This is a genomic window from Fusibacter sp. JL298sf-3 (assembly GCF_053842995.1).
The window spans coordinates 3,223,715-3,454,400 of sequence record NZ_CM132608.1; the positions used below are offsets into that span (position 1 = coordinate 3,223,715).

Here is a 230,686-nt window from a genome sequence, read left to right on the forward strand (position 1 = left end):
CAATGTATCTTCATTTAACTGGGCGCTCTCAAACTGCCCGTGAAGCTGTGACACCAGATGCGTGAAGATGTTCTGGAGCACAGATGTATCGAGAGCTGACAGTCGTCTATAGAGCTGAGAAGGGCTTATAGAATCTAGTTTAAGATACCTCTGATAATTGTCATCAAACAGCAGATCCGTTGAGATGGCTCTGAGGCCATCATGTTCTTTCAGGTTTGCGGTGACAAAGAGTTTGATTAGGTTTTGAGTCGTTAACTTCTTGGCATAAGCATCACAGTTATTCGTTTTGATGATATTTTTAACTTTTTTTGAATTTAGGGGTTCAAGTACTTTACCAATGGTCTTAAATTTCATATAATATAGATGTTGTGTTCCTTGTATTAGATTTGTGCGAGACCATCTATGTGTGCTCCATGAATCTAGTATAAGGACTTTTTTATTGATTTTAAACCCCTTAATAGACATTATTGTTATTTATTGTTCTTTTGCTATTGATTAAGTTTTATGCAACGCTAGTGTAATCATAGATATAAAATGCAATAAATAGTAATAAGGTCAACTCTATCGGTCGTATCGGTAAAAATCTTTGACTCGCCAGTGGCGTACATGGATGTAGACGATAGGTTTTTTAAACGCGCTATCTGTGAGACGCTACGCCGGCGGCAAACTTTTCAATCGATTAGAAATGAAGAAAGGTGGTATACCAAATGATTAAGAAAGCCATTTTAACTTTAATGGTCTATTATGATAACGCTATTACTAGGCGTCGACTTACTATTAAAACAGAGTGGTTCTTTTACGCCGATGCCGCCAGAACGGACGCGCTATGATAAAGAAAAAAACTTTTAATAGGCTCATTTCATTTCTCATCGTTCTATATGTGTGTATAAGATTTTTCGTGAAAGAAGGCACGCTGGCAGGGGATGTCATCCGACTGGGAATTTACGTTGTTTTAGGCGGGTATGCCTTGTATTTGAGTTCAAGCAAGGAGAAGGACGGCCTACCGGCTAAAGTATTAGGCGGTTCTTTGATTGTAATAGCTGTCGCCGATTTCTTTTTATAGATAGGTTTTGGATGGACCATCGTATAAACGTCACCCCAGAGACGCGGTAGAGAGAATGATCGATGTGTAAAGGGGGGGCAACACTTTAAAGGAAAAGCGCTTTCTTCAAACAGCGAGCAGGTATGAACCGAGTGAAAACAGCCATGGGCGCTTTCACTTGCCGTTCAGTTTAAGGCAATTCTAGCTGTCTTTAAATTTCGTTGTACAAACGGGCCCACAGATGGCTTCAACAACAAAATCAAGGTTCTAAAGTGTGTCTCGTACAGTATAAAAAACTTTAGTCACTTTAGAAGCTGTGGTCTGCATATCTGTAATAATCAGTCTATTATACAACATGAAGACTAACGTATTAAGTGTGCTTGTATTTATATTTATCACAATGCAACAATAACCGACAAAGATGGGGGCGGGATTCTCAATGAATCCCGCCCCAACTATTGATTTAGAACTTAATATGAAGTTATTGAGTGGGACTTTGAGTTAACTGACCATCTTTATAGAGTAACCATATTGGAAGACGTTCTTCACCGGTTGACATATTTTCTTGGCTCAGCACCACATAAACGCTTACGCTTTTGTCATCTTTATCAGGGAAACTTTGCTGTACATATGAAATAGATGCTTCAGGATACGCTTCTTTTATATAAGTGTCGACGGCCCTGCTCAGTTTAGACTGCAAAGGCCAAGGAATTAGAATTAAAATTAAAGTAGCTGCAACTCCCAAAGTGATATAGTACTGCCACTTGCCTCTTTTCAGCATCTGAATGCATTCTACAAAAAACAAGATGCCAATGACTACGAGGTGCTCACTATTTTTGTAGTAAAGCATTTTAGGTGCAATAAGATAAAGCATCGCGAAAGTTATAAAAAGCCGAACAACAAATAGGAAAGGTTTGTTTTCAAGATTTTTAAAGACGCTTGGTAAAACAATCGAAAAGAGTATTACAATATGCCCTATGGAAACCACTACGCCGTCGAACGGCGTCAGTGTATTACGAAAACCATAATAGATTGCTATAAAGCAAAGGATTGTAATAATAGTATACCTTACTTTGATTTCTAAAGATGTTTTATCCATATCAATACCTCGTTTGTTTAAATTCATAACAAGTGCAAAATAAAGCTTTTATCACATGTAAGTGTCAAAATAATTTTCTACTGTCTGAGCAATATGCCGTGTTTCCGACAACTTACTATTGACACGCACTCTATCTCCTTGCGTGTCCATCTCATATCTGAGATTCCCATCAAACAGCTTCGTAGTCAGTTCATTGTCTGCGTAACTTGCATTTAATGGTATTGAACTTGTTGTTTGTAGTAAACAAAAATTATTGAAAGGTTGCCATAATTATACACTATCATACTTGTTGGTTGATTTCAACCCGTTTTGTAAAAGCATATGCACTATCGTGTAATAAATTGAATCTATTACAATAATTTTGCGTGAACTCAACCACATTAAGTTTATGCAACGCTAGTGTCCTGTAGCGTTCACAAATAAAAAAACTGCTCATTTACTCTGCCTCATTGCGGCGTTAAAATCTCTCGACACTATCCCTCTCAACGAGACAGTACAAGAGTGTCACGCTGGCAGGGGATGCCATCCGACTGCGAATTTATGTTGTTTTAGGCGGTTCTTCGAGTAATAGCTATCGCCGATTTCTTTTTATAGACGGGTTTTGGGTGGACCATCTTATAAGCGTCACCCCTGAGACGCGGTAGAGAGAATGGCCGATTGTAAGGGGTTAAACACTTCAGCTGCCTCATATGATAAAAAAATAAAGCTTTTTCTTTCTAAGGGGCTCTTTTTATTGTATAATAATAATGTCTAAAGTTTCTGAAAATAGAGACAACGACGCGACTTAGAAGAATTGACAGTGTGATTTGCAAAGGTAAAGCGCTTACTTCAAACAGCGAGCAGGTTTGAACCAAGTGAAAACAGTTTCACTTGCCGTTCAGTTGATGTACCTTTTAAAAAATTCACCTCTAGTATCAGCGCGAGCTGTGACAAATTTATAATTTGAAGGAGGCATTTTTTATGGCAAAAAGAGTTCCCGAACCGTTTAAGATTAAAATGGTGGAGAAAATCAACAGGATTTCAAAGGAAGAACGCATTGAAAGGCTGGAGGAAGCGGGCTACAATCCGTTTTCGCTAAGAGCTGAAGACATCTACATCGACTTGCTCACCGACAGTGGTACCGGCGCCATGAGCGACCGACAGTGGGCGGCCATTATGCTGGGAGATGAATCCTATGCAGGCAGCCGTTCGTTTTATGCCCTAGAAGACGTCGTCAAAAAAATTACAGGGTATCAGTACGTCATTCCGACGCATCAGGGCCGCGGCGCAGAACAAGTTGTGTTGCCGAACTTGATTAAAAAGGGCGATTACGTCCTCAACAATATGCACTTTGATACGACAATGGGGCACGTATTGCTTGCAAATGGCAAGCCGATTAACCTCATAGACGAAAAAGCCTACGACACCGTGTCGTACGATGATTTTAAAGGGGATTTTGACCTCGAGGCGCTGGAGCAGTTTATCGATGAGAAAGGCGTTGAAAACATCGCGGCTTTGATTATTACCGTCACGTGTAACTCCGCAGGTGGTCAGCCGATTTCAATGGCCAATATACGTGCGGCCAGCGAGATTGCAAAAGCCAAAGGACTGCCGGTTTGGATGGATGCGGCGCGCTATGCAGAAAACGCTTACTTTATCAAGACCAGAGAAAAGGGCTATGAAGACAAGAGCATCTTGGACATCGCTAGGGAGATGTTCAGCTACGCCGACGGTATGATGATGAGCGCCAAAAAAGACGGTATTGTCAACATGGGCGGCTTAATCGCCATAAAAGACGATGAAGCGTTCTACAACACCTGTCGCTCGACATTGGTGCCGATGGAAGGGTTCCCAACTTACGGTGGCCTCGCGGGTAGAGATATGCAGGCGTTGGCAGTGGGACTGGAAGAGGCGCTTGATTTTAGCTACCTCGATTACAGAATCGGACAAATCAAGTACCTCGGCGACCGCTTGATGGAAGCCGGTGTGCCGATACAGTACCCAACCGGTGGGCACGCGGTGTTTGTCGATTGCAAGAAACTGTGTCCGCAGATTCCGTACCATCAGTTTCCGGCTCAGGCAGTGTGCAACGAACTCTACATTCAAAGTGGCGTACGTGCTGTAGAAATCGGTTCGTTCCTCCTCGGTAGAGACGGTGAAACCGGTGAACCGCTGGAGTCGCCGCTGGAACTCATGCGCCTCACCATTCCGAGACGCGTGTACACCAACGACCATATGGATTACATCGCAGACGCGGTAATTGAAGTGGCCAAGTACGCAAGTGAGCTCAAAGGCTTTGACTTCACCTATGAGCCAAAGGTCCTGAGACATTTTACAGCGAAATTAAAGCCGGTTGATTAAGTTAAGGCATATAAAGAAAGTGGTTTGGCCCTCGGGTCAGGCCACTTTTTTAATGCCGTGACTCAAAGTGGCGGCTCACGACCAAACATTAGGCCTATAAACAGGGCGACAGTCGGCATTTTGAGCAGTAAAAATAAGGCCATAGTCTTACACCGAGTCGTGAAAGCCGCGTTTTCCTCGCCGATAAATTATGGTATACTAAAATAAATGAAAAAGAGGTGGTGGTCATTTGAAAAAGGTATTTAGTTCAGGGGGCGTCGTTTACCTCGGCAACAGCGTGCTCATGCTCAAAAAACTTAATGGTGACTGGGTGCTGCCAAAGGGTACAATAGAAGATGGCGAGACAAACGAGGAGACTGCCGTAAGAGAAGTGCGGGAAGAAACCATGATTAAAGCCAGAATCGTAACGCCAATTGGCGAAACGTCTTATCGATTTAAAAATTTTTGGTCCAACAACAACATTGTAGAGAAAAAGGTGTATTGGTACTTGATGGAGGCCATCACCACTGCTGCAAAACCTCAGCGCGAGGAGGGCTTTGTCGATGCAAAATTTATCCACAAGGACAGTGTTGTGGCACTGGCCAAGTACGATGACGAGCGGGACATTCTCATAAAGGCGCTTGAAATCATAGAATTTATGGAGGCATAAAAATGTCCTTTTCTTCAAAAGCGAAAAACGAAGTCGTTCACATACGAACGGAGGGGCCCTGTTGCAACCGCGCGCAGTTGTCCGGCATGGTTCGCGTCTGCGGATCGCTGGAACTCGGTGGTTTAAGAACAATTAACCTCAGGATGACAACGGAGAACCCGGCTGTTGCCCGCCTGTTTTTCATACTGTTAAAAAAGCTGTACAAGTACCAAGGGGCGTTGACGATGAAAGAAAATAAGAACCTCAACAAGCACCACACGTACGAGGTCTTTATAGCCGGTGCCAATGACATTTTAGACGACTTGCAGATTATCACACAGGTGGATGGCGCCATTCAGCTCAACGAAGGACTTCCCGAGTTGCTACTGAAAAAGCCTTGCTGCAAGCGCGCCTATCTCAGGGGGATCTACCTCGGTAGCGGCTCTATCAGCGCACCAAATAAGAGTTATCACCTCGAACTGATTACACACAACGATTGGTTTGCCGAACAGCTCGCCGGAGCAATGAACAGTTGGTTTGACCTCGGTGCCAAGTTTACACAGCGAAAACACAGTTACATCGTCTACATGAAAGAAAGCGAAAAAATCGTCGATTTTCTCAACATCATCGGCGCGCATCAAACCTTGCTCGAATACGAAAACGTGCGCATCATTAAGCAAATGCGCAACGATGTCAACCGCGTAGTCAACTGTGAAACGGCCAATCTCAACAAGACCATTAACGCCGCCTACGATCAGATACACGCCATTGAAACCATCGAGCGCAATGGCGGTTTAAAGACGTTGCCGGACAAGCTGTTGGAAGTGGCCAAACTGCGTCTCGACAACCCAGAAGCCAGTCTAACCGAACTCGGTGAGATGCTGGTGCCGCCAATAGGAAAATCCGGTGTCAATCACCGGCTTAAAAAAATAGTCTCAATTGCAGAAAAATATGAAAGCAGAGGGTAATCGACCATGAAGAAAAAAACAATTGCATGGCTCCTGTGTCTGACAACCGTTTTGGCACTCACAGGATGCGCAACTCTAGAAAATCTCGCAGGTAAAAACGATCCCGCACTCAAGCAGTGGTCGCTTATAGAAGAGAGCGCCAAGGGGAGCGCTGTCACTTTGTACGCACCGACGTTAACTGAGCAGGAGCGCGAGTGGTATGAAGAGGCGTTCAAACCGTATCTCAAGACGCAGTACGATGTGACATTAACTGTTGAAACCCTCGAGTTTCCACGTATTTATGAGCAGCTTAAACAAGAGAAAGTCAGTGAAACTCTGACGGGAACTATCGACCTCGTCGCGCTGCCGGAAGGCGGCTTTAAGAAGGGGGTTGATTCTGAACTCTGGTACGGGCCTTTTGTCAACGATATGCCGTTGGTGCTGGATACGGTAGACGCCGGAAGCCTTGCGTTTAATTACGTCGACGGCATACGCACCAACGCCTACGCTTTGCCGTACGCCTTTGACCAGTTGGTGATGATCTACGACCGAGACGTGTTTTACGATGCGCCGACGACTTGGCCGATGCTATTTGACCTCATTAAATCCTACAAGGGGACGTTCACTTATCCCGACCCTAGAAAGTCAAAAGTCGGCGAAGCTTTTGTATTGAGTTACCTGCTCTCCGATGTTCACCTTGAAGATTATATGACTGTGCCGCAGACCAAAGCCGATTTGAAAACGACCTTTGGGCCGGCACTGGAGACCCTTAGGGACATAGAGCCGCATCTTTACGACGCCGGTGAAACGTACCCCGTCAGCGCCACGGCACTGGACAAGCTGTTCTTTGAAGGCGATGTTCTGTTCTCAATGTCGCTCAACTACAACCACGCGACAGAAAAACTCTCGGATTACGAGTATCCGGAAGGTGCTTACAGCTTTATTTTTGACGATGGTACATTTGGCTATGGACGCTACATGGCCGTGGCACACAATGCGCCGAACAAGTCCGGCGCCATGGTGGTGCTAAATGCCCTACTGTCAGGTGAAATGCAAGCGAGTCGCTTTAATCCGAAAACCCTTGGCACATTACCGGTTGTGAGCCCTTTGGCTTCAGATACATCGGCCTTTGATGCGGTGAAGGGTGTCAAGACCAAATCGACGACGCCTAAAGTTGAAACACTCATTGGCCAACGGTTGTCAGAAATTCCGGCGGCAAATCGAAAAATAATGATAGACTTGTGGGAGGAAGTGGTGTTTAACAATGGCAACGCACAATAATCTACCGCCGTTTGTTCACTTACATCTGCATACAGAGTACAGCTTGTTAGATGGGTTTACGCGCATTGACAGGTTGTTTGATAAAGTCAAAGCATCCGGTATGGACGCAGTAGCAATTACAGACCACGGCGTTATGTTCGGCGCCGTGGATTTTTATAAGGCGGCAAAGCGCGCCGGCGTCAAACCGATTATCGGGTGCGAAGTGTATGTCGCCAAGCGCTCGCGGTTTGACAAGGACCCGCAGTTTGACAAACACGCAGGGCATCTCGTTCTACTGGTCAAAGACGAAGTCGGCTATAAGAATCTGGTTAAGCTGGTTTCCAGCGGCTACACAGAAGGTTTTTATTACAAGCCGAGAATTGACCACGCCTTGCTCGAAAAGCACAGTGAGGGGCTCATTGCCCTAAGCGCTTGTCTCGGTGGCGACGTACAGCGCGCCTTGCTGAACAACGACTTTGAAGGGGCGAAAACAGAAGCCCTTCGCTTGAAGAACCTCTTTGGAGAAGACTTTTATTTGGAGCTTCAGGACCACGGCATCCCAGAGCAAAAGCAGGTCAATCGACAGCTTATCATGTTATCGGAAGCGCTGAACATCCAGTTGGTAGCCACCAATGACGTTCACTACCTCAACAAAGAAGACGCGCCGATTCACGATATTTTACTGTGTATTCAAACAGGGAAGATTCTTTCGGATAGGGAGCGCATGAAGTTTCCAACAGAAGCCTTTTACTTAAAAACGCCGGAAGAGATGTTCAGCCTGTTTTCAAAGCGGCCGGACGCCCTGGAAAACACGGCGAAGATTGCGGCACAATGTACTTTTGACTTCGATTTTGAGACGACACACCTCCCCATCTATGAGGGAGAAGCCTCGCCTGGGGAGGCTCTAAAAGCACTTTGCTTAGAGGGGCTCCACCAAAAATATACCGTGACGCCTTCACATGTGGAACGGCTGATGTACGAGTTAAGTGTTATAGAAGAAATGGGGTACAACGATTACTTTTTAATCGTTTGGGATTTTATCCGATATGCAAAAGAAAAGGGCATCTTTGTCGGTCCCGGGCGCGGGAGTTGTGGAGGCAGTATCGTGGCGTATGTCCTCGATATTACTGAAGTCGACCCCATGCGGTACGACCTCATCTTCGAGCGCTTTCTCAACCCCGAGCGCATTACTTTACCGGATATCGACATCGACTTTGAAGACGACCGGCGCTCAGAGGTCATCGATTACGTCATCGACAAATACGGTCAGTCGAGAGTGGCACAGATTATTACCTTCGGTACAATGGCTGCCAGAGCGGCCATTCGAGATGTCGGCAGGGTGATGGATATCCCCTATAACGACGTCGACGCCATCGCCAAAGAAATCCCCATGGCGCTGGGGATGACCATAGAACGCGCCCTGAGGGAAAACCCCAAGTTGGTCAATCTCATTGAGACGTCTCCTGAGGCGCGGCAAGTTGTCGATGCGGCGCGTAAACTGGAAGGGGTGCCGCGGCATGCGTCTACACATGCGGCCGGGGTGCTCATCTCCAAGGTCCCCGTCGATGAAATCGTGCCGCTTTACCTTCAGGACAACGGCGTGTCCACACAGTACAATATGACGCTGCTTGAAGAACTCGGCCTCTTAAAAATGGACTTTTTAGGTCTGAGGACATTGACAGTTTTAAAAAATACATTAAAATTAATTAAAGAGACACATGGCGTTGTCATCGATTTACACGATATACCGCAAGAGGATGCCGGCGTTTATCAAATGCTCAGCAAAGGGGACACCTTGGGTCTCTTTCAGCTTGAATCCACAGGATTTAGACGGTTTTTAAAAGAACTTAAACCCAATGTGTTCGAGGACATCATAGCCGGTATCTCACTTTACAGACCGGGACCGATGGAATCGATTCCGAAGTACATTGAAAATAAGCGGCATCCGGAAAAAGTTATTTACCGTACGGAAAAGCTCAGGCCGATACTGGACGTCACTTACGGCTGTCTGGTCTATCAGGAGCAGGTGATGCGCATTGTACGCGAACTCGCCGGTTACAGCTATGGCCAGAGCGATATGGTGCGACGTGCCATGAGTAAGAAAAAAATGGACGTTATGCAGAAAGAGCGTCAATGGTTTATCCACGGGAAAACCGATGACGACGGTGGCGTCTTAGTGCCCGGTTGTGTGCGAAACGGTATCGAACCCGCTGTTGCAGATGCCATTTTCGACGAGATGATTGATTTCGCCAAATACGCGTTTAACAAATCCCATGCGGCAGGGTACGCCATAATCGCGTATCAAACGGCTTATTTAAAGCACCATTACCCCGTGGCCTACCTCGCGGCACTGATGACCAGCGTTATGGGGAACCATTCGAAGCTGGCGGTTTATATTCAAGACGCTAAGGAGCACGGTATCGACATGTTGCCTCCGAGCGTCAACGCCTCTAAAGCGTATTTTACCGTAGAGGGCAATGCCATTCGCTACGGTCTTTACGCCATAAAGAACGTGGGCAGAGGCATTGTGAAAGCGACGGAAAAAGCGCGTAACGACAAGCCATTTGAAAGTTTCTTCGATTATTGCGAACGCATTGAGACTTCAGAACTCAATAAAAAAGCGATAGAGAGTTTAATTAAAGCCGGTGCTTTTGACGGTCTCGGTCACTACAGATCGCAAATGCTCACCGTCTACGAACGGACTGTTGACGGGCTGCATACACGCAGTCGAAAAGGTGCACAGGGGCAGTTTTCAATTTTTACCATGGATTCTGTCGGCTTTACTGCACAACAGATGGGTAATGATATGCCCCGTATAGAAGAATTGCGTCCCGAAACGCTTTTGCAGTTTGAAAAAGAAATGTTGGGTATTTATTTGACAGGGCATCCTTTAGATGCGCACAAAGACGTTTTGGCTTCGTTTGTTACAGTCAATCTTTCTGAACTCAACGAAATGGCCGCCAATGAAGAGGGACCGCTCGTAAAAGACGGTCAACGGGTCACCGTCGGCGGCATGGTGGCTGTACTCACGGAAAAAATCACACGAGCAGGTCAGCAAATGGCATTTTTCACTTTGGAGGATTTGTATGATCAAGTGGAAGTCATTGTCTTTCCCAAGACGTTTACGGCGCACAGACGTTTAATTGAAAAAGAGGCCAAACTTTTAATTGCAGGGCATCTGCAAATTAAAGAAGACGAAGCCCCCAAAATTATAGCGGATCGCATAAGACCGTTGCCGGAAGTGGGCGCGGAAGAAAAGATACTTTATGTACGCGTACCGCACAAAGAGGCGGCGGCCGCTCAAAAGTTTATGGCGTTTATGAAAACCCTGACGACTTCTGAGAGCAAAGGGGCAAAAGTCGTTTTGTTTTTGGCTCAAACGCAAGAGAAACTAAAGATGAAGCAGAAAGTTGTACTCGATGCAAAGGCGATGGCCGACTTGCGTGAGATGCTCGGCAAAGAGAATGTGAAACTGACGACAAAGCGTAAAAAGGAGTGATATCTGTGAAAAAAATCGGTGTATTAACCAGTGGCGGCGATGCCCCTGGCATGAACGCAGCCATTCGCGCTGTGGTGAGAACCGCCATTTACAAAGGACTCGATGTGGCGGGCATTTACCAAGGTTACCGTGGGCTTATAAACGGTGACATTGAAACCTTGAGCATTGCTTCAGTCGGCGACATTATCCATAGAGGGGGCACCATGCTCAGAACGGCGCGTTGTCTTGACTTTAAGACAGAGGTCGGCTTCAATCGCGCTTTGGAAATGCTAAAGGTCTTTAAGATAGAGGGTCTCGTCGTCATCGGTGGCGACGGGTCGTTCAATGGCGCCAAGAAGCTTTACGACGCCGGTTTTCCCACCATCGGCATACCGGGCACCATCGACAACGACCTCGCGTATACCGACTACACATTGGGGTTTGACACTGCGCTCAACACGGTGGTCAACGCCATTGGCAATATTCGAGACACTTCATCTTCCCACGGCACAGTTAACGTCATAGAGGTTATGGGGAGAGACTGCGGGGACATCGCCCTCTACGCCGGCCTGGCAGGCGGTGCAGAAGCGGTGATTATCCCCGAAATCCCGTTTGATATAGACGGTTTGTGTCAAACGATTATGCGCGGCAAAAAAAGGGGCAAACTCCACAGTATTATTCTGCTGGCAGAAGGCGTGGGGAAACCGTACGAGTTGGCTGACAGCATCACCTCGAAGACGGGGTCAGACGTCAAAGTCAGTGTTATCGGCTACTTACAGCGCGGCGGTACGCCGACGCCAAGCGACCGCATATTGGGCTCGCGAATGGGCGCACATGCCGTCGACCTGTTGGCCAATGGGCAATACGGCAGGGCTGTGGGCATTAACGGCAGCGATATGATCGATATTTCGCTCGAAGAAGCACTGGCGATGAAAAAGGATTACGACCACGATATATATGAATTGGCAAGTATTTTGGCTATATAGACATCGCAGGATGTTTAGAATAAATAGGAGGATTATATGTTAAGAAAAACGAAGATAGTTTGTACCATCGGTCCGGCAAGTGAAAACAAAGATGTTTTCAAAGCCCTTGTTCACAAAGGCTTAAACGTTGCCAGACTCAATTTCTCCCACGGCAGTCACGAAGAGCATTTGGCGCGTATCAATATGATTAAAGAAGTTCGAGAAGAGCTGAAGATGCCCGTTGCGATTCTTTTGGACACAAAAGGACCTGAAATCCGTACGGGTAAGTTTGAAGAAGCGGTATACACACTAGTAGAAGGACAAGAGTTTCTTTTGACTACGGAACCGTGTCTCGGCAATCAAAACAAAAGCCACATCACTTATTCGGGATTGCCCGGCGATGTCAAAATCGGCGACAAAATCCTCATTGACGACGGTCTGATTGAGCTCGAAGTCCTCGAGACAACAGAGACGACTATTCGTACAAAAGTTTTAAACGGCGGCGATGTTAAAAACAACAAAGGGGTCAATGTACCGGGTGTCAGCATTAAATTGCCGGCAATTACGGAAAAAGACGTGAGCGATATCATCTTCGGCATTGAAAATGACATCGATTTCATCGCGGCTTCTTTCATTCGAAAAGCAGAAGACGTATTGGAAATCAGACGCGTCTTAGAAGAAAACCACGCGGACAGCATCCACATCATCTCCAAAATTGAAAACCAAGAGGGTATGGACAACCTCGAAACGATACTGGAAGTTTCTGACGGCCTCATGGTGGCCAGAGGCGACCTCGGCGTCGAGATTCCAACGGAACTCGTACCGATTGCCCAAAAGAAAATGATCGAACTGTGCAACAAAGAAGGCAAGCCGGTCATTACGGCGACACAGATGTTGGATTCAATGATCCGCAACCCTAGACCGACACGTGCCGAGGCGACAGATGTGGCAAATGCCATCTTCGACGGTACTGATGCGGTGATGCTGTCTGGTGAAACCGCTGCGGGCAAGTACCCAATTGAGGCGGTGGGCACCATGGCGCGCATTGCACACGCTGCAGAAAAGGCGTTGAATTACGATGAGCTCCTACAAAAACGCATTGAGCTTTCAGACGACTACGGGGTGACCAACTCTGTTTCAAGAGCGACGGCGAGTACAGCACTCGACCTTGAGGCCTCTGCTATTATCACAGCGACGTCTTCAGGGTTCACGGCAAAACGCGTTTCTATGCTCAGACCGAAAGCCCCTGTTGTCGCTTGTACCGTCAGCAACAGAGCGTGCCGAAAATTGGCATTGGTCTGGGGCGTTTTCCCGTTTGTCATCGGCGAAGCGACCTCTACCGACGCCATCTTTGAAGAGTCGGTTCAAAAGGCCAAAGAAAACGGCTTTATCACCGACGGCGATCTCGCTGTGATTACCGCGGGCGTTCCCGTAGGTGTATCCGGTGCGACGAATATTATGAAAGTCCACCTCGTCGGCGAAGTCCTGATTAAAGGAACGGGACTGGTGAAGAACTTGGTGACGGGAAAAGTGTGCATCGGTAGCTCGGCAGAAGAGCTCTCTGGCATCTTTGAAGACGACGACATCATTGTGGCAACCTCAACAGACAAAGATCTCGTGCCGTTTATTGAGCGCGCGGCGGGTCTAATTGTCGAAGAGGGCGGCTATACGTCTCATGGCGCCATTGTGGCACTGAACCTTAAAAAACCGTGTGTGGTGGGCGCAAACAACGCGACAACGCTGTTGAAGCAGGGGTCAGATGTGACGTTGGATTCCACAAAAGGCATTGTCTACGCCGGTAAATCAAGAGTCCTGTAAGTAAAATTAAAAAAGCCCCCCTTGTGCGCTTGGCGAATAAGCACGCGAGGGGGGTTCTTTGCCGGAGGCTAACAAGAGTCTCCAGTAAGGTTAGGCGCAGGTTGTTTGCTCGGCAATTTGGCGACGACGATGCCCACCAGGATAATCAACATGCCGAACACCTTTTGAATATCAAAAGATTCAAAAGCAAAATAGTCGAGCACCAGTCCCATGGTCATTTGACCGAGAAAGGGCAGTACTGCGACATAGAGGGCTTCGAGTTTAGGCGCGTAGTAGTTCATCAGTGAAACGACGAAGAGCCCGATAAAGCCGCCGGTTAAGTAAACCGGTGATATGGAAGATATTTTGCCCAAATCGCTCATAGGCGACAGGAGCAAGAAGGCGAGGACACCTGTGACGACCGCTGAGAAAAAGTGAAAGAGCGACGTGCGGTAGGTGCCGATGGCCTTTGTACTGACGCCGTTCATAATAGGCGTCACGTTGACGAAAAAGCCCGTGATAATAGCGAGTATATAAATCATGTGTCAACCTCCTATAAGACCATGACGATGAGGCCGACGCAGATAATGCCGATGCCGAACCATTGATTGCCGTTGATTTTAATGCGCTTGCGTCCCAATAGGCCAAAGCCGTCGATACACACCGAGGCGATCATTTGACCGAGGAGCCCAAGGGCGACCATAAGGGAGACGCCGACTTCAAAGACAATCCAGTTGTTCATCATTACTGTGAGGGAGCCGAGGGCACCGGGGATTAGATATTTCCATTTGAAGGTGAGCGGCGCTTCTTTTTTCCGCCGAATCCAACAGACAATGGCGAAGGCCGTGAGGCCGAAGCTGTGAAACAAAATATTGCTTAGAATTGGGGAGGTTTGCTGCCCCAAAGCGCTGTTAAAGTAAATCATGGTGCTGATGAGAACACCGGTAATATAGGCGAGAATGCTTGCCATGTAAGCTCCTTTCGAATTTGATCTTGTATACTGATTATAGAATGGATACCCATATAAAAATATGACATATGTCATGTTTGGAGGAAAAAATGAAAATAATCGACGATGTTAGTTGGCAAAAAGTGTACAGGGAAAAGTACGCACTGGATGCGATGTTGCCGCCGGCCATCCTAGAGGCAATCGAGTTGGTGCAATACGACCGAGAAGAGCATCTTTTTGAAGCCGGTGCACCACTGGAGTACTTTTACTTTTTCCTTGAAGGCAAGTTGAAACTTTATCAGATTCACGAGAACGGTCGCGCCCTTCTCATTCAGTTCTACGACTATTTTAATTCACTGGGGGAGGTGGAGCTGATGACCGATGTTGCCTGTACTTGCTCTGTGGTAACGGTTAAGCCCACTGTTCTCGCTAGGGTGCCCATGGCGCTTATGCGCACTTGTGCCACTGATTATGCCCCCTTTCTTCGGTATGTGGTGCGGTCGCTTTCGGACAAACTCATCACCAGTGAACGGCACCATTCGTACAACTTGCTCTACCCTGTAAAGAACCGTCTCGCCAGCTATCTAATGGCCTATGTGGATACCCGGTCTAAAATTGTACTGAGTCATTCGCTTCAAGACGTCTCGGAGTTTATCGGGACGACATACCGGCAAGTGCATAGAGCCTTTCAGGCACTGGAGGCCGAAGGGGTGCTCTCTAGAGAGGGCAAGTGCATCGACGTGCTGGACAAAGCGGCGCTGGCCGCCTTGGCGGGACATATTTACCACACGCTGTAGCGCATAAAAAAACTGCCGTTTGTCGGCAGTTTTTTGAATGCGGGCAATTTGAGTCTAAGCTTCGGGAACTGTATAGTTCAGTGCCGGAAGGTCGCCGCGTACTTCAGCAAGTGCTGGATCTTCTGGAAGGTCGCCGTCGACTTTTACGCGTATGCGGTCCACCCCTTCTACAGAGCGCATGGTGAGAATCAGTGCATCGACAAATGCCGTGTACCGCGATCCTCCAGTAGTGTAGTAGCGGTTAAAAGCGCTGTTGAAGTCGAGGTACAAGGTGCCGTCTTCAAGCAATGTCTGTGACTTCAGCGCGAGGTCCGGCGGGGCCACTGCAATGAAGCCCGTTGCGTCTGCCGGTGGTGTCAGGAGCGTTTTCCACAGGGCTTCAATCGCGGGTTCACCGGTAGCAGTCACTTCTGCGGCTTGTGGTAATAGGTACAAGCTGCTGTCGGGTCCGGTGGTCACTCGGTAGACTGCTGGGCTCGGTAACGTGGTGTATGGAACCGACCAATCGATGCCGTCGTAAGACGACGAGGTGCTGTTGTCCAGCAAGAACTGAACGCCAGTTAGGCTACCGTTGCTCAGAAAAGTGTAAGCCACGGCCTCCTGAGCCAATCGGATTTTACCGGTCATATCGACGAGGTCAGCTGAGTACCAGTCGATATAAGCCGTCTTGCCGCCGAGGCGGATGTTCGGTGAAGGCGGCAGAACGGTTTCGCCTTCGTAAGTGCCGAGAAAGGTCGGTGGGGCGTTGACCAGTGTGTTGTATACATAGCGCCAGTAGTTGCCGCCTGTGGCGACATCGCGCGTTATCGGCACGAGATGGCTGTACGTCGGGTCCGGGTAGTAAAAGCGCACGCGTTCTTTTCCGTCGGCAGGTGCCGGTGGGGCAATTGCGTAGCTGTAAGTTTCTTTAAAAGCGTCTAAATAACCCATGGGCGGGTTGGAAGCGTCGATGTCATAGGCGCTCTCAGAAGTGACCAATGTCGCCGTGTAGTAGCCCGTCTCCAAAATGTTTGTGAACGTGTCGAGGTCGACAGTCACCAATTGGCCGCCCTCTTCAGTGGCAGTGGTTGTCACTGTTTCCGGAAAATCGACCACTGTCTCTGCGCCGGCGGCATCGGTGAGGCGTATTTGTAAAGGTTCGAGATAGCCACTGTCTACAGTGCCCTTGTCACTTTTGACCGTAAAACTCAAAGACCCATAGGGGCTGTTGTTCCCCGTAAACGTGTAATGCGCAGGGAGCGCCGTTCCGTCATCGGTTGGTTCGTCTATAATAACTGGCGATAAATCCAGAGAAAAAATGTCCATACTAAGGGGTATAGCCGTTGCAAGTACAAAGATTATAAGCACAAAGAGAAAGTTGGCAACGAATTTTACCATTGGGTGCCTCCTTTAGAATAGTCGTAAGTTCTTTGAGAACTTCACTTTATTATAACACAAAGAAAAACGATAAAAAACAACCATTCCATAGGATTCCCTATGAAATGGCTGTAAGTTGTGTCTTGTTATTGTCCTCTGCGCAAAGAAATCTCTTTCAAAGTCAGTGTATCGTTTCGTTCTTCAAACTGTCGAATCGACCAGTCGTTTTGGAAGAGCGCCACAGGGTGTTCATCTTCGTCTTGAACAATCATCGTGTCCATGGTCATGGAAATCTTTTTGAGGTCGAAGGCGTCGGCGTTAATCCAGCGCACATGTCGGAACGGCAGGTTCTCTCGAATGACATCGACGCCGTATTCGTTTTTGAGGCGGTATTCGAGCACTTCGAATTGGAGGGCGCCGACGACGCCGATAATCAGTTCTTCCACGCCGATATTCGGTCTTCTAAAGACCTGAATGCTACCTTCTTCAGCGAGCTGGTTGATGCCTTTGAGAAATTGCTTGCGCTTCATGGCGTTCTTAGTAAAGACCTTGGCAAAATGTTCCGGTGCAAACACTGGAATGCCGTCGTAGACGACTTTTGAGCTGTCTTCACAGAGTGTGTCGCCAATTTTAAAGATGCCGGGGTCGTGGATGCCGATGATGTCGCCTGCGTAGGCTTTTTCCACAATGACGCGGTCTTGCGCCATAAACTGCTGTGGCTGTGCAAGTCTAACTTTCTTGCCTTCTTGTACGTGGTTGACCTGCATGCCCTTCTCAAATGTTCCCGAACAGATTCTCAGAAACGCAATGCGGTCGCGGTGCGTCGGGTTCATATTGGCTTGAATTTTAAAAATAAACCCTGTAAAGTTGTCCGTTGTCGGCTCAATAAGGCCGAGGTTGCTGTTTCTAGCAGTTGGCGGAGGCGTCAGCTCGATAAACTTCTTCAAGAAGGGCTCGACGCCGAAATTGGTCAAGGCACTGCCGAAGAAAACAGGCGTGAGCTCGCCGCTGAGAATCTTATCGATGTCGTAATCGTCGCCTGCGCAATCGAGGAGTTCGAGATCTTCCATCATTTTATCGTGTAGGCTTTCTCCAAGGAGGGTTCTGAACTTGTCATCGGAGAGCTCACCTTGAACGAGACCGGCTTTAGCCTGTCCGTGGTTGCCGCCGTCGAAAACCTCCATTTGCTTGGCCATTCGATTGTAGACCCCTTTGAAGTTCTTGCCGTTTCCCGCCGGCCAGTTCATCGGGTAAGAGCGGATGCCCAACGTATTTTCGATGTCTTCCATGAGTTCAAATGGGTCACGCCCCTGTCGATCGAGTTTGTTAATAAACGTGAAAATCGGAATGCCGCGCATTTTACAGACTTTGAACAGTTTTTCAGTTTGCGCCTCAACCCCTTTGGCGGAGTCGACGACCATGACCGCACTGTCGGCGGCCATAAGTGTTCGGTAAGTGTCTTCACTGAAGTCCTGGTGACCCGGGGTGTCGAGAATATTGATGCAGTGATCGTCGTAGTTGAATTGGAGCACACTCGACGTTACCGAGATCCCCCTTTGTTTCTCGATTTCCATCCAGTCGGATACCGCGTGTTTGGAAGATTTTCTGGATTTAACAGATCCCGCTTCGCGTATGGCGCCCCCGTAGAGCAGAAATTTCTCGGTGAGGGTGGTTTTACCGGCATCGGGATGCGAGATGATGGCAAAGGTTCTTCTTTTTTTAACCTCTTGGTTAAGCAATTTTGACATAAACATATCCTTCTATTTAAAATTTAATAGCGTCCTGTACAAGTGGTGTGACCAAAAAGACACACAACTCAAAAATTTTACCCTTAATTGAAGCGAAAGTCAACACGACAAGCGTATATTTGATGAAAATATGATAGAATTTAAAGAGCTTATAAAGTGAAAGGATGTACAATGAATCAAAATCAATCAGCATGGAATGAAGCGGCGTATGCCGCATGGATAACGCGATTTGGAACACCGGAAGCTTACGCGGAGAAACTGCGTGCAGATCCGGAGAAAATCGTAAAAGGGGTAATGGCGTATTTGCCCGAAGTCGCGGGAAAGCGGCTGCTCAATCTCATGGGCTCCAACGGGAACAAAGCCGTGTGCTTCGCATTGTTGGGAGCCGATGTAACGGTGGTGGATTTTTCAGAGGCGAACAGAAGGTACGCTTTGGCATTGGCCGCGGCAGCAGATGTCCGGCTAGAGTACCTCTGTGAGGACGTGCTGACTTTTCGCAGTGCAACACCTTACGATACAGTGGTTGCGGAAATGGGCATCCTGCATTATTTTACAGACTTGGTCCCCTTTTTTAAGGTGATGACAGAAGCCCTTGTGCCGGGGGGCATTGCCCTTGTGCGCGATTTTCACCCGGTGAGCACAAAGCTTATCGTATCGAGAGGCAGCACGGCAAAAGTGCGCAAGCACAAAGTGGCAGGCGACTATTTCAGCGAGGCACTGGTGGCACAGCCGGTTGCATTTGACAAATACCTCGACGAGGGGGCGCATGAAACAGTTTATTTGCGCAAGTGGACTCTCGGGGAAATCGTGACACAGGCTGTAGAGGCCGGCCTCGTTGTCAAGGGGCTTTACGAACATCCGAACCAGTCTTCGGAAACCTTTGACGCCGGCATACCAAAAACATTTACACTTTTACTATCAAAACCTTTATAATGCGCAGTTTGACGCTTCTTTTTCATCTTGGTATAATAAAATGGCATACGGTCACTTATTGTTATGATGAAAGGATGTGTTTATGAGAAAAACAGGAAAAACCCCATTGCTTCGCGCCAAGCAGTTTGAGAAAGCACTTGGTGTTGGAAAAATCTATTTAAAACTCGAAGGAACAAATCCCAAAGGTCATTTAATCGATCGGTTGGCGGAAATGGCCATTATTGAAACGAAGCATTTGGGCGCTGAGAAAGTAGTGGTGCTGGGAAAGCAACGCTTCACTAAAATCGTTACACACTATGCCGATTACCACGGTGTGACACCTGTCATTCCTGTTTTTAAAAGTGAAAAGTGGAAACGCGCGCACCTGTCGTTTCCCAATTATTTAGATTACTCAACGTACAGCTTAAAAGAAGCAGAAAGCTGTCTCTCTCCGCTCCTGACCTCGGACAAGGCGCATTTGATTCGCGCCGAATACAACACGGCATTTATACGGGAAGTGGTCAGTGAGGAACTGGCAGAGGAATGTCTTAGAAAAGTAGAACAACCGCTCGCCTCTTTCTTTGTTCAGGAGAATTTGGCGCTTTCAGAAAGCACCGTTTCCCGGGCGCTGTATAAAATGTGGATAGAGGGACGCTTTAAAGAAAGGCCTCAAGTCATTAACGGGATTAAAAGCAAACACAACATGTGCGCGATTTCGGACAACACCGTTATGGTAGAAGAAGCCTCTTTAAAAGCAGCTGTAAAACTTTTGAAGCAAACGGAGGGCATTCGCTTGAGCGAAAGTCAATCGTATGCGCTAGGCGCTTTTTACCAGTTGGCGAAAGCGGGGAAACTGAGTGGTGACGCACACCTCATCGTCTTAAACGACGGCAAGACAGAAGTGCAGATTGACGACATCGCCGATTTTGATGAAGTGTCTAAAAAAGCGCTCATCGATTACACGCGGCAGTGGCTGGCACAGTATGCCGATTCCACCGCAGAGACGGAAGACGCTATTGAACACGCCAACCGCGACGGCTTTATTCTCCTTGCCAAGCGGGATGACCGCTATGAAGGCGTTTGTATTGTCGTTAACACGGGATTCGAGAATTTCATACCGAGCTATCACTTGGCTTATATCGGAACCCATGCGTCGACCAAAGGCCGTGGCGTCGGAACGGCACTTATAGAAAAAGCCATTGAGGTCACTGACGGCAACTTGTCGCTTCACGTAGACCTCGACAATAAAGGCGCGAAAAAACTTTATGAGAAAATGGGTTTTAGACACACGTACAATCGCATGCTGTACAAAGGGTAAAGTTGTGGTAAACTGTTTTTAGAATAAAATACGAACAATGGAGGATGAACAGTGAAGACATTTTTTGAAAACAACAGACAAAAGTTAGACCAGTACCTCGAAGTGGGCGATTTGGCGCTTCTATTTAACGGCAGTGCCCCTAAGAGTACCGCAGACGCGCATTACGCTTTTTTAACCAACAAGAATTTTTACTATCTGTCCGGGTGCTGTGAAGAACACTTTATTTTAGCGGTACTTAAGACGGCTAACGGCTTAGAGTCGACGCTGTTCATCGAAAAACCGGATTACGACATCGAAAAGTGGATTGGCCGTAAGACGACCAAAGCGGCAGCGGAAGAAAAATCCGGCGTCAAAGCGATAGCTTATCTCGAGGAATTTGAAGGCTGGATTAACCGCTTGATTTACCAAGACAAAGTTCAGCGCCTGTACCTCGACCTTGAAAAGCTGAACCCGAAAGAGGCGGACAGTACGGCGGCGCGTTATTGCAAGCAGTTTATGGAGCGGTACCCATTTGTGGCGATTAAAACACTTCATCCGATACTGACGTCGTTGAGAACCATTAAAGAACCTTTTGAAATCGAGCAGATTAAAAAAGCGGTTCACATGACGAAGGAAGGTCTCGAGGCAATTCTCTGTCTGCTGAAGCCCGGCGTATACGAATACCAGTTGGAATCGACTTTTGCACACAGCATTCGAATGAACGGCGCCGATGGCAACTCTTTTCCAACCATTGCGGCATCAGGTACCGATGCGGTTATTCTACACTATGTAGAAAACAACAAACCGGTTTCATCTGGTGAACTCGTCTTATTGGATTTAGGGGCGCAGTACCAAGAGTACGCAGCTGATATATCGAGAACTTTCCCTGTAGACGGCATTTTTACCGAAAGGCAAAAAGCGGTGTACAACAGCGTATTAAAAGCTCAAGATGCCGTTATTGAAGCCATAAAGCCGGGAACGCTTTTAGAAGACCTCAACAAAATTTGTCAGGCATCTCTCACTGAAAGCCTCAAGGCGCTCGGCGTCATGACGGAAGACAAAGACCTCGGTCTTTATTACTACCACGGCGTGAGCCATCACCTCGGTCTCGATGTACACGACCTCGGTCCGAGAACCGGTGCAATTGAACCGGGAATGGTGCTGACTGTAGAGCCGGGGCTGTATATTGAAAAAGAAGGCATCGGTATTCGCATTGAAGAAGATGTGCTCGTTACCGCTACGGGGAATGAAGTGCTCTCAGAAGGGATTCCGAGAACGGTGGATGAAATAGAAGCGTTTATGCGCGAAAGATAGGTGAGCGTTAAATGGTAACAACACTGGGAATCGTCATTATTTTGGGATTGGCGTCGAGTGCCCTTTTTAAAAAAATGAGGCTCCCGGGCCTTATCGGTATGCTCGCCACGGGGATTCTTATTGGTCCTTATGTCCTCAATATAATGGACGACCACTTGTTGGTGGTGTCTTCTGACTTTAGGAAAATCGCACTGATTGTCATTTTACTCAGAGCGGGACTGGGCGTCAGCCGGTCCGCTCTGCACAAGGTCGGCCGTCCGGCACTGTTGATGAGTTTTTTACCTGGGGTCTTTGAAGGGCTTGCCATTGCAGGGGCTTGTGTTTGGCTACTGGATTGGCCTTTTGTCGTCGGCGGTGTCCTCGGATTTATTATCGCAGCCGTATCGCCGGCGGTGGTCGTTCCGAAGATGATTCAGTATGCTCAAGAAGGCCGAGGGGCTCATAAAGGGATTCCGACGCTTATATTGGCCAGTGCGTCTATAGACGATGTGTTTGCCATTACTTTGTTCTCGGCGTTTGTGGGTCTTTACAGCGGTTCGCATGTTAACATCGGCGTCGAAATTGCCAAAATTCCCGTGGCCATTCTTCTCGGCGTCGGCCTCGGGGTCTTTACGGGGTTTCTATTGCTTTGGTTGTTTCGACGCTATCCCATGCGCGACACGCATAAGGCTCTTTACTTGTTAGCTGTGGCGACATTGATTACAGGGCTTGAAGCGCTTTTGAAAAATCAAATTGAAATCGCCGGCCTCATTGGCGTTATGGCCATTGGTTTTATTATTTTGGAAAAAGACAGCGCGCTAGGAAAGCGCTTGTCCAATAAGTTCGGCAAGATTTGGATCTTTGCAGAACTCTTGCTCTTCGTCCTCGTCGGGGCGGAAGTGAACATTCACGTGGTGCTGGATTCCGGTCTCATCGGCCTCGCCATTATCGCCATCGGCCTGGTGGCGCGAAGCATCGGCGTATTTATTGCGACCACAGGTAGCGGCTTCACATTTAAGGAGCGGGTTTTCTGCGTGGTGGCGTATTTGCCGAAAGCGACAGTTCAAGCGGCCATTGGCGGGGTGCCCCTCGCACTTAACATGCCTCAGGGCGAACTGATATTGGCGATTGCGGTGCTTTCCATTGTGGTGACGGCGCCGATTGGGGCGGCACTTATCCACGTACTCGGCGAGCGTTGGCTTGAAATCGAGGTCTAGGGGGAAATATGGTTATTCTCGACAGTATGGTACAAAAAGCGCTTTACTGCGCAGCAGAATGGCATCGTGAACAGAGCCGTAAAGGGGTGGTGCGCCCGTACATCGGGCACCCTTTTTCGGTGGGGACACTGCTCGTTGAGACGGCGGCACAGCGTCGTATGTCCCTAGAGCCCGAGGTGGTTGCGGCCGCTTTTTTGCACGATGTGCTGGAAGACACCTGTGTCACGGCTGAGACGCTTGAAGCGGCGTTTTCACCAGCTGTTTTAAAGTTGGTTCAGGACGCCAGTGAAGATGATAAGACGTTGTCGTGGCGCGTCAGAAAGATGGCGACTGTGGAAAAACTGGAACAGTTGCCCGCTAGGTCGTTGTTGGTTCCCCTTGCAGATAAAATTCACAATTTAAGCGAGGTGTACGCCGTTTACTTAACTTCAGGCAGTTTGGAAGCCAGTTTTAAGGGCTTTAATGCCGATGCAACACAGCAGCAGTGGTATTACGGTACCCTTCAGGCGGTTTTCGAAGAGCGCGTGTCATCAGCTGATGAAAAGGGGCGTTATACGCCGCTTTTAAAGGCGCTTTTGGCACTCTACACGCATTACTACACGTCGATATTCTTAGAGGAGGGTGCACAATGACGGGACTGACACTGGGCAAATTTGCACCGCTTCACAAAGGCCATCAGTATTTAATCGAAAAGGCGCTGGCGGCCGTCGATCATTTGGTGGTTATCGTCTACGATGCCCAAGAAATTACGGACATTCCCCTCGGTATCAGAGCGGACTGGATACGTCATCTCTACCCGGAGGTCGAAGTTATAGAAGCGGACGATGTCCCGAAAGACAAAGGGTACACAGAAGCCATTCAGCAAAAGCATGAGCGCTATATTGCATCGCTGGTGGCCCACAGACGCATCGACAAGTTCTTTTCAAGTGAACCTTACGGCGCGCGAATGAGCAAGGCGCTGGGGGCGGAAAATGTCGTCGTCGACGCCGAGCGGGAGACCTACCGAATTTCGGGTACTGAAATTCGGCGCAATCCCGAACGGTACCGCGCTTACTTGGACGATCGCGTCTACGAAGCGCTTTTAAAGTGGCGTTAAAAAGTAACAAAAGAACACATAAAAAATCTCAGAGCATAGCGCCCTGAGATTTTTTTGTGTTTATTGAGTGAGCAGTATAATGCCGCCGGCGACGCAAATGACGCCAAAGATGTAGAAAAAGATGTCGGTGCCCTTTTCTCCGAGCACTTTGATAAACAGTTGTATCTTTTTCATCTGCCACATGGATTCGGGCTTTTTCAGCGTAAAACCAATGACGACAACGCCGTAAACCAACAGTAGAATACCGAGTAAAGCCAAACCGTTCATAAGAGACCTCCTTAGTTAAACCCTCTGTTAATACGTTTTCTCAACCCGACGAAAACCGCCGCTGTAATGAGCACCACCCAGAGAGCATTGGTGAGAATCAAAGGCCATGTAGCCTGTTTTAGAAAGATGGCGTGCAAACTGTCGTAGGCCCAATAGAAAGGCGACCAATACAACAGGGGGTGCCATTTGTCACTTAAAAACATCGCGCCGAAAACTGAGGCTAAAACGGGAACGAAGATCATCTTCATACTGGCGATGGCGGCGATGGGTTCGTTGTTCATAACGCCAATGAGGAATCCGATAATCATGCTGATTAATGAAATGCTCAGCAACGTTACGAGGAACATACCGAAGTGGATGTCTTTAAAACCTAATATCCATACGGCACCGAGTGCACCTATAATCGGCAGGAGAAGGCCTAAGAACCCCTTGCCTAAAATCAGTTCATAGCGCCTCACAGGGGCGACATTAAGTGCTTGAAGGGTCTGGTACATCTTTTCATCGACGAGATTGAGGACGATGAGCATGCCCCCGAAAACGGTGGTCATAATCAGCAGCAGTGTCCCGCCTTCCAGTTGGAGCGGTGAAATTTTAAAGCCGACGTCTGAGACTCTAACGTCTATAGGCGCGTCGACAGCACGGCTCTCAATGTTTTTAAGAAGGGTTTCAAGCAGTGTGTGAAGATCGCCGATTTCATTACCTTGACGGATGATCTTGTGTCTGTCCGGCCCTGTGACGAGACCGAGGATGTCGTCGGTTTTCATCACGCGCTGTTCAATGGCTTCTAAGTCGTCGTAGACTTCGACGGTGGCGTAAGTTGTCATCGTCTCCGTCAGGGCATCGTCTTCCAGCATGGCCAAGTGGAGCAGTGAGTCACCGGCACTTGGAATGAACAGTCTTAAAATGAACGCGATTAGAAGGGGGGCAATACTTAAGTAGACAATTAGCCAGTCCCTTGTACCGCTTTTAAAATCTCTTGCAACAATTGCCAAAATACGTTTCATCATCTCACCTCCTTAGACGGTTAGCGTCTTTTTAAATCGCCAATTGGCAAGGGCGAACAACGCGGCGGCTAGTGCGATAAACAGGCCCATTTGAGTGAGCATGTACGAGCGGTCGCCGTTTTGCAGCAGCAGTTCCCGAAAGGCGAACAACATCGGGTACGATGGAAACCATTTGATAACGGCAGGGGTAAATGCCGGCATCATATAGGCAATGGAAGGCAACATTAAGATCATAATACCGGCGTACATAGCGCCCATGGCTTTGGCCATGGTGTCGAAAAAGCTTGCCAACACGAGGCCGAGTGTGGAGCCAAAGAGATTAAAGGCAAAGACGAGCCCTATAAGGTATAAGTAATTGACTTCAAAGCCCACCAGTGCAACAGTGACAAAGAGCGAGGTGACAATGCCGACGACACTCATAATCATCACTTTGCTGGCAAGGTACTGCCAGATGGCCACAGGTGCCACTGCATAAGCTTTGATAACGCCTTCATCTTTGTCGAGGAAGATGTAAGAGGCGATAATAAACAGCCCCATTAATGCGACGTTGATGGTGAAATAGATGGGCAATATGGTGTTGCGGTCAGATAGGCGCTCGGCGTCGGGCGTCAGTGTTTGCGTTTCAACAGGTGTTGTTTGGATGCCGACGTCGGGAAAGTCATAGCCGTCTTTGAGAAGGGCTTTTAGACGGTCGCCTTCGTAACCTTGAAGAACGTATTCGAACACCGGCTGTGTCCCGTCGTTGTATACGGCGATGCCCATGCGCGAGCGGTCTTCGTCAACCAGTTTTTTTAGGGCTTCTAGGGAATCGGCGTAGACGACATCGGCGCCTTCGGCCTCAAAAGCTTGGGCCATTTCCTTGTAAGGGGAATCGGCATAGACCGCTAGGGCCTGTGTTTGGTCGAAGTTTTCGGGAACGACGAAGAGCATGACGAGAACGAACACAGCGGCCAAACCGATTTCAATGTAAAAGTACAAGCCGTTAAATGAGAGCTTGGCGTCTTTTAGAAACGTCACCCAGAGTTTTTTCATTTACTTCAACCCCCTCCCCGTTACTTTGATAAAGATTTCCTCTAAAGTAGCTTCTTTGGTGTGCATGGTCTCAATGCGACCGGTTTCAATAATGGCGGCGAGTCGACGCTTGTCTTCATCTACAATAAGGGACAAGTTCTCCGTTAGGCGCTCTTTGTTTTCCAAATGGGTGACAGAGACCATTTTTTCACCGTGCTTCAACTTGAGGTTGTACGGTGAGTCGATAACTTTGATTTCGCCGTCGATAATAAAGGCCACGCGATCGCAGAGCTCATCGGCGACATGCATGTTATGCGTCGTTAAAAACACGGTGGTGCCGCCTTCGTTTTTCTGTTTGACGATGTCTTTGATTTGACTGGCGATGGCAGGGTCGAGTCCCGTTGTGGGCTCGTCGAGAAACCAAAGTTCCGGTTGATTCAACATACTTCTGACAAACGTCAGGCGGTGTTTCATCCCCTTGGAAAATGTGGCGGCTTTTTTATGTGCGACGTGTTTGAGACCGACGAGTTCGAGTAACGCCATGGGATCGAGGGTGTTAACATCGAAGAGTTTGGCGTAAAACGCGAGGTTTTCGTAGGCGGTGAGCTTGCCGTAAACATTGGACTGCTCAAAAGAGACGCCGAGTTTGTTGAACATTTCGCGCTTCGGTTTTTTCATGTTGTACCCCGCCACGGTGACAGCGCCTTCTTGCAGGGGTAGGAGACCGGTTAAGATGCCTTGCGTGGTGGATTTTCCCGCGCCTGAAGGGCCGAGAAACCCAAAGACTTCGCCTTTTTTCACTTCAAAGTCGACGCCTTTTACGGCGTATTTGCCGTCTTTGTTGTACGAGTGGTTTAAGTTTTTCACTGTAATCATGGACAACCTCCTTTAGGGTGCGTCGCCTCTTGGCCTTTGAGCATGCCGTATGCAAAAAGGTCGAGCAACTCATCTAGGGCTTTAAATGTGTTTTCAAGCCATTGGGGGTGCAGGATATCGCCGTTGTAGTCGACGATTTGAGTGCTGAGGGAAAAGAGCATGTGCGCAGTGAGTTTCACGTTTAAATTGTCTCTAAACTCGCCGCGTTCGATGGCTTTAGTTAGCAAGAGCTCGTAATAGTGTGCCGCTTGCGCTTCGTTTTCGCCGATGATTTCAAGATAAATGGGGTGGGTTTTGTCTTTGAGCAGGAAACGACCGATGCGCATAAATTGCGGGTTGTCGTTGGCAAACTGTATGGCTGAGCGGTTCATGGCTCTGGCGACTTCGAAGAAAGGATGCGCCATGGGGTTTTCCATCACCGGTGTGATGTATTTGAGTTTTTCTGCGACGATGCCCTGTATCAAGTGTTTGTACAAATCTTTTTTATCTGAAAAATACTGATAAAAGCTCCCTTTTGGAATACCGGCGGCAGCGATAATGCGATTGATGCTGGCTTGGTCGTAAGGATTGTTTTCAAACTCGGAGATGGCGGCATCCATAATGAGCTGCTGCTTTTCTTCAGGCAAGTTGAAAAAAGTATCTTTTGGCAAGAGGACCTCCTTTCTAAAAAAAATGTGACTTGGTGGTCATATGACCTTATGGTCACATTGTACGCCTTTAAAGAGTTTGTGTCAAGTCCTATTGAGTATATATCCGAAAATGACGCAAATATACAAAAAAGACATCGCGAGGAGACGATGTCTTTGGTAGAGCGTGTTCGTTGTGGTTGTACTTAAGAAAAGAAATCAGTTGGAAAGTTTCATCGGTACGCGGCAAAGAGACTGCCACGCGCTGTCCAGTGGCCGAATAATTTGCACGCCGATTTTGGAGATAACCACCAGGGTCGATTGCTCGAACTTAAAGTCGGCGGGGATCATATCGATGCGTTCACCGACGACGTCGACTTGTTTCAATCCCGTATCCAGTTCTACAAAGCCCTTGATGCGGTACGCGCTCGGTGCAAGGGCTTCTAAAAACGCATTGAGTGCCGCCTCTTCAACAGGGGCGTCATAAGTGAGAACGAGGGTCTTCGGCTTATTTTCCTCAGTGTTGAGAGAGTCGATTGGCGCAGGGACTGCACCGTTGTTCAACGCATAGCCTATAAAGGAGAAGTCGATGTCGTAGTGATCGGACTCCAATACGCGACACTGCGGGTTGATGCCGATAATGGCATTTTTGATACCGGTGACGGTGTTTCGGTCGATTAAGTCGATTTTGCTGATGATGACGAGGTCGGCACACTTTATTTGTCGAACGATGGTTTCCAGCTCGTTGTATTGGTTGAGGAAGTGGACGCCGTCGACAATACAGATTGCGCCGGAATAGGCGTAAGGATGTGCCACCTTTGTCGAAACTAGGGATAAAAACTCACCAATATTAGAGGGATCGGCCAAACCCGACGACTCGACGAAGACATAGTCGAGGTCTTTGTCTGCCATTTGTATGAGGGCATCGATAAAGGAGAGCTTTAAGCACGAGCAAAAAATTGAACCTCGTGTGAGTTCGGTCATCTGGATGTCCTGGGTATCGAGTATCGGACCGTCGATGCTGATGCGGCCGAACTCGTTCATGATAATACCGATTTTTTTGTCCTTCTGTCGATCGAGCATTTTTTTGAGAAAACTCGTCTTTCCGGCGCCTAAAAAGCCGGACAATAAGTATAATTTTGTCTGTTTCATAGTTCACCTCTTCAATCTAATGGGACAGTGCATATACCTGTCCAAAGATAGTTTAACATATTTTAAAAGAAAAAGTGATGTAATCTTCGCGTTCGGGGTATCGGTTATAGGGAGACTATGGTAAACTTTTAATATATCGGGTCACGAAAAATAGAGGAGGTCACATATGACATTAAAATTAGAAGCATTTGAGCTCGAAGGTGTAGACGGGTTAATTGTAGGCGTCAAAGACGCTTTTGAGTTGGAAGGTAGAGATGCCGAAGTCGTTCGCTATCTAAACGCCGCCAAAGAACGCGGTACTTTTGAAGGTAAAATCGGCCAGACAGCGGGCTTTACGGTTGTAAAAGCGGGACGCATTATCGAAGTACAAGCTGTGGGCCTGGGAAATGGCGACACGTTTACAAGCACAAAATTTAGAAAAGCGTTGGCGACAGCATACAAAGCCTTAAAAGCGAAGCGCCTCGAGACCATCGGTGTCGATGTGGAAGCGGTATTGAGTCTTAGCGCCAACAACAAGCACATTTCTCGAGTACTTGCAGAGACACTGGTTCTATCGGATTACGCCTTTGACACTTATAAATCTGAAGCGAAACCGAGCAGCGTGCAAACGGTGAGGGTCAATCCTGAGAACCTTGTAGAGGCAGCTTTTGAAGAGGGGCAGATTTTAGGTGAGCAAACGGCGTTTGCCCGCTACCTCGTCAACGAACCGGCCAATGTCATCACACCGGCAAAACTCGCAGAAGAAGTAACGGCACTTGGCGAGCAGACGGGTTTTGAGGTTGAAATTAAAGGCAAAGACGCTATTTTAGAACTGAACATGCACGCGTTTTGGGCTGTGGCTAAGGCGTCTTCAGAGGAACCGAAGCTGATTGTAATGCGCTACAACGGTGCTGAGGGCTCCGACGAGCGTTTGGGCCTTGTCGGCAAGGGCTTGACGTACGATTCAGGTGGCCTTTCTATTAAGCCGACAGCGGGTATGGTGACGATGAAATGCGACATGGGCGGCGCAGCTGCTGTTATCGGCGCTATGGGCGCTATTGCCAAAGCCGGTCTCAAAGTTAATGTTACCGCTGTGGTGGCTGCCTGTGAAAACATGATTTCAGGTGTCAGCTATAAGCCGGGTGACATCATTCAATCGATGGGCGGCAAATCGATCTTCATCGGCAACACCGATGCAGAAGGCCGTCTGACACTTGTAGACGCTGTGACGTACATTCAAGAACATGAAAAAGTGACCTCGGTGGTGGATATTGCCACACTCACCGGTGCGGCAATTCACTGTTTAGGTGCTGCTGGCACACCGATGATTTCAAGTGACGATGGGTTTGCCGAGCGCATCGAGCGCGCGTTTGATAAATCAGATGAAAACGCGTGGCGCATGCCGATTTTCGACGAGTTTAAAGAACTTATCAAGCACGACTACGCGGATTTAACCAACACAGCAGGGGCGCCGGGAACGATTACAGCCGGTCTTTTCATCGGGGCGTTTGTAAAAGACATTCCGTGGGTACACATAGATATAGCAGGTACTGCGTTTACTGAAAAGCCTGCCGGCATGTATTCAAAAGGCGGAACAGGTGTCGGCGTTAGACCGCTGTACCACCTCGCGAAAAAAATGGGCAAGTAGTCCCGTGCCGGATTTGGCTCAGATGCGATGAAAGGAGAACGTTGAATGATGTTACAAAAAGATGTAGAAATTTTTAAAACAGCGATCTTAAACGAAGTGGAAGGGTACGAGTTTTACAAAATGGCGGCCTACAATACGGAAGACAAAGAAGTGAAAGACACGTTCCTAATGTTGGCAAATGAAGAACTCAAGCACATCGAGTGGTTGAGAGACGCCTTTAAGAAGCTCAGTGTGGACCCTATGGACAACAGTACATTGGCGACACTTGAAAACCCGCCTTCACCGGGAATCTTCAACTGGGACAATTTAAAGACGCAAAGTGCCAACTTGGCCATCTCAGTTTTTGGTATCAGCATTGAAATGGAACGCGCTTCTGTCGCCTTCTACGAAAAAGCCAAGGCGGATACGCCTTATGAACCGGCTAAGCAACTCTTTGAAGTTTTAGCAAAATGGGAACAGGTGCACCTCGAGCAGTTTTCAAAGGCCTACGATCAAATGATTGACGGCTGGTGGGCTGATCAGAACTACGCGCCGTTTTAGAACAAACGCACATCCCCCCTTTTCGTCCGACGGGCGATGGGGGGGTCTTTTTTTGAAAACATGTGCCGAGTCCAAAGCCTCAGGCGTCGCGTAGAAATCTTATTGGACTTTGATTGCAGAATTGATTAAAATAGAGAGAAGAAGACCTAAACGCAAGTAAACAGAGAAGAGAGTTTGTCTATGAAAGAATCCGATTTACACGCGCCGTGCCGAAATTGGCTGGAATCCAAGGGGTGTGAGGTGCGCTCAGAAGTCAATCACGTGGACATGGTGGGGATTTTTGACACGTCGTGTGTCGTGGCTTTAGAAATGAAAGTGACCCTAAACCTAGAAGTGATCAATCAAGCGGTTGAACGCCAAAAATACGCAGACTTCGTGTACATCGCCACAGTCCATAACGGCAAAACGGTGCGCAACAAGCGCGCAAAACGCACCATAGAGACGTTAAAGCGGCTACAGGTCGGGTGGGTAACTGTGGATTTTAAAAGCGACCCTCCGGAAGTGCGGACGATTTTAGAGGCCAAGCCCTTTGATTTTGAACGCTCCCGTCAACGTCAGCGCCATAAGAAAGCGGCACTTATTGAGGAATTCAACAACCGCTCTGTGGACGGCAATGTCGCAGGCAGTCATCAAAAGAAGCTGATGACGGCTTATAGGGAAGAGTCCCTTAAAATTGCCTATTGTCTGGACGATCGCGGTCCCTTATCGCCAAAGGCGCTCCGCGCGCTGGGATGCCATGAGAAAAAGACGGGGACCATTTTGTATAAAAATTACTACAGGTGGTTCCAGCGGGTGGAGAAAGGCATTTACGACCTATCAGAAGCCGGGCGACAGGCACTGATTCTTTACGAGGGGATGACCCCTTACTTGAAATCTGCGGTTCAAGAGGTGCCCGATGATTAAAACCGTTAAATTTGAACAATACCTCAAGAGTTATGGGGCTAAAATGCTGGTGATTGCTGTTATTGATGCGATACTGGCGGGCTTTAATCTGGCGCTGTTTCCCTTTGACTACACCATTAACATCGCCGTCGTCATTTTGCCCATCTATTACTATCTCGACAACAAATTAAATCCGATTGTAACTGCAACGGTGATTACCTCATTTGGTCTCTTTTTTAGAACCGTTACGGGCTTTTACTTCTATGGGAACTTTAAAGCCGCTTTTCTCAGTGATTTTCCTTTCTTATATTTTGATTTGACCTATGGCATTGTATTTTTTCTCATCTTTTACCGCGCCGATGAAAAAAGTATTTACCGGCTTTTTATTGCGGCATTTGCAGGGGATTTTATTGGAAACGGCGTCGAGTTCATCAGCCGTTTTGGGTACCAGGCCTATCTGGGGAGCAACATTATGGCAACGCTTCTCGCTGTGGCGCTCATCAGAGCGTTTTTATGCAGTGTGGCATCGAGCATGATTATGTACTACAAGTCATTTTTAAAACGCGAGGAGCACGATAAGCGCTATCGAAAGCAAATTCAGTTGATGGCGAATCTGAGTGGTGAAATCTATTTTCTTAAAAACAACATGGAAAATGTAGAACAGGTTATGGACGATGCCTTTCTCTTGTATAGGGAATACGACACATTGACAGATTCTGCGCGAAAGATGAAGGCCCTCGACATCGCCAAAAATGTGCACGAAATAAAAAAACATTATTTTAACGCCGTCACTGGCATCAGCAATGCGGTTAGTCTTCACGAAGAAGGGGATCTCATGCGCCTTTCGGATTTCATCAGATTTATTGAGCATTTTGGTGAGACGCTGGCCGATTCACATGGCAAAACAATAGAGTTCAACAGCACCATAGAGAGAGACTACGCCTTAAATGACCACAACTTACTCATGTCTGTAATGACCAATTTAATGACAAACGGCATAGAGGCCATTGACGAAAAAGGACGCATCGAACTCCGGTGTACAGTGGACGGCGCAGCGGGAATTTTCAAAGTGTCGGATAGTGGCAAGGGCATTGACCCCGACGAGGCGCCGTATATTTTCAACCCGGGCTACTCGACCAAGTACAACGAGGGAACGGGACAGGTTAACAGAGGTGTTGGTCTTGCGCTGGTCAGCGATTTGGTAACACAACATTTTCACGGTGAAATAACGTTTGAGACCGCGCCGTGCGAAGGCACGGTGTTTTGCGTACGCATACCCTTAAAGCAGTTGATGTAAAGGAGGCGCCATTGAAGTTTTATATACTGGACGACGACATCAGTGTCGTTAAAATGGTAGAGGAGATTGTTAAAGACAGTGCGTTGGGAGAAATTGTCGGCCGGCAGACAGACAGCCTTAAAGCCCTTGAAGAATGTGCGGTTTTAAAACCGGATGTGCTCTTGATGGATTTGCTTATGCCCGACCTGGACGGCATAACGTTTATGGAACGCATTAAAAAAGTGTTACCGTCGCTGAAATGTGTCATGATTTCTCAGGTGTCTTCGAAAAAAATGGTGGGGGAGGCCTATGACGGCGGCATTACGTTTTTCGTCAATAAGCCGATTAACCGGAAAGAAGTTCGACACGTGCTCAATAACATCGCCGAAGGGTATCGGCTGGAGACGACATTGGCGCAGATTAAAGCTGTGGTTGGACATGCGGGGCAGATGCCGGCTGTAGAGAGCAATCATGAGAAAAAATACCGAATCATTTTTTCTAGGCTCGGCATATTGGGCGAGTCGGGGTGTGACGAGATTTACAAGTGCTGTATGTACTTGCAGAGCAGCGCTGTTGAAGACAAGTCGCCGAAGCTCATGGAGATGACACAGGCGATTTTTGACAACCCTAAAGCCGCAGAACAGCGAATTCGCCGCGCCATCAGTAAGGGGCTTTCCAACATTGCCACACTCGGCGTGGAAGACTATCTTAACGACGTTTTCGTCAAGTACTCCAATACCCTGTACGATTTCGAGCAAGTGCGTATTGAAATGGAAAATATCAGAGGCAAAAGCCCGCATAAAGGCAAGATTAACATTAAAAAATTTCTCGACAACCTCATGGTAATTGTTGAGGAAACGCAATGAAAGTGTTAAGAATGTTAAATAATTTTTAATGTTTTCTGAATATTTGTAAATTATTTTGTACTTTCCCTCTATAATAGGTTTAACTTTATAAGCGTTATGAAGAAATGAACTCTATTGTAATGAAAGGGGAAGAGGTATGGAGAACAATAAGGCGGCCAAACGAAAAGTGTCACCTTGGGTAGCACTAATACCCGTTATTTTTCTTATTGCGACTTTGGGGTACACCATTATTGTATTAGATTTGAGTCCGCATATCCCTTTGTTCACGTCGGCCATGTTGGCGGCGGGCATCGGTATTTTTGTACTGAAGTACAAGTGGGCGGAAATTGAAGAGGGGATTGTCGATACGATTAAGATGTCTATGGGGGCTATTATCATCTTAATGATTATCGGGATGGTTATCGGTACGTGGATACTATCCGGTGTCGTGCCTTCAATGATTTATTACGGTTTAAAAATACTGTCGCCTAAGATTTTCCTAGTGGCAACCGTGTTGATGTGTTCTATTGTTTCCATTGCAACCGGTTCTTCTTGGACCACTGCGGGAACCATTGGTATCGCACTTATGGGCGTCGGCGAAGGCCTTGGAATACCAAAGGAAATCATCGGTGGTGCCATTATCTCAGGGGCGTATTTTGGGGACAAGATGTCGCCGCTTTCAGACACGACCAACCTCGCGCCGGCAATGGCGGGGGCCAAGTTGTTCGATCACATCAAGCACATGGTCTACACGACGGGGCCGTCTTATATTATCGCAATTATCTTTTTCCTTTTCATCGGTTTTAGATACTCCGGTGACGGCATGGACTTGACTTTGATCAACGAAATCAACACCGGCTTGGAGAGCTTGTTTGTTCTTAGCCCTTGGTTGTTGCTTGTTCCGCTTATTACAATCGGCATGGTCGTCCTTCGCGTTCCGGCGATTCCGGGACTGTTCTTCGGAGCTGTTTTAGGGGGAATTGCGGCGTATTTTGTACAGGGCGCAAGTCTCATCACCGTCGTCGATGCATTCTACAGTTCTTATGTTCCAGACACTGAGATTACCAGCGTTTTCGAACTCTTGAATCGCGGTGGTTTGGAAAGTATGTTCTACACCATTTCCCTCATTCTCTGTGCCATGACCTTTGGCGGCGTCATGGAGAAGACGGGCATGCTCGAAGCACTTGCAGGTGCGGTTTTAAGGATGGCGAAGAGCACGGGCTCATTAGTTGTAACGACTATTTTGACGTCTATCGGCATCAACGCCCTCGCAGGTGACCAATACCTCGCCATCGTGATCCCGGGGAGAATGTACAAGGACGCTTACGATGAAAAAGGTCTTGCACCTAAGAACCTTTCGAGAGTTCTTGAGGACTCCGGCACATTGTCGTCGCCACTCATTCCTTGGAACACTTGCGGCGCCTTTATGATTGATACGCTGGGCTTGATGCCTTGGACGTACATCCCATACTGTATCCTCAACCTCATCAACCCATTGATATCCATTTTCTATGCTTTTACGGGCATTACCATGGAAAAAGTAAAGCCGGAAGAAGTCGGCAAATAACGTCAAGAGACCATCGCCCTCGCTTTCTGCTTTTGGAAAGTGGGGGCTTTGTAACGCTTGTCAGAAAATTTTATAGAAAATACACGCAATTCGTGTTATGCTTTTTAAGAGGTGAAGAAATGGCCATTATAAAAGATGCTTATATCAAAATTCTTACAAACACCGCCCTCTTTAAGGGCATTGAAGAGTCGACGTTAAGAGGCATGATCGGCTGTTTTGTACCGCGCGTCAATCAGTACGGCAAACTGTCGACCATCGTCGTCGCCGGAGAACCTTTTACCGGCATCGGCCTCGTGCTCAAAGGCGAGATCATCGTTGCAAAAGAAAGTTTTGCAGGCAACCGAACCATTGTCACCGTTTTAAAAGCGGGGGATATGTTTGGCGAGATGGTGAGCTTCAACGAGGACAAGCGGTGGCCGGCGACGGTAACGGCTCAAAGCGATTGTGAAGTGATTTTTATTTCACCTGAAAAGGTGATACACCAGTGCCAACAGGTGTGTGCCGGACATCAGAAGATGATTGAGAATCTCCTTGGAATCATGTCTAAAAAAGCCCTAATGCTCAATAAAAAGCTGGAGTATCTCTCTATTCGAAGCCTGAGAGGCCGATTGAGTGCCTATTTGTTAGAGCAGTACCAAAAGACAGGTGAACTCATGTTTATACTGCCGATGAATCGCGATGAACTCGCCGACTTTTTTAACGTCTCGAGACCTTCTATTTCGAGAGAACTCGGTAAGATGCGCGAAGACGGATTAATCGATTTCCACCGATCGTCGTTTAAAATACTCAGTTTGGATAAGATAGAGGGTGCCGTTGAAAGCTAGTGTCCTGTAGCGTTCATAATTAAAAAAACGGCTCATCTACGCTGCATCATTGCGGTGTTAAAATTTCTCGACATTGTCCCGCATTGTCGTCGATAGGTTGTCTTTCACGGATACAGGCGATCTGACATTCTTAATTAAATCTCAACGAGACCGTACACGACAGTTGACATTTAAAACGAAAATTGATAAGATATTCACAAAGATACATTTCTTCGAGCATGCTTGGAGACGTGTACGACAATTTAAGTAACCCTCCTAACAAAGCAGAGGCTTCTAATTTGGAAGGAAGTGTGTTGAGAATAACGCGTGATCACACCTTCTTTTTTTGAGAAGGTGTTTTTTGTTGAAACCACAAATTATTGACAAATAGATGACAATCTTACACTGGAGGGTGTTATGGAAAAAAAAATCGCAGTAATCAGTGCCATACTCGAATCGCCACAAGAAGCACAAGGGCGCTTCAACGCCATTGTCTCTGAATTTAAGGGCATGGTCAAAGGGCGCACCGGAATTCCCTTTGAACAACAGGGGATGTCAGTGGTGACGATTATCGTCGTGGGCACAGTGGATGAAATCAATACCATAACAGGCAAGTTAGGTAGGCTAAAAGACGTTTCAGTAAAGACGTCCATATCTAAGAAATCTATTGAAGAGTAGGCATACGATGCGTTTATAAGGAGGCGCTATGGCTCAGTACAATGACGAGAACTACATGCAAGCTAATTTTATCGACCACGGATTTATCGAAAGTGTTTTGGCGAAAACAGAATCGGTAACCGATGCACAAATTGACGCGGTAATTGAAAAGGCAGCGGCTAAAAACGGGTTGTCCTATGAAGATATTGCCGTTTTACTCAAAGCACACGACCCGCGACATATTGAGAAAATATACCGAATTGCATCGCAGATTAAACGCGATATTTACGGCAATCGCGTGGTTATTTTCGCACCGCTTTACGTCAGCAATTATTGTGTTAACGACTGTACGTACTGTGGTTACAAACGCGATAACAAGTTTCCGAGACGCCGTTTGTCAGAAGCTGAAATCAGAGAAGAAGTGCGTATCTTGGAGCGCATGGGACACAAGCGCATCGCCCTAGAGGCGGGTGAAGACCCAGTTAATTGCGACATCGACTACATTATCGAAGCGCTGGAGACGATTTACGACGAAGTCTCAGAGGGCAGCAATATTCGACGAGCAAATGTTAACATTGCGTCGACAACTGTTGAAAACTACCGAAAACTCAAAGCGGCCAACATCGGGACGTATATCCTCTTTCAAGAGACTTATCACAAACCGACGTACGAAAAAGTACATCCAAAATCCATCAAGGGCAACTACGCCTATCATTTAACCGCTTTCGACCGCGCTATGCAGGCGGGGGTCGACGATGTCGGCGGCGGCGTCCTCTTCGGTCTGGCAGATTACCGATTTGAGGTACTGGCGTTAATGATGCATAACGCGCATCTCGAACGCGAGTACGGCGTGGGCTTCCATACGATTTCAGTGCCGCGACTTAAAAAGGCGGAAGGCATGGATTTGGCAGCGTACCCGCACATAATAGACGATGAAACGTTCAAGAAAATCGTCGCCATTTTGAGACTGGCAGTGCCTTTCACCGGGATTATTTTGTCGACGCGTGAAAGTCAAGCCACGCGAAAAGAGTTGATTCATCACGGCGTGTCTCAAATGAGTGCCGGTTCCTGTACAGGCGTCGGCGGTTACAAAGAAAGCGAAAAAATAAAAGAGGTAAAGCAGTTTGAAATCGCCGATGAGCGCTCACCGCTGCAAGTGATTAAAGACCTCGTGGAAGACGGTTTTATCCCGAGTTACTGTACGTCGTGCTATCGAATGGGCAGAACGGGCGATCGCTTCATGAAACTGGCGAAGAGCGGTCAAATCCAACACGTGTGTCAACCCAACGCTTTGATGACGCTGAAAGAGTTTGCGCTGGATTTTGGCGACGACGCCCTAAGAGAAAAAGTCGATGCTTTTATAGCGGAGGAAGTCGAGAAAATCGAGAGAGCGGATGTTAAACAAATTGTCGTTGACGGGCTTGAAGCTTTAGACGGCGGCGAGCGTGACATTTATTTGTAAAGGAGTGCCTATGCAGAACACACCACTAGCAAATCGAACCCACATCGGCATTTACGGCAATCGAAACGCCGGCAAATCGACGCTTTTTAACGCCCTGCTGGGGCAAGAGATGGCGGTGGTTTCAGCACACGCCGGGACGACGACAGACCCCGTTATCAAAGCGATGGAACTGATTCCATATGGGCCGGTGGCATTTATTGATACCGCCGGACTCGACGACGCAGGTGCATTGGGCGAAAAACGCATTGAGAAGACCCATCAGATGCTAAAGCGCACCGACTTCGCCATTTACCTCGTCGACGGCACGGCGCCGGATCTTGAAAGCTACAGGCAGACTCAAAGGCGCTTTAAACAGTTTAACATCCCTTACATGACGGTGGTACACACGAAGGGTGCGTCAGTAAGTTTGAAGGATTTTGAGGCTTTTGAACCGCAAGGGCTTTTAGACGCACACGTGCTCTCAGACGTTCACGCCTTTTTAGAGACGGTTAAAGAGCAGTTGAAAGCGGTGGAAGAAGAACCGACCCTCGTAGGGGACCTTCTGCCTTACGGCAGCACAGTGGTGCTCGTCGTGCCCATCGATTCTGAAGCGCCTAAAGGGCGTATTATCTTGCCTCAGGTACAGCTCATACGGGACTGTCTCGACCACGGGGTTCAGTGTCACGTCGTCAGAGATACCGAATTGGAGAGCGCTTTAAAGGCGCTGCCCAAAGTGGATTTGGTGATTACGGATTCGCAGGCGTTTAAGTCGGTTTCGCGCATGGTGCCCCCCTCTGTAAAGCTCACGAGCTTTTCCATCCTCTTTGCCCGCCAAAAGGGCTCTTTTGACACATTGCTAAAAGGGGTCGAAGGGATTCGGCAGTTAAAGGCGGGCGACAGCGTCCTCATTTCGGAGAGCTGCACCCACAACCACTCACATGAGGACATCGGGAGAGTGAAAATACCGGCACTTTTAAAAGCGCATGTGGGCGAGGCACTCCAAATCGATTTTTCAATGGGAGGCGATTTCCCCGCGGATTTATCGAAATACCGCTTAGTCATTCATTGCGGCGCGTGTATGGTCAATCGAAAAAATATGCAGGTGCGCATTGGAACCAGTGTGGAGAATGCTGTTCCAATGACCAATTACGGTTTGGCACTTGCGTATTTTACAGGTATACTCGACAGAAGCATAGAGATATTAGGAGAGACGCTTGAACAGTAGATTTTTCAGTATTAACGATTACTTTAAAAAAACCTATGGACGCAAATTTGTAAAGCTGGCACTGGATGCCGGCTTTACCTGTCCCAACAGAGACGGCACACTCAGTACAGGAGGGTGCATTTTTTGCTCTGAAGCGGGTTCGGGAGAGTTCGCTGGTCATGTAGGGCGCAAAGGGGTGTACACACCTTTGGCGCTACAGGCAGAAGCGCAGAAACAGCTCCTGAACGACAAATGGCAGGGGGTCGGTTACCTCGCCTATCTTCAAAATTACTCGAACTCCTATGCGGCGCCGGAAACGCTCGACGCCATCTACACTGAAGCGCTCGAACTCGAGGGCGTCGAAGGTTTGGTTATCGGTACGCGGCCGGATTGCATCGACAACCGGGTAATTGAGGTTTTTGAAAGGCAACGGAGAAAAGGCATCTTTTGGGTGGAGTTGGGGCTTCAAACGATGCACGACAGAACGGCAAAGTGGTTGAATCGGGGCTATGAGTTGCAGGTGTTTGAGGCGGTTTACCAAAAGCTTCAACAGGCGGAAGTTCCCGTGGTGTTGCACCTGATTGTCGGATTTCCCGGAGAGACGCTGGCAGACTTTTTGGAGACGGTGACCTATGTATCGGGCTTAAAGCCTTTCGGTGTGAAGTTTCACATGCTCAATGTGCTCAAGGGGACGCGTTTGGCAGCGTTGTATGAAAAAGCGCCATTTGAGCTGTTGGATGAAGCGGCGTATATCTCGTGGCTCACAGAGGCCATCGGCAGACTCGACCCCGGCATCACCGTCCATCGACTGACAGGCGACGGCGCCAAAGAAGCGCTCATCGAACCGAAGTGGATTGGGCACAAGCGGTCTGTACTCAACGGCATACAAAAGAGCCTTAAGGCACAGGGCGTGACTCAAGGCTCAAAAATATTAGAGAAAGCCTTTGTTGGCGAGGACAAACAAACTCATACCGCCGGCGATAACCGCCAAGACAAAGAGTAAAACGCTGTAAGTTTTTATGGCGTTTTTTTCTGTGTTAATGACGATGGTGTACCCCATGAGGGCCATGGCAAAGAGGCTGAGGAGGCTACTTCCAAACAGTTGTGCTTCCCCCCAGACCTTGGTGATTTGGTCGCCAAAAAACATGTTGATGCCATAGGCTTTGTCCGGTCTGGCCAGAAGGAAAATCGTGTAGCTTAAAAAGAGGACGAAGGTTCCGACGATGTTTAGGAGCCTGCACTGATTAAAGAGGGACTCTTGCTTTAAGTGCGCAATGAGTTCTTCTTGACTGAACGGGTGCTCTGTGTGCTCCGGGTTCAGGTGGATCATCTCCGTTTGCTTGTTGTACAGATATTGAAGCAGCCATTTGGATTGTTTTGCCGTGAGGTCTTGAAACTGAAGTCGGTTGTAGTATTTGCGCACTTCGCTGTCGTATGTGGTATCGAGTACCTTGCACTCGATTTCAAAGCGCTTGTCTCGGTCGTAGGAACTGTGGGTTGACGGATGAATATTGGCGTCGAAGTTAATGGCAACGACGTCATTTTTTTGAAGTTTAATCGACGTCAAAGCCAGCATCCCCGTGGAACTGATGTCTTTGGATTCGAGCTCGTACCAGTCGCCGTCGTGTTCGAAAGTGTAGGTGTTGTAAACGTGAATTCGAAACGCTTGTCGACGCTGTACTTTTTCTATTTTACCGTTGTGCGCCACTAAAATCAGGGGCATGTTGTTTTCCACCAGACGTTTTTGGACCGTGCATGGGATGCTGTAAATGCCTTGACCATCGCTATTTTCTTTGAAGAGGACGGCTACAGTATCGCCGACGTGAAACGCATAGGAGCGCCCGTTGTAAATCGGGACGATAATTTTAATCACACCATCTTCATAACCGGACTCCAACATGGTTTTAAGGTAGATGGATTCGCCTGGGGCATTGGGGTCGGGAACTTTCATCTCGACAGAATGCGCGGGTTTCAACACTTCGCTTAGATTCATAGAACAACTCCTTTTTTTGCGGCGTAAAGGTTTACAGAAAAATGTTTAAACGTATGAAACGAGGGTAAGAAATCAATATAATTAAACCTGATGGTTTTTTTATAAAATGATGATTCGGGACGTATAAATAGGTAGTGATCTATTGACGAGAAATATGTTTTACAAGTGCCATTTAAAATCACAATGAACTTTTCTTCACGAATAGGAGGAATGCTTATCGTAATTGAATTTTGGTCGACAACTGAATATGGAAAAAACGAACGTGCCGACATCATGTGAATGGGCTTCAACTGAAATAAAAAGTTGAGCCCATTCTTTCTGTCTACGGCTCGGATGGGGTGTCGTCGCCGACGAGTTGAGCAAATTGATAGAGCATTTTGGCGGTGAGTCCCCAGACGATGTCCTCAGGCGTCTTATAAAAGAGTACGGAATAACTTTGCTTTCTAAAATTATAGTTTTTGCCCTCGGGAATTTTGTCAAAGGGGAAGTCGGAGGACGCCACGAACTGGCTGTCCAAATAGTGGAACTCTGGCGGTGTTTCGAGAACGTCTTTAAGAGGTTTGGTAAAGACGTAGGCCACCTCGTCTTTGGACGGTTTTAATGTGTCAAAGGGCAAGTGGAGTACGCCGACAAAACAGTGAATCAACATATCGAAATGCGTTGCCAGAGAGTCGATTTGACCGATGACTTCAATCGCCTTCGGTTGTATGTTCAGTTCTTCGCAGGTTTCTCGTATGGCGCCTTGGAGATAGGTCTCCCCGGCTTCAACGCGTCCACCGGGAAAGCACACTTCGCCCGGTTGAGTCGTCAGCGCACTGGAGCGCTTTTCAAAGAGCACATGCCATTCGCCTTTGATTTCAATTAAAGGCAAGAGAACTGCCGCGTGTCTGCGTACGCCTGTATCGTTTGCTGTATAGTGTGCCAGTGTGTCTTTTACGTGTTTGATCATAGCGTCACCTCACTCTATTGACTATAACACAAAAATCATTTTTACAAAATCCCCATTAATTGATACAATAGACTCAGACTCACGAGGACTGAATAAGGAGGCAAAATGATTTATTTATTTATCGTATTTGCTAAAATTGTAGAAGTATCTCTCGCCACCATTCGAATGGTTTTGATTACCAAAGGCGAGCGAAAGATAGGCGCTTTTATTGCTTTTTTCGAGGTTACCCTATGGGTTCTGTTGGTCAGTTCAGTACTGGACAACATCATGGGCGATCCCCTGAGAATTTTTGCTTATGCACTGGGCTTTGCCGTCGGCAACTATATGGGCAGCTTAATTGAAGAGAAAATTGGCATCGGCCTGTCGGAAATGCAAATTATCGCCGCAGAGTCCAGCGGCAAAAAACTCGCGGGGCTTCTTCGCGATAAAGGGTACGCTGTGACGGTTATCTACGGTGAAGGCCGCCAATGTAAGCGCAATGTTCTATTGATGTATGTACCCCGAAAAAAGATTAAAACACTCTCAAATATCGTGAAAGACGCAGACAACAGCGCTGTCATTACAGTTTCTGATAAAAAATCGGTATACGGCGGTTTTGGCATGCTTAAAAAATAAGACAGATGTAAAGGTGAAAAAATGAGACAATTAAAAGATTGTGGCCCTGTTCAAGTCGGTAGCCAGCTCTTTGGTATCGGCAAGCCGATAATCATCGCAGGCCCCTGTGCTGTAGAAAGTCGGGAACAGATTTTAGAAATTGCCGTACAGGCAAAGGAAGCGGGGGCTCAGTTCCTAAGAGGCGGTATTTTTAAACCGCGTACCAGTCCCTATGTGTTTCAGGGGTTGGGGCTCGAAGGACTCGAGTACATGAAAGAGGCCCGTCGCCTGACGGGACTTCCCATTGTAACCGAACTTATGGATGCAGAGCACTTGGAACGCTTTGTCGAAGAGGTCGACATCATCCAAGTGGGCTCTCGCAATATGTACAACTATGCGTTGCTCAAAGCTATTGGAGAAACGCGCAAACCGGTACTTTTGAAGCGGGGGTTTAGCGCCACCATTAAGGAATGGGTATATGCGGCAGAACATATTGCCAAAGGCGGTAACACCGATATTATTCTATGTGAGCGAGGTGTGCGCAGCTTCGATACGTACACGCGCAACTTACTCGATTTAACGGCGGTGCCGATTATGAAAAAAGAGACGGGGCTCCCCGTCGTGGTGGACCCGAGCCATGGTACCGGCGTGAGGGAGTTGGTGCAGGTTATGAGCAAAGCCGCTGTGGCAGCAGGTGCAGACGGACTGCTTTTAGAGGCGCATACGACGCCGGATACGTCTGTTTCTGATGCGGCGCAAACCATTGATATGAAAACGCTCGAGGCGATTGTAAAAGAGTGCCGAGACTAGACGAAAAGCGCATGCCCCAGAGAAAAGGGGATGCGCTTTTGCTTTTAAAAGAAACCGCCGGTGGTTACCGACCTTCTGAGAAGAAGTTCAAGAAGTCGTTGTTTTTGTCGAGGTAGATGACCGTGTCTTCATCGACGACGTTTTCGTAGGCTTTCAATGTGCGCCAGAACGCGTAGAAGTCCGGGTCTTTGCTGAAGCCTTGACCATAGATTTCCAGTGCTTGGGCATCTGCCTCACCGCGAACCGTCTCCGTTGTCAAGATGGCGTCTGCTTTAATTTCAGCCACTTCTCTGTCGGTATCGGCTACGGTGTTTTCATAAAACTCAAGACCTTCAGATCGAATTTGCTGTGCGATGGCGTTACGCTCTTGAATCATTTTCTCATGTGTAGAGTTGATGTTGCCAGCCGGCAAAATGGTTCGGTAGACATCGATGTCCACGAGGGCGATACCGTGGGCGGCAAGGCGCTCGTTTTGCTCGGCTTTTACTTCTTCCAGTACCGTTTCAAGGGCCTCTTTGTCAGCGAGGAAATCGCGGCTATTGAGGCGATTGATGCGGTCGATGACCACGGCGTAAACCACTTCGTCAATTTTGGAGTTGGCGCCGGTAATGGTGCCGAGAGACGTCCTGAAGATGCCGGGGTGCGTAATGCGCCATTGGGCATACATGTTGATGTCGTAGCGAATTTTATCCTGTGTGTTGATGTTGGCTTTATTGGAGATGTACGTGAGCAGTTTGCTCGTGTACGTGTCGACACTGGTGATGAAAGGCACTTTGAACTTCAAGCCTTTTTGCGTATCGACGATGACGTCTTTGTATTTGGGATCGACGACGTTTTCCTGGATGGATTGCGCGTTGTCCGGGTCGACCACAATGCGTTTGATTTCACTGAATTGCTTCACGACGGCAACTTCATCTTCTCTGACAATATAGAACGAGTTGCTCAGTAGAAATAAGATGATGATGACAAATGCGCCGATGACAAACCAACGGCCTTTGATGTGAACTGCGTTTTTTTGGCGTTTGTGTGCTTCAAAATCTGCAGCGCGTTCTTGTGTGCGTTCCCCTTGATGAATGTTCATCCTATTCGCCCCCTTTCGGATCCAGTGGTAAGAATTTCAGCACATCGTCGCTGTTCATATCGATGATGAACTTCTTCGTCGTATTGGAAAGGATTTTTTCCATGGTTTCAATGTAGAGGCGTTTCGATGTGATGTCTTTGGACAAGACGTATTTTTCGTATACTTGGTTGAAGTTTTCCACATCCCCTTTGGCCTGTGCGATTTTTTCAGCTTTGTAGGCTTCAGCTGCCTGAATCATTTGGTAGGCTTCAGCTCGGGCTTTTGGCAGCATTTCGTTGGAATACTTCAGTGCCTTACTCCTGAGACCGTCTTTTTCGTTGCTTGCAATGGTAACATCTTCATATGCCGGGCGCACTTCTTCCGGTAAAAGCACGTCGGTGAGTTTGAGTTCGTTGATGGTGATACCGAGGTTGTAGCTGTTGATCTTTTGCATCAAATCGGGCAGCATTTCCTTGGCGATGCTGTCTTTGTTAATCAAGGCGTTGTCGAGGTCTTGATTTTGCATGTTGCTTCTAAGAGCGCTCTCAAAGGCGAGGCGAATGGTGCCTTCAATGTCGTCGACTTCGTAGATGTAAGCGGCGGGGTCGGAGATCTTATACTGGATAACAGCCCCTAAATCGACGAGATAAGATCCCTTGGTCAATACCACCGACTCGTCGTCGACGTTGCGGTAGGTTGCAGCAGCATCGGTAGTGGGTTCTTTGTCGGCGCGGTAGCCGTAAGCCAAAGAGATGACTTCGTTGGTGTTCACAACATGAACCCTGTCGATAACCGGAATTTTAAAGTTCAGTCCGGGATTGTTGATGACATCATTGAGTTTTCCAAGGCGTTCGACGACGGCAACTTCTGCATTGTCTAGCATGTAGAAGCTGTTCATGCCGAGGAAAATTGCGATGATGAGCACCGGAATGATAAGTAAAAACTTGCCTGATTTCATGTAGGCCTCCTCGTTAAATAGTATCGTTTAAAAAAATCCGTTGAAGACTTTGCCGGATTATTCAAAGTCTTTCTACACTTTTATGATAGCTTTATTTAAAAAAAATTACAAATTAACATTCCATTAAACCTCAGTTCAGTGTTACAATGAGAGGTATAACAAAAGAAAAAGAGGTATAAGGATGATTAAAAAGTTTAAATCGGGTATATTGTACATACTAATATTGCTTCAACGGACAAAAAAACACCACATGACGGCGTTTAGCGGCCAAATGGCGTATTTTTTTGCCCTTTCAATTTTCCCGATGATGATTTTCATATTTTCTGTGCTCTCGAAGCTGAACTTAAATTACGCGTACTTGTATCAATTTTTAATTGATGTGTTGCCCTCTAATATCAGCGAGCTCATTGTAGACTTTACCGAGCAGTCCATTCAGAGCGGCGGTACGGCATTGCTTTCAGTTTCGGGTATTTTTATGCTCTACTCGTCTTCCCGAGGCGTCGGGGCACTTCAACGGGCAATTAACGCGGCGCACGGTTTTGAGGAACGCCGAAATTTTGTTATGAGCAAACTCTACGGGATGTTTTATACGTTGATGTTCATTGCACTCATTGTGGTCTCTTTGCTCATTCCCGCTATAGGCACCAAGTTGATTCAGTTTTTAAACGGCATATTCAACAGCCGAATCGACCTCGAGTTCATCAACACACTTTCCGTCATCCGCAATGTGATGTTGCCTGTACTGTACGTGGTGGTCATCGGCTCCATCTACATTTATCTGCCCAATCCGTCACTGACCATTCGCCAGGCCTACAAAGGCGCTCTATTTTCAATTGTCGCGTCTTTTTTAGCCAACTACGTCTTTTCAACTGTCGTCGTCAAAGTGACCGATTACTCCATCCTGTACGGGTCGCTTTCAGCGATGATCGCCTTTATGGTTTGGCTCTATATCCTGAGCACCATTTTGATGCTCGGCGCTGAAATCAATGCGTATGAAATAGAGAAGTCGAGCGACACGACACGTTAGTGTACCGTTGAGACGATGGACTACCCTTTGATGTCAATAAACTGACCTTCAGTAAAGTGCGACTCCCGCACAGAACGTATTTTTTCGTGAATGAGCACGCATTGGTCCATGAGGCCGCTGTTCGGTGTGAAAATGAAGTCAAATTTTTCGTGTGATTCAACCATGGTTTCATAGAAAAACTTGGCATTGAGGTACAGGCAATCTTCAAAGAAGTGAATGCCAATGGCGTTGAGATCTTTTTCAAATGAGGCGATAATGCTTTCCAAGAGAAAGTAGAAATGCGTTCCCAGAGAAAAATCGCATTGGACACATTCTTGAATCAGGCGGTTGATGTCTTCTATAAGTGATGTGGCCCCTAAGAGAATTTCTCGCTTGTGCGCTTTAAAGTAGTGTTTGAGGGAGTCGCCTTCCTCGTTGAGGTCGGTGACCCGATTAAAAGAGTGTTTTAAGTTGTACGTATTTTCATAAAAAGTATCCATTAAGTGATGTTCATTTCCGGAACGGTGGTCCGGTGAGTTGTGAGCATCGCTTTTTTGATGGATGACGCCTACGTCTTCAGTAGGTTTTGGGAGCGTGCCAGCATGACTTTTCGACGTAATCTTGTAATTGGTTACCGGTGTGGGTTTCGTAATCTTAGTCATAAGACCACCTCCTTTACCTTATTATCGGCAAAAATCGATGTTCGGTTAAGTGGGGGAAAGTGCAGGCGGCGATTGTTTTCACACACAGTTTGTGCGATAATTAAGAAAAGCGATAGTAAGGAGCGTATGACATGATTGAATCCGTTTTTCGATCCATAGAAAAAGAACTTTTAAACAGAGCGTTTATCAAGCGCTTTTCTGTTGACAGAAAGCGCGTTTGGACGTATCTTTCAACATCTGTTTTTAGAAGTGCACTGGAACAGATGATTCAAGACAACCGCTATCACAGCAAAGACGTTTACGCTTTGCTCAAAGGCTTTATAGAGCGATACCCAGTGGAAGAAGCGCCGGAAGACTGGCTCGTGTACTTTTACCAGTACGCACTGAGCTTTTCGTTTCCAGATGCAGTTACCGTGTCGTTAAAGGCGGATTGCAATGTCGTCGCAGAGGTCTTTATGCGCGTCTACAGAGTAATCGCAGCTCTCCAAAAACAATCGGACGATGGGACGTGGCAGTCGAAGTACGCCATTGACCTGCTCACTGAGGAAGAAGCGGCGGCTCTTGAAGACCCTGCGGAGTACTTGACTTTTGAGCGGGCGTTTAGGGAAGATTACGTCTATGAGATGATGAAGCTCAATCAGGAAGTCGTCGGTTATACGACTCTAGACCATATATGCGGCGTTCACCACTTGGCGATGAAGGTCGCCAGACAGCTTAAACAGTCGGGGGTACCCCTAGACCTAGGACGTGTATCCGGTGCTGCGGCAGGACACGATGTGGGCAAGTTTGGGTGCAAACCCGATGAAATGCGCCGCGTCGCCTACTACCACTATTACTACACTGGAGAATGGTTCGAAAGGCGCGACATCGTCTATATCCGGAACGTTGCCATTAACCATTCGACATGGGATCTCGAACTGGACGCGTTGCCAATAGAATCTTTGATTCTCATATACGCGGATTTTAGAGTAAAAGCCGAGCGCATCGACGGCGTTTCCCATATGCGTTTTTATACATTAAAGCATTCTTTCGATGTCATACTTGAAAAGCTGGATAACGTCGATACTGCCAAAGAGTTGCGCTACAAGCGCGTCTATGAGAAGCTCAAGGACTTTGAAGCGCTCTTAAAAGACATCGGCGTGGTCACAGACCCCGACGATCCGGCGATGTGGACGGGGGAAAACAAACCGAAGCGGAAGTATTTTTCATTGATGCAGGGACCTAAAATCACTAAAAACGTCATCTATGCGTCCATTAAGCACAATGTGGAGATCCTCTATCGACTTCGCGATGAAACGGCGCTTAACAAGTTGCTCGAGCCGGTACGCAACAGTCGAAATATGACGAGTCTGCGCGGCTACATCGCCATCTTGGAAGAATACTACAATTATTTGACACAAAAACAGAAGCAAATTGTCATCAACTTTCTCTATGAAAAGTTGGTGTTGCCTGAAGAGGACATTCGAAAGCAGTGCTCCGAACTCATTGGGACGATTATCGCGTCCTACGATGAAGAGATACGAAAAGAGTTGCCGCCAAGTGCCAGTAAGACCACTGAGGGCATCGACACACTGGGGCTGCTCGACACATATATTCAGCGGTTTTTATTTCCTGAAAACAAGATTATCGATCGCCATAAAAAATACATCAGCTACAGCATGCGCGACATGCTCGATGCTTTTTTTGCCAATTTGAAAGGTGCGAGCCGTCGGTCGAAGGCCATCGAAATCGTCGTCGGTTATTTTGTAGCGTATAGAGATGACGAAAACAGCCGCTTCTATTTGATAAAATCGGCACGTATATTGCCGTTTAAAGAGTTCGACGACAAACAGCGGTACAGCATTTTGAACTTCGTTTCAGAACTGTTGACACACGAAGATAAAAAACTCAGGCTCAGAGCGTACAACCTCATCTACGCGATTCTGCCTTATGCCGATGAGGCGCTAATTGAGGCGACAGCAGTTAAGCGGGTGACGTCGCTGACGACGCCGTACACAGACGACCCGGCTGAAAACTACGCGCGCCTGCGCCTTTCAGAGCTCCTCCACTGTGACAGCGCCATTGTAGAGCGCTTTAAAGACAAGTGTATTGACGATTTGCAGTATACCTCTACCATTTTCCTCAGCAACTTGAAGTCGGCGACACTCGATGTGGCCAAGCGCTTTCAAATTGAACTGCTGATGCGCAACACGCTGATTTACGATTATGAAAACAGCTTCTATATGGCCATGCACCTATGCAACCTTTTAAAAGTCAGCGCCTTGGAATCTGTGAGAAACACTGCGGGCAGAATGCTGCTCAACATCGTACCACATCTGTCTTTCGAACAGAAGAACGACATTGCCGTGGAACTCATTCGCTCGCTGGAGATGGAGAGTTTCGAGTTTACTAAATACATTCCGCCGTACCTCGGAAAAGTCATGCTACAAATTAAGCCGAAAGAGCTCGACGAGATACTGGAGAACTTCGAGGAGAAGATGAGCACCAACAACCCGAAGCTCATTGCTCTAATCGAAAAGACCATCGGGCACATTATCACAGGGTACTCAGATTACCGTCACGCGTTTGTAGGAGACAAAGAGGTGCACAACCAGCGCATATTAAGAATGTTCGGCATCCTCTTTTCCGGCTTTGTTCACGAGTCCAATTACGTGAATCAGACGGCTTTTAGCGTCATTGCAAAAGATATTTTTTCAAATCCCGATATCGACCTCAAGAAGAAAGAATACCTTTATCGCATGACGATTAAGAAGATTATGTCGCTAATGGTGAACACCAACGAGTCCAACACCCTAATCTACTTTAACAACTCGGCGTCTCTCAAATACATCTACAGCTTTATCGCCGAATACCGCCATTTGTACGGTAAAATTCGATTGAATCCGAACCATCGTATCGCGATTTTTCCGGGGTCTTTCGACCCGTTTACATTGGGGCACAAGGAAATTGCACGGGATATTAAAAACAGCGGTTACGAAGTGCTCTTGTACGTCGATGAGTTTTCTTGGTCGAAAAAAACACAGCCAAACCTCATTCGTCGGAGCATTATTAAAAAATCTATTGCCGGCGAAATCGATATTTTTCAGTTTCCAAGAGATATTTCTATTAACATTGCCAACGAAAAAGACTTGAAGAAATTGCAGGACCTTTTCCCGGAATCAGAGGTTTACCTCGTGGTGGGAACCGATGTTGTGCTCAACGCTTCAGCTTACAAAGGGGAAACCCTCGGTTTTATTCGCAATATCCCGCATCTAATCTACGAACGCGGGCTGTCGGCGGCACATCATATCCAGCTGGAAGAAAAGGTTGCCAAATTACATCCGCAATCTAAAATTCTGACGCTTCCGAAGGCCTATGAGAACGTCAGTTCTACCTTGCTCAGGGACTATATAGACGAAGATCGCGACGTGTCTTCGCTAATCGACCCCATGGTTCAAAACTACATTTACGACAAGGGGCTCTATCAACGGGAACCGATGTTCAAAGGGTTAATGACCACAAAATCGCTGTCCGTAGAGTTGGTGGAAGAACCGGACGAGGCCTATTTAAGAAAAGTCGCCGCCTTTATAGGCGGCGATGAGGACGCCCATTATCAGACGCTCGTCGATCTCTACGAGCGCTTTAGGCTCAAATTTATTGTTGTGAGAAGTCTAGAGGCCAATCGCAAAGTATTTGCCGTGTCGTTATTTCACTGGCTGAGAGCCACAGATATCCACCGTACATTTGAAGACCCGACCATTGTAAATACCGTAAGAAACCACTCCGTAGGGCGTATTCTGTTGGTACACGGTCTGTTTAAATCTCCGGATTGCGACATTCGCAATGTGGAGCAGATTATGCTCACTGAAACGCTTGCGCGCGGTTTGGCACGGGATTACACGTACTGCGTTTATAAGGAGACTTTTAACGAGAAGGTGGGGGCTAAGACCAAAGACGTCTTAAAGCATCAAGGGTTTATTGATTTAACTTCTACCACAACGCACGAGAGCGTTTACGCGGTGAATATGTCGTCGCCGTGTACCCTGAACCTGGACATACATTCCATGGTGAAGGCGCCGTTTAAAAATCACCCCGATGTGGATGAAGCCATGCTTAGGTCTAGGGCGAGACTCCAAGAAGCGCTTACGGCACTTTATCCGGGGAACTTGGTTCTCAACTTCGATCGCAGCATGATTTACGAATCGTTGATTAAGAAAATCTGCGACGAAAACGGTGTGCCGACGGAACCCCAGACGCCTCGGGTGCTGGGCGATGCAATGGTTGCGCCTTTCGGTGCCATCTTCAAGCGCTGGATACTGCCCAACAATGTGACGAAGTCCATTCACGCAGAGAAATACTTTGCACCGGATTTGTCGACACATGCGGTTAAGGAATACCCGTTTTATCTCGATATTGAGAATCAGATTAAAATGCTCAAGTCCTTTGACAGACCTGTCATACTTGTCGACGATTTGCTCAACAAGGGCTATCGCGTCAAAGCGCTTGAACCCTACTTTAGAAAACACGATGTGCCCATTCAGAAGTTAGTGGTGGGCATTATGTCCGGCGGCGGGCAAGCCATCGCCGAATCCATGGATCTCGACGTCATGTCGGCATACTTTTTACCGAGAATTCGCGTTTGGTTCTACGAGAGCAAACTGTACCCCTTTATCGATGGGGACGCCATCTGGCGGGGGGCGATTCCAGAGAGCCATACGATTCCATCTGTCAATCTCATCTTGCCGTACGCTTCGGCAAGTTATATACAAGATGTCCAGAAAGAAAAGATTTACCAATTGTCTGAAGTGGCGTTGACCAATGCCATCGAAATTATGTCGGCGATTGAGAACGTCTATGAAGCGGAGAAGGATCGATTGCTGACCATTAAACGCCTCGGTGAAGTGTTTTACACGCCGCGGTTCCCGGACAAAGGGGAGCACATTTTCTATTCGGACAACGTCAGGCCGTCGGAGTACATCAAAGACGACCTTGAGCAACTGAAAAAATTGAAAAACTACTATGGAGGTTAGCCGTGAAAACGCATCAAATCGGAAAGTGGACCTGTATTCAAGATATCGACTACAAGACAGATTTTACAGAGGTGGACAAGCTCTTCGCCCATTGGTGTTTGATTTACGACGACGCAAGTAAGCGTTTGCCAGCGGTAGCGCCTTTTACACCGCACTTAAAAGCCGTGCTGACACAAGGGGTCAGTGGTCTCTATACAACGCCGGATACGGAGCAATGGGCATTTGATACTCAGCGTTTTGCACTGAATCTCGCCTATTTTGACGGCTCAATTGAAAAGGCGGTGGCGCGGCTTGAAGAACAAATGGCTTTTTACAATAAGCCCAAGCGGGTACATGTCTTAGGGCTCGGCGATGTCGGCGCCACCCTCGCCATCGGTCTAAAACTTCTCGGCGAATCGGCGATTGAAACGCTTGGCCTCTTTGACTTAAACCCCGCTTCAGTGAAGCGGTGGGCAATGGAACTGGGACAAATCAACGCCTCTCCCGGCATGAATGTGGTGGGCATCGAACAGTCGGCACTTTTTGATTGCGATGTTTTCGTATTCTGTGCTTCCAAATATGTACCTGCCGTGGGGGCTCAAGTCGGTGACGTGCGCATGGTACAATACGAAGAAAACGCCAAAATTGTCAATTTGTATGCGCAAATGGCGCGTAGCCAAGCGTTTAAAGGGCTCTTTATCGTCGTATCGGATCCAGTAGACCTCCTGTGTCTGAGCGCTTACCACGCCAGTCAATACGATAGCACCGGGCGCCGTGATGACCACGGGCTCTTACCGGAGCAAATCAGGGGCTACGGTCTCGGCGTTATGCACGGTAGAGCGCGCTATTACAGCGATGCCCTAGGGTACGATTACAAACACAAAGGACGCGTCTTCGGCCCACACGGCAAAGAGCTTATCGTCGTCGAGAACATAGAAAAAGAAGATAGCGGGCGTTCGGAAGAGCTGACGGAAAAAGTCGTCACTGCAAATCTCGAAATGCGTGGAATCGGGTACAAACCGTATGTGGCACCGGCACTTTCTTCTGGGGCTATATCCATTGTACAGACTTTGACAGGACAAGCACATTTTTCAGCGACTTATGTCGATGGCATCTATTGGGGCACACGGAACAAGTGGCAGGCCAACGGCACGCATTATGAACCCATTGAGTTGGCACCACAAACACTGGACAGAGTGCTCGGATCTTATCATCAGTTGGAGGCGACATGGGAGAAATTGAATTTGTAAACTTCGGCAAGGGGTGCACGTCGATTGCCAAAACTTGCGAAAGCGCCATTTCTCAATGGCGCCTTTCAACGCAGGCGAGAGGGGAAGCGACGCTGAACCGCATGCTGTTTTTAATCGAACTCGATAGCATCGGGGAGAATCACGCGGCCAACGATTTTCTGAGATCGGCTTTGGCGTACCGTGCGGAACGCGGTTGCTGTGCGTTTACAGACAGTCTGATTGCCCTCGTGGTGGTCTCTCCGAACACATTGTACACCAAGACCTTTACAAAGAAGTTTTTGTTCTTGGCCAACGCCCTCGGGGCCGAAATCATGGGGCATCCGTTGGTGGAACTCACAGAAGGGTATGCCAACCTTCGCATGTGGTCTCAAAATCTGAATCTGTCACTTGAAGAAACAGCGAAGCATTTGATTTATCAAACGGTAGAGCGTTTAGGGACCTATCGGCGTCTGCAGAAACCCCGCATCAATTTGCTCGTGCTTCACGCCGGTCACCAGGCGCGCTCGAATACGCTGATGTTGTGGGGACTGGTGGAAGAAAAGCTCACAGCTGCTTTAAAATCGTCTATTAAAATCAAGACACTACATGTGGAAGACGGTCAGATTCGCGATTGCTTTGGATGCAGTTATCAAACTTGTACGTATCACGCGCTTGGAAAAAGTTGTTTTTACGGCGGGTTTGTGGTTGAAGAGCTGTTTCCGGAAATAGAAAAGGCCGATTACATCGTTTGGATTTGTCCCAACTACAACGATGCGCTGTCGGCAAAACTCATGGCGGTAATCAACCGCTTGACAGCGCTATACCGCTCGGTGTCCTTTCGGGACAAGTACATTGCATCGGTGGTGGTATCCGCCAACTCCGGCAGCGACACGGTGGCGGCACAACTCGTTGGAGCGCTGTGTGTAAACAAAGGCTTTCGCGTTCCGCCGTACCATACGCTGATTGCTCAGGCCAATGCGCCGGGAGAGATCTTGAAGTTAAAAACAACTCGAGATGAAGCAGAAGCGTATTTTAAAATCTTGTATAAAAATTTGAACAATTCGCTTGAAAAGTCAGAAAATTGTGATATAATAAAACCATACCAAGAGTGACATGAAAAGAGGCAAGGCCTCAATAGCTATTGGTCGCAGCGTCCGCCGCATATAGCGTATTCAGCTCGTGTTAAGGATCACAAAGATTCGGGAAAGATTGAAGAGCTAGAGAATAGTATGGCGTAAGTCGACGCATCAACGGAGTTGTCAAGTAACCTTTCCAGTTGTAAAGGGGTGATTCCGCCAAAAACGTTAATTGAAAATCAGGATTAAAAAAGTTCCTCGTTAAGAATGACCTTAAAGGGGAACTTTTTTATGCGTTTAAGGGATGTAATTGAAAGTTTGTTCAGAAGGTGCCGACCAGTTGCCTTTGTCGTCTTTGAGCTTGAGGACAATTTTATAGGCACCCGGCGAATCGAGGTTGAGCACCAAATCTTTGTCGTTAAAAGTCTTTACGAGGTAACCGTCAAAATAGACTTCCCAAAGGTAGGTGTCTATAGACTTGCCGCCGGTAGAGGTGTTGGTAATGGGGATGGAACCGTCGGTGAGATTCTTCTCAATGGAAAATGAGGCGGCGACGGGTTCGTCATTTCGTAGAACGCGCCAACCGACAAAGACCACTGCTGAAATAATAACGAGGCTGATCAAGGCGATGAGGGCTGTTTCCTTCCACTTGATGCGGTAGTTTTTTTCCGGGGGGAGGTCATCTTCGCTAAAGAGGGCGTCCATTTCTTTTACGTACGCATCGATTTCCTCTTCATCGTCTAGCGCGTACCGCATGGTTTTGTCCGCTGTTGGAGGAACATCCACCACGTCTTCGCTTGCGGTGGTCGGCGGTTCCAACGCAGAGTTAGCCGGCTCCGGTTTCTCTTCGTCTTCGAGTACTTCTTCTTCAGCCTTTGAATCTATTGTTGTGGCTGCCGATTCAGTCGGTTGAGCAGGCTCGACAGTTGCTGAGGGTTCGGGCTTTGACAGATCTTCCGGTACTGTCTCTGTCTGTACCGTTTCTTCGAGAGCCACCTCTTCAAAGTTCGGTGTCTCCGGCGCGGGAACGTTCTCTTCAGCTATTGCCTCAGGAGGTTCCACTTCTTGAGGTGGCACCGTTAAGGCGATGTCGGTCTGCTCTTCAGGTTCTGACAATATAGGAATCTCATCTCGCACCGAGTGGGTTTTCTTTTCTGAGGGTGGTTCGGATTGAACGTCTTCAGTTATCGGTTCAAAAGTCTGAACCGGTACAACAGGCTTTGGCTTCGGTTTTGACGCCTTTGGCTTCTGTGGCACGTCTATCGGTGGCCCTGCGCTTCGGTCGTTGAGGACGATGTCGAATTCAAAGGGAATTTTATTGAAAACATCTTCTTTTTCATAGAGAAAAATGTCTTTAAATGTTTTTCTAAACATAGCAAGAGAAATCAACTCGTGCTTACCGATTTTCAAGGTGTCGATAAATTGACTTTGATACAACGGTGCGTCCGGAAAGAGCATCTCCAGCGTCTCGCCCATTTGTTTAAACATCTTGAGGTAGTCCACTGTCTCTTCTGAGCCGTAGTCTATCCATTCGCGGGCATACATAACCCCGTCTTTTATCAGCAGCTGTTCGTAATCGATAAGTTGTATTTTCAAAGCGTCTGGGAACTGGTCGTATTTAACAATGGATTTAATCCACTCATAACAAAGTTTTACACGGTTTTGATAATCGAGTGTGAAACGGCTCAAATAAGTACTGAGGGAGAGCCCTTTGAGATACTTTAATACAATGTGATAGCCGCTTTCCTCTTCAAAGGCATCCAGATAGTGATTGAGAAGTTCGGGTAAAAGCGATTTTACCGTGCGTTTTATGCGATTCGTGTTAAAATGCGTAATTACCAGCACATCGTTTCCGGTTTCTATTTCTTCGGCTTTTGAAAAACATTGGTCGTCGTCTTCATAAAGCAACGTCCAATTCCGATAGTGCTTTAGCATAGTCATCCTCCTTGGTTGGTCTAATCGGGGAGCGTTCCCCAACGATTTAATTATATCAGTAAAAAGTCAAATAGCATAGCCGTAACCGTTTTTTTACTCTATAATAGAGAAAAAGACAGGTAGAGGACATCATGAAAATATTACATTTGGCGGATATTCATATCAATAGAATATTTAAAACAAAGACGCCGGCTGTGCAAAAAGTGATGAAAGCAGCAGTACAAACTGCCTTTGTAAACGCGATTGATTTTGCACTTGAAACGTCGGTAGACTTCGTGTTGATCGTCGGCGATTTGCTCGATGACAAAGCGGTCTCATATGCTTACGAGACGGTTGTCACTGAAACACTCGGTCGGTACATCGACGCTGGTGGGACTGTTCTGTATGCAACGGGCAATCACGATGTCACCCACGCGTCCCCGTGGATTGAGGAACTTAAAGAAAGGGATCGGTTTGTTTGTTTTGACACATCGTCCCCTGAGGTAAGGGCCTTTAACATCCATGGAGAAAGGCGTCAGGTAAAGTTTGTAGGCTGTGGCCATACGCGCCGCGAAGAGCCTCGCAATTTGATTGAAGCGTTTCCCGAAAAATCGGATGATGCGTTATGGATAGGGCTCTGTCATGCCTTTGTGACCTCGGCGGGAACGGCACAAACAAGTGAACGGTATTTGCCCACCACAGTAGCGACCATTGAGCGCTGTGGGTACGATTATTTTGCACTTGGTCATATTCACAAGCGACAGTTTATAACGGAACGCATTGCGTACAGCGGGAGTGTTCAAGGTCTCCATATCAATGAGACCGGCAACCGAGGCGGGATTCTCCTAACCTATGAAAACGGCGTGTTGACACCGACGCCTATTGATTTTCAGGTGGTGGGTATGCAGCGGTTGTCCGTACCTGTTCCCGAAGAAGTCACGACACTTTTAGCACTTGAAAATCACCTTTTCAGCCAACTGGAAAGTGCGTCAGTGACGACGTACTGGCGCATAGAGCTCACGGGAGAAAGTACGCTGGCATCGGTGCTAAGGGGCGGCGACAACGTGTCGGCTGTTGAGGCACATTTAGTTGAGCGTCTAGGCTGTGTTTGCGTTGAACTGGATGTTTCCGGCATTCACCAGTCATCTGCTATGATGACGGATGCCACCGTTCTATCGGAAGCGTTAAAGCTTTTGGCGGCCCCTTTGGAAAATGAGGTGCTCAGAGAGGCGGTGCCCGGGGCGTCCAGAGAAAAGAAAGAAAGATGGCTCAACCGTGAGCGGGATCGGCTAAAGGGGACGTTGTTGAGAAGAATGCTGAGGCAAAAAAATGAAGATTAAAGCTATCAACTATAACGTATATGGGCATTTTCAAAACGCTTCATTCGACTTTTCAAGTGGCATCAATGTCGTGTACGGACCGAATGAAGCGGGTAAGACGACACTGTACGACAGTATGGTAACCCTTTTGTACGGCTTTCGTCCTGCGAATAGAAACAAGCACCGTTATGTCAACTGGACGGCGCAAAAAATACATTTTTTATCCACAATCGAATGCAATGGGGAACTTTTTACTGTGGAGAGACGTCTAACGAGTGCCCCCCAGTGGTTCTGCACGCACGTGGCGAAGCAGACTGTTGAAAAAGGCCGAAATGAAGCACTTCCCGAGACAGAAGGGGTAAGTGAACCTTTGTATAGAGGTGTTTTCCATTTGAATACCCAGTCACTCGATGCCTTGGAAAAGATGACGTGGCGTGAAATTGAAACCCACCTCGTATACGATTACGGCGCCGAATACTTAAATGCGCCAAGTGTTGTGGTCAGTGAGTTGACACAGGACTTGCACAAACTGTGGCGACCGGACAAGCGCGGTCAGCCGAGAATTTTTGAATTGGAAAAACAACTCTACGAATGCGAACGACACTACCAGAGTCAATTGAAGGCTTACAATGCCGCCTACTCAGCACGGCGAGAGGCGGAGCGTTTGACGGCGGCCTCAGAGGCACTTTCAAATGAGTTGACGCAGATGCGTCGAGAGAAAGCCGAGTACGAACGCTATCGGGAAGCGTATGCGCTTCAACTGAGGTGTCGGGAGCTCGAGAAGAAATGCCACAAACCCGAAGTGTACAACCCCGATTTGCTGGCCACCTATGAGCAACTGGCGTCGGCGATGGACCTGTTTGATAAAAGCGAAGCGCAACTCAGAGTGCAGCAATTGAAAGCGCGTCTTGAAAGTCTTTACCGCGGTGCGACGGGAAAAGCACTGACTGGCGAGCGGTTACAAGCTGTGTCAAAAGTGCCTGTAGAGCGTGTCGAAAAGCTCGCGGTACACCGAAAAAAGCTTCGGATAATTGTTGCTGTTTGCTTTGTCTTGAGTGCTTTTGGGATGTGGTTTAGTCGACCTTTGGGAGCCGCGGCGGTTGCCTTGACGGCGGTTATTAGTGCTTTGTTGTATTGGCATTACAAAACGGCTCTTAAAAATACGTTCTCAAGTTGTCCCGAATGTGCTTTAAAACCGCCGACAGTTTTTTTGGCGTGGTTTGAGACTTTTTCTGCTCAATACACGGAGTTGGAGGGGATACTGTCTAAAGCGCCGAATGAAGACGCCGCTCGACAAGTCGCTTACAAGGCGCACCGAGAGGCGATCACGTCGTTTGGCGACGGCGATTTTGAATTGGGGAAGACACGGCTGAAGGAGAATCAAGAGTGGATGTACGAGCTTGCGGTGCTCAAAAACCGACTGTTCAAAATGCCTAAAGCCGATGAAGCATGGATGGCGCTTCAGACACAGCGTCACTTTGATGAAACTATAGAGGCACTTTACGCGGAGAAAGAAGCTTTGCACCAAAAGCGCTTCGAACTGCTCGGCGCTCATCGGAATGCGCCTACAGCTGAGGCGCTAGAAGTGCTCGAAGGTGAGCTTGTGGCCATGCAAGTAGAGCTAGAAGCGCTCTACGCGGAAAAGGATCGGCTCTTATTTCTAAAGGCGCTGGTGTCAGAGGCCGACAAAGCGTACAGAGACAGACATCAGCCAGATTTGCTCAAAACAGCTAGTCGCTATTTATCTGCAATCACCGGAGCGCGTTACCAACAGATTGTCTCGCAGACGGTTTTGGGGGAAACGCGGCTCTTCGTAGGGACGGCAGAGGGGTTGCGCGCTATAGGCGAGAATTTTAGCCGCGGCACTGTTCAACAACTTTACTTTGCTTTTAGGCTGGCGTTAATCGAACAGCTGGACCCCCACGGAAGACTACCGCTCGTTTTAGACGAGACGTTTGTCAATTGGGACGGCACGCGTATAGCCAATACGGCCAAGTTGTTGGAAGGCGTCGGTAAGACGCGTCAAATTTTCATTTTGACATGCCAGCCGTTTGTTGCAGAGGCATTTCCAAATGCGATGCAGGTACACCTAGAGGAGGGACTATGAAAGAAGAAGTGCTCAAGGCGCTAGAGCTGGAAAAAAGCAAGCGTGAAATACTCAAGCAAGCGCAAAAGAGGAGCGAGGAGTGGTCAAAGGCCTGTGCAGAAGACCCGATAGTCGACGCACACAAGTACGCTTGGGAATATGAAATCGAACAGTACCGAAAAGAAAAAATACGTGCGCGCTTTTGGACGATAGGCGCCGTTTGTGGTATTGTGGCGTTAATTCTACAACTGGTGTTGAATTATCAGTCGATTGTCAATATTTTAATGTAATTCTAATGGAAATATTATTGCGTATTTTTTATAAAGGCGTACACTAGAAGAGACTGTACGAATAAGACTATACAAAGAAAGGAGGACTTTATGACAGCGGAAAAAGAAGCCATAATTGAAGTTAAGGACCTGAGAAAAGTATACAGAATCGGTTCGGAAAAAGTCGTGGCCCTGAACAAAGTCAGCCTTAATATTTATAAAGGCGAAATTTGCTGTATTCTAGGTACTTCAGGATCGGGAAAATCCACACTTCTCAATATGATGGCCGGCCTGGAAAAACCCTCAAAGGGCGCTATTAAAATAAAAAGAGAACCCATACATCTTATGAATGAAAAGAGACTGGCCAAGTTCAGACAAAAACACATCGGGTTTATTTTCCAATCTTACAACTTGCTGCCGGCGTTGACGGCACTTGAAAACGTCGCTATGCCACTGATTTTTAGAGGGGTTTCCAAGCCGGTGCGCGAAGCGCACGCACAGAAGCACCTCGAAATGGTCGGCTTGAAAAACCGTTACAAGCATAAGCCGACTCAGATGAGTGGTGGGCAGCAACAGCGTGTGGGCATTGCCCGAGCGTTTGTCGGATCGCCTGAAATCATCTTTGCAGATGAGCCCACGGGAAATCTCGATACAAAGACGTCTATAGAAGTCATGCACATTATGTGGAAAATGGCGCGTGAAAAAGAGCAGACAATTGTTATCGTTACCCATGATCCCGAAGTGGCGCTTTACGCGGACAAAGTCATTCACATTCGAGATGGCGATATCCAGAGCATCGAAGTCAAAGAAGAAGACGATGTGTACGAAAAATATATAAAACCATATGAAGAAGAGTTTTTATCAGAAGAAAATAAATTGTAAAAAGGGGAGAAGTATGAGAAAGCTATTATCTGTAGGGCTTATTTTATGTCTGCTACTCGCGGGAACAGCGAGCTTTGCCGTCACCATCAGGCCTGTGGTCGGCATCGTGGCTGACGAGACAATTCAAGAACTCAACGCCGGAGAAAAGGGCGTGTTTACGATTAAAGTACGCAACGCGGCAAACACTGTGGCACAACGTGTGAAAATCAGTATAGACGGCGAACACCCGTTTAGAAGCGATGTTGTTAACCTCAACAAGACCATGTCCTATCTCAATCCAAATAAGACGGTGGAGGTTGCGTTCGACGTGGTTGTCAGCCCGACGGCAGAATCGAAAGTCTACGAGTTCGACATCGTGTTCGAATATCAGAATTATGAAGATGAGACTTTTAGAGAAACGCAAAAGGTGTTTTTGAAAGTTAACAACGATCGCGTCGAGCCTATTATAGCCATAACGGGCTCTAAAATGGGCAACCTTGAACTCTCCGAAGGAGATGAGGGTTCTTTGATTGTCAACCTAGGCAACACGGGAACGGTTAAAGCGAAAGACATGCGCGTGAACATCAGCGGTTTTTCAAATGAAGGCGTCCTCCTCGACAACGATGCGGATACGAAAGTTATCGACACCATTGAGGCTAAGAAAAACGAACTGCTCTACTTTAACGTCAAAGCCGGTTCTGACGTGAAATCCGGTACATTTCCACTGACGATTAAACTGAATTATAAAGACGAGTTCGGCAAGAGTTATGAGCAAAGCGGCATTGTGTACACAACGCTTAAAGGCAAAGACAGTGCTGCAGATGGCACTGTTAAAATCGAAAACTTAAAATACCCGACGAAAGTAAAACCAAATAGCGATTTCAATATTACTTTTGATTTGGTCAACACCGGGAAAACCGGTGCCGTCAGTGCTGAAATCGATTTGGCATACGCCCCTGAGTTCATTACCAAAAGCGGCTCAAAAGCGTATGCGCGCAATCTCGAAGCCGGTGAAAAGCAAACGGTAACTTTTAAGATGATGGCGAAGTCCGACACGCCGATGGAAAGCTACCACAACTACATCAACGTCAAATACAGACCGGCTGACAAGCCTGAAGCGACGCAAAGTGAGCTTCAAGAGTACGCGGGCATTTTCGTCAATTCCTCAGAAACCGACGCAGAGGGCAGCCGACCGAAGTTGATTATCAACAACTACGAATACGGTGGCGAAGTGGTGTATGCCGGCGAAGATTACACGCTGGACTTGTACATTAAAAACACCAGCAGTCGAGAAAGTACCAAAAATATTAAAGTTACTATAACAAGTGAAGAGAACGTGTTTACACCGGTAGACTCGTCGAGCTCATTCTTTATTCAGAGCATTGGACCAGGTCAAATCAAACACCACTCGATTAAACTCAAGACGAAAATTGACGCCAGTGTTAAGATTTACCCTGTAACAGTTAAGATGGAGTATGAAGACAGTTCTGGAAAAGGCTACGATGAGAAAAATAACCCTTACGCCGAATCCGAGGCACTTAGTGTCGCCGTCGCTCAGCCGGTGCGCCTTGAAACGGCCGATATGGTCGTGCCGTTTGACGCGCAGGCCAACACGCCGTTCTATATTGAACAGGAGTTTTACAACATGGGTAAATCCACCATGTACAACATGATGGTTAAGTTTGATGCAGAAGGGCTTCAAACCAACGAGGGCAGCTATTTTGTCGGCAATTTTGACGCCGGTAGAAGCGAATATTATTCGGCACAAGTCACCGCAATGGAACCCGGTACTTATGAAGGCAAACTCGTTTACAGCTTTGAGGATGCACTGGGAACCATTAGCACGCTTGAAAAGCCGTTTACGGTAAGCGTCATAGAAATGCAAATGCCTACTGACGACGGTTCAATGGAAGAGTTTCCACCAATTGATGAAATGCCTGACGAAAAGGGCTTTCCGTGGAAATGGGTGATCATCGGCGGCAGTGCCCTACTCGCAGTCATCGTGGTCATCGTCCTTCGCGTGCGCAAGAAAAAACGCATTCAAAGAGAACTGGAGGCATTAGATGAGTAGTATCGATCTAGCTTTAATGGGCCTTAAGAATTTGCTCAGAAGAAAAGCTAGAACGGTACTCACCGTTCTCGGTGTCGTCATCGGCACCGCCGCTATTGTCGTCATGGTATCGCTGGGGCTCGGTATGAACCGCGCCTACGAAAAACAGCTCGAAGAATACGGCAGTTTGACAATGATCGACGTTTACGCCAATCGAAATTTCGAGTCTATGGCGAGCGACAGTAGCAGTAGCAGTAGCAGTAGCAGCTCAGATGAACTCGTACTCGACGATGACGCCATCAGCAACTTTGAGGCCATTCCCCACGTAGAATTTGCCATTGGTTTTAAACGCTTTGAATCGCGCATTTACTCGGGAAAGTATATGAACTACGCCAGTGTTAAAGGCGTCGATTTTGAAAAACTTAAAATGATGGATATCAAACTTAGCGAAGGCCGGTTGCCGTCATTGGATGGTAAGAACGAAGTGCTGTTCGGTTTTCAGGCGGCGCAAGAGTTCAACGATCCAAACGCAAGGCATTCTTATGGGCAAGGTCCGAAAATAGACATCTTCGAAGCAAAAATTGAAGTGCTTCCGACTTCTCAATGGTATGAAGGCCGCCGTCCGAGAGGCTCTGTAATAACGCCGACAGGCATTACCACAGAGACGGACTGGAACTACGCCTGGGACGTGTTTATGGATTACGATACCTTTGAAAAGCTCAAGAAGGATTTCGATCGAAAAAACAAAAATCAGAACAATCAGAACGATTCTAACGGCAACAAGAGCCGACGAAATTCCAGGAAGAAAGAGAACAAATACGACGAGATGAAAATCAGCGTCGACAATGTCAAAAATGTTGAAGAGGTGCAGGAAGCTGTTAAGGCAATGGGCTTTGAAGTCTACAGCTTGACAGAAGCACTCGATAATATGAAAAAGACGTCGAGCATGATACAGGCCATCTTAGGCGGTATCGGCGCCGTATCGCTCTTTATCGCCGCCATAGGGATTACCAACACCATGGTCATGTCTATTTACGAGCGGACGCGAGAAATCGGCGTGATGAAGGTTATCGGGGCACAGCTCAAGGACATCAAGCGACTCTTCTTGTTTGAAGCGGCGATGATCGGTCTCTTCGGGGGCCTTGTAGGTATTGGCATGAGTTACGGCGTCTCCTATATCATCAACACCGTTATTCAAAATATGAGTTCGGGCGGGGAGTACTACGGGCCGCCTATATCGTCTTATATCCCTTATTGGCTAGCGCTTTCGGCACTGGGTTTTTCCACCGTCATCGGTCTTTTGGCCGGCTATTATCCGGCGGTGCGTGCGACAAAACTCAGCGCTCTAGAAGCCATTAAAAACGAATAAATCCTTCGCCCTGCAAAAGTTTTTTTCTTGCAGGGTGTTATTTTTTTGAAAAAAGGCTTATACTAGAAAGTGAGCTAACGTAAGTGAGAAGAGGTGACTTATGATTGAGAGAATAGGGAGTTACATGTGGGTGGATGACTACAAACAGCCGTTGGATGAAACGTTTTTCTTCGCCAACGCGCCGGTTTACGAAGTCATCCGAGTGATTGACAAAACGCCGCTTTTCTTTGCAGCGCATATGGCGCGATTGAAAGCGTCGCTTGCAATAAAAGGGCTACAGTTCGAAGTGTCCGATGAAACTGTTTTGAAGCCGGTGCTTCAGTGGATTGCAGATCACAACTACGTCAACTTCAACCTACGCATTGAAATCGGTCTCAATGGGCGACACGAAGAGACCTGTATTATTATGGGGGTTCAGGGCATCTACCCCGATGCCGCGGTTTATCGCTCAGGGGTTCATGTGACTCTTGCAAATATCGTGCGCAGCAACCCGCATGCTAAAATTTTATTTAAAGAGTACCAAGAGCGCGTCGCCTTCATTCGAAAAGAGCGTCGAGCGTTTGAAGTGCTTTTACACGACGACGACGGCAAGCTTTCAGAGGGCAGTCGGTCCAATTTGTTTTTTATTTCAAATGATGAGATCCTATCGCCGAAGGGTGCAGATGTCCTCTTGGGCATTTCGCGTCAGATGTTGCTTAAGGTCTCAAGCGAGGCGGGGATACCGTTTAGAGAAGTGGATATTTACACAGCGTCTTTAGACCGATTTGATGCCGTTTTTCTTTCGGGGACGTCCATTCATCTTTTGCCTGTTGCGACAATTGATGAACGGGTCTACCCGTCGGCTGCACACCCGCTTATGTGCAAATTGATGACGGCTTTCGAATCGAGTGTTCGAGACGATCTTGAAAAAATGAGGAGGTACACACGATGACAACTGTACAGGAGCGCTTTTTAAAATACGTCGGTTTTGATACGACTTCAGACGGCAATTCCGACACCTGCCCGTCGACGGCAGGCCAGTTGGTACTGGCCAAAGCACTTCTCGAAGAAATGCGTGCCATCGGCATTAAAAATGCCGTACAAGATGAGAACGGCTATCTCTACGGTGAACTACCGAGCACCACAGAAAACAGCAACGCGCCGAGCCTCGCGTTTATCGCCCACATGGATACCTCACCGGATTTGTCCGGTGCCGGTGTGAAGCCTCGTGTGGTGAAAAATTACGACGGTGGGGACATTGTGTTGAACGCCGAGCAAAACATCGTTCTGTCTCCTGAGCAGTTTGAGCATTTGACGCACTATGCTGGACAGGACCTAATCGTCACAGATGGCACCACGCTCCTCGGCGCGGACAACAAAGCCGGGATTGCTGAGATTTTAACGATGGCGGCCTACTTAATCGAACACCCTGAAATACCGCATGGACCGATTAAAATCGCCTTTACGCCGGATGAAGAGATTGGCCGCGGCGCCAACCGCTTTAATTTAGAAACACTGGGGGCGGACTTCGGCTATACGGTTGACGGTGGTGAAATCGGCGAACTGGAGTATGAAAACTTCAATGCGGCGACGGCAGTGGTAACGGTTAAAGGTCAAAACATACATCCGGGTTCCGCCAAGGGTCAAATGAAAAACGCGCTGTTAATCGGCATGGCGTTTAACGCCTTGTTGCCGGCCTGTGAGATACCGGCTTGCACAGAGGGATACGAGGGGTTCAGTCACTTAAACGATTTCACGGGATGTGTGGAAACAGCCGAGATGGTTTATATAATCAGGGATCATGACCGGGCGCTTTTCGAACAGAAGAAAGCGCTGTTTCAATCGGCGGCAGCGTATTTGAATACGGTGCACGGTGCCGATACGGTTACGGTATCCATCACCGATTCTTACTACAATATGAAAGAAAAAGTGATGCCGCATTTTCACTTAGTTGAAACGGCAGAAGCGGCGATGCAAGCGCTGGGGATAGTGCCTAAAATTGTGCCGATTAGAGGGGGCACAGATGGTGCCAGACTGTCTTTTATGGGCTTGCCATGCCCGAACCTCTGTACAGGCGGACACAATTTCCACGGCAGATACGAGTACATTCCCGTACAGTCTATGGAAAAAACAGTGGCGCTACTAGTTGAAATTGCAAAACGTTACAGTACTTTTGAGTAATGGCAACGGTTAATTTTTAATAAAAAAGCCGATATGCGCTCTTAACAGCTAGAGGCGTATCGGCTTTTTTCGTAGGTATGATTTCGGGACTATTCGTAGCGCTCGTGCGCATCGTCTTCGTCGCATTCTTCAGGTAAGACGCGATCTCTGAACATTAAGAAGAGACCGATGACGATTAAACCGACGGCGACGACGATGCTGAATTTCAAGTCGATTAACTTGTCAAAGAAAATTGCACCTGCAATGACACTTAAGATGATGCCGTTTCGATAATTCTTCTTAGGTCTGTGGCCGTAATAGGCCATCTGGAAGAAGCCCAGTGCAGGTCCTAAGATAAACAGCGGTTGAAAGAGTTCGGAGAAATAATAGCTGGTGAACCCGTCTATGAGGAAATAGACGCTGTACGTAATCAACACCGCACCAACCATCAAACTCTTCGACGTCTTATAGCCCGCAAAATAGTCTCTTTCGGCTTTGACGCCGAAGTAGAGCAGTATGAGGGGCCATAAGTCCCAAACGCTGAAGTGAATGAAGTTGAAGTAGTTGAACAGCATAATCCCACCGACCAATAATAAAATAAGTCCAAGGTGATTGTTGTTTTTACTCATATAAACCTCCCAATACATATTGTAAATCTTTCTAACACTATTATCTAGTACGAAGTTTAATAAAGTGTTAGAAAATCATTAGAATTTATGGCAGATTGCGTTGACATTTGAAAAAGGATTGATTATAATAAATACAATTTCAAAAAAATCATGTCGATGAAGAAGAGGAGTAAATCCGAGTGCACATTTTAGAGAGGGTTTGAAGGCTGAGAGAACCTATGTGGCACCGATTGAAGGTAGCTTCTGAGATGATTTTCCGAAGGCATCTGCTGTGTAGGTCAATCCGGTGAAAACCGATACATTAATGAAGTGCTGCTTTTAAGCAGAATTAGGGTGGTAACGCGAGCCATTCGTCCCTTGTGTCAGGGGGACGAATGGCTTTTTTGTTTGACGACGAGCGATGTGCCGAAGGTGCTGCGGCACACGGTAGTTTAAGTAATTTTAGGCAGTATGCGCGTTCCGAGGGGGCATCGAAAATTGTAAGGAGGCTTTTATGCAGAGTAAGTACAATCCAAAGGATTTTGAAGATCGAATTTACAGCCAATGGCTTGAAAAAAAGAGTTTTAAAGCGTCAGTTAATCCGGACAAGACGCCGTTTACCATTGTCTTGCCGCCGCCCAATATCACAGGGCAGTTGCATATGGGGCATGCCTTGGATCACACCCTTCAGGATATTTTAATTCGGTACAAGCGCCTTATGGGCTACGAAGTGCTTTGGTTGCCGGGAACGGATCACGCCAGCATTGCCACAGAGGTGCGCGTCCTGAAATCCATTGAGGAGAATGAGGGCATTACAAAAGACGAACTGGGGAGAGAACGGTTTTTAGAGCGCGCATGGGAATGGCGCGACGAGTACGGCAGACGCATTGTGAACCAAATGCACAAGTTGGGGAACTCGTGCGATTGGGAAAGAGAGCGCTTTACAATGGACGCCGGTTGTAACGACGCCGTCACAGAGTTCTTTGTAAGGCTGTACGAGAAGGGGCTCATCTACAGAGGCAACCGTTTAATCAACTGGTGTCCGGACTGTAAGACCACTTTGAGCGACGCCGAAGTTGAGCACGAGGAGAAGCCGGGACACTTCTGGCACGTTCACTACCCTGTAAAAGACAGCGACGAAGTGCTCGAAATAGCGACAACCCGTCCGGAGACGATGATCGCCGATACAGCGGTTGCCGTTCATCCTGAAGACCCGCGCTACAAACACTTAATCGGCAAGATGTGTATTCTGCCGCTTTTCAATAGAGAGATTCCTATTGTCGGGGACGATTACGTCGATAGAGACTTTGGAACTGGCGCATTGAAAGTAACGCCGGCACATGATCCAAACGACTTTGAAATCGGTTTGCGCCATAATTTAGAACAACTCAACGCAATGAATCCAGATGCCACAATCAACGCACTCGGAGGTAAATACGAAGGCATGGACCGCTTCACTTGTCGAAAGGCAATCGTTAAAGATTTGGAAGCGGAGGGCTACCTCGTAAAAGTAAAAGACCACGCACACAACGTAGGGACTTGCTACCGCTGTCATACAGTGGTTGAGCCGAGATTGTCCGAGCAGTGGTTCGTATCGATGGAGGCGCTTGCAGAGCCGGCACTTAAAGCGGCAAATGGCGGTGATTTACGCATTATCCCTGAGCGCTTTACCAAAGTGTACAACAACTGGTTAGAAAACATCAGAGATTGGTGTATTTCCAGACAACTTTGGTGGGGACATCGCATTCCCGCTTATTATTGTACCTCTTGTTCGGAGATGGTTGTCGCAAAAGAAATGCCGGATGTGTGTGCAGCCTGTGGCGGAACGCACTTTAAGCAAGATGAAGACGTTTTAGATACTTGGTTCAGCAGCGCGCTGTGGCCATTTTCCACATTGGGGTGGCCTGAAAAGACGCCTGAACTGGATTACTTCTATCCGACAAACGTTTTGGTAACAGGCCATGACATTATTTTCTTCTGGGTCATTCGCATGGTGTTCTCAGCACTGGAAATGACCGAAGCACTTCCGTTTAACGACGTGTTCCTACACGGCCTCGTTCGAGACGACCAGGGGCGTAAAATGAGTAAGTCGCTGGGCAACGGCATCGACCCACTTGAAATCATCGATCAGTTCGGTGCAGATGCGTTGCGTTTCATGTTGTCCACAGGCAACAGCCCGGGCAACGACATCAAGTTCCAAATGGAGCGTTTGGAATCGTCGCGTAATTTTGCCAACAAGCTTTGGAACGCGTCTCGATTTGTTCTGATGGGACTTGAAGACGAAGCGCTGGGCGCACTGGATGCCTCTGATGAACTGACGTTGGCCGACCAGTGGATTCTATCTAAGCGCAACCAAATGATTGGGGAAATCACCGACTGTCTCGACAAATACGAACTGGGAATGGCGGCGTCTAAGATTTACGACTTTACTTGGAACATGTATTGCGACTGGTACATTGAACTTGCGAAAAAGCGCTTGTACGGCGACGACGAAGCGGCGAAAAAGACGGTTAAGAAAGTGCTGTTAACGGTTCTCAAAGACATTCTGAGACTGTTGCATCCTTTTATGCCGTTTATTACGGAAGAAATCTGGCAGTTTATCCCCGGAGACAACGGGATGCTCGTCACCAACCACTGGCCAAAGGCTGAACCGGCGTACACCAACGCACAGGCAGAAAGCGATATGGCGTTGATTATGGAAGCGATTAAAAACTTGAGAAATGTCCGCGCAGAAATGGATGTTGCGCCGTCTAAAAAGGCAAAATGTCTCGTCGTTGCTTCAGATGACGCCGTAGGCGAACTGCTTAGCACGCAGTCGGAGTATCTCATTGCATTGGCGTCTTGCTCAGAAGTGGTTTGGGTTCAAGACAAGGCCGCTGAAAGTGATTTAGAAGACGCTGTCGCCGCTGTGGTTCAAGGGGCGGAGTTGTTCTTGCCGCTGGCGGAACTCATCGATTTTGAGAAAGAGCTCGAACGTCTGGGCAAAGAACGCGCCAAGCTGGAAAAAGAAGTGGAGCGCGTTGTGAAAAAGTTGAACAATCAAGGCTTTATCAGCAAAGCGCCTGAAAAAGTTATTGAAGAAGAGCAGGCGAAGAGAGAAAAGTATGAAGAACTGCTCTCCACAATAGAAAAACGCATTGAAGCCCTATCAAAAAAACTTTAAGAGGTGACGGTATGACCTATGGGGAAGCATTGACATTTATTCACAGCACCAACAAATTCGGAAGCAAATTGGGGCTTGAGAACATCAAGGCGCTTTTAAAGGCCTTGGGGCATCCTGAAAAGGCACTCAAGTTTGTGCATGTGGCGGGAACCAACGGCAAGGGCAGCACCAGCGCCATGTTGCATGAGGTTTTAAAGCAGTCGGGCTACAAAGTAGGCCTTTACACGTCGCCCTATATTGAGTGTTTTGAAGAGCGCATGCGGGTCAATGGCATTTACATTGAACCGGAGGTGCTCGGCGCCCTCACCGGAGAGGTGAAGGGGGTTATCGACGAGATGGTTGCAAATGGGTTGCCGCATCCTACGGAGTTTGAAGTGGTCACCGCCATTGCCATGTTGTATTTTAAGCGTCAGGCGTGTGATGTGGTGGTGCTCGAAGTCGGCCTCGGCGGTCGACTGGACGCTACAAACGCCATTGAAACACCGTTGGTCTCAGTGATTACTCCAATTGCTTTGGACCATATGCAGTACCTCGGCACGACGCTTGAAGCCATTGCAGGGGAAAAGGCGGGGATTATAAAAGACGGCGGGATTACGGTGACGCAGCGACAAGTTCCCGAAGTTTTCGACGTGATTCAGCGCACTGCAGATGCCCATGGCAATACCCTCTATGTGGCAAAACCTGATATGGCCAAGTGGCTGTCGTCCGGTTTTGAAGGGACGCAGTTTGAGTACGACCGTCAGGTGTACACCTTAAAGTTCTCTGCACCGTATCAAGTGGAAAACGCGGTACTGGCGTTGACTGTTATAGACGTTTTGCGCCGTGAACACGGGTTTAACCTCCCGCAGTCGGCGGTAATCAGCGGTCTTGCAGAGACGCTGTGGCCGGGGCGCATGGAGTGCATCAGTGCGACGCCGAAGATGATTGTCGACGGCGCGCACAATCAACACGGCATCGAAGGGTTGGTACAGACGATAAAGGCTTGGGGAGGACAGTATGAAATTCTCGGGGTTATCGGTGTGCTGGCGGACAAGGAAGTAGAGGCGATGATGACCTGTGTCGCCCCGTACATCCAGAAAGTCATGACGACCCGACCGGATATTTACCGTGCATTGTCGGCGCATGAGCTGGCAGATAAGTTGAGCGACTTCGAGGTGCTGTACGCTTCTGACGACGTGGAGACCGTGGTTTCGAAAGCCTTTGAATGGGCTCTGGAGAAACCGGATAAGCGCGTCGTACTGGGCTTTGGATCTCTTTACATGCTCGGGGATATCAAGCGCAGTGTGAGAAAGCGGGCTGAAAAAAATGATTAAATAGTGCCGAAACGGCGCATAGTGAAAGCCGGTACGCCTTAAATAAAGGTGTACCGGCTTTTTCGTGGTGATTAAGAGTTTATTGAGCTGTTCTGAACTCACTGCGTATAGGCGCGTAGCGCTACGCTGGCATCCTTTCTGAATACCGCGGCGTCATACAGCTCAAAACGCGGCGTCCAACCGCCGATATACGTTTTTTGAGCGTCAGCGGTAAGGGTGTAGTCAATTCCGGGATAAGGTGCTTGAATCGGGAGCTGAAAAGGGGTTTGACTTCGGTAGACGGCGCTGATGTACACAGGAGATGCCGTCAATTGAACGGGCTGTTTCAACGCTACTTTCTGGTATCCGGCATGCAGCTCGACGGTTTCAAGCGGCGTTGCCGTTTGAAAAAAAGTAGCCGTAGGCAAGGTGTTTCCTAGATACAAGCTCACTGTGGTGCCCTTTTCTGCAGCGTAGAGCCCCAATGCCGTCAGCGTTTCAGCGGAGGTCTTTGGGTCGAGAACCATTGTGATTACACCGGTATCGGCTCCTGTGAGCCCGTCGTAGTGTGTGACGCCTTTGTCGTTGTAGTAATAACGTTTTTCTCGCGGCGGGTTCAACAGAGCGCTGTCGATGCCGTACACCTCGTTGCGCACGTGGACGTCTTCATAAGAGATGTAAAAGAGGCCCTTGTCTCCCCAGCCCGAGCCGAAGCTGTTCAGCGCCAAATAAGCGCCGTTGTTCTTTGGTTTCTTTTGGAAACGCTCTTTCGGAAAATAATCGTCCCATCCCACCAGCAGCAAGTTGTGGGTTACGGGGTTGTTGGTGCTGGGGTTGTAGTAGCTTTGACTGTCGGCGTCGTAATACGCTTCTGTTGTGGGATCGAAATAGATTGAGGTGACGGCGGCACCGTACTGCTCAATATGGGCGCGTATGGCGTCGTGAGTGGTCAAGCGCTTATAGCTGTCCACTGCTGCAATGGGAGCCGTGTTGTAAGTAGACGCCTCAACTGGTCCTGAGCCGTTGAGCCAATAGGCAATGGCAGTGTTGAAGTGCCCACCTGAGTAAGCGGTGGTGGGTACGGGGGCGTGCTCTAGCATGTGGTCTTCTGAAAGGTCCACAAAAGTTTTAGCCGTGTTGTAAAAGTACAGCTCCATCATCGTATTGGCAGAGTAAGCCCAACAGGTACTGGCAGCGCCTTGTCCTCTGACAAAACGGTCGATATCGGCGGCATCAAACGTACTAAAACGCGCCGGAAAATCCGATCTTTCAGGGGGGAGTAGCGCTTTTGGCAAGTAGAGGTGACCGTTGCCGTAGAAGAGCGTCGGCGATTGGTCTGTGCCGTTTGCCGTGTAAACAGATGGGAGCAGAAAGGGAAGGGGCTCAAAGCCCGGGAGTTCATAAAAGGCCTCCGGTGCGGTCTTACCGAAAGTGCGCTCAATGTGCAGGCCGTGACTTTCGTCCGTTGTGGTGACGAGACCATAGGTGTTTTTAACATCCGCCGTAAGCGGCGTGTATTGCGATGCGTTGTAAGTGTTTTCGGCAAAAGTCGCATGCGAAAAGAGTAGAAAGAGACTTATAGCTGTCAATAAACAATAACGTTTCACTAAAACCTCCAAAAAAAAGATACAGATTAAGACTCTGTATCATCGACTAATTTATTGAGTATATCACCGTAAAGATGTTGTGCGCGCTTATTCCAGTTCTCGCAAATTTGTTTGGCGTGTTTGTTGGAGACGACATTGACTTTGATGTCCATCAACGTATAGATGCCCTCTTTTACACTAAGATGGACCATGTAATCGTTCTCATCTTCTTTCGTGTAATCGGCCTCAATGTTGGTTTTGATGACGAAAGATTTCTTCTTTGCGTCGATGCTGTCGTTAATGGTTCTTCTCAAGTTTCTCGAAACGCGATCCGAGAAGAGTTCCAACGTGTTTTTACCGCTTACTGTAATAATGTAGTACTGATCGCCTTCGCTATGGCTGTACTCCAACATGGAGGATTCCACGAGATCGGTAAGGTACTGCTGAAGGTCGAAGTAGTTCATAATATCGTGTTCCAGTATAAAATCCGTCAGTTGTTGGTTGGTCAGCGGTACTGAAAATTGATTGATGATATAAAGTATTTTTATCTTTGCTTTAAGTTGTTGATCAGGATTGCTTTTCAATGACGCTGTCCCCCTTCAGCTGTTAAGATAGATTCAAAAATAAGTATAGCACAATTCCGAGGGTTTTGAAATGCAAGCCGGGAAAAATCTTTGAAAAGCCCATTCAAAAAAGGTATGATAGAGAGAACATCAGAAGGTAAGGAGGTTGTGTTTTGACATTGAATGTAGAGTGGATCGGCATTTTTTTCTTTTTTATCGTGTTGGTTTCAATTCAGTACAGTTTAAACAAGATCATCGTGTTGTTGAAAGAAATCAAGCATTTGCTGGAACATAAAAAGTAAAAGCGTACGCCGCTACAGGCATACGCTTACGAGGCCGTTAAGGCCTTTTTTTATAGGTTAAAACATCAGAAAAAGCTTGTACAGATAGTTGGCTGAAATGCCGGCAATCAAACCGCCGATGGTGTGGGAAAGGATTGCTTTAGAGGCGAGTTTTCTCACGCCTAAGGCGTCCATCATACCGACGTGTGTGCTGAGATAACCGCTCCAACACATGCCCATTGCAGTAAAAACGGCGATGTCGTTTGGACCGATGAGGCCCTTGTGCAAAAAGTCTTTTACGAGACCCAGTGCCGCACCGGCAGAGCCGAGTGCTGTAATAGGGAATGCAATGGCTTCAGCACTTGTGAAACCGAAGAGCGGCTTTAAAATGCCATTGAGGTGTTTGCCGATTTCAGGCAGCAGGCCGACGCCTTCTTTTTTGGCGCCGGTGTAAACGGCGATGCCGTTGACCGTTTCAGCAGGACCGAATGTTAAAATCATAACAACTGTACAGATAATGACGACTCCAGGGATGATGGCGAGGCCGAGTTCAACTCCGGATTTACCGCCTTCGAGAACAGCGTCGAGTACCCGCTCAAAGTTGTTGCCGACGCGGACTTCTCTGAGTTTGTTTAAGTTGTCGTTGGCAGGGGTGATCTCTTCAGTGACATCTTTATCGACGTCGTAATACTTTTTCGTAAAGTGGGTCATTATACGAACACTGAAGACGCTGCCGACAATAGCGGAGACCGTGCCGAGCACAACAGGCGCGAGAAATTCGACGCCATCTCCTAAACCGAGCATAAAAGTGTTCAGGATGAGGCCCATGCCAAATGCCGTTCCGAGGTTGCAAAGTGTCGGCAATTGATAAGGCTGAAAATACTTTTTAAAGCCTTTGTCATGTGCCAGTGAAATAATGGCGGGGTTGTCCGAGAGATAAGTGGTGACCATACCAATAGAGGCGGCACCGGGTAAGCCGTACAGGGGCTTCATAATCGGCGATATAATTTTGTTGATGAGGGCAACAACGCCGAACTCGGACAAAAGCGCTGCAAAAGCGCCGGCTAAAACAGCAATGGCCATAATAAAAAACACAACATCAATCAAAAGATAGTGCGCTGTGTTCATAATTGTGTTGAACATCTTGTCGACCCCCATCGTGCGTCCAAGATAGCCCATGAGAACCGCTGATACAACTAGAAACACAAAGGTTTCAAGGGTCACGGCCTTTTTCATTTTTGTGCTGTGCTCCATTTAAATTCTCCCCCTAAACATAATGTAGTTTCATTTTACTACCTTTACACCTGTCTTATCAATCAAAAAATTTCGCAACGGCTATTAATTTATTGTAATAGACGGACGATTGGTTCAAATGTGACAAATCGCTCAATTTAAAAAATAGCGCCTATTCTTGAAAAGTTCATGCGAATATTATAAAATAGGGTATAAAAATTGGAGGTCAGATGATGGGGATTGAAAACAAAAAAAGGGAAGTACTGTTGAGCAAAGAGGCGATTGATGAACGGATTGAAGCACTTGGCAAGACGCTTACAGAAGCTTATAAAGATAAAAACTTATTGGTTGTTTCACTTTTAAAGGGCAGTTTTATATTCACAGCGGACTTGGTGCGAAAAATTGATCTGCCTGTACGAATTGAGTTTATGACGACATCCAGCTATGGCGCCGGCGAAGAAACCACCGGAAAAGTTAAAGTGGTTCAAGACATCGCCGTTCCCCTAGAAGATTACGATGTTTTGATTGTGGACGATATTACGGATTCGGCGCTCACTATGACGGGGGTGGTCGACCTCTTATCAAAACGCGGACCAAAGAGCATTAAGTCATGCGTCCTGCTCGATAAACCATCGAGAAGAAAAGTAGCCTATGAACCGGATTACGTCGGATTTGAAATTCCAGATATGTTCATTGTCGGCTATGGACTCAATTACGGCGATTATTATCGAAATGTCGACCACGTTTTCGCCTTTGTAGACAAATAGGCGATAAAAAAACGCGTTGCTCGTGATGCAACGCGTTTTTAGTACCTTTAAAGCCAACCATTTAAAATAAGCGTCTCGGCGATTTGAACCGCATTGGTCGCCGCACCTTTTCTGACGTTATCGGCGACGACCCATAGGTTGAGGCCGTTTTCGACGCTTTCATCGCGCCTGAGTCTGCCGACGTAAACGGCGTCGGTGCCATGGGCTTCGGAGACGAGGGGGTAGTGTGCGGCTTCCGGGGCATCTTGTAGGACGATGCCAGGTGCCCGGTTCAATAGGCTTTTGACGTCTTGAAGTGTAAACGGGGTGTTCAGCTCGACGTTGATGCTTTCGCTGTGCCCGGCTGCAATCGGCACTCGAACGGCAGTGGCGGTAACTTTTAGCGCCGGTGATTCGAGAATTTTTTGAGTCTCGAGGATCATTTTCATCTCTTCTTTGGTGTAGCCATTTTCGGTAAAGACATCGATGTGCGGCAGGCAGTTGTTGTGAATCGGGTGGGGGTAAAAGGCATCTCGACCCGTTGTTCTGCCGGCTTCAAGTGCCTCAATACCTTTTATACCGGACCCGGAAACAGCTTGGTATGTACTGTAGACGACGCGTTTTATGCCGTATGCGTCGTGCAGTGGTTTTAAAGCGACGACGGCTTGAATCGTGGAGCAATTGGGGTTGGCGATAATGCCCTTATGCGCCCTCAGGGCATCGGGGTTGACTTCCGGCACGACGAGGGGGACTTCCGCAACCATACGAAACGTACTGGCGTTGTCTATGACGACGACGCCGTTTTCAGCGGCAATGGGGGCAAACTTGCCACTTGTGGCGCCACCGGCTGAAAAAAGGGCGATATCGATCGGTTTTTTTAAGCTGTTTTCCGTCAGCGCCTGCACCGTGTAAGGCTTGCCTCGAAAGACAATGGTTTCGCCTGCAGAACGCTTTGAGGCAAACAGCGAAAGTTCTGAAATGGGGAAATTGCGCTCTTCGAGTACTTTGAGCATGGTGCGTCCTACCAATCCTGTGGCGCCGACTACGGCAATATGATACGATTTCAATACAATCCCTCCTTGTAAGTTGTGTGGAGATTCTCAACTTGAATCCCGTCGACCAATAGATTAAAATAATTGTGAATAAGCGTAACACTGTCAACGAAAAACGTCAATAGGTTTTGAAAGGAGATGCGTATGGACACTCTGCTGTCTTATATGACCCACTGCCGAAATGCGCTGCACCAAATACCGGAACTCGGCAATGAAGAGTTTAAAACCAGCGCTTTAATACAAAAAAAACTGGCTGAAATGCAAGTCCCCTTTGAGGTCGTCAACGATACCGGTGTCATCGTTCATTTTAAGGGACAATCCCCTCGTCGAACTGTAGCGTTTAGAGCCGATATCGACGGCCTACCGATATCGGAAAACAGCGCTCATCCGCATGTTTCAAAACACGATGGACATATGCACGCCTGCGGACACGATGGGCATATGAGCATGTTGCTCGGACTGGCCTATTTTTTGAAAAATAACACAGCGGCTATTGTCGACGACATCGTTTTGATTTTTCAACCGGCTGAAGAAGGGCCGGGGGGCGCGCTGCAGTTAATAGAGGCGGGCGTATTTGAACGGTACAGCATTGATTTAATCTATGGTGTACACGTCATGCCCAGTGTGGCGCAGGGCAAAATCGGTATTTGCAAAGGGCCTGCAATGGCCATGGTCGGCGAGGTGGACATCGACATCCTCGGCACCAGTGCACACGGCGCCATGCCCCATCTCGGAAAAGACGCGCTCTTAATCGGGAGCGAATGCGTCATGGGCCTTCAGAGCATTGTATCGCGCAATGTAAACCCTATAGAACCGGCTGTTTTGACTGTTGGGAAGTTCGTTTCAGGGGAGCGGCGCAACATCATTGCGAGCTCTGCACGCCTTGAGGCGACCATACGCGCATTTGACGAGCCGACTTTTGAGCGCATTCTCTCTAGAATAGAAACGTACCTCAAGGGGGTTGCAGCGGCATATGAAATCGACATCCAGGTGGAAAAGCGCGTGCTGTACCCGCCGGTTGTAAACGATGCGGCGCTCTACGATTTGTTTTATAAACGCAACTATGAAAACTGTGAAATCATGCCGCCGCAAATGATCAGTGAAGACTTTTCCTACTACCAAAAGAAAGTGCCGGGGTTCTTCTACTTTATCGGCACGAAAAATCCGATGAAAGACTATGTGTACCCATTGCACAGCAATCGCTTTGACTTTGACAATGCGATCATGCTCGATGGTTTGAAAACTTACATCGGTACATTGACAGCCGACGGTAGTGTCGTCGTAAACGAGGAGGCCTAATGAAGACATCGACTTTTACCAGCCGTGAAGCCAATGTGCTCTACGTGGTCATCGCTTTTGTATTATTGACAGCAGGTGCCTACTTACAGACGCGCTGGCTAATTCCCGGGTTGCTCATCACACAGTATGGGGTGATTTTCTTACCGGTGTTGCTTTTGGCACTTGTTAAGCGCAAGAATTTGACTGAGGCGTTGCGACTCAAAAAGTTGCCTGCTAAGACTGTTGGGAAAATCGTCTGCTTGGCCATTGCTTTTATCCCCATTGTCGCCGTAGCCAACCTCATCGTCATCAGTTTAATCGACCATTTTTCAAATGCGCTTGATGTACCTATTCCCGTTGCAGACAGCGGTGGGCGATACGTGCTCTATATGTTTGTCATCTCTGTGACGGCGGGCATCTGTGAAGAGACCTTTTTTAGAGGTCTGGTGCTCGGCGGCTATGAGTCCGCACTGAACCGGAAATCTGCGGCCATTTGGAGCGCGCTGTTTTTTGGCTTATTCCATTTCAACCCTCAGAACTTAATCGGTCCCATTTTATTGGGACTGGTCTTCGCCTATTTGGTACAGGTGACGGGGTCGATTTGGGCAGGCGTGGTGGGCCATATGGCCAACAATGGCGTTGCGGTAACGGTTGGGTTCTTGGGAACGATGGCCAGTCGTTACAGTCCGCCCATCGGTCTTGAAAGCGACTTGGTAGCGCAACCGGAGGTTCTCGCGCCTATCGTTATCTTCTTTGCCATACTGGCGGTGGTGTCTGCAATTGCGGTGAAGCATTTGCTTGCCAGTATACGCAGCGATTTTCCGCGCTTTAAGGAAGGCGACGGCATTGTGGTGAAAGGGGCTCGATACCGCGTAACCGCTTTTGATAAAGAGACCGGTAAAGTAGAGCTGTACGCCACAGTTGACGACGATCAAAAAACGATGTTTACAACAGTAGACAAGTTAAAAGCGGTCGGCGTCAAAACGCATTACACACTTTGGCAGGGGCAACCTTTTAAGGCGCCGCTTAGCACTTGGGCAACTTTGGCGCCGATTTTGATTTTATACGGCATGATTATTTACCAAGCTTATATAAGAGGATAACTATGGAGAATTCATATACAGGTTTTGCGCGTGTCTACGACAAAATGCAATACGACGTCGATTACGCGCTTTGGATTGAAGCCGTCGACGATAGAGTTAAGCGCTATGTCCCGACGGGACGTGCAGTTTTAGAACTTGCCTGTGGCACGGGGACAGTTGCCATCGGTTTGTCGGAGAAGGGGTATGTCACTGAAGGCTGTGACGTATCCGACGACATGCTCGCAGTTGCTTTTGAAAAGGCGAAGCGGTTGAATCAACGGGTGCGGTTTACGCGGCAGGATATGCGAGAACTCCGCTTCAACAAACGGTTTGATGCAGTTGTGTGTCTGTGCGACGGGCTCAATTACATTACAGAAGACGGCGACCTAGGGACTGTTTTTCAGAATGTCGCGGAGCATTTGTCGCCAGGGGGCCTATTTGTGTTTGATCTGAGTACGGCGTACAAGCTCGAAAACGTCATCGGTGATGCCACTTTTGCAGAAACTTTTGAAGACAGCGCTTACATTTGGGAAAACCAATACGACAAGGCGCGTGGCGAATTGGCGTTTTGGTTGACGCTTTTTATAAAAAACGGTACGCTATACGAGCGTTTTGAAGAACATCACCTTCAGAGAGCGTATACGATAGAAGCGGTAAAGGCCGCATTGCCTCAGGCATTTGAGGTGTTGGAGATAGTGGACGGCGACACCTTTGAAGCGCTTGGTGAAACAGCGCAACGCATGTGTTTTGTCGTTAGAAAAAGAAAAGATAGATAGGAGAAACAACATGAAGGGCAATTTAATGACGGCGATTTCCCATAACAAAGAGGTGCGTATTTACGTGGCTGAGACAACGGAAATGGTAGAGGCGGCACGAGCGACACACGATTTGTCGCCGATGTCGACAGCCGCTCTTGGGCGCACGCTTACAGGCGCGGTAATTATGGGGATGATGAGTAAAATAGACAAAGAAAAACTGACATTGCAAATCAAGGGCACAAATGATATCGATTTGCTTATTGCGGTGGCCGATACACATGGACACGTGAAAGCCTACACGTCTTCCCCACATGCGCCGACACACCTTAATGCCGCGGGAAAATTTGATGTGGGTGGCGCTGTAGGTGCAGATGGCCGGATGATTGTCATACGCGACATCGGCATGAAAGAGCCGTTTATCGGTCAGTCAAAGTTGGTGTCCGGTGAGATTGCAGAAGATTTGGCCCACTACTTTATGCAGTCTGAGCAACAGGCGACAGCAGTGGGTTTGGGGGTGTTGCTGGGGAGCACCACCAAAGTCATGGCGGCAGGGGGCTTTATTGTGCAGCTTCTTCCCGGCGCTTCAGAGGAGACCATCGGGGTATTGGAAGGCAACTTGTCCGGTATGAAATCAGTGACAGCTCTGTTTGAAGACGGCCTTACGACAAAGCAAATCGCCCATCAGGTTTTAGCGGGACTGGGATTAGAGGAACTGGAAGACTATGAAATCGCCTATACATGTGATTGCAGCTGGGACAAAATGCGCACGTCTCTAAAAGCCGTAGGGCGTTCGACGCTGACCACAATTAGAGACGAAGACGGACAGGCTGAAACGGTGTGCCACTTTTGTAAGAGCGCTTATACCTATGACGCAGAGGCACTTACAGAGATGATTGAGGAAATTGAAAAAGAGATGGCATAAAAGGCTGTCAATCACTTTTGAAAATGTCCCAAAATAAATGAAACATGAGCACCAGTAAAAAGCTGGTGCTTTGTTAATTAGCGGAGAAAAAGTTTTCTTGAGTGAGAAAATTGCATAATTTATAACCGTTGATTTAACAAGTTTTTAAAGAAACAAAAAGGAAACTTCACCCCAAACGTCGAATTATATAAGTGGCAGCAAACACAATCCAAACGAAGGAGGAAGTTTCCACTTATGTATATTCGACAAACATGTCTATTTTCCTTTGAAGAAATTATGAACTTTCAGCAAGAAACGAAATTGGAATTAATTCTTGCTCAGATCAACATCTCACCTTTGGTTGCGGCATTATCTAAACAGAGTCATTTGAGAGGTCCAAAAGGTTACAGAGTCGCACCGATGATTTACGCATTAATTGCTAAGCAAATTCTGAGAATTTCGACCACCAGCGAGTTGGTGAGACAGTTGAAAGAGAACCCAGTGTTACGTTATAACTGTGGTTTTGAGGTGTTATCCAAAGTACCATCAGAAGCCACTTTCAGCAGATTCGCAGATAAGCTGTCAGAATCAGATGCGTTGCTGAAACTATTCGGTGATTTAGTTGTTCATGCTAAAGAATTAGGAATTGTTGATGGTAGTCATATTTCAATAGACTCTACTAAGGTAGATGCTTTCGAAGCCTCAAAACCAAAGAAAGATATTGTAGATGACGGCACCAACCCAAACTGGGGAATGAAGCGCGATACTCACGGTAATAACATTCGTTGGTTTGGATGGAAACTTCATATCCTGAGCGATTCATACAGTGAATTACCACTTTCAGTTATGGTAACACCAGCGAATGTTCATGATGGAACAATTGCAGTTCCACTGATTGAAGAGTTTCTAAAGCAGTATAGAGATCTGTTTAGACCATTGTTCTATGCGATGGACTCTGGATATGATTATAATTCTGTCTATGATGCAGTAATAAATCACTTTGAAGCTACTCCAATCATAGCCTACAACCCAAGAGGCAGTCACGCCGCCCCAGAAGGGTTAGATGATGAGTTTCATCCAGTCTGTTCTGGTGGTTACAAACTCGTTTATTGGGGGATTGACGGCGATTACATGAAATTTAGATGTCCACAAGTACTGGGGAAATGTAACTGTCCACATGGGAGTGCATGGTGTTCATCAAGCAATTATGGTTATACGCTCAAGATAAATCGTAAAGAAAATCCAAGACAAATCGGATATCCGTTAAGATCATCTGATCAATGGAAGACTCTATACAACAAGCGAACTTCTGTTGAACGTTGCAACGGTCGACTAAAGACGATTTTAAATTTGAATTCAATCCGGTCTAAAGGTATCAAGAAAGCAACTGTTCATGCGTTGTTAAATTGCATTGCGTTGGTTGCAGGAACCATCGCTTCAAAAGTTAAAGTAAACAGAAATGAGGAACTCTTAGTAGCATAATGAACAACAAAAGATTGAAATTTGAAAGCATGGCAGGGGCTGTTACTTAGGATTAAGCCTTTTTCTCAAATTATCGAGTTAATTATGCAAGAGTCTCGAGTGTTAATGATGTCCTCAAAAGTATAATTGTGTTGAGCATAGTGTGTTTTGATAAATTTCTTGATGGCGCTCTTCCGCCATGGATGTATCATGGAAGGGATATTGCGTTTTTTAGGCAGAGCCTCGAATTCGTCCTGAAAATCAAAGTTCTTAGATTTCCTTAGATGAGAAGGGATAAGTTCGAGTTCATAAACGTTCTCGTTTACAGAGGCCATCAAACAGCCGTTAAAAGCCTTAATAATGACAGCCGGAGTGCCTTTGTGGTAATAAATAGGGAGGCCTCTGTCGTCCATGAGTTTAAAATATTGATTTTCAAATTTAATGCAATGGCCTGTATCAATTTTGCGCTCAGCAATTACCGCAAGCGTTAGATTGATTTTTTCATCAGACGGTTGCGTTTCAAACACAGATTTGTTATTATCAAAAGGCAGAGCAAACTTGTCATTGAATTTCTTTATGTAGGAGTTCAGAAATTCGTTGGCATGCTCTACGCTTGATACGCCTGCGTTTCTTAAGTCGATCGGCAGTCGTGATTGTAGTGTTTGGAATAAGCGTTCTACGCGTCCTTTGGCCTGTGGAACGCTTGTTACTTTTATATCTACCCCTAGTTGATGGCAAGCGTAAGAAAACTGAGTGAAGGTGTCCTTTTCAAGTGAGGGGGCCTTTTTTTGTTTGTATTCAAAAACAGTTCTTCTGTCCGTGTAAAACATGTGTGGAATACCATAGGTTGTTAAAATTTGATGAAAGACATTGTAATAGCCTTTAAGTGTTTCTTGGTGGTCGAAGTAAGCCCCCACGATTCGCCCTGTGGCATCGTCTATAGCAGCGTGTAAGTGGGTTTTGACGCCGCCAAACCAGATGTGGACTGAAGCGTCCATTTGAAGCATTTCTCCAAAGTAGGCGGATCTAGGTCTTCTAGGGTGGCTTTCATCGAGTTCAACGATCTTGTGCTGAATAATTGCCATGTCCCTTTTAGAAGTAGCCTTTTTCTTTTGGGCTTCTAATTTTTTACGAAGGGCTTTCTTTGTTGACCTGTGAGCCTTGGGAGATAAAACATCTTGTTCCATAAGGATATTTTTTACAGTAGTTGGAGAAAGAAAAAGGTGTTCTTGCTCTGCTAGGATTTCAGTAAAATGAGCGAAATTCGCATCGGGATACTTGGTCCTGTAAAGTCCTAAAATCAACGTTTTAGTTTCGCTAGACAGGGCGTGAACGGGTTTCTTTCCACGGTTTCCATGGACAAAGAAGTCTTTCCCTTCTGACCGATAGCCCTGGATTAATCGATTAACCGTTCTAATACTACAGCCTAGCTTAAGTGAAGCTGTTTTTTTATTGCCATTCGTATCGACGAGCTTTTTAATGATTTCATATTTTAGATTTTCATTCATACGTAATTCTACCTTTGTCATTTAATTTACCTCGATGCTTTCATTCATTGAGGTATTATTATAGCATTATATCTTTTGGGACAAAATCACGTTTGATTACTTAAGACATTATCACATGTGAATCATAAATTGAAAAAGAGATGGCATAAAAGGCTTGACAACCATAGACTCAAGTGATAGAATGGTTGAGTATTGTAACGATAAAGCAGAAGTCCGCTTCTCACCATATAACTGAGGTTCATATGGTTTGCGTTAACAAACACTATGAAATGTAGGTGTTTAACGGCGGATGGTTTTATCCGCCGTTTATTTTTATGTCATCCGAATGGGATGACTGTAGATTACAGGGGGTGTATCTTATCAAAGCAGCTGATATTAATGAAAGCATTCGCGACCAGCAAGTAAGAGTTATTGGAGACGACGGTGAACAACTTGGCATCATGACGTCTAAGGAAGCTTATCATTTAGCACTTGAAAAGAAGCTAGATTTAGTAAAGATCGCGCCAAATGCAAAGCCGCCGGTATGCAAGATTATGGATTACGGTAAATACCGTTATGAACAGCAAAAGCGTGATAAAGAAGCGCGTAAAAAGCAAAAGAGCGCCGCTTTAAAAGAAGTGAGACTGGGTCTGAATATCGAGAAGAACGATTTGCAAACAAAGGCTAAAAATGCGTCTAAATTCTTACTTAATGGTGATAAAGTGAAAGTTTCATTAAGATTCAAAGGTCGTGAGATGGGTTATACCCAATTGGGTTATGAAGTCATCAAGAAGTTTGCGGCTGAAATTGAAGAAGCCGGTGAAATTGAATCACCTGCTAAGTTAGAAGGCAGAAGTTTAGTTGCAGTATTTGCACCTAAAAAATAACGACAGAAACACTGGAAGGAGGAACAAGTATGCCTAAAATGAAAACACATAGAGGCGCTGCTAAAAGAGTTAAAAAAACTGGTGGTGGCAAATTAAAGAGAAGCAAAGCTTTTACAAGCCATATTTTAACGAAGAAATCTTCTAAGAGAAAAAGAGGGTTAAGACAAGCGACACTCGTAAGCGCATCTGACATGAAGCGCGTTAGAACATTATTGCCTTATTTATAGGCTAAAAATTTTGAAGGAGGTTTTAAAAAATGGCTAGAGTTAAAGGCGCAGTAAACGCTAAGAAAAAACATAAAAAAGTGTTGAAAATGGCTAAAGGCTTTTGGGGACAAAAAAGCTTAGTTTATAGAGCAGCAAAGCCTGCCGTAATGAGATCGATGAGATCGGCTTACGTCGGTAGAAAATTAAGAAAAAGAGACTTCAGAAAGTTATGGATCGCTAGAATCAATGCTGCTTCAAGAGCAAACGGTTTAAGCTATTCTAAATTCATGAACGGTCTTAAGAAAGCAAACATCGACATCAACAGAAAAATGCTTTCTGAAATGGCAATCCACAACCCAGCAGATTTTGCGAACTTAGTGGCACTTGCAAAGCAACACGCGTAAACGTATTCTAGCCCTCGCTGTACAGCGGGGGTTTTGATTTTGTCAACAAGCGTTGAGCTCAAAGACATCTTGTGTTGATACCTCACACCGCCGCCGGGCGGTTTTTTTGTGCTCAAAAGGTGTTTTCTAAAAATAAAGAATTTATCCTGAATTATTCATGAACCCATGATATCACCAAAAATCGAGCGGATTTAAGTTTTTGCGCTTCATAATGCTTATCATAGAAGACGTCTTCCTGTTTATCACCTAAAAATGGGCAGACTTATCCTGTGGACAATACTTTTCTCGATTTTCAGATTTCAAAGTTCATCAGTTACGTTTATTCCAACTGTGGAAGTCGACGGATGTTCTCAAGAATTTCATAGAACTCATTCTTGTATGGACAACTGCTACACAGTTTGAAATGAATATATCTTGCTGCTTTAACAACCTTTGATGCGATTTTGAGCAGCTTCAATCGAATAGTATCTATCAACATTTTCTTCATGTTTTCAGGTAATACCAATCGTTTAAAGTAATTAAATAGGTTGTATGCTAGGACATGGAGCAGTAGATGATTTGCATTAACGACTTTGTCCTTACTTGGTGTTGATGCAAAGTTGAAGCCACTTTTACCTTCTTTGATAAAGTTTTCCATGGTGCCTCGATTTCGATAGAACTTAATGAGTTCTTCAGGACTGAGATCCATGTTGGTCACAATAAAGGCATACTGATTGGTTAGCTGATTGTACGGTTTCTCGACCTTGACGATAACCCGTCTAGGATAGTCCCATTTACCGGCTTGGTACAAGAACTCATCATAACGGACCACATAATCAATCATGTTATCCTTTGTAGCTTCGGTTATTTCATCATCCAAATGTTTTGCGTGAGCATACAGTATTTTGTTTGCTTTCAAGCGTATGGCATAGGATACACCATTGCTTTCACACTGTTTGTACAAGTCTGGTGTTGCAAAACCACTGTCTCCACGGAGGAACAGATGGACATCAGGATACTTTGTAAAGTATTCATCAAGTAAGGGCTGCATGAACTCGCAGACGCCTGTAGAACTATAGGCGGTACCATCTCTAAGCTCTGCTTTGAGAAGATCTCCAGTGAGTCCGTCATAGCAGAGTAAGGGGTGATATCCATGAGCTTGATAGTGGTAATTAAAGCCTTCGCCTTCCTGCTTGCCGTACGTGTTAAGTAGGGTTGAATCAAGATCAAGCAGAACTTGTTCTGGCATTTTAGTCCTGTAGGCCGATGACCTCATATGACGGATGATATCTTCAAACTGTTTGACTGTATCCCCATCCATACGGTTCCAGAACCTCGACAGTGTGGGTTGTGAGGCAAGAGCCTGTTTACCCAGAATACTTTTAAAGACAGGTTCATTGGTCAGTTCGTCTGCATCATTGTCATTAAAGTATCCAGCAAGGATTTGATAAATTAGCTGGGATAGATTTTGATGGTCTTTGTGTTTACGGAAGCTATCATTTTTGTCCGTTACAAACTGGCTGATGTGTTTATTGAAGCCAAACTTATGGGCGAATTCTTTTATGAGAAGCAGCCCCGAATCGGAGGATAAATCGCCTCCATTGAAATTTATTTTGATTTTACTATTGCTTTCGAGCTGAAGTGAACTTACACTAGACATGAAGAGTTTCTCCTTTGTTTTGGTGTTTGTGTGGTAACTACATTTTAACAAAGTTGGAGCTCTTCTTCTATTTATTTAGGTTTCACTTGATAAGTGAAAAGCAAAAGTAATCTAAAATACAGTAACTATGCGGTTTTGGGGAGTATTTCGTGAACCGTCATGAATAATTCAGCCTGAATTATTCATGAACCCATGATATCACCAAAAATCGAGCGGATTTAAGTTTTTGCGCTTCATAATGCTTATCATAGAAGACGTCTTCCTGTTTATCACCTAAAAATGGGCAGACTTATCCTGTGGACAATACTTTTCTCGATTTTCAGATTTCAAAGTTCATCAGTTACGTTTATTCCAACTGTGGAAGTCGACGGATGTTCTCAAGAATTTCATAGAACTCATTCTTGTATGGACAACTGCTACACAGTTTGAAATGAATATATCTTGCTGCTTTAACAACCTTTGATGCGATTTTGAGCAGCTTCAATCGAATGGTATCTATCAACATTTTCTTCATGCTTTTAGGTAATACCAATCGTTTAAAGTAATTAAATAGGTTGTATGCTAGGACATGGAGCAGTAGATGATTCGCATTAACGACTTTGTCCTTACTTGGCGTTGATGCAAAGTTGAAGCCACTTTTACCTTCTTTGATGAAGTTTTCCATGGTGCCTCGATGTCGATAGAACTTAATTAGTTCTTCAGGACTGAGATCCATGTTGGTCACAATAAAGGCATACTGATTGGTTAGCTGATTGTACGGTTTCTCGACCTTGACGATAACCCGTCTAGGATAGTCCCATTTACCGGCTTGGTACAAGAACTCATCATAACGGACCACATAATCAATCATGTTATCCTTTGTAGCTTCGGTTATTTCATCATCCAAATGTTTTGCGTGAGCATACAGTATTTTGTTTGCTTTCAAACGTATGGCATAGGATACACCATTGCTTTCACACTGTTTGTACAAGTCTGGTGTTGCAAAACCACTGTCTCCACGGAGGAACAGATGGACATCAGGGTACTTCGTAAAGTATTCATCTAATAAAGGTTGCATGAATTCGCAGACGCCTGTAGAACTATAGGCGGTACCATCTCGAAGCTCTGCTTTGAGAAGATCTCCAGTGAGTCCGTCATAGCAGAGTAAGGGGTGATATCCATGAGCTTGATAGTGGTAATTAAAGCCTTCGCCTTCCTGCTTGCCGTACGTGTTAAGTAGGGTTGAATCAAGATCAAGCAGAACTTGTTCTGGCATTTTAGTCCTGTAGGCCGATGATCTCATATGACGGATGATATCTTCAAACTGTTTGACTGTATCTCCATCCATACGGTTCCAGAACCTCGACAGTGTGGGTTGTGAGGCAAGAGCCTGTTTACCCAGAATACTTTTAAAGACAGGTTCATTGGTCAGTTCGTCTGCATCATTGTCATTAAAGTATCCAGCAAGGATTTGATAAATTAGCTGGGATAGATTTTGATGGTCTTTGTGTTTACGGAAGCTATCATTTTTGTCCGTTACAAACTGGCTGATGTGTTTATTGAAGCCAAACTTATGGGCGAATTCTTTTATGAGAAGCAGCCCCGAATCGGAGGATAAATCGCCTCCATTGAAATTTATTTTGATTTTACTATTGCTTTCGAGCTGAAGTGAACTTACACTAGACATGAAGAGTTTCTCCTTTGTTAGTTTGTGAGTGTGGTAACTTCATTTTAACAAAGTTGGAGCTCTTCTTCTATTTATTTAGGTTTCACTTGATAAGTGAAAAGCAAAAGTAGTCTAAAACACAGTAACTATGCGGTTTTGGGGAGTGTTTCGTGAACCGTCATGAATAATTCAGGATTCAGGTTTATTAAAAACTTTACAAAATAATAAACAAAAATGCCCTCGTGTATCTAGTATTATGTACACAAATATCTTATAATAAGATGAATGATTTAATACAGTGACGTAAGGAGAGATTAGGATGGCGTTTTTAGACAGAATTGTCGAAGTAGCAAAAAAAGATATTCAAACAATTGTTTTGCCGGAATCATCTGACCCGAGAACAATTGAGGCAACACACAAAATTTTAGAACAAGGTATTGCCGATATTATTCTCGTCGGTGACAAAGAAGAGATCATGTCTCGTTCGGGAGAGTGGTCTATTGAAAAAGCACAGTTTATCGACCCCAATAAATTTGAGGCCATAGAGTCGTTTGCAGCTGAACTTGCAGAAATTAGAAAGAAAAAGGGCATGACAGAAGCGGAAGCCAAGGCGCTGTTGCTTGAAAATGAACTGTTTTTTGGCGTTATGCTTGTGAAAATGGGGTATGCTGGCGGCATGGTGGCCGGTGCGGCGCATTCCACAGCCAACGTCCTTAGACCTGCGCTTCAAATTTTAAAGACGGCGCCGGGTACTAAGCTCGTATCGGCGGTCTTTTTAATGGAAGTCCCTGACTGTACGTACGGTGAAGACGGTATTTTCATCTTTGGCGATTGTGCGCTCAATCCCAACCCAACCTCTGAAGAACTGGCACACATTGCCATCAGCTCGGCAAAGACTTTTGAATCCCTTGTTCAAAAACCTGCAAAAGTGGGGATGTTGTCTTTCTCTACGAAAGGTTCTGCAAACCACGCAGATGTAGACAAAGTGAAAGAAGCCGGTGTCATTGCGAAAGAGTTGGCACCTGAACTCGAACTCGAAGCAGAACTTCAGCTGGACGCGGCGATTGTTCCGTCAGTAGGCGCTAAAAAAGCACCGGATTCTCCAGTTGCGGGAAAAGCCAATGTCATTATTTTCCCAGATTTAGATGCGGGAAATATCGGTTACAAATTGGTGCAAAGACTGGCAAAGGCCAACGCTTACGGGCCTGTTTGCCAAGGTCTTGCCATGCCTGTAAACGATTTATCGCGCGGTTGCTTTGCCGACGATATCGTGGGAACAGTAGCGCTTACGGCGCTTCAAGCTCAAATGCAAAACAAATAGTCGTTAGAAAGCCAGTTTGTCTGATTGCCATCGGCGAACTGGCTCTTTTTTTAACCTTTGTACACAGGCAAAGTGCCTCAGCTTAACAACTGTTTTACAAAAATCAACTTTCAGAATACATGAACTTTGTCGAGATGTTTGCTTTTTCAATACGGATTTGATAAAATAGTGTTCATCAAAAAAGATACAGGAGGGGACAATGGGGAAGCGATTATTAAATGGTACTAATTTGAATCCCACCCAAGTGTTGGTTATTAGTTTTTTAGGTGTTATTGCCATAGGAACGCTGCTCTTAATGCTTCCGATAAGCAGTGCATCTGGAGAAGCCACAGGCTTCTTAAACGCCCTATTTACATCGACGTCAGCGGTGTGTGTGACCGGCTTGGTCGTCGTGGACACAGGCACGTATTGGTCGATGTTCGGTAAGACCATTATCATGCTGTTGATACAAATAGGTGGTTTGGGATTTATGACCATGACCACGACGGTCGCCATATTGCTCGGTAAAAAAATCGGGCTTAAAAACAGGATACTCATGCAGGAAGCACTCAATCAATTTTCCCTTTCCGGTATCATTCGATTGACCAAATACGTCTTCTTATTTACCGTCGCCATTGAGTCAATGGGCGCGGTTTTATTATCGTTTAGATTTATTCCGATGTTCGGACCTTTAAAAGGCATTTACTATTCGATTTTTCACTCTATATCGGCATTTTGTAATGCCGGCTTCGATATCATGGGCGGTGGGGCAAGTTTAACGGCCTTCGGAGACGACCATTTTGTCACACTGGTGGCCATAGCCCTCTTTGTCATCGGAGGGATGGGGTTTGCTGTTTTGCTGGACTTTTTAAATGTCAAGCGCACGCGCAAGTTTTCCCTCCATACGCGTTTTGTGTTGATGATGACAGGGGTATTGCTCGTCGGCGGCTGGTTGTTGATGTTTATACTGGAATACAACAATCAATTGACCATAGGGGCGTTTTCACTCGATCACAAGTTGACGTCTTCCCTATTTTTAGCAGCGACCCCGAGAACCGCTGGCTTTAACACCGTAGACACGGCGGCGCTGACAATGCCGGCTAAGTTTTTGACCATTATTCTCATGTTTATCGGCGGGTCGCCGGGCTCTACTGCCGGCGGTATAAAGACCACGACATTCGGGATGATGTTTTTGACGATCATCGCCGTCATTAAAGGTGAAGAAGACATTCATTTTATGAAGCGTAGAATTTCTAAACAAGTGATTAACAAAGGCCTCGCCGTTATCTTTATCTCTATTTTTGTCGTGACGACGATGATTTTCCTCATGTCGATTGTGGAACCGGCCTTTTCTTTGGAACAAATTATCTTTGAAGTTTTCAGCGCCTTCGGTACTGTTGGGCTTTCATTGGGCATTACGCCGTCGCTTTCGGCGCTGGGCAAGTTCTTAATTATTTCGTTGATGTTCTTTGGTCGTGTCGGGCCGCTGACCATCGTCCTTGCCATCAGTTCGAGAGGCACTCGAAAGCCGCTTATTCGTTACCCGGAAGGCAGAATTATAGTGGGGTAGAGCGTTTTGATCAAATTTAAGGAGAAAAAGATGGATAAACAATTTGTGGTTATAGGTGCAGGGCGCTTTGGACAAAGCGTCGCAGTCAAGCTTTCTGAAATGGGTAAGGAAGTCATGGTTGTCGATTCCCGTGAAGAAGTCATCCAACAGATTGCCGATAAAGTAACTTATGCGGTACAAGCAGATGCAACAGATGAAAACGCTATTAAAGCATTGGGGGTACGCAACTTTGATGTCGCCATTGTGACCATTGGCTCCAACATCCAGTCGTCTATACTGATTACGCTGATGGTAAAAGAACTCGGGATTAAGCAGATTGTCGCCAAAGCACAAAATCCTCAGCACGCCAAGGTGCTTTATAAAATCGGTGCCAACCGCGTCGTCTTTCCCGAAAAGGAAATGGGGATTAAAATTGCGAAGAGTCTCGTCACCAGCAATGTGCTGGATTTAATCGACCTCGCCAACGACTACAGCATCTTAGAAATTAAAATGAACTCGGACTGGGTGGGGAAAACCTTAGTAGAGATCAATATGAGAAGGCGGTACTCCATATCCGTTATCGCTATTAAGCGAGAGGATTCTTTGAACATCAACGTGTCCGGCGACTACGTCCTTTTAAAAGACGATATTCTCGTCGTTATCGGACACAACAAGGATCTCGAGAAGATAGAAAAGGAATAGGGTGGACGCGTGATACAGCATATAACGTCACCTCAGAACAAAACCTTTAAAAGTGCCAAGCTGTTGCTTCAAAAAAAATACCGAGAGAAAGAGCGCAAGTTTTTATTGGAAGGTCTACGGTACATTGTCACAGCTCTTGAAAAAGGCCATATTTGCCACGGTGTCTTTGCCGATGACGAAGCGGCGGTGTCTGAACTGGATACCGAAGCGCTAAATGTCTACGTCCTCGGACGCGATATGTTCAAGACGCTGTCGGGAACAGAGCACTCACAAGGGGTCATTGGCCTGTTTGCCATGACTGAAGACACCGGCATAGAAGGCGTTGAGGGCGACGTCTTGTTTTTAGACCGAGTGAGTGATCCGGGCAATCTCGGTACGATGATTCGCACAGCAGATGCCGCAGGCATTGTCGACTTGGTACTTGCAAAGGGCTCTGTGGACTGCTACAACGATAAGGTGCTTAGAAGTGCCGCAGGGTCAATCTTAAATGTGCGCTGTCACTATGTGGAGGACGCTTGTGGCGCCGTGGATGCATTAAAGGCAAAAGGGTATCGTCTGGTGGTTACGGCGCTGAGAGAAGCGGTGTCTTACGATGCCCCAGAAGTCTTCGGGGCTCTTAATTGTCTGGTAATCGGGAACGAGGCATCTGGCGTCTCCGAGGCGCTCATCAATCGCGCGGACGTGGTGGCGAAAATACCGATCTTCGGTGAAGCGGAATCGTTAAATGCCGCAGTTGCCGCGGGGATTATGATGTATAAAATGAAAGCGTCTAAGATAAATGATTGTGCAGATGCTTAAAATGTGGTATTATAGTTCCAAATTGATACACAGTCTGTGAAGGAGAGAGTAAGTTTTCAAACGGTTTTAGAGAGGGAAAGGTCGGTGTGATTTCCTACGGTTTGGTTACTGAAGTTCACTCTGGAGATACGTCTTTGAAGCGAGTAGGAGGCGTCGTTGGCAACGTTACAGCTGTTGAGTGAACAGTTCTTATGAACGGTTAATTTGGGTGGTACCGCGGATAAACTTTCGTCCCTTGATTTCAAGGGAGGGGAGTTTTTTTAGTTGGACGACAAACAAAGTCCCGGCGCAAGTGTTAAGTGTGCATAGGTGTACCACCGGTGTAAAAAAAGTTGTTAAATTCTCGGCGGCTATTCCATTATTCGTGCGAGAAACATTATAGAAATGAGGAGGAAACAGTATGAAAGCAGCCTTAGAATCCATGCTCCAGTCTGCTTTAGGGGAGATTGCGCAAGCAGAGAGCTTAAAAGGACTGGACGATATTCGCGTCAAATACTTGGGCAAAAAGGGCGAGGTAACGGCCATCTTAAAGAATATGAAGGATTTGTCAAAAGAAGAGCGCCCGGTTATGGGGAAAGTCGCCAATGACGTTCGTGAAAAAATCGAATCCAAGTTGCACAGCTGTCAGGAAACACTGAAAGCACAGGAACTCAACAAGCGCTTAGAAGCAGAGGCCATCGACGTTACGTTGCCGGCTACCGGACAGGGCACAGGGCACAGACACCCACTAAACGTCGTGTTAGACGAGATTAAAACCATTTTTCTGGGAATGGGCTTTAAAATTGCACAAGGCCCTGAAGTCGAAACGGTTGCCAACAATTTCGATCTTCTCAATGCACCGAAGGACCACCCGTCCAGAAGTCTATCGGACACGTTCTACATTACAGAAGATTTAATTTTGAGAACACAGACGTCTCCAATACAGGCGCGTACAATGATGGCTGAAAAGCCGCCAATTAAAATTATCGCCCCAGGTCGCTGTTTTAGAAACGATGAAATTGACGCAACACACTCGCCGATGTTTCATCAAATTGAAGGTCTAGTCGTCGATAAAGACATTACCATGGCTGATCTTAAAGGAACCCTCGACCTCGTGGCAAAGCGTCTTTTCGGCAGTCAAACGAAGACAAAATTCAGACCGCATTATTTCCCATTTACGGAGCCAAGTGGCGAAGTCGATGTGTCTTGTTTCAAATGTGGTGGCGAAGGTTGTCGCTTCTGCAGTGGCAGCGGCTGGATTGAAATCTTAGGTTGCGGCATGGTACACCCTAATGTATTAAGTGCCTGTGGCATCGACCCTGAAGTTTATTCGGGCTTTGCGTTTGGCATGGGGCTCGATCGAATTACGATGCTCAAATACGAAATCGACGACATTCGCGTGTTGTTTGAAAACGACGTGCGCTTGTTAAAGCAATTTTAGAGTAGGAGGCAGCGATGAAATTACCTGTACAATGGTTGAAAGACTATGTCAACATAGAAGAAATTGCACATGATACCTTGGTGGAACGTTTGATTATGACCGGTTCCAACAGCGAAGGCAGCTACGCGTTAGCCGACAAGGTGAAGAAGATTGTGGTGGGGCATATTAAGTCCATTACGCAACATCCCGACGCAGACAAACTCAAAATTTGTCAAACCGATATCGGAGACGATGTGATTCAAATTGTTACAGCGGCAACCAACATGCGAGAAGGCGACTACGTCCCGGTAGCGCTTCACGGTGCAATTTTAGCTGATGGCAGCAAAATTAAAAAAGGGAAACTCAGGGGAGAAGTTTCAAACGGCATGTTCTGTTCACTGGAAGAACTCGGCGTTGAAAAAAATCTGGTTCCCAAAAAATACGAAGACGGTTTGTTGATTTTTGAAAAGGCGCTGCCACTTGGAGAAGATGTTGCGGCACTTTTGAAACTGTCGGAACCTGTTATTGAGTTTGAAATCACTCCCAATCGTCCGGACTGCTTAAGTGTTGTCGGTTTGGCGAGAGAAACCGCTGCGACGTTTGACCGCAAGATGACATTGCCCGCACTGGACGAAGCGGCTACAAAGGGTGAGACCGACGCCGTTCGCGTTCAAATTGAAGACGGTGCCGCATGTCCGCGCTATATGGCAAAGCGCGTCGACGGCATTGTGGTCGCGCCATCACCGATGTGGCTCCAAGTGCGCTTGATGCAAGCGGGGATGCGTCCGGTGAACAACATTGTAGACATCACCAACTACGTGATGCTCGAGTTCGGTCAACCGGTACACGCTTTTGATTACGATAAACTTAAAAGCACGCAAATCGGCGTGCGTTTCGCCAAGTCCGGAGAGGTGTTTACAACATTAGACGGTAAAGAACGCACCCTTGAAAACGATATGCTCGTCGTTACAAGTGACGATGCCCCTGTGGCCATTGCAGGCGTTATGGGCGGCGCGGATACTGAGGTGTCTGAAACGACGACTTCTATTTTGCTCGAAGTGGCGAACTTCAACAAAAGCACTGTTCGAAAGACATCAAAAGACCTCGGTCTGCGCACAGAGGCGTCGTCGCGTTTTGAAAAGGGCGTCGATGTGGCAACTGTTGAAATTGCAATGCAAAGGCTGTGTACGCTGCTGACGGAAATCGCAGGTGCCAAACCGGTAGAGGGCGTATGCGACTGCTACCCGCTGACGCGCGACGTTCAGAAAATCACTTTTGACCCCGCCTTTATCAACCGAACCATCGGTATGGACTTGTCTCGTGACGAAATTGTCAAGTGCTTGGCGCGTTTGGAAATTGCAGTAGAAGGGGACGTCGCCATCGTGCCGTCTTACCGACTCGATCTTGAAAAACCAATCGACCTCGTGGAAGAGGTGGCACGTGTGTACGGTTACGACAACATCGATATGACGTTGCCTAAAATGAACGTTTGGGGGGCTTACACCAATGGACAGCGTATAGAGATTAAAGCGGTGAACGCCTTGACTGCCAGTGGTGCAGATGAAATTCTCACGTACTCATTTGTCTCTGAAAAAGAACTGGATAAAATCAATGTGTCCGGTGAAAGTCTTTTAAGACAGCAAGTACGCTTAATCAATCCGCTTGGTGAGGAGTTCAGCACCATGCGTACGACTTTGGTGCCGAGTTTGCTCGAAGTACTCTCGAGAAATTACAACAGAAAAATCAAAGGGGCGCGCCTCTTTGAAATCGGGAACATTTTTATTCCGAAAGAAATGCCTGTCCAAAGTGAACCGATTGAGAAGAAAGTTCTCGTCATCGGCACTTACGGAGAGGCGGAAAGCTTTTACACTTTAAAAGGGCTTGTGGAAAACTTGTTGTTAGCCCTCGGCATTGAAGGGTATCATTTCGAAAAAGAAACGAAACACGCAACTTACCATACGGGACGATGTGCCAACCTCATTTGGAACGGTCACGTCCTCGGAACCCTTGGCGAAGTACACCCGTTGGTTATGGAAAACTACAACTTGGGTACGCGCACCTATGTGGCGGATATCGACTTCAATATTCTGATGCAAATTACCAATGAGAGTCCGAGGTTCAAGTCAATTCCAAAGTACCCGGCCATTGAGCGCGATATGGCAGTTGTCGTTAAGGAAGCTATTACGTCTCATGAAATCGAGAAAATTGTGGCAGGCGAATGCGGCGACATCTTTGAAGCCATTGAATGGTTCGATTTGTATAGAGGCCCTCAGATTCCAGAAGGCTGCAAATCCCTTGCGTATGCGCTGAAGTTTAGAGCAGCGGACAGAACGTTGACAGATGACGAAGTGAACCCGCTGTTCGATAAGGCTTTAAAAGCACTGGAAGAAAAACTAGGTGCAACACTGAGATAACTTTTAGCAGTTTGTGTTTAAAAATGGTGCTGTAGCGCGTCTAAAGATTTAGATGAGCCACAGCACCATTTTAGTCAGTGAGACAGACGGTGCTTTATAGAAGTCATCGGTGTGTACCGGTATCGTGCGGCAAAGTGCCGCGAGAAAGAAGTGTGTGTATGACGACATTAAATGATAAGACCAACCCCTTGAAACTGGCGTGGCCGATTTTTATCGAGACGCTTCTGTTTATGGTCATGGGGAACGTCGATACCCTGATGCTCAGCCGGTATTCAGACAACGCCGTAGCTGCGGTGGGCAACGCCAACCAAATTCTCAATACACTGTTGATTTTTTTCTCAATCACCTCGTCAGCTACGGGGATTATGGTGGCGCAGTATTTAGGCGCTCACAATAGGAAGGCGCTGAAACAGGTCTATTTACTGGCTTTTGCTACGAACTTAATACTGGCGGGCGTCATCAGTCTTTTGGTATTAAATGCGCGTATGGGGCTGCTTTCAGCAGCTAGGGTTCCTGTGGAACTCTATGGTGATACATTGGCCTATCTCAATGTCACCATGCGATTTTTGTTTGTACCGGCGTTGTTTGTCGTGGCGTCTGTGATTTTAAAAAGCAACGGTCAGACAAAGCTGACGATGATTTTGGCCATTGGGATGAACCTCATCAATGTCGCAGGTAACTACGCAGCGTTGTTCGGCCCCTTTGGGTTACCGATTTTGGGCGTTCAGGGTGTCGCTATTGCCACTGTTGTCAGCAGGGGCGTTGCCTTGGTCTTATTGCTTGCGGTGCTAACGCGCTATTATGGCGTATCGTTTAACCTCAAACACCTCGTTCCGTTCCCTAAAACAGTTTTCAAAAAGTTTCTCCACATAGGGCTGCCATCAGCCGGAGAACCGATGTCTTGGCAACTTTCACAAATGGTGATTTTTGTCTTTATCAACACCATGGGCAAGACGGTGATTACCACCAAAATATACGTTCAAATTATCGTCTGGTTTTCATACCTCGGATGTATGGCGATTGCCCAAGGCAATCAAATTGTGGTCGGCTATCTCGTCGGCGCCGGAAAAGAGGAGAGCGCAGAAGCGCTGACAAAAAAATCCCTCAAACAGTCTATGGCGATTACGGTATTTTTCTCTTTGCTCATCGCTTTAATGGGACCGCGATTGCTGAAATTGTTTACAGACAACCCCAAAATTATTGCACTTGGTGCCACTTTGCTCTACATCGACGTGTTTGTAGAGATAGGACGTGTTTTGAACCTCGTCTTGATATTTGCTGTAAAAGCCGCCGGCGATGTGCTCTACCCAGTGAAAATCGGTATCGTCTCCATGTGGCTGGTGAGCACGTTACTGGCTTATCTCTTAGGCATTGGACTCGGTTGGGGACTGATCGGCGTCTGGGTGGCCATGGGGGCAGATGAACTCCTAAGAGGCGCGTTGATGTGGCGCCGTTTTAGAAGCGGTCAATGGAAGGGGAAAAAGGTTGTATCGGATTAAAAAAAGGTTGCAGACCTTTTGAAAACTGATATAATGTATAATTGATTGCACTCGAGATCGGACAAAGTCATGAAAGGCGGTATGAAAGTGATACAAGTAACGAACCTCGGCTTAAGATTCAGCGATCGTAAGCTATTCGATGAGGTTAATTTAAAATTTACTAAAGGTAATTGTTATGGCGTCATCGGTGCCAATGGTGCCGGAAAATCGACATTTTTAAAAATTCTCTCCGGTGATATAGAGCCGACAGAAGGCGATGTTTCCATGTCACCAAACGAGCGTTTAGCCGTGTTAAAGCAGGACCACTTCCAGTTTGACGACTTCACCGTTATGGACACGGTAATTATGGGACATAAGCGCCTCTACGATATTATGAAAGAAAAAGACACCATTTACGCCAAAGAGGATTTCACAGAAGAGGACGGTATGCGCGCTGCGGAACTCGAAGGTGAGTTTGCGGATTTAGACGGTTGGGAAGCAGAGACCAACGCCGAGAAATTGTTAAACGGTCTCCGCGTTCCTCAAGCCCTGTTTCACAAGCAGATGTCAGATGTACCGGCGTCAGATAAAGTTAAAATTCTCCTCGCACAAGCGCTTTTTGGAGCACCGGACATCCTCTTGCTGGATGAGCCGACAAACCACCTCGACTTTAGAGCGATTGCGTGGCTCGAGGAGTTCCTCATCACTTATGAAAACACCGTTATCGTCGTATCCCATGACAGACACTTCCTCAATAAAGTCTGTACGCACATGGTGGACATCGACTACGGTAAAATTAAGATGTTTGTCGGTAACTACGACTTCTGGTATGAGTCGAGCCAACTGATGTCTCGATTGATGAAAGAGCAGAACAAAAAGAAAGAAGATAAAATTAAAGAGCTTCAAGACTTTATCGCCCGATTCAGTTCCAACGCATCTAAGGCTAAGCAGGCGACATCGCGTAAGAAGATGCTTGAGAAAATTAAAATTGAAGATATTGAGCCCTCTTCGCGCCGTTACCCGTTTGTGGGCTTTACGCCGGAAAGAGAAGCGGGTAAGGACATCCTTTCTGTAGAGGGACTGACGAAGACGGTAGACGGCGTCAAAGTACTCGACAACGTATCGTTTACCCTTAATAAAGGCGATAAAGTGGTGGTTTTAAGTCGAAATGACGCGGCGAAAACCATGCTCTTCAAAATCCTCATGGGTGAAGAAGAGGCAGATGCCGGGACGTTTAAGTGGGGCGTTACCACTTCTCAAGCCTATTTGCCGAAAGACAACACGGCGTATTTTGAAGGCCTCGAGTACAACCTCATCGATTGGTTGAGACAGTATTCAGAAGAGAAGATGGAATCGTTTATCCGCGGCTTCCTCGGAAAGATGCTCTTCTCTGGAGATGAGCCGCTTAAGCGTTGTGATGTCTTGTCCGGTGGTGAAAAAGTCAGATGCATGTTCTCAAAATTAATGCTTTCAAAAGCCAATGTTTTGTTGCTCGACGAGCCGACCAACCACCTCGACCTCGAATCTATTCAGGCGGTAAACAACGGTTTGACAGCTTTTTCAGGCTCAATGCTCTTTACGTCACACGACCACAAATTTATTGAAACGATTTCCAATCGCGTCATTGAAATCACGCCGAATGGGGTATTCGATAAAGAAATTGACTTCGACGACTTCTTAGAGTCGGATGAGATTCAAGAACAGATAGAAAAAATGTACCAAGGGTAGAGGCTGAATCGGAGCAATTGCTTTTTTATAAGCGATTGCTCCAAAACAACCACATGGGCTCCACTTGGTCAATTGCCTTTAAAAATATTGAATAAAATGATGGCGAAGGGTTGAAAAATAATGGCAAAAAGTGTATGATTAAGGCGTACGTTAGGTTGCACTTTAAGAAAATATGAGATAATGTCTGTAAACTCTGAATGCATCTTATATTCGGTTTTGCACGTTTTGTGAATATTTCTTCAAAGTGTCGCTATTCTTTAAGCAACTATTCTATTTTTGGAGGAACAAAATGATCAACGGAACAGTTAAATGGTTTAATTCAGAAAAAGGTTTTGGCTTCATCACTGGAGAAGATGGCAACGATGTGTTTGTTCACTTCTCACAAATCAACAAAGAAGGCTTCAAGTCTTTAGAAGAAGGCGAGCAAGTGACATTTACAATTGCTGAAGGTCCTAAAGGTCCTCAAGCTGAAAATGTAACAGCTATCGGCTAATTCGTATTTGAACCTCGACTTGTTCGAGGTTTTTTTTATACCAATATCAAGTAAGCCGTGCAGGTGTCGTCGGTAGCAAAAGCCAATAATTATTGCACATAAATATTTTTTATAAGAATCAGTTGGTTTTTAAAGAAAAGGTATCTTGGCACAAGGTGTCTTTTCCTTAAAAACGGACTGAACCAAATGGAGAAGGAGAAAACATGATTAAAACAGGCGTTACTCAAAAACTATACGTCAACCGATTTTCGGAATACGGCGTTTATTTAAGCGACACACAAAATGGCGACAACGAGGTGTTGTTGCCGAACAAGTACGTTAAGCCCGAGTTAGATGTCGACGATTTGGTGGAAGTGTTTGTTCACAGAGATTCAGAAGAGCGCCTGGTTGCAACGACGAAAGTGTCGCTTATAGAGCTGGGCGGCATTGCGCCTTTAAAAGTTATCGGCGAGATAAAAGGAGGCTTTTTTCTGGATATGGGGCTGGACAAAGACCTGTTTCTGCCTTTCTCTGAGACGAAAGTCGATGTTAAAAAAGGCCGTAAAGTTTTGGTGAAGTTGTTGGTAGACGATACCGACAAGCTGTACGCGTCTATGAAAATTTACAACCACTTGGAAGACGGCACACACTTTAAGGTCGGAGACCAAGTCGAAGGGACTGTCATTGAAGTGAAGCCGCCTTTTGGTGCTTTTGTAGCTGTAGACAACCGATACCACGGTTTAATTCCCATGCATGAAATGTACAATGAAATCAAAGAAGGCGCGCATTTTTCAGGGCGTGTGACACGTGTAAAAGAGGATGGCAAAGTAAACATCAGCGTGCGCGATAAAGCGGCGGTACAAATTGATGCCGACGTCGCGGCGGTACTCGATGCTCTAGAGACCTCTGACGGCGTGCTGTACTTAAACGATCATTCTGACCCCGACATTATTAAAAAACGATTGAATCTGAGCAAAAGAGCCTTTAAACGCGCTGTTGGGCGGTTGCTGAAAGAGGAAAAAATTGTGTTGACTGACGAGGGGATTGAACTTAAAGCGTAGAAAGTTCGTCAAAACAGTATGCAATTGTTTGATTTTTTAGTATAATTAAAGCACCTCCGCGACAAGTGCGAAGGGAATTGAGTATTCGAGGAGTGGGCACTATGAATCAAAAAAACAAAGTCACTGTGAGAATTTTAGATAAAGACTATACAATGGTGAGCGATGACTCCAAGGAGTACATGAAGCGTGTCGCCAGATTTGTCGACGATATAATGACGGAGACTTATGAGAGCAATCAAAAACTCGGCACTTCTATGATCGGCGTTTTGGCGGCGCTTAAAATCGCCGATGAACTCCACAAAGTCAAAGAGGAAAAAGAAGAGTTGGAAAAGCGGCTCAATTCGCCGACTTACGAGCTTAAAAACACCCGCGACGAACTCAATGCTCTGGCGAATGAATTTGAGAGGCGCCATCAAGCTTACGAAAAGATGGTCAGCGACATATCGGGCCTTATCGACAAAGCCAGCTTGTATGAAACCGATGTTAAACAGCTTAGACAACGCATTGAACAGTTGGACCACGATTTAAAACAAAAAGAAGAAAAACTGTAAATGCGGTTGTAATGCATAGCAGAACCAACGCCTTGATATGTTCAAGGCTTTTTTTACGATAAGAGGCATTTATGAAAGCAATAGAAGTGTTGGCGCCGGCAGGCGATTTTGAGGCGTTAAAAGCTGCGGTTAACGCAGGTGCAGACGCCGTGTACCTCGGTGGCGAACTGTTTGGTGCGCGCCGATCCGCGACCAACTTTAAAAACTCGGCGATGCGTGAAGTCACCGCCTATTGTCACGAACGCAACGTGGCGGTTTACGTCACTGTGAACACCTTGATTAAAGATGCGGAGTGGCAGGCGTTGACAGCGTATATTCAGACGCTGTACACAGCGGATGTCGACGCCGTAATCGTACAGGATATCGGCGTCTTTCACTTTTTAAGAACGCATTATCCCGACTTTGAAGTTCACCTCAGCACGCAGATGACGCTACACAACAGCTACGATGTTCAGTGGGCTTCGGAAATGGGCGCGTCACGTGTGGTACTGGCTAGAGAACTGTCTTTTGCAGCGATTGAGGGCATACGCCGAGAAAGTGCACTGCCACTGGAAGTCTTTGTGCACGGCGCTCTTTGTATCGCTTATTCGGGAAACTGTCTGTTGAGCAGCCACATCGGTGGACGCAGCGGCAATCGAGGGGCCTGTGCGCAGCCTTGCCGCAAAAAATACCAGCTGGTGGGCACAGAAGACGGCACCGTTTACACAACACCGGAAGGTGTTTACTTAATGAGTCCAAGAGATATAAAGGGTCTTAGTCGGATTGAAGCGCTTAAATCACTGGCGCCGATTTCCCTTAAAATAGAAGGTCGAATGAAGGGACCTGATTATGTGTACACGGTGGTTAAAGCGTATCGTGAGGCGGTGGACACAGGCGTCCTTAGAGAAGACGATTTGGTAAAAGTTTTTAACCGTAATTATTCAGAGGGGTATTTCGGAGAGAAGGCTTACAGCCAATTGATGACACTCAGTCATCCCAGTGCCTATGGGTACGAAGTGGGGTGCGCTGTCGCCTGTGGGAAAGGGCGGCTCACACTCAAACTCGAGGCACCGCTTTCGAAAGGCGACGAGATTCAGTACCGATTGAGAGAGAAAACCGTGGGCACGCGGTGCGATGAAATTTACAGCAATGGTCGACGGGTGGATGAAGCACCTGTGGGGCAAGTGGTTGAAGTTCCGTTTAAGCACGTTGTTCCCAAAGGGGCGCGTTTTTATAAAACCTATGACAAATCGCATATTAAACAGGCGACAAACGACAGCCAACGCGAGGTGCAGCGCTTTGCCGTTCAGATGGTCTTTCATGCCGCACGAGATGCCGTTGCTACCTTGACAGTGACCGACGGCGCGTGGGAAGTTACTGCAACTGGAACGGTTAAAGGGGAAACCGCCCAGCGCGTGTCGCTCAGTCGTGAAAAGGTTGAAAAACAATTGTCTAAGCTCGGGGGGACGCCTTTTGTATTAGAGCGTTTAGACGTGGACATCGCAGACGGCTTGATGTTGCCGGTGTCCGAGTTAAACACACTGCGCCGTCAGGCCTGTGACGCACTGTTGAAAAAGCGGGCTCTCTGGCATGGTCACCGAACAGCACCTGTAAGTGTTTGTGATCTTGTAGAGGGCTCTAGCACGCAGCAGTCGCCAGTGGTACTGTTGACTTTTGAGCGTTACAAACGTTTAAATGCGCACCGCCGTTCTTTTGAAAACAGCTTGTTCCGGCCAATTTGGGTGCTGGAAAGTCTCTCTGACTACGAGGCGCACTTAGAAAGCTGTGCGTCGGAATCCGTTGTACTAGGGCTGCCTAAAATCTTAGAAGCCGACGACTTTAAACGCCTTGATGACATGATGCAAAAGACAACTTTTGATGTCGTGGTTGCACATATTGGTCAGTTACAGTGGTTAAGACAATACCCCGACGTCAAGTGGTACGCCTCTGAAGCCGTACAGTGTTATAACAAAACGGCCCTGGCTTTTTTAAAAGCGGAGGGCGCAGAAGGCGTCATCGCCGCACCGGAGTGGGCGATAAGCACTTCTCGCGGAACTGCCGGGCAGTGGGTCTATGGCCATCTGCCCCTTATGCAGTCTGAATACTGCCCTATAGGAAAAGTCATAAAGAACGCCCATCGGTGCGGTCTTTGTGAAACGGCTTCATTTGCTTTAATCGACGAGAAGGGGACACAGTATCCCCTCGTCTGCGATTCAAGTCGATGCCGAGTTAAAGTCTGTACGGACAAACCGGTATACGCCTTAGATTTAATGGAGAGCCTCTACGCAAAGGGGTGTACCCTCTTTAAGTTCGATTTTATGTTAACCTCTGAAGCGGCGTCGACCGATAGAGTTCGCCAGTTGGCAGAGGCTGAAACTTGGCGACAATTTACAGCAGCCGTCGAACCCTTTGACAAAACTATACACACGAGAAGCCGGCTAATAAGCGGCGTAGAATAAAGGTGGTGTCATACAATGAATGAAAAAACACTCAGAGTTTTAGAATACCCAAAGATTATACAAATGCTTGAAGATAAGGCGACGTCTACAGTTGGCAAAGCACTGTGTAAAGCGCTGATGCCGTCTACCGATGTCGAGGCCATCGACGCCATGCAGGCGGAAACCGACGAAGCGACGACGTTGATTATCAAGCAGGGGCGACCGCCAATAGGGCCGATCTACGATTTGGAAGACGCGGTGAAACTGGCTAAAATCGGCGGGGTTCTCAATCCGAAGCAATTGATAGAGATTGGAGATGCCCTGCGTACGGCGCGCATTCTCAAACGCTTTTTACAAGCAGGTGAGCATTATGAAGCCGCCTATCCAGCACTGTACGCCCTAGGGGGGCAGTTGACGCAACTGAAAACATTGGAGAGTGAAATCGAGCGCTGCATTGTTTCTGAAACAGAAATCGCCGACGACGCCTCTCCTGAATTGCGTAAAATTCGACAACAAATAGAAAAGAAAAATTTAGCGGTTCGACAAAAACTCGAATCGATGATTACCAATCCCGACTATCAAAAATACCTTCAAGACACGCTCGTCACCATTCGTCAGGATCGGTTTGTCCTTCCGGTAAAGAGCGAACATAAAAACCACGTTAAGGGTCTGGTGCACGACCAATCGGCCAAGGGCAGTACGTTTTACATCGAGCCAATTGCAGTTGTGGAGCTCAACAACGCGCTTCGAGAACTGAAAATCAGCGAACGGCAAGAAATTGAGCGCATTTTAAGGATGCTTACTGAGCGCGTGGCGGCATACACCTCTGAAATTGAAGTCAATCTTAAAGTGTTGACTCAAATTGACTTTGTCTTTGCAAAGGGCAAACTCGCTGTGGAAATGAATGCCGTGCGACCGGAGCTTTCGAAAGACAGGCAACTCCGCATTAAAAATGGCCGTCACCCACTGTTGCCGAAGGAGACCGTCGTTCCGACAAATATTTGGCTCGGGGAGCAGTTTACCACATTGTTGATTACCGGACCGAATACCGGCGGGAAGACGGTCACGCTGAAAACGGTAGGGCTTTTGACTTTAATGACCCAGGCCGGACTTCACGTACCGGCGGGCTATGGCACTAAAATGGCCGTTTTTGACCAAGTGTTTGCCGACATTGGCGATGAACAGAGTATTGAACAGAGTTTGAGTACCTTCTCGTCGCATATGACCAACATCGTCAACATTTTAAATGACGTATCTGATAATGCGTTGGTGCTGTTTGACGAACTCGGTGCCGGCACTGACCCTACTGAGGGGGCGGCACTGGCAATGGCGATTTTAGATGAACTCAGACAGTTTGGTATTCGAACACTGGCGACAACGCATTATGCGGAGCTCAAGACATATGCCATCTCAGAAGATGGCGTTGAAAACGCTTGTATGGAGTTCGATGTGGCCTCGCTTAGCCCGACGTATCGCTTGCTCATCGGCATTCCGGGAAAGTCCAATGCGTTTGAAATTTCGCGGAAGCTCGGCCTGTCGTCACACCTCATTGAAAAATCCAAAGCGTATATTCACACCGATGATATCGCTTTTGAAGATGTGGTAGAGCGCATTGAAAACAGCCGTAAAATTGCCGAAGCTGAACGCGATGAGGCCATTCGACTCAAGTTAGAAGCCGAGCGTCTTAAAAAGGCGTTGGCGGATAAAGAGAGCAAGTGGCTGGAAAAACGCGACAGCTTGTTGAAAAAATCTAAAGAAGAGGCGCGTGAAATTTTAAGAGAAGCAAAAGAGACCTCTGAAAATATCTTAAGAGAACTGCGTTCAATTGACCGAAATTCGCTCAAACAGAAAAACAAAGAGATTGAAGCGATGCGTCGACGGCTCCAAGAACAGTTGGAGGAAACTACCGACGGCGTCATCAGCAACGACGTGGAAAGTGAACTGCCACCTGAGAACTTAAATGTGGGCGATGTGGTGCGCGTTTTGAGTTTGGGACAAGACGGTACAGTGGCAGAGCCGCCAAACGACAAGGGCGAAGTGCTCGTTCAAGTCGGTCTTATGAAAATGTCCGTCTCTATAAAAAAACTCCTCTTGGTGAACAAGCAAAAGCGCGACCAGCAAGTTTACAAGAAGCACGCAGAAAAGCGACAGACTTCAGCTTATATTCAAACTGAAATCGACGTACGCGGTGAGAACATCGAAGATGCAATGGTTATCATCGACAAGTATTTGGACGATGCGGCGCTATCTAGTTTAGAAAAGGTGAGAATTATCCACGGAAAGGGCACCGGTGCTTTGAGAAAAGGCTTGCATGAGCATTTTAAGCGCCATCCTCATGTGAAGGCTTTTGAGTTTGCCGCCTATAACGAAGGGGGCAATGGCGCCACAGTTATTACGCTGAAATAGAATTGTGTAAAAAAACGGAACTGCCAGCAGTTCCGTTTTTGCGTTAAGGGTTGAATTTTTCCTGTGCGTTGAGAAGGATGCGCTCAGCCTTTTCAAGGTCACCTTTTTCGTTGTAATAATAGGCGGCGCTAATATGATTTTGAACGTCACTTTTAACCAAATACGTGCCGTAAGCAGCTTGCCCCACGATTAAGAGCAGAGCGATTACCGGGTAAAACCACTTTTTTGCAGTAAACCACTTTTCATAGGAGAGCCCCAGTGAAACAGCGAGGACGTAGCCGCCAATAAGTCCACCCACATGTCCTGCCATATCGATGTTTGGCCTGATAATGCCTATGACGAGGTTAAAGGCGATGAGGAGTACAAAATCCATGCCGTAAAGGCGTTTGTATACCGCGGGATTGAGTTTGAGTAAATAGAGATTGGCACCCATAAGTCCGAAGATAGCCCCCGATGCCCCGACGGCGTTATTGCTTGTAAAGACATAACTCGCTAGCGAACCGATTAAGCCGCCGATGAGATAAATGACTATAAACTTGGACTTGCCGTAAAACCGTTCGATATCTCGTCCAATGACATAGAGCATCAACATGTTGAACACGAGGTGCATAATATCGGCGTGGAGGAACATCGACGTCACCAACCGCCAAATTTCACCGAAGGCAATGAGAATATTCACCTTCGACCCCAAGAGGAAGAGACCGTTTTGGCCGGTTAAATCAATTATCTGAACCCCTAGAAACATAATGACATTGGCCGCAATGAGCCATTCCGTCAGCCCAAATGCTTTAAGCCGCGCTTTAAGTGAATCTACTGACATACAAAACTCCTTTATACTAATCTATAGTGTATTATACCTTTTTTCCTCTAACATGTGCCATGAAACGTCAATGTTCATAAAAACTTTACGTTTCTCAGGGGCTTGATTTTGAATGCGGGATATGGTAAGCTATATACCAAATTGATAATGATTCTATGAAGGGGAGAGTAGCAATTGTGCTCTGTTTTAGCGAGTCGACGGTGGTGGAAGGTCGATACAACGCAGTGGTGAAGAGAACCCCGGAGAATTTTGTCGGCTGTGCTGACAAGACGGATGTCCCCGTTAAAGGCTTTGAGTGAGAAAGGTATCTTTCTAAAAAGAGTGGTAACGCGGAACATTTCGTCTCTTATTGAGTTTGACAATAAGGGGCGTTTTTTTTATGCGGCGGTTGTCACAGAGAGGCATTCGCAGAACATGGGGGCCGCTTGTGGCGGCGGTAAATAAAGGGAGGCTAAAATGGATTATAAAGCATTGATTGCAGGTGCAGTGGCACCACATGTAGGCGCTTTGACCTACGATGAAATTTACGAGTTGGTGGAGTACCCTAAAAACAAGGAGATGGGGGATTTCGCATTTCCTTGTTTTAAACTGGCAAAGACATTTAGAAAAGCGCCGCAACAAATTGCAGGGGACCTTGCGGAAGCCATTGGCGAAAACGAGGCATTTTTAAGCGTTGTGCCTATTGCGGGCTTCTTAAACTTTAAAATCAATCCGGCACACTTTGCGCAGTCGGTTATCGGCGAAGTACTCGAAAAAGGTGAACACTACGGTCAATCGGATCTCGGTGCGGGAAAAAAGACGATTGTCGAGTATTCTTCTGTGAACATTGCAAAGCCGTTTCACATGGGCCATATTAGAAGTACGATGATTGGCGAGTCACTACACCGTATTTACAAGTTCCTCGGGTACGATACAGTGGCCATCAATCACCTCGGCGATTATGGTACACAGTTTGGCAAGTTGATCGTAGCGTATAAACTTTGGGGAGACGACGCTGCCTTAGAGGCGGATCCCATTCCGGAACTCCTTCGAATTTACGTTAAAATTCACGAAGAAGCGGAGACCAATCCGGCGCTTGAAGACGAAGCGCGCGGCTGGTTTACAAAACTTGAACATGGCGATGAAGAAGCGATGCGCCTTTGGACGCTGTTTAGAGACATGTCGCTTAAGGCTTTTGACAAAGTCTACGACTTGCTTGGCGTGACGTTTGATTCTTATGCAGGTGAAAGTTTTTACTCAGATAAAATGCCGGCAATTGTCAGTGAGTTGCGTGAAAAGGGCATCGTTCAAAAGTCTGAAGGCGCTGAAATCGTCGATTTAGAAGCCTATGGCATGCCACCGGCGCTCATTACGAAGAAAGACGGTTCAAGCCTCTATATGACACGTGACCTCGCCGCCGCTAAGTATCGAAAAGAAACTTACGATTTCCACAAAAACATCTATGTTGTAGGCAGTGCCCAGAAGCTCCACTTTATGCAGTGGATTAAAATTATCGAACTCATGGGATACGATTGGGCAAAAGACTGTGTACACGTCGACTTTGGTATGGTGGCATTGGAAGACGGGTCGCTTTCGACGCGAAAGGGAAAAGTCGTCTTTATTGAAGACGTTTTGAAAAAAGCTATAGAGCAGACTCAGAAGATCATCGAAGAAAAGAATCCAAATCTCAGCGACAAAGAAATCGTAGCCAAGCAGGTGGGCGTCGGTGCAGTCGTGTTCCAAGAACTGTACACATCGCGCAACAAAGATTACACGTTCTCACTGGACAAAACCCTTTCTTTTGAAGGCGAAACGGGCCCGTATGTTCAGTACACGCATGCTCGGGCGTGTAGCGTCCTTAGAAAAGCGGCCTTTGAACTCAAAGAAACCTATAACTTTGAAGTGCTCAACGATTCGGCAAGTGTGGATGTCATACGCCTGCTTTCCAAGTTCCAAGAGGCGGTTGTACTGGCGCATAAGAACTACGAACCGCATACGGTTGCGCGTTATGTGGTTGAACTCTCTCAAGCGTTTAACCGCTTCTACCATGACAACTCGATTCTCGTGGACGATGCAGAAACCCGTGAAGCGCGATTGGCACTGGTTTACGCTGTTAAGACTGTGTTAAAAACGGCACTGGAACTGGTTTGCTTAGAAGCGCCTGAACGCATGTAACAGACGTTTGGTCGCGTCAATAAACCAAGCTGAATAAAAAATCACCTTCAACGCGGTAAGAGCCGGCTGGAGGTGATTGTTTTTTAATGGAAAGATGACGCGCTGTGTGCATGTGACGTGGTGCATCAAGTCATTTGCTCGATTAGATGGCTGATTCTGGACAAGGTGTTTTTAAGACGCGCTGGACTGAGGTCTTCCTTAAGTATAAAATCCGTAAACTTTAAGTTTTTAAGGCGTTTGGAGATGTCGTCCACATCACTTGACGTCAGGATGACGACGGGCGTTTTTTGGAATTTAGACTCTTCGAGGTCTTGGAGAAGTGTTTCTACACTCATATCGGCAAGTTCCATCCCAGTGAGGATGACGTCGATATCGTATTTGGAAAGCAATTTGAACAAATCGCCTCCAGCGTTGCTTTCAACGTAGTCGACACCTTGTCTTACAGACATGTCGTGGACAATGCGTCTGAAAAAATCGCTGTATTCAAAGTGTAGAACTCTCATAGTACCTCACCTCATTTCTTTAAAATTTAATCGTACTGTTGAGCACGTCGGGATCTTTTTTCGTGTATACGCGTTTGGAATGGGCCATGATGTCTTTGATGTTCTCAAGGACACAGTCGACCGATTGGTCTAAGGCTCTTAAATCTTCTTCTTCGATGTTGTAGTAGAGGTACAGGTCTTCAAAGAGGCGTACCAATTTAGAAAGGTGTTCGTCAATTTCGATGAACTGGCCATAGTTCTTGGAGTTCATCGCATTGCCGAATTGTTCGATGTCGACTTTGATGACGTCTACGATGTCTTCTTCGCACTTAAAATCACCAATTGCCAACGTATAGGGTTTAATGCGTTCCAAGAAAAAACTACCGTCTTCATTGAGATGATAGGCGTAGCTGATTTTGTTGTCGCGCAAATTGAATTTGACTAAAAACATGATGCCTTGAATGTCGATGACTTTGGCACCCATAGATTTAAATTCTTCTTTACAGATCTCATGTCGAATTAATCTCGAGGACATTATTGCCATATGAATCCCTCCTATTTTCTTTAGATAAGTATAACATAATAATTTTTGGGCGTCATAAAAGATATAAAAAAAATGAAAAAGGGACTTGTATTTTCGCCGAACACCTCGTACCATGTTATAATGATTAATGAACTTACAGAATGGAGTGCCTATGAAAATTTTACTGATGTCGATGAATTCTAAATACATTCATTCGAATCTCGCCATACAATACTTGTATCGGTACGCAGAACAAAACCGCGCCCTATACAGCCCGCATATAGAACTCGATAAAAAAGAGTATACCATTAACATGTCGATTGACGACATTCTCATTGACCTTCAAGGTGGTGGTTACGATTATATATTTGTCTCAACATATATTTGGAACATAGAACCCTTACAGTATTTATTCTCAAATTTAAGGCAAATCAATCACAATATTAAAATCTTTTTTGGCGGGCCTGAGGTGACATACAATCCCGTTGAACAGTTGGAAGCTCACGCGTTTTTAGATGGGGTTATCGTCGGAGAAGGCGAGGAGACGTTTTTACAGTGTTTGGTTCAATTGGCAGGTGGGGTGCAGACACTTAAAGAGGTTCCGGGGATTGTTTGTCGAGAAGGAGACGCCATTGTCTCTGCGCCGAAGCGCCCGCCTATGGTCAATCTCGACGCCATCCCGTTCCCCTATGAAGACCTTTCCGCTTACGACCACCGAATTCTCTATTATGAGACGACGCGTGGGTGTCCGTACAGCTGCAGCTACTGTCTGTCGTCAGCCCTTCGAGGGGTACGTTATTTCAGTCATGAGAAAGTTTTTAAGGATTTAGACGTCTTTCTAAACGCACGTGTGCCTCAGGTGAAGTTCGTCGACAGAACCTTTAACGTGAGCAAAACGCACGCTATTCCAATACTTGAATATTTAATAGAAAACGACAACGGCGTGACGAATTTCCACTTTGAGATTACTGCCGATAGACTCGACGACGCGTATTTTGACGTTATACAAAAAGCGCGAAAAGGGTTGTTTCAGTTTGAAATTGGGGTACAAACCACTTGTGGCGATGCGCTAGAGGCTATTAACCGACCAGTGCAGTTCGATCGACTCAAAGCCAATACGCGCCGCTTAATTGAACAGAAAAATGCGCATACCCATGTGGATTTAATAGCAGGCTTGCCCTATGAAGGCTTTGAACGATTTTTACAGTCTTTCGACGATGTTTTCGCCATTGGCGCCGATCATGTTCAGCTGGGATTTCTCAAGCTTCTCAAAGGGACGCCACTCGATGCCACACGCGAGGTGCACGGGTATAAAGTTAGAGTTCAGAGTCCGTACGAAGTCTTGTGTAATCGCTATATCAGTTTTGAAGAAATGAGTGCACTGAAACGTATAGAAACGCTTTTGGAAGCGTATCACAACTCGGAAAAATTCACCCATACACTGTGCTACATAATGGCGCAGACCCAGTGGTCTCCAAGTCAATTTTACGTCGAGCTCTCAAAGTTTTGGAACGCACGCAGATGGTTTGACGCACCGGTAGCCGCTTTTGGTCTGTATGAACGCCTGTACGACTTTGGCCATGCGATAAATCTACCGGTTGATGTTTGCAGTGATTTGCTGAAAGTGGATTACTACAGCTCAAAGTTCAAGGGGATGAAACCGCTCTTTTATTACGAAGACGATCCCAAGTTCAACGCCAAACGCTTGAAGTTTTTGAGCGATCCAGTTCACGTGGACCGCTATTTGCCGCAGTATCGGGAGGCGAGACCAAAAGAAATCCTCAAAGCTGTCGAGTTTATCTCGGTGCGTTATGATATAATAAAATTGATTGAAAGCCATTACACAGTTGCAGAGGCGAAAAGCGCCGTTTTAATAATAGATCCGTCAAGTGACGCCCCATTGACACAACTGGAACGAGAAGTATGGGAGGATAACCATGGATAAAGTGCTCATTCACGCTAACAGCAATTCGAATTCACAGCGCGTTCGGCGCCTGATTATAAAGTCGTTGACTTCAAAGGGAAAAAAGGTCGTCAAGCAGAACCCCGATATTATCTTTGTCATCGGCGGTGACGGCACAATGCTCAGCGCAGTTAGAAGGTACAAGGATTTAGGGGTTCCCTTTATGGGCATCGACACGGGCACTTTGGGATTTTTGACAACCATTATGCCCAATAACCTCGACAAAATTTTCGATGTGTTGGATCGTAAAGATTATCGGGTGATGAGTTACCCGCTTTTGATGGTAAGCACCAAGACCCTCAGCGGGGACATCTTTACGGATTACGCGTTTAACGAAATCATCATTAAACACGTAGACCCTAAGTTGATGGAAGCAAAAGTCTATTTTAACGGCAGGGCGTTTAACTACTTTACAGGGGACGGGTTCATCATCTCGACGCCAATGGGGGCGACGGGCTATGCTATTTGGGCAGGTGGCGCCGTGATGCACTCGGACTTACCGGTGTATCAGATTACCCCGATTACGCCGAATGACAACAGCGTCAACCGGCCGATGAGTTCGACGATGATTTTGCCAAGCGATACCAAGATAGATATTAAAATCGTCAAGGCTTCAAAGCGAAAAGTCATTGTCGCCTGTGATGGACATAAACTTTCCAACGACTATATAGAAGACATTCATATTAAAATATCTGAAGAAACCGAGATTAAAGTCATTCGTTCAGACGACTTCGATTACTTTGATCTCTTTAAGCGCAAGATTATAGATAAAAACATTAGACGCGTACTGGATTAGGAGGTACAATGGCAACTTATAGAGACTTTGAGAACAAACTCCTTGAAAAATACAAAGATGAAGTCCTTTTCATCGAGCTGAAACCCGGCAAATCGTGGCGGATTGGGAATTATGCTTGGCCGAATGACGTGCCGATTCCGGTCTATACCTTGGCTTTGGCGGACACGATTAAAAAAGATGACATCGAGCGCATTCCGCCAATTGCTTTGTTAAAGGGCCTCGTGTTTGCAGTGGGGGCCATGGGAGAATCCATACAGCACTTTGAAACGTACCAAGCTTGTTTAGAGGCTTTTGATGAAGCTTTTCACCAATCGATTCTGCAAGACGGCGTACGATTGGCACAAGAGGGGGACCTCGTACAGGCCATTCTCTATTTTAGAGTGGCAACTTTAACGCGTCCTGAGCGCATCGATGGGTGGGTCAATAGAGGACGTGCCTATTATGACCTCGCCGAAGCCAAAGAAAACAAGACGTTTTACTTGTCCGCTGAACACAACCTAAAGAAAGCCATCGCAGTCGATGGAGATCACGGGATGGCGTACTACTTGCTGGGCTATTGTTATTACAGTTTAGAGCGGTACAGGGAAGCTTCAACGGTCTGGAAACAAGCGTTTACAAAAGGGTTGACTCAAGAGGTGAAAGAGGAACTCGTGGAAGCGCTTGCTAAGATGGAGGTGCATCTCGTCTACGAAGAGGGGGTTGAGCACATTCTTTCAGAACGAGTTGACGAGGGCTTGGCGCTGCTGAAGTCTATTGAAGACGAACATGACGATTGGTGGGCGCTGTTGTTTTACATTGGCCTAGGTCTTAGGTTTCAAGAACTTTATGAAGATGCCATCGGCTACTTTCTCAAAGTGCTGTTGCTCAATACCGGTGATGTTCAGACGATGAATGAACTGGGGTTGTGTTTTCTGTCAATAGGCGATGTAGACAGCGCCGAGCGCTACTACAAAGAGGCGCTGAAAATTTCACCTGAAAATGCGGAGATTCTCTGCAATTTAGGCATTGTCTTTTTAAATAGAGACGATGTGGAGGCGGCTCTATCGTATTTTAACAGGGCACAGGCCTTGAAACCCGAAGACGACGTTATACAAAGCTGGATTCAACATGTACAAATGACCCGTCTCAATTAAAGTATTGTTTATTAAATGTGAGAGTTGTCGCGAGAGCAGACAGCTCTTTTTTTGGCAATGAAATCGATGGCGAATCGCTGCTGGTTTTGGGAAACAATACGGCGGTAAACACCTTGAGCGCTGTGAAGATTTGATGCGAAAACTGTTGTGAGATAGTTAAAAATAGTGTACAATGAGGTGGATGTTATAAAAAAAGTTGAAGGCATACAAAAAAATAATAAAAGGTGTGATGCTATGATTAAAAGTGTAAAAGATTTACTCAATCAAGCGAAACAAGGTCAAAAAATGACCCTTGTCGTCGCAGCAGCACAAGACGAGGACGTGTTATACGCCGTATGTAAAGCTGCAGAAGAAGGGGTGATTGTACCGATTCTCGTGGGCGATCAACCTGAAATCGAGCGGATTGCCCGCGAGCAAGCGCTCGACATTTCAAACTATACTGTGATTCACGAGCCGGATTTGACGGCATCGGCGAGATGTGCAGTTCAGCTCGTGTCAGAGGGCCGTGGCGACTTTTTAATGAAAGGCCTTATCGATACAGCTATTTTACTTAAAGCTGTTCTCGATAAAGAAATAGGTCTTCGTACAGAGCGTCTGCTCAGCCATGTGATGATTTACGAAGTTCCGCATTACCACAAGTTGCTCTTCTTAACAGATGGCGGCATGAACATTGCACCGACATATGAGCAAAAAATAGGCATTGCGGAGAACGCTGTCGATGCGTGTAAAGCAATGGGCGGCGATGTTGTTAAAGTGGCGGCTTTAGCGGCAAAAGAGAAAGTCAACGAGAAGATGCCTGCCACCGTTGATGCGAGAAAGCTCCAAGAACTGTGCGAAACAGGACACTTTGGAGAAGGGGTGGTCATCGAAGGGCCATTGGCACTCGACTTGGCGGTTTCTGAGGAAGCGGCAAAAGTGAAGCGTTTTGAAAGTCGCGTCGCCGGTGATGCCGACGTCCTCTTGGTACCGACTATTGAAGTGGGCAACGGCATCGGTAAGAGTTTGACGTATTTAGCGGGTGCTGAATCCGCAGGGGTCATTATGGGGGCAAAAGTACCGGTAGTGCTCGTTTCTAGAGCAGACAGCTATACGGCAAAACTCAATTCTATTGCCCTAGGCAGTGTTATTGCCGAGTATCAAAAATAGCGAGAGTTCTCAATCTAATTTTTATAAATGAGATAAGGAGTGTTTATATGAAACATCTAATTACAGGAAATGAAGCGGTAGCGCGCGGCGTCTTTGAAGCCGGTGTTACGTATGCAAGTGCCTATCCGGGTACACCTAGTACTGAAATCCTTGAAAACGTTACGCATTACAAAGACGTTTTAACCGCTGAGTGGGCGCCAAATGAAAAAGTCGCTCTCGAAACGGCCATAGGGGCTTCCCTTGCAGGTGCTCGTACACTCGCTGCGATGAAGCACGTTGGGGTCAATGTGGCGGCAGACCCTTTATTGACAATTGGTTATACTGGTGTAACCGGCGGACTGGTACTCGTTTCTGCTGACGATCCAGGCTGTCACAGTTCACAAAATGAGCAAGACAACCGCTACTACGCTAAATTTGCGAAAATTGCCTGTGTTGAACCAAGTGATTCGCAAGAATCGAAAGATTTTGTCAAGGCGGCGTTTGAAATATCTGAGCAATTTGATGTACCGGTACTCTTTAGAATGACAACGCGCGTGTGTCACTCAAAAGGGCTCGTCACTTTTGACGAGCGTCAAGAAGTGCCTGTGGTACCTTATCAAAAGAACGCAGATAAGTTTATCGCATCACCGGCGCATGCAAAAGTGTTGCATCCAATTGTGGAAGATAAGTTTTTTAAATTAGAAGCTTTTTCAAATGAGACCCCTTTAAATAGAATCGAATGGGGCGATAAAAAAGTGGGCATCATTACCTCTGGTGTTGCCTACACTTACGCAAAAGAAGTTTTCGGCGACAACGCGTCTTATTTAAAACTCGGTTTCAGTTACCCGCTTCCAATGGATAAAATCAGAGCCTTTGCAAAAGAAGTTGAGACGCTTTATATTATTGAAGAACTCGAGCCTTTTATCGAAGACCAATTAAAAGTAGCGGGAATTCCGTGTATTGGAAAAGAGAAAATCCCTAGAATCGGCGAACTCAACCCAGACATCGTCGCTAAGGCGCTTTTAGGTGAAGAGAGATCAACTGTTGAAGCCAACCCGGAGAAGATTGTAGGCAGACCGCCGACACTTTGTGCCGGTTGTCCACACAGAGGGTTCTTCTACACGCTCAGCAAAAAGAAAAATGTCGTTATCACAGGCGATATCGGCTGTTACACATTGGGTTCTGCTGAACCACTTAATGCAACAGACTCAGTTATCTGTATGGGCGCTTCAATTTCCATGGGACACGGCGCTAAAAAAGCCTTTGAACGCAACAACATCGACAAGAAAGTCGTTTCGGTTATCGGCGATTCGACCTTCTTCCATACAGGCATCAACTCTTTGGTGCATGTGGCTTATAACAAAGGGAATACAGTAAATGTCATTCTCGACAATAGAATTACGGGGATGACGGGACATCAAGAAAACCCTGGTTCCGGTTATACATTAGATGGTGAAGCCGCAAATATCATCGACATTCCTGAACTCGTTAAAGCCATTGGTATCGACCACGTGGTATCGGTTAACCCACTTGACCTCAAAGCGATGAACCAAGCGATTGACGATGCTTTTGCCTACGATGGCCCATCGGTAATCATCACGCGTTACCCATGTGTTCTGAAGAAGTTTTCTCCGGAAGACATTAAAGAGTTTAATCTTACGAAGAAAATGTGTCATGTTATTGAAGACAAGTGTAGAGGCTGCCGCATCTGTACGAAAACAGGTTGTCCAGCGATCAGCTTCGATACTGAAAACAAAAAGGCTTCAATCGATCCGACGATGTGCGTAGGCTGTGAAGTTTGTCTTCAAGCTTGTCCGTTCTCAGCAATTGAAAGGGTAGGTGAATAATCATGACGCAAAACAAAGATATTCTATTATGCGGTGTTGGTGGACAGGGGATTATCCTCGCATCAAAAATTTTGGCAACGGGTTTAATTAAAGCCGGTTATGACGTTAAGATGAGTGAAGTACACGGTATGGCACAAAGAGGCGGTAGCGTTACGACGCAAGTGCGTTTTGGCGAAAAAGTGTACTCGCCGATTATCGGTAAGGGACAGGCGGACATCCTCGTGTCTTTTGAAACCATGGAAACGGCGAAATGGATTGAGTTTGTCAAACCAGAAGGTAAAGTGGTTATCAACGATTATCAAATACCGTCTGCACCGATTTTAGCCGGAGCAGCTGAGTACCCTAAAGGCGTTATTGAAGACATTTCTTCAAAAGTGGAGACGACCATCTTCAAAGCGGCTGACTTGGCAAGAGAGCTGGGCAACATTAAGACGATGAATGTGATTGTCGTGGGTGCCTTGATTAAAGCCATGGGGCTCGACGCTATTACCGACTGGAAAGCGGTTATCTCTGAAACTGTAAAAGAGAAATTTATCGACATCAACGTCAAAGCACTAGAAGTTGGTATGAACCAAGTCAAATAAATTATTGTGATTTCTATGGAACCTGCCGGGATAAATTCTTGGCAGGTTCTGCTTTTTTTCTGCGATTTTGCAGAGTGCGATTCGGCGTTTGTGCTATAATAAGGTCAAAAACAGTGAGGAGGTCTCTTGTGGAGAAGCAGTATATTTTAGCTTTTGACCAAGGAACGACAAGTTCTAGGGCGATTTTGTTCAATAAGCGGGGCGAAATGGTGAAGAAGGCGCAAAAAGAGTTCACTCAGTATTACCCGAAACCGGGATGGGTAGAACACGACGCTATGGAGATATGGGGGACCCAAATGGGGGTAGCGCGTGAGGTACTGGAGTCCGCTGGGGTTTCACCGTATGAAATCGCCGCCATAGGCATTACCAATCAGCGTGAGACGACAGTGGTTTGGGATAAAAGGACGGGGCGGCCTATAGCCAACGCCATTGTATGGCAATGTCGACGTACGGCAGCTATTTGTGACGACTTGAAAGAGGACGACGCTTTTACGACCTATGTCGGGGAACAGACAGGGCTTATTGTAGACGCTTATTTTTCGGCGACGAAACTCAAATGGTTGTTGGAACATGTTGACGGTGCGAGGGCATTAGCTGAAGCGGGGGACTTGGCTTTCGGCACAATTGATACATGGTTGATTTGGAATCTAACCCGTGGCGCCGTCCATGCAACTGACTATACAAATGCGTCGAGGACGATGCTGTTTAACATCAAGACACTTGACTGGGACGATACGATTTTAGAAAAACTCAATATCCCGAAGAGTGTCTTGCCGAAAGTTGTCGCTTCTTCTGAAATCGTCGGTGTAACCGATCCACAGACTTTTGGTGGGGCACAGATTAAAATTTCCGGGATAGCAGGGGACCAGCAAGCGGCGTTGTTCGGTCAAGCTTGTTTTAGCAAAGGCATGGTTAAAAACACTTACGGTACCGGTTGTTTTATGTTGATGAACACCGGTGAGAACAGAGTTCAGTCTAAAAATGGCCTTCTGACGACAATCGCTTGGGGGATTGGTGGAAAAGTTACTTATGCATTAGAGGGTTCTATTTTTATGGGCGGGGCATCGGTTCAATGGTTACGGGATGAGATGCATCTTATAGACAGTGCACAGGACAGTGCCTATTTTGCCGGCAAAGTTCCCGACACCGAAGGGGCTTATGTGGTACCGGCTTTTACGGGGTTAGGTGCTCCCTACTGGGATATGTACGCACGCGGCGCCATTGTGGGGCTGACGCGCGGCGTAAGGCGCGAACACATCATTCGGGCGACACTAGAATCTATCGCCTACCAAACGAGAGATGTGCTGGAAGCCATGCAAGAAGATGCTGCGTTGGAACTCGAGCTTTTGAAAGTCGACGGCGGTGCAACGGCCAATGACTTTTTAATGCAATTTCAAGCGGATATTTTAGGTGTTCCCGTAGAGCGCCCTCAAACGATAGAGACGACGGCACTAGGAGCTGCTTATCTGGCTGGATTGGCAGTCGGCTTTTGGAAAGATGCGACGGAAATTGAGGCGAATTGGGCGATGGCGCAACGTTTTGAGTCCGCTTATTCAGAAGAGACGCGCCGAGAAAAGTATAGAGGCTGGAAAAAAGCCGTTGAAAAAGCAAAGGATTGGGAAGATCATGAGTAAGTAATATATGCGCCTCGTCGCAGGCTTATTAGGCCGATATGACGAGGCGCTTTTAGTGTGATGCGCAATACACGGCAGGCAGAACTATCTGAATTGTTTTTCTTTTAGAAAAGGCGTTGACGCACGTGTCGAATGATGGTATTATAGCTAAGCACTGCTTCGTGAGACGCAACACATTGTAATATTGAAGTAATGCAAATGTAAAAAAGTTGTTGACAGGTTGAAAAAAACATGTTAATATAACTAAGTCGCTAGTTGCTGAACAAGTCGGCGCGACAGACTAGAATCTTGAAAATTAAACAGTGTAAATGCAAGAAAAACCAAACGTCAAAACCTACTCGAAGCAATTCGAGAAGAGTGATGAAAAACGGAAAAACAAATGCAAGTTAGCTCGTTTTGAGGTAACAGGCGTCAAACATTATAATTAAGAGTTTGATCCTGGCTCAGGATGAACGCTGGCGGCGTGCCTAACACATGCAAGTCGAGCGAGAAGAAATGGAATGCGGTTTCGGCCAAATGAAGTTTTGGAAAGCGGCGGACGGGTGAGTAACGCGTGGGCAACCTGCCCCATACAGAGGGATAGCCACTGGAAACGGTGATTAATACCTCATACTTCGCACGGGACACATGTTCTGGGCGACAAAGATTAATCGGTATGGGATGGGCCCGCGTCTGATTAGCTAGTTGGTAAGGTAACGGCTTACCAAGGCGACGATCAGTAGCCGACCTGAGAGGGTGATCGGCCACACTGGAACTGAGACACGGTCCAGACTCCTACGGGAGGCAGCAGTGGGGAATATTGCACAATGGGCGCAAGCCTGATGCAGCAACGCCGTGTGAGTGAAGAAGGTTTTCGGATCGTAAAACTCTGTCCTAAGGGAAGAAAAAAATGACGGTACCTTAGGAGGAAGCCCCGGCTAACTACGTGCCAGCAGCCGCGGTAATACGTAGGGGGCAAGCGTTATCCGGAATCACTGGGCGTAAAGGGTGCGTAGGCGGCTTAGCAAGCCAGGGGTGAAAGGCATTGGCTCAACCAATGTAAGCCTTTGGAACTGTTAAGCTTGAGTGCAGGAGAGGTAAGTGGAATTCCTAGTGTAGAGGTGAAATTCGTAGATATTAGGAGGAACACCAGTGGCGAAGGCGACTTACTGGACTGTAACTGACGCTGATGCACGAAAGCGTGGGTAGCGAACAGGATTAGATACCCTGGTAGTCCACGCCGTAAACGATGAATACTAGGTGTCGGGTGTCAAAGCTCGGTGCCGCAGCAAACGCAATAAGTATTCCGCCTGGGGAGTACGCACGCAAGTGTGAAACTCAAAGGAATTGACGGGGACCCGCACAAGTAGCGGAGCATGTGGTTTAATTCGAAGCAACGCGAAGAACCTTACCAGGTCTTGACATCCCTCTGAAGTAGCCTTAGCCGGCTATGTCTTTCGGGACAGAGGAGACAGGTGGTGCATGGTTGTCGTCAGCTCGTGTCGTGAGATGTTGGGTTAAGTCCCGCAACGAGCGCAACCCTTATGTTTAGTTGTTAACAGGTTAAGCTGAACCCTCTAGACAGACTGCCGTGGAGAACACGGAGGAAGGTGGGGATGACGTCAAATCATCATGCCCCTTATGATCTGGGCTACACACGTGCTACAATGGTCGGTACAACGGGCAGCGAAGGGGTGACCTGGAGCGAATCCTAAAAAGCCGATCCCAGTTCGGATTGTAGGCTGCAACTCGCCTACATGAAGTTGGAGTTACTAGTAATCGCGGATCAGAATGTCGCGGTGAATGCGTTCCCGGGTCTTGTACACACCGCCCGTCACACCACGGAAGTTGGGGGCGCCCGAAGCCAGTGGCCTAACCGTAAGGAAGGAGCTGTCGAAGGTGAAATCAATGACTGGGGTGAAGTCGTAACAAGGTAGCCGTATCGGAAGGTGCGGCTGGATCACCTCCTTTCTAAGGAGTAAATAGACATTTACACTGTTTAATTTTGAGGGTTCTAGGAACTTTCAAAGTAAGCCATCAATAGATGGTGGTAAGTTAAAATTAAAAATTACCCATGGGGGCATAGCTGAGAGGCGGCCGACAGGCAGTCTCAAACGCGAAAGTCACAAAACCTTGTGACGAAAGCGTGAGCGAATCGAACGATGGGGATTGAAACGTCATTTTAAATGACACTTAAAATTAAAAATTACCCATGGGGGCATAGCTCAGCTGGGAGAGCACCTGCCTTGCACGCAGGGGGTCAAGAGTTCGAATCTCTTTGTCTCCACCATTCAGTAAAGCACACGCTTTACTGTTCATTGTGAAAAGATGTAATCTTGGACGAGTATTCGTCACTTTCTTTCAGAAAGTGCCTCACACGAATTCAAGACTATCGTCTTAGGATGCTGACGCATCCAATATTTCAAAAGTGAATAAGCTCTATCGTGTATGAATTCGTCATTTTTCTTTGAAAAATGCCTCATACAAGATGCTAAGCTAACGCTTAGCCAGATGCTAGCGCATCTCTAGCTTGTTTCACAATTAAATAAGATGTAAGCTTGGACGAGTATTCGTCACTTTCTTTCAGAAAGTGCCTCACACGAATTCAAGACTGACGTCTTAGGATGCTGGCGCATCCCTCGAAATTTGCATTTCAAATTTCGTGAATTAGTATCTTGAAAACTGTATATATAAAGAACCGACTATTAAGTTAGTAAAAAAGCAAGCATTGAAAAAACAATGTAAGCCAAAGTAAAAACTCAAACTCAAAAGTAAGGTCAAGTTACTAAGAGCATAGGGTGGATGCCTTGGCACCAGGAGCCGAAGAAGGACGTGGTAAGCTGCGAAAAGCTACGGGGAGCTGCAAGCGAGCGCCGATCCGTAGATGTCCGAATGGGGGAACCCACCTAGAGTAATGTCTAGGTATCCATGACTGAATTCATAGGTCATAGGAAGGGAACTCGGGGAACTGAAACATCTAAGTACCCGAAGGAAGAGAAAACAAAAGTGATTTCCTAAGTAGCGGCGAGCGAACGGGAAACAGCCCAAACCCAAGTCTTCGGACGAGGGGGTGTGGACAGTATATCAAGTAGAAGGTACCCTAGCCAAAGGACTTGGGAAAGTCCGCCGAAGCGTGTGAGAGCCACTTAGGCGAAAGGGGAAGATCGAACGTACTGATCCGGAGTACCACGGAGCACGTGAAACTTTGTGGGAAGCAGGCAGGACCATCTGCCAAGGCTAAATACTACCTGGTGACCGATAGCGCACAGTACCGTGAGGGAAAGGTGAAAAGAACCCCGGGAGGGGAGTGAAAAAGAACCTGAAACCCTATGTTTACAAGCAGTGGAAGTTCGTTAAAGAACGACCATGTACTTTTTGTAGAACGGGCCAACGAGTTACGTTATGCAGCAAGGTTAAGCGCTTCAGGTGCGGAGCCGCAGCGAAAGCGAGTCTGAATAGGGCGAATGAGTTGTATGGCGTAGACCCGAAACCGGGTGACCTATCCATGTGCAGGGTGAAGCGAGGGTAAAACCTCTTGGAGGCCCGAACCCATATCTGTTGAAAAAGGTTGGGATGACATGTGGATAGCGGAGAAATTCCAATCGAACCCGGAGATAGCTGGTTCTCCTCGAAATAGCTTTAGGGCTAGCCTTGAGTTAAGAGATACGGGGGTAGAGCACTGAATGTCCTAGGGGCTTTCACCGGCTACCGAAGACTATCAAACTCCGAATACCGATATCTTTTACTCAGGAGTCAGACTATGTGTGATAAGATTCATAGTCGAAAGGGAAAGAGCCCAGACCATCAGCTAAGGTCCCAAAATGCAAGTTAAGTGGAAAAGGATGTGGGATTGCACAGACAACTAGGATGTTGGCTTAGAAGCAGCCACTCATTTAAAGAGTGCGTAACAGCTCACTAGTCGAGTGATCCTGCGCCGAAGATTACCGGGGCTAAAACTTGCTACCGAAGCTATGGAATTGTTTAGACAATTGGTAGAGGAGCATTGTGTGAGAGGTGAAGTAAGATCGCAAGGACTTATGGATATCACACAAGAGAGAATGTTGGCATGAGTAACGAGAGACGGGTGAGAATCCCGTCCGCCGAAAACCTAAGGTTTCCTGAGGAAGGTTCGTCCGCTCAGGGTAAGTCAGGACCTAAGCCGAGGACGAAAGTCGTAGGCGATGGACAACAGGTGAAGATTCCTGTACCACCGAGACCCGTTTGAGAGAAGGAATGACACAGGAGGTTATGCTGAGCATGCGAATGGAAGAGCATGTCCAAGCAGCGAGTCTGTAGCGTAGGCAAATCCGCGCTACTGAGGATGAGCTGTGATGGGGAGTGAACTTAAGTAACGAAGCAGCAGATATCACACTGTCAAGAAAAGTTTCTATCGAGGGAGCAGGTGCCTGTACCGTAAACCGACACAGGTAGGAGAGTAGAGAATACTAAGGCGCGCGAGAAAACCATTGTTAAGGAACTCGGCAAAATGACCCCGTAACTTCGGGAGAAGGGGTGCCGGATCAGGTTAAGAGCTAGATCCGGCCGCAGAGGATAGGCCCAAGCGACTGTTTACCAAAAACACAGGTCTCTGCTAAATCGAAAGATGATGTATAGGGGCTGACGCCTGCCCGGTGCTGGAAGGTTAAGGGGAAGTGTTAGTTTAGGCGAAGCACAGAACTGAAGCCCCAGTAAACGGCGGCCGTAACTATAACGGTCCTAAGGTAGCGAAATTCCTTGTCGGGTAAGTTCCGACCCGCACGAAAGGCGTAACGATTTGGGCGCTGTCTCAACAATGGACTCGGTGAAATTGTAGTACCGGTAAAGATGCCGGTTACCCGCAGCTAGACGGAAAGACCCCGTGGAGCTTTACTGCAGCTTGGCACTGGATAATGGTATATGATGTACAGGATAGGTGGGAGACTAAGAATATAGGACGCCAGTCTTATAGGAGTCGCTGTTGGGATACCACTCTTTGTATACCGTTATTCTAACTATGGACAGTGATCCTGTTCTAGGACAATGTCAGGTGGGCAGTTTGACTGGGGCGGTCGCCTCCTAAAGAGTAACGGAGGCGCCTAAAGGTTCCCTCAGCGCGGTTGGAAATCGCGCGAAGAGTGTAAAGGCAAAAGGGAGCTTGACTGCGAGAGAGACATCTCGAGCAGGGACGAAAGTCGAGCTTAGTGATCCGGTGGCACCGCATGGAAGGGCCATCGCTCAACGGATAAAAGCTACCCCGGGGATAACAGGCTTATCTCCCCCAAGAGTCCACATCGACGGGGAGGTTTGGCACCTCGATGTCGGCTCGTCTCATCCTGGGGCTGAAGTAGGTCCCAAGGGTTGGGCTGTTCGCCCATTAAAGAGGCACGCGAGCTGGGTTCAGAACGTCGTGAGACAGTTCGGTCCCTATCTGCTGTGGGCGTAGGAAATTTGAGAGGAGCTGTCCTTAGTACGAGAGGACCGGGATGGACAAACCTCTGGTGTATCAGTTGTTCTGCCAAGAGCACTGCTGAGTAGCTAAGTTTGGAAGGGATAAGCGCTGAAGGCATCTAAGCGCGAAGCCCCCCTCAAGATGAGATTTCCCATCTTTTAATAGAGTAAGACCCCATGAAGATAATATGGTAATAGGCCTGAGGTGTAAGTGCAGCAATGCATTCAGCTGACAGGTACTAATAGGTCGAGGACTTGACCACGCTTTAGAGTTAAAGAGGATTTATCGGTTCTTATATATACAGTTTTCAGGGTACTAACCCTAAAAAAAGCAACAAAAAAGTGTTGACAGCACTAAAGTGATTATGATATAATATAATTCGCTGGTGAGAGAAACACGAGCACAACAATTCGGTGACGAAGGCGGAGGGGCAACACCTGTTCCCATACCGAACACAGAAGTAAAGTCCTCCAGCGTCGATGGTACTTGGCGGGCAGCTGCCTGGGAGAGTAGAACGTTGCTGATTTGTATTCCAAGGTAGCTCAACGGTGGAGCACTCGGCTGTTAACCGATAGGCTGTGGGTTCGAATCCCACCCTTGGAGCCATGGCCCCTTGGTCAAGCGGTTAAGACACCGCCCTTTCACGGCGGTAACAGGGGTTCGATTCCCCTAGGGGTCACCAATTATTTTGTGAGCATCAGCTCACATCCGGGAGTATAGCTCAGCTGGGAGAGCATCTGCCTTACAAGCAGGAGGTCATAGGTTCGATCCCTATTACTCCCACCAAAATTATGCGGAAGTGGCTCAGTGGTAGAGCATCGCCTTGCCAAGGCGAGGGTCGCGAGTTCGAATCTCGTCTTCCGCTCCAATGCGCGGGTGTAGCTCAATGGTAGAGCTCCGGCCTTCCAAGCCGGCCATGAGAGTTCGATTCTCTTCACCCGCTCCAGCGCACAATGGTCCATTAGCTCAGTCGGTAGAGCACCTGACTTTTAATCAGGGTGTCCCGCGTTCGAGTCGCGGATGGATCACCAAGCACGGCGGCGTGGCCAAGTGGTAAGGCACAGGTCTGCAAAACCTCTATTCACCAGTTCGAATCTGGTCGCCGCCTCCAATACGTGCACCCTTAGCTCAATCGGATAGAGTGTCTGACTACGAATCAGAAGGTTAGGGGTTCGACTCCCTTAGGGTGCACCATTTTTTATTTTTCAGCGGGAGTATAGCTCAGCTGGGAGAGCATCTGCCTTACAAGCAGGAGGTCATAGGTTCGATCCCTATTACTCCCACCAACAAAATAGCGGGTATGGCGGAATTGGCAGACGCGCTAGACTTAGGATCTAGTGACTGGTTCGTGGGGGTTCAAGTCCCTCTACCCGCACCAAAATTACGCGGAAGTGGCTCAGTGGTAGAGCATCGCCTTGCCAAGGCGAGGGTCGCGAGTTCGAATCTCGTCTTCCGCTCCAGTAAACACACATGAAAATGTGTGTTTTTTTTATTTACACCTAGACGCCCTTTAAAGAGATAAGCTATAATGAAGAAAACGGTGGGGAAGGAGGACATCATGAATTACGATTTTGCATTTGTAATTGACGACATCTTCACCAAGCGCAATTTTGGTTCTGTAAAGGCAATATTGCCATGTGGCAATCACGATTTAAAGCGGAACATGGTCTATAAGGTACATACGTCAGGCGGTCAGTATGTGATTAAGTTTTTCTATAAGCCAGGCAAGTGTATGCGAGAACTCAATGCACTTTCATACTATCAGCCTCCGGAGTTAAGTATTTTGGCCAATGGCGTGACAGCCGATCATACCGAATGGATTATATACAACCATATAGAAGGGGAACTCCTCGACCGAAAGCTTAAACAGCTGAAGGACGACGAGATGAAGTGTATTTTTAATGGGATTGGCTATGAGATGGGACGCCTGCATCAAGCGCACGCGTTCGATTACTTCGGAGATTGGGACTCGGCCAAGAAAAGTCCGATTAAAGCGTATGTTCCCTTTATGAAAATGGAGGTTGAACGCATCGTTACCAATATAAATGCGCAGACATTACCTGGAATCGAGATACTGAGAGACAGTATACGCGTCTTAAAATCGGAAATGAAGCATATAGAGCCTATTGGCCATGGCCGTTTGTGTCATCGTGATTTGGACGGGCGGAACATATTAATTGACCAAAGAAATGGTGTATATGTTTTTAAAACATTTTTAGATTTTGAAAAATGTGTCGTCGATAATTGTTATAATGATGTTATAGGTCTTTTTAGAAAATATTTTTTAGATTATCCTTATTTGTTAAAACCTTTTTTTAATGGGTATAAAGAGACCGGTATGTTAACATCAGATTTTTATAAGTCCTTTCGGTTTTTGCTTTACAAAAATGGCTTGCACATTTGCAGCTGGACGTATTCGTACTCGAAAAGCTATTACCATGAAGGCCTTGATTTTCTTAAGAAGTTGCTTGAAAAAGATCGAACAGGCAGCGTATACGGTGAGTTAGATGAAATCTATTAAGGAGGGTTATTGCCATGATGTATGAAGGCGCGCTAAAGTGTACAAACGATGCGGTTGATTCGTTTGAGGCATTGAGAAATCAGAAATTTATTCTTTACGCGTATCCAAAGGACAACACGTCGGGGTGTACGTTTGAAGCGTTGGCATTTGCAGAGCACTATGATGCTTTTAAGGCGTTGGGTTATGAAGTCATCGGTGTCAGCAAAGATACTTTAGGCACCCATAAGAATTTTATTAAAAAGCACAATCTCCCATTTTCTTTAATCAGCGATGTGGAACGCGAGCTCTTAGCGCACTTTGACTTGGTAGTCGAAAAGAAAATGTATGGTAAACCGGTGAAAGGGACTCAACGCTCTACATTTGTGTTTCACGAGGGCCTCGAACTCGTAAAAGCCTTTAGAGAAGTGGACCCCAAGACACATGTTCCCGAAGTGCTGGCTTTTGTTCAAAATTTGGGGTAGTGTGTCGCCCTCTTTTAGACCTATTGACAAGAGCGTGTGAAATGTCTATAATAAAAAAGAATTGAATACGATTAAGGTGCTTAGCAAAGCTAAGAGGGAAATAGGTTAAAGTCCTATGCAGCCCCCGCTACTGTAAATAGTGATGAAATTCTAGAACCACTGAGCGCAAGCTTGGGAAGGGTGAAGAGTAAGATGAGCTATGAGCCAGGAAACCTGCCTTAATTGAAATCAGCAACTTCGGTGGGAAGTCTTGTGAACATGCTTATGAGCAATCATATTCAGGCACATGTCTTTTGGCATGTGCTTTTTTAGTTCACTTTATTAGGAAGTCATAGAGCGGTGATGCTGCTCAAAAGGCTCAAGTGAGTTGCGTGGTGAGAGAAAGAGTGGTATAGGGGAAATATGTCTAAAAAAATTATGTTTCAAGGTACGGGGTCATCTGTCGGTAAGAGCATCTTAGTGACAGCCGTTTGCAGAATACTAAACAATCGAGGACAGAAGGTTGCACCGTTTAAATCTCAAAATATGGCGCTTAACTCTTTTGTGACAAAAGAGGGGCTCGAAATGGGACGCGCTCAAGTCGTCCAAGCGGAAGCCGCCCGCATTGAACCCGATGTCCGAATGAACCCAATTTTGTTAAAGCCCACTAGCGATGTGGGCAGCCAAGTTATTTTACACGGTAGAGTGAAGGACAATATGCGTGCAAGTGCTTATTTTTCTATAAAAAATGAGTTGGCGCCTGAAGTTGTCAAGGCGTTTAAGTCTTTGGAAGAATCGTATGAAACCATTGTTATTGAAGGTGCCGGCTCGCCTGCGGAAATTAATCTCCGCTCGAGAGACATTGTCAATATGGGACTTGCCGAAATGGTAGACACCGATGTCATCCTCGTCGGCGACGTCGATAGAGGGGGCGTGTTCGCCGCCCTTTACGGGACGTATGCCTTGCTAAGTGACTCTGAGCAAAAACGTGTTAAGGGCTTTGTTATCAACAAGTTCAGAGGCGATGTCTCTCTGCTTATGCCGGGGGTTGAAATGCTTGAAGAGAAAATCGGCATCCCGTGTCTAGGGGTCATTCCCTATATACAAAATATCAACATCGACGATGAAGACAGCGTCGCGTCGAGACTCACCGATAGACAGTACGAAGGGGTTAAAATCGGCGTCGTCAGATTGCCTTACATGTCTAACTTTTCGGATTTTAACTGTTTCGATTTCCACCAAGACGTATCGCTAAACTACGTGACGGCAACAGACGATTTGCTCGACTACGATTTACTCGTTATTCCCGGGAGCAAGAACACACTTGTGGATATGAAGCATTTGGTTGACTCCGGTATGGCGCAGGCCATTTACAGAGCGCATCGCAAGAAGATACCGATTATCGGCATTTGTGGTGGCTATCAAATACTTGGGAAAAAGCTACACGACCCCTTTGCTGTGGAATCTGGCTTAAAGACGATTAACGGCCTTGGTTTGCTCGATGTCGAGACGACGATGTACGAGGAGAAGAGAACGGTACAGTCTACGACAACACTCACTAATGATTTCCTCGGGATGGGGCTTGTAGAGGCCTCTGTGAAGGGCTATGAAATTCATATGGGCAAAACAAAGGCGCTCTCTGAAGAAGCGGTTCCGTTTCTTTTAAATGCAGAAGGCGAAGTCGATGGGCATGTCGATGCAGAAGGCATGGTTGTGGGCACTTATCTCCACGGTATCTTTGACAACGATGCCTTTAGGAACGCTTTAATTAAGAAATTACGAGGCAGCGGTGCAGCCGACGAGTCACTGAGCTTTGAAGAAATGAAAGTTCAAGCTTATGACAGACTCGTCGAGATTGTACAACCTCATTTAGATATGCAGAAGCTGGATAGCATTCTGAACGAATCGAGACAGACGCCATGATACAAATTTTGTTTGGCATCGGTTTGGATTCATTAATAGGTGATCCTCCTAATTGGCCGCATCCAGTTAGGTTTATCGGTTGGGCTATAAAGCAACTTGAAAAAGTTGTCCGCAGAGGTTTTAAAAATCTTTACGTGGGCGGTTTTTTCCTTTTGGTGCTGACGTGGGGCGTGACACTTGCGCCCCTTGTCGCACTAAAAGCTATAGCCCCTCCCTTTTTTTATTTTATCGTACAGCTGTATTTGGCATACAGTCTGCTGGCAACCAAGTGTTTAGCAGACGAAGGCATGAAAGTGCAACGCGTGTTACAATCAGGTGATTTGGCTGCTTCTAGAAAAGCCCTTTCATGGCTTGTAGGGCGGGATACCACATCGCTGACAGAAAGTGAAGTCACTGCAGGTGCTGTTGAAACGGTAGCGGAAAATACAATTGACGGCACATTGGCGCCGCTTTTTTATATGGTGGTTGGGGCCGTTTTCGGGGACCCGATACTCCCGCTCATCCTCTACAAAGCAACCAATACGTTAGATTCTATGGTGGGGTATATTCAACCACCTTATAAAGAAATTGGGTACTGCTCCGCAAAGATGGACGACCTGCTCAACTATGTGCCGGCGCGGCTGGGGGCTGTTTTGATGCTCTTTTCAGGTGCCCTATGTGGCCTTGACTTTAGAAATGGCTTAAAGGTACTCGTGAGAGACAGGCGCAATCACAAGAGTCCTAATTGCGGGTATCCCGAGGCGGCAATTGCCGGACTTTTAAACATAAGGCTCGGGGGGACACACACGTATTTTGGGCAGGTTCTCGTCAAGCCGACTTTAGGCGACGACAACAGGCCTATTGAACCAATGGATATTACACGAGCTGTTCGCGTGCTTAGAATCAGTCAATGGGTTATTGCGGCAGGCTTGCTGGTGGCAATGGGGTTAGGAGGCTTCTATGAATTTTCACGGTGGTATTGAGACACGAGACGGACTGGTGGACTTTAGTGTCAACATTCCGCCTCTTCAATTGCCCAAAAGCTATGAAGAGATGTTGATGGGCTGTGTACAGACGCTTCATCTCTATCCGGATATCGACGGAGGACGCGCCAAACAAAAACTTGCAGAGGTTATGGGACTGACGCCTGAACACTACATTATCGGCAACGGTGCAACGGAGTTGATTTATTTGTTGGGCAGAACCTTTTCAGATAAAAGAGTCTTAATTGTCGAGCCGACATTTACAGAATACCGACGGGCTTTTGAGCCGTTTCAAACTGAAATTGTCCGTTTTGAAACCCACGTGTCAGATGGGTTTGAAATCGACGATGAGGCACTTGTCGACGCAATCAATCGATTTCAAATAGATCTGGTGGTGCTGTGCAACCCCAATAATCCGACGGGGATTTTTACTGACGCCGAGAGATTTGAAGGCATTTTACAGCGTGTGGACAACCCCGAATTGATTTGGGTTGTCGACGAAAGTTTTTTGGACTTCGTTACCTTGGAGAAGGCCACACGGTATCAAAGCGCACTCTTGAAACTTGCTGAAGCGCACAATGTGTTCTCGTTGAGGTCGTTGACCAAAACGTACAGTGTTCCGGGGTTGCGTATTGCCTACGGCGTAGGGAATGCTGCACTTGTGGAAAAGTTGAACCGCTATAAGGAGCCGTGGAGCATCAACACATTTGCTTTAAAGAGTCTTACGTATTTTTTAGAAGACGCCACACACCTCAAACGGGTTGCCATGTGGCTTGAGTCAGAAAAAGCCTTTTTAACGGCAGGGCTCTTGGCGCTACCTGAGATTAAGGTATACGAAGGGGCGGCCAATTTCGTACTCATCCACTACGCAGGTGATGCAGAGGGTTTTTACGAAGGCCTTCACAAGGCAGGCGTCCACGTTAGAACGTGCTTTGACTTCCAGGGCTTGGGGCGCGGGTATTTTAGAATTGCAGTCAGGCTGCGAGAGGACAACGTGAAACTGCTCTCGGCAATGGCGAAGACGCTAGAAAGGTTGAGGTAATGGGGACAGTACATTTTGTTTTAGGTGGTGCCCGTAGCGGTAAGAGCACTTATGCGGAAGACCTCTGTAAACAGCAGGGGGGAACCGTGGCATACATTGCTACAGCGGTGCCTTTTGACGCGGGCATGAAGGCGCGGATACAAAAACACCGCGAGCAAAGGCCTGCTACTTGGGCGACCATTGAACGCCACCGAGATTTTCAACAGATTAAAGGTCAAGAGGTGTATCGCGAAGCCGATGTGGTCATACTGGACTGCATTACGGTGATGGTTACAAACCTCATGTTGGCCGATGGCGTGGACTTCGATCAGCTGTCAGAGAAGGCAATTGATGCTGTAGAAGCATCGATTCAGAGAGAGGTCGATGCGCTGTTGGCGTTGACAGAAGACGACAAGACCTTTGTCTTTGTCTCAAACGAGGTCGGCCTTGGTTTGGTCCCCCCTTATAAAATGGGGAGTGTTTTTAGGGACATTGCCGGCAGGGTAAATCAGAAAATTGCAAAACACGCCGATAACGTCTATTTTGTCGTATCCGGCATTCCAATGAAGATTAAGTAAGGACTTTAAATGGCCGAAAACCTGTGGACGGCGGTCGCCTTTTAGACAATAGAGGCCGTCTGCAGCTAGGCCCTTGAAGTCCTTTTTTTGAAAGGACAGTGGTGATGAAGACGATTATGATAACGGGCATGTCTAGCGATGCCGGAAAAACGACTTTTACAATGGGTCTGCTCAAGCTGTTAAAAAATAAGGGCATTGCCTTGAGGTCCTTCAAAGTGGGCCCCGATTACATCGATCCGATGTTTCACAAGCGTATTACAGCTGAGGGCGCCTACAACTTGCCGGCGTGGATGGTCGATGGCGATGCACTTCGATACCTGTTTCACAAGCGTGCGAACCCTTCTGGCGTGAATATCGTCGAGGGGGTTATGGGGTACTTTGACGGCAGGGGAACAGAGAGTATAGAAGGCAGCACGGCAGAGGTGGCGGAAATCTTAGAGGCGCCGGTGCTTTTAATTGCCGATGGGAGCAAAACGGCGTTGACAGTTGCTGCACAAATAAAAGGGCTATGTGATTTTGTCAGCCCTTCCCGCATCAAAGGGGTCGTGTTTAATAAAGTCAACAGTGCCCATCACTACGAGCTCTTGGCAAAAGGTGTCGAAACCCACGTCGGCATTCGGTGTTACGGGTATTTGCCACTGGTTAAAGACGCGGGATTGAAGAGTCGGCACTTGGGATTGGTTCAAGCAGAGGAAATTGAAGACGTCGACGCCAAAATACAGAAAATTGCCGATCAAATTGAGGCGACGGTGGCGTGGGAGGCCCTTATAGAGACGTTTGAAATGCCGGTGTCAGTACCGGAGTCTTTTGATGGGATCGAGCGGGCCTTAGAAAAATTAAAAGCCCGTGTAAGCGCCATGGGTGGTTTGACACTTGGCGTGGCGAGAGACAAGGCGTTTTCTTTTTATTACGATGAAAATTTACAGACGTTAGAAGACATCGGTGTGACGCTCAAGACGTTTTCGCCTTTGATGTCTAGGGGGTTACCGGCGGGTATTGACGCCGTTTACTTAGGGGGCGGGTACCCTGAAGTATTTGCAAAAGGTCTGGAAGACAATGCGGCGTTCAGAGCACAGTTTAAGGAGGCGGTGGCAGATGGGTTGCCGGTGTATGCAGAGTGTGGGGGACTGATGTATCTCTGTGAGGGCATTCGTCAACTCGACGGCAATCGTTACGACATGCTCGGCGCCTTTGACGGGGAAGCGCAAATGACCGAAAGGCTTCAGCACTTCGGACTGGTGTCAGTTGCCCTGCAGCATAATAATCGAACGGCAACTTACCGCGCTCATGAGTTTCACCGATCAAAAATTGTGGGGAACACCTGTGACCTTCTGAGCACCGTGACGCGGAAGGGGAAAACTTGGGGGTGCGGCTACCACCGATTTGCAGCTATCGGTACTTACGCGCATTGTCACTTCTACAGCAATTTAGACTTTTTGGACTTTTTAATTTCTTTTTGGTCTCAAAGAAAATAGTACTTTATACTTGAGTTTTTGTCACAAATATGAGAGTATATAATGTAGTGTTTTGTGTATGGCATCGCATGTGTTCAGCCATTGCAAAATCGCTTTAAAAGTCGTGTATAATGGGGTGAATAATTATGAAGATGTCAAACCTTTACATGCCTACACTGAGAGAAGTGCCAAATGATGCAGATATTGAAAGCGCTCAGTTTTTACTCCGTGCAGGTATGATTAGAAAATTGGTATCGGGCGTGTACTCTTATCTGCCGCTCGGTTTTAGAATTATGAAGAAAGTCGAACAAATTGTTCGAGAAGAAATGGATGCTTACGGTGCTCAGGAAGTGTTGATGTCGGCCATTCAGCCGAGAGAAATCTGGGAACAGAGCAATCGATGGGAAAATTTCGGACCGGAAATGTTCCGACTTAAAGATAGAAATGACAGAGAGTTTTGTTTGGGGCCGACGCACGAAGAGTTCTTTACCTTCCTCGTCACAAATGAACTCAAATCTTACAAGCAACTGCCGTTGAACTTGTATCAAATTCAGACGAAGTACAGAGATGAGCGCAGACCGCGCTTCGGTCTCATTCGCTCCAGAGAGTTTATCATGAAAGACGCTTACACATTTGATGTGGACCAAGAAGCGAGTGAAAAATCCTACGAGAACATGTGGCGTGCTTACGTTAGCGCATTTAATCGAATCGGCTTTAAATACAAGGTCGTTCAAGGAGATTCAGGCAATATGGGCGGCAATGTATCCCATGAGTTTATAGCGATTACACCTAATGGTGAAAGTACCATCGCCTATTGTGACGCCTGTGATTACGCCGCTACAGATGAAGTGGCTGCGGCTATTTTTGAAATGCCTGCCGTCAGCTCGGACTCTGTTGAAAGAGAGAAAATTCATACGCCGGGCGTGACGACAATTGAAGCTTTGGAAGAGAGCCTCGGTGCTTCAAGCGACAGCTTTATTAAAGCGGTGTTGCTGAAAACTGAAGATAACCGTCGCTATTTTGCCGTCTTTGTACCGGGGCATCGCGTCCTCAACATGACCAAGCTTTCAAAGCAAGTCGGCGAAGCCGAAGACAGTTTGATGTTTGTCAGCGATGATGAAATCCTTGAAATGGGCTCATACCCAGGATTTTCGGGACCATTCGGATTAAAAGAGCACGTCGAAGTTATTCTCGACAAACGCGTTCTCGACATTCGCGACGGGATTTGTGGTGCCAATGAAAAAGACTACCACTTAAAACACGTTGCTTTAACAGGGGAGCAGTTTACTGTGGCAGAGGATATCGTATCAGTGGGTGAAGGCGACAAGTGTCCGTGCTGTGGCGCACCGCTTGCTATTGACTGCGGGACTGAAGTCGGGAACATTTTCCAGCTTGGAGACAAGTACTCAAAAGCTTTAAATGCGACATTTTTAGATAAAGACGGCAAGGCCAAACCTTTTGTAATGGGGTCTTATGGCATTGGCATTTCCAGATGCGTCGCCGCTGTTGCCGAACAGAATTTTGATGAAAAAGGCATTGCTTGGCCGCTGTCCATTGCACCTTATCACGTGCTGATTACAGTTGTTAACGCCAAGAACGCGCTCCAGATGGAACGTGGACTTGAACTCTACGAGACGCTTAAAGCACAGGGCGTCGAAGTGATTATCGACGATAGAAATGAGCGTGCCGGCGTCAAGTTTACCGATGCGGACCTCATCGGCATCCCCGTGCGCGTAACCGTGGGCAAAGGCATTCAAGAAGGCGTTGTGGAGTTTTCCCTGCGCAAGGACATGGAAAAGTCAGAGGTACCTTATGAGTCAGTCCTTGAACGCATTCAGTCAGCGCTTGTGTAGTATAGCCGTATAGAAAAAGAGGCATAGACAAAGTGCAAAATCTACCTGTTATTCACCTAATCTATTTGGTATAATAACAGGTGGAAGGTATTTGTCTTGAGGAACAATCGTTATCACACGAGCCTCCGGCTCGTGTGTAACATAAAGAGATTAATAAGAAATGAGGGAAAGTATGGCTAAGAACAAGAAAGTTGTAATAGTCGGTGGGGGATACGCCGGGGTCAAAGCCGGTAAAACGCTTCACAAGCTATTCAAAAAAGACGATTCTGTTGAGATTACCCTAATCGATCGCAACCCTTATCATACGCTTATGACTGAGCTGCATGAGGTTGCAGGACACAGAACAGAACCGGATGCTATCCGCATCGATCTCAGAAAGATTTTTGCAGGTAGAAAAGTTAAAGTTGTAACAGACTCTGTCGAAGGCGTTGATTTTGATAAGAAGGTTGTAAAGACGACGAGAGAAACCTTTGATTTCGATTATGTCATCCTAGCTTGCGGCTCGGATTCCAACGACTTCGGTATTCCTGGGGTATCGGAGCACGCTTATACGCTCTGGTCGTATGAAGACGCCATCACCATTAGAGAGCACGTTGAAGAGATGTACGCGCGAGCTGCTATTGAGGAAGATGAAGCGACGAGAAGACAACTGTTGACATTTGCTGTTGTCGGCGGCGGCTTCACAGGCGTTGAGATGATTGGCGAACTCGGCGAAGCAAAGAAGCACTTGTCTGAGAAATACGGTGTCGATCCAAAAGAAGTGACACTTTACAATATTGAGGCGACGTCTAGAATTCTCAACACGCTTAAAGACGATAAACAAGTTGCCAAAGTGGAAAAACGTTATAGAAAACTCGGTATTCAGCTTTTGAAAGACGCGGCACTTGTTGAAGCGACTGAAGACGGGTTTAAATTAAAAGACGGTACGTTCATTCCGACGAAAACGTTGATTTGGGGTGCGGGTATCAAAGTTAACAACTTCGTCGGCGGCCTAGGTGTTGAAGCCGGCAGAGGCGGACGAGCTAAAGTCAATGAGTTCATGCAGTCGCCGACACACGATTACGTGTTTTATGCAGGCGACAACGTGCACTACGAAGACGAGGACGGTCCGGTACCTCAAATCGTCGAGGCGGCAGAGCAGACGGCACATACTGCAGCGCTCAATGTCGGTGCGATGATTAAAGGGGAGGAGAAGACCAAACACAAGCAGAATTACCATGGCTTTATGGTGTCTATCGGGTCGAGATACGCTGTATCCGACAACAACGGCATTAAGTTTAACGGTTTCTTTGCCGTATTGGTTAAGCACCTTGTAAACTTCCTTTACCTCTTTACTGTAAGTGGTGTGGCGCAGTTGATGGAATACTGGAGACATGAGTTCTTCCATGTGAAGAACAGACGCTCGTTCCTCGGCGGTCACTTTGCCAAGTCGTCTCCAAACTTTTGGCTGGTACCACTGCGCGTGTTCCTAGGCGTTATGTGGGTTATTGAAGGCTACAAGAAAATCGGTGAAGGCTGGTTGACTGAGGCGAAAATGTACGCGTCTACAGATGCGGTATCGCAGGCATCTGAATGGGCTGGAGAGGCGACGGAGACCGCTGTTAAACCTTTAATTGAAAATGTACCGGGCATCGTTCAGTGGGGCATCGACAACATTGTTGCGCCACACGCAGTGCTGTTCCAAACTTTTATGGTTATCGGTGAAATCGTCTTTGGCTGTATGTTGATTTTAGGTCTCTTTACTTTTGTAGCATCTGTTGCAACTTCTGCTATGACGGTGGGGATTACACTAACCGGTATGTCCGACGCGAGTATTCTCTGGTACTTCTTTGCAGGAATCGCTTTAATCGCGGGTTCAGGCAGCACGTTCGGTTTAGACTACTATGTATTGCCGCCACTTAAGAAATGGTGGAAAAACACGAAATTCGCTAGGAAATCGTATCTGTATTTCCGTTAAACGATATGAACAAGTTAAAAATCGTATCTGCGTTGCGGATACGATTTTTAAAATACATTGGGCACAGTGCCTTTTGGATGAACTGAAAGAGAAGGTCATATGAAAAAGAAAGAGATGCTTGTCATCGCGGTGTTGCTCGTCGTCTCGTTTGTCGCCTTGCTGGGCATAAAATGGGTACAGTCGAGAGACACATCCGATAAAGAAGTTTTAATCAAACAAAACGGGGTCATTTTAAAGCGCATTCCGTTGAATGAGGGAACCGACACGACTTTTAAATATGAAAAGGGCGACGAATACAACGTTATTGTCGTCAAAGACGGCAAGGCCTCTATTGAAGAAGCCAGCTGTCGCGATCAAATATGCGTCAACCATCCGCCTATTGAGAATAACGGAGAGATTATCGTTTGTTTGCCCCACCAACTGGTGGTGGAGATTCATTCGGAAACAGAATCTGTTGAAATAGATAGTGTTGTGGAGTAGCTTATGAGAGAATCGACTATTCGAACTAGACAATTGGTCTTTATCGCCGTTTTGGTGGCACAGGGGATGATCCTGTCGTATATCGAACGCATGATACCGGTGCCCTTTATCGTTCCAGGCGCCAAGCTTGGACTGGCGAACATCGTGACGCTAACGGCTGTGTACACGTTGACCTTTAAACAGGCAGGTGCAGTCGTGTTGCTTCGTATTTTGTTGACGGCATCGACTTTTGGCTCTCTATCGAGCTTCCTTTACAGTTTTTCAGGCGGCGTCCTGAGTTTTCTCGTCATGTATGTGGTCGCTAAGATTTTCAGAAACGATATCAGCATGATGTCGGTGAGCATCATCGGTGCCGTGACACATAACTTAGGACAGCTTTTAGTCGCTGCATTTGTCATACGGTCACTTCTCGTATTGAGTTACCTGCCACTGCTTTTGATAGTTGCTGTACCCACTGGGGTTTTTGTCGGTCTGGTCGCCAAATTCCTCGTCGGCCATCTTGAAAAAGTTCAAATAAAGAATTGAACGCGTGGAGTTAAATATGCAAATGATACAACAAATTGAAGGGCTGGATTCAGCTTTTAAAGAAGACCTTGCTCGTGAGCTCGACATCGTGTCCGGTGCCCTTAAAAAGCGGGCGATGCCCAAATACAAAGGCATCAAGCATATTGTGATGGACGTTATTGAAAACAACGGCAAAATGATGCGACCGCTTTTGACCATCGTGGCGGCTAAGTTCGGCGACTACGACTCGAAGAAAGTGGTTAATGTCGCCACGGGGATAGAAATGCTCCACATGGCGACGCTCGTCCACGACGACATTATCGACGATGCCGATCAAAGACGCGGACAACCGTCGGTGCAGAGCAAATACGGCAAAGATCTCGCGGTTTACGCCGGCGATTTCTTGCTGGCAAAGGCGCTTAGAACGGCCTCAAGTGGCACTTATGAGCAGAAGCTTATCGATAGGATGTCCGATGCCATTGAAAAAATCTGCGAGAGCGAGTTGATGCAGTATCAGAACCGATACAAAGTGATGACACTTAAAAACTATTTGCGGGTAATTGCCGGAAAGACAGCGGCACTCTTTGCTGTAAGTATGTACGCAGGTGCTGTTGAAGGCGGTGTCGAGGACAAACTCGCCCGTACGCTAGGACGTATTGGGTATGAAATCGGCATGGCGTTTCAGATGATAGACGATACGCTTGATTTTTCAACGGATACCGCTTTGGTTGGAAAGACGACGGGCAACGACTTGACTAAAGGGTACTACACGCTACCGGTTATCATGGCGCTTGAAAAGGTTCGGAATAGGGAAAATTTATCGCGAGAAGACATTGAAGCGCTTATTGTAGAAAATCAAGGGCTTGAAAAAAGCAAGGTGCTGGCGAACAAGTACACGCAAAAGGCCTTTAAGCGAATTGATAAGTTGCCCCCGTGTCCGAGTAAAGACGCTGTGGAAGGCATTGCGAAGCTGTTGCTCAATCGCGCTTATTAAAAATGTCGTGTCAAACGATGAAAAGATACAAAAAAAAGAACCGAGTTCAAAGACTTCGGTTCTTTTTGTTTGACAACAAGATTTGAGCCGAAAAGGCTTACCGCGACTGTTCAACGCGGAAAGCTGTCAGCGAAAAGCGGTTCGTGATGCCGAAGGCATTACTAATGTTGTTTGACAACAAGATTTGAGCCGAAAGGCTTACCGCGCTTATTGTTCATTGCTAAGGCACTAGGGCATTGGAAAGTTTACGGCTTCCGCAATGTAGGCGGCGATGCGCTCTAAATGTTCTCGATCGCTGTCATCAAAGCGCTCTAATAGCGGGCTGTCTATGTCGAGGACGCCAATGAGTTTCCCGTCTTTGTGAAGCGGAATAACGATTTCGCTGTTTGAGTAGAGGTCACAGGCAATGTGTCCGGGGTATTGGTGGACGTCTTTGACGACGAGGGTCTTTTCAGACTGTGCGGCATCGCCGCAAACCCCTTTGCCAAAGGCAATGCGCGTCACTGCAGGTTTGCCCCAGAAAGGGCCTAAGAGCAATTCGTCTTCTTTATCGGTGCACAGATAAACCCCCACCCAGTTGAGGTCTTTAACGAGGAATCCTATTGCAGCGGCGGCGTTTGCAGCGCTTGCAACCCAATTGGGTTCCCCTTCGACGAGTTCGCGAATGGTCTTCAACACATGCGGGTAAAGAACCGCGGCTTCTTGACTTTTAGCAGGTACAATACAGGCCATAATGTTCTCCTTTTTTTATTTTGTAGTATACAGGATTGTTTGGTGGAACACAAGATGTGGCAAAAAAATATTTCGAAAATCGAAGAAAATTAGTTCGTTTTCCGAAATATATGGTATAATGAGTGGGGTGGTAATGATATGAAAACAATTGTAAAAGACTATAAAAACTTTTTTAAAGATATGCACCGCAATGTGGCTCTATACTTGGGGATTCTTTTTTTTGCGACGTTGTTGTCGGCGGCGTACAATGTGTTGTTTGGCATCTATATGAAGAACCTCGGGTACACCGAGGCCTTTGTCGGCCAGATTCTTTCACTGAAGACTTTCGGGATTGCACTTGGAGCGGTTCCCGTATCGATTTTTGCACAGAAATACGACAAAAAGCGCACCTTGATTGTAGGCATCGCTATTATGATTGTCAGCAGTTTCGTAATACTTAATGTAAGGCTGACGGCGTTAATGCAACTGTTTGCCGTTGTCCACGGCATCGGTCATGCAACCGTTATGATTTTACAGGCGCCGATTATTTACGACTACACGGCAGACGAGCATCGCGTCACGGCCTTTAGCATGGCGTTTGTGTTTCAGAACATCGCCTTTGTTGTGGGCAGTTTTGTCCTCGGACACCTTTCACAAGCGCTTTCGGCACTTAGTGGTCCGGCGCTCGGTAATTATTACGTATTGAGCGGTGCGACAATACTGGCCTTTGTGGGGATTCTCATTGCGCTTTTAATTGAGAGCAAGCCCGTGGAGGCGCCCTCTAACAGTGGGATTGTCGACAGCTTTCTCGATGTTTTTAAAGGGTACAAGACTATTTTAAAGGGGCGCTCGCTCAAGTATCTGGCACAGGTGGCACTTGTGGGGCTCGGCGCCGGCATGATTGTACCGTTTTTCAGTCTGTACCTCAAGTACTCTTTAACGGTTTCAGACGGCACGGTGGGTACGATAATGGCCATCAGCCAAGTGGGGACGGTTATCGGCGGTTTAATTGTTCCGCCACTTGCAAAGCGCATCGGCAGGGTTCAAACCGTCATTCTATGCCAATTGTTGTCGATTCCGTTTTTAATTTCGATTTCTCTGCCGCAGGGCATCGTCATCATTACCATTTCCTTCTTCTTTAGGTCGTCGCTGATGAATATGGCGAGTCCGATTATAAGAAGCTTGGCGATGGAGATTGTCGACGACGAGACGCGGACGTATATGAGCGGTATGATCTCTTTGACGAACAATCTGTTCAGGTCGCTGGGAATCTTTATCGGCGGTATCGTCATGTACCGATTCAGCTACAACACGCCCTACTACTGGACGATTCTCTGCTACTTGCTCGGCACATGGATTATCTATCAAGTGTTTTACAAACAGCGGGAGACCGCATAAATTAAAAGCACACCCGCGAGGGTGTGTTTTTAATTAAAAAAAAGAGCCGCAAGGGCTCTAAGTGAACAGATTATTCGACTTCTTGGATCTTAAGTGTCAATTTACCGTTCGGTGTTTCGGCAACGACTTCGTCGCCGACGCGATGACCGATTAGCGCTTCGCCTATAGGCGATTCATTGGAAATTTTATTTTCCAACGGATCGGATTCCACTTTAGTGACGATGTGTACCCAGTCGCTGTCATCCATGTCGACATACAAAATTTTAACTTTTGAGTTTATACCAACAACTTCTTTGTCAGAAGATTCTTCAACCAACTCATACGTTTCTAAAATTTCCTTTAGTTTTAAAATCTCTGTTTCGTTGTGCGATTGCGCCTCGCGCGCGGCGTGGTATTCTGCATTTTCGGATAAGTCACCAAACTCTCTGGCGCGCTTGATTTCTTCTGAGATTTGGTGGCGCTTTTGGATGAGGTCGTCGTATTCCTTTTGTAATTTTACTAGTGCTGACTCTGTAAGTAAAGTTCTTTTCATACTGTCAACTCCTCTGCAATTATTCTCCCAAAGGGGTCGTTATATAAAAGTATATAACAAATACTATACTATCAGAATTGGCGCGCTTTGTAAATTAAAATATTAAATCCTTAGTAATAATTGATACAAAAGTCTGAAAACGCTGTTATAATGGTAGAGGAAAAAAGCTGAATTTAATTTTAGAGGTGGGAAATGGAAAATCTTTTGCAGCAATTGGTTGAGGAACATCGCAAGGATACAAATAGGGGGAAAGTGGCGGACTACATTCCGGAGCTCGGAAAAGTCGACCCCAATCTTCTAGGGGTTTCGCTTTATGACGTCAAAGGGCGTTTGTTTGAAGCCGGTGCGTGTCAGCACCCATTTACCCTTCAAAGTATTTCGAAGCCCATTGTCTTGATGTTGGCGCTACTGGACAACGGCGAGGCAAAAGTGTTTGAGAAAGTGGGCAAAGAGCCGACGGGCGATCCGTTTAACTCTATTGTAAGGCTGGAGACGTTTAATGAGAGAAAGCCTTTGAATCCCATGATTAACGCCGGTGCAATCTCTGTTTCGGGGCTGATCAAGGGCGCCGACGCCGAAGAGAAAGTGACGCGAATTTTAAACTTTATACGCAACATCACACACAATGACCAAATCGATATTAACGCGTCTGTCTACGATTCGGAGCTGAAGACAGGGCATCGCAATCGCTCAATGGCTTACTTTCTGAAAGATGTGGGCAACATTGAAGGCGATGTCGACGAGACGTTGGATGTGTATTTTAAACAGTGTGCCATTATGATTACCACGCGGGACCTCGCCTATATCGGTGCGGTGCTGGCGAGAAACGGCAAAGATCTGATTACCAACAAACAAGTTTTTCCCGTGCGTTACTGCAACATTGTCAAGTCCTACATGGCCACCTGCGGGATGTACGACGGTTCCGGTGAATTCGCCATCGATATCGGGATACCGGCAAAAAGCGGCGTTGGCGGCGGCATTATGTGTACGGTTTTGGGGCGTATGGGCATTAGCGTGTTTTCGCCGGCACTTGATAAGAAGGGGAACAGCTACGCGGGTACAAAACTGTTAAAAGCCCTTTCTGACGAACTGTCGCTCAGTATTTATTAGTTCTGAAAGGAGACGCGATGTGAAGCGGTATTGGGGGATTGCCATCATCGGTATTATAGGGGTGCTGTTGTCGGGGTGTATGAGACGTGGTGACTTTGAGCCGGTGGGTGCGGTGGCATCGGCTGAGCTGACGGCCTATACGCTCAAAACACCTGTCGCCTATGCAGGTGACAGTGGCTATTATCACGAGGTTCAGGCCGTGGAGGTACTAGATGAGCCGCTTTACCGTTACCGCCTTTCAGGTGAAGTGCTCAGTGGTGCCGGAGAACGCTCGGCTCAGGACAACCGATTTGTGTTGGACGGCTGGGTGGATTCAGAAAAATGGGTAATGACTTTTGATTCTAAGAAGCTCAATGACTCTGAGTTCAAAACGTTGATTTTGCTCAAAATGCCTATAGAGCCCGGTGCAAAATGGACATTTGAAACCACCGACTACGCTGGTGAAACTGTAGAGGTCGAAGCCGAAGTTGCCACAATTAATAAAAATGCCGGTACTGTGACCGTACATTACTTGTCGGAGACTTCTGATGAAACCCGCGTTTTTGCAAAGGACAAGGGAACCGTTCAGTTTTCAAAGACACTGCGCCACAGGGGGACATCGGCGATAACGGGCTACACCCGTGTCAGCGCGCCTGAAACGGTCAGTGCTTACGATGCGCTCGAGTCGAAAACAGTCGATGCCGGTGCCTTGGAAGTGGTTTACGCTTTTAATCGCGAACTGGCTAAAGGCCGTGAAGGCGACTTTTCCGATCTGGTGATTTCCGGGAGCCCGGCAGAAGAAAAAGCGGCAGTTGTGGACGATACTGTGGAGGCCTCTTTTGAAGGGCTCAAAGTTTACGAGGTGGTAGACGAAAAAAAACGCCTTGTGCTCAAGGCGTTTGAGAAATACAAGCTGTCCAATGCGCAGTGGGCGTACAGCCGTTCATCTTACGAACTGCGCTATTCGGAAGGGGCTTTCAAGGTGTACGATTTTAAACCGATTTGGTCGGAAGAGTAACCAGCGGGACGTTGCCGAGGTATTGTACTTGGTTGCGTCCTTTTTCTTTAGAGGCATAGAGCCCCTTGTCCGCCACGCTGAAGAGCTCGTTTTGAGACCGGCCGTCGTACGGTGCTGTGGCGATGCCGGCTGAAAGGGTGATTCCGGTTCTTTCAATTTTTTTGCAGATGTCCGCCATAAGTTCCCGCGCTTTAGGGGTGTTGGTGTTGGGCATGATAATGACGAACTCATCTCCGCCGTAACGCCCTAAAGTAAAGGCTTTGTTTAAGTCGTTCAAAATAGTGGAGACGAGTTGTTTTAAAGTTTCATCCCCTTTAATATGGCCTTGGGTGTCGTTAATGGCCTTAAAATGGTCGATATCAAAGAGCGCAATGGAGCATATTTTTACTTGAGGGTCGGCGAGGTGCGCGTTTAAAACTTTGGTTAATCCCTCACGGTTCTCAGCCTTTGTCAACGCGTCTTTGAGCGTTTTCTTGTGGATTTCGCCCATGTGGTCGGTAAGCTTAATCGTTTGACGCTTGGACTCCAATTGAACGGCGCGTTCAAAGCGCTCTTCAAGCTGTTCCACGCGTGCGGTGAGCTTGTCGTAAGCGCGCTTCTCCCTACGGTAGTGGACGATGACGTCTACGGTGAGATGAAGGGCGATGAGACCGATGCCGAGGTCGATGCCGGCGGTGTTCTTGCTGATGAGCATTAAAAGTGCGCCTAAAGCGAGAAGTGCGGCGTTTTCAAGTTCAAAGGCATCCCGATTCTCAGCCCGATAAAGTGCGCCGATGTACAGGGCGACGGCGGCTATCAGACCGTATCCGATGAGTTGAGGGCTCGGAAACCAGCGGTTGTCTATGGCGAAAATCGTCATTGCTGAAGCGGCCAGAGCAACTGTATGAGAAGTGGCAGTGGCGCGCAGAGGTTTCAGTGTGAAAACACTGCGTACGATTAGCCAGGTAATTAAAAAGAGTTTTAGAAGTGAAATCCGCGATAGAGTGGGCTCCGGATGAATAATAAAATAATACATAAATACCGGAATTAAAAACTGTGGGTAGCTGTTTTCTCTTTGAAAAAGCCTTAGGGCACCTATGAGATACTTGGCCAAAAACAAGCTGAGCGTCATGTAGATGAGAAAGTAGAGCATTTTCAAATCCTCCTGTTGGATAATCTATACCCATCTTATAAGAAAAAAAGCGATGTTGCAATGTTATATTTTGACTTAACGCAGCAGTTGCGCTATAATGGAGGATATGAATTTAAAACGTTTTAACAGCAATAACACATGAAAAAGTCCTCGATAACAAGGGGGTTATTCACTATAAAATAAGGAGGTTAAGAACGTGGAACAGATTGTGATTAGAGACTTGATGAAGCAAGCAGAAAAGTATGCAGACTGCGACGTAATCGTATCCGGTTGGATTCGAACGAGCAGAGCGTCGAAGAATTTTGGGTTTATTGAACTCAACGATGGGACGTTCTTTAAAAATATACAGGTGGTTTACGATGAAAAATTGTCCAATTTCGACGAGGTGACCAAGCTGTCTATTGCCAGTGCACTTATTGTCAAGGGAAAAGTCGTTCTGACGCCAGATGCCAAACAGCCGTTTGAGATTTTAGCGAGCGCTATTGAAGTAGAGGGACACTCGACGCCGGAATACCCTCTTCAGAAGAAACGACACAGCATGGAGTATTTGAGAACCATAGCGCATTTAAGACCGAGAAGCAACACATTCTCAGCTGTGTTTAGAGTGCGCAGTGTGGCCTCGTATGCCGTACACAAGTTTTTTAACGACAAAGGGTTTGTCTACGTTCACACGCCGATAATCACAGGTAGTGACGCAGAGGGCGCAGGCGATATGTTCCGCGTGACGACAATGGACCTCGACAACTTGCCGAGAACAGAAGCCGGTCAAATCGATACGGCGGAAGACTTCTTCGGAAAGGAGACGAACCTAACAGTCAGCGGGCAGTTGGAAGGGGAAACCTTTGCGATGGCTTTTAGAGACATCTATACATTCGGTCCGACGTTTAGAGCGGAAAACTCCAACACCAAGCGCCATGCAGCGGAGTTCTGGATGATTGAACCCGAAATTGCATTTGCGGACTTAAACGACGACATGGCCCTTGCAGAAGAAATGGTGAAGTACATTATTCACTACGTTATGGAACAGTGTCCTGAAGAAATGAAGTTCTTTAACGAACGCATCGACAAGGGGCTGATGGATCGATTGATGCATGTGGCGACATCGGAGTTTGCTCGCGTGACGTACACTGAAGCCGTCGAGCTTCTGGAAAAGTCAGGCGAAAAGTTCGAATACCCTGTTCATTGGGGAGCGGACTTGCAAACGGAACACGAACGTTACCTCACTGAGGTGATCTTCAAGCGTCCGGTTTTTGTCACCGATTATCCGAAGGAAATTAAGTCGTTTTACATGCGTCTTAACGACGACGGTAAAACGGTTGCGGCAATGGATTTACTGGTGCCTGTTATCGGCGAGCTCGTCGGTGGTTCTCAAAGAGAGGAACGCTATGACGTGTTGGTCGATCGCATTAAAGCACTGGGCCTCGAAGAGGAAGACTACTGGTGGTACCTTGAGCTCAGAAAGTTCGGCGGTACGCGCCATGCCGGTTTTGGTCTCGGTTTTGAACGCATGATTATGTACCTAACGGGAATGGGCAACATCCGAGACGTCATTCCGTTTCCTAGAACTGCTAAAAATGCAGAATTTTAACAATTTAAACCGCATCTTTGTATGCGGTTTTTGTCGTATGTGGCTCTTGTAGAAATGCGGTAAAAAGATGGTTGTTCAATACAATATAGGGTATCAACTCAGATAGTCTATACGAGATTCCAAAGGGGGTTGCTATGAACGTATTAATTGTCGACGACAGTAAAATGAATATCAAGGTAGCAGAAGACACGTTGAGAGAATCACAGATTGTAGAGTCGATTAAAACTTGCCTAAGTGCAGAGGAAGCACTGGAGATACTGAGTAAGCATGCCATAGATTTGATTTTGCTCGACATCGTTATGCCGAACATGAGCGGTGTGGATTTGTTGCGCGTACTAAATCAAAAGAACCGATTGGACAGTGTCAAGGTTATTATGCTCACCACCATAGACGATTTCATGGTCTTGAAAGAGTGTTTTGACCTCGGTGCAACGGATTACATCAACAAGCCGTTTAATAAAATAGAGTTTACAGCGCGGGTCAAATCCGTGTTGTCTGAAATTGAAAGCGAAAAAAAACTGGTGCGCGCTCTGGAACTTATGGAGAGACAAAACACAGAGTTGATTCGCGTCAATAAAATGCTCAGCGAAGCCCAGGCGTTTATGGTTGAAAAAGAGAAGATGACGGCGATTGGCGAGCTGGTTTCTGGCTTTACCAAGGACATTAAAATCCCTCTGGAAAACGTCGAGCAGGAGTTGAATCGTTCGATAAAAAAACTAGAGACCATTGACGCCGCACCGAGTCCAAGTGCTCTTTTTAATATCAAGACCAATATCGGCGAAGGGCTTTTGGAGTCCAAAGCCAGTATCGGGAGCATTCAGAAACTTATTAACAACTTGAGACATATGACGAAAGATCATAGTTTGGAACAATTGGCGCCGGCGCGCATGAGCGACTTGTTAGAGGAAACGCTGATGATGCTCGGTCACGAACTCAAGGCGGTGAGCAAAATCGAAAAGAAATACGGCGACCCGTCGATGCTTGTCTGCAACAAAGGCCTTGTGAAGAAGGCGCTGTTGCACGTGCTTCAGAATGCACTTTACGCGATGAAAGATGTCCCAGAGAGCAAGTTGATGCTCAAGACGATGGAAAACGACGACGTGATTATGTGTATGATTGGCGACAACGGTATCGGCATTGACAAAGAGGTGCAGGCGCAGATTTTTGATCCGTTTTACACGACGAAACCTAAGACAGCGCATATGGGTATCGGTCTCAGCATCGTTCACGAAGTCGTGTGCGGCACTCATGGTGGCCAAGTGGACGTTGAGAGCGACCTGAACTCGGGAACCGTTATCACTCTGATTTTCAATAAAGCAAAGTAGGAGGCACTTTTTGAACACATTACAATGGAGCATTGTCGTCGGCGCAGTTGTCCTCAATCTCGTGGGATTTGCGCTTATGGCCGTAGACAAGTGGAAGGCCAAGCACAACAAGTGGCGGATTTCCGAAGCGATGTTGATTTTGCCGGCGCTGTTCGGGGGTGCTGTAGGCAGCGCTACGGGGATGATCGTCTTTCACCATAAAATTTCAAAGCCTAAGTTTAGAACAGTGATTCCCCTCTGCCTCTGGGCTTATTTGGGTCTCGTTCTCTACATGGTGATCCGCTGGCTCTAAAGACAGCGCTGTTGCAGCTTGGATGTGCAACAGCGTTTTTTTATGGGCGACAAGTGCTGCGCACAGAGGCTTCACGCCAGTGGCCCATGGGCGTCGATGCGGTGAAAGTGTATCGACGGTTGTCGACGCGAGGTTGTGAACGGGTTTTAAAAAAAGTTAAAGTTTTTTTATAAATAATTGGTTTACTAACGCTTTCAATCATGTACAATAGAAATGGATATCAATACTTTGATAGAATCACATTTGGAGGGAGCTTATTCAATGAAGAAAATATTAATCACAGGTGCAGGTGGCCAAATCGGAACGGAATTAACTGAGCGCCTAAGAAGAGAATACGGTGTCGACAACGTTGTCGCAACTAACGTCGTTTCAAATGTAAACGAAGTGGTGGAGAAAAACGGCATCTTTGAAGAACTGGACGTAACAGACGGGCAAAAACTTCACGACTTGATTAAAAAGTACAACATCGACACCGTCATGAACCTCGCGGCAATTTTATCAGCTGTAGGTGAAAACAAGCCGCAATTGCTGTGGGACGTCAACATGAACGGTCTTTACAACTGTCTCGAGGTAGCGCGTGAAACCGGAGCGATGATTTTCACACCGAGTTCAATTGCAGCCTTCGGACCGAACACGCCGAAGGACTTGACCCCTCAAGATACCATCCAGAGACCGTCCACAATCTACGGTGTCTCCAAAGTCGCCGGTGAACTTCTGTGCGACTACTACTATAAGCGTTTTGGCGTCGATACACGTGGGGTGCGTTTCCCTGGACTTATTTCTTATGCGGCGCTTCCAGGCGGCGGCACGACGGATTATGCCGTACACATCTACTATGAGGCACTTAAGAATAAGAAGTTCACATGCAACCTTGCACACGACACGTACATGGACATGATGTATATGCCGGATGCACTTGATTCTATCGTACAGCTGAGCGAAGCGGATCCGAGCAAACTCATCCACAGAAACGCCTTTAACATCACAGCGATGAGTTTCTGTCCGGAAGACATGAAAACAGCAATCCAAAAACACATCCCTGAGTTCGAACTCGACTACAATGTAGACGAAGTGAAGCAAAACATCGCCAATTCTTGGCCGAACTCTCTCGACGATTCTGCTGCGAGAGCAGAGTGGGGCTGGAATCCTAAATACGATCTTGATAAAATGACGCAAGATATGATGGATAAGCTTCGTGTAAAATTGGGTTTGTAAAATGACCCAATCGTCAGAAAATAGACGGTAGTGTGATAAACTGATTAAAAATGCGTAACGACTGTTTACGCATTTTTTATAAAAAAAAATATGTGGAGGGTTTTATGCATCAGATCATTCAATGTGTACCAAATTTCAGTGAAGGCCGTGATTTAGACAAAGTTGAAAAAATCCTTTCAGCTTTTAGAGGCAAAACAGGTGTTAAACTACTCGATTACAGCAGTGACCAAGACCACAATCGAACAGTCGTAACCGTTGTCGGCGAAAAAGACGCATTGCACGATGCCGTCGTAGAAGCCGTTGGTTGTGCAACCGAACTCATTGACATGACAAAACACGAAGGTCAACACCCACGTATGGGTGCGACGGATGTTATCCCGTTTATTCCAATTAAGAATGCTACCATGGAGGACTGTATTGACCTGTCTAAAAAAGTAGCGCAAAGCATATTTGAAAAGTTTAACGTACCGATCTTTTTGTACGAAAAGTCCGCTTCAGCGGCACACCGTGAAAACCTTGCGAAAGTCCGTAAAGGTCAGTTTGAAGGGATGGCGGAAAAAGTTAAAGAAGACATGTGGCGTCCGGATTTCGGAACAGAGGTTCATCCGACGGCAGGTATTACAGCTGTAGGCGCTAGAATGCCGCTCGTGGCGTTTAACGTCAACCTCAACACAAACGACATGGGGATTGCAGATAAAATCGCTAAAAACGTACGCCACATCAGCGGCGGTTTGAGGTTCTGTAAGGCGATTGGCATTGAGCTCGAAGACAGAGGCATCGTTCAGATTTCAATGAACATGACGGACTTTACAAAGACCCCGCTCTACAGAGTGTTTGAACTCATTCGCATTGAAGCCAAGCGCTACGGCGTCTCTATTGTCGGTAGCGAAGTCATCGGCCTCGTACCGATGGATGCCATGTTGGCAACTGCAGAATACTACTTGGGCATAGAAGCGTTTTCTTATGACCAAGTGTTAGAGAAGAGAATAATGGAGTAAGTTATGAAAAAAGGGTGTATCGTCATATATGACGCAAGTGAAGTGGTTACATGTGCAGGCTTTAAAGGCAAAGCCGGTGCAGAGATGAAGGACTTAAAAGTCGTTGAAAATGCCACTGTTGTCGTCGAAGACGGCGTCATTACTAAAATCACACAAGAACCGTTGGACATAGACGCGTATGCGGCAAAGGGCTTTACTGTTGTCTCGGGTAAGGGCAAATGTCTTTTGCCCGGATTCGTCGATTCCCACACGCATTTTGTGTTCGGCGGTTACAGAGCCGACGAGTACAACTGGCGTCTCGAAGGTCGCAGCTACATGGACATTATGGCCAAAGGCGGCGGCATCGTCAATTCGGTAAGAGGCACGCAAAATGCCACGAAAGAAGAACTGATTCAAATCGGCATCAAACGCTTGAACTCGATGACGGCATTTGGCGTCACTACTGTAGAAGGTAAGAGCGGCTACGGGCTCGACCTCGATACGGAAATTAAGCAATTGGAAGTTATGAAGGAACTCAACAAAGTACATTCTTTAGATATTGTCACCACTTTCCTGGGGCCTCACGCACGGCCAAAAGCTTATAAAGAAAATCCAGATGCGTTTATCGATTACATGATCGATGAGGTATTGCCTGTTGTGGACAAAGAGGGACTCGCGGAGTTTGCAGATATTTTCTGCGAAGACAAAGTGTTCTCTGTGGAGCAATCCAGACGTTTTCTCACAGCGGCCAAAAAGCGCGGCTTCAAGCTCAAGATACACGCCGATGAAATCGTTCGATTGGGCGGCGCAGAACTGGCAGCTGAACTCGGGGCCTTCTCAGCAGACCACTTGCTTCAGGCCTCTGATGAAGGCATTCGCGCCATGAAAGAAGCCGGCGTCGTGGCGACACTGTTGCCGTGTACGGCGTTTTCACTCAATGAGCCGTATGCGAGAGGGCGCTACATGATTGACAACGGTTTGATGGTGGCACTCTCCACGGACTTCAATCCGGGCAGCTGTTTTACAGAGTCGATTCCACTGCTGATTGCATTGGCGACTAAGAAGATGAACTTGTCAATTGAAGAGGCCATTACGGCGTTGACCATTAACGGAGCGGCGGCACTGGACCGCGCCGATCAAATCGGTAGCATCGACATCGGCAAAAAGGGCGACCTCGTTTTACACGAATTCCCAAGCTACAAGTACATCCCTTACCATATTGGGGTGAGCACTGTTGAGAAGGTAATAAAAAACGGTGTCGTCATCTTAGACAAAGCAAACGACCAACCTTATTAGAAGGAGGCATAGCATGTTAAAAGAACTCGGTTTACAAGATTTTTTAGCAAAACTGCAGTCAAATGACCCCGTGCCCGGTGGCGGTAGCGTAGCGGCACTGTCCTCAGCACTGGCATCTTCTCTTGCAGCGATGGTGGCCAACTTGACAGTGGGCAAAAAGAACTACGAAGCGGTGTCTGACAAGATGGCAAAAATTGCCGATGAGATGAGCGCAAACAACCAACAGTTTGTCGATTTCATCGATAAGGACGCCACGTCGTTTGACAGCGTTATGCAGGCGTTTAAACTGCCGAAAGAAACCGACGAAGAGAAGGCGCATCGCACTGGAAAGATTCAAGAGGGCATGAAATACGCGGCTTCTGTACCGCTTGAAGTGGCGGAAAAGACCTGTGAACTCTTCGATGCCATTGAAATTCTCGTAAAAGAGGGCAATCAAAATGCGCAGACCGACGGACTCGTCGCCGCTATGATGGCGCGCACAGCGGTGCTTTCAGCACTTTACAACGTGAAAATCAACCTCGGGTCCATTAAAGACGAGGCGTTTGTAAGTGCCATGCGTGAAAAAGTGCAGCACCTCGAGGAAACGGCTGTGAAGCGTGAAAACGCTATATTAAAAGCATCGAGTTTATAAGGAGCCTGCGTTTAAGCAAGGGCTATAGAACAAAAGGGGGTTGCCACAACAGCGGTAAGCCCCTTTTTTAAAATTAAAACCAAAAGGTGCTGATCCTCTTATTTGACAGGGCTGCGAGAGCGGTTTTGACCAATCGTTTGTCTGACTTTTGAATCCGGTGAAACCTCTATTTGAAAATCAAAGGGGCATGGCGTATAATAGAGGTATTATATAGTGAAAAGTAGGAGTGAGCTTATGTTTAAGATAATTGCAGACAGCAGTGCGGAAGCAGATGCGTCTTTTTTAGAAAAATACCCGGTGGACATTGTCCCTTTTAGACTCAATCTCGAAGGGGTAGAGTATGTCGACGATACGACTTTGGACGTCGACGCCTTTGTAAGCGCCATGAAGGCGTCTGCCGAACTGCCGAAGTCCGCCTGTCCCTCCCCAAATGATTTTTTAGATCATATTGAAGGCGGTGAAGAAGAAGTGTACATCGTTACCATTTCATCGAAGTTGAGTGGGACCTACAACAGCGCGGTAATGGCGAAGAACATCTACGATGCAGAACACCCTAATAAGAAGAAGATTCATGTAATCGATTCGTTAGGTGCCGCTGCCGGAGAGACACTGGTCGTTAAAGAACTGCATAAGTTGAAGGCAGAAGGCTGTACATTTGAACAAACGGTGGAGAAAATCACTGCATTTACTAAAAATATGCAGGTGTATTTTATATCGGAATCCCTGAACAATTTGATTAAGAACGGCCGGATATCGAAGTGGAAGGGGTTGCTCGCCATGACTTTGAGCATTCACCCCATTATGGGTTCAGATGGCGAGGGCGAGATTAAACTCTTTGAAAAAGTTCGCAACGCCAACAAAGCGTATCAGCGTCTCATTGAGATGATAAAAGACAAACTTGTCAGCGAAGGTAAGAAAAACCTCGTTATCACGCACGTGGGCAACGAAAAACGCGCTGCGCAAATCAAAGAGGCCATCGCTGCGATTCCGGCGCTTGAGGACATCGTCGTACTCAAGTGCGCGGGACTGTCGTCACTCTATGCAGACGACAAGGGCATCATCGTGGCGTTTTAGCACCGGATATAACAAAATGACATGTTAATGAAAACACTATAAAGAACCGTTAATACACTCGGTAAGGTATGTTACAGTTTATCCGTATACAACATACAGTGCCGAGTCTTTTTTTATCCCACCTTCAAAAAAACACATATTTTTTAAATAAAATTCACAAAAGTCGCCGACAGAGATGTTGTTATTGAGCGCTTTAAATGTTATGATTAACGTGGTTGAAAAATATATTATGAGGTGATTACAATGCATAAAAGACTTTTTATTCCCGGTCCTGTTGACGTAAAAGAAGATGTGCTTCAAAAGATGGCAACACCGCAAATCGGTCACAGAACAAAAGAAGCTTCTGTGCTTCAAAGAAGCATTTCTGACAAGATGAGAAAACTCATGTACACTGAAAATGAAATTCTATTATCGACTTCATCAGGAAGTGGTTTAATGGAGGGTGCTATCCGCTCTTGTACACGTAAAAAAGCAGCGGTTTTCTCTGTAGGCGCTTTTGGCGACAGATGGTTCAAAATGGCCAAAGCAAACGGCGTTCCTGCAGATGTATTCAAATCTGAACTCGGTCAGCCGACAACACCTGAAATGGTTGAAAAAGCACTGGCAACAGGCGAATATGATTTAATCACTGTTACACACAACGAAACGTCAACAGGTATTATGAACCCTGTAGACGAAATTGCTGAAGTTGTTAAAAAATACCCAGATGTCGTCTTTTGCTTAGACACAGTAAGCTCGCTTGGCGGCACTAAAATCGAAGTCGACAGACTCGGTGTAGACATCTGTATTGCATCTACTCAAAAGTGTTTGGGCTTACCTGCTGGATTGGCTGTTTGCTCTATTTCGCAAAAAGCTTTAGACGCTGCTAAAGAAGTTCCGAATAGAGGGCTTTACTTCGACTTGCTCGAACTCTATCAGTGCATTCAAAAGAAAGATTACCAATACCCATCGACACCATCTCTTTCACATATGTTCGCATTGGATTACCAATTGGATAAAATCATGGAAGAAGGTCAAGAAAACAGATTCAACAGACATCTTGAAATGGCCAAAGTGGTACGCGAGTGGGCAAACAAATACTTCGATATGTTAGCGGAAGAAAAGTATGCGTCAAACACGTTGACAACTGTTAAAAACACGAGAGAAATCAGCGTTGGCGATTTAAACAAAGCATTAGCTGAAAAAGGCTATATGATTTCAAACGGCTATGGCGATCTCAAAAATAAGACGTTTAGAATAGCACACATGGCTGACACGCAAATGGAAGATTTACAACAATTATTGAGAACAATTGAAGAAATCTTAGACCTTAAATAATCTGGAGGAAGAGATGAAGTTAAGAATCTTAGCAAATGACGGCATGGATCAAGGGGCGGTAGACGCACTCCGCGCAATGGGCCACGAAGTCGATACGACACATTACGACGGCGATGCCCTCGTCGAGCAAATGAAGGCGTCTCAAGTAATCGTCATCCGTTCGGCGACAAAACTGAGAAAAGAACTGATCGACCAAGTTAAAGGCAGTGAAATGAAGCTGTTCATTCGCGCAGGTGTGGGCATCGACAACATCGACCACGTTTATGCTGAAGAACAGGGCATCACCGTGCGCAACACGCCGAACTCAAGCAGCGCCGCTGTTGCAGAACTCGCTATTGGCCACATGTTTGCCCTTTCAAGACACATCCACATCTCGAATGTTTCTATGAGAAACGGCGAGTGGAACAAGAAAAAGTACGTTGGCGTAGAGCTTTACGGCAAAACTTTGGGCTTGTTCGGCATGGGCCGAATTGCCTTTGAAGTGGCGAAGCGTGCAAAAGCACTGGGCATGAACGTCATCTACACCGATATTAGAGGCAAACTAGAAGACAGAGACGCGTTCGAGTACGTTGAAGTCAACGAGTTGTTAAAGAGAAGCGACTACATTTCCCTTCACATTCCGTTTGACAAAGAGCATGGCGCGACAATCCTCAACGAGCAATTTGAACTGATGAAAGACGGCGTTTACATCATCAACGCAGCTAGAGGCGGCGTGGTGTGTGAAGAGGCACTTTTAAAAGCGTTAAACAGCGGAAAAGTTGCCGGTGCCGGTATCGACGTTTACGAAGTTGAACCGACGACAAACACAGAACTTGTAAACCATCCAAAAGTGTGTGCAACACCGCACATCGGCGCGTCTACTAAAGAAGCGCAAGAGAGAATCGGCGGTGAAACCGTCAACGTTATTAAAGAGTTCTTCGGATTATAATATAAAGTTAATGGAGGTATAAGAGTGGCAGTAGTTAGACCGTTTAAAGGTATTTTACCTAAGGCAGAGCTCGTAGAAAAAGTTGCGTGCCTACCTTACGATGTTATGAATAGAGCAGAAGCAAAGCAAATGGCAGAAGGCAACCCGTACTCGTATCTACATGTCGTGAGATCTGAAATCGATCTTCCCGACTCTGTAGGCGATTATGAGCCACAAGTATACGAGACGTCTAGAAAGACACTTGACAGATTTATCTCGGAAGAAATTATGTCACAAGATGGTCAATCGAATTACTACATCTACCGTCAGTTGATGAACGGTAGAGTACAAACGGGTATCGTCGCTTGTACGTCAATCGACGATTACATGAACGATGTTATCAAGAAGCACGAGTTCACGAGACCGACTAAAGAAGTGGACAGAATTAACAACTTCGATTACTGTGATGCCAACACAGAGCCTGTTTTCTTAACGTACAGAAAGAACGAAACCATTAACACAATCGTTCTCGACTGGATTAAATTCCACATGCCACTTTATAACTTCACAACAGATGACGACATTACGCACATCTTCTGGAGATTAGATGACCAAGCATTGGTTCAGCAAATTGAAGAAATCTTCGGCGGCATCGACTACCTTTACATTGCAGACGGTCATCACCGTTCGGCTTCTTCAGTAAAAGTGGGCTTAAAGCGTAGAGAAGAAAATCCAAATTACGACGGCACAGAAGAATTCAACTTCTTTATGGCAGTTATTTTCCCAGATGAAGACCTGTTCATTATGGATTACAACCGCGTCGTAAAAGATTTAAACGGTCACACGCAAGAAGCGTTTATGGAGAAAATTTCAGCGTGCTTCGACGTAGAAAAAGCCGAAGGCGAAGGCCCTTACAAGCCGATGCAAAGAGCGACTTTCGGCATGTTCTTAGATGGCGTATGGTACAAGTTATCTGCTAAAGACGGCATCTATGACCCAAAAGATCCAATTGATCGCCTTGACGTATCGATTCTTCAAAAGAACTTGCTCGATCCGATTTTAGGTATTGAAAACCCGAGAACAGACACCCGAATCGATTTCGTCGGCGGTATCAGAGGGTTAAATGAGCTTGAAAGACGTGTTAACGAAGGCTTTGCAGTAGCATTTTCAATGTACCCAACGACGATGGACGATCTCATCGACATCGCCGATGCAGGAGAAGTTATGCCGCCTAAGTCAACTTGGTTTGAGCCAAAACTTAGAAGTGGTCTTTTCGTACACAGATTAAACGACAAGTAAGATTTATATAAAAAAATCGCAGGGAACGCGTTCCCTGCGGTTTTTTTGTTGTGTAAAGCGATGTGCTATAAATCCATTAAGTTGTTTCGGTAAGAGAGGTACTGGTCGGTGAGCGTTTTCATATGAGCACTGAGATCGACTTGAAGTTCAGAGGCGCGCTTGTAGTTTTCGTCTGCAAGTGCTTCTTGTATTTCCGTAAAGAGCGAGGGCTTATCTACGGCGTCCTTCATCAACTTTTGCTTGAGGGTCTTAATGCGTTCCCAGTTCACGATGTCCAAGTCCGAGAAGTCCTCGTCGCCGTGTAATTTTTTAAAGCGGCGTATGGTTCTGCGGCAGCTCGGTATAATGCGTTCGCTTAGTTCGATGCACCATTCTTCTAGCATATAGGCTTTGTAAGACGCGATAACGGCATCGGTGAACACATTGCCTTCTAAGAGCGCCTGTGTTTTCTCATCACATTGATTAAAGACTTCGAGGTTGTCGTAGACAGTTTTTGGCGGCGTTCCAAAGAGCCTATTCCGTTCTTCTTCGCTGTAGTCCTCAAACACATCTTTTTCACTTCTATAAACGCGGTTGGCCTCCAGATAGAAATGTGGAGCGCCGTAGTGCTTAGAAAAGCCTTCTGCAAGAGCGTCTAGTGTCTGACCACTCGTCAACGTGTGTTTGATGCCGTCGAGCATCGCCTGATAGCACGCGGCGAGAAGCAGGTACGAGTTAGAGTTGGGGTTTGGAGAGCGGAGTTCAAAGCGCGTCGCCTTATCGTTGTCCATATCTCGAATGAGGCCGATGAGAACCGTTCTGTTTCGAGAGGGTCGATCCGGTGCCTGTCCTAGAGATGAGACGATGCACACCGGCGCTTCAAATCCCGGTTTCAGACGGTTTAAGCTGTCGTTGGTACTTGAAACAAAAGGGTTGATGACTTCGTAGTGTTTGAGAATGCCCATAAGTGCGCCGTAGCCAAAAGCCGTCATAAAGTGTTTTTGCATGTCAGTAGGGCTCATGAGGTTGACGTAGCGCCCGCTCCTCGTAAGTGCAGCGATGCCGATGTGATGGTGCTCGCCACTGCCGGCGACACCTTCAATAGGCTTGGCGTCAAAAGTAACGTTGAGACCACAAGATTCAAAGACATCGCGAATCATGTCTTTCGCCAAGATTTCTTTGTCGGCGGTGTTCAGCGCCGTGTCGTACTGCCAGTCGATTTCAAGCTGTTCCATAATGTGTGTGTATTGATTGGTACCGGCGAGCTTCGACTGAGCACCGCCCACTTCTTTGTGACCCATTTCAGGATGAAAACCGTAGCGGTCGAGTAAGAGCAGCGATTTCTCCATCGCCGTGCGCACCTGGCCGTAAGTGCGTTTCCAGTATTGTTCTTTTAAATTTTGTGAGGTGCTGAGCTTTTCGATATCACTGTGATGATTGGGGGTTTTGACCCAAAACTCGAGCTCGGTGGCGCTGGTCAAGATAATTTTTTCGACGGGTTCATTTAAGTCGAAAGTCGATAGATGCGCGTTTACAAGTGTTTTTGTGGCGGCTTCGAAAGCGCCAATCGCCTTCTTGAGAACGCTTCGGGAACAGACGGCGTTGCCGCTGTGCATCAGAAAAGCGGGGATGATTAACGTCCCGACAGGGCGCCCTTCTTCGTCTAGATGCTGCCAATTGTAGTCCACCACCCAAAGGGCTTCTAAGTCGGGGATTAAATCTACTTTGGCGTTGTTGATGGTGGCGATAAGGGGGAGGTGAACAGAAGACCCATCGGTTTGGATACCGTTTCTTAAAAACGCATCTAAATCGTTGAGAACCAGTGACACCGGAATGCGTTCGTCGGTGTGGTTGTTGCCGAAGTCGACGGCCATAAGGGAGATAAAACGGACTTCCGGGTGTTTGACAAGACATTTTTTTAACTTATCGGGTTCGCGATCGCTGAGTTCGATCGTATAAAGTAAAGACGACATAATGACCTCCATATTGAATATTTATGAATGATTATATCATAAAATATGATAATGTAAAGAATAAAAAAAAGAACAAAACCTCTGTAAACATTGTTAAAACTTTGTTTGTAGAGGAAGTTGTTCTTTTATAAAAACATAGAATAGTCGAAAAATGTTCGTGTTTAGGTGCGCAAACTCAAAACTCGGCGGTGCGATGCGTTCCTAAATCTCATTTTCAGTGGCCAGTCGGTAGCCCTCTAGCACAATCATGACGAGCATGACGAGTATAGGCCCTAAAATCAAACCGAGGACACCGATAATGCGGTAGCAGGTGTACATCGATATAATGGTTACTAGGGGATTGGCTCCAATCTTTGTGCTGATAATCTTCGGCTCTAGAATCTGGCGCGTCAGTGTGGTGGCGAGGTAGACAACCAGTAAAGCAACGGCCAGTTTGAACTCAGACGCCATAAGTAAAAAGATGACCCACGGAATGAAGACGATGGCGGGACCGACAAGTGGTATAAAGTCCACAAAGGCGACCATAAGCGCAATAAGTGGTGCATAAGGAATTCCGAGAACCAATAGACCGATAAGCGAAATGAAAAAAGTTATAGTGACCAGTATCAATATGGCTTTGACATAGCTTTTAATAGCGCCGAAGGCGTGGACTTTGATTTTGTGAAAAACCGGCGATTCAATGCGGTTGACCGTTTTTTCCACCCAAGCGACAATGGCTTCTCGATCTTTGGTGATAAAGTAGAGCGACAAAAAGAGAAAGAAGACGAACAAGCTGGCACTTGGTACCGCTTTGAGAATGCTGATGGCCTTGTTGAGCACATAGTTGGAAAACTCGGAAATCGCGTTGAAAATGACGTCGTAAAATTGGACGATTAAATCGGCGGCGTATATGGGGCCGTCATTCCACGGCAAATTGATTTCAATGGCGTTGGTATTTTGTGCAAACTCAGTTACGGCTGTGGAAGCTGCGGTGAGTTGACCCGAAAGATGGGATGTCGCCAGAAACCCTCTGTAAATACCGTAAGAGATGCCGCCAAACAAAACCGCTATAAAGACGATGACCACAGCGCCGACGATTATCGGATAGGGGATTGGCAGTTTCCGGCGTATGAAGCGGCAGAGTCGATTGAGGGGCTTAGCGATTAAGTAGGCGATGAGAAAAGGCAATAAAAAGAAAAAGGATTTAATGCCAATCCATAGCCCCAGTAGGCACAGGGTGGTAAATACAAAGAGAAAAATGATTTTGTTGACAAATGGATTCATAAGGACCTCCTCCATTTCTGTATAATAAAACAATAGGTCGATATCCCTGTAGGAATTGTTTGAAATAAAGGCTTTATGTTATAATGCTATTATACCCTAAAAAAACACAATTTGTTGGTGATTTTATGAATTATGAATTGAAAGACTTAAAGGAAGCGGTAGAGCGCTTCAGCAAGGCAATTGAACAGCACTCTAAAGAAGAAGTTGAAATGTACGCTAAGCGCATCGGCAATATCGCCGGTCAACTGAAAGCTGAGTTTTTCGCTGAGCACGTGGACGGCAACACCATTGAAATTAAGCCTTCGTCTTCAGACCATCACTTTAAACGCATCAACACCATTGCGTTTTTATACAAGCCGATGCCTTTTGAGAACGTCTACGAGACCGATGAGATTGAATACTATGTGAAAGAGCGCACAGAAGAACTGATGGAGTCCGGTGCTATAGACCCGCACAATGCCTTTTGGCAGGATCACAACATCGTCTACGGCAATGTCTACGGCTCATTGCCTGTGGAGTTGATGGACAACAGGGCATCTGAGCGCCTCAAACGTTGCGGGTGGCGTGAAACTGAAGTGGAAGTTTTGGAGATGAAAGGGGCGCCTGATGACTTTCAAGCGCGTCAAATTGCCAAGAACCATTACAGACACTACATCCTAATCAGGGAGTCGGCAACGGGAAGTTTGATGCTGCTACGGTATAATTTTTAAACGATAAGGAGTCATATGTTTGTAAATAGAGAAACGAGACGTCTGGATTACTGTGTCGAGAGCGCGGCGGCGGGGCTTAAAGTCATCGATGTCGTCATACGCTATATGGCAGTTTCCAGCCGTCTTTTCAGAACGTGTAAGAACAACAAAGCGGTGTTGCTCAACGGCCACTGGGGGTCTGTTAACCGACTGGTACGCGAGGGCGACATTATTTCGATTTTATTGGAACACGACGACAATACCTTTGAACCGGAAGCCATAGCGTTCGGTGTGCTGTATGAAGACGGCGATCTCCTCGTCGTGGACAAACCGCCTTTTTTAGTGGTTCACCCTACCAAAGGACACCCTTTTGGAACACTTGCAAACGGCGTCTCACACTACCAACGCGCGCGTGGTGACGACTATAAAATTCGCTTTATTAACCGACTGGACCGAGACACCTCCGGTGTCTTGCTCATTGCCAAAAACGGCTACGCACAGCAAATCGTCTCCAATCAAATGAAGGCTGACCTCGTGGAAAAATACTATGAGGCGATTGTTTGCGGTGTGCTGACACAGGATGAAGGCACCATCGATTTGCCCATCGACCGCGCACACGAAGACGCTATCAAACGCGCGGTGATTCCAGAGGGGCTGCCGTCGGTGACACACTACCAAGTCATTGAGCGATACGACGCACACACCCATTTGCGCATTAAGCTTGAAACGGGACGGACGCATCAAATTCGCGTACATCTGTCGCACATAGGGCATCCTATTTTAGGCGACGCGCTGTACGGTGACGCCTCGGACCTCATCGACCGTCAAGCCCTTCATTGTCAGTCGATGCGCATTAAACCGCCTAGAGAACAGGCGTGGTTAAAATGCTCGGCACCGACGCCAAAAGACTTTGAAAAGGTCTTAACGCAATTAAAATTGCGTCAAGGCATTGAAAATTGAAGTCAGTTATAGTATACTAAGCATAAACCAAGTGCCTGAAGTGTTGGTTGCTTTTGTAAATTTTACCACTGATGATATTTCGGGAGAACGTGTTCCGCTATGGATGGCAAGCTTCCTCAGAGAAGACGTCAGAAGTAGGGGATAGTCCACCCACCTGGAGAAGGTGTGGTGTGAAATTTATGGGCGACGGCATTTTGGGTGCTTTCGTTTTTAAAATGGACAGATTAAAAGCCCTATGGCGGTGACAGCTCAAGCTGTAATTGGCCGAGGGCTTTTTATTATACAGTTCTATGTAGCAGCCGTTAAGCTTGCTTTTGATCAGAAGCGTCCTCTTTTTCTTTAGAGAGACTAATGAGACGTGGTTCTTCGGCGTCTTGCGAGTCGATGGTACAGTTCCCTGTGAAATGGGCACCTTCTTTCGTATTAAAGCTCCTGGCGATGACGTCGCCGTCGAGAGAGGCGTTTTCATGAAGATTGACGCGGCCTTGTACGCTGACGTTGCCTTTACAGACGCCGTAGATCTCCGTACTGAGACAAGCGACATTGCCGGTGACCTTTGCCTGCTCGCTGATGATGATGTTGCCTTTGGAACTGATATCACCCAGTATAACCCCGTCAATACGTATGCTGCCGTCGCTTTCTAAGTCGCCTTTGACAGTAGAGTTCGGACCGATGATAATATCGAAATTCATTTCAATGTCCTTCTTTTGAAACATCGTGTAAGCCTCCTTAAATTTATTTGTTGAGAATGGTGAGCGGATTAAGTGGTGTGCCGTGGTAACGAATTTCAAAATGAAGATGGGTGCCGGTTGTCCTGCCACTTCTGCCTGTGGCGGCAATGAGATCGCCTTTTGTCACAGCGTCTCCGGCTTTCACACTAAAAGCTTTGCAGTGGGCATAGACGGTTTCGTAGCCGTTCCCGTGGTCGATGATGATGACGTTTCCGAAGTTGCCGTTGTAGTTGGAATAGGTGACGACACCTGTGCCGGCGGCGTAGATCGGCGTTCCCGACTGATTGCTGAGGTCGATGCCGTTGTGCATACTCGTACGCCCGGTAATCGGGTCGCTGCGATAGCCGAAGCCTGAAGTCAGTCTACCGGAAGTCGGATAGAAGTCAGGGCGTCTTTCCAGATAGCCGATGCGTTCCTCGAGGTCTTCTACAAGGGTGCTGTAGGTCTCAGAGTCGTCTCCCAGCGCTTTTTCAATTTCGTCAAGTGCAGTGAGGCTTTCGATTTCACCAAAGAGCACGGCGCTCTCAGCATCGGTTTCAAGAGTGGTGTTTTCGTCATTGTAAGCCGCTCTTGCAGACGATCGGCTCACCGGTGCCTTCAGCTCTGAATCGGTTTGCTCGTTGAAAATATCCACGAGTTGGGCGATGTAGGTGCGCGCCTCGTCCATTTCTTCGAGACGGGTTTCTAAAAACACACCCGATTCATCTAATGTCGCTTTAAGCTGTTCAATTTCTGATGCCCGACTGGCGTTTATGTTGACTAGGGTGTTGATTTTATCGTTGGTCAGCGTTAGATTTTCTTCCAGCTCGGTATTTTCTGATGAGAGCACCCGCGTCTGTTCAGACTTGTAAATGGTAGCACTTAGCAGACCGATGTTAAAGACGGCGAGTACCGCCAAAGTGACAATAGCGATGCCGAAGTTTAAGCGCATTTGCTTAATCGATTTGTCGGCAGTGGGAATAATCATAAGCGTCACCTTATGATTTTTAAAAAAAGATTTTAAGCGATTCATAACCCCTCCATAAATATATGTAAAATGTTATGTGAATATTGAGAAATGTGAGTTTTCTGTAATGAAAACTTAATATATTGTACCACTTTTTTTTGAAAATATCAACGAAACACAAAAATTAGTTTACCTAATTATCTTTCTTATTGTAAAATAGAAGAAAGCGCACTGTACAAAGTTAGTGTCGGTGGTCTATAGTTAGACTAGGGGATTCCTACCCAGAATGCCGGCAGTTAATTGTTTAAGTTATTAGAAATGATAAATTTGGAGGTTATTATGCAAGAACGTACTGTTAGAATAGAAGAAAATTTACGCCGTGTCTGCTATAAGATTAAAAAGAAAGGGCGTGAGATTTTAAACGATGTCGACATTACGCCACCGCAGTTTGAAGCGCTTCAACACTTGATTTTTCAAGAGCGCTTAACCATCGGCGAGTTGAGCAGTCGTATGTTTCTCGCATGCAGTACAGTGACGGATTTACTCGACCGCATGGAGCGCAACGACCTCGTCAAACGCGTAAAAGACGAATCGGATAGACGAATTGTTCGCGTGGAAGTATTGCCAAAGGGCCATGAACTTCTCGCGCGCGTTATGGACAACAGACGCAAGTATATTGAAGACATCCTAGAAGAACTGGATCCAAAAGTTATTGAAAACATCGATAAGAGTTTTGAAATATTCAACGCCAAAGTCGAACTGTAACACATCGTCTCACAAGATGCTAGGAGGGTAAGCGGTTGAAAACGATAAACGATCGGTACGAAGTGGTCAAGTTGCTGTCGAGAGGCAACAATGAAATTGAATATCTTGTCGTAGACCTCGATAAAAACAAGCAGCAGAAACGCATGCGTATTTTTGATGCGGAGATGTCCAATTCCCAATTTGTAAAAAACATGGAAGAAGAGTTCATCGTACTTAAGAATATGTCCCATGAAAACATATTAACCGTTTATGAGTTTCAAACCATAAGAACCATCAACAGCAGTCCCGTTAGCCGTAAACAGTATTTCTATACCTATGAACACTGGGAGGAAGAAGAGCGCGTGTCTTATCTTGAACTGGGCAAGTCCGAAATCAACACGGTGTTGGTGGGCCTGTGCAAGGCGCTACGCTACCTCCATTTTAGAGGGATTATATACAAGTACTTGAACTTCGATCAAATGATTATTCTCCGCAAAGATAAACGCGTCTTGGTAAAGCTCAAAGACGTGGCTGGCAACGGCATCAACGACTACTACTACAACGCCGATTACGAGCGGTTCAATCATTTTCTCGCACCTGAAATCTTGTGGGGAGAAGAAATCGACGAGACGGTGGACATCTATTCGCTCGGCACGGTCTTTTTTTATATTTACTATCAGATAGACCATTACTACAGGAACATCAAAGAAGTGATTCACACCGATGCGTCCAACGATATTCATTTGTTTATTGCTAAAGCGACCAGTGCCATAAGAGAAGAGCGGTTCCAGAATATCGGCGCTTTTATTAAGAAGATGAGCGGCCTCATCTGGACAGAAGTCGACCACTACGATTACATCTATTACGATAAAATTCACCGGCACACCAAAATCGCCGGGCGCGATGCCATTGTTTCAGAGGTGCGCGACTACATTGAATCCAAGCATAAGAAGACCGGGGATTTTGATGCGGTGATTATCAAGGGGGACAGCGGTACGGGCAAGACCCGTTTGCTGAAAGAAATGGCGCAAATCTCTAAATTCAATCGCTTTGATTGTATTTTTATCCGAATTGATGCGGTGGCGGAGAACCCGTACCTCACAGCGCGAAAAATACTTGCACACATTCAAAAGAAAGACGATGTTTCCCCAGTGTTGATTCAGAAATACGGTCAGGAACTCATCAGTTTGTCGCCGGAGCTCGCCGACCACTGGAACATTAAACAGACGGAGGTCATCGACACTGAGAAGGACTACCTTAGAATTCTCAACCGCATCTACAACTTTTTTATCGAGTACACCGCGTCTAACTTTACCGTTATTATCGTCGATGAAGTCGGTCGCATTCACTCGAAAGAACGCGTTTTTTACGAAATGCTCATGTCGGGCAAAGAGGCGTCCAACTACTTTTTGCTGTTTTCGTGCAACCAGTGGCAACTGGAGCATCTCAACCTCGGCGGCAGAGTAAAGACTATTAAACTGCCGTCACTTACACTGGAAGAGACCGGGGCGCTGGTAAAAACGGCTTTAGGGTGCAAGGCGATTCCCTATCATCTCACCCATAAACTCATGCTTGAAAGTCAGGGGAAGGTGAGCAAAATAGAGACACTTCTCAGGCAACTCTGGCAGGATAAGGTGATTTTCTTCGATCGTGAAAAGATGGACTGGAACCTCGAGCGCATCGACGATCAATTTAGTTTTGACCACGTGGAAAAGCGCGATTTTCAATACGACGTCATGCTAAAGTCCTTAAAAGAACCCTATGTGGACCTCTTAAAAAAGCTGTCGGTGATTACCCATTCGTTTAATTTCGAGTTGGTGGTAAAGTACGGCGAAGTCGATGAAGAGACTGCTTATCACTTCCTAACAGAGATGGAAAGCGAGAAGCTTTTGAACAAGCGCATCAGTGATGTGGAGTACGTGTTCGTCTTTTTTTCAAATGAACTGCGCAAGTACTTTGTCAATTTGGTGGCGGCCGATGCGCGGGTCGGCCTTTATGAAAAGCTGACGGGCTACTACGAAAAGCTTTTTATCGAGCGCGGCATCATTACCGAGAGCATCGTCGACTATTGCATCAACTGCGGCCGACTGGAGAAGGCGGCGCAGTACTGTATCACGTATTCTAAACGCTATGCCCATCAGTTTAACTACCCCAAGTCCTCTGAGTTGATGGAAAAGGGGATTGAGCTTTACAAGCGCCTCAATCGGGAAGACCACGTACTGGAGTACGCTCTGTTGTTGATTCAGCAATTGATTAAATCGGGGCGCCTTGAAACCGCCGCTCGCGTTGTGGGCGATATGGCCTCTTATGAAAACTTTCAAAAGCCCGCCTATATCGACATCATTACGGAAAAAGCCTATGTCCTCTATTACAAAAGCGATTATACCGGCGCTATGAAGTTGCTTGAGAAAACGGCATTGGCGTCGGCGCAGATCGACTACAAAGCCGGTCAAACACAGGCGATATTTGTCATGTGCAAATGTCTTGCGGCAGTTGGCAATTACGAAGAGCACTTTTTTAAATACGCTGAAGGCTACGATATGGCCTGTGAACTTGAGAGCCCGTTTTACATCGGCCTCTTCCTCAATGAAAAAGGGATTCACTACTTGCATCAGGCGAAATACGCGCAGGCCCTAGAGGCGTTTTCTGAAAGCCTCGAAGCTTTTCAGTCCGTGCAAAAAGACGAGTTTACCGTTCGCGCATTTAACAATATCGGCGCCGTTCATTACGAGGGGTTCGGCGACTTTATTATGGCCCGCGAATACTTTAGGAAAGCGCATCACCTGTCCCAAAGCATTAGCGATTCGATGAACATGCCCACACAGCTGAGCAACCTCGGTGAAACATATCAGGCGGAAGAACGACACGAGATGGCGATACGCTATTACGAACAGGCCAATCAAGTGGCTGAACGCATTGGCGATCGCGCCATGATGCTTCAAGCACTGCTCAACTTGTGTGCCAGCTACATCGGAAATGAAAATTACTCGAAAGCGCATATTCTCATGGCGCGTCTGGAACACGAGCACGCGTCTGTGTTGAGCGGAAGAGGCAATGCCATCGACTACTACTTCCTGCACTTCGATTACTTCATGGCCATGAACGCCCATGTGTCCTTGATCAAGTGGCGTGCCGACGCGCCGGAGCTTCACACCGACGACTCGTACAAGTCTTACCGTTTAAAGGTCTTTGACTTTAGAATTGCTTATTTGCAGAGCAAAAAAGACAACACTTGTGACCATTTCGATTTGTCTGAGCTCTCGGCGTTTGTCAAACAGATTGAAAAGCCCTTGTTGGCCAAGCACATGCGCATGTTTTTGCTCGAAATGATGTACGACAAGCTCGCCGACAAAGACTATCTGTCGGTGGCGGGGGTGGCGCGTCTCGACGATTTGCTCATTCCGCTTTACAACACCAAAACGGTTCGCGTCAAACGGGAAATCGTAGACGCGTGTTTTTCAGAATACCCCGTGGAGCGCATGCTGATGGTCCTCAAAGATATGGAGGGCGCATCCAACGAGATGATGTGGCGCACGTATCACATTATCGCCGATCTCTTTTGTGTCAAAGGGGATTTGTACAACGCGTTAAAATACAATTTAATGGCACTGGATATCATTTTTCAGCTCTCCATGCGCGTCTCTCAAGTCTATAAAGATTCGTACATTTTGCACGACGACAACAAAATTCGCATTAAAGACCATATCAATAAAATTGTGGCATCAATTGTCGAGGCGGAATCGATGCCGCATTGTGACGGCATTGTGGAACACGTGCCGTCTCTTGAAATGTACTTCGACCTCTCGGGACTCGACGCGCTCTACCGTCACCCGCGCTTTGAACGCATGATTGTAGAAAAGCGCCCGATGATTTTTGAGAACCGTTTTGTGTCGGCCACTGATTTGATTCAAAATCTCAAAAAAGATGAGATCCGCAACCTCAAATTGATTTTGAGCTATTTGACACAGTTGACGTTTTCTGACCGGGGAACGGTTTACATTTTAGACGAAAACGATTTTGTCAGCGAGAGCGTCGTCATTGGTGACGGGGAGCCCTACCGCGACTTGCCGAGGCTGATTAACAACGTCGGAAACGATATGGACGGGTACTACATCTCCAGACTGAATCCGTTGACCAGTGTGAAGTTGTTAAACGAACAGCAAAAAGGATTGCTGTTCATACCGGTTTACGAGCAAGAGACCGTACCGTCGGGGACTCAGCGTCGAGAAGACCTGCTGATTCTCAAGAAGAAAATTGCGGGGTATGTGTTGCTCGAGTCGTTTAGCGTCGTCCACCGGCTCAACGACGACGTTTTGGAAAAGGCCAAGCGGTTTATGAACCTGTTTTACGTGTTTATAGACAACTACAACTTAAAGCGGGTTTCCGCTATTGATAAACTCACAGGGGTTTATTTGAGAAAGTATATTGAACAGCAGTTTGCGGTTCAACTCAGTGTGGCGCGACAAAACAACGACAGCTTGTCGGTAATGATGCTCGATATCGACAAGTTTAAAAATGTCAACGACACCTACGGCCACAGAAAGGGCGATGAGATACTGACGCATCTCGGCGACATCTTAAAAAATTCTGTAAGAAGTTCAGACTATGTGGCGCGTTACGGCGGCGAAGAGTTTATCGTCTTGTTGCCGGAGACGCATGCCAAAGAGGCCTACAAAGTGGCGGAAAAAATCCGTGTACGCGTTGAAGAACGCAAACTTTTGGGCGACGGTAAAAAGCTCACAGTGAGTATCGGCGTCTCCACTTATCCAAAAGACGGCAGCAACGAAGACGAGTTGATTGAAAAGGCCGACCAAGCGCTTTACTACTCTAAAAACAACGGTAGAAACCAATCGACGAGCTGGGACGAGCACCTCATAAAAGAAGGACACCGTTACGACAAGTTAACGGGCATCCTCACCGGCAATATTTCGGCGGACACGCGAAATGTTCAAGCGATGCTCGACGTCGTCAATCAGCTCAAAGGGCATGTGCCGAAAACGGAGCGCGTACTCAACATGTTTGTCTCCATTCTCGATATTACCGAAGGAGAGGCCATTCAGTATATCCGCACATCGGCGACCGGCGAGGTCATTGAAGCGCTTTCCAAGCGCAAGGGACGCGATAAACTCGAGCGGCGTCAAGTGCTCAGCGACCGCCTTGTGAAGAAGTTCAGCAAGGCGACGTCGAGTTCTTTCTTTATCGACTGGGGAGAGAAGCAGACGCGAGAGGGCTTGCCCGACTGGAAGTCCTACATTGTTATTCATCTAGATGTGGAAGAAGGGGCGGCTTTTATGGCCATTGCCGTACGCATCACCGATAAAGAATTCGATTTTAGCAATTACAATTTTGTAGAAACACTCAATCCTATTGTCAAGAGGATTTTACTGGAAAGTTAGAAAGGAACACTATGATACTCAACGATTTTCTTCCGATTTGTATGGAAGATTTAACGAAACTGGGGTGGGACGGCGTGGATTTCGTCCTCGTTACAGGCGATGCCTATGTGGACCACCCGAGCTTCGGCCCCGTAGTAATTGCGCGGACACTTTTAGACGCGGGTTACACCGTGGGGATTATTTCTCAACCGGATTGGAAGACGCCGGACAGCATCGACGTCTTCGGGGAGCCGAGATTGGGCTTCTTGGTTAGTGCCGGCAACATGGACTCTATGGTCAACCACTATTACGTCTCCAAAAAGAGGCGCACGACGGATGCGTACACCCCAGGTGGCGTCATGGGCAAACGACCGGACCGCGCAAGCCTCGTTTACACGAACCTCATCCGTCAGCGCTACAAGCACAAGCCGATTATTCTCGGAGGTATTGAAGCGTCGCTGAGGCGCTTCGCCCATTACGACTACTGGGAAGACGCGGTACGGCGTTCGATTTTAGAGGACAGTGGTGCGGACTTGTTGATTTACGGCATGGGTGAGACCCCTGTAAAGGAAATTGCAGACTACTTGAACAGCGGGATTGACGTAGCGTACATTCACCATGTACCGGGAACGTGTTATATGACGTCGTCACTTGAAACGCTGTACGATTACGTGCTTATCGACGGCTATGAAGCCGTGTCTTCCGACAAAGACGCTTACGCCAAGGCGTTCAACGTCCAGTACGAGGAACAGGATCCGATTCGCGGCAAGACGTTGGTTCAGCCGCACGGCAATCGCTACCTCGTGCAGAACCCGCCGGCGATGCCTCTTGAACGCGAAGCGCTCGACTGGGTGTTTGAGCTAGGGTATCAACGAGCTGTTCACCCGAAAGATGCCGCCGTGGGCGTGCCGGCTATTGCAGAGGTCAAACTCAGCATCATTTCTGAACGCGGGTGCTTCGGCAGCTGTTCGTTTTGTGCCCTGGCATTTCATCAAGGGCGGATTATCCACTCTCGGTCGCACGATTCTATTTTGAGAGAGGCGCAGCGCATTGTAGACGACGCAGACTTTAAAGGGTACATTCACGATATCGGCGGGCCTACGGCAAACTTCAGACAGCCTGCGTGTGCGCATCAGCTCAAACGCGGCAGCTGTAAGAAGAAGCAGTGCCTGTCACCGGCACCGTGTAGCGAACTCGACGTCGACCATACCGATTACCTCGAACTCCTGACCAAAGTGCGTCAAATCGACGGCATCAAGAAGGTCTTTATCAGGAGCGGCATCCGCTACGACTATTTGATGCACGATTCAGATGACGCCTTTTTCACAGCGCTTTGCGCTCATCACGTCAGCGGTCAGCTGAAAGTGGCGCCTGAGCACATCGATGAGACGGTACTCGACTACATGGGCAAACCCAGCGGCAAGCTCTACGGTGATTTTGTCAAAAAATTCGACAGCATAAATGAGAAACTCGGTAAGGAACAGTACATTATCCCGTATTTGATGAGTTCGCATCCGGGGAGCACCCTTAAATCGGCTATAAAGCTCGCCGAGTACCTCAGGGATATCGGGTATACGCCCGAGCAGGTACAGGACTTTTACCCAACCCCTGGAACGTTGAGCACTTGTATGTATTACACCGGTCTAGACCCGCGGACGATGAAACCGGTCTACGTGCCGAAAACCAAAAAGGAAAAGGCCATGCAACGGGCGTTGCTCCAGTTTAAAAACCCCAAGAACTACGATTTGGTTTACGAAGCCCTGACTGTGGCGGGTAGACGAGATCTGATCGGCTTTCACGAGAAGGCTTTGATACGCCCGAAGAAACAGGGGCTTTCAAAGACTAAAAATAGACGCCAATAAGATATGATGGGTTATAAAAATAATAAAAAAGGGGATTTGATTATGCAAAGTACATTGATGTTAGATGGAAAAAGTTTAACCATTGACCGCGTTATGGACGTTGTTCGCTTCGGTCACACAGTTCAAATTGCAGATGAGGCTATTGAAAAAGTAAAGGTGGCGCGTCAGTTTGTCGACGATTTGGTCGATGCCAAGAAAGTGGTTTACGGTATCACAACGGGATTCGGTAAATTCTCAGATGTGGTTATCTCAAAAGACGAGACCCAAGATCTTCAAACCAACTTGATTATCAGCCATTCGTGCGGTGTTGGAACGCCGTTTGACGAAGAAGTGTCTCGCGCCATTATGTTGCTGCGCATCAACAACCTCATTAAAGGGCACAGCGGCGTGCGTCTCGAGACGGTTGAAACGCTTGTAAATATGATTAACAAAGGGGTCCACCCGGTTATTCCTGAAAAGGGCTCTCTCGGCGCCAGCGGCGACCTCGCCCCACTTTCGCATATGGTGCTCGTCATGCTGGGACTTGGCGAAGCATTTTACCAAGGGGCGCGCATGGCGGGCAAAGACGCTATGGCAAAAGCGGGTATTCCCACTATTGCACTGACTTCAAAAGAGGGTCTTGCCTTAATTAACGGTACTCAGGTTATGACAGCTGTGGGAACGATTGCGGCTTACGAAGCCAAACAACTGGTGAAACTCGCCGACGTCAGCGCCGCACTTACTGTAGAGGCGTTAAACGGCATTACCGACGCTTATGACCCTAGATTGCATCAGGTGCGCCCGCATCCAGGTCAAATCCGCACAGCTCAGAACATGTTGACGCTTCTCAAAGACAGTGCGCGCACGACGAAGCAAGGGGAAGTTCGCGTACAAGATGCCTACACCCTCAGATGTGTGCCACAAATTCACGGCGCGAGCAAAGACGCGCTCAACTATGTCATCGAGCGCATTGAAATAGAAATTAACGCGGTTACTGACAACCCGATTCTCTTCCCGGAAGACGGCGTTGCGTTCTCCGGTGGCAACTTTCACGGTCAGCCGATGGCACTGCCGTTCGACTTCCTCGGCATCGCTATTTCAGAAATCGCCAATGTGTCTGAGCGCCGTATCGAGCGTTTGGTCAACCCACAACTCAGCGGTCTGCCGGCATTTTTAACGACAAAAGGCGGTCTTCACTCGGGCTTTATGATTGCGCAATACGCAGCGGCGGCGTTGGTCTCTGAAAACAAAGTGCTGGCGCATCCGGCGAGTGTAGACTCTATCCCGTCTTCTGCCAATCAAGAAGACCACGTGAGTATGGGCACCATTGCGGCGCGTAAAGCACGCGACATCTTGTTTAACGCTCAAAACGTTATCGCTATAGAGCTTTTAAGTGCGGCACAAGCCATCGACCTCACAGAGGAAAAAGCATTGGGGGCGGGGACGAAAGCCGCTTACGATGTCGTGCGTTCAAAAGTTGAAAAAATCGTGGACGATCGTGTGATGAATGTAGATTTTAACAAAATTTATGATATAATTAAATCTAATGACATTTTAAAAGCTGTTGAATCTAAAACAGGTGTTTTAGAGGTTTAAACAGGGGTATTTGTAATTAGAAAGGAACTGCCGTGTTAGGTAAAGAAAAACTCGACCGAATCAACGAACTGGCGAAGAAGAAAAAAACTGTCGGTTTGACAGATGAAGAGTTGAAGGAACAAGCCGAACTGCGCAAAGCGTATTTGGCTGCGTTTAGAAAGAACTTTAGGCAACAACTGGACAATATTGAAATTGTAGAGGATAAAACACAGCACTAGGAGGTGTCGTCATGGCGGAAAAGCAGTACATTGTTTTTAAGTTAAACGATGAAAAATACGCCACAAGTATCAACCACATCGCATCAATTACGGACTATTCGTCTATAACACCTTTGCCGAACGGGCCGGCTTACGTCGACGGACTGCTCAATTTGCGTGGGGACATCATCCCCATCGTCAATATGAAAAAACGCTTCCGACTCAATGAGGACGACGTTACAGACCGACGCATCATCATCTCTCACAACGGCGATGTACAAATCGGTTTTTTGGTGGACGATGCGTCTCAGTCGATGACGGTGGATGAAGCGGCGATATTGCCACCGCCAAAAGTTGCCATCCGAAAGGACAACAACTACATCTCTGAAGTGTGCATCTACCGCGACGAGCTCATTGTCGTCGTCGACTTGAACAAGGTGTTGTCACCGGAAGAAGTGGATGAATTGGTAGAAGATTTGCTATAGGCATATAGGACTCACTTACTAAAAAGCCCCCTATTCTTTATGGAAGGGGGCTTTTATGATATAATGAAGCATAAAATATGATTTCGGAGAAGATGCGTGAGAAATTTTATAGACACGAAGACACTCGACGCCATAGTCAAGAAAACTTCCAGTGCAATCGAGGACGGCAAGAAAGAAATATTTGAAATTTCCGAGCAGGCGCGGCAGGATTATATCTCTTACGAGCAAGAGTGGATTGATGTCAAAGCCAATCTCAGTTTGGTCATCAACGAAGTGGACAAACTCGATATTCGGCTCAAAATGGCTCGCAATATGATTAAGACCATCAACGATCATTTTGACGAGTTTACGGAGGAAGACATCAAAGACGCCTACAGCTTTTCCGAGCGCGCGCTTGTGGAGCTGTCGGTTAAGCGCAAAGAAGAGAAAGAGCTCAGCGACCGTCGAAACGAACTCGAACGGTTGATGAAAAATAGCCTCGCTGTTTTAAAGAAATCGGAGTTGCTCGAAATGAAGGTGAGCGTGGCGCTCGAGTACTTGAACAGCAGTGTGCACGAGCAGATTAAGGACATTAAACATAAAAAGGACCTCGGTCTCAGAATTATCGAAGCGCAGGAAAATGAAAAAAAGCGCATTTCGAGAGATATTCACGACGGCCCGGCGCAGTCGCTTGCCAACGTCGTCTTAAAGGCGGAGTACATTAAGAAAATCGTGGACAGTTCTCCGGAGAAAGCCAAACGCGAAGTCACTGAATTGCAGGAAGGGGTTCGGATGACGCTCAAGGACATCCGCAAGATTATCTACGATTTGATGCCGATGTCCTTAGACGATTTGGGTTTGATTTCCACCGTTAAAAAAATGGTGAATACCATTGAGGACACCGCCGGCATTGCGGTTCAGTTGTCTACGATGGAAAATGCCACTGTGAGTAATCCGCTGATTAACCTCATGGCTTTTAGGGTGATACAAGAGAGTCTGAACAACGTTCTCAAACACGCTCAGTGTAAGAAACTGAAAATCAAAATCAGTATTGAGGAAGAAAACATCATGATTCAAATCGAAGATGACGGCGTCGGGTTTGCCGTCAAGGACACTTTGGATCAGGCGGGGGGATACGGCCTTCACAACATGAAAGAACGCATCGAAATCGTCAGTGGGTTTATTGAAATTAATTCGGAAGAGGGTAAGGGCACACAATTAAAATTTATTATTCCAAATGAATAGTGGAGGCAATATGAAATCTATAAAAGTGATGATAGCAGACGATCATGCATTAATTCGGGAAGGCATCAAAAAGCTTTTGGAGCTCGAGGAGGGCATTGAGATAGTCGCAGTGGCGCAAGACGGCATAGACGCCCTTGAAAAAGTGGCGGTATACAAGCCCGATGTGATGCTACTGGACATCAACATGCCGAATATGAACGGAATTGAATGTTTGAGACAGGTAAAAGCCAAACACGCAAAGACAAAAGTCATTATGCTGACCATACATGAAGATTCGGAATATCTCATCAAAACCATTAACATCGGTGCCGAAGGGTATGTTTTAAAGGACGCCGATGTCTCTTCTCTCGTCAAGGCCATCCACAAAGTCGTCGAGGGCGACATCTATATTCATCCGACGCTTTCGAGCATTTTGGTGCGCGCCTATAAGCGCAAAGACAGCGAGCCGGAAGAGGAAATCATAGCGGGACTGACCAGAAGAGAATACGAAGTCATCTGCTTGATTTCTAAAGGGTACAACAACAAAGAAATCGGTCAAGAGCTGTTTATCAGCGAAAAGACTGTAAAAAATCACGTATCGAATATCTTTAAGAAAATAAAGGTGAACGACCGTACACAAGCGGCCTTATTTGCCATCAAAAACAATATTACAAAAATTTAATTCACTTGAATTGACGGAATTATTTCGCTACACTAATAAAGAGCCTTTGGCTACAAAGCAAAGCGTTGGGCGTGGCGTTTTGGCTCTGTTCACCGGAGAAACACGCCGAAATTTATGACTTAGGGGGACCACATGGAAAAAGAAAATCAATTCGAAACACTTTCAAAAGAAGTGACTTACGATTTTAAAAACGCATGGGAAGCATTGAATGAAGAAGAGACCAAAGCGTGTTTTGAGTTCAGTGAAGGCTACAAGGCGTTTCTCGACGCCGGTAAAACGGAGAGAGAAAGTGCACGTGAACTTCAAAAAATGGCTGAAGCCAAAGGGTACCAAAGCCTTGAGAAGTACATTGACGGTTCTGTAAAACTCGAAGCGGGTGCTAAAGTGTATGCGATGAACCGCGACAAGGCCATCGTATTTTTCAACATCGGCGACAAACCGTTAAAAGACGGTATGAACATCGTCGGCGCGCACATCGATGTCCCTAGAATCGACCTGAAGCCGTTTCCGCTTTATGAAGACAGCGACATGGCGTTCTTTAAAACGCACTACTACGGCGGTATTAAAAAATACCAGTGGGTGGCATTACCATTAGCGCTTCACGGCGTTGCCTTTGATAAAAACGGTAAGAAAATCGAGATCATCATCGGTGAAGACGAGACGGATCCGGTATTTGCTATTACAGATTTGTTGCCGCATCTCGGCAAAGACCAAGCCGCTAAAAAACTCGGTGAAGGCATCGAAGGCGAAGGCCTCAACGTGTTGGCAGGTCATATGCCATATGGCGACGACAAAACGAAAAACAAAGTCAAGCTCCACGTTCTTAAAATCTTAAACGAAAAGTACGGTCTCTGCGAAGAAGACTTCCTTTCGGCAGAATTTGAAATTGTACCGGCGGGTAAGGCAAAAGACCTCGGCTTCGACAGAAGTATGATTTCGGCTTATGGCCACGACGACAGAGTGTGCTCTTACACAGGCGCACGTGCTGTTCTCGACCTCGACAAAGTCAATACAACTGCTTGCGGTATGTTTATGGACAAAGAGGAAGTCGGTTCTCAAGGCAATACGGGATCGCATTCGCGCTTTTTTGAAAATGTCGTTGCAGAGTTAATCGCCCTTCAAGAGGCACAGTACAACGACATCTACTTGAGAAGATGTATCTCTAAGACGCAAGTGCTTTCGGCAGACGTCGGTGCAGCTTACGACCCGAACTACGCAGCGGCTTATGAAAAGCGCAACTCTTCTCACGTCGGCAAAGGGCTTCAACTTGTGAAATACACAGGTGCAAGAGGCAAAGGCGGCTGTAACGACGCCAATGCAGAGTTCCTCGGTGAAGTGAGAAATATTTTCAACCAAAACGATATCGTATGGCAAATCGGCGAACTCGGTAAAGTTGATCAAGGCGGCGGCGGTACCATCGCTTACATCTTGGCCAATGCAGATGCTGAAGTTGTCGACTGTGGCGTACCGGTGCTCAGCATGCACGCCCCTTACGAAATCGTCAGCAAGGTAGACGTTTACATGGCTTACAAAGGCTATAAGGCGTTCTTGAACCGTTAGCCCTGTGACCGGCCGAAAGTCGGCTAGACACAAATTGTTTAAACTTCATTCATGACTGGCGCTAGATATTGGGCCTTTGGTCATGTATAATAATAGAGAGCATATAAAAAGCATTATGATTTCATAATGCTTTTTATTTTTTTAGCAGACGGTGTTTGAGAAAGGCTTTTTTCCGCGGTGTCTCAAAGCTCAGCTGGGAAAAGACAGGGGTTCATTACGCGTCGCCTAGGTGGCTGACGACTTAATATACGACGGTACCCTCTACATAAGAGGCCGTTTTACAAGGAGGACTTTTATGAACAAAAAAATCTTTGTTGTGGATGACGATGAAAACATCAGAGAGCTCATCGGTTTGTACTTGAAAAAGGAAGGGTACGCTGTGGAGCTCTTTGAAAGTGGTGAAAAGGGGTTAGAAGCTTTTAAAACGGCGGCTCCAGACCTCATTATGCTCGACGTTATGATGCCGGGGATGGACGGCTACGACACACTTAAAGAAATTCGAAAAACGTCTCAACTGCCCGTGATTATGGTGACGGCAAAGGACGAGACTTTTGATAAGGTTTTGGGCCTTGAGCTCGGTGCCGACGACTATATCGCAAAGCCTTTTGAGCCAAAAGAAATGACCGCACGGGTCAAGGCGGTTATTAGGCGTTTCAACAACACGGCGCCTACAGAATCAGAGGGCAAAGAGAATGTGGTGACAGTGAAAAACCTCACCATCAATATGGACGACTACAACGTCACGTATTTTGGCGACGTGTTAGAGCTTCCACCAAAGGAAATCGAGTTGTTAAACTACCTCGTCAGTCACCCCAACAGAGTTTTTACAAGAGAGCAGTTGCTCGACCAAATCTGGGGCTACGACTTCTTTGGTGAAACCCGTACCGTCGACGTGCATATCAAGCGCCTTAGAGAAAAGTTTGATCGCGATGACAACGGCTGGGAAATTAAGACCGTCTGGGGTGTCGGCTATAAGTTTAAGTTAGAATAGGGGCTTTCATGAAAAAGATTTTTCATAAATTCGCCTTTATCTATATGGTGATTTTTATCATTTCATTTATTTTGATTATTATCGGCGTGCGCTCTGTGCTCGATTACTATTTTATCAGCAACGAGACGGAGCTTATCGTCAAACGGGTGAGCAATTACGAACGGACCATTAATTTGCGGTTCGAGAATCTGAGTTTAAATGCGCTTCAGGAACAAATTGTCTTGCTCGACGGCTACACCGGTGCCGACATCTGGTTGTTTTCCGACAACGGACAGGTGTACAGCACCGACGAGAGCACAGAGGTGTTTAACATCGACGACCAGCCGTTTCTGGTGGACGATTTGAAGCGGGTCTTTAATCAAGACATCGTCACTAGAGAGGTCCATCAGTCTGCCGATCGCATTAAAAGGTTGCGCGTGGGCTACCCGTTTAGACTGGGCGAAAAGTACTACGCCATGTTTATCAACGTCCCGATGCCAGAGCTTGAAGATACGATTTCAAGAGTATCGGTTATTGTGTTCATTTCCTTGTCCATCTCGGGCTTTCTGGCGGTAAGCCTTATTTTTCTCATCACCAAACAGATGGGGCACGAACTGGAAGTGATTAACGATGCTGCCAAATACATTGCACAGGGCAATTTTGATAAAAAGATTATCATCAACCGACGCGATGAGCTCGGCGACCTCGCGCAGAGTTTTAACGCCATGGCCGATGAGCTTCACGAACAGGAAAAAACCAAGAGGATGTTTATATCCAGTCTGTCGCACGACCTCAGGACACCGTTAACCAATATCAAGGGGTACACCCGAGGCATGCTCGACGGTACAATTGAACCGGATAAAAATGAACGCTATTTAAAAATCGTTTTAAGTGAGAGCGAGCGCCTCATTAAAATGATTAACGATCTCCTCGATCTTTCAAAAATGGAAGGCGGGTCACTGGTGCTCAATCGGACGGACTTTGAGCTCAATGAAATGATTCTCAATGTCCTCGACAGTTTTGAACAGACCATTGTGGAAAAGGAAGTGCGGTTGACCCTAGACCTCTCTCACGATAACGTCATGGCGCACGGCGATTACGCTTCTATTCACCGAGTGGTATTTAATTTGCTCGACAACGCGACGAAGTTTGTGGATGTCGGCGGCGACATCAGCATTCGCACGGAGTTGAAAGAAGACAAGTATTACGTGGGCATCAGCAACAGCGGCCGAACCCTGTCTGAAAAAGAGCTTCAGATTATTTGGGACCGCTTTACGAAGCTCGATGCGTCCAGGGGACTGGAGAAGAAATCTTCAGGTCTGGGACTTGCCATCGTCAAAGAGATTATCAAGGCGCACGGCGAGGAAATAGACGTGTACAGCAACGACGATATCGGTGTGGCGTTTATTTTCACTGTATCGACCCAGATTTTTAAAAACAGGCGAAAAGACGAAGAAGAACTTTAACAATCATATCATTGTCCGTTCATAATATGTTAAAAAAAAGGGACTATTATAAATGTATTAAGTCGTTGGCGCAATAGGCGTCGACGACCTTAGGATTTATCACAGGAGGTAATCAGCTTTGTTAAAGAACAATAACAGCTTAAGGCATAGAAGTGCACTTGATCAATTGTTTTACGACGTTATGGAAGAAAAAGAAAGCTGTCGCAGCAAACGTGACCACAACGTCATCAACACATTTGATGTCGATGTGCGCGAGAGTGAATCCCACTTTGTTGTTGAAGCAGAGCTCCCTGGATTTAGTATCGACAACATATCGATCATCTATGAAGATCACTACCTGAGCATTTCGGCGCACAAGCGAGAGGCGCGCGAAGAAGACCATCTCGGGTACATTCGCAGAGAACGGCGTTTCGGCATGTTTAGACGCAATTTTCTCGTGGAAAACGTCGATCGAGACAACATTAAGGCGACACTAAAAAATGGTATTTTGCGTGTAGAACTGCCGAAACTCACCATCAAAACAGTTTGAAGAAGGAGTGATTGAAGTGAATGAACACAAAAACAATTTGAATCCTCAAGACGATGACCAAACGTTGCCGCACGGTCCTATGGTGTTTAAAGACGGCTCCCATATTCCCGATTTGATTGTAGAAGAGGACGTCGATGAAACGCAGGCATCGACTACGATTCACATTGAGGAACCCAGTGAAGCCAAAGGGGCGCAATCGGTTCCCGTCGGTCGGAAGCTCTCTGTTCGAACCGTCTTTGTGAGTTTACTTGTGGTATTGGTACTCTCAGCTTCGACGTATACGGTGGGGTACTACAGAGGTCAAATCGGTATTGAGGATGAGGCACTTTTAAATCGTGTCGACAAACTCATTGGCGACGTCAAAGCGGAGAACATCAATCAGTCTGTGGTGGCGTATCTACAAGAAAATCCCGACGCGTTTGATGTGAGTCCGCTGGGGTTCTCGACAGTGTACGAAGGCATTAAGTCCTCCGTTGTGGGGATTACAAAAGAGACCACGTATCGCGATTGGTTCAATGTACAAAAAACGACCGGCGGCAGCGGCTCCGGCGTTATTATAAAAGACGAAGGCGACGTGCTCTATATCGTCACCAATCAGCATGTTGTCGACAAAGCCGATAAGCTCGTCGTCGAGGTAGCCGACGGTGTTGTCGTAGACGCGAAAATCATCGGCGTCGATACCCCATCTGATTTGGCGGTTGTCTCTATTTCAAAAGCTGACATTCCGAAGGATTTGGTGGATACGCTGAATCCGATTGCCGTGGGCGATTCAGATGCCGTCAAGGTGGGCGATCCCGCTGTTGCACTGGGCAACCCACTGGGCTTTAGCAACACGCTTACAGCCGGTTTTGTCAGTGCCACCGGCAGAAGTATTAAAAGCGATCAGAGCGGTACTTATATCCAGACAGATGCCGCCATTAATCCAGGTAATTCCGGCGGTGCTTTGGTGAACAGCAAAGGTGAACTCATCGGCATCAATACTGCAAAGATTGCCAATGAAAGGGTTGAAGGCGTTGGATTCGCCATTCCAAGCAACATCATGATGCCGATTGTGGAAGAAATTATTGAAAACGGCTCGGTGTCCAGACCGTTTATCGGCATCGTCGGAACCGATGTATCGACGCAGGATTCGGCACTTTACGACATCCCGATGGGGGTTATGATCGTCGAAGTTTACGAGGGGTCACCGGCACAGAAAGCGGGACTCCAGCGTTCGGATTTAATCGTCGGCATCGACGGCAAAAAAGTCTTTGGAATGAACGATGTTACAGATCATATTAAAGACATGAAGCCCGGCGATACCATTGAACTGGATGTTGTTCAAAAAGGTGAGACGCGGGTTCAAGTTAAAGTGGTTTTAGGCAATAGCAACTCATAAAAAAAATTTCCCCTGCTCGAGAGAGCGGGGGTTTTTTGTGGTATACTTAAAGGATAACGATGTGAATATGAGGAGGCGATTGTTTGAAACAAGCGTATTTTGAACTGGATATTATAGATTTAAATGAAGATGGCGATGGCGTCGGCAAACGAAATGGCTTTACGTGGTTTGTCAGAGGGGGATTGCCCGGCGACCGCGTGAAGTGCCATGCCTTAAAAGCCAATAAGCGCTTTGGAAGGGCAGTGGCGGTTCAGGTATTGAAGCCGTCGGCAAATCGTGTAGAGGCACCTTGTCGATATTTCGACAGTTGCGGAGGTTGCCAAATACAGAATTACGATTACGCCGCACAGTTGGCGTTTAAAGAAAATATGGTCAAGCAGACACTGACGCGTATCGGTGGTTTTGAGGCCGTTGACGTTAAATCGATTCTCGGTATGGAAACCCCTTACCGCTTTAGGAATAAAGGCGCTTACGCCGTTGGAGAAGTCGAAGGGCGCGTCGTCGTGGGACTTTACGAAAAACATTCTCATAAAATTGTAGACGTGGCTGACTGCCTGATTCAGGAAGCCCAACACGCCGATATTATCAAAGCGTTTAAAGCGTATATGATGGCTTTTGGCATTCCGGCGTACAAGCACCGTCAGAAACAAGGGCTTATTCGACATTTGGTCATCAGGCAATCGGAGGCCACCGGTGAAATCATGGTGACCGTGGTGACGCATAAGCACAAGCTGCCGATGACGCAAAAGTTGGTGGAAATGCTGAGAAGTGCCAATCCGAACATCGTGTCGATCGTCCAAAACATACAGCCGGAAGCGACCAGTGAAATTTTGGGCGATACCTGCAAAATGCTGTTCGGCACGCCGTACATTGTCGACGCCATGGGGGAACTCGCTTTTCAAATTTCCCCGTTGTCGTTTTATCAAGTGAATTCCAAACAGGCGCACCGTCTGTATCAAGCGGCACTCGATGCCGCGGCACTGGACGGAGACGATGTGGTTTTTGATTTGTTCAGTGGCACGGGAACTCTGAGCTTGTTCTTGGCTCAAAAGGCAAAAGCGGTTTACGGTGTGGAGATGTCGGCGCAAGCGGTAGACGATGCCAATGCCAACAAAAACGCCAATGATCTCGAAAATGTAACCTTTGTCCTCGGCCGTTCAGAAGTCATAGCACCGAAGCTCTACGCAGAGGGAACCGTTGCAGATGTAGTGGTCTTAGACCCGCCGAGAGCGGGATGTGAACAGCCTGTTTTAGAGGTGCTGCTAGACATGTTGCCGAGGCGTGTGGTCTACGTGTCCTGCAAAGTGTCTACAATGGCGCGGGACCTCAAGTTCCTGTGTGAAAGCGGCGCGTACACCCTTGAGTGGGCACAGCCTGTGGACATGTTCGGTCACGCCACCGGTGTGGAGACCGTGGCGCTGCTCACAAGGCATGAGGCAGATGCTTTTTAAACAGACGGCATCACAATAAGTGGTTTTTATGGAAGTCTCGGTAGGTGTGTACACAAGTGTACAGTACCGAAGGGGCTTTCGCTTGTTTAGGCGCCGTTTGCGCGTGTACAGATGATGGAAAAGGGTATATAAAAGGAGGGGCGACATGATGACATGGGTTGTAAAGCCGTTTGAAGGGCTAACGGGAAAAGAGTTGTACGACGTGCTGCAATTGAGGCAGGATGTCTTTGTCGTCGAACAGACGTGTCTTTACCGCGACATAGACGGCTTCGATCTGTCGGCTTATCATTTAATGGGGCTAAGAGACGGCGCTTTGGTAGCTTATGCTCGGATACTGCCGCCGGGGACGCCATACCCCGCTTGTGCCTTTGGCAGGGTAGCCGTTGACTCGTCTGAGAGAGGTCGGGGACTGGGGCGAGAACTGGTGGGTGAAGTCATGTCTTATATTGAAGAGACGTTGCATCTGTCTACAGTGGAAATAAGTGCTCAAGCACATCTGGAGACTTTCTATAACGCCTACGGCTTTGTCGCAATAGGCGCACCGTATTTGGAAGACGGTATTTTACACATCCACATGAAAAAGGGGTGACGACATGCAACAAATTATCGAAACGGAGCGGCTGTTGCTTCGGCCTTTTAATGAGAACGACGCCGAAGCGGTAACCGCTTACGCTCAAGATTACGAATTGTATAAAACCACATTGGGGTTGCCGCATCCCTATACGCGCGATTCAGCAGAAGCGTGGATTGAGACGCATCAGTCGGCGTATGAAGCCGGTACGCAAGTGCATTTCGCCGCTGTTTTAAAGTCTGACCGAACGTTAGTCGGCGCCTTCAGTTTGATTCATAAACGTCCGATGGGCCCTGCCGAAATCGGGTACTGGGTCGGACGCCCGCACTGGGGACAGGGGTACGCTAAAGAAGCAGCGCGCGCACTTATCGACTACGGGTTTAAAGTGCTCGAGTTCAGCCGCATCTACGGGCGCTATATGGTGGTTAATGAGGCATCGGCACGGGTTATGAAGCGCTGTGGTATGAGCCACGAAGGCGTCTTAAGAGAGACCGTGTACAAAGATGGCTACCATCACGACATCGGCTACATGGGGATGAATCGCTCGTGTTGGCTTCGTCAATCGGCTTCTGCCCACCCGAAGCTTAAAATACGAAAGGCCGTACTCGAAGACGCGTATGCGCTGCACTATATACAGCAGAAAGCGTTTGGCGACGATGTGGCACGGTATGGGGCGCGCGATGACAGCCCTGTAAACGACGGCGTCGTCAATGTTAAAAATCAGATCAATGCCTTTGACTATTACACGATTCTCGAGAACAACAGAATCATCGGCGGTGCCGTGATTCGATTAGACGATACCGGCAAACTTTTGACGCTGATGCGCCTGTACATAGAGCCGTCCTATCACAATTTGGGACTGGGCAAGCAAGCGGTACTTCAGCTGGAGACGTTTTATCAGCACTACTGTCTCTGGCGACTTGAAACCCCGCATAAAAATTACAGAAACCATTACTTTTACGAATCGCTGGGCTATAAAAAGGTCGGCGAAAAGGCTGTAGACAACACGATGGTGCTCTTTGAGTACGAGAAGATAACGTGTGAACAATAATGTGTTTGTGGGAGGGCGTATGGTAAAAAAGGTCTTAAAAGGTGTATTGATTGTAATCTTGCTGGTGGGCGTCGGAGTGGCCTTTGGTCTCTGGCGCTTAGGTCGGGCTTTCGATCAAGAGCGCATGCAGTATGAGAACGAGGTGAAGTCCGAAATGAAAACAACACTGAACTTTGACGGCTTTATGGTGGCAATTGACGCATTGGATTCAGAAGCGTACGACCGCGTGCACCAACTGGTACACGATAAAAAGCTCACGGATGTTCAAATGGCCCTCACAGGAGAGTTGTTGACGCTTTCTGAGCTCACAGAGTATTACCTTAAAAACATCTACAGAGAGGACGCCACCACCAACAGTTTTATTGCGCTAAATCCGGAGGTGCTTAAGGAGGCGCAGGCGCTGGAGGCCAAGCCGGTATCAGAACGCGGGGCGCTCTACGGCGCTGTCGTGGCGGTAAAAGACAATATCGCTGTAGCGGGTATGCCGACCACTGCAGGTGCTGCGGCGCTGAAGACACTTGAAACGGCCCGCGATGCGATGGTTGTAAAGCAGCTAAAAGCAGCAGATGCACTGATTATCGGCAAAGCCAATTTAAGCGAATGGGCGAACTTTATGAGTATGCCTTCCAGTAACGGTTTTTCGGTGATGGGTGGACAGACCAAAAACGCCGTCGGCCAATACGATGTCGGCGGTTCGAGTTCCGGATCCGCTGTGGCAGTGGCTATGGACTTCTGTAACTTGGCTTTGGCCACAGAGACGTCGGGGTCGATTGTATCGCCGGCTTCTCAAAACGGCGTGGTGGGGTTTAAACCCACTTACGACACCGTATCCAGCGATCTCGTCATTCCGATTTCCTACGCGATGGATACTGTTGGCGTCATGGGCCATTATGTAGAAGATGTCGAGGCGGTCTACAGGGTTATTGGCATGCAAAAGGCGACAGAAGGTTCTCAAGGGCTTTCAGGCGCTCGACTGGGGCTTTTAGAGGACGGCACTGAGGAAACGGCGGCGATAAAAGAGTGGTTGATTGGCAGAGGTGCCGTCGTGATCAGTCTTGAGCAAAACAATGCCGCAGACGCCATAGAGACGATGCCGGTGATGCTGTACGATTTTAAGCGCGATTTGGCGACTTTTTTGGCAAATCCCGATGTGACCAGTCCGGTTAAAGATTTGGCGGCAATTGCCGCATTCAATGCCGAGGATTCCGATGTGCGCATGCCGTATGGCGACAAGATCCATCAGATGGCTTTAGAGGAGACATTGGATGCAGATGCTTACAGAGCATATCTCAAAACCAATCGAGAGACGGCGCGAGAAATTATCGACGGCTACTTTGAAGCGGAGACACTGGATGCGGTGGTAAGTGTCAACAACAGTTTTTCAAATGTCTATGCGTCAGCTGGGTATCCCGCCATTTCGATTCCGGCAGGCAGAACCCCCGATGGAGAGCCCTACGGTGCCACCTTTGTCGGAAGGCCGATGGGGGATCAGGCGTTGCTCGAGCTTTTTATAGGTGAATAGGTCAAAAAAGGAGGACCCCCTTCTGTGTGTACACAGAAGGGGGCTTTTTGATGCACGCGATTTGAGTTCGAAAGACAATAGGCCTTTCGATGTGGGTTCAAATGGCGCTGTGCCGACAGCGATCGCGCTAGACCGCGTGCCGCTGCCGTCTGAGCTCACCCCGGGAAGGTGAGCCGCAGGTGCCCACTTTTCGAACGCAATGTCCGTTACGTCCGAAAAGTGAGCGCCTACGCGACAGGTATAAGGTAATGAATTTAAGCGTTATGAGAACCGCTTTTCGCCGTTAAGCGCTTTGAGAATGGAAACCATGCCGAGAAGCATGACGCAGGCAAATGGAAATGCAGCTGCTATCGATGCAGTTTGAAGCATTTTGAGGCCATTGGCGCTGGCGAGCATCAAGACCACTGCCAGACACGACTGAATTAGCCCCCAAATGGTTTTTTTGCTGTTCGAAGGATTGAGGTTCCCCTCTGAAGTCATCATCCCCAGAACAAATGTCGCCGAGTTGGCGGAGGTGATAAAGAAGGTGCAGAGCAGAGCCACGGCGACGGCGGACAGAACACTGCCCATCGGGTAATGGCTCATGACGACAAAGAGCGCTGTGGAAGGCGATTTCGCCGTTTCTGTGGCCACTTCTAAGCCGAGGTTGATACCGGTGGCGCCAAAGACGGCAAACCAGAGGAAGGATGCCAGTGTCGGAGCGAGCAATACGCCGCAGACGAATTCTCGAATAGTGCGCCCCTTTGAAATTCTAGCGATAAAGGTGCCGACGAATGGCGCCCAGGCAATCCACCACGCCCAGTAAAAGACTGTCCAGTTCCCAATCCATTGGCTCTCGCCGTACGGGTTGATTGAGAAGCTGTCGCTGATTAAGTTTTGGAAGTAGTCGCCGATGCCGTTAGTAAACGTGTTGAGGATGAGCAGCGTGGGGCCGACGATTAGTGTCGCAACCACTAGGCATATGGCGATGACGACGTTGAGGTTGGAGAGCCATTTGATACCTTTGTCAATGCCGGTAATGGCAGTGAGGATATAGATAACGGTGATAATGCCGACAATGGCGAGAATGACCGTATTGTTTTCAGGAAGGCCGTAGAGCATGTTGAGCCCACTGTTAATTTGGTAAGCGCCGAGTCCCAGTGAAGTGGCTACACCTGCCACTGTGGCAAATACGGCGAGGATGTCAATGGCTTTTCCAATGGGGCCTTTGACGCGTTCTTCCCCGAGAAGGGGGATAAAAATACTGCTGATAAGTCCGGGCTTGTCTTTTCTAAACTGCATGTACGCCAGTGACAGTGCCAACACGGAGTAGCCCGCCCACGGGTGAAGTCCCCAGTGGAAGTAAGACTTCCGAATGGCGAATTCGGCGGCTTCTTTGGTGCCGGGGGTAAGGCCCATTGGCGCGGCGTAGTGGCTAAGGGGTTCGGCCACGCCCCAAAAGACGAGGCCGATGCCCATTCCCGCTGAAAAGAGCATGGCGAACCAAGAAATCAGCGAGTATTCAGGTTTGTCGTCGTCTTTTCCAAGTCTAATTCGACCGAACTTGCTGAAGGCAATCCAGATGGAAAAGCCGACGAAGGTACTCATGGCGAGCAAATAGAACCAGCCGAAGTTACCCGATAAAAATTGGTAAGATGCGTTTGCTGCTGTTTCGAAGCTCGAGGGGCTGAATACCCCCCAAGCGACGATAACACCGAGAAAGATAAGTGATATGATGTAAACTTGATTCTTTTTCAAAACGGTCCTCCCTAGAATTAAAAGTGTAAGTGTCAGGTTATATCTGAACTTTGAAGACAGTTTGTTCTTCCACTTGTGTTTCTAGGGCGTTTAAGGCGACACCGACTCTGTGGTAGCGCAGTTTCCACTGTGCGTCTTTAGAGGTGCTCGGATCGCCCAGCGGGTAAGGGATGGAAATGGTAGGCACGATTTTATTGGCGCCTACTGTTGTGGCAACCGGTACGAGGTTGCACAGGATGACAACCGGGAAGCCGGCTCTTTCAAATTCTTTGACCATCGTTGCACCGCAACGTGTACAGGTGCCTCAGGTGGAGGTCATGATAACGCCGTCTACACCGGCTTCTTTAAAGTGTACGATGATTTCTTTGGCCATTCTGGCTGCTTCGGCTTCGGTGGTGCCGGTGCCCACGGTGCTGTAGAAGTAGTTGTGAAGTTTGCCGATGCGGCCTTCTTTTTCATAGGCGCGCATGGCGTCTATAGGCATAATCACGTTTGGATCGGCATCTGCTGCCGCCGGGTCAAAGCCCGCGTGAATGGTTTTAAACACGCCGCCTTCGAGACGCGCCATGTCGGCGATGTTGTATCGGCCCCAGCGCGTCGCAGAGGCAGACTGAATTCTGTCCGGATTGGCCACAGGGACGATACCGCCTGTGGTCACCATGGCAATGGTGGCTTCTTTTAGGTTGGCAATCGGTTCGGCAATTGGCACGCGGTCGATTTTAGGTATCGGCAGTTCCGTTTGATACGGCGTTCCCAAAAGTTTTTTAAGCAACATGTCGACGGCGCGCTCTGCGGCAGTTTTTCCGTCTTCCCGCCAAACTTGATGGCGAATACCGCGCGGGTAGAAGCCTTCGACTTCCGCCAATAAGTTGGTCTTACCTGCGAGTATTTTGTCGCCGAGTACCGCCATTTTCTGTGCGTCTTTGCGCATGGCGGCGGCACTTTTGCCCCCCGGGAAAATATAGAGGTCTTTTTTAAACATTTGAACGCCGGGATTTTCTTCGTGCATCGAGCTGATGGCTTCGACGCCAAACTTGGCTTTTACCGCTTTGCTGATGACGCCGCAGGCGTTGCCGTAACGGCCGGCTTGAAAAGCAGGGCCTGCGAAGAAAATGTCAAATGGGATGTCTTCTAAAAAACCGAGAATGGTTTTAACGGCTTCTTCTTCGTTGGATCCCATGAAGTTGTCGCCACAAATGATGGTGTGTGTAATCTCTGCGTTTTTAAGCGCGGCGTTTAGCGCAAGCGCCGGCCCCACGAGGCCTTCTCTGATTTCAGGTGCGTGGTCGGCTTTTTCTTCGCCGCCGATGCCCGCAAAGAATTGATTGATGTACAAAACTGCTTTTTTCATGATGCATCCCCCTTCATTAGAATTCTTTTACTTGTTTGGTCGACCATCCACAGACGCTGTCGCCACAGAACATGGAGTTGTTTTCCATAATGACGCTGCCGTCGGGACGAACAGATGGTCCCAGCAGTTCATCGCCTTCCCAGCCGCCTGAGAGACCGTGTTTCCCAAGGGCTTCGAGGTTGCCGACGACGGTGGCCATCGGCGGCAGTTCAATGAGTTGTGACACGTTGCCGCAACTGACGATGGCGTTTGCTTTTTCATCTAAGGTAACCAGCGGTTGAGAACGGCCGTCTCTACCGGTACATTCGTTGGTCATACCGACGGTCTTGACACCGGCGTCTTCCAGTGCGACGTAGCAGGCGATAAAGTCGGCATCGGGGTTGCCGTAGCCTTCTTCGGCGAGTACGGCACCGTCTGCGCCGAGGTTTTTGGCGATTTGCGCTACAAATTGTGCAGAGCGTCTTTTTTGTTCCAACGACACATTGAGGTTGGACATGATGACGCCGAGGAAGTTGAGGGTTTTGCCGTGTTCAGCGTAGAGCGCTTTAATGGTCGGACAGTTCTGGAAATCGTAGGTCGACCACTTGGACGAGCACGGCATAAAGGAGCCCGATATCATAGCGCCGTCGAGGACTTCGTTGGGATGCATAAATGTCGGTACCACGTGGTTCATGTCCCAGCCGTAGACGAGGTCGTTGTACCCCATCTCTTCCATTTGGGATTGAGGTTGCATAACGTAGACGACGGAAGGGAGGTCGGTGACGGCCTTCGGACGTTTGGTAATCGGTTCGAGTTCAAACACTTCGGTGGCATCAGGTGTTAAGTTTTTAACGGTCTTGCCTAAAAATTCAGCCAACCTGTGCGCACCCCAGCGCAATGCGCTGTTTTTCTTCTGTTGCTCAAATTTTTCAAAGTCTTCATCGGTGTTTGCGACGAGGCAGATGTTGATGTTTTTGGAGAAGATGGTGTATTTGGCACCTTCGCCACTCATGTCGATGAGTCCGTCGCCAAAGCTGCCGTAAGTTTGACCGACGGCCAAAACACTGCATCCTTTAAGGGCGTAGGTGACGCCGTTACCCGCTTGAGCCAAATCTCCTGTTACCCCAGGGAAGACGCAGTCGTCGGAATTTGCCCGTACGCGGGGCTCAATGGCCTCTTTTACGGGACAGATGCGGATGTCATCTCCCGGCTTCGCTATGACGAGGTCCAAGTCGGTGAAGTGTTCGTCCTCTCTTAGGTAGGCGATGGCCTCTGCTTTATCAATGGTGAGTACGCCGTTTTGATACTGGGTTGCATCGCCGAAGACGACGTCTTTTACATGAAAATTACCAATTTCCAAACGCATTATTTTACCTCCGTTCCACATATTATTATTTTTTATAATGCTGCCTATTACATTTAAAAACTTGATACCATTATAGCACAATTTTCTGGGAATTCAATCATGATTACAAAATAAACTTGATTATTTTTGTGATGAAATTATCAGAATGTATGTGAGGCTTTGTGTTATACTAATAAGGTGAGTGCAAAGAAGGGTGGAGAATTACATGAAGAGAGAGATTAAGAAAAACCGCATGAAACGCTATTTTATTGACGCATGTTACGATATTATGTCGACGGAAGGCATGGGCGAGGTGACGATTAGGCGCGTGGCAGATCTCGCCGGCTACAACAGCGCGACGCTGTACAATTATTTTATGAACCTCGACCATCTGATGCTCTACGCGTCGTGTAAGTATCTAAAGGGGTATTTGGTGAAACTCAAGGAGACGACGCTTCCGGAAGACAGTTACGAGCGCTACCTGCATATTTGGCGCCTGTTCTCTGAGGAGGCTTTCCTCAACCCGGCCCACTACCACTTGCTGTTTTTCAAGTTTTGTTACACCAACGCCAACGACGCTATTCGCGATTATTTTGAAATTTATTCGGAAGAGTTGACGGGACTTTCGGAGTCGCTGTTGCCCATGTTGGTGGAGGGGACGCTTTGGAAGCGCGACTACGAAAATCTCAAACAGTGTGCGGTGGACGGCTACATCCTCAAGGAGGATGTGCTGGTGATCAACGATATGCTGGTGCTGATTTTTCAGTCGATGATTGTTCAGGCGATGCAGGAGACCGATGTCGATGTGGACGCCTATGTGCGCCGGATTATGGATTACATCACCCGGATTTTAAAGGGCCATCGCATGGATGCCTCTTGACGAATGTGAAATCTGTGGTATACTATTAAGAAAATTTGGACTTCGTATAACCCCATTAATAGGGAATGGGGGTTTCTACCAAGCACCGTAAACGCTTGATTACGAGGAAGACACTTTGTGTGTTTTCTTCGTGGTCAGGCGTTTTTTATTTGGCGCCGGCACGTGGGACACATAAGCAAAAAGTGGGTAAATGTGTTTTGAAAGGAGCGGTAATACATGGATTTGAGAACGATGCCTAAAATTGAGCTGCATTGTCATTTGGATGGGAGTTTGAGGCCGGAAACGGTTCGCGAGTGGTTGATTGAGACGGACGGGGAGGCGCCGGATTTAGAGGCGGTTGCCGAGGCGCTTATTGCACCTGAAAGCTGTGATTCGCTGGATACGTATCTCGAGCGTTTCCATCTGCCGGTGCGGCTTATGCAGTCTAAGGCGCGGCTGACACAGGCGGCCTACGAGGTGATGGCAGATGCCGCCGCCGAAGGGGTGGTGTATCAGGAAATTCGGTTTGCACCGCAACTTCACACGAAGGCAGGGCTGTCCTACGCGGAAATCATCAAGGCGGTTGTGGACGGCGTTCGCAAGGCGGAGGGGCGATTCCCAATTGCGGGGAATGTGATCTTATCGTATATGCGTTTTTCGGACGAGGCGGGGTTTGTCGAGCTGATTGATGCCGGTGAGCCGTTTCTCAAAAAGGGCGTTGTGGCGGTGGATTTGTGTGCCGGTGAAAACGATCGCTTTGCCCTACGCTTTAAGAACGCGGTGCCCTATGCCAAGTCACTGGGATATGAGGTGACGATTCACGCCGGAGAAACGGGTTCTTTTGAAAATATTATCGACGCGGTGTTGCTCTTGGAAGCCAGTCGCATCGGTCACGGCGTGGCTATGTGGCAAAGCCCTGAGGCGCGAGAGTTGGTAAAGGCTCGCGGGGTGACGATTGAATGTTGTCCGACGAGCAATTTGCAGACACAGGCGGTGTCAACTATTGACGCGCATCCTGTGGAAGCGTTTCGTGAGGCGGGGATTGCGGTGACGCTGAATACTGACAACCGCACGGTTTCCAATACGACGATGACCGGTGAGTTCAAGAAGACCGGCGCCGCGTTCGGTTGGTCTGAGGCGGCGTATGAAGCGCTGTACATGGCGGCGGTGGACGCGTGTTTTGCAGATGAAGTGACCAAAACAACCTTAAGGGGACGGTTCTTTTGTGCCGGAAAACACTAATGTTTACCAAAAATAGAAATCGAGAAATGAGCAGCCCAGGCGGGCTGCTTTGTTCTTTTAGGGGGACGAGTGACCTATTTTGTTGGGATTGAGTTAAAGATGACAGATTGTCTGTAGCCGTGCAAGGCAAGCTCTTGACGCCAATGCGGAATAGGATCGAGAGCGTTTAACCTGGAAATGTGTTTTGAAGGTTCTAAGGCGGGTCTCCTGTTATTTTGAAAGAAAGTGGGTATAAATTTTTATGACTTAATACATAAAGGAGGGTGTTATGGAAGCGATTTCGAAAAGTAAGCTGGACAGTTTGAAGCGGTTTAATTTGTTTATGGGGGCACTGCATTTTATTCAAGGGTGTTTAATGCTGTATTTTGCGCTGGGGATTGAAAAAATCAGGGCATTTAAGCTTCCCATATGGTCGTATTTTTTGACGTTTGACACGTCACAAATGCGTTTGGTGACAGAGCCGAGACGTTTGTTTGACGTTCCTTTCGGCATGATGGTGGCGCTGTTTTTACTGATGAGTGCGGCGGCTCATTTTCTTATTGTGCTCCCCAAGACCAACGCTATCTATAGCCGCGATTTGAACCTCGGGATCAACCGATTTAGATGGTACGAGTATGCGCTGAGTTCTTCGTTAATGATTGTGCTCATCGCCCTGTTGTTTGGCGTTTACGATATTGGGGCGTTGATTTTGATGTTTCTTTTAAATGCGTCGATGAACTTGTTCGGTTTATTAATGGAACAGCTCAATCAAAAACGCGATAAGGTGATGTGGGCGCCTTTTGTCTTTGGGTGTGTTGCGGGAATCGGTCCGTGGCTGGTCATTGTCCTCTACGCTTTTGGCAACGCCAATCCCGCAGAGGTGCCGTGGTTTGTGTACGCTATTGTCGGGTCGTATTTTGTGTTTTTCAATCTCTTTCCCGTCAACATGTGGCTTCAGTATAAGCAGGTGGGAAAATGGCGCTCTTATGTGTACGGCGAGCGCATGTACATTGTGCTCAGTCTCGTCGCTAAGACGGTGCTCGCATGGCTGGCTTTTGCAGGGGTGATGCAGCCGATGTAAGGCTTGTTATTTTCACGCCAATTGGGTATAATGGGCTAGACTCTAATGAAAAGGTGTGTGTAAAATTTGAAACGACAAGTGAAGCCCGCTAAGGGTTCTAAGAAAGTATATAATAAAAGTGCCAAGAAATCGGAGCGTCCTACTGGTGGACGCTCTCGTACTGCGCCGCCCGATGTGTCGGTCGATGCGTCTGTCTGTCCGGTGTACGCCAAGTGTGGGGCCTGCCAGCTTTTGCATTTGCCTTATGAGGAGCAGCTTGCGGTAAAGCAGAAGCAAGTTGAGGCGCTGCTGGGGCGCTTTGGAAAGGTGCTTCCTATTATCGGTATGGCCAATCCGTTTCACTACCGCAATAAGGTCCACGCTACGTTTAAGGCTGTTAAGGGTGGCCGCGTTGTGGCGGGGATGTATGAAGAGGGGACGCATCGCGTGGTGCAGACGAAGGCGTGTGCGCTACAGGATAAGCGTGCCAATGCGATTGTCCAGACGCTGGTTCGCCTGATGACGTCGTTTAAGCTGAAGCCATATGATGAAGACCGCCGCCAAGGGGTGTTTCGCCACGTCCTAATTCGCACGGGACATGTAAGTGGAGAGGTTATGGTGGTTTTGGTGTTGGGAACGAAGATTTTTCCGTCGCGGAATCACTTTATGAAGGCGCTTCTCGAGGCGCATCCTGAAATTACGACGGTGGTGCAAAATGTCAATCTCAAGCGCACGAGTATGGTGCTCGGCGATTCTGAGACGGTGCTCTACGGCAAAGGGTATATTGAGGACACGCTGTGCGGCACGGTTTTCCGCCTGTCGCCAAAGTCATTTTATCAGGTCAATGCGGTTCAGACGGAGGTGCTCTACGGCAAGGCGATTGCCTATGCGGGACTGACGGGCAATGAGGTCGTGCTGGACGCCTATTGTGGCATCGGGACGATTGGTTTGATTGCCAGTGCACAGGCCCAAACGGTGGTGGGCGTTGAGCTCAACAAGGATGCTGTGCGCGATGCGATTCACAATGCGCGCCGAAATGGTGTGAAGAACGCACGCTTTTTTGAGGGCGATGCAGGAACGTTTATGCGCGCGGTGGCGAAGGAAGGCAACGTCCCCGACGTGGTGATGATGGATCCACCGCGTTCGGGAAGTGACGAGGCTTTTTTATCGAGCCTTGTGGCGGTGGCACCACCAGTGGTGGTGTATGTGTCGTGCAACCCCGAAACATTGGCCCGTGATTTGAAGTACTTGACGCAGCGGGGGTATCGGGTGGAGAAGATTCAGCCGGTGGATATGTTTCCGGGGACGGGGCATGTGGAGACGGTGGTAAAACTACAACGCCAGAACCCTTGATTTTACTGGAGTTCAAGCACTTTTATGAGTTCTTCAGTTTCAGTAAAAACAGTGAAAATTACCACCAAAAAGACCTAAAAAGCAGTATCAGAATTAAAGTCGTTATATGACATGGTACGTGGGAACACGTCTACCAGCAGTCGGTTTTGAGAGTTAAAATTGGAAATTTAGATAGTAAAAAACCCTAGATTCAAAATGAGTCTAGGGTTTTTTAGTGTCTAGATGTTGTTAATTATCAAGATCGATATTGTTATTTAATGCATATATTATTTTGGGATCTTTTATTTCATATACAGCAGAGCCTTCATGTTTGCGGCTTAATTTTTTTATTAATCCAATATTTTGCATACCAGTTATATAATTTCTAGTTGAGCCCCCAGTATTTGCCTCTTCCTTTAATTGACTGTGAGTGAAGGACGATGTAGATAATTTTTGTAGGTGCTTTATATAGGAATATACATCATTGCTATTTTGACGAGCGCCTTTCTTTTTGGGATAGTATTCGTAAAAATTAAATTCACGCACAAAGTTTTCAAGGGCATTGTTTATTGCTATTTTTGAAAATTTTGTTGCATTTGGATCGATTCTATACTGCGCTCTAAATATTTGATGCCAGATATGCCATAAATCTCTAGGATTTGAATTAGCCAGCATAAAAATTGAAGCTATAGTTTCTTCAGGAACACTATTATCAAGTAATTTATCAAACGATATAGTTTTGTCATTAGAATGCACAAGCAATCTTTTATTTAAAACGGATTTTAGATCATCAATAGTCCAGTCAATATTATAGACATAATATTTTTGTTTTCGAAATCTTGAACTCAATAAATCAAATGGAATAGTCCATATGGCAATTAGTAACTGAATCTTTTTGTTTACTAATAACTGATTTCCTAGAATTAAAGGCTCGATGAATGTTGCAACTAGTTCAGCATCATTTTCTAATCTTTCATCTTCGTCTAATTTATCAATATGTACGGCTACTTGTACAATGTTTAATTTTGAGATGAGTTCCAATAATTTATTAACCAATTTTAGAGAAGACTGTTCATCGATGAAGTTAAGGTCCAGATCGAATTCTATATCAGGGAAAATGTTTTTGATAGTTGACTCGTCGGCTTGGGGCAGTAGAGTTCCAAAATGTTTAGTTATTGCTTCATTGCTGAAGTTTGTGAAGGCAGTTGCTCCGTAATTAAATATTGCATTTATTGGTTTTGAAAATTTTTTGATTATCCTTTTTACTTTGCTTAATTGTATTGCTGAAATTTTATTTTTGATTTGGTCTTCAGTAACATTATCACCATATTTGTAAATTAGGAATGAAAGGAATAACTTATCATCTTTTGTTAAGGTCTTAATTAGTTTCTCATTGCCAATTAAAAAGACCGCAAGTGTATCCACAATTCTTTTTATTAAGAGATTGTGGTAGTCTATTTTATTTTGAGAAAGGGTTATATTTTCAAAATCACTTAAATTAATGAAGAGTTTATTCGGTGAAGTTTCTCCACTTAATTCCTTAAGAATAAGAGTTTTTCCAGAACCGCGATTTCCTACTATGATAGCAGAGTTGTTACTTTTAATAGTATTTTCTAATATTGAAAATTCATATGGTTTTACAAATAATGATTTAGTTTTTTCTCCTTCGTTTTCAGCAGTATAGGTCGCAAAGGGATATTCTATTAATCCAATATCTTCTACAAAATCTTGAAACTCCTTTTTCATGGCGTATCCTCCCTGTTTTTAGATTTTTTCTCCATTCTTATCAACAAAATACCCCTCATATTCACAATCCAATGCCTCTGCAATAGCATCCAATTCGTTCATCGAGAAGTTATCCCTTTTGAGCTTGTTCGCCATGTTCTGATTTGTAGTACCAAGACGATTGCTAAGCTCTATAATCGTTACGTTCTTTCTTTTTAGTAAGATTCGGATTTTTTCGCCCATTGTTAATTTCATTAATTATCACCTACCTGAGTTAAATAATACACCTAATAGTGAATTGGTGCAATAAAATAGGTGAAACATTGAAAAGATTAATTTTTAAGTGTATTATCACATTATAAAGTGAATATCAGAAAGGAGTAAAAATATCATGAGTAAAATAATTGCCGTCGCTTCACAAAAAGGTGGAGTGGCAAAAAGTACAACGTGCAGAAACGTAGCAACGATTTTAGCAAAGGAGGGATACAGAGTCTTAGCAATCGATACAGATAATCAAGCTTCAATGACTGACTGTTTCGGAATAGTTAAGCCTGAAGCTTTAGATACGACACTATATCATCTGATGATGGCCGTGATGAATGAAGATGATCTTCCGCCTAAAGAGAGCTACATTATCAAGAGTGACGGTGTTGATGTGATCCCCAGCAGTATTGAAATGTCTGCCATTGAGATGAACTTGGTCAGCACAATGAGCCGAGAATATGTTCTTAAAACAATTACTGAACAGCTAAGAGAAGATTACGATTACATCATTGTAGATTCAGCACCTTCTTTAGGACTGATGACGCTGAATGTATTGGCTGCCTGTGACAGTGTATTAATACCGGCAACACCGGAATATTTGTCAGTCAAAGGGCTTGAGTTATTGCTTCAAACGATTATGAAGATCAAGAGAAGAATTAATCCTAATATCGCATTTGAGGGAATTCTCTTAACGATGTTTGATGAACGAACCAATCTTTCAAAGAACATGATCGATATGGTTGATGAGGCATATGGCGAGCACATCAGAGTATTTGAGATTAGAATTCCTAAATCTGTAAAGGTTGGAGAGGCCAATCTTCAAAGTAAGTGCATTGTTGACTATATGCCAATGAATAAGGCTGCTGTTGCTTATCAAGAACTAACAAAGGAGTTGATTAACTATGGATAAAACGAAAATGAAAAAAGTGGAAACATTTGCATCCATATTTGGAGATGATTATAACAAGGAGCCGACAGAAAAAGCTGATGGGACGACCACATTAAAGCTTGCTGATTTGGTACCGTTCAGAAACCATCCCTTCAAACTTTATGAAGGGGAACGCTTTAATGATATGGTTGAGAGTATTAAAAATTATGGCGTTATAGTACCTATTGTCGTCAGAAAAGTTGATGATAAATATGAAATTCTATCTGGTCACAATAGAGTTAATGCAGCAAAAGAAGCAGGATTAACTGAAGTTCCTACAGTTATAAAAGAGGGACTCACTGAAGAAGAAGCAACATTGATTGTGACAGAAACAAATTTGATGCAGAGATCATTTATGGAGCTTGCGCATTCAGAAAGAGCAACTGTGATTGCTACAAGGCACAGTGTCATGAAAAGCCAGGGAGTTAGAACAGATTTATTGAGTGAGATTGAGAAATTGTCAAAAGCTCCGAATATTGAAGATGATTTAACTTCATGCCCAATGGGCACGAAGTTAGATACAAAAAAGGAAATTGGAGATAAATATGATTTGTCATCACGATCAGTAGCCCGTTATTTGCGTATTAACGAGTTGAGTTCGGCGTTAAAAAACTTAGTAGATGAAGGCAAAATAGCTATGCGAGCCGGTGTAGACCTTTCATACTTATCACAAGAAAACCAAGAAATGATTGAAGCTATTATTTCAGAAGATACTTTTAAGGTAGATATGAAGAAAGCAGCTCTTTTAAGAAGATATGAAAAAGAGGGCAACCTGAACTGGAATACAGCGAAGCAAATTATCAGCGGTGATGTTTTAAAAAGCACAGGTAAGGTAAAGCCTTTCAAGATTCAACCGACTATCATATCGAAATATTTCAAGCCCAATGATGACAAGAGGGCTATTGAAGAAACCATCGAAAAAGCTCTGGATTTATACTTTAGTCAGATGAAAGAGCAGTCACATGAACTAGAGGAGGGGGAGGAGATGATTGAGTAGATTAACGGAAATTAAACAGATTTATGATTACATCCTAAGTGAAATCATAAAGGATGAACAGGCATGGAAAGATTTTCTGACCTTTCATGCAAAGGTCTATAAACACAGTTTCAAAAATGCAGTGCTCATATATGCTCAGAGACCGGAAGCAACATTGGTCGCGGATATGGAAATCTGGAACCGCCGTATCGGCAGGTGGATTAATAGGGGGGCAAAGAGTATTGCTGTCTTTGATGATCAGAGTGATTATTTGAGACTTAAATACCTGTTTGATGTCGAAGACACCCATGGTCAACCCCATACCATGCCAAGGGTTTGGAGACTGGGTAATGACATTGAGACGGAGTTGTTGAATCATTTTCAGGCGAATACTTTTTCAGAATGGATTTCAAGACGCACTTATGAAACAGTTAATGAACATATTGCCGAAATTCAAATTAATCTTAAAAAAGAAGTTCCAAAGACCAAATTATCCGGTTTACCCATTGAAGGTGTGATAAAAGAATTTGTACAATCACTGGTAGACAGTGTGGAATATATGACAGCTATGCGATCGGGTATTGAAGTACCGAAATTAAGCAATTTGGATGCCTTCAGGACCATTACCGATTTTGATTCAAAAGCATTAACCTTACAATTAGGGCATCTGACAAGTACCATTTCAGAACAATTATTAAGAGAAGTTGAAAGAGAAATCAAATCAATCAAAAGTGAAAAAAGGAGCGTGAGTGACGATGAAAGCCGTAGAGTTGAATTATCAGGAAACAAAAGGAATTTACCATCCGCAGATTCAAGTATCACAGGAAGTGGATTGCGACAAGAAACCTTTAGGGAAATACGGTCAGATGGCGATGAATTATCTGAAAGAGGAGCACATCAATCAATACAATTATCTTTTGACGGAGGGGACGCTGCTTCAAAAGATGCATCAAGTGAACGAGGAAGCATGGGAACGGATGGAACAGTTGCAACAACAGATGTTAACGGTGGAACCGATACAAAATCCTACGAATACTTACCAGAGCTATCGTCACAGGGAGATGATTCGGATGAGAGCAGAAGAAGTCGTATTGAAGGAGATCATATTCAAGGAAAGATAGAATCAGAAGTTGAGCTACCAGAGCGTAGCTCTTTTTTTGTGCCGTTTTCGAATGAAGAAATCATCGAAACTGTATTACTAAGAGGGTCTAACTTTGCCGGTGGTAAACAGCGTATTGTCGATTTTTTCGCTGACAATCATAGTGCAAAAGAAAAAGCTGACTTTCTAAAAAATGAATATGGAACAGGTGGATCTTCAATTACTTTTTCGGAGAATCAAAGTGGTTTTGAAAATCATGACAGTAAGGGCATCAAAATTGATGTTTACAAAGTGGGTGAAGATATCCACTTGTCTTGGGCAAAAGTTGCTGCTGGTATAGAGCATTTGATAGACAACGGCAAATATTTTGAAGCACGTTATCAAAATGATGAGCCACCAGTGAGAAAGACATCGTATCAGCCAACCGTGTTTGACATGCCACAGAAGGATAATGACATAAGAAATGAAAATTATCAGAAGTTGATGAAGATAGCCCCAGGCATTTTAAATGGTCGTTATCGTTATATGAAACTCAAAGCCCCAGGCTTTATGGACCTTGTCATAGAAAGACTCTACGAAAATAGAATTTCCCTTTCTCATTATTATGAACAAAATGGGGACTTGATGAGTGATCCGGATATGGAGCTTATTGTTGATCATAATGAAAGAACATTAACATCAGCCACGTTTCAACAAGATAATCTAGCTATTTATCATGAAGTCTATCAAGGTGATGAATTAATAGATCCGGACATGGAAGATGAGCTCAATGACTTTCTAAAGGATTGGTTATCCAATATATCAAGGCAAGGTCATATTGTTTACAAAGCTTACTATTCAGAAGATGTGGTCGAAGAGAATGCAGAACCGCTGTTTGATGAACAGGGCAACGAAGTGTTGGATAAATTAGAAGAAGAATCAGACGATTTATTGGATCTGGAGTTGGATAATACCGATGATCAAATGATTCAAAAACAGACAAAAATCAACTATCGATTTTCGGCAGAAGATGAAATCGGTATTGGTGGGTTAAAAACAAAATTCAGAACCAATGTTGAAGCAATCAAGACTTTAAAAGTTATTGAAGAAGAAAACCGAATGGCAACAGACAAAGAGCAATCTGTCTTAGCTAGATACGTGGGTTGGGGTGGCATGCCGCAAGCTTTTGATATAAGTGCCGGTGGTTGGAGTAATGAATATGGTGAACTAAAAGAATTACTATCACAAGAAGAATATGATAGTGCCAAAGCATCCACACCGAATGCCCATTACACAGCACCGGTTGTTATTCAAGGCATCTATCATGCCCTTGATAGATTTGGCTTTGAACAAGGAAACGTTTTGGAACCTTCCATGGGTGTTGGTAATTTCTTTTCCCACCTTCCTGAATCCATGAAGAAGTCAAAACTCTTTGGTGTCGAACTGGATGACATATCCGGTCGAATATCCAAGCAGCTTTATCAGAAGGCAGATATTCAGATTAAAGGTTTTGAAGAAACACAATATGAAGATAACTTCTTTGATGTAGCCATCGGCAATGTTCCTTTTGGTAATTGAGACTCTTGCATAATTAACTCGATAATTTGAGAAAAAGGCTTAATCCTAAGTAACAGCCCCTGCCATGCTTTCAAATTTCAATCTTTTGTTGTTCATTATGCTACTAAGAGTTCCTCATTTCTGTTTACTTTAACTTTTGAAGCGATGGTTCCTGCAACCAACGCAATGCAATTTAACAACGCATGAACAGTTGCTTTCTTGATACCTTTAGACCGGATTGAATTCAAATTTAAAATCGTCTTTAGTCGACCGTTGCAACGTTCAACAGAAGTTCGCTTGTTGTATAGAGTCTTCCATTGATCAGATGATCTTAACGGATATCCGATTTGTCTTGGATTTTCTTTACGATTTATCTTGAGCGTATAACCATAATTGCTTGATGAACACCATGCACTCCCATGTGGACAGTTACATTTCCCCAGTACTTGTGGACATCTAAATTTCATGTAATCGCCGTCAATCCCCCAATAAACGAGTTTGTAACCACCAGAACAGACTGGATGAAACTCATCATCTAACCCTTCTGGGGCGGCGTGACTGCCTCTTGGGTTGTAGGCTATGATTGGAGTAGCTTCAAAGTGATTTATTACTGCATCATAGACAGAATTATAATCATATCCAGAGTCCATCGCATAGAACAATGGTCTAAACAGATCTCTATACTGCTTTAGAAACTCTTCAATCAGTGGAACTGCAATTGTTCCATCATGAACATTCGCTGGTGTTACCATAACTGAAAGTGGTAATTCACTGTATGAATCGCTCAGGATATGAAGTTTCCATCCAAACCAACGAATGTTATTACCGTGAGTATCGCGCTTCATTCCCCAGTTTGGGTTGGTGCCGTCATCTACAATATCTTTCTTTGGTTTTGAGGCTTCGAAAGCATCTACCTTAGTAGAGTCTATTGAAATATGACTACCATCAACAATTCCTAATTCTTTAGCATGAACAACTAAATCACCGAATAGTTTCAGCAACGCATCTGATTCTGACAGCTTATCTGCGAATCTGCTGAAAGTGGCTTCTGATGGTACTTTGGATAACACCTCAAAACCACAGTTATAACGTAACACTGGGTTCTCTTTCAACTGTCTCACCAACTCGCTGGTGGTCGAAATTCTCAGAATTTGCTTAGCAATTAATGCGTAAATCATCGGTGCGACTCTGTAACCTTTTGGACCTCTCAAATGACTCTGTTTAGATAATGCCGCAACCAAAGGTGAGATGTTGATCTGAGCAAGAATTAATTCCAATTTCGTTTCTTGCTGAAAGTTCATAATTTCTTCAAAGGAAAATAGACATGTTTGTCGAATATACATAAGTGGAAACTTCCTCCTTCGTTTGGATTGTGTTTGCTGCCACTTATATAATTCGACGTTTGGGGTGAAGTTTCCTTTTTGTTTCTTTAAAAACTTGTTAAATCAACGGTTATAAATTATGCAATTTTCTCAATTATAAAGTATATGACAGGCTCTATGATAAATACAATTTTATGATTCATGATTATTTCTTTGGAAAAACACTGGATAAAGTACGTCCAGGTGGAATTATTGCTTTTGTTACCAGTAAGGGAACTATGGATAAAAAGGATATGAGTGTCAGAAAATATATCAATGAACGTGCTGAACTCATTGGTGCCATCCGATTACCCAATACAGCGTTCAAAGATAATGCCAATACGGATGTAACAGCAGATATACTTTTCCTAAAGAAAAGGGAACGCAGATCGGTAGAATTACCAACTTGGTTGTCAGTTGAGACGAATGAAAATGGGGTCCCCGTCAATCAATATTTCATTGACAATCCCCATATGATGCTTGGAGAGATGGTGTTTGATGAACGAATGTTTGGTCGTGAGAGTCGCTATACTACTTGCGTAAATAACGATAGTAATTTTAATCTAGAAGAAGCCCTCATGAATGCAGTTAGCTATCTAAAAGGAGAAATCGGTTATTACGAACATAAGTCTGATGAAGCCAGCGAAGATTTACCGGCAGATTCAAAGTATAAGAATTATTCGTATGCGTTCATCGATGACAAGCTTTATTTTAGAGAGAATTCCATGATGAGAAGAATGGATTACACCGGTAAAACCTTGGAGCGCATTCAAGGTATGATGCACATTCGGGATATTACAAGAGAGATCATCGCACTGCAAATGGAAGGCTGTACCAAAGAGACATTAGAAGAAGCACAAGAGCGATTGAATAAGTTGTATGATGAATTTACTCATGACTACGGCTATCTCGTTTCAAGACCGAATGCCAATGCATTTCGTGATGACAATGACTATCCTCTTTTATGCTCACTTGAAGTCGAAGACGAAGAACATCAGATTACAAAAGCGGATATGTTCACGAAGCAGACAATCAAACCCTATGAATCCATAACCAATGTTGATTCAGCCTTTGAAGCGTTGACAGCATCGTTAAATGAAAAGGGAATGGTTGATCTATTATTTATGTCAGAGCTTTATGATGAAGAACCGGAAATCATTATCGAAGAGCTGAAACAAGACATTTATTTGAACCCTGAACGATTTAATGAAGATGATACATTAAGAGGTTGGGAAACAGCAGATGCTTATCTATCCGGTGATGTAAGGCAAAAGCTGAAATTCGCAAAGGTATTTGCAGAGCTAAATCCGGAACTCTTTTCAAAAAATGTCATTTCCTTAGAAATGGTACAACCAATTGAACTTGAAGCCAGTGATATTGATGTCAGGTTAGGCACAACATGGATTGAACCTTCAGATTATGAACAATTCATCTATGAGACCTTGAAGACACCGAGTTATTATCATAACACTGGTGGAAGAAATGAAATCAAGGTACATTACAACAATTACAACGCCAGTTTCGGTATTGAAAACAAAGGTGTGGACGGTTATTCTGTCTCAGCCAAAGAAACCTATGGGACATCAAGAATCAATGCTTACTACATTATTGAAGACAGCTTAAACCTTAGAAATTCAACGGTAAAAGATCGTGTTGAAGATGGTGACACAGTTAAATATGTTATCAATAAGAAAGAGACCATGCTGGCTAGAGAAAAGCAATCACAGATCAAACAAGCATTTAAAGAATGGCTATTTAAAGATCCTGAAAGACGGAAGAAGTATGTCAGTTATTATAACCAGAACTATAATAATATTCGCCTTAGGGAGTATGATGGCAGTCATTTGAAGTTCCCCGGTATGAATCCGGACATTAAATTGAGAGAACATCAGACCGCAGCTATCTCACGAATACTTTACGGCGGGAGTACACTTCTAGCCCATTCAGTGGGAGCAGGGAAGACCTTTGAAATGGTGGCCAGCTGTATGGAGCAAAAGCGTTTAGGACTTATAAACAAGGCAATCTTGGTTGTTCCTAATCATTTGACACAGCATATCGGCAGTGAATTCTTAAGACTGTATCCGTCAGCCAATATCCTTGTGACGACCAAGAAAGATTTTCAAAAATCGAATCGGAGACGTTTCGTCAGTCGTATTGCTACCGGTGCTTATGATGCTGTTATTATGGGCCATTCACAGTTTGAGAAAATTCCCGTATCAAAAGAGCGTCAGGAAGAAATGATTCATCGGCAAATCAATGATATATCAGCGGCCATTGCAGATGCCAAAAGAAGCAATGGTGAAAACTGGAGCATCAAACAGATGGAAAAGCTCAAGCTATCACTGACAGCGGAGATCAAACGTCTTCATGACAGTCCTAAAGATGATGTCATCAACTTTGAGGAACTTGGAGTAGACTGTATCTATGTTGACGAAGCCCATTATTTTAAAAACTGTGCTGTATTTTCCAAAATCAGAAATGTAGCAGGTATATCCAATACTCGAAGTAAGAAATCTATGGATATGTTGATGAAGACCCAGTATATACAAGAAATCAATCAAGGACGTGGCGTTATCTTTGCTACAGGGACGCCTATCAGTAATAGCATGTCGGAAATGTATGTTATGCAGCGTTATATTCAAAACAAAGAATTGGAAGCCAGAGGCATTCATCATTTTGATGCATGGGCAGCACAGTTTGGCGAGGTGGTATCCAGTCTGGAGCTGGCACCGGAAGGAACGGGTTATCGGTATAAAAGCCGATTTGCAAAGTTTACCAATTTACCGGAGCTAATGACGATTTTTAAGAATATGGCAGATGTAAAAACAGCAGACATGCTTAAGCTACCCATTCCCAAACTTAAAGGTGATGGACATAAACTGGTTTCATCAGATGCCAGTGAATTTACAAAAGAGATTATGGAGAGTTTTGTTGAGAGGGCAAGTGATATTAGAAACGGATTAGTTGATTCTCGAATCGACAATATGCTTAAGATAACGAACGAAGCGAGGTTATTAGGTCTTGATCCGAGACTCTTATATGCAGATGCACCCAATGAACCAGATAGTAAAGTCAATAAATGCATTGAAACAGTTTATGAAGAATACCAACTGAGTAATGATATCAAAGGAACGCAAATCATATTTTGTGATGTAGGGACGCCCAATTCAGATGGGCGTTTTTCTATTTACCCTTATATCAAGGATGCCCTGATTCAAAAAGGCATTCCTGATAATGAAGTTTGTTTTATTCACGATGCAAACAGTGAATCTCAAAGAGAAAGTCTTTTTGCAGATATGCGTAGTGGTAATAAGCGGATTATCTTAGGATCAACAGCCAAGATGGGAACTGGAACCAATATTCAGGATCGTTTAATTGCCTTACATCATCTCGACTGCCCATGGCGTCCAAGTGATTTGGAGCAACGAGAGGGAAGAATCCTAAGACAAGGCAATCAAAACGAGGAAGTCAACATCCATCGGTACGTTACAAAAGGGACTTTTGACGCGTACTTGTGGCAAATTGTCGAGAATAAGCAACGCTTCATCAGCCAGATCATGACAGGAAAATCTGTTGCAAGAAATGCAGAGGATATCGATGAAACCGTATTGTCTTTTGCAGAAGTTAAAGCATTGGCAACGGGTAATCCATTAATTAAAGAGAAGATGACGGTTGATAATGAAGTCAGTCGATTGAGCCTACTTAAATCGGAATATAACAGCAGACGCTATGCAATGGAGGATAATTTCACCTACAGGTATCCAAAGTTGATTCAGCAGTCAAAACAACGTCGTGAGGGTCTGATTAAAGATATTAGCAAACGTGACATGAACAAGCATGAGGCATTTCAGATTACCATTAACGGCAAGTATTTTGATGAAAGAGAAAAAGCCGGAACTTATTTACAGGTCCTGTTATCAAAGGCTGAGCCGGATAAGGAAATGCATGTTGGTACATTTAACGGGTTTGATCTTATGATTTTGAAGAATAACTTCTTTGGACAACACAAGATGTTGCTTCATGGACAGCAGAAGTATGAAGTTGAATTCGGGGATAGCCCACACGGTAATATGGTGAGACTTGAAAATCTCATGGAAGGCATGGAAAAACGCCTTGAAAAAACAGAAAGTCAGATTGATGAGTATGAACGGGACTTGGCTCAATCCAAAGAAGAATGGGAAAAGCCCTTTATGTATGAGGATGAGCTAAATCAAAAACTAACCAGGCAATTTGAACTGAATGCTGAACTGGATATGGATAAAGGAGATGAAGGCATAACAGTTAGTGAAGGTGATTTTATTGAAGACACGGTAATTGAAGATGACGAAGAAATGACAGTTTAGCAGGGATATAGTCCCTGCTATTTCTATGGAAGGAGACGAATTAGATGACGAGACAAATGGTACAGAATATCAAACAGGATAATGTAATTGAACTTATGTGTGAGGTGCTTGATTTTGCAGAGGAATCAGAGCAGAAAGTCATTGGGGCAGTAAATCAGATGGGGCTTCCAATGTTCTTTGCAAGTATTGATGCATTGGATATCGATGACATTGAGAAAGAGAGAATCAGAGCACTTAAAGAAGTCATTGATACAAAAGCAAAGGCGATTGAAAAAATGAAGGGAGGACAATAATATGGCAACGAAAGATACCTACTCAGACAGCTTCTTCAAAAGCTTAAATAAGTTGACAGGCATATCAATGTCTAAGCTTAAAAGCTATGCTAAAGACAATAATCCATTTAACATCTTGGAACATCCAGGCGTTGTTGAGCCAAATGAAAGGCAGCTGGAGAAAATCAATAAACTTAATGAATTCATTGCATCCTACAATGTGCTAAAACTGGACCAGGAAAATGAAAAAATTACTTTCAGATCGCCAAAAGATGCCGGCAAATATTTTGCATCACTTCTAGGTGGTGTGAAAGATAAGGAACGGTTTCTTGTCGCTTTTCTGGATAACAGCAACAGTATTATTGAAATGAGAACCGTGTCTCAAGGAACAACTAATATGGCAGTTGTCTATCCGAGAGATATCCTGAAAATGGCTCTTGCAAATGATTGCAGTAACATAATGCTTTCACACAATCATCCCGGAGGCAGTTTAAAAGCATCTCATGAGGACATTGCACTGACACAACGGATAGTTGATATTTTTAAGCCATTAGATATCAATGTGATCGATCATATTATTGTAGGCGGCTACGGATTCAGTTCTATGGCGGAAAATGGTGTTTTGCCGGATAACAAGATGGATGTTGCTAATTATGATCCTATAGCATTGAATGCTGCTGAAGAAGAAACAGAGACATATGATGTATCAACAGACGAAGAACTTGAAATGTAGGAGGGATTAGATGAATCAAGATAGAACCAGTTATATTCGTGAGCAGAGCAGTGATACCGTAAGTTGGATACTTGGTGTCAAAGATAAATCCAAAGAAATGGTCAAAGATTGCATTTTGGAACAGGGGGTTAAAAGCTTCTTACTACATCATGATCTACTTGAGCTTGAACCAGATGAACATGAAAAGATTGAAGTTTTGAAACGTGTCATTCAAACCTTTGATGGGGATATTGAAACCATGAATTTTGGTGACTTAGATGAGGGGTGCTAATGATGAAGCGATTTACAGAGGAAGAACTGGATCAGGCAAATAGCTGCAACTTGATTGCCTATGCAGATAAGATTGGCTTGAATCTGAAAAAAGTAGGTAATTCATATAAAGTAAAGGATTATGGTGGCCTTTATATTAATGTCTATGGGACTAAGTGGAACTGGTTTTCCCGAGATATCGGAGGCGGTCCGATCCAATTTGTTATGGAGATGGAAGGCAAGACTTGGGTAGATGCCGTTTACACTCTGTTGGGTACTGAAAAAAGTGACTTCATTCCAAGAGTCGAATCTGTTGAAGAAGAAAAGGGAACATTTGAATTACCGGATAAAAATGATACTTACAAACATATTATTGCTTATCTGATACAGTCCAGAGGTATTGATAAAGAAGTTGTCTATGACTTTATCAGCCAAGGTAAGCTATACGAAAACAAGCACCGTAGTTGTGTCTTTGTGGGTTATGACGGTGACAACCAACCTAAATATGCCAGTGTTCGTAGCACCAATACTCATGGGAAATCCTATCGGGGAGATGTGAAAAACTCCGATAAGGCATTTCCCTTTTCATTTGAAGGAAGTAGCACTACGGTTTGTGTCTTTGAATCACCGATAGATCTGATGAGTTACATGACGCTGCTTGATATTCATGGAATTCAATCCTTTGATCATCACATGATATCTTTAGGTGGCGTAGCAGATCGTGCGCTACACCAATATCTGCAATTGCATCCGGAGATCAATCGCATTATGCTCTGCCTCGATAACGACGAAGCAGGGCATTTTGCTTGTCAGCAGTTCAATGAAAAGTATCATGAAGATTATAAACTCCTAAGACATAGTCCTACCGGAAAGGATTTTAATGAAGACTTGCTTGCAATTCAAAACAGTCATCAAACAGAGCAGGTAAGAGAAGCAATAGCAACTTATAAACCAGAATGGGATATGGAAGAAGAAATGGAAATGTGAAAGGGGCTGTTCGATGTACTTTATAGATAAAAACCATGTAACCAATTATCAAAAGCTATTGTTTCAGGACCATACACATCCGAAGGATATTCGCAGGAAATCATTATTTTACATTATCAGTGGCAATGAAGATTTGTATTTAAGGCGTTACAGTATCTACGATTTTGAAATCCATGAGATTCTGCCGTTCAATTTAGTGGATGAGCTTATGAGTCTGGGTGGCGGCGGCAGAATGCTGCTCAGGCTTGCATATAATCTTTATAACGGATTTGACGACGGGAAATTAACACCTCGAGATGTATTTTATGTCATGAATAAGAGGGACTTCATAGTGGCTAAAGGTGGAATTGATATGCGATTTGATATGGTTATTGAAAATTAAAAAAATAGAGGAAATGTGGGAAATGGGGAGGTAGATACTTGAAATTGGATTGGTAAAATATGTGGTATAATGTTATTGATATGTCAGTGTTGAAGAGGAGATGAAGAAAATGCCAATTGATTATATGAAAATGCAAGATAAATTTTTTGAAAAAAAACTATGTGATGCAATCCAGTTTCTAAAAAATATAAATGAAAACCAAAAAATCATCTTGTACAGCAATGAATTTCTAAAAAAAGTTATTGAGCAAAATGAGATAAAAATCAATGAATATAATATGTCTCTAAATTATAAAATTCAAGATAGAATTGAAACAAAAAGTAATAAGCCAGTTGAAATTAAAGCATTTGATGATACTGTTGAATTATTAGGTATTGATGTAGGACTATCTTTTTTGGCAAGTAAATACATTAAGGATATTTTGCAATACTCAAGGAATATTTTCGATTCTCTTGCACAGATTGTAAATTTGACGTTATTTGCAAACGATGCATTTAAGATTGATAGGGTTGATTTTGGGTTTATATTAAAAAAACTTAAGGATTCTGGTGAAGAATTTCAAGAGACTTTATCAGCCTTTGAAGTGATTTCACTGAACAGTGATTATATTTTTCTTACAAAGGCGAATAATCGAGTAAAACATATAAAAGACTTGCCGACAAAAATGAGTTTTCAGATTTTGGGCGAGGATAATGAGATTAAGCATTTGATAGAGGGCTTTACCAAAGACAATAATGCATTTACAAGTGTTGATATTCAAGTGTGTATAGAAAAGATGATTAAACTGGTTGATGATTCTATAAAATTGGTGTTCGATTCTATATTAAAAGATATCGAAAATGCCCATAATTACTATAGGATTCATGAAATCAATTATAAAGCTCAGATCAGCAAGAAATATGATGAAAATATTACCTGGGATGATATTAGAGCAAATTCAGATTATGCCTTTCCATATGTTGATCTTACAAGTTTTGGAGATTCAAGCATACCAAGCACAGTAAGTATTTTGTTCTCTAGGAAAATCGAAAGCTATATTGAAGTTATAACATTCAAAGAGGATGAACTATTAGTAATGAAAGATAATCGGTTCGTTGGATATTTAAAATATCTTCCTAGTGTTAATGATGTATATAATGTTTATAAAAAGTATGAATTTGTGAATGATAATGGAAGAAAATATCATGAATTTCTTATAAATCAAGTTAAGATGAATTATATGCCGGCCTTTATGAATGCATCCTTTACCTTTTATGAAAAAGATGATTTGAAGTGACTTTTTTTCAATATCCACAAAGACCGAATAAGAAAGCTCTGCTTTCGTGAGGGCAAGCTTCCACTTTGTTTAACAAAGTGTGCTTGAATGTTGGGAAGTATCCCAAACCCTCGATAATTATAAGGAGATTTGTTATGTATGAGTATAAAAAAATAGTGCTTGATGAAACTGATAAATACTTGGAAGAAATTTTTGGCGAATTTCAAAATGAAAAAGTTCTTGGTGTATATCGACGAATTAATAAAAAAACTTGTCAAGATTACAATCAAAGGGTTAACTTATTCAATAAAGAATTGTTAAAACAGCATAGTTTAGGTAGAGATATAAGATTAAGAATAGATGGTAATATTGTTGACCAATATTGCGGAGATTCCGTGCATTATATTAATGAGGCTCAAAACTTTATTGACATTGAGTTTATGGGTGAAATGTGTATTGATTATGCAAATAAAACCATAATACCTATTGATCATTTTGGGAAATTGACCATAAGAAAATTTACTACTCATTATGGTTATAGATCAAGAAATAAACAACCGGGTTTACCAAAGTATAGAACCTGTAAAGTTCCTATTCCTATAATTGCAGCGAATCATTTGATTGGTGAGTTTACTAATAATGAGTTAAGTGGGAAATATATTTATGAGGTTGATAAAGTGTCATCATTCTGGCCATCTGATTCTAAGTATATTACATATTTAGAAAGGCTTTATTATCTTAACCATTTTAAAAATAAGGGAACTTATGGCAATAGAAAATACAAATTCACTAGCGTTGCATAAACTCAACTACAAATCTAGAGCAAATCCATATTACGCTTTATAAGGATAAAAATGTAACCCTGTCGATTCTACTAATGAAAAAAAGCTGACTCTAAGCAGACAGTCTCGTTGCACAGTGATGGGAGCCACATATGGATAGATTAATCTAAAAAGGATTGAGCCTCATAATCTTTCGTTTGAAACTTTCAAAAGTACTGTAAAGACTTGCTCTTATAGCAACCCTGATCTTGTTTAGTGGTGCGTCTGTTCTCAGGTTTTGCTTAAACAGAGCGAGTAGACAGTAGAGAATGAGCGAAAGGTAAATTTGGTTTACCGCGCCGACTTCATCAGTCGCAAAGAAATGCTTGACTTTAGAATGCTGTTTAAGCCATTTGAAAAAGAGTTCAATTTTCCACCTGAGTTTATAGAGATTACAGACGTCTTCAAAACAGAGCCCTGTGTCGGTTTCAAGGTCAGGGACGTTTGTCAAAAAGTGATAAATAGTTCCGTCATCATCTGCTTGCTGAATATAGTGGTATTCATGCCTAGTCTTTTTGCTGCCTGAACCCACAGGGCCTTTTGAGGCGTAAAGAACGCCCTTTGGATTATCATAGCGCGTATTCGCCCATGTCACAGAGTTGCTCTTCATGCGAACGACAAAACAACCACCAGCTTCGTGGATTTGATCTAGGCGATCGTAATCCACATAGCCTCTGTCATAAACATTGATGACGCCTGGTGTAAAATCCGTCACGCTGAGCATTTCACTCACATCATGTTCTTTTGCGCCAGTGACAGTGGCTTTACTTGGATAAAGTGCGTTTTCACCATAATAGCGAAGGCCGAGATGTAATTTGACACCCGCTTTTGTTTTTTGGTACTTCGCCCACGCCATGCCCGTTAATGCTTTTGTGATAACGCTGGCATCAACAATATTCAGTGCCAATGTATCTTCATTCAACTGGGCGCTCTCAAACTGCCCGTGAAGCTGTGACACCAGATGCGTGAAGATGTTCTGGAGCACAGATGTATCGAGAGCTGACAGTCGTCTATAGAGCTGGGAAGGGCTTATAGAATCTAGTTTAAGATACCTCTGATAATTGTCATCAAACAGCAGATCCGTTGAGATGGCTCTGAGGCCATCATGTTCTTTCAGGTTTGCGGTGACAAAGAGTTTGATTAGGTTTTGAGTCGTTAACTTCTTGGCATAAGCATCACAGTTATTCGTTTTGATGATATTTTTAACTTTTTTTGAATTTAGGGGTTCAAGTACTTTACCAATGGTCTTAAATTTCATATAATATAGATGTTGTGTTCCTTGTATTAGATTTGTGCGAGACCATCTATGTGTGCTCCATGAATCTAGTATAAGGACTTTTTTATTGATTTTAAACCCCTTAATAGACATTATTGTTATTTATTGTTCTTTTGCTATTGATTAAGTTTTATGCAACGCTAGTGATACAAATTGAAAATTAAGTCATTTTTTGATATTTTAAGTATTGAAGATTTAAATTGCGTGAACATAGATGATCTAATAGAAAATTGGATTTAGGAAGTGATTAATCAATTTTTACTATTATTAGAGATTGAAGTTGTTGTGGCGATAATTTATTATTTGGAGGAGTTTAATGAAAAAGATTATTACAATGTTAATTTTACTTACGATGGTTATCGGAGCAGTTCCAGTTTATGCGGCAGAGGGAGATACGCCTTCGTCATGGGCAAAAGATTTTGTAGAAGAAGCTATTGAGAAAGGATACGTTCCAGCTCATCTACAAGGTAAATACCAACAACCTATTACTAGAGAAGAATTTGCTGAACTATTTGTAACAGCTGTATTTGCTGAAATTAATGCTGATTACCAGAAGCCTGGTACTGGAACAAAAACATACACAGGGTTTGGTAGTGAGTTCGATGTTGATGATTTCTTAGGTAGAGTATCTACTACAGAGTCTTTCACTGATACAGAAAATAAGTATGTTAAGGTAGCTAACATCTTAGGTATGGTAAACGGAATAGGCGGAGGAAAATTCAATCCTGACGGTTTAATCACCAGAGAGCAAGCTGCTATAATGTTTGTAAATTATTTACAAACAGTTTGGTCTCCTGGAGGTTATGATGCTTACGAGACTCTTGACGATATTAACGAAGCTTCTTCTTGGGCGAGAGATGCTGTAGCTTGGGCTTACGGTGCAGGATTTATTAATGGAACAAGACAATTTACTCATGCTAATGGAAAGATCACTTCATTGGGTCACTTCGATACGAAAGGTAATTTCACTAGAGAGCAAGCAATTACGGTTATAGCTAAACTAGACAAGGGAGATCACTTAGGTAACCTAATTCTAAGAGGTTATGTTTATGTTGGTATTGATGGGTTAGGGAGTTATTGGGAGATTGACGGAGATACTATTTACATGAAGTCTCGAGGAGAGGATTATAAGTACTCTGGAGCGAAACAGTTCTTACGAACACAAACAAAGTTTAAGCACTACGCTGAAGAGTATACTACTGAAGAACTTATAGCTGTATTCGTAGGAGTTTCGGGTGCAGTTGACAAGCTTATGTTCGATACTTATCACCATGATAAGGTTCTGTCAGGTAAAGAAACGTTATACGATTATGGGGTGTTCACTGTACAGCATAATATAGGCGGCTATCTAGCGATAGTTAAAAAGAATCCAATGTATGGATATATGGGTTCTGCAGGGAGTGTAGTCGCCGTGGATTCTGATAGAGATGGGGAAGCGGACACTATAGTAACGGGTGTAGAAGTTAAATAACTAATGAGGCGCTTGAGGGTTTATACTCCAGGCGCCTTTGTTGCGTAAAGGAGTGAGGGCTATCAACAAAACAAAATTTATAGGCTTCCGAGTAACAGAAACCGAATACAATAAAATAAAAAAGAAAGCTGAAAGAGCAAATCTTTCAATCAGTAAATATGTCTCCTTGTCCGCACTGGACAAGGAGATTATTTTTTTTGACGACATAAAGCAAATGAATCATGAACTTTCCAAGATCGGCAATAACTTAAATCAGTTGACCTTATTAGCCCATCAAGGAAAAATCAAGGAAGTGAATTTAACACAAGCCAGAGATACTTTTTCGGGGCAATGGGATGAATTATGCAAATTAGTGAAGAGAAAGGGGAAATGACAATGACATATCATATTTATCGGTATGGGAATGGATGTAAATGGATTGATAACCTAAAGGAAGCTGCGGATTATTTTAATCAGCTGCCTACGGATGGAAAGTATACCACCATAGGTATTACGGATGGTTCATATGCAGTGGACGTAGTCATTAAGGGCGAATATGCTAAAGGGCAGGATTTTCTGATATCTCAGGACATCAGGCAATCAAGATTTTTTTCAGAGAATCCGGAAAAGATGATCGGTGCTTTATCCGATCTGTATGAAGCTGTTGGTGTAAAATCGGAATTCAGCAAGAAGATGATTGAAGACTTGAAAATTTTAGCTGATGAGCTGGATTATGAACCAGATGAGATTTAAGAAGAATGGCAGTTATAGAATTTATTAACGGAAAAAATAACACGCTTGCTGCTCTTAAAAGAGTTTTGAAATACATCACTAATCCTGCTAAAACAGAAGTCGGTCTTATAGGGGGACACAACTGCGTTGCAAATAAAGCCTATAACGAATTCTACATGACCAAGACTGAATATAGCAAATTAGGTGGTAGGCAATATATCCATTTTACGCAGAGCTTTGCACCCTACGATAAAGTGACACCTGAGATGGTTAAGCAAATTGCTGATGAACTTGTGCAGATGGAACAGTTTAAAGGGTTTCAAATTGCGTATGCAGTTCATACAGACAGAGATCATCTTCATACGCATTTTGTCGTAAATACCGTCAATAAAGACACGGGTAAAAAGTGGAAGCAAAGTGCAGAGCAGCTTCAAATGATAAAAGATTATTCAGATGAAATCTGTAAAAAATATGGATTGCTTATTACACAAGGAAAGTCTGGCAATCATGTCAACCGTGGAGAATATCGTACTAAGGAAAAAGGTCATAGCTGGAAATACGAACTCTATTTGGCAGTTAAAAAGGTGAAATGGATATCACGAAGTCAAGAAGACTTTATTGATAACATGAATAAGTTGGGTTATCAGGTGGATTGGAGTGATACACGAAAATACATTACCTTTACTAATGCAGAAGGCAAGAAAAGCAGAAATAGAAAATTGTATCCACCGGAACATTTTACAAAGGAGGCACTCTTAAAAGCCTTTGAACTTAATGGTCAGAGGATGGACGCCAAAATTGCCAGAAATAAGATGGAGATGCTGTTATCAGCAGTTCAATTGGCTAAGTTGGATATGCCATCGAATACCGGTAAAAACTATCCATTATCAACACTGGAAGGTGAATCGTTAAAAGAAAAAGTTGAAGAAACCAAGAAAGGGAAAGGTCTGAATTGGGACAAAGAAAGTGAAAATAGTATGTAATGAAAGGTGGTCAAATGGATGAGAAACTTAATGGAGCTTTATGATCGGTTGGAGCCGTTGAATGTAAATGGATTGAGAGAGGGGTATCGAAAGATACTTGATTATAATGGTCATGTTCTCGCAATGAAGAAGATGTTTGATGGTTTTGAGTTTGTGACATGGCAATATACCTATGATGGTAATGCTGTTACATTAGGTCATTATTTTATTGATCTGGATGCAGCCAAAGAGGATTTTGCAAAGCGATCAGGTCTGATATCCTCGAAAAGACTATTTGGCGAAACGGATTTGAAATTGATTCATACAAGTTTAGTGAACTATGTTGGACTCAACGGCGATCTTGATTTTAAGGATGAAAAGGCCATTGGTTCGATACTGGAAAAAATAGAACAGCTTATCCTAGAGATATTGCGGCATGAAAAGCTGAAAGAACTGAAACTGGTGGATGATGACGGACTAGAATTGTGAGGTGATATTAAAGGTGAAATACAAACAATTGAAGATGGTGGTTTCAATACTGATATTTCTTGTAGGTTTATGGATGAACATATATTTTTCCACGAATCTACATTTTTTATTGTCAGGAAAAACGAAAGTGCTTCGTTTTATCCCAATGAAATCATGTTTTGAAAGTATGGCGGCAAGTGGTCAACATTTGTCGCTATTTCTTTATCTGCAAGGGTTCATACTCATATGTGCCGTATATTTCTATCTGGCAAATATGAAACCTTATCAATCCGATTTGGAAGAGATAACGCCTGAGATATCAACGCCTGTCAAAGCAGGGCAAATGCAATTTGGTTCAGCCAGATGGATGACAGCTGAAGAAAAGAAAGAAGCGTATAAATCGGTAAAACTAATAAAGAACGATCTACTACAATTACTTGAAAGGATTGAAAATAATGAAGAAGAAACAGAAAACTCAAAAGAGAAAGGTTTTTGTGAAAAAGAAACCAACCAAAGGGTTTCAGAAGTTGCTGGTGAAAGAGCCTATGAAAAGGTTTTATCAGAAACCAAGGCAAAGGAATATTCGATATCCGAGTTAAGTCAAGGTGGGATTGTCATTGGATTTGCTAAAGAACAGGAGGCAGAACGTATCTTATATATTGATGAAGATACCCATAGTCTGTGCATTGGAGCGACAAGATCAGGAAAAACAAGATCCATTGTCCTTCAGTCAGTCGGTCTATTAGGATTATCTGGTGAAAGTTTGGTTGTCAGCGATCCTAAAGGCGAGATTTTCACTTATACCTATCCGTATTTTAAGGCACTTGGATATGAAGTCATCTGTTTGGACTTTAAGAATCCACTAAAAAGTGATCGGTACAATTTCTTGCAGCCGGTCATCGATGCCATTGATGAAAATGATATTCCTAAAGCAGTTGATGCAACTTGGGATTTAACGGCTGCTCTAGTTCCCGAGAATAGCCACAATGAAAAGATTTGGACCAATGGGGAAGCGAGCATCATTGCCAGTGCCATCATGGCAGTTGTTTATGATAATCGAGATGGTAAAGCCAGAAGGTTTCAGAACATGAGTAACGTTTATTTTTTCATTAGCGAGATGTGCAAAGTTGTGGATGGAACCATGCCTATCATTAAGTATATGAAGAATATGCCGGCGCATCATCCGGCAAAAGCCTTGCTGGCAATCAGTGAAGTAGCACCTAGTAAAACAAGGGGATCGTTCTATACATCGGCTTTAACAACATTGCGGTTGTTTACAAATCCACTGATTCATTCCATGACAGAACACAGTGATTTTGACTTGAGAAAGATGGGAACTGAAAAGCAGGTACTATTCATTGTATTACCGGATGAGAAGACGACCTATTATAGTCTGGCAAGTCTCTTTGTTAATCAGTGCTATATGCAGTTAGTCAAGAATGCAGATGAAAGAGGCGGTCGGTTAAAGAGAAGAGTCAACTTCATGCTTGAAGAATTTGGCAACTTCGTAAAGATTCCCGATTTTGCTAATAAGCTGACGGTAGGCGGTGGTAGAGGAATACGGTTTAATCTGTTCCTTCAGAGTTTTATGCAGCTGGATGAGAAATATGGTAAAGAAGTTGCCGGAACGATCAAATCCAACTGTGAAACATGGCTTTATCTTCAAGCGGATGATTTGGCAACCTTAGATGAAATTTCTAAGAAGCTGGGAAATTATACGGTTTCGACATATTCACTCAGTTCATCTCATGGTAAATACTCTAATCCATCGAGTTCCCATAGTATTAATCTAACGCATCGTGCACTTTTAACAGTGGACGAGATTAGGCGAATTAATAGACCTTACACATTGATCACTTCGAGAAATCATCCGGCGATGATGCAATTACCGGACTTATCGAAGTGGTTTTTTAATGTCCTTTTTGGACTGGGGGACAAGGAACATAACAGAAAGGTGCGTGAGAAAAGAGAGAAAAACAGGAAGCAGAGAAAATCCCCAACGGCCATTGATACATGGAATGTCTGGGAGTATTTCACCCAAGGTGAAGAAAAAACCAATTATGTTTATAGACGCAATATGAAAGGTGGTGAGCAAGGTGAATCTTAAGAAGTTAAAAAACAGAGTGACGCAGTTAGTTAAAGTTATTTTAGGAACGGGAATCGTAATGTTGACATCTTCTGTACCGGTCATGGCTGATACGGTTCAAGATAGCAAGCTTGTCAAAGGAACAGAAAACTTAATTCAAGATGTCACAACATGGTTGATGGTCTTAGCACCAATTGTTGGGGTGTTGCTGATTATCTATTTCTTTATCCGACGAAGTGCAGCGGATGAAATCGATCAGAAGAAATGGAACAATCGAATTATTACGGTCATTGTTTCTGTCATTGGTGCTGTATTAGCATCGGCAACCCTTAATTTGATTATCGGTTATTACGTATAACATGGGCTAAGCCCAATAATAATACAAATACAATTTATGGAGGAAATCAAATGAGAAAGTTAATGAACAAAGCAAAAATGGAAATGGTAAAAACAGTTGTAAAAGGGAGAATGGTTCTTGCAGGTAACAGCGGTGAAGGCATGGTGGATTCAGCGGTCAAAATCTTGATCTCCATCGTGATCGGTGCCTTGCTGTTAGCCGGATTATACGCACTTTTCGGTGACGTGATTCTCCCAACTTTACAAGAAAGAATTGAAGAAATGTTTAACTTTGCAGGCTAAAAGGAGTGTGAAAAAGATGAATAGGCATAGAAATAGATGGTTGAGTTTTGTACTAATCTTAGGTATTGTGATGTCAAACTTTTCAGGATTAGCATATGCTTCTGATGGTATCTTTGACGACACAAAAGGTCACTGGGCAGAGGAAACCATTGACCTATTAGCAAAAGAAGGGCTTATTCATGGATATCCGGATGGACTTTGTCATCCGGATTCTATGATTACAAGAGCAGAGTTTTCTGTCATTCTTTCAAGAATCGTGGGAATGGATGGCGAAGATATTGAAACTGTGCAATCAAAGTTCAAGGATATACAAGGAAACTTTGCACAGCAAGATATCAAATACTTGATTGGAAAGGACATCATACTTGAAGAAGAGTATGGTGACAATTATAGCCCTAATACACCAATCACCAGACTGGAAATCATGAAGATGATGGTTCGATTAACGGATGAAATATCAAATGAAAAAATCGCAAATAGTGAAATCGGCTATACGGATATTTCAGATTTAGACGAACAGGACACGGAGTTTATTGAAAAAGCAACTCAGACTGGATTAGTTCATGGGTATCCGGATGGGACATTAAAACCTCAAGGATTGGCAACACGAGCAGAAGCTTTTACGATGATCTATCGACTTGAACACATAAAAACTGCTGCCGAAAATGCGGAAGAGACTGAAACTGTGGTAGAGGAAGAAGTAAAATCAGATGATGAAGCTATTTCCGGTCATCATTCATCCCATGTACCAGCGCCTCAGTATAATTTCGAGATTGCAGAGACAGCATATGAAGGTGAAACAATTAGTATCAAAGCGGAGTCAAAGTATGTGAAAAACGTTGAATGGTCGATTCTTAAGGATGATCTTCCCATAGACATGGATTCAGTGACGGAAGGAGAATTAAACATTGATGGAGGATCAATTGTCTTTAATTCAGAAGGAATTTATACATTGAGAGCCATTGCAGAAAATAGCCGTGGCAGAACAAACATTTCAGAATGTACAATCATCGTGTACCCGAATATCACAATGGAAATGGATGTACCAAAAGTCGTTCATACGGATACTATTATGCCAATAGACTTAGCTGTTGAAAATTCTGGGGATAGAACGGTAGAATGGACGATTGAAAAGGGGGATGAAAAGATTGCTATTGATGACTTGGTAAATGGTGAACTGTCGAATAGAGGTGGAACGATTCAGTTCGGGCAACAAGGCAATTATAAGTTGATTGCGAATATTGAAGATGATCTTGGCAAGATTACCACGGCTTCTGAAGAAATTGTGGTTTATCCTATTATAAGTATTCAGGTAGATGTGGATGCAACTGTTACCCATACCGATCGATCAATTTCGCTAACGGTTGAGATAGAAAATATTGATGATGAGGGTAATATCAAATGGACTTTGCTAAAAAATGGCGAAGAAGTGTCTGTATCAGAGTTCATTGCAGGCGATGTTCAGGTAGGAACTGAAACCATTCGATTTAAACAGCAAGGCGTATACAATTTAAAAGCATCAACAACGGATGAGACCGGTAGGGTATTTACGGATGATACAACAGTGACAGTGTATCCTGTAGGATCTGCCGGTTTTTATGTGCCTGAAATTTTCCATACGGATGATGTCGTTACAGTGGAAGCCGAATTCGATGAAATTGGCAATCATCAGGCGACATGGGAACTGTTTAGAGATGGTGAACCAGTTAAGTTATCAGATGTTGTAAGTGGTCAGTTGTCTAATGATGGTGGCGATATCCAGTTTAATCAAAAAGGTGACTATTTACTAAAAGTATCGTTCAAGGACGATGCTGAAAGAGTTTATAGCTACGAACAAACTTTCAAGGTTTATCCAGTGCCGGTAGTAACCTATTCATATCCAACGTATGCCCATACAGATACGAATATCCAGGTGGACGTTACAAGTAGTGAGTTAGATAATTTGTCTGTTGAATGGCTACTTGATAATACTTATGGATTTCAAGATTGGTCCACGTATGTTAGTGGCTCACTAGATCAAGATGGTGGTCAAATTAGATTGAAAAGATCAGGTGTTTATGAATTGGTCGTAAGAGCCACTGATGTAACCGGCAGAACGTTCTTGTTTGAATCGGCAGAAAAAATTGAGGTGTTACCAGTTCTAAATATTGATTTTGATATTCCATCTTTGGCTTATACAGACAGCAGCGTCGATGTCAGAACCCATGGGAATAATAATGTGTTGCCGATAGAGTGGACATTAGAGAAAGATGGTGAAATCGTAGATGTTGCAACATCCATTTCGGGTGATTTGTCAGCATTAGGTGGCAAGATCACATTTCTGGACGAGGGTGACTATATCTTAACGGCTACCATGACAGATTTTCTCAATCGAAGCTTTTCAACGAGTAAAGAAATCAATATACAACCCATTATCGAATTAGCATTTCAAATGCCGGAATCTATTCATTTTGGAACAACATTTGAAGTAATAACATTCATTGAAAATTTGCAGGACAATAGTGTGAATTGGACTTTGGCAAAAGAGGGTGAGCCTGTGGATTATATAGGTGAACTTACCGATTTAGGTGGAAAAATTGCTATTCGGGACATGGGTATTTTTGATTTGACAGCAACAATCATTGATTCATATGGAAGGAGGTATCAGACTTCAGAAAAAATTGAGGTGACAAATACTGCACCAGAAGTTGAGCTGTCAGCGGAGCAAGCCAGAACTACGAAAGATGGCAAATTCTTAGTTAATATCCAAGCAAGTGCCTTTGATGCTGATGGAGATGTCACCACGTTAGAATATGAAGGCCGGACAGCAGATGATTATTATAAAGTCGGAAATCACGTAATCAGCGTAAGGGCAAAAGATGAAGCAGGATTTTACTCAGATTGGCTGGAAGTAAGCTTTACTGTAGAAAATGCAATACCAACAGTCACGATGACAGCAACACAGACTAGAACGACAAAGGATGGTAAGTTCTTTGTCAACATAGAAGCGAGTGCCACAGATGCTGATGGAGATACCACAACGCTAGAATATGAAGGCAGGACAGCAGATGATTATTATGAAGTCGGAGATCATGAAATCAGAGTGAGAGCAAAAGATGAAGCCGGATTTTATTCAGATTGGTTGTCGGTGAATTTCACGGTGGAAAATGCTATCCCAACAGTCACAATGACAGCAGAACAAACTAGGACGACGAAAGAGGGCAAGTTTTTTGTTGATATCGAAGCAAGTGCCTCTGATACTGATGGAGATCAAACGACGCTAGAATATGAAGGCAGAACAGCGGACGATTATTATGAAGTAGGAAATCATATAATCAGAGTGAGAGCAAAAGATGAAGCCAGTTTTTATTCGGATTGGCTATCAGTAAATTTCACAGTGGAAAATGATATCCCTACGGTAACAATGACAGCAACACAGACTAGAACGACGAAGGATGGTAAGTTCTTTGTCAACATAGAAGCGAGTGCAATTGATGCTGATGGAGATGCCACAACGCTAGAATATGAAGGAAGAACAGCGGACGATTATTATGAAGTCGGCAATCATGAAATCAAAGTGAGAGCAAAAGATGAAGCCGGTTTCTATTCAGATTGGCTCGTTAAGACCTTTACCATCACAAATGAAGCTCCAACGGCACCGGTTATTTCTCGTTCACCAAATACCAATAGTGTTGCCCCGGGAACTGCGGTGACAATAACAGCCCAAAGTTCAGACCCAGATGGTGATGCTATTTCATATGTATGGGAAAATCGAAATTCAGAAACACAGACCTATCCATTGGGGAAAAATGTCGTTCGAGTTAAAGCCGTGGATGCGGCAGGTGCAGAATCACCTTGGTCAGCTATTGTATTCTTTGTAGCAGATGCTAATTCCGGTGGTGGTATGACTCTGACCGGACCTGACTCTGTTATTTTGGAAGAAGGACTAGATGGTGCGACGATTACGGAATATACGTTTACTGTACCGCCAGTATCAGGGCATAGCGGTAGTGACTATGGACGAGTAAGAGGTTATAACATCAATACCAATCAGTGGGATCAGCTGGATTATGCGACAACAAAAAACGGTATCACCTTTAGTAGAACTATGACCGCAGGCATCTATTCGCAGTTGGAGTTTTATTATTATACCAATCACAATTGCATGTATAACAAGTCGAATATTACCTACTCTGTAGAGTATTATTTTGATTAATTGATGAAAGGTCAGGGCTTTTGCCTTGGCCTTTTTTAGGAGGTGCATATAAATGGAATACGTCATCATGCTATTGATTGGTGCGATATTATCAGGTTGCTTGGTATATGTGAATACGCTCCTTGACGGTCTTGTTCCGATTGCCCTTCATGCGGAAGACTATATGGATGCACTGCTTGGAACAAGTGGCATAAGCGGTATCTTTGACATTTTCTTTTCTTTTGGTGTTTCGCTCATAGTGCTTAAGTTTTTAAAGAAGGGTTTTGAAAGGTACATTTTATGGACTGAAGGTGATGCAGAGATTGACCCGATTATGCTTTTGACCGGATTTTTTAAAGCCCTTGCGATTGCCATCTGCTTTCCGTCGCTTTATGGATGGTTGGCAGATATTATTGATGATTTAAGCAATCAACTGATTACGGAAGTGTCTAATGGCATGGCAACAGACTTTAGTGCCATTATAACAGGGATAACAAGTGCCGGAATCTTTACCGGCATCGTATCAATCATTTTCTTCATATGCTTTTTCATGCTCTATATTCAGTTTCTGACGAGAGGACTTGAAATTCTTATTCTAAGAATCGGCTTACCTTTGGCATGTGTTGGTTTGATGGATCAGGATAACGGGATTTTTAGAACCTATATTCAAAAATTCTTTCAGAGTACCACGGCTGTTCTAGTACAAATTGTTTTAGCCAAACTGGGTGTTTCGCTTATGCTCAACGCTCATGTGTTTTGGGGTGTAGCGGCACTTTTATTGGCACTTCGAACACCCAAGTTCTTGCAGGAATTCTTGATTATTTCCGGTGGCAACGGCGGTGGTGGCATGATGAACAGAGTATACTCAACAGCTCGTATCTATCAAATGGGAAAGGCAGTCTTTACCAAGTAAAGGGAGGTTGAAGCAGTGGATTTATTAAAAGAAATGGCAGACGCTTTAATGATCCTGATACGAGTAGGTGCGGTACTTAGAGTTGTCTATTGTTTTATTCATATCGGTACTGATGAGGAGCAAAGTGCCAGCTATAAAAAGAGAATGAAAAACACGGTCATATTTTACGTATTAGCTGAAAGCATATGGCAGATTAAAGATTTGGTCATGAACTATTACATGTGATGGAGGTGCGTATGGAAGAAAGAAGAAAGAATCCCCTGTATATTCCCCAGGGGCTAAAAACAAGAGTTGAAATTTTTGATGGTTTCGGCAAAGAAGAGTTATTTAAAACCATTATGGTAACGCTACTAGCAGGAATCATGGATTTTGTGTATTACATGATTTCCAAAAACGTGGTGGTAAGTATGGTGTCGATTCTTGTTGTCATAGCAGGGAGTGTCATGATGTTCACCAAAGATCGATCCAATATCTCTGTAGTCGATCAAGTTGGATTTATGATTCGCTTTGCAAGGTCACAGAAATTTTATCCGTATAAATATCTGGATGAATGGAGATGAGGCAATGGAAGAATGGATAAAAAGATTTAGAAAGTTGTTTGAGTCAATGATCAGGGTTTTAAATAATCCATATCTCATTGAATCAATGTCAAATGAACTGGATATTCAGTTGATGGAAATCACAAATCTAAAAAGTGACAATACCAGTCTGAATGAAACACTTGATGATCTCAGGGAAGATATTTATTTTCTGAAAGAGTCAGAAGGCGAATTACAAGAACAAATAAAAGATGTATCGAAAAGTCTGAACATTATACTTAAAAAAGCAATAAAGGAAGTATCGAAACTGGAAGACCATGAAGTTTATAAGCGACTTCAATTTATCGATCCTGAAGGATGGAGTATTTACAGAGCAAGTCAGGAAATCTTGAAACTGGATGTCTTTAAAGAGTTCATTGTTGAAGATAGCATGGGCAGGTTTGAAGAGTCCGATGGACATGATCTTATTGAATATTTAGAGATTGCAGCATTTGGAGACTGTACCTATAAAATCGTTGGAAGTATGCACGAGGTATTGGATTCCTATACCATTGATTATGAGTCTCAAGAATATAAGGCGTATCAAGACGAACTTTACGCACTTGCCAGTAAAAAGATGATGAATGAGCTATATAAAAAAGAACCATCAATCAAGTTGGAATTTCTACAGAATTATATGGAAGAGTCTGGACAAATAAAGACTGACCAGAAGGAAGAGGGAGTGCAAGACTTAGGTGATACAAACGAAATGGATTCAGAAAAAGTGACAACTGATGAGGTGTTGGATGAAGAAATGGAGATTTAGGGAAGTTCTGATTATCAGTTCACTAGCTGGGATGATTGCTCTAATGGCTTTAATCGGTGGAGCACCACTAACATTGAAATCCAGCGTATTTGCCTTGATCTTAGTCATTGCAGGTTATATTGATGTGAAGACAAGGACAATACCGGACTGGATTCATATACTCATTGTAGTAGTGGCATTCATCAGAGTGGATTGGATGGATTCTATGCTTGGGTTATTCTTCGTACCTTTGCCATATTTTATCATGGCACTTTTTAAGGATAACAGTATAGGCGGTGGGGATATTAAGCTAATGGGCGCTTGTGGTTTCTATCTAGGCGTTCGAGCAGGCTATGCAGCAAGTATTGTGGGCTTGTTTATTGCAGTAATATCATATGCAGTCATAAGATTGATAACCAGCCAGAAGATCAATCAAAGCTTGCCCTTAGCCCCCTTTCTTGGAGCGGGATGCATTGTAACTTGTTTTATAATTTAACAACAGAAAGCAGGAGGAAAGTAAACGATGAAAAAAATATTTCGTAATAGGATGATCTTGGGGATAGCCAGTATTGTGCTATCTCTTATTATTTGTTTTGGATTGACACCGTTGTTCAATCAAGCCATAGCAGAGAAAGTCACGGTTGCAAGAGTAGCGGAGAATATCCAAAAGGGAGAGCTGATTACAGCAAAGATGATTGAGACTGTAGAGATTGGTGGTTATAATTTGCCTGATACTGTTCTAAGGCAGGAAGACAGCATTGTTGGCAATTATGCCTTAACGGAACTTCATAAAGGTGATTATGTTCTGAATTCCAAGGTTTCCAGTAAACCATTGGCTAATTATGAATATTTAACCGATTTTGATGGTAGTGAACGTGCTATATCGGTCAGTATTAAAAGCTTTGCTGCCGGTCTATCAGGTAAATTGGAACAAGGCGATATTGTTACCGTTATGGCTTCAGACTTTGGTGATCTGCGAGAAACCGTTAGTCCAGTTGAACTTCAATATGTAGAAGTATTAGCAGTAACCGCTGGATCAGGGCTTGATACCGATGAATATGAAATTGATCAGGAAGCAATTGAGCAAGATAAAGAATTACCATCAACAGTTACGTTAAAAGTAAATGTCGAACAGGCAAAGCTACTAGCAGAGATGGAAGCCAAAGGAAAAATTCAGGTGGTCTTTGTGTATCGTGGAACCGATAAAAATGCAGAAAAGTTTCTGGATGAGCAAAAGCTAATCTTGCAATCAAACAGCAGTGAAAATCAAATAGGAGAGGAAGAAGCAGAGGCAATTAGTGATGAAAGCCAGATGGAGGAACAGACCGTTCCAGTAGATGATGAGATAGAAGGTGATAACGATGAAGAATAATAAAATCATAGCGGTGTGGGGCAATCCAAACAGCGGAAAGACAACACTGAGTATAAAAATGGCAAATGAACTTGCAAAAAATAATAAGAGTGTCATATTACTGTTTGCTGATCCTTATGTACCGGTAATCTCTACTGTTTTGCCTTTCACTGAAACCAAAGAACAATCATTGGGCGCTTTGCTGTCATCCGTACAGATATCACAGGAAAGCATATTAGAAAAATGTATACCGGTTATGAAAACTAAAAACCTAAGTGTTCTGAGCTACCTTCACGGTGAGAACATTCGAACCTATGCTGATTATGGTAAAGAGAGGGTACTTGATCTTTTTATTCTGCTTAAACACTTGGCAGACCATATTATCGTAGATTGTTCAAGTATGGTACACCATGATTTATTATCAAGAGGAGCACTTGAAATGTCGGATCAGATTATTCGATTGGTGACACCGGATTTAAAGGCAATCAGTTTCTACGATTCCTCGTTGATGTTCCTTGGTGAACGAAAATATAATGTGGAAAATCATATTAAAGTCTTATCTAAGGTAAAGCCAGTGATGCCCAAAGATAGTATCAGCAATCATTTTGGCGGTATCCATCATGAACTGGAATATTGTGAAGAATTACAACAACAGGCATTGGAAGCAAGACTATTTGAATCGCTCACAGATAAGCCCAGTAGCGGATATAATCAACAGTTATCAGACCTCGTGAATGTGATTTGTTCAGAAGAGGTAGTTGCTGAAAAAGAAGAGAAGAAAGCAAGAATATCTTTTTTCAAGAGAAGGGAGGATGTGTAAATGAGTAGTGTATCTTTAGAATCAGCAAAGAATATTCGTGAATTCTCGGATATTCTTTACGAAGTACAAGAGTATATTTCCGGTAAGTATGCTGTTCTGATATCTTATGACGGTGAACATCAAAAAGAGCAGATGAAGTCCTATATCACAAAGTACCTGATGGATTATTCATTAGCCGTTGATGGTATGGAGCTGGATGAGCTGGTTGGATCACTTTATTCAGAAATGGCTGAATACTCTTTTTTGACAAAGTACCTGTTTCGCAGTGACATTGAGGAGATCAATGTGAACGCATGGAATGATATTAAAGTCACTTATTCAAATGGTGACATTATTCCAACAAAAGAAATCTTTAATTCCCCAAGCCATGCGATTGATGTCATCAGAAGATTGCTTCATAAAAGTGGTATGATACTGGATCAATCCCAACCCATCGTGGTCGGACACTTATCCGAACGTATTCGTATCACCGTACTTGGGCAAGGGGTTATAGATGCGGCAATAGGTGTGGCAGTATCCATTCGTATTGTAAATCCTAAAAAGCTGGTTAAAGAAGATTTCATCAGACAGAATACAGCCAGCGAAGAAATGCTGGATTTTCTATCCTTGGTCCATCGTTATGGTGAAAGCCTTTGCATTACCGGTGCAACTTCCAGTGGGAAAACAACGTTGATGAGCTGG

193 protein-coding genes, 12 tRNA genes, 3 rRNA genes, 1 other RNA gene, 2 pseudogenes, 2 riboswitches and 3 other annotated features (2 of these 216 cut by a window edge) are annotated in these 230,686 nt (G+C 45.7%); of the genes and pseudogenes, 168 read left to right on the forward strand and 43 right to left on the reverse strand.

Annotated features, from left to right (window positions below; genetic code table 11):
* Positions 1–354 carry the 5' portion of an IS4 family transposase gene (locus tag ACR6HW_RS15395; RefSeq protein WP_455727911.1) on the reverse strand. It extends 777 nt beyond the left edge of the window, so 354 of the gene's 1,131 nt are visible here — the first part of the coding sequence; it begins with the start codon at positions 352–354; the stop codon falls past the left edge of the window.
* Between the two features lie 353 nt (positions 355–707).
* Between ACR6HW_RS15395 and ACR6HW_RS15400 the strand changes: the two genes are divergently transcribed.
* From ACR6HW_RS15400 to ACR6HW_RS15410, 3 genes and pseudogenes are all read left to right on the forward strand, one after another.
* The gene (locus tag ACR6HW_RS15400; protein ID WP_455728595.1) at positions 708–830 is read left to right on the forward strand and encodes a hypothetical protein; all 123 of its coding nucleotides are present in this window, start codon (positions 708–710) and stop codon (positions 828–830) included.
* Positions 827–1,063, forward strand: a complete 237-nt coding sequence (locus tag ACR6HW_RS15405; RefSeq protein ID WP_455728596.1) for a hypothetical protein — start codon at positions 827–829, stop codon at positions 1,061–1,063. Before ACR6HW_RS15400 ends, ACR6HW_RS15405 begins: the two co-directional genes overlap by 4 nt.
* Positions 1,064–1,231: 168 nt before the next feature.
* Positions 1,232–1,408: pseudogene (locus tag ACR6HW_RS15410) on the forward strand (transposase); the annotation flags it as partial.
* A gap of 115 nt (positions 1,409–1,523) precedes the next feature.
* On the opposite strand, the gene ACR6HW_RS15415 reads toward ACR6HW_RS15410, so the two are convergent.
* Positions 1,524–2,141, reverse strand: coding sequence for a hypothetical protein (locus tag ACR6HW_RS15415; protein WP_455728597.1), 618 nt, complete (start codon positions 2,139–2,141; stop codon positions 1,524–1,526).
* A gap of 960 nt (positions 2,142–3,101) precedes the next feature.
* Between ACR6HW_RS15415 and ACR6HW_RS15420 the strand changes: the two genes are divergently transcribed.
* The 7 genes from ACR6HW_RS15420 to pyk all read left to right on the forward strand — a co-directional run bounded on the left by ACR6HW_RS15420 (position 3,102) and on the right by pyk (position 13,577).
* Entirely contained in the window at positions 3,102–4,481 is a 1,380-nt protein-coding gene (locus ACR6HW_RS15420) for a tryptophanase (protein WP_455728598.1), read from the forward strand.
* Between the two features lie 229 nt (positions 4,482–4,710).
* Positions 4,711–5,130, forward strand: coding sequence for an NUDIX hydrolase (locus ACR6HW_RS15425; RefSeq protein ID WP_455728599.1), 420 nt, complete (start codon positions 4,711–4,713; stop codon positions 5,128–5,130).
* Positions 5,131–5,132: 2 nt separating this feature from the next.
* Positions 5,133–6,077, forward strand: a complete 945-nt coding sequence (whiA, locus tag ACR6HW_RS15430) for a DNA-binding protein WhiA (protein ID WP_455728600.1) — start codon at positions 5,133–5,135, stop codon at positions 6,075–6,077.
* A gap of 6 nt (positions 6,078–6,083) precedes the next feature.
* Complete coding sequence (locus ACR6HW_RS15435; protein WP_455728601.1) at positions 6,084–7,337, forward strand: ABC transporter substrate-binding protein; 1,254 nt, start codon at positions 6,084–6,086, stop codon at positions 7,335–7,337.
* Positions 7,321–10,815, forward strand: a complete 3,495-nt coding sequence (locus tag ACR6HW_RS15440; protein ID WP_455728602.1) for a DNA polymerase III subunit alpha — start codon at positions 7,321–7,323, stop codon at positions 10,813–10,815. The genes ACR6HW_RS15435 and ACR6HW_RS15440 overlap by 17 nt, the downstream gene beginning before the upstream one ends.
* Before the next feature lie 5 nt (positions 10,816–10,820).
* Positions 10,821–11,780, forward strand: a complete 960-nt coding sequence (pfkA, locus tag ACR6HW_RS15445) for a 6-phosphofructokinase (RefSeq protein ID WP_455728603.1) — start codon at positions 10,821–10,823, stop codon at positions 11,778–11,780.
* Between the two features lie 36 nt (positions 11,781–11,816).
* A complete protein-coding gene (gene pyk, locus ACR6HW_RS15450; RefSeq protein ID WP_455728604.1) occupies positions 11,817–13,577 on the forward strand; it encodes a pyruvate kinase in 1,761 nt (586 codons plus the stop codon).
* Positions 13,578–13,645: 68 nt separating this feature from the next.
* On the opposite strand, the gene ACR6HW_RS15455 is transcribed toward pyk, so the two are convergent.
* Together ACR6HW_RS15455 and ACR6HW_RS15460 are read right to left on the reverse strand one after the other, a co-directional pair.
* Positions 13,646–14,098 (reverse strand): DMT family transporter, encoded by a 453-nt coding sequence (locus tag ACR6HW_RS15455; protein ID WP_455728605.1) that lies wholly within the window; start codon positions 14,096–14,098, stop codon positions 13,646–13,648.
* Positions 14,099–14,109: 11 nt separating this feature from the next.
* A complete protein-coding gene (locus ACR6HW_RS15460) occupies positions 14,110–14,526 on the reverse strand; it encodes a DMT family transporter (RefSeq protein WP_455728606.1) in 417 nt (138 codons plus the stop codon).
* 89 nt (positions 14,527–14,615) lie between these two features.
* Here ACR6HW_RS15460 and ACR6HW_RS15465 point away from each other — a divergent pair, with 89 nt between their 5' ends.
* Positions 14,616–15,302 carry a Crp/Fnr family transcriptional regulator gene (locus ACR6HW_RS15465; RefSeq protein ID WP_455728607.1) on the forward strand — a complete coding sequence of 229 codons (687 nt, stop codon included), beginning with the start codon at positions 14,616–14,618 and terminating at the stop codon, positions 15,300–15,302.
* 54 nt (positions 15,303–15,356) lie between these two features.
* Here ACR6HW_RS15465 and ACR6HW_RS15470 read toward each other — a convergent pair whose 3' ends face one another.
* Together ACR6HW_RS15470 and ACR6HW_RS15475 are read right to left on the reverse strand one after the other, a co-directional pair.
* Positions 15,357–16,679, reverse strand: coding sequence for a GerMN domain-containing protein (locus ACR6HW_RS15470; protein WP_455728608.1), 1,323 nt, complete (start codon positions 16,677–16,679; stop codon positions 15,357–15,359).
* A gap of 125 nt (positions 16,680–16,804) precedes the next feature.
* A complete protein-coding gene (locus tag ACR6HW_RS15475) occupies positions 16,805–18,406 on the reverse strand; it encodes a peptide chain release factor 3 (RefSeq protein ID WP_455728609.1) in 1,602 nt (533 codons plus the stop codon).
* A 171-nt stretch (positions 18,407–18,577) separates the two neighbouring features.
* Here ACR6HW_RS15475 and ACR6HW_RS15480 point away from each other — a divergent pair, with 171 nt between their 5' ends.
* From ACR6HW_RS15480 to ACR6HW_RS15505, 6 genes are all read left to right on the forward strand, one after another.
* A complete protein-coding gene (locus ACR6HW_RS15480; protein WP_455728610.1) occupies positions 18,578–19,339 on the forward strand; it encodes a class I SAM-dependent methyltransferase in 762 nt (253 codons plus the stop codon).
* An 82-nt stretch (positions 19,340–19,421) separates the two neighbouring features.
* The gene (locus tag ACR6HW_RS15485) at positions 19,422–20,636 is read left to right on the forward strand and encodes a GNAT family N-acetyltransferase (protein ID WP_455728611.1); all 1,215 of its coding nucleotides are present in this window, start codon (positions 19,422–19,424) and stop codon (positions 20,634–20,636) included.
* A gap of 51 nt (positions 20,637–20,687) precedes the next feature.
* A complete protein-coding gene (locus ACR6HW_RS15490) occupies positions 20,688–21,929 on the forward strand; it encodes an aminopeptidase P family protein (protein WP_455728612.1) in 1,242 nt (413 codons plus the stop codon).
* A gap of 11 nt (positions 21,930–21,940) precedes the next feature.
* Positions 21,941–23,125, forward strand: a complete 1,185-nt coding sequence (locus tag ACR6HW_RS15495; RefSeq protein WP_455728613.1) for a cation:proton antiporter — start codon at positions 21,941–21,943, stop codon at positions 23,123–23,125.
* Positions 23,126–23,133: 8 nt separating this feature from the next.
* Positions 23,134–23,757: an HD domain-containing protein gene (locus ACR6HW_RS15500; protein ID WP_455728614.1), complete on the forward strand. Its 624-nt coding sequence runs from the start codon at positions 23,134–23,136 to the stop codon at positions 23,755–23,757.
* Positions 23,754–24,221: an adenylyltransferase/cytidyltransferase family protein gene (locus ACR6HW_RS15505; RefSeq protein WP_455728615.1), complete on the forward strand. Its 468-nt coding sequence runs from the start codon at positions 23,754–23,756 to the stop codon at positions 24,219–24,221. Before ACR6HW_RS15500 ends, ACR6HW_RS15505 begins: the two co-directional genes overlap by 4 nt.
* A 60-nt stretch (positions 24,222–24,281) precedes the next feature.
* Here the strand turns inward: ACR6HW_RS15505 and ACR6HW_RS15510 are convergent, their stop codons facing one another.
* The 6 genes from ACR6HW_RS15510 to ACR6HW_RS15535 form a co-directional block, all read right to left on the reverse strand.
* On the reverse strand, positions 24,282–24,488 hold the full coding sequence (locus ACR6HW_RS15510; protein ID WP_455728616.1) for a hypothetical protein: 207 nt from the start codon (positions 24,486–24,488) through the stop codon (positions 24,282–24,284).
* Between the two features lie 11 nt (positions 24,489–24,499).
* Positions 24,500–25,495, reverse strand: a complete 996-nt coding sequence (locus tag ACR6HW_RS15515) for an ABC transporter permease (protein WP_455728617.1) — start codon at positions 25,493–25,495, stop codon at positions 24,500–24,502.
* Between the two features lie 9 nt (positions 25,496–25,504).
* Positions 25,505–26,524, reverse strand: coding sequence for an ABC transporter permease (locus tag ACR6HW_RS15520; protein ID WP_455728618.1), 1,020 nt, complete (start codon positions 26,522–26,524; stop codon positions 25,505–25,507).
* Positions 26,525–27,379: an ABC transporter ATP-binding protein gene (locus tag ACR6HW_RS15525; protein WP_455728619.1), complete on the reverse strand. Its 855-nt coding sequence runs from the start codon at positions 27,377–27,379 to the stop codon at positions 26,525–26,527.
* On the reverse strand, positions 27,376–28,029 hold the full coding sequence (locus ACR6HW_RS15530) for a TetR/AcrR family transcriptional regulator (protein ID WP_455728620.1): 654 nt from the start codon (positions 28,027–28,029) through the stop codon (positions 27,376–27,378). Before ACR6HW_RS15530 ends, ACR6HW_RS15525 begins: the two co-directional genes overlap by 4 nt.
* 195 nt (positions 28,030–28,224) lie before the next feature.
* Positions 28,225–29,157, reverse strand: a complete 933-nt coding sequence (locus tag ACR6HW_RS15535; RefSeq protein ID WP_455728621.1) for a CobW family GTP-binding protein — start codon at positions 29,155–29,157, stop codon at positions 28,225–28,227.
* A 166-nt stretch (positions 29,158–29,323) separates the two neighbouring features.
* On the opposite strand from ACR6HW_RS15535, the gene ACR6HW_RS15540 reads away from it, so the two are divergent.
* The 11 genes from ACR6HW_RS15540 (at position 29,324) to ACR6HW_RS15590 (ending at position 41,002) form a co-directional block, all read left to right on the forward strand.
* Positions 29,324–30,784 carry a leucyl aminopeptidase gene (locus ACR6HW_RS15540; protein WP_455728622.1) on the forward strand — a complete coding sequence of 487 codons (1,461 nt, stop codon included), beginning with the start codon at positions 29,324–29,326 and terminating at the stop codon, positions 30,782–30,784.
* Positions 30,785–30,829: 45 nt separating this feature from the next.
* Positions 30,830–31,324, forward strand: coding sequence for a ferritin family protein (locus ACR6HW_RS15545; protein ID WP_455728623.1), 495 nt, complete (start codon positions 30,830–30,832; stop codon positions 31,322–31,324).
* Positions 31,325–31,504: 180 nt separating this feature from the next.
* The gene (locus tag ACR6HW_RS15550; RefSeq protein ID WP_455728624.1) at positions 31,505–32,227 is read left to right on the forward strand and encodes a DUF2161 family putative PD-(D/E)XK-type phosphodiesterase; all 723 of its coding nucleotides are present in this window, start codon (positions 31,505–31,507) and stop codon (positions 32,225–32,227) included.
* Positions 32,220–33,503 (forward strand): sensor histidine kinase, encoded by a 1,284-nt coding sequence (locus tag ACR6HW_RS15555; protein ID WP_455728625.1) that lies wholly within the window; start codon positions 32,220–32,222, stop codon positions 33,501–33,503. Before ACR6HW_RS15550 ends, ACR6HW_RS15555 begins: the two co-directional genes overlap by 8 nt.
* A gap of 11 nt (positions 33,504–33,514) precedes the next feature.
* Positions 33,515–34,348: a response regulator gene (locus tag ACR6HW_RS15560; protein WP_455728626.1), complete on the forward strand. Its 834-nt coding sequence runs from the start codon at positions 33,515–33,517 to the stop codon at positions 34,346–34,348.
* Between the two features lie 136 nt (positions 34,349–34,484).
* Positions 34,485–35,894, forward strand: a complete 1,410-nt coding sequence (gene nhaC / locus ACR6HW_RS15565; RefSeq protein ID WP_455728627.1) for a Na+/H+ antiporter NhaC — start codon at positions 34,485–34,487, stop codon at positions 35,892–35,894.
* Between the two features lie 119 nt (positions 35,895–36,013).
* Positions 36,014–36,718 carry a Crp/Fnr family transcriptional regulator gene (locus ACR6HW_RS15570; protein ID WP_455728628.1) on the forward strand — a complete coding sequence of 235 codons (705 nt, stop codon included), beginning with the start codon at positions 36,014–36,016 and terminating at the stop codon, positions 36,716–36,718.
* A gap of 396 nt (positions 36,719–37,114) precedes the next feature.
* Complete coding sequence (locus tag ACR6HW_RS15575) at positions 37,115–37,375, forward strand: TM1266 family iron-only hydrogenase system putative regulator (RefSeq protein ID WP_455728629.1); 261 nt, start codon at positions 37,115–37,117, stop codon at positions 37,373–37,375.
* Positions 37,376–37,403: 28 nt separating this feature from the next.
* Complete coding sequence (gene hydG / locus ACR6HW_RS15580) at positions 37,404–38,816, forward strand: [FeFe] hydrogenase H-cluster radical SAM maturase HydG (RefSeq protein ID WP_455728630.1); 1,413 nt, start codon at positions 37,404–37,406, stop codon at positions 38,814–38,816.
* Between the two features lie 10 nt (positions 38,817–38,826).
* Positions 38,827–40,020, forward strand: a complete 1,194-nt coding sequence (hydF, locus tag ACR6HW_RS15585; protein WP_455728631.1) for a [FeFe] hydrogenase H-cluster maturation GTPase HydF — start codon at positions 38,827–38,829, stop codon at positions 40,018–40,020.
* Positions 40,010–41,002, forward strand: a complete 993-nt coding sequence (locus tag ACR6HW_RS15590; RefSeq protein WP_455728632.1) for a TIGR01212 family radical SAM protein — start codon at positions 40,010–40,012, stop codon at positions 41,000–41,002. The genes hydF and ACR6HW_RS15590 overlap by 11 nt, the downstream gene beginning before the upstream one ends.
* Here ACR6HW_RS15590 and ACR6HW_RS15595 read toward each other — a convergent pair.
* Together ACR6HW_RS15595 and ACR6HW_RS15600 are read right to left on the reverse strand one after the other, a co-directional pair.
* Positions 40,931–41,992, reverse strand: a complete 1,062-nt coding sequence (locus ACR6HW_RS15595) for a flagellar brake protein (protein ID WP_455728633.1) — start codon at positions 41,990–41,992, stop codon at positions 40,931–40,933. The two genes, ACR6HW_RS15590 and ACR6HW_RS15595, sit on opposite strands and share 72 nt — an antisense overlap.
* Positions 41,993–42,314: 322 nt before the next feature.
* Positions 42,315–42,941: an NUDIX hydrolase gene (locus ACR6HW_RS15600; protein WP_455728634.1), complete on the reverse strand. Its 627-nt coding sequence runs from the start codon at positions 42,939–42,941 to the stop codon at positions 42,315–42,317.
* A gap of 105 nt (positions 42,942–43,046) precedes the next feature.
* On the opposite strand from ACR6HW_RS15600, the gene ACR6HW_RS15605 reads away from it, so the two are divergent.
* Complete coding sequence (locus ACR6HW_RS15605) at positions 43,047–43,556, forward strand: DUF2179 domain-containing protein (RefSeq protein ID WP_455728635.1); 510 nt, start codon at positions 43,047–43,049, stop codon at positions 43,554–43,556.
* Positions 43,557–43,577: 21 nt separating this feature from the next.
* Complete coding sequence (gene aroF, locus ACR6HW_RS15610; RefSeq protein WP_455728636.1) at positions 43,578–44,345, forward strand: 3-deoxy-7-phosphoheptulonate synthase; 768 nt, start codon at positions 43,578–43,580, stop codon at positions 44,343–44,345.
* A 64-nt stretch (positions 44,346–44,409) separates the two neighbouring features.
* Here the strand turns inward: aroF and hflC are convergent, their stop codons facing one another.
* Complete coding sequence (gene hflC, locus ACR6HW_RS15615; RefSeq protein WP_455728637.1) at positions 44,410–45,426, reverse strand: protease modulator HflC; 1,017 nt, start codon at positions 45,424–45,426, stop codon at positions 44,410–44,412.
* Between the two features lies 1 nt (position 45,427).
* Positions 45,428–46,363, reverse strand: a complete 936-nt coding sequence (gene hflK / locus ACR6HW_RS15620) for an FtsH protease activity modulator HflK (RefSeq protein ID WP_455728638.1) — start codon at positions 46,361–46,363, stop codon at positions 45,428–45,430.
* 181 nt (positions 46,364–46,544) lie between these two features.
* Between hflK and ACR6HW_RS15625 the strand changes: the two genes are divergently transcribed.
* Positions 46,545–47,390 (forward strand): YihY/virulence factor BrkB family protein, encoded by an 846-nt coding sequence (locus ACR6HW_RS15625; RefSeq protein WP_455728639.1) that lies wholly within the window; start codon positions 46,545–46,547, stop codon positions 47,388–47,390.
* Positions 47,391–47,410: 20 nt separating this feature from the next.
* Here the strand turns inward: ACR6HW_RS15625 and ACR6HW_RS15630 are convergent, their stop codons facing one another.
* Positions 47,411–48,031: a hypothetical protein gene (locus tag ACR6HW_RS15630; RefSeq protein WP_455728640.1), complete on the reverse strand. Its 621-nt coding sequence runs from the start codon at positions 48,029–48,031 to the stop codon at positions 47,411–47,413.
* Between the two features lie 131 nt (positions 48,032–48,162).
* On the opposite strand from ACR6HW_RS15630, the gene ACR6HW_RS15635 reads away from it, so the two are divergent.
* From ACR6HW_RS15635 to ACR6HW_RS15645, 3 genes are read left to right on the forward strand one after another with little or no spacing between them, the layout of a single operon-like run.
* Positions 48,163–53,040: a nicotinate-nicotinamide nucleotide adenylyltransferase gene (locus ACR6HW_RS15635; protein WP_455728641.1), complete on the forward strand. Its 4,878-nt coding sequence runs from the start codon at positions 48,163–48,165 to the stop codon at positions 53,038–53,040.
* A 2-nt stretch (positions 53,041–53,042) separates the two neighbouring features.
* The gene (locus ACR6HW_RS15640; protein ID WP_455728642.1) at positions 53,043–54,269 is read left to right on the forward strand and encodes a lactate/malate family dehydrogenase; all 1,227 of its coding nucleotides are present in this window, start codon (positions 53,043–53,045) and stop codon (positions 54,267–54,269) included.
* Complete coding sequence (locus tag ACR6HW_RS15645; RefSeq protein WP_455728643.1) at positions 54,248–55,360, forward strand: flavodoxin family protein; 1,113 nt, start codon at positions 54,248–54,250, stop codon at positions 55,358–55,360. The genes ACR6HW_RS15640 and ACR6HW_RS15645 overlap by 22 nt, the downstream gene beginning before the upstream one ends.
* 261 nt (positions 55,361–55,621) lie before the next feature.
* Here the strand turns inward: ACR6HW_RS15645 and ACR6HW_RS15650 are convergent, their stop codons facing one another.
* Positions 55,622–57,259, reverse strand: coding sequence for a hypothetical protein (locus tag ACR6HW_RS15650; RefSeq protein ID WP_455728644.1), 1,638 nt, complete (start codon positions 57,257–57,259; stop codon positions 55,622–55,624).
* Positions 57,260–57,390: 131 nt separating this feature from the next.
* On the opposite strand from ACR6HW_RS15650, the gene ACR6HW_RS15655 reads away from it, so the two are divergent.
* The 8 genes from ACR6HW_RS15655 (at position 57,391) to pepT (ending at position 67,352) form a co-directional block, all read left to right on the forward strand.
* Positions 57,391–58,578, forward strand: coding sequence for a metallophosphoesterase family protein (locus ACR6HW_RS15655; RefSeq protein WP_455728645.1), 1,188 nt, complete (start codon positions 57,391–57,393; stop codon positions 58,576–58,578).
* The gene (locus ACR6HW_RS15660) at positions 58,568–60,664 is read left to right on the forward strand and encodes an ATP-binding protein (protein WP_455728646.1); all 2,097 of its coding nucleotides are present in this window, start codon (positions 58,568–58,570) and stop codon (positions 60,662–60,664) included. Before ACR6HW_RS15655 ends, ACR6HW_RS15660 begins: the two co-directional genes overlap by 11 nt.
* Positions 60,661–60,933 (forward strand): hypothetical protein, encoded by a 273-nt coding sequence (locus ACR6HW_RS15665; protein WP_455728647.1) that lies wholly within the window; start codon positions 60,661–60,663, stop codon positions 60,931–60,933. The genes ACR6HW_RS15660 and ACR6HW_RS15665 overlap by 4 nt, the downstream gene beginning before the upstream one ends.
* A gap of 90 nt (positions 60,934–61,023) precedes the next feature.
* On the forward strand, positions 61,024–61,794 hold the full coding sequence (locus ACR6HW_RS15670; protein ID WP_455728648.1) for an ABC transporter ATP-binding protein: 771 nt from the start codon (positions 61,024–61,026) through the stop codon (positions 61,792–61,794).
* A gap of 13 nt (positions 61,795–61,807) precedes the next feature.
* Positions 61,808–63,844: a COG1361 S-layer family protein gene (locus ACR6HW_RS15675; RefSeq protein WP_455728649.1), complete on the forward strand. Its 2,037-nt coding sequence runs from the start codon at positions 61,808–61,810 to the stop codon at positions 63,842–63,844.
* Positions 63,837–65,192 (forward strand): ABC transporter permease, encoded by a 1,356-nt coding sequence (locus ACR6HW_RS15680; RefSeq protein WP_455728650.1) that lies wholly within the window; start codon positions 63,837–63,839, stop codon positions 65,190–65,192. The genes ACR6HW_RS15675 and ACR6HW_RS15680 overlap by 8 nt, the downstream gene beginning before the upstream one ends.
* A gap of 100 nt (positions 65,193–65,292) precedes the next feature.
* A complete protein-coding gene (locus ACR6HW_RS15685) occupies positions 65,293–66,123 on the forward strand; it encodes an aminotransferase class IV (protein ID WP_455728651.1) in 831 nt (276 codons plus the stop codon).
* Entirely contained in the window at positions 66,120–67,352 is a 1,233-nt protein-coding gene (pepT, locus tag ACR6HW_RS15690) for a peptidase T (RefSeq protein WP_455728652.1), read from the forward strand. Before ACR6HW_RS15685 ends, pepT begins: the two co-directional genes overlap by 4 nt.
* Before the next feature lie 89 nt (positions 67,353–67,441).
* On the opposite strand, the gene ACR6HW_RS15695 is transcribed toward pepT, so the two are convergent.
* Positions 67,442–67,960, reverse strand: a complete 519-nt coding sequence (locus ACR6HW_RS15695) for a LiaI-LiaF-like domain-containing protein (protein WP_455728653.1) — start codon at positions 67,958–67,960, stop codon at positions 67,442–67,444.
* Between the two features lie 147 nt (positions 67,961–68,107).
* Positions 68,108–68,321, forward strand: a binding site (T-box leader).
* A gap of 132 nt (positions 68,322–68,453) precedes the next feature.
* On the opposite strand from ACR6HW_RS15695, the gene ACR6HW_RS15700 reads away from it, so the two are divergent.
* Complete coding sequence (locus ACR6HW_RS15700; RefSeq protein WP_455728654.1) at positions 68,454–71,102, forward strand: valine--tRNA ligase; 2,649 nt, start codon at positions 68,454–68,456, stop codon at positions 71,100–71,102.
* Between the two features lie 11 nt (positions 71,103–71,113).
* Entirely contained in the window at positions 71,114–72,415 is a 1,302-nt protein-coding gene (locus ACR6HW_RS15705) for a bifunctional folylpolyglutamate synthase/dihydrofolate synthase (RefSeq protein WP_455728655.1), read from the forward strand.
* A 98-nt stretch (positions 72,416–72,513) separates the two neighbouring features.
* Here ACR6HW_RS15705 and ACR6HW_RS15710 read toward each other — a convergent pair whose 3' ends face one another.
* Together ACR6HW_RS15710 and ACR6HW_RS15715 are read right to left on the reverse strand one after the other, a co-directional pair.
* Positions 72,514–74,001 carry a C1 family peptidase gene (locus ACR6HW_RS15710; RefSeq protein WP_455728656.1) on the reverse strand — a complete coding sequence of 496 codons (1,488 nt, stop codon included), beginning with the start codon at positions 73,999–74,001 and terminating at the stop codon, positions 72,514–72,516.
* A gap of 26 nt (positions 74,002–74,027) precedes the next feature.
* Positions 74,028–74,564: a DUF4364 family protein gene (locus ACR6HW_RS15715; protein ID WP_455728657.1), complete on the reverse strand. Its 537-nt coding sequence runs from the start codon at positions 74,562–74,564 to the stop codon at positions 74,028–74,030.
* A gap of 152 nt (positions 74,565–74,716) precedes the next feature.
* Between ACR6HW_RS15715 and ACR6HW_RS15720 the strand changes: the two genes are divergently transcribed.
* A complete protein-coding gene (locus tag ACR6HW_RS15720) occupies positions 74,717–74,845 on the forward strand; it encodes a hypothetical protein (protein ID WP_455728658.1) in 129 nt (42 codons plus the stop codon).
* 57 nt (positions 74,846–74,902) lie between these two features.
* Here ACR6HW_RS15720 and ACR6HW_RS15725 read toward each other — a convergent pair whose 3' ends face one another.
* Positions 74,903–76,078, reverse strand: a complete 1,176-nt coding sequence (locus tag ACR6HW_RS15725; RefSeq protein ID WP_455728659.1) for a CD0519/CD1768 family membrane protein — start codon at positions 76,076–76,078, stop codon at positions 74,903–74,905.
* A gap of 218 nt (positions 76,079–76,296) precedes the next feature.
* Between ACR6HW_RS15725 and hpt the strand changes: the two genes are divergently transcribed.
* Positions 76,297–76,824 carry a hypoxanthine phosphoribosyltransferase gene (hpt, locus tag ACR6HW_RS15730; RefSeq protein WP_455730898.1) on the forward strand — a complete coding sequence of 176 codons (528 nt, stop codon included), beginning with the start codon at positions 76,297–76,299 and terminating at the stop codon, positions 76,822–76,824.
* 47 nt (positions 76,825–76,871) lie between these two features.
* On the opposite strand, the gene ACR6HW_RS15735 is transcribed toward hpt, so the two are convergent.
* On the reverse strand, positions 76,872–77,870 hold the full coding sequence (locus ACR6HW_RS15735; RefSeq protein ID WP_455728660.1) for an aspartate-semialdehyde dehydrogenase: 999 nt from the start codon (positions 77,868–77,870) through the stop codon (positions 76,872–76,874).
* A gap of 129 nt (positions 77,871–77,999) precedes the next feature.
* On the opposite strand from ACR6HW_RS15735, the gene ACR6HW_RS15740 reads away from it, so the two are divergent.
* The 5 genes from ACR6HW_RS15740 to ACR6HW_RS15760 all read left to right on the forward strand — a co-directional run bounded on the left by ACR6HW_RS15740 (position 78,000) and on the right by ACR6HW_RS15760 (position 83,356).
* Positions 78,000–79,154: a M20 metallopeptidase family protein gene (locus ACR6HW_RS15740; protein ID WP_455728661.1), complete on the forward strand. Its 1,155-nt coding sequence runs from the start codon at positions 78,000–78,002 to the stop codon at positions 79,152–79,154.
* A complete protein-coding gene (locus ACR6HW_RS15745; protein WP_455728662.1) occupies positions 79,154–80,236 on the forward strand; it encodes a CPBP family glutamic-type intramembrane protease in 1,083 nt (360 codons plus the stop codon). Before ACR6HW_RS15740 ends, ACR6HW_RS15745 begins: the two co-directional genes overlap by 1 nt.
* A 2-nt stretch (positions 80,237–80,238) precedes the next feature.
* Positions 80,239–80,991, forward strand: coding sequence for a class I SAM-dependent DNA methyltransferase (locus ACR6HW_RS15750; protein ID WP_455728663.1), 753 nt, complete (start codon positions 80,239–80,241; stop codon positions 80,989–80,991).
* 10 nt (positions 80,992–81,001) lie between these two features.
* Positions 81,002–81,895: an Hsp33 family molecular chaperone HslO gene (gene hslO / locus ACR6HW_RS15755; RefSeq protein WP_455728664.1), complete on the forward strand. Its 894-nt coding sequence runs from the start codon at positions 81,002–81,004 to the stop codon at positions 81,893–81,895.
* Positions 81,896–82,129: 234 nt separating this feature from the next.
* Positions 82,130–83,356, forward strand: coding sequence for a transposase (locus ACR6HW_RS15760; protein ID WP_455727774.1), 1,227 nt, complete (start codon positions 82,130–82,132; stop codon positions 83,354–83,356).
* Positions 83,357–83,421: 65 nt separating this feature from the next.
* Here ACR6HW_RS15760 and ACR6HW_RS15765 read toward each other — a convergent pair whose 3' ends face one another.
* Positions 83,422–84,843 carry an ISNCY family transposase gene (locus ACR6HW_RS15765; RefSeq protein WP_455730899.1) on the reverse strand — a complete coding sequence of 474 codons (1,422 nt, stop codon included), beginning with the start codon at positions 84,841–84,843 and terminating at the stop codon, positions 83,422–83,424.
* 314 nt (positions 84,844–85,157) lie between these two features.
* On the opposite strand from ACR6HW_RS15765, the gene infC reads away from it, so the two are divergent.
* From infC to rplT, 3 genes are read left to right on the forward strand one after another with little or no spacing between them, the layout of a single operon-like run.
* Positions 85,158–85,709: a translation initiation factor IF-3 gene (gene infC, locus ACR6HW_RS15770; protein WP_459251975.1), complete on the forward strand. Its 552-nt coding sequence runs from the start codon at positions 85,158–85,160 to the stop codon at positions 85,707–85,709.
* Positions 85,710–85,738: 29 nt separating this feature from the next.
* The gene (gene rpmI, locus ACR6HW_RS15775; RefSeq protein WP_455728666.1) at positions 85,739–85,936 is read left to right on the forward strand and encodes a 50S ribosomal protein L35; all 198 of its coding nucleotides are present in this window, start codon (positions 85,739–85,741) and stop codon (positions 85,934–85,936) included.
* 29 nt (positions 85,937–85,965) lie between these two features.
* Positions 85,966–86,319, forward strand: a complete 354-nt coding sequence (rplT, locus tag ACR6HW_RS15780) for a 50S ribosomal protein L20 (RefSeq protein ID WP_455728667.1) — start codon at positions 85,966–85,968, stop codon at positions 86,317–86,319.
* A gap of 319 nt (positions 86,320–86,638) precedes the next feature.
* Here the strand turns inward: rplT and ACR6HW_RS15785 are convergent, their stop codons facing one another.
* Both ACR6HW_RS15785 and ACR6HW_RS15790 read right to left on the reverse strand, forming a co-directional pair.
* Positions 86,639–87,958, reverse strand: coding sequence for an IS1380 family transposase (locus tag ACR6HW_RS15785; protein WP_455728668.1), 1,320 nt, complete (start codon positions 87,956–87,958; stop codon positions 86,639–86,641).
* Positions 87,959–88,304: 346 nt separating this feature from the next.
* Positions 88,305–89,624, reverse strand: a complete 1,320-nt coding sequence (locus tag ACR6HW_RS15790; RefSeq protein WP_455727928.1) for an IS1380 family transposase — start codon at positions 89,622–89,624, stop codon at positions 88,305–88,307.
* A gap of 298 nt (positions 89,625–89,922) precedes the next feature.
* Here ACR6HW_RS15790 and pta point away from each other — a divergent pair, with 298 nt between their 5' ends.
* From pta to ACR6HW_RS15855, 13 genes are all read left to right on the forward strand, one after another.
* Positions 89,923–90,924 carry a phosphate acetyltransferase gene (gene pta, locus ACR6HW_RS15795; protein ID WP_455728669.1) on the forward strand — a complete coding sequence of 334 codons (1,002 nt, stop codon included), beginning with the start codon at positions 89,923–89,925 and terminating at the stop codon, positions 90,922–90,924.
* A 199-nt stretch (positions 90,925–91,123) separates the two neighbouring features.
* The gene (locus tag ACR6HW_RS15800; protein WP_455728670.1) at positions 91,124–92,473 is read left to right on the forward strand and encodes a TrkH family potassium uptake protein; all 1,350 of its coding nucleotides are present in this window, start codon (positions 91,124–91,126) and stop codon (positions 92,471–92,473) included.
* A 9-nt stretch (positions 92,474–92,482) separates the two neighbouring features.
* The gene (locus ACR6HW_RS15805) at positions 92,483–93,154 is read left to right on the forward strand and encodes a potassium channel family protein (RefSeq protein ID WP_455730900.1); all 672 of its coding nucleotides are present in this window, start codon (positions 92,483–92,485) and stop codon (positions 93,152–93,154) included.
* Positions 93,155–93,163: 9 nt separating this feature from the next.
* Entirely contained in the window at positions 93,164–93,952 is a 789-nt protein-coding gene (locus ACR6HW_RS15810) for a TrmH family RNA methyltransferase (protein WP_455728671.1), read from the forward strand.
* 27 nt (positions 93,953–93,979) lie between these two features.
* Positions 93,980–94,191, forward strand: a binding site (T-box leader).
* 161 nt (positions 94,192–94,352) lie between these two features.
* Complete coding sequence (gene pheS, locus ACR6HW_RS15815; protein WP_455728672.1) at positions 94,353–95,372, forward strand: phenylalanine--tRNA ligase subunit alpha; 1,020 nt, start codon at positions 94,353–94,355, stop codon at positions 95,370–95,372.
* Between the two features lie 14 nt (positions 95,373–95,386).
* Entirely contained in the window at positions 95,387–97,765 is a 2,379-nt protein-coding gene (gene pheT, locus ACR6HW_RS15820) for a phenylalanine--tRNA ligase subunit beta (protein WP_455728673.1), read from the forward strand.
* 158 nt (positions 97,766–97,923) lie between these two features.
* On the forward strand, positions 97,924–99,264 hold the full coding sequence (locus ACR6HW_RS15825; protein WP_455728674.1) for an MATE family efflux transporter: 1,341 nt from the start codon (positions 97,924–97,926) through the stop codon (positions 99,262–99,264).
* 87 nt (positions 99,265–99,351) lie between these two features.
* Positions 99,352–100,971: an ABC-F family ATP-binding cassette domain-containing protein gene (locus tag ACR6HW_RS15830; protein ID WP_455730901.1), complete on the forward strand. Its 1,620-nt coding sequence runs from the start codon at positions 99,352–99,354 to the stop codon at positions 100,969–100,971.
* 292 nt (positions 100,972–101,263) lie between these two features.
* The gene (locus ACR6HW_RS15835; protein WP_455730902.1) at positions 101,264–101,464 is read left to right on the forward strand and encodes a cold-shock protein; all 201 of its coding nucleotides are present in this window, start codon (positions 101,264–101,266) and stop codon (positions 101,462–101,464) included.
* Positions 101,465–101,667: 203 nt separating this feature from the next.
* Positions 101,668–102,504 carry a CvfB family protein gene (locus ACR6HW_RS15840; protein WP_455728675.1) on the forward strand — a complete coding sequence of 279 codons (837 nt, stop codon included), beginning with the start codon at positions 101,668–101,670 and terminating at the stop codon, positions 102,502–102,504.
* Between the two features lie 101 nt (positions 102,505–102,605).
* Positions 102,606–103,055 carry a cell division protein ZapA gene (locus ACR6HW_RS15845; protein ID WP_455728676.1) on the forward strand — a complete coding sequence of 150 codons (450 nt, stop codon included), beginning with the start codon at positions 102,606–102,608 and terminating at the stop codon, positions 103,053–103,055.
* Positions 103,056–103,126: 71 nt separating this feature from the next.
* Positions 103,127–105,493: a peptidase U32 family protein gene (locus ACR6HW_RS15850; protein ID WP_455728677.1), complete on the forward strand. Its 2,367-nt coding sequence runs from the start codon at positions 103,127–103,129 to the stop codon at positions 105,491–105,493.
* A gap of 15 nt (positions 105,494–105,508) precedes the next feature.
* On the forward strand, positions 105,509–107,878 hold the full coding sequence (locus ACR6HW_RS15855; protein ID WP_455728678.1) for an endonuclease MutS2: 2,370 nt from the start codon (positions 105,509–105,511) through the stop codon (positions 107,876–107,878).
* Positions 107,879–107,921: 43 nt separating this feature from the next.
* Here ACR6HW_RS15855 and ACR6HW_RS15860 read toward each other — a convergent pair whose 3' ends face one another.
* On the reverse strand, positions 107,922–108,698 hold the full coding sequence (locus ACR6HW_RS15860) for a rhomboid family intramembrane serine protease (protein WP_455728679.1): 777 nt from the start codon (positions 108,696–108,698) through the stop codon (positions 107,922–107,924).
* 146 nt (positions 108,699–108,844) lie between these two features.
* Positions 108,845–109,048 (forward strand) — a binding site (T-box leader).
* Positions 109,049–109,154: 106 nt separating this feature from the next.
* Here ACR6HW_RS15860 and argS point away from each other — a divergent pair.
* On the forward strand, positions 109,155–110,852 hold the full coding sequence (gene argS / locus ACR6HW_RS15865; RefSeq protein ID WP_455728680.1) for an arginine--tRNA ligase: 1,698 nt from the start codon (positions 109,155–109,157) through the stop codon (positions 110,850–110,852).
* A gap of 125 nt (positions 110,853–110,977) precedes the next feature.
* On the opposite strand, the gene ACR6HW_RS15870 is transcribed toward argS, so the two are convergent.
* Together ACR6HW_RS15870 and ACR6HW_RS15875 are read right to left on the reverse strand one after the other, a co-directional pair.
* Entirely contained in the window at positions 110,978–111,355 is a 378-nt protein-coding gene (locus ACR6HW_RS15870) for a response regulator (RefSeq protein ID WP_455728681.1), read from the reverse strand.
* A 19-nt stretch (positions 111,356–111,374) separates the two neighbouring features.
* Complete coding sequence (locus ACR6HW_RS15875; protein WP_455728682.1) at positions 111,375–111,878, reverse strand: hypothetical protein; 504 nt, start codon at positions 111,876–111,878, stop codon at positions 111,375–111,377.
* Positions 111,879–112,029: 151 nt separating this feature from the next.
* Here ACR6HW_RS15875 and ACR6HW_RS15880 point away from each other — a divergent pair, with 151 nt between their 5' ends.
* The 34 genes from ACR6HW_RS15880 to ACR6HW_RS16045 all read left to right on the forward strand — a co-directional run bounded on the left by ACR6HW_RS15880 (position 112,030) and on the right by ACR6HW_RS16045 (position 141,033).
* Positions 112,030–113,802 (forward strand): B12-binding domain-containing radical SAM protein, encoded by a 1,773-nt coding sequence (locus tag ACR6HW_RS15880; RefSeq protein ID WP_455728683.1) that lies wholly within the window; start codon positions 112,030–112,032, stop codon positions 113,800–113,802.
* On the forward strand, positions 113,795–114,616 hold the full coding sequence (locus ACR6HW_RS15885) for an NAD(+)/NADH kinase (protein WP_455728684.1): 822 nt from the start codon (positions 113,795–113,797) through the stop codon (positions 114,614–114,616). Before ACR6HW_RS15880 ends, ACR6HW_RS15885 begins: the two co-directional genes overlap by 8 nt.
* 8 nt (positions 114,617–114,624) lie before the next feature.
* The gene (locus ACR6HW_RS15890) at positions 114,625–115,749 is read left to right on the forward strand and encodes a tetratricopeptide repeat protein (RefSeq protein ID WP_455728685.1); all 1,125 of its coding nucleotides are present in this window, start codon (positions 114,625–114,627) and stop codon (positions 115,747–115,749) included.
* A gap of 234 nt (positions 115,750–115,983) precedes the next feature.
* Positions 115,984–116,895 (forward strand): bifunctional enoyl-CoA hydratase/phosphate acetyltransferase, encoded by a 912-nt coding sequence (locus tag ACR6HW_RS15895; protein WP_455728686.1) that lies wholly within the window; start codon positions 115,984–115,986, stop codon positions 116,893–116,895.
* 47 nt (positions 116,896–116,942) lie between these two features.
* A complete protein-coding gene (gene iorA, locus ACR6HW_RS15900) occupies positions 116,943–118,721 on the forward strand; it encodes an indolepyruvate ferredoxin oxidoreductase subunit alpha (RefSeq protein WP_455728687.1) in 1,779 nt (592 codons plus the stop codon).
* 2 nt (positions 118,722–118,723) lie between these two features.
* Positions 118,724–119,305, forward strand: a complete 582-nt coding sequence (locus ACR6HW_RS15905) for an indolepyruvate oxidoreductase subunit beta (protein ID WP_455728688.1) — start codon at positions 118,724–118,726, stop codon at positions 119,303–119,305.
* Between the two features lie 128 nt (positions 119,306–119,433).
* On the forward strand, positions 119,434–120,939 hold the full coding sequence (gene glpK / locus ACR6HW_RS15910; RefSeq protein WP_455728689.1) for a glycerol kinase GlpK: 1,506 nt from the start codon (positions 119,434–119,436) through the stop codon (positions 120,937–120,939).
* A gap of 420 nt (positions 120,940–121,359) precedes the next feature.
* A 16S ribosomal RNA gene (locus tag ACR6HW_RS15915) occupies positions 121,360–122,889 on the forward strand.
* A 243-nt stretch (positions 122,890–123,132) separates the two neighbouring features.
* Positions 123,133–123,208: transfer RNA gene (locus ACR6HW_RS15920), tRNA-Ala, on the forward strand.
* 485 nt (positions 123,209–123,693) lie between these two features.
* Positions 123,694–126,608: ribosomal RNA gene (locus ACR6HW_RS15925) — 23S ribosomal RNA — on the forward strand.
* A 147-nt stretch (positions 126,609–126,755) separates the two neighbouring features.
* Positions 126,756–126,872, forward strand: a 5S ribosomal RNA gene (rrf, locus tag ACR6HW_RS15930).
* The 16S, 23S and 5S rRNA genes sit together here with 12 tRNA genes alongside, the layout of an rRNA operon.
* 5 nt (positions 126,873–126,877) lie before the next feature.
* Positions 126,878–126,952: transfer RNA gene (locus ACR6HW_RS15935), tRNA-Asn, on the forward strand.
* Between the two features lies 1 nt (position 126,953).
* Positions 126,954–127,028 (forward strand) — tRNA-Glu (locus ACR6HW_RS15940).
* Positions 127,029–127,056: 28 nt separating this feature from the next.
* Positions 127,057–127,132, forward strand: a tRNA-Val gene (locus ACR6HW_RS15945).
* A gap of 7 nt (positions 127,133–127,139) precedes the next feature.
* Positions 127,140–127,214 (forward strand) — tRNA-Gly (locus ACR6HW_RS15950).
* Positions 127,215–127,218: 4 nt separating this feature from the next.
* Positions 127,219–127,292, forward strand: a tRNA-Gly gene (locus ACR6HW_RS15955).
* Positions 127,293–127,301: 9 nt separating this feature from the next.
* Positions 127,302–127,377 (forward strand) — tRNA-Lys (locus ACR6HW_RS15960).
* A gap of 5 nt (positions 127,378–127,382) precedes the next feature.
* Positions 127,383–127,457: transfer RNA gene (locus tag ACR6HW_RS15965), tRNA-Cys, on the forward strand.
* A 6-nt stretch (positions 127,458–127,463) separates the two neighbouring features.
* Positions 127,464–127,540: transfer RNA gene (locus tag ACR6HW_RS15970), tRNA-Arg, on the forward strand.
* A 16-nt stretch (positions 127,541–127,556) separates the two neighbouring features.
* Positions 127,557–127,632: transfer RNA gene (locus ACR6HW_RS15975), tRNA-Val, on the forward strand.
* 8 nt (positions 127,633–127,640) lie between these two features.
* A tRNA-Leu gene (locus tag ACR6HW_RS15980) sits at positions 127,641–127,724 on the forward strand.
* Between the two features lie 7 nt (positions 127,725–127,731).
* Positions 127,732–127,806, forward strand: a tRNA-Gly gene (locus ACR6HW_RS15985).
* A 98-nt stretch (positions 127,807–127,904) separates the two neighbouring features.
* A complete protein-coding gene (locus ACR6HW_RS15990) occupies positions 127,905–128,867 on the forward strand; it encodes a phosphotransferase (RefSeq protein ID WP_455728690.1) in 963 nt (320 codons plus the stop codon).
* A 14-nt stretch (positions 128,868–128,881) separates the two neighbouring features.
* On the forward strand, positions 128,882–129,328 hold the full coding sequence (locus tag ACR6HW_RS15995; RefSeq protein WP_455728691.1) for a peroxiredoxin: 447 nt from the start codon (positions 128,882–128,884) through the stop codon (positions 129,326–129,328).
* A gap of 57 nt (positions 129,329–129,385) precedes the next feature.
* Positions 129,386–129,563: riboswitch (cobalamin riboswitch) on the forward strand.
* A gap of 167 nt (positions 129,564–129,730) precedes the next feature.
* Entirely contained in the window at positions 129,731–131,230 is a 1,500-nt protein-coding gene (locus ACR6HW_RS16000; RefSeq protein WP_455728692.1) for a cobyric acid synthase, read from the forward strand.
* Positions 131,227–132,192, forward strand: a complete 966-nt coding sequence (gene cbiB / locus ACR6HW_RS16005) for an adenosylcobinamide-phosphate synthase CbiB (RefSeq protein ID WP_455728693.1) — start codon at positions 131,227–131,229, stop codon at positions 132,190–132,192. Before ACR6HW_RS16000 ends, cbiB begins: the two co-directional genes overlap by 4 nt.
* A complete protein-coding gene (locus tag ACR6HW_RS16010) occupies positions 132,170–133,234 on the forward strand; it encodes a pyridoxal phosphate-dependent aminotransferase (protein ID WP_455728694.1) in 1,065 nt (354 codons plus the stop codon). The genes cbiB and ACR6HW_RS16010 overlap by 23 nt, the downstream gene beginning before the upstream one ends.
* Positions 133,234–133,791: a bifunctional adenosylcobinamide kinase/adenosylcobinamide-phosphate guanylyltransferase gene (cobU, locus tag ACR6HW_RS16015; RefSeq protein ID WP_455728695.1), complete on the forward strand. Its 558-nt coding sequence runs from the start codon at positions 133,234–133,236 to the stop codon at positions 133,789–133,791. The genes ACR6HW_RS16010 and cobU overlap by 1 nt, the downstream gene beginning before the upstream one ends.
* 104 nt (positions 133,792–133,895) lie before the next feature.
* Entirely contained in the window at positions 133,896–135,266 is a 1,371-nt protein-coding gene (locus ACR6HW_RS16020) for a cobyrinate a,c-diamide synthase (RefSeq protein WP_455728696.1), read from the forward strand.
* Between the two features lie 125 nt (positions 135,267–135,391).
* On the forward strand, positions 135,392–137,098 hold the full coding sequence (locus ACR6HW_RS16025; RefSeq protein ID WP_455728697.1) for a proline--tRNA ligase: 1,707 nt from the start codon (positions 135,392–135,394) through the stop codon (positions 137,096–137,098).
* Between the two features lie 172 nt (positions 137,099–137,270).
* Positions 137,271–139,055 (forward strand): FAD-dependent oxidoreductase, encoded by a 1,785-nt coding sequence (locus tag ACR6HW_RS16030; RefSeq protein ID WP_455728698.1) that lies wholly within the window; start codon positions 137,271–137,273, stop codon positions 139,053–139,055.
* A gap of 99 nt (positions 139,056–139,154) precedes the next feature.
* Complete coding sequence (locus ACR6HW_RS16035) at positions 139,155–139,535, forward strand: NusG domain II-containing protein (protein WP_455728699.1); 381 nt, start codon at positions 139,155–139,157, stop codon at positions 139,533–139,535.
* A gap of 3 nt (positions 139,536–139,538) precedes the next feature.
* Positions 139,539–140,060 (forward strand): Gx transporter family protein, encoded by a 522-nt coding sequence (locus ACR6HW_RS16040; RefSeq protein ID WP_455728700.1) that lies wholly within the window; start codon positions 139,539–139,541, stop codon positions 140,058–140,060.
* A 16-nt stretch (positions 140,061–140,076) separates the two neighbouring features.
* Positions 140,077–141,033, forward strand: coding sequence for a polyprenyl synthetase family protein (locus ACR6HW_RS16045; protein WP_455728701.1), 957 nt, complete (start codon positions 140,077–140,079; stop codon positions 141,031–141,033).
* 228 nt (positions 141,034–141,261) lie between these two features.
* Here ACR6HW_RS16045 and ACR6HW_RS16050 read toward each other — a convergent pair whose 3' ends face one another.
* Positions 141,262–141,765, reverse strand: a complete 504-nt coding sequence (locus ACR6HW_RS16050) for a GAF domain-containing protein (protein ID WP_455728702.1) — start codon at positions 141,763–141,765, stop codon at positions 141,262–141,264.
* Between the two features lie 138 nt (positions 141,766–141,903).
* On the opposite strand from ACR6HW_RS16050, the gene ACR6HW_RS16055 reads away from it, so the two are divergent.
* On the forward strand, positions 141,904–143,142 hold the full coding sequence (locus ACR6HW_RS16055) for an MFS transporter (protein WP_455728703.1): 1,239 nt from the start codon (positions 141,904–141,906) through the stop codon (positions 143,140–143,142).
* A 70-nt stretch (positions 143,143–143,212) separates the two neighbouring features.
* On the opposite strand, the gene greA is transcribed toward ACR6HW_RS16055, so the two are convergent.
* The gene (gene greA, locus ACR6HW_RS16060; RefSeq protein ID WP_455728704.1) at positions 143,213–143,674 is read right to left on the reverse strand and encodes a transcription elongation factor GreA; all 462 of its coding nucleotides are present in this window, start codon (positions 143,672–143,674) and stop codon (positions 143,213–143,215) included.
* 192 nt (positions 143,675–143,866) lie between these two features.
* Between greA and glsA the strand changes: the two genes are divergently transcribed.
* Together glsA and ACR6HW_RS16070 are read left to right on the forward strand one after the other, a co-directional pair.
* Entirely contained in the window at positions 143,867–144,784 is a 918-nt protein-coding gene (gene glsA / locus ACR6HW_RS16065; protein WP_455728705.1) for a glutaminase A, read from the forward strand.
* A 19-nt stretch (positions 144,785–144,803) separates the two neighbouring features.
* Positions 144,804–145,781: a hypothetical protein gene (locus ACR6HW_RS16070; RefSeq protein ID WP_455728706.1), complete on the forward strand. Its 978-nt coding sequence runs from the start codon at positions 144,804–144,806 to the stop codon at positions 145,779–145,781.
* Here ACR6HW_RS16070 and ACR6HW_RS16075 read toward each other — a convergent pair.
* Entirely contained in the window at positions 145,756–146,913 is a 1,158-nt protein-coding gene (locus ACR6HW_RS16075) for a GGDEF domain-containing protein (protein ID WP_455728707.1), read from the reverse strand. The two genes, ACR6HW_RS16070 and ACR6HW_RS16075, sit on opposite strands and share 26 nt — an antisense overlap.
* 205 nt (positions 146,914–147,118) lie before the next feature.
* Between ACR6HW_RS16075 and asnS the strand changes: the two genes are divergently transcribed.
* From asnS to ACR6HW_RS16130, 11 genes are all read left to right on the forward strand, one after another.
* Positions 147,119–148,501 (forward strand): asparagine--tRNA ligase, encoded by a 1,383-nt coding sequence (asnS, locus tag ACR6HW_RS16080; protein ID WP_455730903.1) that lies wholly within the window; start codon positions 147,119–147,121, stop codon positions 148,499–148,501.
* A gap of 134 nt (positions 148,502–148,635) precedes the next feature.
* On the forward strand, positions 148,636–149,826 hold the full coding sequence (locus ACR6HW_RS16085) for a hybrid sensor histidine kinase/response regulator (protein ID WP_455728708.1): 1,191 nt from the start codon (positions 148,636–148,638) through the stop codon (positions 149,824–149,826).
* Positions 149,827–149,836: 10 nt separating this feature from the next.
* Positions 149,837–150,118, forward strand: a complete 282-nt coding sequence (locus tag ACR6HW_RS16090; protein ID WP_455728709.1) for a DUF1294 domain-containing protein — start codon at positions 149,837–149,839, stop codon at positions 150,116–150,118.
* Positions 150,119–150,379: 261 nt separating this feature from the next.
* Positions 150,380–151,333: an L-threonine 3-dehydrogenase gene (locus ACR6HW_RS16095; protein WP_455728710.1), complete on the forward strand. Its 954-nt coding sequence runs from the start codon at positions 150,380–150,382 to the stop codon at positions 151,331–151,333.
* 104 nt (positions 151,334–151,437) lie between these two features.
* Positions 151,438–152,331 (forward strand): glutamate formimidoyltransferase, encoded by an 894-nt coding sequence (gene ftcD / locus ACR6HW_RS16100; RefSeq protein WP_455728711.1) that lies wholly within the window; start codon positions 151,438–151,440, stop codon positions 152,329–152,331.
* 3 nt (positions 152,332–152,334) lie between these two features.
* Complete coding sequence (hutI, locus tag ACR6HW_RS16105; protein ID WP_455728712.1) at positions 152,335–153,606, forward strand: imidazolonepropionase; 1,272 nt, start codon at positions 152,335–152,337, stop codon at positions 153,604–153,606.
* Positions 153,607–153,619: 13 nt separating this feature from the next.
* Positions 153,620–154,237, forward strand: coding sequence for a cyclodeaminase/cyclohydrolase family protein (locus ACR6HW_RS16110; protein ID WP_455728713.1), 618 nt, complete (start codon positions 153,620–153,622; stop codon positions 154,235–154,237).
* Between the two features lie 234 nt (positions 154,238–154,471).
* On the forward strand, positions 154,472–155,311 hold the full coding sequence (locus ACR6HW_RS16115) for a DegV family protein (protein WP_455728714.1): 840 nt from the start codon (positions 154,472–154,474) through the stop codon (positions 155,309–155,311).
* A gap of 243 nt (positions 155,312–155,554) precedes the next feature.
* A complete protein-coding gene (locus ACR6HW_RS16120) occupies positions 155,555–156,628 on the forward strand; it encodes a pyridoxal-phosphate-dependent aminotransferase family protein (RefSeq protein ID WP_455728715.1) in 1,074 nt (357 codons plus the stop codon).
* 13 nt (positions 156,629–156,641) lie between these two features.
* Positions 156,642–157,556, forward strand: a complete 915-nt coding sequence (locus tag ACR6HW_RS16125; protein ID WP_455728716.1) for a D-2-hydroxyacid dehydrogenase — start codon at positions 156,642–156,644, stop codon at positions 157,554–157,556.
* A 24-nt stretch (positions 157,557–157,580) separates the two neighbouring features.
* Positions 157,581–158,834 (forward strand): DUF1015 domain-containing protein, encoded by a 1,254-nt coding sequence (locus ACR6HW_RS16130; protein ID WP_455728717.1) that lies wholly within the window; start codon positions 157,581–157,583, stop codon positions 158,832–158,834.
* A gap of 65 nt (positions 158,835–158,899) precedes the next feature.
* Here the strand turns inward: ACR6HW_RS16130 and ACR6HW_RS16135 are convergent, their stop codons facing one another.
* Together ACR6HW_RS16135 and ACR6HW_RS16140 are read right to left on the reverse strand one after the other, a co-directional pair.
* Positions 158,900–160,789, reverse strand: coding sequence for a type I glutamate--ammonia ligase (locus ACR6HW_RS16135; RefSeq protein ID WP_455730904.1), 1,890 nt, complete (start codon positions 160,787–160,789; stop codon positions 158,900–158,902).
* A 198-nt stretch (positions 160,790–160,987) separates the two neighbouring features.
* Positions 160,988–162,049, reverse strand: a complete 1,062-nt coding sequence (locus ACR6HW_RS16140) for an AI-2E family transporter (protein WP_455728718.1) — start codon at positions 162,047–162,049, stop codon at positions 160,988–160,990.
* A gap of 125 nt (positions 162,050–162,174) precedes the next feature.
* Between ACR6HW_RS16140 and ACR6HW_RS16145 the strand changes: the two genes are divergently transcribed.
* The 3 genes from ACR6HW_RS16145 (at position 162,175) to ssrS (ending at position 163,903) form a co-directional block, all read left to right on the forward strand.
* Positions 162,175–162,759: a hypothetical protein gene (locus ACR6HW_RS16145; protein ID WP_455728719.1), complete on the forward strand. Its 585-nt coding sequence runs from the start codon at positions 162,175–162,177 to the stop codon at positions 162,757–162,759.
* Positions 162,760–162,774: 15 nt separating this feature from the next.
* Positions 162,775–163,698 carry an RluA family pseudouridine synthase gene (locus ACR6HW_RS16150; protein WP_455728720.1) on the forward strand — a complete coding sequence of 308 codons (924 nt, stop codon included), beginning with the start codon at positions 162,775–162,777 and terminating at the stop codon, positions 163,696–163,698.
* 29 nt (positions 163,699–163,727) lie between these two features.
* Positions 163,728–163,903: non-coding RNA, 6S RNA (ssrS, locus tag ACR6HW_RS16155), on the forward strand.
* Positions 163,904–164,000: 97 nt separating this feature from the next.
* Here the strand turns inward: ssrS and ACR6HW_RS16160 are convergent.
* Entirely contained in the window at positions 164,001–164,414 is a 414-nt protein-coding gene (locus ACR6HW_RS16160) for a bactofilin family protein (RefSeq protein WP_455728721.1), read from the reverse strand.
* 19 nt (positions 164,415–164,433) lie between these two features.
* Positions 164,434–165,441, reverse strand: a complete 1,008-nt coding sequence (locus ACR6HW_RS16165) for a M23 family metallopeptidase (RefSeq protein ID WP_455728722.1) — start codon at positions 165,439–165,441, stop codon at positions 164,434–164,436.
* 273 nt (positions 165,442–165,714) lie between these two features.
* Here ACR6HW_RS16165 and ACR6HW_RS16170 point away from each other — a divergent pair, with 273 nt between their 5' ends.
* The 17 genes from ACR6HW_RS16170 to ACR6HW_RS16250 all read left to right on the forward strand — a co-directional run bounded on the left by ACR6HW_RS16170 (position 165,715) and on the right by ACR6HW_RS16250 (position 187,996).
* Complete coding sequence (locus ACR6HW_RS16170; protein ID WP_455728723.1) at positions 165,715–166,140, forward strand: MarR family winged helix-turn-helix transcriptional regulator; 426 nt, start codon at positions 165,715–165,717, stop codon at positions 166,138–166,140.
* Positions 166,141–166,175: 35 nt separating this feature from the next.
* On the forward strand, positions 166,176–171,515 hold the full coding sequence (locus ACR6HW_RS16175) for a diguanylate cyclase (RefSeq protein ID WP_455728724.1): 5,340 nt from the start codon (positions 166,176–166,178) through the stop codon (positions 171,513–171,515).
* An 11-nt stretch (positions 171,516–171,526) separates the two neighbouring features.
* Entirely contained in the window at positions 171,527–173,356 is a 1,830-nt protein-coding gene (locus ACR6HW_RS16180) for a YgiQ family radical SAM protein (RefSeq protein WP_455728725.1), read from the forward strand.
* Positions 173,357–173,398: 42 nt separating this feature from the next.
* Positions 173,399–174,931, forward strand: coding sequence for a histidine ammonia-lyase (gene hutH / locus ACR6HW_RS16185; RefSeq protein WP_455728726.1), 1,533 nt, complete (start codon positions 173,399–173,401; stop codon positions 174,929–174,931).
* Between the two features lie 32 nt (positions 174,932–174,963).
* Positions 174,964–175,149, forward strand: coding sequence for a DUF896 domain-containing protein (locus ACR6HW_RS16190; RefSeq protein WP_455728727.1), 186 nt, complete (start codon positions 174,964–174,966; stop codon positions 175,147–175,149).
* A gap of 11 nt (positions 175,150–175,160) precedes the next feature.
* Entirely contained in the window at positions 175,161–175,613 is a 453-nt protein-coding gene (locus tag ACR6HW_RS16195) for a chemotaxis protein CheW (RefSeq protein ID WP_455728728.1), read from the forward strand.
* Between the two features lie 96 nt (positions 175,614–175,709).
* Positions 175,710–176,837, forward strand: a complete 1,128-nt coding sequence (locus ACR6HW_RS16200; protein WP_455728729.1) for a sensor histidine kinase — start codon at positions 175,710–175,712, stop codon at positions 176,835–176,837.
* A 10-nt stretch (positions 176,838–176,847) separates the two neighbouring features.
* On the forward strand, positions 176,848–177,498 hold the full coding sequence (locus ACR6HW_RS16205) for a response regulator (protein ID WP_455728730.1): 651 nt from the start codon (positions 176,848–176,850) through the stop codon (positions 177,496–177,498).
* 132 nt (positions 177,499–177,630) lie between these two features.
* Positions 177,631–179,058: an aminopeptidase gene (locus tag ACR6HW_RS16210; RefSeq protein ID WP_455728731.1), complete on the forward strand. Its 1,428-nt coding sequence runs from the start codon at positions 177,631–177,633 to the stop codon at positions 179,056–179,058.
* 295 nt (positions 179,059–179,353) lie between these two features.
* A complete protein-coding gene (locus ACR6HW_RS16215; RefSeq protein ID WP_455728732.1) occupies positions 179,354–180,049 on the forward strand; it encodes a response regulator in 696 nt (231 codons plus the stop codon).
* A gap of 8 nt (positions 180,050–180,057) precedes the next feature.
* On the forward strand, positions 180,058–181,494 hold the full coding sequence (locus ACR6HW_RS16220) for a sensor histidine kinase (protein ID WP_455728733.1): 1,437 nt from the start codon (positions 180,058–180,060) through the stop codon (positions 181,492–181,494).
* Positions 181,495–181,612: 118 nt separating this feature from the next.
* The gene (locus tag ACR6HW_RS16225) at positions 181,613–182,023 is read left to right on the forward strand and encodes an Hsp20/alpha crystallin family protein (protein WP_455728734.1); all 411 of its coding nucleotides are present in this window, start codon (positions 181,613–181,615) and stop codon (positions 182,021–182,023) included.
* A gap of 16 nt (positions 182,024–182,039) precedes the next feature.
* Positions 182,040–183,401 carry a S1C family serine protease gene (locus tag ACR6HW_RS16230; RefSeq protein WP_455728735.1) on the forward strand — a complete coding sequence of 454 codons (1,362 nt, stop codon included), beginning with the start codon at positions 182,040–182,042 and terminating at the stop codon, positions 183,399–183,401.
* Between the two features lie 83 nt (positions 183,402–183,484).
* Positions 183,485–184,852: a 23S rRNA (uracil(1939)-C(5))-methyltransferase RlmD gene (gene rlmD / locus ACR6HW_RS16235; RefSeq protein WP_455728736.1), complete on the forward strand. Its 1,368-nt coding sequence runs from the start codon at positions 183,485–183,487 to the stop codon at positions 184,850–184,852.
* A 145-nt stretch (positions 184,853–184,997) separates the two neighbouring features.
* Positions 184,998–185,441 carry a GNAT family N-acetyltransferase gene (locus ACR6HW_RS16240; protein ID WP_455728737.1) on the forward strand — a complete coding sequence of 148 codons (444 nt, stop codon included), beginning with the start codon at positions 184,998–185,000 and terminating at the stop codon, positions 185,439–185,441.
* Between the two features lie 4 nt (positions 185,442–185,445).
* Complete coding sequence (locus tag ACR6HW_RS16245; RefSeq protein ID WP_455728738.1) at positions 185,446–186,474, forward strand: GNAT family N-acetyltransferase; 1,029 nt, start codon at positions 185,446–185,448, stop codon at positions 186,472–186,474.
* Positions 186,475–186,493: 19 nt separating this feature from the next.
* Positions 186,494–187,996 carry an amidase family protein gene (locus ACR6HW_RS16250; RefSeq protein ID WP_455728739.1) on the forward strand — a complete coding sequence of 501 codons (1,503 nt, stop codon included), beginning with the start codon at positions 186,494–186,496 and terminating at the stop codon, positions 187,994–187,996.
* A 261-nt stretch (positions 187,997–188,257) separates the two neighbouring features.
* Here ACR6HW_RS16250 and ACR6HW_RS16255 read toward each other — a convergent pair whose 3' ends face one another.
* Genes ACR6HW_RS16255 through ACR6HW_RS16265 form a run of 3 tightly spaced genes read right to left on the reverse strand, consistent with a single transcriptional unit; the run spans position 188,258 to position 192,429 of the window.
* Positions 188,258–189,733 (reverse strand): glycine betaine uptake BCCT transporter, encoded by a 1,476-nt coding sequence (locus tag ACR6HW_RS16255; protein WP_455728740.1) that lies wholly within the window; start codon positions 189,731–189,733, stop codon positions 188,258–188,260.
* A 37-nt stretch (positions 189,734–189,770) separates the two neighbouring features.
* Positions 189,771–191,084 carry a betaine reductase selenoprotein B gene (grdH, locus tag ACR6HW_RS16260; RefSeq protein ID WP_455728741.1) on the reverse strand — a complete coding sequence of 438 codons (1,314 nt, stop codon included), beginning with the start codon at positions 191,082–191,084 and terminating at the stop codon, positions 189,771–189,773.
* Positions 191,085–191,100: 16 nt separating this feature from the next.
* Positions 191,101–192,429 (reverse strand): glycine/sarcosine/betaine reductase component B subunit, encoded by a 1,329-nt coding sequence (locus ACR6HW_RS16265; RefSeq protein ID WP_455728742.1) that lies wholly within the window; start codon positions 192,427–192,429, stop codon positions 191,101–191,103.
* A 205-nt stretch (positions 192,430–192,634) separates the two neighbouring features.
* On the opposite strand from ACR6HW_RS16265, the gene ACR6HW_RS16270 reads away from it, so the two are divergent.
* From ACR6HW_RS16270 to rlmD (ACR6HW_RS16285), 4 genes are all read left to right on the forward strand, one after another.
* On the forward strand, positions 192,635–193,288 hold the full coding sequence (locus ACR6HW_RS16270; RefSeq protein ID WP_455728743.1) for a TetR/AcrR family transcriptional regulator: 654 nt from the start codon (positions 192,635–192,637) through the stop codon (positions 193,286–193,288).
* A gap of 22 nt (positions 193,289–193,310) precedes the next feature.
* Positions 193,311–193,410, forward strand: a riboswitch (purine riboswitch).
* A gap of 94 nt (positions 193,411–193,504) precedes the next feature.
* The gene (gene add, locus ACR6HW_RS16275; RefSeq protein WP_455728744.1) at positions 193,505–194,509 is read left to right on the forward strand and encodes an adenosine deaminase; all 1,005 of its coding nucleotides are present in this window, start codon (positions 193,505–193,507) and stop codon (positions 194,507–194,509) included.
* Positions 194,510–194,777: 268 nt separating this feature from the next.
* On the forward strand, positions 194,778–195,569 hold the full coding sequence (gene heR, locus ACR6HW_RS16280) for a heliorhodopsin HeR (protein WP_455728745.1): 792 nt from the start codon (positions 194,778–194,780) through the stop codon (positions 195,567–195,569).
* Between the two features lie 66 nt (positions 195,570–195,635).
* On the forward strand, positions 195,636–196,901 hold the full coding sequence (gene rlmD / locus ACR6HW_RS16285) for a 23S rRNA (uracil(1939)-C(5))-methyltransferase RlmD (RefSeq protein WP_455728746.1): 1,266 nt from the start codon (positions 195,636–195,638) through the stop codon (positions 196,899–196,901).
* A gap of 228 nt (positions 196,902–197,129) precedes the next feature.
* Here the strand turns inward: rlmD (ACR6HW_RS16285) and ACR6HW_RS16290 are convergent, their stop codons facing one another.
* Together ACR6HW_RS16290 and ACR6HW_RS16295 are read right to left on the reverse strand one after the other, a co-directional pair.
* Positions 197,130–198,626 (reverse strand): P-loop ATPase, Sll1717 family, encoded by a 1,497-nt coding sequence (locus tag ACR6HW_RS16290; RefSeq protein ID WP_455728747.1) that lies wholly within the window; start codon positions 198,624–198,626, stop codon positions 197,130–197,132.
* Between the two features lie 18 nt (positions 198,627–198,644).
* Positions 198,645–198,860, reverse strand: a complete 216-nt coding sequence (locus tag ACR6HW_RS16295) for a helix-turn-helix domain-containing protein (RefSeq protein WP_455728748.1) — start codon at positions 198,858–198,860, stop codon at positions 198,645–198,647.
* A 136-nt stretch (positions 198,861–198,996) separates the two neighbouring features.
* On the opposite strand from ACR6HW_RS16295, the gene ACR6HW_RS16300 reads away from it, so the two are divergent.
* The 3 genes from ACR6HW_RS16300 to ACR6HW_RS16310 are packed head-to-tail and all read left to right on the forward strand — an operon-like array spanning position 198,997 to position 203,429.
* Positions 198,997–199,779 carry a ParA family protein gene (locus ACR6HW_RS16300; RefSeq protein ID WP_455728749.1) on the forward strand — a complete coding sequence of 261 codons (783 nt, stop codon included), beginning with the start codon at positions 198,997–198,999 and terminating at the stop codon, positions 199,777–199,779.
* The gene (locus tag ACR6HW_RS16305; protein ID WP_455728750.1) at positions 199,772–200,794 is read left to right on the forward strand and encodes a ParB N-terminal domain-containing protein; all 1,023 of its coding nucleotides are present in this window, start codon (positions 199,772–199,774) and stop codon (positions 200,792–200,794) included. Before ACR6HW_RS16300 ends, ACR6HW_RS16305 begins: the two co-directional genes overlap by 8 nt.
* On the forward strand, positions 200,787–203,429 hold the full coding sequence (locus ACR6HW_RS16310; RefSeq protein WP_455728751.1) for a DUF6908 domain-containing protein: 2,643 nt from the start codon (positions 200,787–200,789) through the stop codon (positions 203,427–203,429). Before ACR6HW_RS16305 ends, ACR6HW_RS16310 begins: the two co-directional genes overlap by 8 nt.
* Positions 203,430–203,524: 95 nt before the next feature.
* Here ACR6HW_RS16310 and ACR6HW_RS16315 read toward each other — a convergent pair whose 3' ends face one another.
* Positions 203,525–204,751, reverse strand: coding sequence for a transposase (locus ACR6HW_RS16315; protein WP_455727774.1), 1,227 nt, complete (start codon positions 204,749–204,751; stop codon positions 203,525–203,527).
* 125 nt (positions 204,752–204,876) lie between these two features.
* On the opposite strand from ACR6HW_RS16315, the pseudogene ACR6HW_RS16320 reads away from it, so the two are divergent.
* The 8 genes and pseudogenes from ACR6HW_RS16320 to ACR6HW_RS16355 all read left to right on the forward strand — a co-directional run.
* Positions 204,877–209,112 (forward strand): annotated as a pseudogene (locus ACR6HW_RS16320) (helicase-related protein); the annotation flags it as partial.
* 44 nt (positions 209,113–209,156) lie between these two features.
* A complete protein-coding gene (locus tag ACR6HW_RS16325) occupies positions 209,157–209,405 on the forward strand; it encodes a hypothetical protein (protein WP_455728752.1) in 249 nt (82 codons plus the stop codon).
* A gap of 1 nt (position 209,406) precedes the next feature.
* Positions 209,407–210,117: a JAB domain-containing protein gene (locus ACR6HW_RS16330; protein WP_455728753.1), complete on the forward strand. Its 711-nt coding sequence runs from the start codon at positions 209,407–209,409 to the stop codon at positions 210,115–210,117.
* Positions 210,118–210,127: 10 nt separating this feature from the next.
* Positions 210,128–210,388 carry a hypothetical protein gene (locus tag ACR6HW_RS16335; protein ID WP_455728754.1) on the forward strand — a complete coding sequence of 87 codons (261 nt, stop codon included), beginning with the start codon at positions 210,128–210,130 and terminating at the stop codon, positions 210,386–210,388.
* Positions 210,388–211,353 (forward strand): DUF3991 and toprim domain-containing protein, encoded by a 966-nt coding sequence (locus ACR6HW_RS16340; protein ID WP_455728755.1) that lies wholly within the window; start codon positions 210,388–210,390, stop codon positions 211,351–211,353. The genes ACR6HW_RS16335 and ACR6HW_RS16340 overlap by 1 nt, the downstream gene beginning before the upstream one ends.
* Positions 211,354–211,366: 13 nt before the next feature.
* Positions 211,367–211,735, forward strand: a complete 369-nt coding sequence (locus ACR6HW_RS16345; RefSeq protein ID WP_455728756.1) for a DUF6075 family protein — start codon at positions 211,367–211,369, stop codon at positions 211,733–211,735.
* 109 nt (positions 211,736–211,844) lie between these two features.
* Positions 211,845–213,011: a hypothetical protein gene (locus tag ACR6HW_RS16350; protein ID WP_455728757.1), complete on the forward strand. Its 1,167-nt coding sequence runs from the start codon at positions 211,845–211,847 to the stop codon at positions 213,009–213,011.
* A 134-nt stretch (positions 213,012–213,145) separates the two neighbouring features.
* The gene (locus tag ACR6HW_RS16355) at positions 213,146–213,793 is read left to right on the forward strand and encodes a hypothetical protein (RefSeq protein WP_455728758.1); all 648 of its coding nucleotides are present in this window, start codon (positions 213,146–213,148) and stop codon (positions 213,791–213,793) included.
* Positions 213,794–213,938: 145 nt separating this feature from the next.
* Here the strand turns inward: ACR6HW_RS16355 and ACR6HW_RS16360 are convergent, their stop codons facing one another.
* Complete coding sequence (locus tag ACR6HW_RS16360) at positions 213,939–215,069, reverse strand: IS4 family transposase (protein ID WP_455727853.1); 1,131 nt, start codon at positions 215,067–215,069, stop codon at positions 213,939–213,941.
* Positions 215,070–215,403: 334 nt separating this feature from the next.
* Between ACR6HW_RS16360 and ACR6HW_RS16365 the strand changes: the two genes are divergently transcribed.
* The 17 genes in view from ACR6HW_RS16365 to ACR6HW_RS16445 are tightly spaced (at most 52 nt apart) and all read left to right on the forward strand, a layout consistent with a single transcriptional unit that may run on beyond the window.
* Positions 215,404–216,558 carry an S-layer homology domain-containing protein gene (locus ACR6HW_RS16365; protein WP_455728759.1) on the forward strand — a complete coding sequence of 385 codons (1,155 nt, stop codon included), beginning with the start codon at positions 215,404–215,406 and terminating at the stop codon, positions 216,556–216,558.
* A 40-nt stretch (positions 216,559–216,598) separates the two neighbouring features.
* Complete coding sequence (locus ACR6HW_RS16370) at positions 216,599–216,931, forward strand: plasmid mobilization protein (RefSeq protein ID WP_455728760.1); 333 nt, start codon at positions 216,599–216,601, stop codon at positions 216,929–216,931.
* A complete protein-coding gene (locus ACR6HW_RS16375) occupies positions 216,901–217,290 on the forward strand; it encodes a hypothetical protein (protein ID WP_455728761.1) in 390 nt (129 codons plus the stop codon). The genes ACR6HW_RS16370 and ACR6HW_RS16375 overlap by 31 nt, the downstream gene beginning before the upstream one ends.
* 5 nt (positions 217,291–217,295) lie before the next feature.
* Positions 217,296–218,252 carry a relaxase/mobilization nuclease domain-containing protein gene (locus ACR6HW_RS16380; protein ID WP_455728762.1) on the forward strand — a complete coding sequence of 319 codons (957 nt, stop codon included), beginning with the start codon at positions 217,296–217,298 and terminating at the stop codon, positions 218,250–218,252.
* An 18-nt stretch (positions 218,253–218,270) separates the two neighbouring features.
* Positions 218,271–218,720: a hypothetical protein gene (locus tag ACR6HW_RS16385; RefSeq protein WP_455728763.1), complete on the forward strand. Its 450-nt coding sequence runs from the start codon at positions 218,271–218,273 to the stop codon at positions 218,718–218,720.
* A gap of 13 nt (positions 218,721–218,733) precedes the next feature.
* The gene (locus ACR6HW_RS16390) at positions 218,734–220,806 is read left to right on the forward strand and encodes a VirD4-like conjugal transfer protein, CD1115 family (protein WP_455728764.1); all 2,073 of its coding nucleotides are present in this window, start codon (positions 218,734–218,736) and stop codon (positions 220,804–220,806) included.
* The gene (locus ACR6HW_RS16395) at positions 220,796–221,143 is read left to right on the forward strand and encodes an Mbov_0395 family pilin-like conjugal transfer protein (protein WP_455728765.1); all 348 of its coding nucleotides are present in this window, start codon (positions 220,796–220,798) and stop codon (positions 221,141–221,143) included. The genes ACR6HW_RS16390 and ACR6HW_RS16395 overlap by 11 nt, the downstream gene beginning before the upstream one ends.
* A gap of 50 nt (positions 221,144–221,193) precedes the next feature.
* Positions 221,194–221,424 carry a DUF6133 family protein gene (locus ACR6HW_RS16400; RefSeq protein WP_455728766.1) on the forward strand — a complete coding sequence of 77 codons (231 nt, stop codon included), beginning with the start codon at positions 221,194–221,196 and terminating at the stop codon, positions 221,422–221,424.
* A 16-nt stretch (positions 221,425–221,440) separates the two neighbouring features.
* Positions 221,441–225,619: an S-layer homology domain-containing protein gene (locus ACR6HW_RS16405; protein ID WP_455730905.1), complete on the forward strand. Its 4,179-nt coding sequence runs from the start codon at positions 221,441–221,443 to the stop codon at positions 225,617–225,619.
* A 52-nt stretch (positions 225,620–225,671) separates the two neighbouring features.
* The gene (locus ACR6HW_RS16410; protein WP_455728767.1) at positions 225,672–226,511 is read left to right on the forward strand and encodes a conjugal transfer protein TrbL family protein; all 840 of its coding nucleotides are present in this window, start codon (positions 225,672–225,674) and stop codon (positions 226,509–226,511) included.
* Positions 226,512–226,526: 15 nt separating this feature from the next.
* Positions 226,527–226,736, forward strand: a complete 210-nt coding sequence (locus tag ACR6HW_RS16415; RefSeq protein WP_455728768.1) for a mercury transporter — start codon at positions 226,527–226,529, stop codon at positions 226,734–226,736.
* A gap of 11 nt (positions 226,737–226,747) precedes the next feature.
* A complete protein-coding gene (locus ACR6HW_RS16420) occupies positions 226,748–227,071 on the forward strand; it encodes a hypothetical protein (protein ID WP_455728769.1) in 324 nt (107 codons plus the stop codon).
* A 4-nt stretch (positions 227,072–227,075) separates the two neighbouring features.
* On the forward strand, positions 227,076–227,855 hold the full coding sequence (locus ACR6HW_RS16425; protein WP_455728770.1) for a kinetochore Spc7 family protein: 780 nt from the start codon (positions 227,076–227,078) through the stop codon (positions 227,853–227,855).
* Positions 227,836–228,330 (forward strand): prepilin peptidase, encoded by a 495-nt coding sequence (locus ACR6HW_RS16430; protein WP_455728771.1) that lies wholly within the window; start codon positions 227,836–227,838, stop codon positions 228,328–228,330. Before ACR6HW_RS16425 ends, ACR6HW_RS16430 begins: the two co-directional genes overlap by 20 nt.
* A gap of 27 nt (positions 228,331–228,357) precedes the next feature.
* Positions 228,358–229,206, forward strand: coding sequence for a Flp pilus assembly protein CpaB (gene cpaB / locus ACR6HW_RS16435; protein ID WP_455728772.1), 849 nt, complete (start codon positions 228,358–228,360; stop codon positions 229,204–229,206).
* Positions 229,196–230,005 (forward strand): AAA family ATPase, encoded by an 810-nt coding sequence (locus tag ACR6HW_RS16440; protein ID WP_455728773.1) that lies wholly within the window; start codon positions 229,196–229,198, stop codon positions 230,003–230,005. Before cpaB ends, ACR6HW_RS16440 begins: the two co-directional genes overlap by 11 nt.
* Positions 230,006–230,686: the 5' portion of an ATPase, T2SS/T4P/T4SS family gene (locus tag ACR6HW_RS16445; RefSeq protein ID WP_455728774.1), read on the forward strand. It continues 663 nt past the right edge of the window; the window shows 681 of its 1,344 coding nt (coding positions 1–681); it begins with the start codon at positions 230,006–230,008; its stop codon lies off the right edge, out of view.

Excerpts from the sequence above, each read along its gene's own strand:
- ACR6HW_RS15400 (WP_455728595.1), top strand. The coding sequence starts at position 708 with ATGATTAAGAAAGCCATTTTAACTTTAATGGTCTATTATGATAACGCT.
- ACR6HW_RS15405 (WP_455728596.1), top strand. The coding sequence starts at position 827 with ATGATAAAGAAAAAAACTTTTAATAGGCTCATTTCATTTCTCATCGTT.
- ACR6HW_RS15415 (WP_455728597.1), bottom strand. The coding sequence starts at position 2,141 with ATGGATAAAACATCTTTAGAAATCAAAGTAAGGTATACTATTATTACA.
- ACR6HW_RS15420 (WP_455728598.1), top strand. The coding sequence starts at position 3,102 with ATGGCAAAAAGAGTTCCCGAACCGTTTAAGATTAAAATGGTGGAGAAA.
- whiA (WP_455728600.1), top strand. The coding sequence starts at position 5,133 with ATGTCCTTTTCTTCAAAAGCGAAAAACGAAGTCGTTCACATACGAACG.
- ACR6HW_RS15435 (WP_455728601.1), top strand. The coding sequence starts at position 6,084 with ATGAAGAAAAAAACAATTGCATGGCTCCTGTGTCTGACAACCGTTTTG.
- ACR6HW_RS15440 (WP_455728602.1), top strand. The coding sequence starts at position 7,321 with ATGGCAACGCACAATAATCTACCGCCGTTTGTTCACTTACATCTGCAT.
- pyk (WP_455728604.1), top strand. The coding sequence starts at position 11,817 with ATGTTAAGAAAAACGAAGATAGTTTGTACCATCGGTCCGGCAAGTGAA.
- ACR6HW_RS15455 (WP_455728605.1), bottom strand. The coding sequence starts at position 14,098 with ATGATTTATATACTCGCTATTATCACGGGCTTTTTCGTCAACGTGACG.
- ACR6HW_RS15460 (WP_455728606.1), bottom strand. The coding sequence starts at position 14,526 with ATGGCAAGCATTCTCGCCTATATTACCGGTGTTCTCATCAGCACCATG.
- ACR6HW_RS15465 (WP_455728607.1), top strand. The coding sequence starts at position 14,616 with ATGAAAATAATCGACGATGTTAGTTGGCAAAAAGTGTACAGGGAAAAG.
- ACR6HW_RS15470 (WP_455728608.1), bottom strand. The coding sequence starts at position 16,679 with ATGGTAAAATTCGTTGCCAACTTTCTCTTTGTGCTTATAATCTTTGTA.
- ACR6HW_RS15475 (WP_455728609.1), bottom strand. The coding sequence starts at position 18,406 with ATGTCAAAATTGCTTAACCAAGAGGTTAAAAAAAGAAGAACCTTTGCC.
- ACR6HW_RS15480 (WP_455728610.1), top strand. The coding sequence starts at position 18,578 with ATGAATCAAAATCAATCAGCATGGAATGAAGCGGCGTATGCCGCATGG.
- ACR6HW_RS15485 (WP_455728611.1), top strand. The coding sequence starts at position 19,422 with ATGAGAAAAACAGGAAAAACCCCATTGCTTCGCGCCAAGCAGTTTGAG.
- ACR6HW_RS15495 (WP_455728613.1), top strand. The coding sequence starts at position 21,941 with ATGGTAACAACACTGGGAATCGTCATTATTTTGGGATTGGCGTCGAGT.
- ACR6HW_RS15500 (WP_455728614.1), top strand. The coding sequence starts at position 23,134 with ATGGTTATTCTCGACAGTATGGTACAAAAAGCGCTTTACTGCGCAGCA.
- ACR6HW_RS15505 (WP_455728615.1), top strand. The coding sequence starts at position 23,754 with ATGACGGGACTGACACTGGGCAAATTTGCACCGCTTCACAAAGGCCAT.
- ACR6HW_RS15510 (WP_455728616.1), bottom strand. The coding sequence starts at position 24,488 with ATGAACGGTTTGGCTTTACTCGGTATTCTACTGTTGGTTTACGGCGTT.
- ACR6HW_RS15515 (WP_455728617.1), bottom strand. The coding sequence starts at position 25,495 with ATGATGAAACGTATTTTGGCAATTGTTGCAAGAGATTTTAAAAGCGGT.
- ACR6HW_RS15520 (WP_455728618.1), bottom strand. The coding sequence starts at position 26,524 with ATGAAAAAACTCTGGGTGACGTTTCTAAAAGACGCCAAGCTCTCATTT.
- ACR6HW_RS15525 (WP_455728619.1), bottom strand. The coding sequence starts at position 27,379 with ATGATTACAGTGAAAAACTTAAACCACTCGTACAACAAAGACGGCAAA.
- ACR6HW_RS15535 (WP_455728621.1), bottom strand. The coding sequence starts at position 29,157 with ATGAAACAGACAAAATTATACTTATTGTCCGGCTTTTTAGGCGCCGGA.
- ACR6HW_RS15540 (WP_455728622.1), top strand. The coding sequence starts at position 29,324 with ATGACATTAAAATTAGAAGCATTTGAGCTCGAAGGTGTAGACGGGTTA.
- ACR6HW_RS15545 (WP_455728623.1), top strand. The coding sequence starts at position 30,830 with ATGATGTTACAAAAAGATGTAGAAATTTTTAAAACAGCGATCTTAAAC.
- ACR6HW_RS15550 (WP_455728624.1), top strand. The coding sequence starts at position 31,505 with ATGAAAGAATCCGATTTACACGCGCCGTGCCGAAATTGGCTGGAATCC.
- ACR6HW_RS15555 (WP_455728625.1), top strand. The coding sequence starts at position 32,220 with ATGATTAAAACCGTTAAATTTGAACAATACCTCAAGAGTTATGGGGCT.
- nhaC (WP_455728627.1), top strand. The coding sequence starts at position 34,485 with ATGGAGAACAATAAGGCGGCCAAACGAAAAGTGTCACCTTGGGTAGCA.
- ACR6HW_RS15570 (WP_455728628.1), top strand. The coding sequence starts at position 36,014 with ATGGCCATTATAAAAGATGCTTATATCAAAATTCTTACAAACACCGCC.
- ACR6HW_RS15575 (WP_455728629.1), top strand. The coding sequence starts at position 37,115 with ATGGAAAAAAAAATCGCAGTAATCAGTGCCATACTCGAATCGCCACAA.
- hydG (WP_455728630.1), top strand. The coding sequence starts at position 37,404 with ATGGCTCAGTACAATGACGAGAACTACATGCAAGCTAATTTTATCGAC.
- hydF (WP_455728631.1), top strand. The coding sequence starts at position 38,827 with ATGCAGAACACACCACTAGCAAATCGAACCCACATCGGCATTTACGGC.
- ACR6HW_RS15595 (WP_455728633.1), bottom strand. The coding sequence starts at position 41,992 with ATGAATCTAAGCGAAGTGTTGAAACCCGCGCATTCTGTCGAGATGAAA.
- ACR6HW_RS15600 (WP_455728634.1), bottom strand. The coding sequence starts at position 42,941 with ATGATCAAACACGTAAAAGACACACTGGCACACTATACAGCAAACGAT.
- ACR6HW_RS15605 (WP_455728635.1), top strand. The coding sequence starts at position 43,047 with ATGATTTATTTATTTATCGTATTTGCTAAAATTGTAGAAGTATCTCTC.
- aroF (WP_455728636.1), top strand. The coding sequence starts at position 43,578 with ATGAGACAATTAAAAGATTGTGGCCCTGTTCAAGTCGGTAGCCAGCTC.
- hflC (WP_455728637.1), bottom strand. The coding sequence starts at position 45,426 with ATGAACATTCATCAAGGGGAACGCACACAAGAACGCGCTGCAGATTTT.
- hflK (WP_455728638.1), bottom strand. The coding sequence starts at position 46,363 with ATGAAATCAGGCAAGTTTTTACTTATCATTCCGGTGCTCATCATCGCA.
- ACR6HW_RS15625 (WP_455728639.1), top strand. The coding sequence starts at position 46,545 with ATGATTAAAAAGTTTAAATCGGGTATATTGTACATACTAATATTGCTT.
- ACR6HW_RS15630 (WP_455728640.1), bottom strand. The coding sequence starts at position 48,031 with ATGACTAAGATTACGAAACCCACACCGGTAACCAATTACAAGATTACG.
- ACR6HW_RS15635 (WP_455728641.1), top strand. The coding sequence starts at position 48,163 with ATGATTGAATCCGTTTTTCGATCCATAGAAAAAGAACTTTTAAACAGA.
- ACR6HW_RS15645 (WP_455728643.1), top strand. The coding sequence starts at position 54,248 with ATGGGAGAAATTGAATTTGTAAACTTCGGCAAGGGGTGCACGTCGATT.
- ACR6HW_RS15650 (WP_455728644.1), bottom strand. The coding sequence starts at position 57,259 with ATGCTAAAGCACTATCGGAATTGGACGTTGCTTTATGAAGACGACGAC.
- ACR6HW_RS15655 (WP_455728645.1), top strand. The coding sequence starts at position 57,391 with ATGAAAATATTACATTTGGCGGATATTCATATCAATAGAATATTTAAA.
- ACR6HW_RS15660 (WP_455728646.1), top strand. The coding sequence starts at position 58,568 with ATGAAGATTAAAGCTATCAACTATAACGTATATGGGCATTTTCAAAAC.
- ACR6HW_RS15665 (WP_455728647.1), top strand. The coding sequence starts at position 60,661 with ATGAAAGAAGAAGTGCTCAAGGCGCTAGAGCTGGAAAAAAGCAAGCGT.
- ACR6HW_RS15670 (WP_455728648.1), top strand. The coding sequence starts at position 61,024 with ATGACAGCGGAAAAAGAAGCCATAATTGAAGTTAAGGACCTGAGAAAA.
- ACR6HW_RS15675 (WP_455728649.1), top strand. The coding sequence starts at position 61,808 with ATGAGAAAGCTATTATCTGTAGGGCTTATTTTATGTCTGCTACTCGCG.
- ACR6HW_RS15680 (WP_455728650.1), top strand. The coding sequence starts at position 63,837 with ATGAGTAGTATCGATCTAGCTTTAATGGGCCTTAAGAATTTGCTCAGA.
- ACR6HW_RS15685 (WP_455728651.1), top strand. The coding sequence starts at position 65,293 with ATGATTGAGAGAATAGGGAGTTACATGTGGGTGGATGACTACAAACAG.
- pepT (WP_455728652.1), top strand. The coding sequence starts at position 66,120 with ATGACAACTGTACAGGAGCGCTTTTTAAAATACGTCGGTTTTGATACG.
- ACR6HW_RS15695 (WP_455728653.1), bottom strand. The coding sequence starts at position 67,960 with ATGAGTAAAAACAACAATCACCTTGGACTTATTTTATTATTGGTCGGT.
- ACR6HW_RS15700 (WP_455728654.1), top strand. The coding sequence starts at position 68,454 with ATGCAGAGTAAGTACAATCCAAAGGATTTTGAAGATCGAATTTACAGC.
- ACR6HW_RS15705 (WP_455728655.1), top strand. The coding sequence starts at position 71,114 with ATGACCTATGGGGAAGCATTGACATTTATTCACAGCACCAACAAATTC.
- ACR6HW_RS15725 (WP_455728659.1), bottom strand. The coding sequence starts at position 76,078 with ATGGAGCACAGCACAAAAATGAAAAAGGCCGTGACCCTTGAAACCTTT.
- ACR6HW_RS15740 (WP_455728661.1), top strand. The coding sequence starts at position 78,000 with ATGGACACTCTGCTGTCTTATATGACCCACTGCCGAAATGCGCTGCAC.
- ACR6HW_RS15745 (WP_455728662.1), top strand. The coding sequence starts at position 79,154 with ATGAAGACATCGACTTTTACCAGCCGTGAAGCCAATGTGCTCTACGTG.
- ACR6HW_RS15750 (WP_455728663.1), top strand. The coding sequence starts at position 80,239 with ATGGAGAATTCATATACAGGTTTTGCGCGTGTCTACGACAAAATGCAA.
- hslO (WP_455728664.1), top strand. The coding sequence starts at position 81,002 with ATGAAGGGCAATTTAATGACGGCGATTTCCCATAACAAAGAGGTGCGT.
- ACR6HW_RS15760 (WP_455727774.1), top strand. The coding sequence starts at position 82,130 with ATGTATATTCGACAAACATGTCTATTTTCCTTTGAAGAAATTATGAAC.
- ACR6HW_RS15765 (WP_455730899.1), bottom strand. The coding sequence starts at position 84,843 with ATGAATGAAAATCTAAAATATGAAATCATTAAAAAGCTCGTCGATACG.
- infC (WP_459251975.1), top strand. The coding sequence starts at position 85,158 with ATGTCATCCGAATGGGATGACTGTAGATTACAGGGGGTGTATCTTATC.
- rpmI (WP_455728666.1), top strand. The coding sequence starts at position 85,739 with ATGCCTAAAATGAAAACACATAGAGGCGCTGCTAAAAGAGTTAAAAAA.
- rplT (WP_455728667.1), top strand. The coding sequence starts at position 85,966 with ATGGCTAGAGTTAAAGGCGCAGTAAACGCTAAGAAAAAACATAAAAAA.
- ACR6HW_RS15785 (WP_455728668.1), bottom strand. The coding sequence starts at position 87,958 with ATGTCTAGTGTAAGTTCACTTCAGCTCGAAAGCAATAGTAAAATCAAA.
- ACR6HW_RS15790 (WP_455727928.1), bottom strand. The coding sequence starts at position 89,624 with ATGTCTAGTGTAAGTTCACTTCAGCTCGAAAGCAATAGTAAAATCAAA.
- pta (WP_455728669.1), top strand. The coding sequence starts at position 89,923 with ATGGCGTTTTTAGACAGAATTGTCGAAGTAGCAAAAAAAGATATTCAA.
- ACR6HW_RS15800 (WP_455728670.1), top strand. The coding sequence starts at position 91,124 with ATGGGGAAGCGATTATTAAATGGTACTAATTTGAATCCCACCCAAGTG.
- pheS (WP_455728672.1), top strand. The coding sequence starts at position 94,353 with ATGAAAGCAGCCTTAGAATCCATGCTCCAGTCTGCTTTAGGGGAGATT.
- pheT (WP_455728673.1), top strand. The coding sequence starts at position 95,387 with ATGAAATTACCTGTACAATGGTTGAAAGACTATGTCAACATAGAAGAA.
- ACR6HW_RS15825 (WP_455728674.1), top strand. The coding sequence starts at position 97,924 with ATGACGACATTAAATGATAAGACCAACCCCTTGAAACTGGCGTGGCCG.
- ACR6HW_RS15840 (WP_455728675.1), top strand. The coding sequence starts at position 101,668 with ATGATTAAAACAGGCGTTACTCAAAAACTATACGTCAACCGATTTTCG.
- ACR6HW_RS15845 (WP_455728676.1), top strand. The coding sequence starts at position 102,606 with ATGAATCAAAAAAACAAAGTCACTGTGAGAATTTTAGATAAAGACTAT.
- ACR6HW_RS15850 (WP_455728677.1), top strand. The coding sequence starts at position 103,127 with ATGAAAGCAATAGAAGTGTTGGCGCCGGCAGGCGATTTTGAGGCGTTA.
- ACR6HW_RS15855 (WP_455728678.1), top strand. The coding sequence starts at position 105,509 with ATGAATGAAAAAACACTCAGAGTTTTAGAATACCCAAAGATTATACAA.
- ACR6HW_RS15860 (WP_455728679.1), bottom strand. The coding sequence starts at position 108,698 with ATGTCAGTAGATTCACTTAAAGCGCGGCTTAAAGCATTTGGGCTGACG.
- argS (WP_455728680.1), top strand. The coding sequence starts at position 109,155 with ATGGATTATAAAGCATTGATTGCAGGTGCAGTGGCACCACATGTAGGC.
- ACR6HW_RS15870 (WP_455728681.1), bottom strand. The coding sequence starts at position 111,355 with ATGAGAGTTCTACACTTTGAATACAGCGATTTTTTCAGACGCATTGTC.
- ACR6HW_RS15875 (WP_455728682.1), bottom strand. The coding sequence starts at position 111,878 with ATGGCAATAATGTCCTCGAGATTAATTCGACATGAGATCTGTAAAGAA.
- ACR6HW_RS15880 (WP_455728683.1), top strand. The coding sequence starts at position 112,030 with ATGAAAATTTTACTGATGTCGATGAATTCTAAATACATTCATTCGAAT.
- ACR6HW_RS15885 (WP_455728684.1), top strand. The coding sequence starts at position 113,795 with ATGGATAAAGTGCTCATTCACGCTAACAGCAATTCGAATTCACAGCGC.
- ACR6HW_RS15890 (WP_455728685.1), top strand. The coding sequence starts at position 114,625 with ATGGCAACTTATAGAGACTTTGAGAACAAACTCCTTGAAAAATACAAA.
- ACR6HW_RS15895 (WP_455728686.1), top strand. The coding sequence starts at position 115,984 with ATGATTAAAAGTGTAAAAGATTTACTCAATCAAGCGAAACAAGGTCAA.
- iorA (WP_455728687.1), top strand. The coding sequence starts at position 116,943 with ATGAAACATCTAATTACAGGAAATGAAGCGGTAGCGCGCGGCGTCTTT.
- ACR6HW_RS15905 (WP_455728688.1), top strand. The coding sequence starts at position 118,724 with ATGACGCAAAACAAAGATATTCTATTATGCGGTGTTGGTGGACAGGGG.
- ACR6HW_RS15990 (WP_455728690.1), top strand. The coding sequence starts at position 127,905 with ATGAATTACGATTTTGCATTTGTAATTGACGACATCTTCACCAAGCGC.
- ACR6HW_RS15995 (WP_455728691.1), top strand. The coding sequence starts at position 128,882 with ATGATGTATGAAGGCGCGCTAAAGTGTACAAACGATGCGGTTGATTCG.
- ACR6HW_RS16000 (WP_455728692.1), top strand. The coding sequence starts at position 129,731 with ATGTCTAAAAAAATTATGTTTCAAGGTACGGGGTCATCTGTCGGTAAG.
- cbiB (WP_455728693.1), top strand. The coding sequence starts at position 131,227 with ATGATACAAATTTTGTTTGGCATCGGTTTGGATTCATTAATAGGTGAT.
- ACR6HW_RS16010 (WP_455728694.1), top strand. The coding sequence starts at position 132,170 with ATGAATTTTCACGGTGGTATTGAGACACGAGACGGACTGGTGGACTTT.
- cobU (WP_455728695.1), top strand. The coding sequence starts at position 133,234 with ATGGGGACAGTACATTTTGTTTTAGGTGGTGCCCGTAGCGGTAAGAGC.
- ACR6HW_RS16020 (WP_455728696.1), top strand. The coding sequence starts at position 133,896 with ATGAAGACGATTATGATAACGGGCATGTCTAGCGATGCCGGAAAAACG.
- ACR6HW_RS16025 (WP_455728697.1), top strand. The coding sequence starts at position 135,392 with ATGAAGATGTCAAACCTTTACATGCCTACACTGAGAGAAGTGCCAAAT.
- ACR6HW_RS16030 (WP_455728698.1), top strand. The coding sequence starts at position 137,271 with ATGGCTAAGAACAAGAAAGTTGTAATAGTCGGTGGGGGATACGCCGGG.
- ACR6HW_RS16035 (WP_455728699.1), top strand. The coding sequence starts at position 139,155 with ATGAAAAAGAAAGAGATGCTTGTCATCGCGGTGTTGCTCGTCGTCTCG.
- ACR6HW_RS16040 (WP_455728700.1), top strand. The coding sequence starts at position 139,539 with ATGAGAGAATCGACTATTCGAACTAGACAATTGGTCTTTATCGCCGTT.
- ACR6HW_RS16045 (WP_455728701.1), top strand. The coding sequence starts at position 140,077 with ATGCAAATGATACAACAAATTGAAGGGCTGGATTCAGCTTTTAAAGAA.
- ACR6HW_RS16050 (WP_455728702.1), bottom strand. The coding sequence starts at position 141,765 with ATGGCCTGTATTGTACCTGCTAAAAGTCAAGAAGCCGCGGTTCTTTAC.
- ACR6HW_RS16055 (WP_455728703.1), top strand. The coding sequence starts at position 141,904 with ATGAAAACAATTGTAAAAGACTATAAAAACTTTTTTAAAGATATGCAC.
- greA (WP_455728704.1), bottom strand. The coding sequence starts at position 143,674 with ATGAAAAGAACTTTACTTACAGAGTCAGCACTAGTAAAATTACAAAAG.
- glsA (WP_455728705.1), top strand. The coding sequence starts at position 143,867 with ATGGAAAATCTTTTGCAGCAATTGGTTGAGGAACATCGCAAGGATACA.
- ACR6HW_RS16075 (WP_455728707.1), bottom strand. The coding sequence starts at position 146,913 with ATGCTCTACTTTCTCATCTACATGACGCTCAGCTTGTTTTTGGCCAAG.
- ACR6HW_RS16085 (WP_455728708.1), top strand. The coding sequence starts at position 148,636 with ATGAACGTATTAATTGTCGACGACAGTAAAATGAATATCAAGGTAGCA.
- ACR6HW_RS16095 (WP_455728710.1), top strand. The coding sequence starts at position 150,380 with ATGAAGAAAATATTAATCACAGGTGCAGGTGGCCAAATCGGAACGGAA.
- ftcD (WP_455728711.1), top strand. The coding sequence starts at position 151,438 with ATGCATCAGATCATTCAATGTGTACCAAATTTCAGTGAAGGCCGTGAT.
- hutI (WP_455728712.1), top strand. The coding sequence starts at position 152,335 with ATGAAAAAAGGGTGTATCGTCATATATGACGCAAGTGAAGTGGTTACA.
- ACR6HW_RS16110 (WP_455728713.1), top strand. The coding sequence starts at position 153,620 with ATGTTAAAAGAACTCGGTTTACAAGATTTTTTAGCAAAACTGCAGTCA.
- ACR6HW_RS16115 (WP_455728714.1), top strand. The coding sequence starts at position 154,472 with ATGTTTAAGATAATTGCAGACAGCAGTGCGGAAGCAGATGCGTCTTTT.
- ACR6HW_RS16120 (WP_455728715.1), top strand. The coding sequence starts at position 155,555 with ATGCATAAAAGACTTTTTATTCCCGGTCCTGTTGACGTAAAAGAAGAT.
- ACR6HW_RS16125 (WP_455728716.1), top strand. The coding sequence starts at position 156,642 with ATGAAGTTAAGAATCTTAGCAAATGACGGCATGGATCAAGGGGCGGTA.
- ACR6HW_RS16140 (WP_455728718.1), bottom strand. The coding sequence starts at position 162,049 with ATGAATCCATTTGTCAACAAAATCATTTTTCTCTTTGTATTTACCACC.
- ACR6HW_RS16145 (WP_455728719.1), top strand. The coding sequence starts at position 162,175 with ATGAATTATGAATTGAAAGACTTAAAGGAAGCGGTAGAGCGCTTCAGC.
- ACR6HW_RS16150 (WP_455728720.1), top strand. The coding sequence starts at position 162,775 with ATGTTTGTAAATAGAGAAACGAGACGTCTGGATTACTGTGTCGAGAGC.
- ACR6HW_RS16160 (WP_455728721.1), bottom strand. The coding sequence starts at position 164,414 with ATGTTTCAAAAGAAGGACATTGAAATGAATTTCGATATTATCATCGGT.
- ACR6HW_RS16165 (WP_455728722.1), bottom strand. The coding sequence starts at position 165,441 with ATGAATCGCTTAAAATCTTTTTTTAAAAATCATAAGGTGACGCTTATG.
- ACR6HW_RS16170 (WP_455728723.1), top strand. The coding sequence starts at position 165,715 with ATGCAAGAACGTACTGTTAGAATAGAAGAAAATTTACGCCGTGTCTGC.
- ACR6HW_RS16180 (WP_455728725.1), top strand. The coding sequence starts at position 171,527 with ATGATACTCAACGATTTTCTTCCGATTTGTATGGAAGATTTAACGAAA.
- hutH (WP_455728726.1), top strand. The coding sequence starts at position 173,399 with ATGCAAAGTACATTGATGTTAGATGGAAAAAGTTTAACCATTGACCGC.
- ACR6HW_RS16195 (WP_455728728.1), top strand. The coding sequence starts at position 175,161 with ATGGCGGAAAAGCAGTACATTGTTTTTAAGTTAAACGATGAAAAATAC.
- ACR6HW_RS16205 (WP_455728730.1), top strand. The coding sequence starts at position 176,848 with ATGAAATCTATAAAAGTGATGATAGCAGACGATCATGCATTAATTCGG.
- ACR6HW_RS16210 (WP_455728731.1), top strand. The coding sequence starts at position 177,631 with ATGGAAAAAGAAAATCAATTCGAAACACTTTCAAAAGAAGTGACTTAC.
- ACR6HW_RS16215 (WP_455728732.1), top strand. The coding sequence starts at position 179,354 with ATGAACAAAAAAATCTTTGTTGTGGATGACGATGAAAACATCAGAGAG.
- ACR6HW_RS16220 (WP_455728733.1), top strand. The coding sequence starts at position 180,058 with ATGAAAAAGATTTTTCATAAATTCGCCTTTATCTATATGGTGATTTTT.
- ACR6HW_RS16240 (WP_455728737.1), top strand. The coding sequence starts at position 184,998 with ATGATGACATGGGTTGTAAAGCCGTTTGAAGGGCTAACGGGAAAAGAG.
- ACR6HW_RS16245 (WP_455728738.1), top strand. The coding sequence starts at position 185,446 with ATGCAACAAATTATCGAAACGGAGCGGCTGTTGCTTCGGCCTTTTAAT.
- ACR6HW_RS16250 (WP_455728739.1), top strand. The coding sequence starts at position 186,494 with ATGGTAAAAAAGGTCTTAAAAGGTGTATTGATTGTAATCTTGCTGGTG.
- ACR6HW_RS16265 (WP_455728742.1), bottom strand. The coding sequence starts at position 192,429 with ATGCGTTTGGAAATTGGTAATTTTCATGTAAAAGACGTCGTCTTCGGC.
- ACR6HW_RS16270 (WP_455728743.1), top strand. The coding sequence starts at position 192,635 with ATGAAGAGAGAGATTAAGAAAAACCGCATGAAACGCTATTTTATTGAC.
- add (WP_455728744.1), top strand. The coding sequence starts at position 193,505 with ATGGATTTGAGAACGATGCCTAAAATTGAGCTGCATTGTCATTTGGAT.
- heR (WP_455728745.1), top strand. The coding sequence starts at position 194,778 with ATGGAAGCGATTTCGAAAAGTAAGCTGGACAGTTTGAAGCGGTTTAAT.
- ACR6HW_RS16290 (WP_455728747.1), bottom strand. The coding sequence starts at position 198,626 with ATGAAAAAGGAGTTTCAAGATTTTGTAGAAGATATTGGATTAATAGAA.
- ACR6HW_RS16295 (WP_455728748.1), bottom strand. The coding sequence starts at position 198,860 with ATGAAATTAACAATGGGCGAAAAAATCCGAATCTTACTAAAAAGAAAG.
- ACR6HW_RS16300 (WP_455728749.1), top strand. The coding sequence starts at position 198,997 with ATGAGTAAAATAATTGCCGTCGCTTCACAAAAAGGTGGAGTGGCAAAA.
- ACR6HW_RS16305 (WP_455728750.1), top strand. The coding sequence starts at position 199,772 with ATGGATAAAACGAAAATGAAAAAAGTGGAAACATTTGCATCCATATTT.
- ACR6HW_RS16315 (WP_455727774.1), bottom strand. The coding sequence starts at position 204,751 with ATGTATATTCGACAAACATGTCTATTTTCCTTTGAAGAAATTATGAAC.
- ACR6HW_RS16325 (WP_455728752.1), top strand. The coding sequence starts at position 209,157 with ATGACGAGACAAATGGTACAGAATATCAAACAGGATAATGTAATTGAA.
- ACR6HW_RS16330 (WP_455728753.1), top strand. The coding sequence starts at position 209,407 with ATGGCAACGAAAGATACCTACTCAGACAGCTTCTTCAAAAGCTTAAAT.
- ACR6HW_RS16335 (WP_455728754.1), top strand. The coding sequence starts at position 210,128 with ATGAATCAAGATAGAACCAGTTATATTCGTGAGCAGAGCAGTGATACC.
- ACR6HW_RS16340 (WP_455728755.1), top strand. The coding sequence starts at position 210,388 with ATGATGAAGCGATTTACAGAGGAAGAACTGGATCAGGCAAATAGCTGC.
- ACR6HW_RS16345 (WP_455728756.1), top strand. The coding sequence starts at position 211,367 with ATGTACTTTATAGATAAAAACCATGTAACCAATTATCAAAAGCTATTG.
- ACR6HW_RS16350 (WP_455728757.1), top strand. The coding sequence starts at position 211,845 with ATGCCAATTGATTATATGAAAATGCAAGATAAATTTTTTGAAAAAAAA.
- ACR6HW_RS16355 (WP_455728758.1), top strand. The coding sequence starts at position 213,146 with ATGTATGAGTATAAAAAAATAGTGCTTGATGAAACTGATAAATACTTG.
- ACR6HW_RS16360 (WP_455727853.1), bottom strand. The coding sequence starts at position 215,069 with ATGAAATTTAAGACCATTGGTAAAGTACTTGAACCCCTAAATTCAAAA.
- ACR6HW_RS16365 (WP_455728759.1), top strand. The coding sequence starts at position 215,404 with ATGAAAAAGATTATTACAATGTTAATTTTACTTACGATGGTTATCGGA.
- ACR6HW_RS16375 (WP_455728761.1), top strand. The coding sequence starts at position 216,901 with ATGCAAATTAGTGAAGAGAAAGGGGAAATGACAATGACATATCATATT.
- ACR6HW_RS16380 (WP_455728762.1), top strand. The coding sequence starts at position 217,296 with ATGGCAGTTATAGAATTTATTAACGGAAAAAATAACACGCTTGCTGCT.
- ACR6HW_RS16385 (WP_455728763.1), top strand. The coding sequence starts at position 218,271 with ATGAGAAACTTAATGGAGCTTTATGATCGGTTGGAGCCGTTGAATGTA.
- ACR6HW_RS16400 (WP_455728766.1), top strand. The coding sequence starts at position 221,194 with ATGAGAAAGTTAATGAACAAAGCAAAAATGGAAATGGTAAAAACAGTT.
- ACR6HW_RS16405 (WP_455730905.1), top strand. The coding sequence starts at position 221,441 with ATGAATAGGCATAGAAATAGATGGTTGAGTTTTGTACTAATCTTAGGT.
- ACR6HW_RS16410 (WP_455728767.1), top strand. The coding sequence starts at position 225,672 with ATGGAATACGTCATCATGCTATTGATTGGTGCGATATTATCAGGTTGC.
- ACR6HW_RS16420 (WP_455728769.1), top strand. The coding sequence starts at position 226,748 with ATGGAAGAAAGAAGAAAGAATCCCCTGTATATTCCCCAGGGGCTAAAA.
- ACR6HW_RS16425 (WP_455728770.1), top strand. The coding sequence starts at position 227,076 with ATGGAAGAATGGATAAAAAGATTTAGAAAGTTGTTTGAGTCAATGATC.
- ACR6HW_RS16430 (WP_455728771.1), top strand. The coding sequence starts at position 227,836 with ATGAAGAAATGGAGATTTAGGGAAGTTCTGATTATCAGTTCACTAGCT.
- cpaB (WP_455728772.1), top strand. The coding sequence starts at position 228,358 with ATGAAAAAAATATTTCGTAATAGGATGATCTTGGGGATAGCCAGTATT.
- ACR6HW_RS16440 (WP_455728773.1), top strand. The coding sequence starts at position 229,196 with ATGAAGAATAATAAAATCATAGCGGTGTGGGGCAATCCAAACAGCGGA.